Source organism: Glutamicibacter arilaitensis (genome assembly GCF_044793945.1).
Classification (GTDB): domain Bacteria; phylum Actinomycetota; class Actinomycetes; order Actinomycetales; family Micrococcaceae; genus Glutamicibacter; species Glutamicibacter arilaitensis_B.
In genome coordinates, this window is record NZ_CP084994.1 from 1,437,944 (window position 1) to 1,668,629 (window position 230,686).

A 230,686-nucleotide genomic window follows, 5' to 3' on the forward strand; every position below is an offset into this window, starting at 1 on the left:
GAGATCGCGACGGTATCTCCGTCCGGGGTCTTCGTCACCTGGATCGAGAGGGTCTCATCCCCGTTGGTGCGCGTGACGCTGGTGGCCTCATCGGCCTGGACCGAGACCTTGGCGACGTCCTTGAGCAGTACCGGACCGTTGTCTGTCACCAGCGGGATGTCTTCAATGGCAGCCAAAGTGTCAGGGGAGGAGCCGGCGATCACCGGAAGCTGCAGCCCATCGACGTCCATATTGCCCACCGGCATAGGGGAACCGGCATTCTCAATGCCGTCCTTCAGGTCGGCAATGCTCAATCCGGCCTGGTTGAGCTTGCCATCCTCCGGGATCACCGCGATGTGCTGGGAAGCGCCGCCGGAGACTGCGGCTTCGCGCACCCCGTCGATCTTCTGCAGCTTCGGCAGGGCGAGGCGTTCCACATCATCGTTCAGCGCTTCCAAGGACTCGTTCGAGGAGACCGCGAGCATCAGCACTGGAAGGTCGGCAATGGAGCCGGCCAGCGCGGTGGGTTCCACGTCATCGGGAAGTTCGGTTTTCACGTTGGAGATCGCGCGTTCCACCTGTGCACGGGCGCGGTCCATATCGGTGCCGTACTCGAAGGTCAGCGCGATGCGGGTGAACCCGGTCTGCGAGGTGGCGGTGGAGGATTCCAGACCCTCAACGGCCTGCAGCGCGGTTTCCAGCGGAGCGGCGACCTGTTCGTCGACCACCTCTGGGCTTGCGCCCATCTGGGTGGCCATCACGGAGATCTGTGGAAACTCCAGTGAGGGGATGAGTTCCTGTTTCAGGGATCCCATGGAGATCACGCCGAAGACGGCGGCGAAGACCGTGATAAGCGCGATGAGCGCCCGGTTCTTCAATGACAAGATGGCCAAGCGCTGCATGCGTGTGTGGTCCTAGCTGTGTCGCAGGGGGTGGGTCTGAGCACAACTTTAGTTGGTTGTCATTGCTCAACAGTCACGGAGAGATGTTAAGCACGCAAAAATCATCCGAATGGATTACTAGCACCTCGCCGACAGCAGTCCCTTCGGTTCCGCCGGTGTAGCTTTAACCGTTGATCGACTTCAACGCGCGGTGTTTTCTCTTGACCACCACGGCAAGACTCTCGCTACCGCTCATGGGGGAGTCCCCTGGGTTTTTCCAGGATCGGCTCTCCGGCATGCGAACCACTCGTACGAGGGTCCAAAGGGCCGCCGCACCAATTGCCGCGCCGGTTTCCGCTTGCGCCGCATGGGGAATCCAGATCTAGTCGCCGGTGTCGGGATCCATCGCGGCGTAGTACCTATCCAGCAGTGCCTTTTCGGATCTCCTGAGCTGCGAATTCGGATCCACTCTCGGGGCGTGCCGAATGGCCTCCTGGGTGTACCGAAGCTGCAAATGGCCGTCCGTGAAAACGGCACCCCTGAGGGAGACCAGTAGTTCCTCCGTGCCGAAGAGCCCGAGCCGGACGGTGACGAAGTCGGCGTCACCGGTGGACGCATCCATGAAGATGTTCCCCAGCGTGCCGATCTTTTCCCGTTCCGGTCCGTAGACGGTGCTCTTAGCCCTCTGCAATGCGTTGAGGTAGCCGTGGCCATGCATGGCAATGTCCTTCCCGGATGGCCCTTCCTCTGCCCAGCGAGCGAACTTCGCGTGGTCCCCGGACGCGGTCAACCCGGATGCCAGGTCGGTCTAGGCATCCGGGAAGGCCGGGGTATTCAATGCAAGCACAGCACCTTGCGTGCACGATTTCAAGAGAAAATCCAATGGAACACCACTGGCGCTGTGCTCAATTAGGTGGCGATGAGCTTCAGCTCCCGGTGAGCCAGCTTCGCGCCGGTGATCCAATTTCTCCATTCAATTTTCAGCGTGTAGGTTCCGGCCGTGGGCGGGTGCAGGAGCAGGTCGTACCGTTCGGCGGCACCCATGGTGAGGGTGTGCGTGAACAGGTGCGCCCGAGGATCCGGATGCATGCTGGTCGGGATTGCGTTCACCCCGGGGGCAGCGGTGTGCCGGAAGGGCCTGCCGTCGTGGGCCACGAGTTCTGCAATGCGGGCCGGCGTTCCGTCTTCGTTCAGGAACGAGATCTTGTTTGGCAGGTAGTTGCCGTCCAGGAAGCGCATCAGGCTTGGTGCCTTCCCATTTCCCTTGACATTGATGGGGAGCTGCTTCGGTGCCCACACCTCCTCTTCGCCTTCCTTGCGCTCGGCCAGCAAGCCGCCGGTGATGTAGAAGTTCGTGGGCTCAAAACGGTTCAGCCCCACGTCTTCACCGGACAGGCCGGCAGCATGCCCCAGCTCGTGCCACCGTGGATCGATGGAGAACGGCATGATCAATGATTCGGTGGCGATGTCGTACTCCGGTCCGTCGGCAAAGGCTCGCCGGTTTCCCGGGGAAACCGGGAAGCCGGGCAGCACGATGGGATCGATGACCAGTGGACCCAGCAGTCCCATCTGGGCGTGGAGCGGGGTGTTGACGTGGCAGTGGTAGAAATAGGTTCCTGCCGCGCCGTAGTTCGGATCGTGGGCACGCCCTGGTTCGGGCTGCCACTGATAGGTGTAGTGGTCATCAATTTCGAACGAGGTGTGCCCCACCCCGTCGTTCCGCGGGTCCGGCTCCATGCCATGCCAGTGGATGGTGTGTGGCCCCATGCTGGGCTCCACCTTGGCATGGAAGATATTCCGCTCCGTCGGCCGCAGGGTTGGGCCGGGGAATCCACGTTCACCGTCTGACTCATGGAAGACCCACATTTCAAACTCCGCGCCATCGGGAAAAACGAGGTCGCGGCTTGAAAGGTCCAAATCGACGGACAAGTGCGGCGTTTGTCGGAAGTACGTCTCCGGAGTGTCTTGCTGCATCTGGTGAGAGGAAAAATCTGCTTGGGAGTCGTACTCCCTTTCCTCGCCATCATCATCGGTCGGTGAGGCGCTCGTGGGCCGTGGCGAGGGCGCCGTCGAAGTTTGCGTGGGCGTCGGCGATGAAGACTTGGTAGGCGTCGGCGTTGAAGTCTTCGATGGTGAAGGTTTCGGCGTCGAGGACTTCGTTGGTTTCGGCTTCGGACTCCTCGTGGGCTTGGGCTTCTTGCGTGATTTAGGCGTGGGTGTGGGTTTCGGCGACTTGGTTTCCTTGCCCTTCTTGGAGGACTTTTTCTTGTCGTCGTCGTCGTCATCGTCGTCCGAGCGCCGTTTGCGGTCCGAGCCCACAGCTGCGCCTAGCGCGTCCCAAAATGGTGGTCGCATGGTCTTAACCTCCAGTCACAGGTGATTTGAGCTCCCAGTGGGCAACCAACCCGCCGGGGTACAAGCCGCCCGCCGCGGTTTGCGACATCTCGGCATGGCAGTGCATGGGGTACTTCCAGCTCTCGGTCCGGGCATACCAGACCTGATCGGTGGCATCCGGTGGACGCTTCATCGGAATGATGCAGTCTTTGCGGTCCATGGGTTCGAGCTCTACGACGTCCTCCCACTGCTGCAAGACCACGTGCCCTTCTTCATCCACGTACCCGAATTCACGTGGCCATTCGACGTTGTTGCGTCGCACGGTCCACAAGTGATTTCCGTGGAAGTGGATTTGGTGATTTGCGATTCCGGCATTGACCATCCTCACTGCCTGGCCGCCGCGGATGGTGCCCAGCGTCAAGTCCTCGCCGAAATCGCGGACATCGACCTGCCGCGGATATCCGGAAATCAAGGACTCTTCATGGGCCAACCGGTTGGTCGTATTGTCCGGGCAATGCCCCAGCGCCTCGTAGCCGCTGCGGTCGTTGAGCAAGAAATAGCGGGGAACGGCGGGGTCCTTTAGCGGATCAACCGTTCCGCCGGCAGCCTCGATATTTGCCCACTTGGTGTCAATCGCATGAGTCACCCACAGCCATTGCCTTTCAAATGCCATCTGGTTCGGCGCAACCCGCCAAGCATCTTCTGGATCAATGACAATAATCGATCCGAAGAGTCCCAGAGCGCGCTGCACGGGCGCATTGGTTGGATCGGAGTAGATGTAGGTGCCAGCATACGGTGCGTCGAATTCCAGCATTGCTTCCCCGCCCGGAGGAATCGGTCCGGTCCCGATATCCTGGCGGTGCGCCCCATGGGACACCGTGAGCTGGTGTGATCCGGAAAGCCGGTTGAAAACGCGCAATCGCACCTTTGAACCGGTTTCAACGATCATGGTCCGTTCTGGGAAAAAGCTGGCCCAGTAATTGCGCCTGATGAAGAACTGGCCCGGGTTCGCAGGGTCCGGTCCGGCCGGCCCCGGAGTCCCATTGGGCGGAAGCTCGGCGTCCAACGGGTAGCTCCGCGAATCGATGATTCGCCCGTCCCGGGTGAAGACCTTAGGGGTGATGCGCAATGAAGGCTGCCCATCCCGGAGCAATGTAGGGCGGTCGCCGAATCCTCGCTGGTAGACCAGTGAATCATCAACCATCTTGGTGTAGCCCTCGTTGATGTAGAGATCCAAGACTCCCGGCAACGGAGTGACCGCTACCGGAACCCGTGCTCGTGCTCTGAGCGGTGGTGCGGCCGCAGCTGGACGAGGTGCCGTAGCCATGGCCACAGCTGTTCCGATGGCTGCTGCTGCACCGAGCTTTAAGGCGTCGGCCCGATCAATGCCTCCTGGACGCAGTGCGGGTCCGTTCTCCGTGCCCGTTGTATTTGTGAGTTCATTGTTGCTAGGCATGGAGTTCCTCCAGGAATCCGGGACGCCAGTTCACGGCGGGCAGTGGCAGTTCTATGGGCTTGCCGCTCGGATCTGCGATGTCATCGAACAGGGCGGTGAACGCCGTGGCATCGGAAGGAACCAGGAAGCTGATATTGGCCTTGACCTGCGCCCCCGGAGCCAAGAGCCCCGGCGTCAGATCATTCCAGCGGTTGACCACGAGCCACGGTTGGCTATTGCCTTTGACGCGCAGCAACCCGGGCGAGAACATCTGGTCCTCGTCGCTTTCGTTGAATACCTCTAGCTGGAGGAGCAGATGGTCACCGAATGTCATATTCACCGGTTGGCGTGTTCCATCAACGGTTGACTGGTGTCCGGCATGGCCGCCTCCAGTGGAAGCTCCGGAAGCCAGGCGCGCCTGTCGTTCGGCTCGGGATATCCGAGCTTGTCCGAAGCTGGTTAGCACGGTGGTGGAACCCAATGGACCGCCGGCGGCAAAGGCTGCTGCCAGCGCGGCAATGCCGCCAGCGCCTAAGACGAGTGAGGCCCCCAGTGTGATGCCGAAGGCGCGTCGAGATAGCAACGGTCTTTCGGGCTCTGATTCGATTGGTCCCGAGTGATTGTTGTGATGCCGCGGAGCAGCGCAATTTCCCCAAGTTGCGAGCATGGCTGGTTCTTCCTTCCCCAAATTCATCAATAATCTCCGGGGTAGCCAAAACCCGGAGAAATCCCCAATGCTGTCAATACTTCCCAAGTATTGTAGCCAGTATGGGCCGAAGAAGCGGGGCTGTAAAGAGCTCGAATGGAATTATCCATTTTTTATAATTTTAGATGGACGAGCGGTAGAAAATTGACGAGGACCTCGCGGCTTGTAGTTGGCGAAGTTCCCCGGTATCAATCCCATTTGGCTGGCTCTCGGGATGCTCAGAGAAGCTCAGATCCGTCAAGGGACGGCAAAAGCCCGGTTAGTTGTCCCTCGACGCAATGCGAGGAAAAACGACTAACCGGGCTTTTAGATATTCAGCTTGGCAAGGCGCCTGACGGCTCCTACCTGCTAGTTCAGTTCCAGAGTCTTATCTGTGGCTGCCTTGACCTCGGCGTAGAGCGCCGGGTTTTCGTTCAGCTTGGTGCCGTAGGAAGGGATCATTTCCTTGAGCTTGGTTTCCCAGCCTGCGAACTGCTTCGGGAAGCAGCGCGAGAGCAGGCCCACCATGATCGGAGTCGCGGTCGAGGCGCCTGGGGAGGCACCGAGCAGACCGGAGATCGAACCGTCCGAGGAGGTGATGACCTCGGTGCCGAACTGCAGGACGCCGCCCTTCTTGGCATCCTTCTTGATGACCTGTACGCGCTGGCCTGCGGTGATCAGCTCCCACTGGGAGCCATCTGCCGCAGGGAAGTACTCGGCCAGTGCTTCGTCCTTCTTGGCACGTGACTTGAGCACCTCCTTGATCAGGTACGTGGTCAGCGACATGTTGTCCTTGCCCACTGCAAGCATCGGGATGATGTTATGCGGGCGTAGCGACAGCGGCAGGTCCATCTGCCCGGTGGACTTCAGGAAGTTCATCGAGAAGCCGGCGTACGGGCCGAACATCAGTGAACGCTTGCCGTCAACGAAGCGGGTATCCAGGTGCGGCACGGACATCGGTGGGGCGCCGACCGAAGCCTGGCCGTAAACCTTCGCGTGGTGCTGGTCGATGATCGCGTCATCGGTGCAGCGCAGGAACTGACCGGAGACCGGGAATCCGCCGAAGCCCTTGATCTCATCGATGCCGGACTTCTGCAGCAGCGACAGAGCGCCGCCACCGGCGCCGACGAAGACGAACTTCGCCTTTACGGTCTTCACAGCACCGCTGGCGTTGTCCTTGACGGTGATTTCCCAGCCGGCACCATCGCGCTTGAGGGTCTTGACCTTGTGGCCGTAGTTCACCGACGCGCCTGCGGCGCCCAGCGAGTTGGTCAGGTCTTTGGTCAGGCGACCGAAATCAACGTCCGTACCCGAGGCCACGCGGGAGGCTGCAACCTTCTGGGAAGCGTCACGTCCTTTGGCGACCAGCGGGGTCCACTCGTTGATGGTGTCTAGATCGTTGGTGTGCTCCATTTCGCCGAACAAAGCGTTCGGCTTCAAGGCGTCGTAGCGAGCCTGGAGGTATTTGGAGTGGTCCTCGCCAATGACGAAGGACATATGCGGCAACGCGTTGATGAAACCGGCGTCTGCGACGCGCTTGTTCTCAACGGCCCACGAGTAGAACTGGCGGGATACCTGGAACTGCTCGTTGATGCCGATTGCCTTGGCTGGGTCAACGGTTCCGTCGGCCTTGGCCGGGGCGTAGTTCAGTTCGCACAGTGCCGAGTGACCGGTACCTGCGTTGTTCCATGGTGAGGAGGATTCCTCTCCGGCCTTGTCGAGGTTTTCGAAAAGACCAATAGACCAGGTTGGTTCCAGCTGGTTGATCATGGTGCCAAGGGTGGCACTCATGATGCCGGCACCGATTAGTACTACGTCAAAAGATTCGGTTGACGTTTCAGAAGGCACGAGGATCTCCATCGACAGTGATACTTTGCTCTACTACAGACTAGACCTAGTAGAGCATCGGTTAAAAATCGTTAACTGGAAAGTGCTGGTGAGTTGGTCATCTGCACGTCGAGATAACTCTCATTAAGCATGGGTGAGGAAGGGTAGTAAGTGACGTTCGGGTTGAAGGCCAACGCGGAAATCGGAAATACCAGTGGGACCAGCGGTAGATCGGTGTTCAGGGTGGCCAAAATGGCTGTCATGGCTGCCGTGCGTTCTTCTCCAGGGGGCAGAGAACGAGCTACCAGAACCTGTGAGTCAAGTAACTTGGAGGTGTATCCGAACTCATGCTCTTTTGCGTCGAGAATCCCAGAGATAAAGTCATCTTCCAGCCGGTAGCCACCGGAAAAGCCCAGAAGGTGCATCCCGTTGAATTCTTTTGAACGCACCGTATCCACGTAGCCGTCGGTCCACGGAATGGGGCGTGGTTTGATCCGGATGCCTACCTCCGCCAAATCTTCGGCCAGTTGGGCGAAGGTGCGCTCGGGCAGCGGGAGGTAGTTTCGCGAGACCCGCAGCGGGTAGGCGAACTCAATAGTTTCGCCCTTGTAATTAATGTCCGCCAGCAGTTGCTTGGCCTTTTCAGAACTGTAGTTCAGCGTTCCTTCTGGATCGGGGACGCCGAAGGCCGGAGGCAAGATGCTCTGGGCAGACTTGGAACCCTGCAGAAAGAGGTTGTCGGCCATTTGTCCGCGATTCACCGCTTGGGCGATGGCCATGCGGAATTCCGGTTTGGCTAGCCACTTGTTGCGGTGGTCTAGTCCGAGATACAACACTGAGAACGGGTCGCGCTGCACGATGACCTTCGCATTGCGAACCAAGGTACGCATGATGTCCACGGATACCATATCGAACCCGTCGATTTCCTCGGCCATCAGCGCGCTTTCGCGGTTGTACGGGGAAGGGATCGGGGAAACCATCACAACTTCTGGATGATTCGGGTTGCTGCTGAGCTTCGACTTGTCCCAATAGTCGGCGAACAGCTCCAGCTTCACTGTGCCCTGATCGTTGGAAACGAACTTGTAGGGTCCAGTTCCGGAAGGAGCGGTGAGCAGCGCCTCGCTCGGGTTGCTCTTTGGGCCCCCGGTGAGCGAACTGGGTGCGGCAATTGCCATGCCTGGCAAGGTGAGCGCCTCAATGAGCCCCGCACGGCGCCGGCGCAGCTTCAAGGTGAAAACGTATGGCTCGGTAGCTTCGATGCCGGCAAAGTAGCTTGCGCTGCCGCCTTGGGATTTGCCGGTGAAAAGATCCTGGGCATAGACAGTCTTTAGCTTCTCCAGTTCGGCCAGACGTTGGGCCTCGGCAGCTTTCTGCTCCTCGGTGGCGGCCGTGCCGCCCTCCAACTTGAGAGTCAGTTCTGCTTCGGTCGGTAGCTTGGGAATGTCTTTTTCGTGGTGGAAGACGTGCATGAAGCCTTGGCTGGAACCCAGCTGCAGGTCCTCGGGTAGCTTGACCCAGCGGTTGAAGTTCGCCACGACGGCTTCGGCATTGAGTTCACTGCCGTCATGGAAGAGCACCCCGCGACGGAGGGTGAATGTATAGCGTAGGCCGTCCTCGCTCTCGGTCCATGCCTCGGCGAGACCGGCAATCGGGCTGCCGGTGTTCGCATCGATCGAGATCAGCGTCTCGTAGACCTGGCGAGTGATGCGGAATGATTCGTTGTCATTGGCCAACGCGGGATCCAAGGACACCGGGGGAGCGGAAGCTGCCAGACGCAAGGTGCGGGGGATTGCAGGTTCGCTTGCCGAAGCGCTGGCAGAGGCTGCGCCTTCGCCAGTTTTATTCGTGCAGGAAGCCAGCGCCAGTGTTGTCGCAGCGAGCGATCCGGTGAGCAGCAAGCGTCGCGTCACGAGATGTTGTTGCTTCGAAGGCACAGTGGTGGCTCGTCTTCCTCTTGATAACTCATGGTTCCCAACCGCGGTGGACCGGCAGCTTTCATGGCGGTGAACGGACTGGGTATTTATCAAAGATAGCGCACGCCACTAGCGGCACCCCTTGGAACTCTCGGAGGTGCCGCAAAGTGGAATCAAATTGTTAGCTAAAAAGCATTAACTAGTGACCTGATGCACAGCATTCTCGCCAAGTTCGCCCTTTGACCATGCGGTGAGCTGTCGCTTGAGCAGCCGCACCATGCGCGGGAAGAAAGCAGCAGTGTTTCCGCCGTTATGCGGCAAGATCAACGCGTTCGGGCATTGCCACAGAGGGTGGTCCTGCGGCAGTGGCTCGGGATCAAAAACATCAGATGCGACCGACAATCGCCCGGAGGCAACTTCGGCGACCAACGCCTCGGTGTCAACCACCGGGCCGCGCGCCACGTTGACTATCAATGCCCCGTCAGGAAGTTTGGCGAGCAAGTGCGCATCCACTAGATGATGGGTGGAGTCGTTGAGCGGAACAATCAGGATTAGCACCTCGATGTCACTGGCGTGCTCAGCCAGCTGGTCAATGGAAAATATCTGGCCATGCTCATCGGTGCGGGCGCGGGATCCGAAGCGAAGCAAATTCACTTCGAAGGGCTCCAAGCGTTTGCGGATCTCCTCACCGATTCCGCCGACCCCAACAAGGCCCACCGTTCGGTCAGCCAATCCAGTCCACTGTTTGGGGTTCCAAAGGCCTTTGCTTTGATCGCGAACCGCCTGCGGGAAGCCTCGAAGCGAAGCGATGGCAAGCCCAAGTGCCATCTCTGCTGTGGCTGCCGCGTGCACGCCGGCGGCGGTCGTGATGCTAGCTCGATCTCCCACGAGGTCAACCATTCCGTCGTAGCCGGTGGTCTGGGTTTGAACGTGGGTGACATTTGGCGCCTGACTGATGTTGCGCAGGCTGTGCGGGGAAGCCATGTAGGGGAAGATCGCAATGTCGATCTCGCAAAGATCCGTGGTCGGCTCGTTTACCAAGTCCCAAATAACTGGTTTGAGGTTGCTTGGTAGCTCGCCAACAGCATCAAGAAGTTCTTGGGTAGGAAAGGAAACCGTGCGTTGGGTATTCATGGGTTCACTGTATAAAGCTGATGATGCTCAGGGAAATAACCCCAAGTCATCTGCTGTAACGAAGGTCACCGGAGGGAGCGCCCCTCTCGATTTGCACTCCGGGCGAAAGCTGGTAAAGTTTTATCTCGTTGCGAAAGCGCGAAGCATAAAAAGCTTCTAGAACATCGCAGCGGGCGCCTCTAGCTCAATTGGCAGAGCAACTGACTCTTAATCAGTAGGTTTCGGGTTCAAGTCCCGAGGGGCGCACAGTGAAAAAGGTCGGACTTCGGTCCGGCCTTTTTGCATATCCGAGAAAACTGGCTCGTCCCCAAATTACTCGCTGACTTTAGTTATCAGTAACGATCCGCGGTCAGGCTGGCGGAACGAGTAGGCCTCGTTCTACAGGTACCGTCCACCGCCAGGGCTGTAATTGACTGAAAACATTTCTATTTCTAGTGCTATGAAGTTTGCGAGCTCAACTGCTCTGACTACTACTCCTGCACTAGGTTGTGTGCTTCGCAACATGGGCCGTTGGCATCAGCTTCTCGTTGTTGAAATCTTGAGTTCTGGATATCTGATCTTTTGAGATGAGCTGGTCTCATTTGCTTCGTTGTAAACGCCTTTGGGCCCAGCCTGGCCAGCATTCATCAGGGACGGGTCGATGCGGAAGTGTCGCCGATATCTTAGGCACGAAGACCCAGCAGTATTTTTCTTTTCCGCCTAGTTTGACGGACTCCTGAGCCGGGATGCTCGGCATCGCTTTCTGGTTGGAGCACGGCAGTTCTGGGAACCTGTGACACATTACTTCTGGTCCTCGGATGTCCCCGGATAAGTCCGGATCGGCAGCTCCTTCGCCGACTCCAGAATATGGGCTCACCTCGACTAAATGGCAGAGATCACTGCGGCATCTCGGAATTAATGAAATATGAACCAAAAGCGAATTTGTAGCGTAGAGGTAATATAAATCCCTTTGTACTCCAAATGGCAGTACAAGCGATTACCTACTCTTGGGTAAGTCAAAACCCCATGATCTTATGTACGAAAGAGACAATCGCAATCTTAGGGGTTTGTTATGGCATGCGCTTGCCAGGGGAAAGTCAACAATACGAACGGTCGTTGCCCGTATTGCAATGAGGCCATTGCTCATGGGATGGACACTTCTCGCCATCAGTGCAAGTTCGGAAACTGCACTAAGTAGGCTGATCGGTTTAAATTCGCCACCTGACTGCAAGGTACGTATTGGTTTGGTTCGAGCCGTTCACATCAATTTCCATTGAAAATGTTTATTCATGGATTATTTAATGAATTATGGGGATTCTGACAAATGGATGCTATTTTCTTAGTTTTAATAATTGCAATTACTGGCCTCTTTGTTTTGGGCTATTGGCAAAGTTCCCTTGCCAAAAAGGAACACGAAACTGTTGTAGGACTGAGTCGGGCCAGAGCAACAGAAATCGTTGAGTCTTCATTCGGAGGTCTACTGTGGGCCGACGTTCATGGACTGGGGGACATCAATAAGAAGAGACGCTCTTTCAACGACAGCGGTGCCACAATCTCCGTGAAAATCTCTACGACCGATGATGGAAAGACTCATGTTGTCGCCTGGATGTCTGAATGGAAGGCACGGTACGGGATGGTGGCCAGCTCCGGATGGCCACTAGCCAAGAGGGTTATTAAGAAGTTGGAAGAAGCTTAGATGGCTACCCGGGCAGTGGGCATCGATTTAGGCACCACCTACTCCTCAATAGGAGTACTGCAGGACAACGGTGAAGTTGAGATAATCCGGAACCGTGACGGAGAAGATATCACTCCTTCAGTCGTCCTGTTTCAAGAAGTAAATGGTGTGGATGAGCCCCTTGTGGGAACCATGGCAAAGCACTCGGCAGCAAGTGCACCGGATGACGTGGTGCAGTTTGTCAAGCGACATATAGGTGACTCGGACTGGCGCTTCACTTCCACAAGTGGCAGCAATTATTCCGCTGAGGAGATCTCTGCGATCATCCTGAAGCGTCTGAAGGAAGACGCTGAACTCGCCCTTGGTGAGCCGGTCAAGGACGCGGTCATTACCGTACCCGCCTACTTCGACGACGCCCGTCGCACGGCGACCAAGCACGCTGGGGCTATCGCCGGGCTGAACGTCTTGCGTGTACTCAATGAGCCCACCGCTGCGGCGCTTTCATTTGGTGTTGATACTTCAGCGCGAGGTCTCGTGCTTGTCTACGACCTTGGCGGGGGAACATTCGATGTGACCCTGATGCGGATCACCGATACCGGATTCGATGTGCTGGGCACCGATGGCGATCGAATGCTCGGCGGCTTTGATTTTGACAATAAACTCATCGAATACATTGCCGAGAAGATCAAGGAACAGGGTGGTCCGAGCGATCTGCTCGACGACTCGGTGCAGGTCGCATCGCTACGTGAAAAGGCCGAAATGGCGAAGCGAAGCCTGACTACTGTTGCCGCGACGACAGTGCATGTCTCCGCCGGGGGTGCCCAATACCGCGTACCGGTTGAACGCGTCGAGTTCGAACGAATCACCAAAGATCTGCTGAACCGCACCAAGGATTTGACGGAGTTCGTGCTGAGCGAGGTTGCAGTTACTTGGGGGAACCTCGATCACCTCCTGTTAGTCGGAGGATCGACTCGGATGCCGATGGTGCGTGAACTCATCGAGCGGTTGGCGGGAAGGCCAGCTGACCGCTCCGTGCGTCCGGATGAGGCAGTGACGCTCGGCGCGGCTATTCAGGCTGCCATGGAGGAAGCTATTCCTGCGGGAACGGACCTGACAATCTTTGACGGTAAATCGCCGGTCATCGCCGATGTCACTTCCCAGGGGCTCGGGGTCATCGTGCTCGAAGGAAAAAACAGCGGCGACGTGAATCAGGTGGTGATCCCGCGCAATAGCAAGATCCCTGCCAAGTTCAGCACTACCGTCTATACGGTTCAGGCAAACCAAAAGTCGGTGCTCGTGCAGGTGACCCAGGGAGATGAAACGAACCTGGACTATGTGGTGGAGATCGGTTCGAAGGACATTGCACTCCCGCCGTATCCGGAGGGTGCGCCGCTGCGTGTGACTTACGCGTACGACATCGACCAGACGGTATTCGTTGAAGTAACTGACCTCACGACTCATCTGTCTCTCGGGACGTTCGAGGTTGACCGCTTGGCCAACCTCACTGAGGACCAGCTCAAGGCCGCGAAGACCAAGATCTCGTCGCTTTCCGTCCAGTAACGCCCGACGTCCAAGTAAGGAGAAGCCTAATCATGGCCCTTGACAATTACTACAACATTCTCGGCATCGACCGGAATGCCAGCGCCGAAGAAGTGCAGAAGGCGATCGCCGCGAAAAGGCGAGAATGGACGCCTCGCGCTGGCCACCCGAAACTGGAAACCCGCCAACTGGCCGAGCAGACGATCAAGAATATCGCCGAAGCGGAGTCGCTCTTGCTCGACGCCTCGAAGCGTCGGGAATACGATACCCAACTCGATGCGCAGCTTGCGTCCCCAGAACCCACATCCGGCCCTGCTCAGGGTCGGGATTGGCTGCAGACCGCACGGGATTATTTCGCTCGAGGCAACAACTCGCAAGCAAACTACGCCGCGCGTGAAGCTACGAGCCAGCAGTCCGAAAATCCGGAGGCGTGGTTCATCCGTGGATTAAGTTCCGCGCAGCTAGGCAACGATTCCGATGCTGAATTCGAACTCAGTGAGGCTATCCGCCTCAATCCAAATGATGCTTCCTATCACGCGGAACTTGGCGATCTCTATAACGGCAACGAGCTCTGGGCCAAGGCCCTTCCTGAATACAAGCAGGCTAGCAAGCTCGATCCGGGGAACGTCTATTATGCAGCGTTCGTCGGCCACACCGAAGGCGCTCTGGGGAATACCGACGAGGCCTACAAGCATCTCAAGAGCGCTTATGAGAAACTACCTGACGACGAGACAATCCGGTACCTTTACGGTGCGGCGCTGGCCGACATGAGCACTGAGACCTGGTCCATCTATCACGATGGATCACGGACCATCCTGACCGAGAAACAGCTTAATTTCACTCAGGAGAAGCTTTCGGTTATCGAATCGCTGAAGATCGACGATAAAGATTTTCGAAATGACTTGGATGAGATCAAAGTGATCGCCGAGCGGGCCGAGAAGGTGAAATTGCGCTACGGCAGTCTAGGCGAACTCCTAGGATTTTTGAGTCTGCCCGTGATAGCAGCCTTGCTGATGCTGTGGTTCGTCGCAGCTGCCATGGGCTACCCGGATGTTCCCCCTGATTGGATCATGGTGCCTGTAATCGCAGCTTACATCGGGGCGCTAGTGCTTGTGATCCGCTGGCGGAGAATGCCCGGATGGAAGTGGACTCGGAAGCAGGCTCCCGCCTACGTCCGCAAAACCGGACTTCAATAGGGTAGATGGCTATGAGCGACCAAGATCCAACTATGGTGTCCGAGGCGATTAACGCACTGCGTGAGGAAGTCGAGCAGCTCCGTGATCTGTTCCAGCGGCGACTGCTCGAAGACAAAAGCAAAAAGTCACTGATAGAGGCAGTGCAGGAGCAATCGCGCGCTACCACCGACGTGCTTCGCTATCGCCAGCTCGAGTCGCTGGCGAAAGAAGCTCTATTGGCGGTGGACAGGTTGCGGGCTGAGCCCCCGACGCTGGAGCTGAATGACTCAGTTGCCGAGGAGCTGCTGGAGGTGTTCTTCCGCAGAGACCTGATCGAGGTCGACGATTCTGGAGACTTCGACGCGCGCGTGCACCAGATCATCGGCACGGTAAACGCCAGCGAGCAATTCCCGGTCGACAGCATCGTGTCCGTCGCACGCACGGGCTACTTGCTGGGCGACCGGCTCCTCAGACCTGCGCAGGTAACCGTGGCGGTCCAAGCCGATGGCTAAGCTTGATGCTGCAGCGCAAGCGTTCAGAACTTCGCATGCGAGACTGCTCGGTACCCTCGAAGCAGCCCAATCAACTGCCGGCAACGCACGGGATATTGCCTATCAGGGCGCGCAAGCGGTGCTCGAAAAGCAACAGGCGATCGCCCGAAACCAGGCCGCGCAGGCGGTAACGGAACACAGCCTGCGCGCCCGTGACATTGCCGAGTTCCTCCTTCGAAGCGACGGAGAACCGCTTGACGTTGCTCAGTACATTGGTTTAGGCCACCTTGGCGTTGATGGGTCTTCTTCGGGAGTGAATTCGAAGATCAGCGCCCCGTTCCTGCTACCACTATTCGGGCACGGGAACGTGGGCCTCGAAGCTTCAGCCGAGTGCCGCAGGGACGTGATCGAGAATATTCTCTGGAGAGCGCTCAGCGGCACGGCGCCAGGACAGCTGGACGTTTTCGTCTACGACCCGAACCTTTCATCCGTGATGGCGCCGTTTAGCACGTTGCGCGGCATTTCGGACGAGTCATTGCAGGTGGTGAGCTCAGCCTCTGATTTCGAACGCGAAATCCGCAGGCTATCCGGAGATATTCAGCGGATCAACGAGATGCTGCGCGGAGTTTCGTCCTCGCTGATCGAATTCCGGGCCAAAGCAAGTCATCCGGTTGAACGATTCAAACTGGTGATTCTCATTGACTACCCAGTGGGCATCGAAGAATCGCTGCACCGCCAAGTAATGGCTCTTGCCCAATCAGGCATCACCGCTGGGGTGGCATTCGTGTTTGCCTCTTCACCGGGCAGCGAAGGGAAACCCGATTGGTGGCGTGAAGACTCGCTGAACTCGCTGACAACGAGCATTCGTGAGCAGAACAAGATGCTGCGCTGGACGCGTCACCCAGAATATGAGCTCCAAGTGCCCAAAATGGACTCCGCTGCACTGGTTCGCGAAGTTGATGAGCTGGTCGCGAGTGCAGCTTCAGTCAAAGTTCCCTCGGTAGCCTTCGAACGCGTTGAGCAGCTTGAAAGCAAGTGGACCGAGAGCAGTGCCGAACGACTGCGGTTCTCGATTGGGCTTGCCGGACCAAATATTGCCGACGTCACCCTAGGCGACGAGCGGGACCAACGACACAACATCTTGATCACCGGCGCGGTCGGCCAGGGCAAATCCAATCTTCTCAAGGTGATCATCCACAGCTTGGCGCAGCGGTACTCACCGGATGAGCTGGAATTTTATCTCCTTGATTATAAGGAGGGGGTGACGCTCTATCCGATGGCGCCGACGCCAGGATCTCCCGATTTCCTTCCGCACGCCCGCGTTCTGGGGCTGGAAAGCGACCGCGAGTTCGGGGTAGCGGTGCTCAAGCGCATCGAAGCCGAGTTCGCCCGACGTTCGAGGCTTTTCCGCCCCTTTGGAGACAATATCGCGAAATATCGAGCCGCTGTGCCAGAGGCCGGTATGCCACGAATAGTGGTCATGATCGACGAGTTCCATATGATGTTCGACCCCAATGACAAAACTGCTGAGGAAGCAGCGCAGCTGCTCGAAGGGCTCGCCCGCCGTGGCCGTTCCTACGGTGTCCACCTGATCCTGGCATCTCAGACCATCTCCGGAGTTGCGGCTTTGATGACCCGTGAAGACGGGATTTATGCGCAATTCCCCATTCGTCTCGCGCTGAAGAATTCCGCCCAGGAATCGTTTGCCACGTTGGGTCTAGGCAACGATGGGGCTGCTCGGCTTCGGATGAGGGGCGAAGCGATCCTCAATCTCGACTACGGACTCATCGACTCCAACAGGCAGATTACCGTCGCGGTCGCCCAGGACAGCCAATTAGCAAGTTTGCAGCGCGGCTGGTGGCTGGAAACACGAGCTCGGGTAGAACGTCCGCAGGTATTCGATGGCGGCCGGCGGATCCACATTAGCGACGCAGTAGGCACGCTTCTCAGCATGCGCTCGCGCTTGGCGAAGTCCAGTGGTTCGGCAGTGGCACTGCTCGGCTATCCCATCGCGGTGACCGACCAGCCTCTTGGCATCTCTCTGGCAGCGGAGCCCGGTCGCCACCTCGCCATCCTCGGTGCCGGGGAAGCCAACGGCGTTGAGCAGGAAGTCGAAGCCGCGAACAACGCCATCGGAACTCTCCAGGCCGCCGCGATCTCGTTGGCGCTGCAGCATCCTGCTGGCAATGCCGAGTTCGTGAGCCTGGACCTGCTCGATGAACCGGTATTCGCGCGGAACAACCACGAGCAGTGGCTTTCGCTGATGGAGAGCATCGGCTATCCAGTGCATCGAGTCACGCGTGCAGAGGTGGCGGATTACCTCCAGGAGCTCGTCGCCGAACTCGATTCGAGGGAAGCCGAGTCTGAGCCGAGATACATTCTGGGATTCGGGCTGGACCGTGCCACGGCTCTTGACGTTCCAGACATGTTCGCCCGCAAGCCCTCCGAAGATCTTCAGCAAATTCTGCGAATGGGATCAGCAAAGCACGTTCATCTCCTGGGTTGGTGGGCGAACGCGGCGACCTTCAGCTCACATATCGGATTCGGTGGAGAGGGCTTCATTGATGCCCTGCTCATGCTTCGAATAGACCAAAGCAGCGTGCAAGAATTTCTCGGACCCTTCGTCAACTGGTCGGTGCGGGAGAACCGCGGTTTGCTGACCGATCGCACACAGCTGTCAGAGCCGACGACGGTCATTCCGTTTGTTCCTGTCAGCACGAGGGACGCATCGGTGATCGCCAAGACAGATTGGGAGGTGTAGCCATGGAGAAGTCCACCGCTCAAATAGCTCACCAAAGCTACGACCAGTACGAGCAAGCACTTGGCGCCCTGCTCCGGATCCCATCACGGCTGAACTCGGAATTGGCCACCGCGGCCACCACTGCGGCCGGTGCCAAGCAGGCTGCCGACAGCGTGTTTCAGCAGACCCAAGCGCGATTGGCAGGGCTGGGCCGGAACGCGAACTCACGCTACTCCTTGGCAGTCGAAGCGCTTAAACCGCACAATGTCCTTCTACCGCTCCGGGTCCGTGCGGAAAGCTCGATGAACGGGGATGATGCTGCTGTACGGCTGGCGGTTGCCGAACATGCTTCTACGATTACGGAGATCGATGCCGAAATCAGAAAGGCGATTGCGTCTGCGGCGCAAGACAAGGCCAGCAGCGGAAGCCGCGCCGAGGTTCGCCAGCAGGCCGCGCTCGCGCTGGATCTTCGTCGGGAGCGCATCGGCCAAGAACGAGCTCAGCGCGAAGCGGAGATCAAAGAACTGGCTCTGCGCGTTGGCCTCCGGCGCAAGCGCATCCTGATTTCCGTCTCAGCTGCGGCGGCCGTAGTGGCAGTGGCAGCCATCTCGCTGATTGTCAGCCTCATTAGATGAAATTAGAAACCGAAAGGGGCAGAAATGTCTCAGCTTAATAGCGTGAAGCAGCAACTCACTCGCATTTCCACAGATGCAAAGTCAACCGCAGCAGGGCTCAACGGATTTAAGTCCAAGTTCTCCCAGTCGGTGAGCCTCATTCAGTCCACCATCGGTGGTAGCGCCCAAGGGGTCGACAAGAACATGATCCAGAGCCTCCAGACCGCCGAGAAGCAGCTCGACGCGGCGATCGCAGCCTTGCAGAAGGCCTCCCAGGAGGCTAGCAAGTTCGCGTCCAGGCTCTGAGCCACCTAGCTGCGACCGGATTCTCATGAGCACGTTACAGGATATTTTGGCTGTTCTCGTTGGCGTGAACAAGCAGGTGGCACAGCAATCGGCAGGGTTGGCTCAGCAGGCCCAGCAACTTGGCCGGGCAGCTGCGATCGCGGCGAGTGTAGCCAATGGCTCCGGGGGCCTGGATGGCAAACGGACGGCAGCTGCGCTGCTGCAAGCGCAACGCTCCCTTGAGCAGGCCTCACGGCAGCTTCAGCAGACCGCGTTGGCCGGCAAGGGATTTGTCGCCCACTACGCCGAAGGCGCCATGGCGGATGCTAAGAGTGCATTCGGCGGCGGGACTCAGACACTGGAGCAAAGCCACGAACCGGGTCCGGGAACGGTTCTGGAGCCACGTCCGGTATGGGCAAGCGCTCGCTACATCGCACCAACTGAAGCTCAGCAGTCCGCCTGCACAAAAGCTATAGCGGAGTCCGGTGTGCTGGGGATCGATGGTTGGATCAGCGCAGTGAATCCCAACTATTCAGGTGGCAATGAAATGTGGACGAACAATTGCGGTCCCTGCTCTCGGGCGGTAGCCGACGCTTATCAAGGTGTTGCTACTTTAGGGGCATTTGGCGATAGCGAGATACCACCGGGGGAGTACGGCGAGATGTGGGCGGCTGTAGGTGTACAGCCGACGACGCGCCTGGCAAACTCCGGTCGAGTCAACGATCCCACTTTGTTTTCTGCGGGTGCTTACGCCGCGCTGTATACACAGTTGATGAAAGAGGGCCCTGGCGCGGTGGCCATTATCGGTGTGGATTGGGACGACCCGCGTGTTCCTCAAGGAATGGCTGGCGGGCATTGGTTCAACGCCTATGTCAATGAGAAAGGCGCAGTAGAATGGGCCGACGGCCAGATCGGTGAAGTCGGCGGGTGGCCACCGGGTTACCCGGTTCCCATCTGGACTATGGAAGCGGTCGTGCGGCCTTCTGCCGGACAACCGTGGAAGGCGGTACAACTCTCATGACGGATCAGCGGAATGACGCGGCGATTGCGACTCTGAACGGATGGCTCGCGGAACATGGGGTGCCTGACGCGCACACCACGCCAGAGGACTGGGAGATCAGCCCGTTTCAGGACGCGCTACTGATTGTGCCCGCTAATCAGCGCCGCACCAACCGTGTATATCTCGTGCGGGGCGAAATGGTATCCGCTTTTTCACCTTCAACGACGACTTTTGATGAAGGCTACGCAAGGCTTGGAAATCCTGAGGGACCTATGGCTACGGCCTAATTCACCGATGACCGCAATGCTCACGGATTGTCGCTATGCGCCATTTTCTCAGGATGCAGCCGTTGGGCAACTGGTGCGGTGCGCGCTTCGCACCGGGAGCTATTTTCCAATACCGGAGTTAAGGCAAACCCGGTCGGCTTCAAGAAGCGTCTATCGACCACGGGAGATTGCTACGGGCAACGTCTTATCTTGGCGTTCCGAACAAGACCCCGCAACACAACAATTAGCAAGGGCACCGCACACGACTAGCAGTGGATTCAGCTAGGTATATCGATCTGCTCCGGTATCCCGTCCCCATGAGCCCTTGCGAGGATAGTCACTGCAACTTCTGAATCTTTGGGCAATGCCAACACGGTGAGCATGCGGTAAACCGTTGGTTGGGAGAGCAGCCGCATTAGTTCATGCTCTATAAGTGCCGATAGCTCGGGTTCCAATGGCACTTTGCGGATGTCATTAAACTCTACGCTCAACCCTGCTCGCCTGGCCGAGCGCACCGCTTCGCGAAGAACATCGGTCATGAAGATTCGCGCCTGAATCTCATCGCGCAACTCCAACTCCAGCAGAGCGTACTCTTGGCGTTGAGCGTCGGTTAAATTCTCCGCATGTGCGTCAATGTCCAGAAGCGTCCAGCGAACACGTTCGTCGAGGACTCGGGTCCACTGCTCCTTAACTGTCCGGTAGGCGTACTCGGCGGCCTGTTGTTGGTAAACCGCCCGGCCTTTAGCCTCGGAGACCTGGATCTGCTGACGGTTCCGCTCTATTTGCCACCGAATGACAGCGGCAAAGAATACCCACAATGCAGGGGTCAAGATGCTGCCAAAGATTTCCATAGCGCCGACCTTGTTCAAAGTACCGCCTACGGCTTGAGCAACGGCAAACGCTACTAGGCCCGTCCAAGCCAGGGGAAGCTGACCGCGTAGGGCTAATGCGACCAGGATCATCTCGGTGGCACCGGCATTCCACCAGCCATATCCGGGAAAACCGTCGGGTAGACCGAGATTTACCAATATGGCCATAAGCGTTGTCGCACAAATGACCGCATACGCTTCGGTTCGGTGCAGGTTCAGCGAATCCCGTCGCCCAAAGGCCACGAAAATACTGGCCACGGCGCAAAGGAACAACGCAACGAGGCACGGCCAGAGGAGTTCCAAATTTGGCAGCGAGGCAATGCCCATAATGATGTGAGTGGTGGAAAAAGCTGTGACCAAGACGCGGAAGACGGGGCGGAGAATTTCCAAGTTGGTCATTGGCGTTGATCCTCATAACGGAGGATGACGCTGACCCCACGGTTGGGTGCGCTGCGGAATGCTGCTGTGCAACCAGCGTCGCGGCAGCGCGCAAGGATCGAATCGCGGATCCCTAATCGGTCTGCGTTAACCTTCGCAAAATCAAAACCCGGACCGTCGTCGGTTACCGTGATCTGCACACCATCACTCTGGACTTTGAGCTCCAGGCTACGAGTTGCGCGGGGTGCATGAGATGTACTATTGCGGACTGCTTCAAGGGCGGCACCGGCCAGAGCCTCATAGCTGGCTTGTGGAAGCTTTAGAGTTGATCCTTTGACACCGAGGGCAGTTGGAACGACCTGATAGGCACCAGCTTTTGCGGTCAGTTCGGCGAACAAGTCCGCTGGGGTGAACCAATAATTCTGCAGATTTCTGTCGAATGTGGCGTTCAATTCTGCAAGAGATAAATGCACGCGCTGGCGCAGCTGATCTGCGTTTAGCCCGTTAAATTCTACGGACGCCAGGCGCAGGGCGCTGAGCACCTGATCATGGATGAGCCGATCGACTTTGTTGCGTTCTTCGTCCGCCGCCCGTTGCACAGCAGCGGAACGGTACTGAATCATCAGCTGATCATGAGCATCATCCGTTCGCGCGGCGCTGCGTCGCAGGGCAAGGAAGGGTTCACAGACTACAAATGCCAATGTAAGAGCCAGAAGCGAGTCTTGGACGGACTGACTCCAAGGCCTGAGATGCCCCGCAGGCATAAGGGGCACTAGCAGTAAAAGCAAAGCAGTGATGGCCCCGTGCACATAGGTCCAGCGACCGCGTAAGGAGGCCGCAGCCACTCCGATGCCAGAACCCGAGAAGCCCCAAGCCCAGGTGGGAGGTTCACCGAGATTCTCGATGCCTAGCCAACCCATATTCCAGGCCACAAGGGTGAACGGGAACAGGATGCTGGCAGATAAGGCAAGTGCCTTGCCGAGCCGGAGATCCACGAATGAGAACAAGATTGCGCTACACACCAAGAGCGGCAGGAGCACGAGGCACAAGGTAAATAAGGAGAGGGGTTGCTCGGACATCAGGGGTAGTGCATCGGGCATTGCCAGTCCGAGGACAGCGAATCCGTAACCGCCGCCGAGGGCCAGCAGAATCCTGTCGATGCCTTCTGTCGCTTTGTGGGTTTGATAGTGGGTTGAGGCTGAATTCATTGTCTCGCGGCTAGTTCTGTTCGCCATCGATGACATTGTAGGCATCATCCTCTAGGGACTTGAGGAACAGCTCGTAGGTAAGCAAGCCATCTTCGTAGGCGCGTTTGCGGATGTTGGCAAAACCTTCTACATCTCGGCCAACGTTGAGGTATTTATCGCGGATTCGAGCCAAATTAGTTTTGACGGTGCCATGAAGTAACGGGGGATCGAGTCGTTTGCCAGTTTCAATCATGGAATAGCCCAGGCTGTACAACGCTAGGGTTTCTTTTTGCCGTCGGGAAAGTTTGGCATCAGGGTAATCAGCGCTTGATTTGATGGCCAGCGCAAAGGCTTTGGTGTAAATGATTCGTCCTTTGATGACCTCAAAAATATCTGCAATCAAATCATCAGTGCTGCGCTGTTTGTGCACGACTCCCGAGGCTCCTGCGCTATAGGCCTGGCGGGTGGTTTCGTGGCTTGGCATATTACTGATTACTAGCACCGGAATATCCCGTTCGCGAATCGCCTGAACGTTATCGCCCACGTTCGAATCATCCTTCAGCATGAGATCCAGCAGCACGATGTGCGGTTTGGGAAGTCGAGGCTCATGCTTATCGAATACGGTAAAAAGACTCTGAACCGTCGGTCCATAGACCACCATGAGCTTGTAACCGTCCGGGCTCCTACGCCATAGCTCTTGCTGAAGTCCGATACGTGTAAAGCGTTCGTCGTCAACCACGCCTATGATGATTCTGTTGTATTCATCTGGCACGATTGGGGTTCCTTCATCTGTCTTGATAATGCCGGCATGCAATATTTATTTTCGACATCTTAGAGTCGCTTAACCCATCTAAAGAATTGATTATATTTCCCTGGCATTCGAATCCAAAAAATTACGAGTAATGATAATAAGGTGAATTATTGCGCAAAAACTATTTGCGATCTAAATCAATTGGAATAGTCCTCTGACAAGCAATATTCAAAGATTTAACGTTGCAGTCGAAAAGCGTGGTCAACCGGTACGGTCGGCACTCCGTCCAAAATGCTAAGCCAGAAGTTTCGCTGGAGTCCTAAGGGCCAGCAATCCAGAATTGCTCAAAACTCTGTGGTCGATCTCGATTCGGGGAGTTCCAATGTAGGTTTGTGATCACTCATGGTGGTATCAAGCTCCGCGCCGCTGGCGTAATAACGTTCTTTCCCCTGACAAGAAAAGCAACGACGCAGCAAGCTTGCCTCAAGCTGACAACTTGCTCTTGCGCCAGAGCTGTAGGACCTGATCGATTTGTTCTTCCATCTGGATCGAAGTGGTTTGCTCATGAGCCCGGGCGACATGGTTCCGTCTGCGAATAGATCAGCGTCCAAGGTGGTTAATCCCCAAATTCTATGGCCTTCATTGCATTGATGATCCAAGCTTTGTCCAGTGGTTCACCATTCGTGGTGGTCGCGGGTTTCCAATATTTCTCCTCGTTGATCCGCAGATCAGGTCTTCCGGTGACCATCGCCAACGAGTATGGGGTGGGGAGCTGCATTCCAGAGAATGGAGATTGTTGCAACAATTTCGGCCCTCCTCGATGCTGTTGGTCCGGGTCTACTTACCGAGCATGTTTGTCTCCTCCTCTTAGAAATTGCCAGGCCGCTGAGCGAGAGTAGGGGGAGAGCTTGGTTGGCGAATGCGTTGAAGACGTGTTTTTCATGGCTGGCCTATGGCCGGGAATTCCTGGCGCCAGCCTAGAATTTCGCATGCAGGGCACGTGGCGTCGGGGCGAATCCATAGACGGATGCATTGGGATTCATTTGGAACTGCCCCATGGATCGGTTTATCGTCGCTTTGGAGGCGACCGGACCGAATGGTTCTGGTTTGTTAGCGGGAGCGACAGGTTCTAGTCTCTGATCTGCGGGAATTGCCAGCCGGAGCCAATACATTGGTCTTTGGAACATAAAAATTCTCGACTCAGTTGTTTGTTGCACTGAGCGGGATAACTTCTTGACGCAGACGGAGGGTTTCACGTTGGCTGACAGCGCGAAAATTGAACAACACCGGCAAACGGTCAGCGATCTCTCCAAGCCCGGTGAAGCGCTGGCCAAAGATTCTGCCAACGTGACAGTGCGAAACCCATCGTGGTTCACCGAGGTGGAACCGGGTAGTTGGGTGGCTACTGCTGAACGGCAGCGATTGCATGATCGGCTGAAGAGCGAATTCTTGACCGCAGTTCCTTTGGTCCGCGCCGATCGGCGCGCCTTGATTCTGGCCGGGCCTCCCGGGGCGGGCAAGAGCACGCTTCTCGGCCAGGTGCTGGAAGGGAAGCTGGAGCACTATGTGGTCATTGACGCGGATGAGTTCAAAGAGTCACTACTGCGGGAAGCCCAAGACGACGGAAGCTACGAAGCCTGGATCAAGCCGCGAACCGTGAAGGATCTTGAGGCCCGAGGCGAAGAATTTTTCCCCATGGATCTGGCAACGCTGGTGCATGAGGAATCATCGATACTCGCGGCGCAGCTGCGCAGCGACTGCATTGCATTGGGATACAACCTTGTTGTCGACAAGGTGCTCTCATCGGTCAAGCCGGCACAGCAGCTAATGCGCGAATTGGATGCCGCCCGCTTCAGCGTCCAGATTATCGAGGCGCACGTGCCCTATGAGGTTTCCAAGCAGCGCATAACCGAGCGTTGGGAGCAGTCCCACGAGGCCTCGCTGGATGGCGAAGACGATCTAGGCGCCCGCTGGGTTCCTTACGAGTTTGCCCGCGAGGTGTTCCAAGGCCCTGAAGGTAAATCGAAGCCGGAGGCAGTGGCTGAGCAGCTTGCCAATGAATGCCCAGCGGTGCGTCGTTATCGCGTCTACAGAACTACCGACGAGCAGATGGATGGTTCTCAGGGCTACGGGCAATTGCGAAGTGACTTCCGTCGAGCCGAACGGGGTGCGCCATTGGTCGAATCTGAGGTCGCCGGTCAGGCTGAGCGGCGCTGACGGTTTGTTGTTTCAGGCGAATGTGGCTCAAACCACGCATGAATCTTTGCCTAATTTTCCACGAAGAAACTTCGAAAGTGTCTAAAGTTTCACTCTGACTAGGTCTTATGTGCGTTTTGCAGGTGAGGGTGGCCGATTTTCCTTTTTGGGTGGGTTCTGCCTATGATTATCTACGTCGCAAAGACATGAACCGGAAACGGACTAGTCAGAGCGAAGTAAGCGCCTCTAGCTCAATTGGCAGAGCAACTGACTCTTAATCAGTAGGTTTCGGGTTCAAGTCCCGAGGGGCGCACAATTAGATCCGACCTGAACTATCAGGTCGGATCTTTTGTATATCCACGGAAAAGGGGTTCTACCGATGAGCAACGAAGCCACTACGCCTACTCGCCTAGCTGTGGGGGATCAGGCGCCAGACTTCACGTTGAGCGACGCCGAAGGCAATGAAGTTACCTTGTCCAGCTTCCGCGGCAAAAAGGCCATCGTGTACTTCTACCCTGCGGCGTCCACTCCGGGCTGCACCAAGCAGGCCTGCGATTTCCGCGACTCGATCCAGTCACTGAAGGCTCTGGGCTACGAGGTTCTGGGGATCTCCCCGGACGGCGTGACCAAGCTGGCGAAGTTTGCCGCGAAGGAAGAGCTCAATTTCCCTCTGCTGGCCGACGAGGACCATGCGGTCGCCGAAGCCTATGGCGCCTGGGGTGAAAAGAAGAACTATGGCCGCACCTACGAGGGGCTGATCCGCTCGACCATTGTGGTTGATGAACAGGGTCTCGTTTCCTTGGCCCAGTACAACGTACGTGCCACCGGTCACGTTGCCAAGCTGCGCCGTGACTTGGGGATTGACGCAAAGTAAGGCCATGGTTCGCCGATTTTATATCTGCGAATTATTCCGCTAGACTAGTTGAGGTCGAGTTACCGGGCTTCAAGCCAGGTGTAGCGCGAGCGAGTATGGCGGAATTGGTAGACGCGCTGGATTTAGGTTCCAGTGTCTTCGGACGTGAGAGTTCAAGTCTCTCTACTCGCACCATTGAAACAAAACCTCCCGAACGAGTAAAGTTCGGGAGGTTTTGTGCATTCTGCGGAGTGCTCGCTGGCGCCGAGCACCGAGCGCATTCGCAGTTCAGCGGGCGTGAAGTGCAGAAGCTCAGGTCCTGCTGTTGCCGCAGGCTGTGAGAGTAAGCTTTGCAAGAGGGTTCCCGTCATTGGGAATGCTGAAGGTAATTATTCAAGGGGTGGAATGTGGAGCGCGAGAAGCTGCCCACGATGTATAGCTTGGCGCAATCGGATCCGGAGCAAGCACTCATACCCCGCGCAGATATTCCTCCAGAGGACCTGGCTCAGATTGAGCGCATCATGGCCGAAATGGGACGTCTGCGCGCAGTGGAGCGACGGATCATGCACAGCGCGCAGAACTTCATGAAGCTCAACGAAACCGATATGCGCGCTATCCGCCAGCTCATTTCCGCGAAGCATTCCGGGCAAGCGGTGACGCCGGGCATGCTTGCCCGCCATCTGGGGGTTACCACCGCTTCGGTGACCAAGATGATCGACCGGCTCGTGGCTGGCGGGCATGTGGTGCGCAAAGCCCATCCCACCGATCGGCGCTCCCAGCAGGTGGAAGTCAGCGAAGACACGCACCTGGCCGCTCGCGAGCAGCTAGGGCGCCACCATGCCAAGAAATTCGACGTGGCCCTGGGATTGAGCGCCGAGGAACGTGATGTGGTGATCCGCTTCCTCGCTGGTACCTCCGAGGCCCTGCAGGACAGCCTGTATGGACCTGATCCCGGGGCAACCGAGGCCAGCGAGTAGCTTCCTAGACCGGTGTTCTCTCGTTTTCGGCTCGCGAAATGATGCTGCGCAGCATCGAGGAGAAGATCAGTCCGTGGAATGGGTACACGGACCACCAGTAGAGCCGTCCGCTCAAACCGTGAGGGAAGAAGATCGCCCGTTGGGTCAGCCGGGTTTTTCCTTTGCCCTCGGCGCTGAGCCGGAATTCAAGCCAGGCGCGTCCGGGAACGCGCATTTCCGCGCGCAGACGCAGCAGCTGGTCCGGTTCCAAGGCTTCGACCCGCCACCAATCAACCACGTCGCCTAAGGCAAGCTTCTCGCGTTGCCGCCGCCCGCGGCGCAGGCCCACCCCTCCGGCGAGCTTGTCCATCAGCCCGCGTACCTTCCAGAGCAGCGGGAATGAGAAGTACCCGGATTCACCACCGATGCGGCCAAGCACCGTGAACAGCTGATGGGCGTTTGCGGAGCTGTCTTGGGTTCGCTCGTCGACGTAGACTCGATGCCCGGCCCAGTCGGGGTCCGAAGGCAGCGGATCCGCAGGAGCCGAAACGGGGTGCGCCGTAGCCCAATTGGTCTCCACCGAATCGGTGCGGATCTTTTCCAGGGCCAGCGCGACCGCGCGCGGATAATCCGTCAGCCCGCCCGCAGGGCGTTCTATCAGCTCGTCGATTGCCCGGTTTTGGATCACGCAATCGTGCTGCAGCGAATCAACGAGCGCGCCCGCGAGGGTATGCGGCAGCGGGGTGACCAGATTTACCCAATGCGAGGCCAGTCTTGGGGTCAGTAGGGGGAGCGGGATCACCCAAGGTTTGCGCAGTCCCGCCTGCGCGGCGTAGCTGCGCATGAGTTCGGCATAGCTGTAGGCCTTCGGGCCGCCTATGTCATAGGTCCCGGATTCTCCGGCGGGTAGTTCTGCGCAGCGCGCCAAATAATGCAGGGCATCGCGTACCGCAATGGGCTGGACTTTGTTCAGAACCCAGCGTGGCGCGGGCATCACCGGCAGCACATCGCTCAGGTGCCGGATCATTTCAAAGCTGGCGGATCCCGAACCGATGACGAGCCCGGCTTGCAGGGTAAGCAAAGGCACCGGGCCGGATCCGAGGATCTGCCCGACTTTGACTCGCGAGGCCAGATGATCGCTGAGCTGGCCTTCGGGGTGCAATCCGGAGAGGTAGATCAGCTGACCCACGGATTCTTCGGTTGCCGCCTGGAGCACACTCCGGGCGCAGCGTTCCTCGGCATCCATGAAATTTTTGGTGCTGGACATCGAATGCACCAGGTAATAGAGAACGTCGGCTCCGGCGCAGAGCCTCCGTACCGCGGAGCTGTCCTCCAGCGTTCCGGTGATGATTTGAACCTGATCACGCCAGGGGACATCGCGCAGGCGATCGGCGCTGCGCGTGAGCACTCGTACCTGGTGCCCGCGTTCGAGCAGCAAAGGAACCAGGCGTCCGCCGATATATCCGGTCGCACCGGTTACCGCAATGGTGCTCATGACTGCTTCAACTCAGCTCGGGCGCGCAAGCGCAGTGCTGCTGCGCCCGCGCAGACCAGCAGCAAGGCCGCTGCGGCCAGCGCGCCGTAGCCGACGAGTTGGGACTCGTTAGTGCCGGTGAGCCGGCTATGACCGATCCAGGCAATGCCCCAAACCATGGCCAGCGCCGTGTAGAGCTTGCCCGCGCAGTACCAGCTGACCGCCACTCCGATGAGAACCGCCACTACCAGCAAAGCCAGCGCCGCAAAGGGTGCCCACGAGGCGTTTTCTCCCACGCCCCAGGAGGAGAGCAGCGCCGAGACGTTGGCAATGCTTGCCACATTGACCCAGCCCAGATAGACGCCGAAGGTCAGCCACATGATCCAGTGTTCGGCGCGCGAGCTGCTGCCGTATCTCACCAGCCGCACCAGGGTCCAGATCAAGACCAGCAGCAGCGCAAAAATCACCACGGCGCTCAGCGCCAGCAAGTCTAATTGCACCACGGCGATCCAAGCTGCGTTCAGCAGTGCGGAGGCCGCAACCGGCAGGCGCAGGGCGCGCAGTGTCGCCGAGCGCCGTCCCAGCGGCAAAGCCTGGAAGACGGCGAAGACCGCAAGCCCCAGATAGATGAAGCTCCAGATCGAGAATGCCGGTCCGGATGGGGCCAGCAAGGTCGAATCGGCGCTGAGGTAGCCGCCGGCCGCATCTTGAATGGAGGTGCCGCCCAGCGCGCCGCTGCCGATGAACGCCGCGGTGATCGCCGCGCCTAAGGCCGCGATTTCCAGGATCACCGTGGGCCAGGAGGCCATCGATGAGCCGCGTTGTGTTTCTTTCATGATCCGCTCCTCGCGGTTGGTGGGGCAAAAGATCTTGATGCTTAAGTCGACAAATGAAGATACTTAAACCATGATGTATCTAGAGAGGCTAATAATCAACCTAGCGAGAGAAGTTCTTCATGGCAACCACTGCGGGCATCAGGTACTCCCAAGTGCTGCGTCTCATGCGCCAATTCCAGCAGGCCTACGCGGCTGCCGAGGATGAATACCGCAGGGAACTAGGCCTGAACGACACGGATCTGCGGGCGTTGAACGCGCTGGGAGTTAATAACCAGCTCAGCCCCGGACAGCTTGGCGACAGGCTTTCAATCTCCACCGCGGGAATCACTTCGGTGCTGGACCGGCTGGCGGAGCATGGCTACATCCGCCGCGAGGACCACCCCCAAGACCGACGCAAGAAGATGATCATGCATGGAGAGAACTTCCCCGGGCTTCCCCAGCAAGCAGCAGGCAGGCTGCGCGGAATCTACCGGGCCTTCCGTGAATTAGATGAACAGCAACAGCACACGGTGCTTGGCTTCCTGCATGATGCCTGCCAAGCGTTGGAACCGGAACACGAAAACGAAACCCACCTTTGGAGCAAAGGGACATGACCATCCACGCCACCTCACACACGGCACCATCCAGCCAAGAGCCTGCGCTGCCAGGCTTTGCGGACGCCCGGACGCTGGCCGAAATCCGCCGGCACCTGGAATCCATTCTCAGCCAGGCCAAGGGGCGCGCGGAAAACTATTCCCCGCACACCGCCCTGCTCTGGGACCAGATCTCGCACAGCATGGAACATGGAAAACTCACCCGGCCTGCCCTGGTATTCCTCGGCTACCAGGCATTCGCAGGTCGTTCCCCGGGCCGCGCCATGGATCTTGCCTGCGCCTTTGAGCTGCTGCATACCGCGCTGCTGATGCATGATGACGTCATTGACCGGGACTACATGCGCCGTGGCCAGCCCACGCTTTCCGCGCACTACCGCGATCAGGCACTCGCCGCCGGACGCGGCGCGGCGGACGCCGAGCACCTCGGAAACAGCGCCGCGGTCATCGCCGGGGACCTGCTGCTGGCCGAAGCAATCAAGCTGGCGGCCCGCTCCGCGCACGGACTGGACTGCGAGGGCGCCGTAGAGGACGCCTTCCACCAGGCCATCGTGCAAGCCGGAGCCGGTGAGCTCGAAGACCTGCTCTACTCGCTGCTCGAAGAACCGGCCACCACCGGCGAGGTATTGCGCATGGAAGAGCTCAAGACCGCCGCCTACTCCTTCCAGCTGCCGTTGCAGGCCGGGGCACTGCTTGCCGGCGCCAGCGCGCAGCAAGCCCAGCGGCTAGGCTCGGTGGGCTGCCAACTGGGCATCGCCTACCAGGTGATTGACGACGTGCTGGGGACCTTCGGGGAACCGGAAGACACCGGAAAGCCGAACGATTCGGATTTGCGCGAAGCCAAAAGCACCATCTTGATCTCGCTGGCCAGCGAACAGGAAGGATTCAGTTCGCTGCTCGCCTCCTACCGCACCGGCAACAGCGACCTGCAGGCCCTGCGCCATGCGCTGGAAGAATCCGGGGCCGAGCAATTTGCCCGCAAACTCGCCAACGAGCTATGCGCCTCCGCCACCCGTTCGGCCACCTTCCTGCGCTTGCCTGCCGCCGCGCAGCGCATGCTGCACGAATGCACCACCCTGATTCTCGGACGGAGCAGCTGAGCCGTGGAACTGACAGATCTTGAGCGTTACGGCGACACCGCCCAGCGCAGCGCCCGCGTGGTGATCGGCTCCTACTCGACCTCCTTCTCGCTCGCCTGCAAGATGCTGGACCGTGCCACGTCCAGGCATATCGCCAACATCTACGCCCTGGTGCGGTTGGCAGATGAGGTAGTTGACGGGGTAGCCCGCGAAGCCGGACTGGACGCGGGGCAAGTCGCCGCCGCACTGGATGCACTCGAAGCGGAAACCGAGCAGGGAATGCAAAGTGGATACAGCACCAACCTCTTGGTGCACGCGTTCTCCGCCACTGCCCGGTCCACCGGCATCGGCACCGAGCTGACCCGCCCTTTCTTCTCCTCCATGCGCGCGGATCTGCTGCGCAGCGAGCACGACGCCAGCTCCCTGGAAGAATACATCTATGGCTCGGCCGAGGTGGTGGGGCTGATGTGCCTGCAGGTCTTCCGTGCCATGCCCGGAAGCCAGCAAAGCCATTCGCCCCAGGCTGCCGCCGCCGCCCGGAGCCTGGGTTCGGCCTTCCAAAAGGTGAACTTCCTACGCGATCTGGCCGCGGACAGCGAGCAACTGGGACGCAACTACTTCCCAGGCAAAGCGGCGCAGGGATTTTCCGAAGCACAGAAATCCGCGCTGGTGGCCGAGATCCAAGCCGACCTTGCGGTCGCCGAAAGCGGCATAGCGCTGCTTCCACCTGGCGCGGCGCGCGCGGTGCGCATGGCCCACGATTTATTCGCGGAACTGAACCGGCAGCTTGCACGCACCGCTGCCAGCGAGCTGCTGACCCGGCGAATCTCCGTCTCCACCCCGCGCAAAGCCTTGATCGCGGTCAAAACCGTGCTCGGCACTACTTCTTGGAGCAGCAAATGAAATCCTCTTCCTCCCGCGTCGTGGTGATCGGCGCCGGGTTCTCCGGGCTGGCCAGCGCCGGACTGCTTGCCGCCAGCGGGCACCAGGTGACCTTGCTCGAACAGCACCCCACCCTGGGCGGTCGTTCCGGACGCATCCACCGCGGCGGGTTCCGCTTTGATACCGGCCCTTCGTGGTACCTCATGCCCGAGGTCTTTGACCATTGGTTCACCTTGATGGGCTCCAGCATCGAGCGGCATCTGGAGCTGCGTGAGCTGCCGGTGGGCTACCGGACCTTCTTCGAAGACGGTGCCGAGCCGGTGGATGTGGGAACCGGCGAAGCGGTCAGAGAACTGTTTGAAGAACTGGAGCCCGGATCCGCTGGGACGCTGGATAAGTACTTGGCTCAGGCCGGTACCAGCTACGAGCTGGCACTCAAGCATTTCCTCTATGACGACTTCAGTTCTTTGAAGGGATTGCTCAATCCTGCGCTGGCACGCCATGCTCGGACCCTTGCGCCGCTGCTGGCCACCGACCTGCAAAGCTACATATCCAAGAGATTCAGCAATCGGCAGTTGCAGCAGATCCTCGGCTACCCTGCAGTATTCCTTGGATCCAGCCCGCGGCGTACTCCGGCGCTGTACCAGCTGATGAGCCACTTGGATTTGGTGGACGGAGTGAAGTACCCGATGGGTGGTTTCGCCGCGCTCGCGGACGCCATGGGGGAGCTGGTGGCCTCCCGGGGTGCCACCATGCACCTCGGTGCAACGGCGACAAAGATCGAAACCGGGAATCGGCCCGGCCCTGCAGTGGAAGCCGTACGCTGGGTGGGACCAGATGGGAAAGTGCATCGCACCGAAGCGGACTTTGTCATCGGCGCCGCGGACCTGCATCATCTGGAAGGCGAGCTGCTGGACCCGGAATTGCACAGTCACCCGGCGAAAAGCTGGAAGTCCAAGGACCCGGGCCCCAGCGCGGTGCTGCTCTGCCTGGGAATTTCCGGCCAGCTCCCAGAGCTGGAGCACCACAATCTGTTCTTCACCAGTGATTGGGATGACAATTTTTCCCGGATCCACCAGGGACGCGAGCTCGCGGAGCAGACGAGCATCTACGTCTGCAAACCGAGTGCCACGGATCCTGGCGTAGCCCCGGAAGATCATGAAAATCTCTTCATCCTCATTCCCGCGCCGGCGCTGCCAGAATGGGGCAGCGGGGGAGCGGATGGGCAAGGGGATTCCATGGTGGAGCGGGTCGCGGATGCAGCCATTGACCAGCTGGCCGCGTGGGCCCGGATTCCGGACCTGCGCGAGCGAGTGGTGGTGCGCCAGAGCATCGGACCGGCAGATTTCCAATCACAGTATGGCGCCTTCCGCGGTTCGGCTCTCGGGCTGGCCCACACGCTGGGGCAAAGCGCAATGCTCCGCCCGGGAAACCGCAGCAGCAAGGTGGCCGGACTCTTCTTCGCAGGTAGTTCGGTGCGCCCGGGGATCGGTGTGCCGATGTGCCTGATCAGCGGGGAGCTCGCCGCAAAGGCGGTGAACGGCATCAGTACGCCGGGCGCAATCAACGAGGCCCAGTGGGAACAGCTCTGCGGTGTCAGCCAATGACCTATCTATTGATCTTGCTGGGTCTCATAGTTTGCATGGGACTTGTTGATGCACGTTTCAAGCTCTTTGTCTTCGACAAGCCTCTGGCTGCGCTGGCTTGCCTGGGACTGGGTACGGCGTTCTTCCTGGTTTGGGATGTGATCGCCATTGCCCAAGGCATTTTCCTGCATCTGGATTCGGGGCTGATGACCGGGCTGATGGTGGCCGAGCAGTTGCCGCTCGAAGAGGTGTTTTTCCTGTTCTTCCTGTGCTATTCGACAATGATCGTGGTCAACGGCATATCGCTGCTGCGCCGATCGGTCAGTGCTTTGCGGCCAACCCGGGAAGGGGCGAACGATGTTTCTTGAATTAGGTTTTTGGTTCGTGGCCATCGCGGCGCTGGCCCTAATTGCGGCTATTTTGCTGCGAAAAATCAGGCTCGCGACGGCGCTTCCGGCCTTGGGGTTGGGGCTGCTGGTCATGATGGTGCTCACCGCCATCTTCGACAACGTGATGATTGCCGCGGGTTTGTTCGACTATGGCGAGCAGACACTGCTGGGACTGCGCATCGGGCGCGCCCCACTGGAAGACTTCCTCTACCCGTTGTGCTCGGTGCTGCTGATGCCCGCACTGTGGTGGCTTTTTGGCGGAAAACAGATAGAGAAGGTAAATATGAAACGGGGCAGTAAATGATCCGGGCAATCCTGACCACCTCCCGCCCCATTTCCTGGGTGAATACCGCCTACCCGTTTGCAGCTGCTTATCTGATTGCCGGGCAGCGTATTGACTGGCTGCTGGTCGTGGGTACGATCTTCTTCCTGTTTCCGTACAACTTGTTGATGTACGGGGTCAACGACGTCTTCGACTACGAGTCAGACCTGCGCAATCCGCGCAAGGGCGGGGTCGAGGGAGCGGTGCTGTCCAAAGATGCGCACCGCACGATCCTCTCTGCGTGCTTAGGTTTGTCGATTCCCTTCATCGCGGTTTTGCTATTGGCTGGCACCGTCCTGTCCAACACGGTGTTGGCGCTCAGCGTGGCGGCGGTGCTGGCCTACAGCGCACCGCGCTTGCGTTTCAAGGAACGTCCGGGGCTGGATTCGCTGACTAGTGCGGTGCATTTTGTCTCCCCGGCGGTCTACGGCTGGGTACTGGCTGGAAGCGGCTTGTCGATCACCCAATGGTGCGTTTTTGGCGCCTTCTTGCTCTGGGGGATGGCAAGCCACGCGCTGGGGGCCATCCAAGACATCATCCCGGATCGCGCCGGGGGACTGGGCTCAATTGCCACGGTGCTTGGGGCACGGGTCACGCTGTATCTGGTGTTATTCGCCTATCTGCTGGCCGGGGCAGTATTGCTGTGGGGCCTGTCGTGGCCTGCGTCCGCTGCGGCGCTGCTGGTAGTTCCATATGTGCTCAACGTGGTGCCGCATCTGCGTGTGAGCGATGAAAGTTCCGGGTCGGTGCACAGTGCGTGGAAGAGATTTCTGTGGATCAATTACCTCTGCGGCTTTCTGCTCACTATGCTGATTATTTACACCACCATCTCCGCTTAGCCGAGTAGGCAGACAAGGAAGTACAAAATTCTATGGACGTCATCTTGCTTTCCGAGGATGGCGAACCAATCGGTTCGTGCCCGAAGGACTTAGTCCATACGGAAAATACGCCGTTGCACCAAGCCTTCTCCTGCTACCTGTTCAACGAGCAAGGCCAGCTTCTGGTGACCCGCCGTGCGCTGTCGAAGCTGACCTGGCCCGGTGTCTGGACCAACTCCTTCTGTGGCCACCCGGTGCCAGGTGAAGAACTGGCCGACGCGGTGCGCCGGCATGCCGCGCATGAGCTCGGTGCGCAAATCAACGAACCCAAAATGGTTCTAGCCGATTTCAGCTACCGCGCTGTGGACGCCAGCGGCATCGTGGAGAATGAACGCTGCCCGGTATTCATCGCCACACTGGATAATGAGCTGATTCCCAACCCGGATGAGGTCATGGATTATCAGTGGGTCGAGGTAGCCAAATTGGAAGCCGCGGTGCGCGAAACCCCGTGGGCATTTAGCCCGTGGATGGGTTGGCAGCTGGCCGAATTCTCTCCGCAGGCCGATCTCTGAAATCTCCCGTTTTCTTGCGTTCCGTGCATCTCCTTGACCACGCTGTAAATGGGGCGTTTGGTACGGCACTGTACCGTGGGTTGTATGGGGCGGTCCGTTGTGGCCTGTCCCACACAGAAAGAGTAAACGACGCATGGATTCGACAAAAGGCCTTTCACTAGGAGTCATCGCAACTTCGCAGAAGACGGACGAACGGCGTTTGCCGATCCACCCACTGCACTTTGAGCGGATCGATGAGAGCTTCCGCAAGCGGATGATGGTCGAGACCGGCTATGGCCTACCGTGTGGCATTGATGATGAGAAACTCGCAGAGCTGGTCGGCAGAATCGCCCCGCGAAGCGAGATCATGAAATCCGCAGATATTCTCTTATTGCCTAAACCGCAGCACGCAGATCTCGAAGAAATGCGCGTTGGGCAAACGCTCTGGGGCTGGCCGCACTGCGTCCAGGACGAGACGCTCACCCAGCTGGCGGTGGATAAGAAACTGACGCTCATCGCCTTCGAAGCGATGAACCACTGGGGCACGGACGGAAGCTTCGGGCTGCACGTGTTCCACAAGAACAACGAGATTGCAGGCTACGCCTCGGTGTTGCACGCAATGCAACTGTGCGGTGTCACCGGTGACTACGGACGCCGGCTCTCGGCGGTGGTCATCGGCTTCGGCGCTACCGCCCGTGGAGCGGTCACCGCATTGCGCGCCCACGGCATCAACGAGATCCAGGTGCTCACCTCCCGTTCCGTGGCGGCCGTAGCCTCGCCGATTCACGCGGTAACTATGGTGCAGTTCGAACATGAGAGCGGACCGCACCTGAGCGAAGTCATCACCGACGACGGCAAGGTTCCTTTGGCCCCCTTCCTCGCCGAGAGCGACATTGTGGTCAATTGCACCCTGCAGGATCCCAATGCCCCATTGATGTATCTGAGCACCGAACAGCTAGGGGCCTTCTCTCCTGGAAGCATCATCGTTGATGTTTCCTGCGATGAAGGCATGGGATTCGAGTGGGCTAAACCGACCACCTTTGCCGATCCGATGTTCAAGGTGGGCCCGAACGTCAACTACTACGCGGTTGATCATTCACCTTCTTATCTGTGGAATTCGGCCAGCTGGGAAATCAGTTTGGGACTGCTTCCATTCCTTGAAGAGGTTATGGGCGGCCCGGAGGCGTGGAAGGAAAATAAGACCCTCGCACGCGCTATCGAGATCCAGGATGGTGTGGTCAAGAATCCGGCCATCTTGGAGTTCCAGAAGCGCGAGGCCCAGTATCCGCACGAGCTTTCGCGGAGCTGATAATCATCTTCGTTGGCTGCCTCGGTGATGCCTGAGGTTTCCACCGGATTTCCTGCTGGAATGACCTTGGCTGACGAGTGCACCTGGTACTCCGGCCAAGCATGCGAAACAAAAAAGAAGCGCAGCGGCAAATTTGCCGCTGCGCTTCTTTGGAGTTTGAGGTGATTCCTATGCGGTTAGACGAAGCTCTCGGTTCCTTCGATGGTGTTCATGAAATGATCCATGAAGCCCGCGAAGTCACGCGCATCAATTTCTTGGTCGATCAGCGCACCGAGCGTGACCGCGTCATCGATATGGATGTCGATGCTCGGGTGGCTCGGGATGCTGAAGCGGAAAACGCGTCCGGTGGAGGTGGCAACCTCATAGCCGCCGTCGCTGAGCAGCGCGAGCTGATTCACGTTGGTGTTGTTGATCGTAATTGCGGCTTCGGAAGCGCGCAGATCTGCTGAAGACACCGGGGCGAGGACTAATTCCGCTGGCTGACGTCGATATCCAATGACCTTGAGTCCACCGGAGCCGGCTATGCCGGTTCCCGCTACCAGGTTGTAACTGGCGAAGTTTGGGATCTGCGAATCAAAGGCCTCGTGCAGGAGGCGCTTGACGTGGTCGGTAGGATTTTCGTCTGGGCGTGGGTCCATAACTCACACTCTACCGATAATGCTGGACAATTTGACCAGTCTCCTCGTTTAGCGAAATATGTCATTGTCGCGTCATGGGTTGTCCAATTGGTCATATTGACTTCTAGAATTTGATTTATGAGCCAGGAGACTACCCCAGATATCAAACCACGTTCACGCGTGGTCACCGATGGTATCCATGCGGCCCCTGCACGCGGCATGTTGCGTGCGGTCGGCATGGGAGACGACGACTTCGCCAAACCGCAAATCGGCATTGCAAGCTCGTGGAATGAAATCACCCCGTGCAACCTCTCGCTGAACCGACTGGCGCAAGGCGCCAAGGAGGGCGTCCACGCAGGTGGCGGTTTCCCGATGCAGTTCGGCACCATTTCCGTTTCCGACGGCATTTCCATGGGCCACGAGGGCATGCACTTCTCGCTGGTTTCCCGTGAAGTCATTGCCGACTCCGTCGAGACCGTGATGATGGCCGAGCGCTTGGACGGTTCGGTGCTTCTTGCGGGCTGCGACAAGTCGCTGCCCGGCATGCTGATGGCCGCGGCTCGACTGAACCTTTCCTCGGTGTTCCTCTACGCCGGCTCGATCATGCCCGGTTGGGTCAAGCTGGAGGACGGCACCGAAAAAGACGTCACCCTGATTGACGCCTTCGAAGCCGTGGGCGCCTGCGCCGCCGGCAAGATGAGCGAAGAAGACCTGGGGCGTATCGAACGGGCCATCTGCCCGGGCGAAGGCGCCTGCGGCGGCATGTACACCGCAAACACCATGGCCTCCATCGGCGAAGCGCTTGGCATGTCCCTGCCAGGCTCGGCGGCCCCGCCTTCGGCAGACCGCCGCCGCGACATGTTCGCGCACAAGTCCGGCGAGGCAGTTGTAGAACTGCTGCGCAAGGGAATCCGTGCCCGCGACATCATGACCAAGAAGGCCTTTGAAAACGCCATTGCTGTGACCATGGCCTTCGGCGGCTCCACCAACGCGGTGCTGCACCTATTGGCTATTGCCCGCGAGGCAGAGGTCGAATTGAGCCTGGCGGACTTCAACCGCATTGGCGACAAGGTGCCGCACCTGGCAGACCTGAAGCCATTCGGCCGCTACGTGATGAACGACCTGGACCGCATTGGCGGAGTTCCGGTTGTCATGAAGGCGCTGCTGGATGCCGGATTGCTGCACGGGGACTGCATGACCGTCACCGGCAAGACCATGGCGGAAAACCTCGCGCATATTGCACCGCCAGATCCAGACGGCAAGATCCTGCGTGCAATTGACAACCCGATCCACAAGACCGGTGGCGTCACCGTGCTGCACGGTTCGCTGGCCCCGGAAGGCGCCGTGGTGAAGTCAGCTGGCTTCGACGCAGACGTCTTCGAGGGCACCGCCCGCGTCTTCGACCGCGAGCAGGGGGCCCTGGCGGCCCTTGATGCCGGACAGATCCAGGCCGGCGACGTAGTGGTCATCCGCTACGAAGGCCCCAAGGGTGGTCCCGGAATGCGCGAGATGCTTGCGATCACCGGCGCCATCAAGGGTGCGGGCCTGGGTAAGGACGTATTGCTGCTCACCGATGGCCGCTTCTCCGGTGGCACCACCGGGCTGTGCATCGGTCACGTAGCGCCAGAAGCCGTGGACGGCGGGCCAATCGCCTTCGTCAAGGACGGCGACAAGATCCGCGTGGACATCGAGGCGCGCAGCTTCGATCTGCTGGTTGATCCTGCAGAGCTTGAGGCCCGCAAGGTCGGCTGGGAGCCGCTGCCTGCCAAGTTCACCACCGGTGTGCTGGCAAAGTACGCAAAGCTGGTCAACTCGGCGTCAACCGGCGCCTACTGTGGCTAGGTAAAAGCCAAAGCGAGCCATTGGTTGGACGCCAAAGCGTCCAACCAATGGACATCCATCTCGTATAATGAGATACAAGGGGCTTCTAGTTGCTCTTTACCTCCCGGTGGAGAAAACTAGAGGTATGCAAACAACCACCGAGGTTCTACTAGTTATCAGGCGCGAAGCCTGAAACGTTGTCCACCAGGACAGAACGTCGGTAACGCGCCAGCCCCCTTTCGTCAATAGTGACGGCCGCGGGGCGTTTTTTATGCGCAAACGAAGAGATAGAACAGGAAAGGATCCCGATGAGCAACGTAACACCAGCCAATCCGGCCTCGGTTGCGAAATCAATTAATCGATCAAAGGATGCCACAACCGCTGTCTCTTCCGTAGTGGAAGCTTCGAACCCGGTACAGGGTCCGAATAATATCGTCGCTCCCACCAAGATGACGGGGTCACAAGCCATCGTCCGATCACTGGAAGAACTGGGCGTCAAGGACGTCTTCGGATTACCAGGCGGGGCCATCCTTCCCACCTATGATCCACTGATGGATTCGACCAAGATTAACCACATCTTGGTCCGCCACGAACAGGGTGCAGGCCACGCCGCACAGGGCTACGCCATGGTTTCCGGAGAAGTTGGCGTCTGCATCGCCACCTCCGGCCCGGGCGCAACCAACCTCGTCACCCCGCTAGCCGATGCCAATATGGACTCGGTACCCATGGTGGCAATCACCGGCCAGGTGCACAGCGCCTTTATCGGCTCGGACGCATTCCAGGAAGCTGACATTGTTGGCATCACCATGCCAATTACCAAGCATGCTTTCCTGGTGACCGACCCGGAAGAGATCCCACGGGTGATGGCCAGTGCGTTCTATCTGGCGCAGACCGGCCGTCCCGGCCCGGTGCTGGTGGATATCACCAAGGATGCCCAGCAGGGAGATATGACTTTCTCCTGGCCGCCAAAGGTGGACCTGCCCGGTTACCGGGTAGTGACCAAGGGGCACAACAAGCAGCTGCGCGAAGCCGCAAAACTGATCGCCGGCGCCAGCCGTCCGGTGCTCTACGTTGGCGGCGGCGTGATCAAGGCCAACGCGCATGAGGAACTCAAGGCCTTCGCCGAGTTCATCAATGCTCCGGTCGTCACCACGCTCACCGCTCGTGGCGCGTTCCCGGACTCCCACCAGCAGCACGTGGGCATGCCGGGCATGCACGGTGCGGTCTCGGCCGTCACCGCGCTGCAGCAGGCAGATCTGCTGATCACCTTGGGCGCGCGCTTCGATGACCGCGTCACCGGTGTGCTCTCCTCCTTCGCACCCAACGCGAAGGTGATCCACGCCGATATCGACCCGGCCGAAATTTCGAAGAACCGCACCGCAGACGTGCCGATCGTTGGCTCGCTGGATGAGATCATCCCGCAGCTGCAGGATGCCTGCACCACGCGCTTTGAAACCGATGCGCCGCAGGATCTGGACAGCTGGTGGGCACTGCTCAACCGGCTGCGCGAGACCTACCCGATTGGCTACACCGAAACCCACGACGGGCTTTCCGCACCGCAGAACGTCATCGGGCGCATCGGCGCACTGACCGGTCCAGAGGGCGTGTATGTGGCAGGTGTGGGCCAGCACCAGATGTGGGCCGCGCAGTTCGTGAAGTACGAGCGCCCGCGCTCATGGCTGAACTCCGCCGGGCTGGGAACCATGGGCTACTCGGTGCCTGCGGCAATGGGCGCCAAGGTAGCCCAGCCGGACCGTGTGGTGTGGGCAATCGATGGAGACGGCTGTTTCCAGATGACCAACCAGGAGCTGGCCACCTGCGTGATCAACAAGATCCCGATCAAGGTTGCCATCATCAACAACTCCTCGCTGGGCATGGTCCGCCAGTGGCAGACCCTGTTCTACGAATCGCGCTACTCCAACACGGATCTGAACACCGGCCACGGCACCGCACGAGTCCCGGACTTCGTGAAGCTAGCCGATGCCTATGGTTGCGTGGGCCTGCGTTGCGAACGCGACGAGGACATTGATGCCACCATCCAAAAGGCACTTGAAATCAATGACCGCCCAGTGGTGATCGACTTCGTGGTTTCCGCCGACTCCATGGTGTGGCCAATGGTCCCCTCCGGAGTCAGCAATGACCAGATCCAGTTTGCCAAGGGCATGACCCCAGAGTGGGAAGAGGAGGACTAGAACATGGCAAAGCATACGTTGTCGGTACTTGTCGAAGACGTTCCCGGCGTACTCACCCGAGTCGCCAGCCTTTTCGCCCGCCGTGCGTTCAACATTCATTCCCTCGCGGTGGGTCCCACCGAAATCGAGGGAATCAGCCGCATGACCGTGGTGGTCGACGCCGAAGGGGACTCCCTGGAGCAGGTCACCAAACAGCTGAACAAGCTGATAAACGTCATCAAGATCGTCGAGCTGCTGCCGGAAACCTCGGTGCAGCGCGACCACATCATGGTCAAGGTGCGGGCAGATGCGGCAACCCGCCTGCAGGTCACCCAGGCCGCCGAGCTCTTCCGCGCTTCCGTCATCGACGTGGCTCAGGATTCGCTGGTGATCGAGGCTACCGGCAATGCCGGGAAGATCGAGGCGCTGCTAGCGGTTCTCGAACCATTCGGCATCCGTGAAATCGTCCAGGCCGGTACCCTGGCCGTGGGACGTGGCGCCAAGTCGATGTCGGACAGGGCGCTGAAAACTCTCTCCGCCTAAACGGCACCAAGCGAATTTCCAGAACTTTCAATAACAAACTTCTTATTCGAAGAATACCTAAGGAGCAATCACAGTGGCTGATATGTATTACGAAGACGACGCCGACCTTTCAATCATCCAGGGCAAGAAAGTAGCCGTCATTGGCTATGGCTCCCAGGGCCACGCACACGCACTGAGCCTGCGCGACTCCGGCGTTGACGTCACCGTCGGCCTGGCCGAGGGCTCCAAGTCCCGCGCCAAGGTTGAGGCCGAAGGCCTGAAGGTCGCCACCGTTGCCGAGGCAGCCAAGTGGGCAGACGTCATCATGATCCTGACCCCGGACCAGGTCCAGGCTCAGGTTTACACCGAGTCGATCGCCGAGCACCTCGAAGAGGGCAACGCGCTGTTCTTCGGCCACGGCTTCAACATCCGCTTCGGCTTCATCCAGCCACCAGCCAACGTTGACGTTGCACTGGTTGCTCCAAAGGCACCGGGCCACACCGTACGCCGCGAATTCGAAGCAGGCCGTGGTATTCCTGACCTGATCGCCGTGGAGCAGAACTTCACCGGCGGCGCCAAGGAACTGGCCCTGTCCTACGCTGCAGGCATCGGCGGCACCCGTGCCGGCGTCATCGAGACCACCTTCACCGAAGAGACCGAAACCGACCTGTTCGGTGAGCAGGCAGTTCTTTGCGGTGGCACCTCGCAGCTGGTTCAGTACGGCTTCGAAGTTCTCACCGAAGCTGGCTACAAGCCAGAGATCGCCTACTTCGAGGTACTGCACGAGCTGAAGCTGATCGTTGACCTGATGTGGGAAGGCGGCATCGCCAAGCAGCGCTGGTCGATCTCCGACACCGCTGAGTACGGCGACTACGTCTCCGGCCCACGCGTGATCACCCCTGAGGTGAAGGAAAACATGAAGGCTGTTCTGGCTGATATCCAGTCCGGCGCCTTTGCCACCCGCTTCATGGAAGACCAGAAGGCCGGTGCCCCAGAGTTCAAGGCACTGCGTAAGAAGGGTGAAGAGCACCCAATCGAGACCACCGGTCGCGAACTGCGCTCGCTGTTCTCGTGGATCTCGGATTCCTCTTCGGATGACTACGTGGATGGTTCCGTAGCTCGCTAAGGCAAGCTTCGAACCAGCTCTATAGCTAAAACCACTGGCTCCGAACGACTGAAAAGTCGTTCGGAGCCAGTGGTTTTTGTTTTGGCTGGAAAGGCACATCCGTTCCTTGGCTTCGAGGAGGAGACAAAGAATAATGCATTGGATGGATGCGGGGCAGTGCGATCAATAGGTGCTTTAGTATTCAAGTAATTGATGGGAAGATTGCATTAGTGAATTTTCGCCGTAGGGCATAGCGGTATGGATAACGGGTATATTCGATCTCATTCAAAATGCTCGCGAGACACCGTGCCCGGCACTGAACTTGCTGAAATGCCAGCGGTGCAAAAGTGAATGCTGAAGGAGCAGAAATGGCTAGTGACGATATTGAGATTGTCTCTGACGGTAACGGCATAGCCGTTTTGGGCGAGCGTGGAGCCGTTGACAAGTTTATGGATTCCGTCGGACTGCTTTCTAAAGAACTCCCGCTTGATCGCTTGAGCCCAGCCGTAGGCATGGGAGCATCGGTGATGCAAGCTAGCAGTGGGATTGCAGAGAACTACGGTCGATGGGTCAAACTCTCCGAAGAATCGGCGCGGATTTTTAAAACGGCGGATCTGATGACTGGCTCAAATAAGGGGCTGGCTCGAGCTATTGTCATGAAAGACGGCAAGATAAGCAATCTACTCGAGATTGTCACAAGCCCTACCGCTTTCCTGTCCAACCCTGCTGTTCTTACGAGTGTTGGCGGCATCATGGCTCAGTACGCCATGCAACAGACCATGGACGAGATCACTGACTACCTGAAGGTGATCGACGAAAAAGTCGATGATATCTTGCGTGCGCAGAAAGACGCTGTTCTTGCAGACCTTGACGGCGTTGGGATGCTTATCGACGACGCAATGACCGTTCGCGAACAAGTTGGCCATGTAGGGGAAACAACTTGGTCCAAGGTTCATTCGAATGCCAAAACCATTGCAACGACCCAAGCATACGCACTGCGTGCTCTGGATGCGCTGGCAGAAAAGCTGGAAAAGAAGTCCAAGATGGGAGAACTTGCTAAGATCACCCGAGAGATCGAATCGAAGGTCAACCAATGGTTGGCCGTCTTAGCGAGATGCTTCCAGCTCCAAGATGGCATGTCTATCCTGGAAGTGGATCGAGTCTTCAATAATTCGCCTGAGGAGCTCGAGAATCATCGAGTTGGACTCCAAATATCTCGCGAACGCCGTATCACCCACATCACGCAGGTGACTGAGAAACTTCTTGAACGAATTGCTGCTGTCGCTGGATTGGCAAACTCCAAGGTGCTGTTGCACCCCAAGTCTTCGGGTGATGTCATAAAAGCAACAAATATCGTGGCCAACGATGTTGTGGATTTCCAAAGCCGTCTGGGAATCGAGAGCGCATACGGTGCTCTTGAATCCAAGAAGTGGCTCAAGGCTGTCTCTGAAGTGCGGGATAAGGTAACTGACGCGGGCTCCGATGGTCTTAACGCCATTAAGCAGTTTGGCGATGACACGAAGAACCGAGCCCTGGATAAGGCTGAAGGTATGGCGGCCTCACTAGCTGAGAACATCAGAAAAAGCCGAGATGATGACGATGAGGAAACAGCTAAAGACGTCATCGAAAAGTAATTTTCGACTCCAGTTTATGCAGCGTGTTCGGTGCCTCTGAGCTTTAGTTTTCTTTCAATAAATTGACCGCGGCGGCCTTCCTAGGAAGGCCGCCGCGGTCAATTTATTGTCTGGTTCACGGTACCAAGAAATTAGCAGGGAGAACTTAGATCTTCGAAGCGCGGTAGCCGGCCTTGCGAGCATCCGCGGTAGTCTTGAAGCATTCTTCTGGCTTCGTGATGTTGTAGAAGCGCTGACCCTTGACGTGGTACTTCCACTCGTTCTTGCTGCCGGTGCGGTTTCCCTTCACCGGGAAGCCAGCCGGACAATTGATGGTTTTCCCGTTCATCTTCACCGACTTCTTGGTGGAGGCCTTTTTCACCAGCAAAGTCTGAGTTTTCCTGACAGTCGAAGTCTTGCCCTTGAGCTGGTACTTCACCGTGGTGGTGACCTTGTAAGTGCCGGCAGCAAGCTTGACCGACTTCTTGTTCTTGGCCACCGACTTCTTGCCCTTGGTCACGCTCAAGAGCGCAGACTTGATCTTGACGTTCTTGGCCTTGGAATAGCTGGGCTTGATGGTTGCCTTCGCCGACCCCTTGACGGTCTTCGTCCCGATTTTCTTGATCGTGACCGCTGGCGCTTTCTTGGCAGCGACGACGCTAATAGCATTGGCTGCGGCTACCTGTGGAGCGGCAATCGCCGCGGTGGCACCCGAGATTGCTAGCGCGCCGGTTGCGATGATGGCAAGCGCGCGTTGAGCGAGTTTATTCATTTGTTCCCCATGAAAAGTCGATCCGAGTTTAGGACTCCTTGGTCCCCGAACCTGATTCTAATATGGGAATGAGCAGGAAAGTACTACGTCCTTTTTATTCGTGATTGCGTCGTTGCTAGTCGAAAATTCCAAGTTGAAGGGTTTTCCAACCACAGGAAAACGCTGCGGATCTCGGTGCCAAACCTGAATATCTACAGGTACGAGCCGGCGATGCTGTTGACTCACCGATAAATCTAGTGCGACTTAAGCACCTTCGAGACATAGCTCGCAAATCTCTAGCGTGCCATGCATGTGTGCACCAGACTCGGCACATTTTCGCGGGGGAGTGCTCGGATTCCTCATCGGATGACTACGTGGATGGTTCCGTAGCTCGCAAACCTTAGGAACTATTCCATCTTCAGTCTGCCTGGATCTTCAGGTTCTTGATTCCTCGGGGGCGACCTGCGAGGTACACCCAAAGGCTGAGCACCAGCAGTGTTGCGCCGAGCCAAATGCTCCACCACGGGAAACCGGGGATATCGGGTACCGAGCCGAGCGCATCAATATCCGCTTGGGGAGTTGGGTGTACTCGTTCGCCGGTGACCAGCATTCGGTGCGTATTGATCCCTAGGGGAGTGCAGGTGACCAAAGTGGCGAGATCCTTATCAAACTGGGGAGTCAGCGCTTTAGTCTCATCCGGTTCAACCGTTTGCGTTTCGGTGACTCGGTACGTCATGACCTGGTTGAAGACCTCGATGCTGAAGGTATCGCCGACTTTTACCTTAGGCAGATCATTGAACAAGTTTGCTTCGGGTAACCCACGGTGCGCGGTCAGCACGGTATGTTGGGACTGCCCACCGATGGGAAGTGCTGTTCCCTGTAAGTGGCCCACTCCTTTTTCTAGCGTCTTAGCATCGGTGCCGTGATAGATGGGCAGATCGATATCAACGGACGCCACACGCAGCCGGCCAATGAGCCCTTCGCTGTTGACGTTGAGCAGTGAGTTGTATTCAGTATCGGCTTTGACTGCTCCGTCGCTGGTTGGAACGTTGCTTCCCGGAGCCAACAGTCCACCGCCGACCAGCTCGCGATTATATTCATGGGCTCGCTGAAGTTCATCTGCAATTTGCTTTCCACCCTCGTGGGAAACTTCCGAGGAGATCTCATTGATGATCTTGGATTGGTTGTACTGGGCGAACCAGCTGGCCACGTGTGGATAGAGAAGCATGCCGGTACCTGCGAGGAAGACGATGGAGATCAGCAGAGTCGAGACAGGCACGCGCCAGCGCTGAGGCCGGGATGCCGGAGACTCAAGCGTAGAACTGAGGGTAGAACTCATGATACTTACCTATGATTTCTCAGGGTGCTATTACTTGAAAAAGAAAATGGTGGGAGAGCCAAGCGACGCTTAGTTCTCCCACCATTCTCATTTCACCGTTGCGGCGTCAAACAGAATGCGGGCTAGCTCTGCATCCTTGAGCGGCGACGCTTCACGAGTACTGCACCACTGGCGGCGGCCATCAAGCCAATACCAGCCATGGTGAACAGTACCGTTCCCGAAGCACCGGTTAGGGGGAGTTCCGGTCCCTCAGGTTTGTGGTTGGTGATCGTATTGATCTCAATCTGTCCGGCGGTCACCGTGAGCATTCCTGACCATGGATTAGCTGGAAGCACGTATCCTACCGGAGCTTTGGTTTCCTTGACCCAGTAATCTTCAGTCGTATCAGTGGTGATACCTACGTGTAGTTCCCAGGTGACTTTCCCATCAACGGTGGTTCCGGTAGCTAGAACCGGGCCGGAAGCGGTGCCATCGCTATTGGGTGCTGTGCCGTAGAGCTCGAAAACTGCTCCGTCCAGCAAGGCACCGTCTGTGCCTTCGCTCTTCTTGACCAGTTCCAAGGTGCCCAAGTTGGTGTTGGTCGAATCCGTATCCGGGGTGCCGTTGATGGTCACGGTCGCGGTATTTTCGACTTTGCCATTCTCCGGGATCGACAGAACCTTGGTCTTCAGCACTGCGGTCACGGTCGTCTCACCGGCGAGGTCGAGCTTTCCCAAACCAGCTTCGGTGAAAGTGATCGTGGCGTTGTCACCTGAGATGGTGTAATCGGTAACTGGAACCAAAGGCACAGCGCCGATCGAGACAGACTCCCAAGAAATGAAGCCCAAGTTAGACGTCATGTTGTCGGTCAAGGTGAAGGACTTGTACGGTAGAGCCGCATCGGGCACGGCAGTTGTCAAGGTCCAGGTGACGTCGTCACCCAGAATCAGCGCGGTGTCGTCCACGGTCTTGGTCAGTTCGATCGTGTCCAAAACGTTCTTAGGGTAGACATGGACTGCATAGTTCCATGACCCATCAGTGTTCGGGTAAGGAACGCTCACGTAGAACGGCGTCACCGCATTTTTGATCAGATTGTCACCCGAATCGGTTTCCGTGATCAGATACAGTCCCAGATCCAGTCCGCCAAAGAGTGCCGTACCGTCTGCTTGGGTGAGCTGTGTTGTTTCTGCACCCAGGGAATAGCCAGTGGGTAGCGTTCCGCCAGCGGTGTTTGTCGGTAGCGCTTCTGCTAATTCCCACCCCTCGGCGGTGCTCAGATCAATCGGGTTCCCGCCATGAAGCACTGGCTGCAAGGTAAATTCGACGCCCACCAGACCTGGGCTCGGATCCACGGGAAGCTCGGTGCCGTCACCTGGGTCGCCCGTAGCGGCGGAAGACTTGTGAACCGTGATGCTTCCTACGGTTCCCTCGACGATGTCATCAGCGGATGCGGCGCCCACCCCAATGAGGCCCATCCCAACAAGTGCCATGGCACTTGCTCCGGCAAGTAACTTGCCGAGTCTGCGTTGCGTGAACACGATTACTCCTTTTGTGCGAGTGGTTGTACGCCTACCCAAGTTCAGCGTGGTTGGTAAAAATTGTGGGTCTAGCCGAGGTTTCGGTGTCGACGAATTCGCAGAGACTTTCCGCCTAGTATGGAAAGGCCCAGTATCAGGATGCCGCCGCCGAGGAGATAAATCTGATCTCGCCCGATTCCACCGGTGAGTGGAAGTGTGGGACCAGCCTGCTGCTCATTTTTGATGGCGGCGAGCTCAACATGGAGTTCTTCACCTGCGACAACAAATGAATGCACCTCGGTGTCCTTGACATAGCCCGGGGGAGCAGTGGTTTCTTGCAGCGTGTAGCTTCCCCATTTGAGCTGCTCCAGTGCAAACTTGCCCTTGGCCGGGTCCATGTCCGGGCCGGTGCAACCGGCCGCGATGCAGTCCGTCACAGCAATTGCTGCGGAGTTTTCGCCGAGCGGTCCGGTCACGGTCCACTCAGATCCGGCCAGCAGATCGCCGCCAACGTTGGTCTTGGTCCAGGTCACCGAACCGGGGAGGGCCGTATTCACGATGGTGCAGGTGGCTTCCTGCCCGAGCTCCAACGTAATGTTGGCGCCGTCGGCTACTCCAGTACCTACACAAGTCCAACTACCGGGTTGGTAGCCGAGGGTCGCATCGTCTTCGGAAAGTGCGTAGGTTCCTACACTGACCGCAGCCTCGGTGATACTGGTATCTCCGGTTTTGCCGGTGATCACTTCAGTATCGCGCGTTGCACTCAGCGTCCAATCATCGACGGTTGATGTTCCGGCGAAAGCCTCGTTGTCAACATCCTTGACCAGGGTCAGCTGCTGGACGCAGTCCACGGTGTTCACGATTTCCACCACGTTGGGTGTTGGCGTCGCGGTCATGGTGTGCGTTGCAGTGAGCCCGCTGGTCCCATCGACGGTTGAACTGGTGACCTCGCACAGTTCAGGTAGCGTACCGGTTAGCGCTTCGGCGATCAGCACTTCATCACCGATCAGGTGGCCGGTGCTGGTTTCCCCGAAGGCGGCAGCTTGCTCATCGATGCTCAGTGTGGCATCGCCTACCGGCTGCTGGCCGTGAGCGTATTCGGTGCCGTTGACGATCCAGGTCTTAGTGACAGTCAGGTCTACCTGCTGGGTATTGGTCAAGGTACAGGTCACCTTGCTGCCGGCGGTGATAGTGATGGTGTTGTTTGCGCCTACGGTGGCACCAACACAACTTACGTCGGTGAGTTCGTAGCCAGTAGGGCCACCGGTTTCGGTGATGAGGTAGTCGCCTGCGCCGACAGGAACGTTGGTTACTTCGGGGCTACCGGTGATGCCGGACAGATCCGTTGTGCTGCCAGCTGCTTTCAGAGTCCAATCCGTGGCAGCTGCTTCGCCGATGACCTTCTTTTCCAAGGTCAAGGTTGTACAGGTGACGGTGTTAGTGATGGTGTAGTTGTTTAAGCCTGGCTCTAGTGTTTTTGTTCCAAGATCCCCTGAAGGAGTATTAATGCATCCCGCGGGAAGCGGAAGGACTGATTCAGCGATTTCGATCTGCTGGCCAACTTCGTAGTCGGTTTGGTCGCTCCGTTTGTTGTAGCTGATTCCGAATTTGGCATCAGTCTGGCCGGTGAGGTTCAAAGAGGCACTAAAATCTTCTGGCTGGGCACCATTGTCGAATGGCTCGCCGTCGATGACCCAGGCCTTGTCAACCTGCAGACTTGAGCAGGTACTTGGTACGTCGAGGGAGATCGGAGCGATCCAATCGCCGAGGCTACTTGTTTCTTGCGTGGAGGACGACGAGCGCAAATTTAGTGTTCCGTAATTTCCGGTACAGGTTGCAGGTCCGAAGAGCGTTGTCAGGTCTACGCCGATTTCCGCAAAGCCGCGTGCCGGAATGGTTGTAACCCCGTCGAATCCGAGAATGGGCACTGCATTTGTTGCACCCACAAAACCCGATAGGGTGGTTTGTTTTACCCAGGCAGCGGAGTTACCCGTGCCTACCCAGATGTAGGCACCGGCCAAGATGAGATTTCCGTTGCCGTCTTGCTCAATGCTTAGGCGCAGGTCACCTGGGGAACGATTTGGCGAAGGGGTAAGAGTTGCCCCGTTACTTTCAGCGTTAAGCTCAAGATTGTAGCGAATGGTGCCGGTGGTGGTTCCGCGATCAAATCCCAAAAATGCGTAAACATGGCCATTGCTGGTGGTGGAGTAGGCATAATTCCGGCCGATATCTGCTTGGCCGGTGGCGGTACCTTGACCCACAATCTGGTTTGCTAGCCATGGCCAATTTGATTCCTTAGGATCTGGTCCCCTACCGCCGAATTGAGTCGCGTCATCAAACCCATCATTGCCTGAAGGTGCACTTAGAACGGTGGTCCAGTCAGCTAGTGTGCTCCCATTTGCGCAGAGGTTCCCATCGAGCTCAAAACCGGCCAGAACTTGAGCTGATGAAATTTGCGGTTCTACGCAAGTTGCGCCCGCAGCCATGAGAAGTCGGCTCTTGCTGTCGATCGGCGTTGGCGAAATTGAAGGCCTCGATGATTCCGAAGGTACTGCTGTTGGAGATTCGACGAGTGGTTTAGCTTTGATCTTCGTCGGTGAAGGTTCCTGAACAGTAGCCTCTGCTGATGCCTTCGGTTCTTGGCTTGGGACGGCTTCTGGCGAGCTTGGGGCAACGCTCTGGGTTTCGTCGGGCACCTTCGACAACTCGACCTCAGGGGTCGGGGAAACGCTTGGAGCCATCAACTTTGATTCGAGCTCGGACGGCGATTCCGACGGTGTGGGTGTAGGTGTAAGTGCAGGCGTAGTAGGCGAAGCCGTGGCCGAGGTTTCTAGCGGCGCGGGGCCGGAAGATGCTGTGGCGAGATTTGTACCGGATGGAACGTCGCCAACAGATGTCGCGGATGCAGGTGCGAACGATCCTGCGAAGGCCAGAGAAACGGCTAAAGCTGCGCTCAGTGTTACGCCGGAAAATGCACGGAGGGAATTGTTATGCTTTGCAGATCGCCAGCGCAAAGACTTGTTATCCGAACAGTCACCGTTCTTACGGTGCGCGGATTTGCCCCCAACATATTTGCCAAACACAAAAACCCCAATTTTTGTGGATCTCGGCGAGAAGCAAATACTTAAGCTGTGCTAGAAAAAGCACGCAAACTCATTCGAGCCCCAAGCGCGAATGATTTTCCCCAAGTACATTGCGGCCCCCCAAGGCCCGTGCATGTATTTTGACTTAGCGTACAACTGATTCTTCAAATTCGCCATCTAAAGAGTCGAATTACTTTTTTGAATGATTACATTGCGCCTGATCCATCGTGAAGTCAAAGGCCTCTAGAGCACGCAGAGGATCGCGGCTCATGGGCCAAAAAATCGTGTTTCACCGCTGTTTCCAACAAGGATTTTCGACATCTGAATCTGCGGGCAGGGCATCATGGTACTTGACCGGGAGAGAAGCATCTAAGGCGATCAAACCTGTAAGCTCCGTCGAGTATCTGCCGGTTCGCGGACAATAAGCCAGGGCCGTTGCCACTATTCGGATTGCTCCATGTGGCTGAATAGAGGACGCACAACGTGACTTCAAAAGCTTAGGAGAATTCGGTACTTTTATTGCCCGGGAGGCGACAGTTCAAAGCTACAGGTACCGAGGGTGAGGGCTAATTCCAACGAGGATCTACGGCCTGTTAAGGGGAACGCTATTGATATGGGTTCGAAACGTAAAAATTCACAAACCCAATGGCCTCAGCCAGCATGATTCTCGCCAACATCCAGATGGGCGGTCGATGCACATTCCACATCATAACGACTAAGTGAAAGTTTTCACAAAGTCGTCTGAAAGCCACGTAATATGCGTAAATTCAACAGTTCCTGAGGCTTCTCGGCGTTAGGGTGGAACATGTTGGCGAACTTCAACAGTCGCCTTCATGCAAGCATCAGCCCAATGAAATCGCAAAGGTGCCACACCCGTGTCTGACAACAAGCCAATCGTACTCCTGGCCGAACAACTATCCCCAGCAACTGTCGCTGCGCTCGGTCCCGACTTTGAAATTCGTCAGACAGACGGAGCAGACCGCTCCCAGCTCCTCGAAGCGATCGCCGACGTAGACGCTATTCTCGTCCGTTCGGCCACCCAGGTGGATGCCGAGGCAATCGCCGCGGCCAAGAACCTGAAGGTTATTGCCCGTGCAGGCGTAGGCCTGGACAACGTTGACATCAAATCGGCCACCCAGGCTGGTGTCATGGTGGTTAACGCGCCCACCTCAAACATCATCTCGGCAGCAGAGCTGACCGTGGGCCACATCGTTTCGCTGGCTCGCCGTATTCCTGCCGCGAATGCCTCGCTGAAGAACGGCGAATGGAAGCGCAGCTCCTTCACCGGTATCGAGCTTTTCGAAAAGAAGGCCGGCATTATCGGCCTGGGTCGTATCGGCGCCCTCGTTGCGGCTCGCTTGCAGGGCTTCGGCATGGACGTCATTGCTTATGACCCTTATGTCACCCCAGCTCGCGCCTCCCAGCTTGGAGTCACGCTGGTGACTTTGGATGAATTGCTGGCCCAGGCCGACTTCGTGACCATCCACATGCCAAAGACTCCAGAGACGTTGGGCATGCTGGGTAAGGAAGCCTTCGGCAAGATGAAGAACAGCGCCTACGTGATCAACGTGGCACGTGGCGGTCTGGTAGATCAGGATGCGCTGTATGAAGCATTGAAGAATGAAGAGATCGCTGGTGCCGGCATTGACGTCTTCGTGACCGAGCCAAGCACCGACCTGCCATTCTTCGAATTCGAGAACGTGACCGTTACCCCGCACCTGGGCGCTTCCACCGATGAAGCTCAGGAGAAGGCAGGCGTATCTGTAGCTAAGTCGGTCCGCCTCGCACTGGCCGGCGAACTAGTGCCAGACGCCGTCAACGTTGCAGGCGGTGTCATCGACGAGAACGTTCGCCCAGGCATCCCGCTGATCGAGAAGCTCGGCCGTATCTTCAACGCACTGACTTCGGGATCGCTAACCAGCATTGATGTGGTCGTTGCCGGTGAAATTGCCTCACTGGATGTGAAGGCTCTTGAGCTCTCCGCATTGAAGGGCGTCTTCATGGACGTTGTCTCGGATCAGGTCTCTTATGTGAACGCTCCGGTGCTTGCCGAACAGCGTGGTGTGGCGACACGTTTGGTCACCACCGCCGACTCGCCTGAGTATCGGAACCAGCTGACCATCAAGGGTGCAACAAACGAGGGCACACAACTTGCAGTTGCGGGCACCTTGACCGGTCCAAAGCAGATCGAAAAGCTTGTGGGGATCAACGGTCACGAGATTGAGATCCCAATCACGGATCACATGATCATTGTTCGCTACTCGGACCGCCCAGGTGTTGTCGGCTCACTCGGCAACGTGCTGGGGGAGCAGGGCATCAACATTGCAGGTATGCAGGTTGCGCGTGATGAAGCACGTGCCGAAGCAGTTGCTGTCATCAACATTGACTCAGCGCTTCCTAGCGGAGTGCTTGACGTTGTTGGTGCGGCCATTGGTGCAAGCGTTGCCCGGGAGATCAACTTAGCAGACTAGTTTTCATCAAATAGGGTCAAGCGAGACCAGCCATGAGAGACAGATGTACTTATGGCTGGTCTCCTTCTGTTTGCGACCAAACTGAACTATCGGTCAAACGAACTGAATAGCAATATATTAGTGTTTTCTCCTCTTGATCGATCGCTCCGTTCGAAAGTAGGTCAAGCGATTTAACCGAAAAACTATGGTAGATAATCTTCGCTCGGCACTGTGAATTTATTGCCTGATTTGGCGCTAAGCTAGGATTTCAACTGATAGCCCATTTAGCGAATGCCCCCGCAGACTGTAGTGACGATCGAAGGTTGAAATATGACGTTGAAGCCAATGAATTCCTTAGAGTATGTCCTCATCAAAACTGATGCTTCGGAGATACAGATCTGTCCAAGAGCTGACGATATAGATTCGGCTCTGTGGAGCATTGAACGTATGGCTGGAATTTTACTGTCCAACCACGGTGCAAAGATTCATGCGTTATCTGATTGCCTTGTCACCAATATCAGCCTTGCAACGCTATTGAGGAACCTCGGTGAATGGGTTGCGATAGGTAAGTCGGATGCCAAAGAAGGATCTCGATATATTGCTCTGAGCGATGCCTACGGTTATGCGCCCTTATTCTATAGTCTTGTTCCAGGGAGTGGAATATTTCTATCTGACAGTTTTCAGGGTATCGCCGCCGGTCTATCTGACAACAATGTGACTTTGGATCTCGATATTACCCACTACGCGACAATGGTGTCCGCGAGGGGTTCACAATTATACAATTTGAGTAGCACTCGGACTATGTCTGAACAAGTTCAGATCCTGGACGTTACTAGTGTCCTAATTGTCGAGAAATCTGAAGCGAAAATAATAAATAGAAATAATCTGACTAATTCTGGATTTGCAGAAAGTTATGAGACTAATATTGATTTAGGGATTGAGAAATCCAGCGAGATTCTTGAATCGATTTCGTCCAATAATAATGGAAAGAAGAGAATTACCCTTTCGGGTGGAGTCGACTCTCGGATAGTTTTCGGGTTGCTAAAAAAAGCCGGTGTTTCTTCCGAATATCAGGTATTTTCTGACGATCCGAGGATTTGGCCTATCGAAAATTCTGTCGGTGTCATTGAACGTGATATTTCAATAGCCAATCAGATCCGCGAGGATTATGGGCTTTCTTGGTGGGACGGCGATAAAAAAGCTACGTTGTCAATCGATTTCTTAGAGTCACTGAAATTTTTTCAGAGCTACAGATCCAACTTTTCATATACTTTCAAACCGATGTCGACCCACGAACTTTTTATCGACGACGTAATTACCGCTAGAGGGGGAGGCGGCGAGCTTCTTCGTTCAACTGAAGGTGGAGCTACAGCAACTTCATCCTTTACCGAAGAAATGGGGGAACGACCTAACGTTGACGACCAGTTTTTTGAGTGGGTCTCAAAACGTTACTTGCAAGGATCGGTCAATACAGATTACTTCAGCCAAGGTTCGGTCGATCTTTTTACGGCTGAGCTCAGGGATTGCACAGGAGAAACTCCAGAAGAAGTCCTAAATTCGTTGTATTTTCGGACTCGCAACAGGGCACATTTTGGACACGCCCGGCTCGATTCTTCTGCGAATGACATTGTTTTACAGCTGCTATCGAACCCATTTTTTCTCAAAGCCTCATCCCAAATTGAATTTGATATGAGAAAAAAAGGAGATTTAGTTTCGGAATTATTTGACAAAATCGAACCCGGCCTCAGAGGGTATAATTTCGAAAATAAAACGTGGACTGATAAATTGAGCTTTGATAATCACCTGAACATAGTGTCTAGTGATAAACGTTGGATTAAATCGTTAGATTCTGCTTATATCACTCAACCTGAACCAAGGTTCCTAAAGGGGTGGAGTCCAGGTATTCGTGGGGAATCTTTCAATTTTAATGCGGTAAAATCCTCCATAAATTATGTCAAACGTGCAGCTTTTGCAATTGAGAATTGGTATAGTGGATCAGATCTAAAGGAACTCAGAGATCTCCATGCCCGAGTGATAAATGGCGCCAGCAATGGATACTTAAATTTAAGTGTTACGGTTGCCAAAATGGCATCAGCGATCGATGTTCTTTTTCCCCAAAAGGCTGGTATCAGGAGTTTAGTTTACGATACAGAAAGTTCGAATGGAAATAAAATCGATATTCACCGAATCGAAATAGCTTACCCATTTGGTGTTCAAGATGGATGGCAAAATGACCCAGTGTTTGAACATGTTTCTTTACTTGAAGTAAAAGGTAACGGACTATTGGCCACAATGTTACCAGTTTCGACTTCGATACGCTCGATGGAATACGCTTTTTACCTTCAAAGAGATGGAAAGACCGTCGATCAAAAATGGTATGGGCAACAAACCGCCGTCGAATTCGAAATAGATCAAACAATTGGCGGGTTGTATCGGTCAATTTCATTCGTCAGGCCCAAGGGCGAGCTGGGGCCGATTTATCACGTTGCATCGAAGGATATTCGTCTATAATCTTTGGGAGATGGCTTGCAGAGTCGGTAACCAGTCTCCAAAACATTGCGAATCAGTGGTAGATCAGGAAAGCTACGGTGTGCTTTAGTTGCTTTCTGCTAACGGGTGTCCCGTTGCTTCGATCAATAAAACCGGTTTGTCCCGCACCTCTCTCAGCGCCAAGAATCTGGCCTCAGAATTTCACGGTGTTCAGCCCGTATTGACCCGGTTCGTGCGTCAAATTGGTTTTATGGAAGTACCCCACGTACCACCTGTTTCGTGCCAAAGCCTTAGTAAGTACTCTTACTCCACGCTCGCGCTTCGCCAATTGCTCTCGAAGCTCGGCAGAAACTTCAGCAGGGATCACCACATAATCACCATTGACTTGTATTTTCGCCGAACAAACACCCTTCAAGTCGGTGATAATCCGCTTCAAACTCCTCCCAGTCAACTCCTGCAAATACCGACCAATTGCCAAGGCAGCGAACACCACGGTCAAATGAGCATCAATGGCGTCCTCATCCCGATAGAACACCGGAGGAGCGGAAAGGTCACTCTTAGTCATACGGAATGACGCTTCAACCTGCCAGAGGTCATGGTTCGAATCAAGGACCTGCTGACCTTTCATCAATGACTGCTCGACATTGGTCACGATAGCCCTTGAGCCCGGCCAGCACGTGGGCTCGCTCGATCCTGGCCTCATCCACCGCAGGCTTCATCCCGGTCGTTTTCACGAACCGTGCTTTACGCATCTGGCTTGTGCCTTCAGCGATGTCCATGGCTCGGCGCTCTATCAGATTGATGTACCGATTATCAGTGCGGAAACGCTTCACAGACCATCGATAGTTCACTCGGCGTTCTCGGCCTTTTGCACCAGTGCACATGACGCGCTTCGATTCCAGGATCTGCCCGTTAGCGAACCGGTTGCCTTTCGTATCGAAATGTTCTTGCAAGTCATAAGGTGCTTTGGACAGGGTGTCTTTGTAGTCTTTGTAGTCTTTGTAGTCTTTGTCGTAGCAGCGGTGCAGGCTGCGAGAATGGGTCCGCAAGGACGGGGGCGGTGCGGAGGTTTCATCGAGCACTCTGATGGTGTCTGCTTTGGACGTTGGCTCGATGAGCCTGGCGAGCATCATGGCGCAATCTCTCGTCACCAAGGACTTCGAACCCAAGGCGCGTATAGGCTACCGTGAGGATGTCCCGCAGTTCAGTGGCTTGGGACGCGACGACTTTCGCGGTGCCCGTGGCGCCGGCTCGTGGTCTTCCTCGGTTAGGAATCACGTCGGGCAGTGCGGCGTTTTGGGTCAAGTCAGCGACTCCGACCAGGGATGCGGTTCTTGTTCTAAATCGCCGAAGTCGAAGGCTTGTTGCCCTGGATGCAGGCGTTGCTTGGCGGAGCGCAGCAGCAGTGTTAGTTCGGCGTCGGTGTTCGCTGAGCCGATGTGTTCCACAGAGGTGGCTGTGCGTCCGGTTTGGTCCTCGACTTGCACGGCGACAGCGCCGGATGAGGTGCGGACCTTGCGGATGAATCGGGACCCTATTTATTAATAATTTCTTCGGTAAAGACGTGAAAACACAACATCAGGTCATCAATTTATTGAGGTTTTCAATCACAAAGCGTGGCACGAAACAGGTTCCAGGCCGGCTTCCAACGCTGACGAGGTCAAAAGCGGTCCGGCTGAAGGGATACAAGCGCTGGTGGTGAGAACCGTGAACACTTAGGTAAGTCTCTGTTTGATGGTGCCATTCGTTCGATAATTTCGTGCTTAAGGAACATTCAGGATGGGTAGGCAAGCTTTCCTAGCGCGGGTACCGACGAGGTTCCGCAACTGGTTGCTGATCAATAGTTCACTGGCCCAATGAACATAAAGACACTGCTTGGCCGGTTTCGGCATTTCAGGTTCATGACGTAGCGCACGCTGAACCTGGAAACACCAGAGCACTACCACCAGTCGAGAATTAGTGAAACAGTGGTATGCGATTGCCCCGTCCCCAACACCTGGGTCCATCCCTGGATAGACGGCTGCGTGTCAGTGAGCCACTCGTAGTGCTCAGCCTAAGCCACAGTGGCGGTGCTGCCGTCAAAGGATCCAACGCAACCTCCAAAACCGGCTGGGAGGGATCTAAGACGCTAGTCATGATAATTACTTGTCGCAAGAATGCATGAACCCGAGTTGACGCTAAATTGTGGGTGCATAAGCGCGCCGTGAGTAGTCTCATCGAATTGTAGCAAGTAGTCTTTAATGCGAATGCAGTTGGAATATTGAAACGCTAGCAAATATTCGCATTATCTATTGCTCAGGAGTCTAATATGAAGCCTATTGCCGTTGGCGGAATCGTTACTTCACTAGAGGATGAATTCCCCTACGTCGATGAGAACGCCGGGAACATGATTCATGGTCGCGCACCATACGAGATGTTCAGGGGCTCCGTCGATGTGCGACGCTCCGGGTGGAGATATCATTACGGAGCCAGGACTGCGATGGATTTCATCAACACCCAGTGTTCTCACTATATATTCTCTTGTGCAAATATGATCCAGTTTCAAAATCACACTGAGCGTAAAAAGCAGGCGTATGTCTCTCTAATGAATAGCCTTGACGCCTGCAAAGTTCCTCTTGTCATTTTCGGGCTCGGCGCACAGGCTCCCAAGACCGGCGAAGCGAACCGTGCCGACTTACCGGATGAAGCAATTGAGTTCATGAAGTTCCTCGGAGAAAAATGTGAGGTTATTAGTGTTAGAGGTGAATTTACCGCAAAAGTATTTGCAGATTTTGCAGGCGTACACAATACACAGGTCACCGGATGTCCATCATTTTTCCAACGCCCCAAAGCGTTTTCAGAACTTAGAGAATATTTGAGTGGACCGCGTCGTGGGGGTATTTCTTTTAATGCAACGCATTTTAGGAAACTTGAAGAAAAGAATCTCATGGCACGAGCCGTTCAAGAAGATAGCTACTGGTTGGAAGTTCATTCCAAGGAGATGCATAAATTTGCTACTGAAGCTCAACTTAGTCCGGAGACTGCAGAAGTGCCGAGCGCGTTCTACTCTTTGTTGGAGGGCACTGGCCCACAGCTTAAGCGTGAACAACTAGTGGACTATTTTGCCCGGCGCTACAGGATTTTTCGCGATGTAAATCCGTGGTATCAGTTCAACAAAGAATTCGTACGGTTGAGCTACGGAACGCGGTTCCATGGAAATATGGCAGCCTTGTTAGCGGGGCGCCCTGGCTTGTGGCTAACCCATGATTCGCGCACTGCGGAATTAACCAAGACTTTACATCTGCCGAATCTGTCAACTCAAGAGGCTAGCAGCATGACGACCGCCGAAATGGAGGAATATGTCGACTATGAAGATACATTTAACAATTTAGATTCACTATTCAATAATTTCAATAGTTATCTTCGAAATTTCTCCCTCAAGGAGATTGCGCTAGAATTCTAGAATCATTGCTATAGACACCATTTGTTGTTGATTGTTTTATGCGAGAGATTCATAATATAATTTTCGGAGAAGTGTTTTAGTTGATTTACTACTGATTGTAATTACTTCTGAAAATTTAGGTGCCTATTGACACGTAGGTGAATTTCAATAAAGAGAAAATCGATTCACTTGTGGCCCACGGTTCCATGGAAACACAGTGACATTGGTAGTTGAAGAGCAAGTCTTTGAATTGTGCATGATTATCACACTCACGAAAAGGTTGAGAAGCGCCCAGCTAGACGAACGATAATCGCACTTCCGCGTAAGAGTCCTAAGTACACGCATTGTAAGAGCGCGTTGAGCTGCGCTATTTGGTTAGCAGCCCGAGCGTACACACTGTATTTTAGACACATTTTCGATGAATGTCTTCCTTACTGGAATTAACTTCATATGGAACCAAGTTTTTATTTTAAATCTAGATCTGATGGACAAGTCGGGGAAACTAAATGGTAAACACTACGTTTCATAGCGATTATTCTCGCTTTAAGGATCGATTGTGGATCTGGGAATCTGTCAATCAGTTCATCAGAGAATCCTCGTTCCAGGATGGTATTCATCAGATTGGGCTTCAGGATGGTAGATATTTTGACATGCTGGTAAGGGGAGTGAATGGTCGATACAGCAACTTGCCAGTATTCTTCAATGGTGCTGTCATACGTTCGAATTCGGCGCCCCCTTACTTTTCGGGGAGCAAAGTTGCTGTGGACGCAGCTTCCCCCGTAATTTCGATTGCGGATCCGACCCTAAATCTCGCTGGGGATCTGGGAATCGGCTGGTACACAGGTGGCATTGGATCGAAATTTGATGCTGCATTAGTTACGGTACTCAACTTTCTTAGACTCCGAGCTGGGGCCAACCTCATCCTGGTCGGAGGTTCAGCGGGAGGCTTTGCCGCTTTACATTTTGCTGTGTTGCTCAAAGAGTCGGCTCTCGTATGGAACCCTCAAATAGATTTTCTTAAATACAACCCTGAACATGTAAGTAAATTCTTATCAACGAGATTTGAGTCGCCATCTTGGATGGAAACTCCCTCAGAAATTAGAAATGAAAACGGTCAGATCATAAACAAAGTCGCATCAAGTTTTTTAGCACGGACTGGTGTCGAAAGCGAGATTAGCAATCTTAATGGCCTAGACAGGCTGGTTTATTTACAGAACAGATCGGACAATCACGAAAAGATTCATGCGTTACCTGTCCGCGAAAGATCTCAATTTACACCAATTGGTTCTGGAATTTACAATAAATATGATAAAACGATGTTAGTAGCTGAATTCAATGAAGGTCATCGGGCGCCTTCCCGTGAGCTGATCACTTACGCTCTGATCAGAATGCTGAAAAGAGATACGACCACTCTATCTATCGCAAAAAATATCCTCAATAAATTTCAAATTACCGTGTAAACTCAAAGTTGTACATAAAGGTAAATCATAAAGCCTATTCGACTGTTCGTAGCTTTGTGATTCAATGTTAATTGATAACATGTGATTTATTCGCGTACATCTACCTTCTTGGTAAATACCAGCAGGCACACGTATCTCTATCCTTCGGTGATTTAGGTGCTTATGTGACATCACATAGATAACATATGGGTTAACGCCGGATGATGACTATATTAGTCTACGATGTATTTAGACTAAATTGAGTTGCAAGATAATTTTGTATTGGCGGGATAAAGCATGGATAATTCAACAATAAGTAGATGGTCTGATGCAAGCAGCAAGCGATGCGCTGTTAAAAATACGAACGGTCATCCTCAAATTACGCTTCCTAATGGTGTACCTTTTGAAATTCACGATGAGTTTTTCCCGGTCGACTGGAACATGGAATTTTCCAAGGACAAGGCCGCTGCACGGTTATGGTTTAGATCTTTAACTTATTTGCCGACGGTTGTCACTACGCAGGGCGATTGGCTCGTTACAGAACGAGTACTTGCCGACTTCCTGGATTTTATCGAAAAGGGATTCTTGAATCCCGCCGTGATTCGAATGCCATCTCTGGATCACGCGTTGGCGATTCAAATACGCGTGTGTTGTGAACTCTATCTGCGGGCAAAATCGCAGGAATTGCAAGCGAAAACGATTATAAGTCTTATCGATAAGATTCTGCCTATCCTTCTTGAACTCGCGAGAAAACCGCGGATGCGTTTGAATAATAACCATGGAATTATGGTGTCACTAGCACTTCTCCAGGTTGCTGTTTTTTTCCCTCATCTGGTTCCTCAAGTACAAGCAGAAAATGATCTAGTGGTTACACTTGAGCAACTTGGCACAATTATCGATGAAGACGGATTGAGCTATGAGAACACACCCACGTATCAGGGTTTGTTCGTTCGACTTCTGCAAGACTTCACGGAGCTCTCTTCCATGGATCCACGATTAGTGGTAGCCTCTGAAAAATATTCTCTAATACTAGGTCGTGTTTCGACCGCGTACCGTCGGTTATTACTTCCCTCTGGTCATGTACCACCACTGGGTGATGGTGGTTTAGGGAGAGAAATTGATTTATTGCCACTGACGGGAAAGTTTGTAAGCACCGATAATGGTATCTATGTAAATAGCAATCCCGATTCTTATCTCTCGATTATTTGTGGAGCTCGTTCGGCCGTTCATAAGCAGATGGACGATACTTCATTTTTATTGAGCCACAACGAAAAACTAGTTGTATTAGACGCTGGGGTCTACAACTATGACCCTGACAATGATATCGGCGCAGCAATACGTACTCAGCGGGGTCATTCAGGGTTGTATTTTCCAAAATTTGATCTGGAACCACTCAGCTTCTTCAATAATGGAGGATCGCCGAGGCGTGTGGTCGCAGATATGGAATACGTTGAATCTGACGGTCGAGATTCCATACAGTGTGAATATATATTAGATGGCTTTAGGGCCAGGAGAACATTTAATGTGCTCTCGCCAACTTCTTTTTCATTGATCGATCGTTGCTGGGCTCCTGACGGAAGTTCTGGAGTCTCTAGATTCTTGCTGTCAGACGATATGGTGTTGACGTTTTGCAACGGTCTTGTTGAAGGCTCCGACAATACTAATTGGATCCGAATAAGGGTTCAACCGGAGAGTAAAATTAGTATAAAGCGTGGCGTAGTGTCACATAGCCTAAAACAGAGAGAAAACTGTTGGGTGATTGAGAATCCTGTGAATCCGGGTGGCAGACCATCAATAATTGAAATTGAAGTCGGCTCTAATCTTTGAGCATCTGTGATGCTAACAGGCAATAAATAAACGAATTCATTGGTTTTCGACCGATGACGCATGAAATAACGTCTAAATATAAATGGACGCGTAACCAGAACAATATTGTCCATTGGTTCTAGCTCCCGTCGAATCAATGGACATTGCGACATATGCAGTCAAGGACATCTGGAACAATATTAGATGATTGAAACGAAACTATGCTGAGCACGCGATTCACGAAATTTACGTGCAATTCATCGAAACAGTTGGTCCTCAATGACTATATCGCCTCGTAATCGTGGAGAATTGCAGCGTCAAATCAGCTTTCTGCATTGCCGAATGCTGAATAGCGTTAGTTGGTGCCGCTAGGCCGGCGACTTGGTGTGAGACTCGCTGTCCACGAAGTCACGAGATCCGGTGTCTACGATGTGACGAGATTACACACCACGTCGTCAGAACAGCCGAACCACCCGAGGCTATTCAGCAGTTGCTTCTCCATTTCCGGATATTCAGTTTTGACACTTTTGTTGTACGCGAAAGTGCCCCCGATACCGGATTGAACGCATACCTAACCGTTCTTTCGTTTAATTCGCGACAGTGAGTACTTAGAGATACGCGCTTTCCGGTAACCGTCGGTCGCTCAGTCCTTTTGGATCCATCGAGTTTGTAACGTAATTAGCGCTTTCACATGAGAAATGAAGTAGCATTAATATGAACCTCAAGGTATGGCTATGCCTAAATTTGCAGAGTTCGAGTAACGACAAGATGCTAAGAGCCGCCTTCCTATAATCCTTGGAAAGACACATGATAACTACAGCGCCAACCCAGTATCTAGACGCGCCTACGTCACTCCAGAGTGTGAGAGTTGGGCATTCCATTCCAGCTGGTACTCGCAACATCGTTGTGGCTATCGCTGCAGAATGCACGTCTAACCTTGTCGAGCGCGGTGCACTCCTAAGTTATAAAATCTTTGATTCAAATGGAAACGTTTGTATCCCAGCGGGACATTTTTCGCAAAGTCCAAAACTTGGCCCTTTTTTCTACCTATCAATTCGTGACAGAGAAGACCAGCCAGTCCAGAAGACTGTAAAGTCCCTTGAAGTTCCTCCGGGTGCTGCACGCATTGTCTTTTCAGGTTTGGCCTGGAAGCCGAGTATGAAGACTTCAGTGCATGAGCTGCATATATTGTCCGTTGGCGAAAACGGTTTCGACGATTTAGAGGATAGCGGTATCCCTGAATGGATAATTGAACTCGGGGATCCGTCTCTCAAAAAACCATGGGGGCAGCGAGCAAAAAATCGTGCAAAACGTGAGCCAGGTAATTCTGAGCAATTTCGGAAATGGTCTATTGGGAAGGAAATCGTAGGTAAGCCCAAGGGCTTGCATGCGATTGCTAACGAATACCAGACAGCTGGACCGAAGAGAGCCAACAAAATTAAAGTCGCAATAATTTGCGACGAATTTACCTACAACAGTCTATCGCCCGAGTTCGAATCAATCATATTGCTACCCGAGACCTGGCGTGACCAAATCGAGGAATTTCAGCCGGACCTTTTCCTTTGTGAATCGGCATGGTCAGGAGTTGACAGTAAGACTCGTCCATGGCGTGGAAAGATTTACAGTTCGGTAAAATTTGCGTATGAAAATAGAACCACGCTTTTTGAAATTTTAAACTACACCAAAAAACATTCCATTCCGTCGGTATTTTGGAACAAAGAAGATCCTACTCATTTCCAGGACCGGATAAATGATTTTGTATCCACAGCTGCGCGGTTTGACTACGTTCTAACGACTGCTGAAGAAGTAGTTCCTGACTATCGCAAATTCTTGCCGTCAGACAGAGTTGGGGTGATGCAGTTTGCTGCCCAGACGAGGACGTTTAATCCATTGGGATTTGCCGAACGAGACAATGGTGCAGTGTTTGCTGGTGCCTGGTATAAAATTCATCGTGAACGCAGCCAAATGATGCACACAGGATTTCAGTACGTACTTGACGGGGGACTAGATTTAACGATTCATGATCGTAACTTTGGAAATAAATCAGATCTACAGTTCCCTGAACAATATTCCTCTTTTATTCGTAGACCCGTGAACCACCGCGCAACCGCCGCATTATACCGTAAATACTCGGTTGGTCTGAACTTCAATACCGTTTCGAACTCGAAGACGATGTTTGCAAGACGTATATTTGAACTGGCGGCCTCTGGCACCACGGTTGTTTCCAATTATTCGCCAGGGATTGAAAAGATCTATGGCAAGGACATGATTTATTTCGATCGGGACAAGAAATTGCTCCAAGACTATGATCCGGCAGAACGTTCCGAAATGGCTTTTCGGGCGCTCCAAACGACATTGGGTGCGCATACCTATCGGCACCGATTTGAAGAGATTTTGCGATTCATTGGGATGCCTTTTACTTCGGTTCGAGAAAAGCCGACAATGATTAGTCGCGTCGCGAGTCACGAAGAAGCCGAAATTGCATTGTCATATTTCGAGAACCGAACCAACATATACTCCCGGTTGCTCCTCGTCGTCTCCTCCGTGCTTCCAACTTCTCAATCGAGCGCTTACCTAACCAGGTACATGTCGAAGTTTGTAACGGTTATCTCCGAATCGCTATTAGTCCAAGAAAACGTACCTGCGAGCAATTTCGTGCAGACTGCAGACTTGATTTGGGTAGATCCAAGACAGGACTTGAGTCGGGAAACTGTAGAAAACACATTGCTGCACGGCGAATACACGCACCAACCTATAGTTTTATCTGATCGCAAAGATATTGGATGGAGTGCTGGAACAATACGCTCGGGAATGCGCATCACAGCCCCTGACGTCGTTCAAGCCATCCTGCAACCCAACACTGTCCGCCCTATTTTGGAGGTTCCTCGATGAGCTCGGCACAAACAATAATTGGTAGTGATTGTGCTCTAAGCATTGTGGTTCCCATGCACAACGCGGACAATAAGCTTGGTTTATGCGTCGACTCCCTTGAAAGCTTGGGCAGCTATACCCAATTTGAGGAGCTCCTGGGGGATCGTCAGTTTGAAGTCCTTTTCATCGATGACAAGTCAACGGACAGTACCTACGAAAAGCTCGAAGAGTTGTGCGGAGACCACGAAAATTGGGCCTTGTATCAAACGGAAAAGAACACGGGTTCACCATCGACGCCGAGAAATATTGGCATTGATAATTCACTGGGCGACTATATCTTTTTTCTTGATGGCGACGATGAAATCGATCCCGAAGGCATCACTAAAGCGCTAGCACTCGCACAGCAAATGGACCACGATCTGGTGCGCGGTTCGGTCGAGGTGAACTATTTGGGTGAGCGCCGTACCGTCGTTGACCGAATCAAAGTTGTCGAAAACATGCCTGTTGAGGACATGATCACCACCATTGCCAAGGGGCAGAGCCTCAATTGCTCTGCTTTATGGAAGCGTGACTTATTGGTCCGGCATAATCTCCGATTCGACCCGAATACTCGCATGGGAGAGGACTTGGTGTTCACCTCCGCAGGGATGAACAGGTCCGGGTCAATTGGCTATGTAGACCACCCCTTGTTTCACTATATCCGTCAGCCCGGTGGTGGAAACTCCGCGATGCACTATTATTCCGGTCGAGAGCTGCGTGAACTTGTCACATCTTGGCAGTCAGTTGAAGACTCATTTGCAGAGCGTGGATTGAGCTACATGGAACTGCATGGGGACAGGACAATTAATTACGCACTACGGTTGGTCATTCGCTACCTGGATCCAACAAATGTAGATGAAGATGACATTAGGTTCTTCGCTGATTTTTTTGCGCGCAATAAGACAACAATTCGAGAAATCAATTTCGCTGACCCACATGTTCAAGACCTTGTTGGCACCCTCGCAAGGGGAGACGTGAAAGTGATTCGAGAAGAAATTAAGCCACGGCTACTGATCGCTGGCCATGACTTGAAATTTATCAAACCGGCTATTCCCTTGCTCCGGAAGAATTACCAAGTTCAGATTGATGAGTGGCCAACTGAAGTCCTTCATACCGAAGAACTGAGTAGTAGGTGGTTAGATTGGGCAGACTTCATTTGGGTGGAATGGCTTACGGCTGCTTCCGTATGGTACTCCGAACGTGTGCGCCCAACCCAAACACTCGTGGTCAGAATGCATCGTTATGAGCTTGGCCGGAGCTACGGAGATCAGATCAAAAGATCTGCAGTCTCCGCGTTTATTACCATTGCCCCTCATTGCATGGAAGACCTAATCGAACGATTTGAATTTGATCGCGGCAAAGTACGTTTTGTTCCAAACTTCTACTTTACGGATTCATATAAGCGTGCAGACCCTACGAATGAAGACCGAGTATTCAAGCTAGCAATAATTGGTGCAGTGCCCCAACGCAAGGGCTATCTAAAGGCTCTTGAAGTTCTGTCAAAGTTGAAGGAAACTGACGATCGATACTCGCTATCGGTTATGGGTAAGAGTTATCGGGAGCTGACATGGGTTGCCGGAGACCCCCTAGAACAGGCATATTTTAGTGCTTGTGACAGTTTTATCGATGCCCATGATCTGAACGATAGCGTGCATAACCTAGGATGGGTCGATACCTACGATTCGGTGCATGAATATGGTTTCGTCCTGTCAATGAGCGAACATGAAGGCTCACATGTTGGTCCAGGTGAAGCTTTTTGCGCTGGCAATCAAGGCGTATTCCTGCCGTGGCGTGGAGTTGAATATGTGTACCCAGAAACATCGGTGTTTGACGACACGGATGCAATATCGGAATACATCCTTAGCATGCGGAATCTAGATGAATTCAACCGAGTCGCAATTGCTGGCCAAGATTACATGCGAGACAACTATGACATCGGTCTATTTACTGATCGAGTCGACAAGCTACTCCGCAGCGTTTAATCTAGTCAGAAATTAAAAACACAGAAGGCTCTGCGCTTTATCAGTCTAAATGCAGAGCCTTTGATGTATCAGAAAGTAAGTGAACTTTAATTCGATCGCCACCATCGAGGCATGTCTGGCGAGGCGACACATCTAACCAAATCTTGACCGCCGCTACGCCCGAATTGCGGCGCACATTTCAGCATCCCGTTTAGACGGATTCCCACCGAAAGTTAAGTGCTGGTGGACGGTCGATTAACATCGTGCTCTATGTCAGATGGGCCAGCGGCACACCGCGGACGAGTCGGCCTTCCCGATTTTTTCCACTAAGATGATAGACGATATTATTCTTCGTCCTGTGACGTCGCATCCAGCAGAGAGAAGGCCTTGGTTTGCCCAAACGTGTCGATAAATCCATATTGTTACTCGCGGTCAGAGGGCTGATCGACGTAGTACTGGCAACGGCTCTTGGCATGACGGTAGGGATTCTTAGCTCCAGCTTCCTAACTGGACTGCTCGTTGGTGTTGTAGCTGGGGTGTTCTTGGTAGCTCGGACATTGCTCACACAACGTGACGGCAGAATGAATGCGAAGTTCCGCGCGGACACGCGCGACCAGATGAAACGGATTCGGGTAGATATCTCGAAGAAGCCATCATCGTCGAATACCGTGGCGCCAAAAGCTGTTCAGGATCAGATCAAAAGCCTCGAGCAGAAGATAGTCACTTCACAGAAGTCGATTGCTGACGGATTAAACTCGTTATCATCCTCGGTACAAGCTGCTGGAAGTGTGACTCCTGGTGCCGTTAAGCCCTTAAACGTAGAAATAAACGTAAACGCGGATGAGCCGCAGGCTGTCCTCGCCGCAAATATTAAAAAACGCGTTAACCGCCCGGCGCCACTCCAAAACAAAACTTCCGCTTACAACCCAATCATTGACAAAGAACGCGTGCAGTGGGCCATGTCGAAAGAGGGACGTGACACTTGGCGCGCAAGTGATTCAGGTCAGGCTTACCGCGGTTCAAATCTTCCATATAGCCACCAGATTCCTGTGGCAATGATTGCCGATGATTTCACGTTTGGTAGCTTCCAGCCAGAGTTCAAGACATTGCGGTTAAAGCCAAAAACGTGGCGCGAACAGATGGATGCGCACAAGCCGCAAATGTTTATTTGCGAATCAGCGTGGCAGGGTGGCTCACCTTCGGAGCATCCATGGCAAGGAAAGATTTACACTTCGATTAAGTTCAAGCAAGAAAACAGAAAAGAACTTATCGCCATCCTGGACTACTGCCATGAGAACGGAATCCCAACTGTTTTCTGGAACAAAGAGGATCCTGTCCATTTCTCTGACCGCATCAATGACTTCATCCGTACGTCAGCACTTTTTGACTATGTCTTCACCACGGCCGTCGAGTGTGTAGAACTATACATTCGAGACGTTGGCGTACCGTATGCAGATGTTCTGCCCTTCGCAGTACAACCGAAACTATTCAACCCAATTGGCTCTTTTGGCGCATCAGCAAGCGTGAACTTTGCCGGAACTTGGTACGGCCGTTATCCAAAACGCGCCAAGGCTGCGTCGAAGATCATCGACAATGTTCTGGACTCAGAAAACGAAATGGTTATCTACGACCGCATGTATTCGTCACCAGATAAGGCATACGCCTATCCGGAGCGTTATAAGAAATACACGCGCCCAGCGATTTCCTACGCCGAGACGGCTGACACTTACCGAAAGTCGAAATACGGTATTACGTTGAATACCGTCGCTGATTCCGACACAATGTTCGCACGCCGTGTTTTCGAGCTTGCCGCCTGTGGAGCCGTAGTGCTCTCAAACACCGCACAAGGCGTTCAGCACTTCTTCGGCGATAGCGTTTACTATGCTGATCGCGATGATTTCGATATCAAGAGAATCACTGACGCAGAATACCTGTCGCATCAGCGTGCCAGCATGCAAATCGCTTTCCAGAACACGTACCGGCATCGCGCTGAACAAATCTTGAACGCTGTCGGGATTGCCCACGCAACATACTTCGACAAAGTGCAACTAGTTGCCCGCGTTGACGACGAAGCAGGCGCAGATCGCGCGCGTGAATACTTCGAAAAAAACCGCGACAAGTTTGTCGGCTTGCTGGTTGTCTTGAAAGACAACGCTGATCAGACACTTGCCATGGAGCTGACCCGTCGTTATCCGACCAGCGTTCGAGTCATCCGAGAGATTGAGATTATTGATCGTTCGCTGCGCTCGCGTAACGTGTTGAAGTCGCGCAAGGCTCTGGTAGTTGACATGGCAGACAAGGCGCTTCTGGGCGACGATGACCTTGGCTACCTCCTGGATGTAGGCAGTTCTATGGATGAACCATTGGCGGTCACTCCGACACCTGATATGAACCGGTTCCGGTATTCGCGGCAGCCACATCCTCACAATGTGTTGCTCAACGCAGGACAGGTGTTCCCAGTTCTTGCCGGCCGTACGAATGAGCCGTCGATCTTCCTGATCTAGAAGGAATATTCCAATGATTAGCATCGTAATTCCCACTTACAATTCAATTTCGAAGATGGATTTGACCCTTGAGTCTCTTCGCGGAATACCCGAAAAGGTTCCACATGAGGTCATTTTCGTCGACGATCAATCGAAAGATGATACTTTCGATGTTCTCTCCGATGAATGCGAAAACAACGACAACTGGAAGATTTTCAGACTTCCAGAAAATTCAGGCTCTGCTGCAAAGCCGAGGAACTACGGTCTGGAGCGTGCTAGCGGCGAGTTCCTTTTCTTCCTTGACTCAGATGACATTTTGATCCCAGATGGACTTGCGAACGCATATGAACACGCGATCAAGTTTGATAGCGATGCTGTCCGAAACAGTCTCCAAGTAGTCGCCCCCGACGGTACGACTCGGATGTCGGATCGTATTCCGGGTTGGGACAAGATTAAGGACCCAAGTTCGAGACTTCGCGCGATTGCAAAGTACCAAAGCCTAACCTGTTCGTTCCTCATGCGTCGAGACGTCGTTATGGACAATGAGATCCGATTCATGGAATCGCGCCGAATTGGTGAAGACATAACGTTCAGTTCCGAAGTGCTTACAAAGTGCCTGAGCGTGGCCTACAGAGACGTGCCAATCCGCAAATACGTCAAGAATGATGATGACGAAGGTTCTGTTACTCAGAAGCTGAACTCATCTAATTTCAAGGACTTCATTGAGGCTTGGTCCGATGTTGATGACATTCTCGGTACCAGTGGCGTTTCCTTTATCAAGGAACATGGCCATGCAGCCATGGATTATGCCCTGAGACAGTTCATCTGGTTTAAGACAGAAGACCTAAACCGTGAAGTTTTCGATTTCTTTAGTCAGTTCTGCAACACTCACTGGAACTACATATCAACCTTCAAGTTCAGCCGCCGATTGAACGAGCTAGTTCTCGCTGCTCGCGATGGTAATTACGAGCAGTTCGTTGATGCTTGTAAGATTCGATTGGTGCTTGCCGGCCACGATTTGAAGTTCATGAACGATCTTCTCCCAGAGCTGAAGAAGCGCTATCACGTGCGCACGGACAAATGGACCGGGCATACGACGCATGATGAAGCGCTGAGCCGCGAGCTTTTGGAATGGACCGACTACATTTGGGTTGAATGGCTACTGGGTGCAGCCGTTTGGTATTCCAAAAATGTAATGTCGCGACACCGTTTGGTCGTTCGTGCTCATCGGAGTGAAATGACCGTTGATTATGGACTGAATCTGAACCTGTCTAAGGTTTCTAAAATAGTCGCCATTGCGCCTCACTCGTTGAACGACTTCAGCGACAGGTTCGACATCCCGTATGAAAAGTTCGAACTGATCCCAAACGCGTTTGACGTTGAAGCGTATCAAACGGAAGCCGAAAACACAGACGAACGGCGCTTCCAACTGGCTATGATCGGCACAGTACCAGCTCTGAAGGGCTTCCATAAGGCCATTGAGCTCCTTGCCCAGCTGCGTGCAGTTGACGAGCGCTATCAGCTGAACGTCTATGGGAAGAAGTACTCCGAATACTCTTGGGTAATGAATTCGGAATCAGCTCGGAAGTACTACTCTATGTGTGATTCGCGTATTGAAGAGTTGGGCCTTACCGATTCGATTCACTATGAGGGATGGGTCAACACTAAAGAATCCCTTCGTAATGTTGGCTATGCACTGTCGTTGAGTGATTTCGAAGGAATGCAGGTAGCTCCTGGCGAAGCCTTCTGTGCCGGCGGTCAGGGACTGTTCTTGCCATGGCGTGGCGTTGAAGCCTGTTACCCAGACGAGTTTATCTTCGACTCCATCGAAACGATGAGAGACTACATACTTGCGCTTCAGAACGACGAAACATCGTTTGCGAGAGCATCGAATTATGGACGTGAGTTCATGCTTGAGCGCTATGATATTAGGATAGTTACCAGTCGGGTACTAGATTTGTTGGATCGTGTTCGCGCTTAGCGCCACGAATTCTTGAATATAGGGGAACCACTAGTGGAATATGTGCCGTCAGAGAACGACCGTCAACTCTTAGCAGCGTATGCGGGAGAATTTTCTGACGGCACACCCCGTGGCTGGGAGTTCAAAGAGTTGGTAAATGGCTGGGAAGTCACTTTACCTAATACCGCCACGCTGGCTACCGCTGAACTTATGGCTACTTCTGTGTGGGCAACCATTCCAGCTTCCGATGCGAACACGACAATTCTGTGGCGCAACTCGTTGGCCTATATCCCGCGAATTCTTCAGCTCAATAGTGGCAAAAAGGAAGTATCCATTGCTGAGCAAATAATCGGATCTTTCCTAACTTGGTTTGAAGCGACGGCTGAAAAAGACATCAGTTCCCTCAAATCGGGTAGCCAGGATCATCAGAGTGCTTTACGCATTCGCACGCTACTGTGGATTCTCTCTTTACTTTCACGAGAAGAACGACAAGAAGAGTTCGATCGATTTTTGTCGCTGTATTCGCGACTATTGATTGTTGAAAATCGGCTTCTGAACGAGCTGGATCTTTACCAGCCCAACAATCATGGAATCATGCTGGGCATTGCCCATCTTCATGCAGAAACGCTATTGCCAGACCTCTTGCCGGGTGCCGATGCACATGCATGGGTCGCTCGCTTGTACACAACTTTGGGCGAGATCATTGACGAAGACGGAATTGCTTCTGAGAATACGCCAATTTATCAAGTTTTCTATGTAATGCTTTTGGAAGACGCCGTATCGTTCTTAGATTGGTCTGGAAAATTTCCTGGAAGAGCGAGGATGTTCCAAATGCTCTTGCGTGCGGCGCAAATCGGCGTGCGTAAGCAGCTGCTACCGACTGGTGCAGTTCCGCCCTTAGGTGATAGCCCTGGCGGTATGCAACATCGTTTCAAACCTATGCTGGGAACACTTTGGTCGCCAAATAATGGAATCGCTGTCGTGAGCCGCGAAGCAGAGTATCTATCCTTTATTGCAGGTTTTAGAAGCGTTATACACAAGCAACTGGATGACCTCAGCATTACTTGGTGGCAAGATGGAAACTTCATTTTTCGGGATGCAGGCCTTCTTAGTTACGACCAGAACGACCCTGTTGCCGTCGATATGCGGGGTCCAAAAGGACATTCTCTTCCCACCTACTCACAGTTTGATTCTTGGACCACGAAAAACTCGATCTCATACGGGAAAAACACGAGTCGGTTGCGTGGGAAGCTGAATACACGAACAGCTAGTGAGTATCATTCGGATTTCACGGCACAGCTGTTTTTTGATGAAAAAAATATTATGCAACGAACTGTTAGCCTTGCACACAATCATTCACTGAAGGTTACTGATTCTTTTACCGCAACTGGGTTTGGTAGACCCCTTATTCGTTTTCTGCTTGATCCCTCACTCAACGTTGAGACCGAATCTGATCGAAGCCTTGTGCTTTCTCGGAAGAACTTCTATCTTTCCGCTCAAATCATCACATCTAAACCAGAGATGGAAATAGAAATTGATATTCGTGAATCTTTCGTCGCCTTGGAACACCACAAATTGGCGAAAACCAAAGAATTAGTAATCACGTTCCCAAGCCATGGGGGAGCGTTTGATGCCACCTCGACCTTTACTAAACTAGAATCGTAGGAATAGCTGCAATCATGATTGGCGTTACCGGAATTCTCAACAGTCTGCCACTTAATTTTCCAACTGAATTTCCAGAAAACTCAGGGAACATGTTACATGGCGATGTCCCATTTAGAATGTTCAATGAGTCTTACTTAGCGATAAATCGAAACTGGCCAAACTACAAATCTGGCGATCGCTTTAAAGACTTCGTTAATAATTCGTGCACCCATGTCATTATTACATGCGCTAATATGTTTCGTGCGAATGACTCGAGTCCAAGCATGAGGGCTCGATACAAAAAACTTGAAGAGATGTTGTCGGGCTATGATAAACCCGTAGTTTTATTTGGTCTGGGTGTACAAGCAAAAGAACAAAAACTTGATGGTCTAGAATTCCCACCAGAAGCAATATCGGCGATGCAGGCCATCGCGGATAGGGCGCATGCCGTCAGTGTCCGAGGCGAGTTTACTAAAAGTGTGCTTGAAAAGTTCGGTAACGCCAAGAACGTATTCGTCACGGGCTGCCCTAGTTTCTTTAGTGTTCCTTCTGCTTTCAAGGAGCTCCACGAGAATGTAAATTCTTTTAAAGGTAAGAGTAAGCTTCGGTCAGCATTCAGCGGTACATATTATAACCGAGAGTCAGAGATGTCTCTGATGACTGACGTAATTCGCTCAAGAACCTATCTTATTGAACCGCAGAACAAAGAGAATTACGAATTTTATAAATCAGTTGTTGACAATCCTGGTCTAGCGAAAGTTCCAGGTCATTTCGAGTATCTCGTAGACGGAAATAATCCCATAATCCAACGAGAAGAGTTAGTTTCATACTTCTCAAATCGATTCAAATTATTTAGAGATCTAAAACCTTGGGATGAGTTCAATAGAGAATTCATTGATTTTACTTATGGAACTAGATTCCACGTAAACATGTCGAGTTTATTGAGCGGAAAACCCGCTTTATGGTTAACTCATGATTCTCGAACACGCGAGTTAGCAGATACATTATGCCTGCCAAACTTGGATCTAGTCCAAGCCGGGAGGATGTCTCAGGTAGAAATTATTGAATCGGTGAATTACGATCCTTTATTCGAAAATCTTGATTTTATGTTTGACCGCTTTAACGAATTCCTAATAGCAGCGGAGTTACCGATCATAAGCAAGATCGGCCTGCCTTAGTTTCACTGATAAATGACTGGTGGAATGGTTCGATGGACTTCACTACCGCATCTATAGTCTTCCAGTTACAGTTTCGACAATAAACAGTAATATATTTCAATGTAAAAGGAGGCTTTTATGAGCGGATTCGCTATTTCAGTTGCCGATAACGGTAAACGGATGATTTCAAGCGACTTCACGCCCACAATGAACAAAGCGGAGCGCTATGCACTGCTCGGTGTTCATGGATGCGGAATCGTGAATTTGCAATTCGTTTATGACGAGCCTTCCGCGATCTCAGCCATAACGTCATACGGCAAATCACCTGAGTCTCTTGGGGAGACTTTACGAGGTTCACTCGCAATACTAGTCAGGGACACGTGGTATAACAGAGATTACTTACTAGCTGATCCATTTGGCGGCTGTATGGTGCAGCGCTACAAGTCAGATGGAAAGGAATATTATGCCTCTGATCTTTCTACTCTAAAGCGGCGGTTGGCTAGCGACTCAGTCACTCTCAAAAAAAGTATTGAATATATTATGAGCATTGGCCTCATGGGTAATGGTGGTATCGTCGAATCACCATTTATGGGGGTTTCAGTGTTGAAGCCTTATCACTACGTTCAGTTCGATGCATCTGGAGCGAATGAGATGCAATATCGAGTTGAAACGAATCTTTTAGATCCGTCCATGAAATTAGAAGATTCTATAGACGGTTTCTTGAATGATTTGAGCCTGAATGTTAACGCGGTCTCTAAGGACACCGCATCGGTAAAGATCAGTCAAATTACCGGTGGCATGGATTCCCGACTCGTACTTGGCGGGCTTATTGCGAATGAATTACAGGACGAGTTCGTGTATTTCGTCGGTGGTGATGATAACTCGTTAGATGTTCGAAGTGCGCGAAACCTATGTAGCGAACTGGGCCTCACAATGACCCGCTACTCAGGTGTCGACCGGAGCATTTCGCCCTCGGGCATCGACGAATTGACATGGCCGTTATTGGAAACTAACGGAGTTCTTCAAGGCTCTGCCGATCCTGGGTTATCTGCAAATTCAAATATAATATTGAGCGGGGGATACGGAGAGGTCCTCAGATCATTTTATGGTAAGAATCGATTGCCAGATTTGAGCAACCCTCAGAATACTTTTCGGCAAGTATACGGGGAATTCGGTCTTGGCAACAATACCAAACCTGGATTGTGGAGTGACGACTTCGTAGAATCGACGGGATTGTCATTACAGAACCTGATCCGGGAATCCGAACAAACGGGTATCAGAGGAACCGCGCAATTAGACTATCTTTATCTCTCTACGAGAAATAGATATTTTGTTGGAGAGATCAGTCGTTCAATGAGTACCTATACTCGTCGATTTGACCCCTTGTATTCACCATATTTATTGAGTATTCTTTCGAATTCGTCTATGGAATCACGGCACAGCGGCGAGTTGCAAATTTCTCTCCTGACTCGTTTGTCACGCGATCTTGTTGAAATTCCATTTGACACACCACGAGTCAGTGAAGATTTTGCGATTGCTAAGGGACTAAGGCTACGAAAAACCAGTGATCATGGGTTGCCGAACTTTGATGGTCGTCGGAACGCCATCCCAGTTAGACCATCAGGGATTTTACCGTTACCGGAATCGAATCGGCTCAAAGCGAGAGCTTTGGAAATCAATATGCCATATCATGCTTTGAGAGATGCTGAATTTGCTCGGATCAAGCTCCGTGAATTCATCAATGAATCTAATAGTTCCTTGCTGTCCTCGTACATTAATATTTCTCAATTTATGGCGTTTCTTGAAACTCCAGTTAAATGGAAGCCTCAAATCAGATTTTTGCGACGGATGGGGTCTCATTTAGCTTGGTATGATCTTTAAATGCTCATTTCGACGCTACGGAATTAAAATCTATTCATTCATAACCATAATTATGTAGGCTGCTTATTGGGCAGCGCTTGGGAGTTTTTGTGACTAATTCACCAGAGGTGGACTTAAAGGCACGTAGTCTTAAGATGGGTATACGGAATTTTTTCCAATTGGAAGTATTCGTTTTCGGTTCTATCCCCAAATCTGGGAATTTTGTACTTTACAGGAATAGGGTCGCAATCGATTCGGCAACTTCTTCGGACGGAAGATACTTCTACAATCTCGCGTCTTATGGAAACTATTACGTTACCTTTGAATATGTTGAGAATGGTTCGAAATCTATCATTAAGAGTGATTCTCTAAAATTCGATGGTTTCGGCGCCGACCCTAATGAGAAATTGACTAGAAAAGTTGCAGTACTTGGCGTGTCCCGATTAGCTTTTATAGTAGAAGAACTTCTGAAGTTGTCCATAGGCGCTGAAGTTACTTTTGTATCTTCAAACCCAAAACATGTCGGTTCGATCTTTGGCTCGGGCGTTGTTAAAGATTTCCGGCAGATTGATGTCGCAGAGTTTGACGAATGGATACTGATGAACGGTATAACCAATTCCGTTAAACGCCTGCTGGAATCATCAGGCGTGCGGCACGATATGTTGTCTGCAAATATGACTGGTCCTATTGACGGATATCTAAATCTGATTCCCATAGGGCAGATTCATGCATTGGCGCACAAATATCATCTACAGAAGCTTGATGTGGGCGCTGATTTCCTAGTTCGCTACATTAGGAAACGTTTCGGATCAGTCTTGCCGGCGACGGTAGACTTATCCGGTGCCCGTTTCGCCTACGGCTGTATCAGCACTGTTATCAACAAGAACGCGATCATAGGTAAGAACGTTACTATCGGTCAGAACGTCACCATTGGCGGTCGCAATGGACTAGATCCGTCAATAGGCGACGGTGTTTGGGTAGGGGCCGGTGCCGTTGTGTTAGGAGCTAAGATTGGCGCTAATTCGACGATTGGTGCGAACGCAGTTGTGACCAAAGATCTTCCGCCGGGCTCGGTGGTTGTAACTCCGAAGTTCCGCGAGCTTAACGGTTAGTCTTGGTTCCGCTGTTAGTTTGACGAGTCCGACAAATGGGAGACACCGGCCAGTTCGATCGGTCGCCCTCTATCGTGCTGGTGTGATCCTACATGTCATGGTTGTTCGTCTAACGGCGCAGATCGATTTTGTAGATTTCCGGATAATTTCGGAACTGTGGCTTATGACGACGAGCGCAGTTTATGGAGTCGGTTTTATACAAAGATTTTGGTTCAGTATTACAACTGAATAAATATACGTAGGCTTGAGAGCCCCCAAATATTGTCTTTCAGAACCACTAATTTGCCGATGATGCCAGTAACTCTGGGGAAGGGAGACACCGAATCTCAATAGTATGCTTAGACCGTAGCCTCTGAGGTTTTCTCCCTCATGTTGTGGTTGCCAATCTCTATCCAGATCCTGACCTGTTTCGTGCCACAGTTTGTGATCCAAAACCTCAATTAGTTCATGACCTGATGTTTTGATTTCACGTCTTGACCGAAATGCTTACCAATAAATAGGTTCCCGGTACTCTGAAGCAATGGGTTCTCGATTCATCCGCTAGGTCCGCACCGTATCCGACGCTGTCGCCGAGCAAATCGTGGACCTAACCGGACGCACCACCACCTCCGTGGAACACATCGGATCGGCGAACACCGACGCCGAACTAGCCTTGCTCCTGCGTTCCGCCGAGCAACGCTTGCATCCAGGGCAAAATTCCTTCGAGTTCGGCGTCGTGGAACAAGAACCCGGATCCCAGGTCGGAGTCGCTGACTGGACTAAGAACTCCGAACTGCCCGACGTGATTCCTGACCGCGGAAGACCCCGAGCCGGTACCACAGGCGCCGCGAAAGTCGTTGCGTCACCAGCCCCAGAACTGTGGGAAATCCTCACCGCAGCCTATAAGCGCCTTGGGTTCGAAGTCCTTGATGACGAGGGTTTTCGCGCCATGGTTCGCGTCAGATTCATCGAGCCGACATCCGAAACAGACGCCATAAGAGTACTCGTGAATATTCGAAGGTTTTAGAGCCACAGGCCACCTTGCCGGCGGCCCTGAACCAACTCCTCACCGCGACGGCGACCCGTTCCTAGCGCCCGGAATTCGAGTACGCCTCACGCATGTTGAACCCACCAGTCTCAACCCAAATCGTGTTGCGAACGATGCGATCCATAGTCGCGTCAGCCAACGCTCCAGCACCCAATCGGGCATGCCAGTCCGACTGCTTGTACTGCGTGCAGAAAATAGTCGACCCGGCGTCATATCTACGCTCCATGAGCTCGACAATGAACCTCAAGAACTCTCCGCTAGGAGGATCCAGTAACCATTCATCCAGTGCCAGAACACTGGAGATGGCATACTTGCGCAACAGTTTGTGCTGACCCATCGGCTAATCGACGGCTTGCTGCCATTCTTCTTCGAGATCCGGCATCCGCACCTACCCGGTACGGTACCGATGAACGCTGCAAAATAGCGTCGGATGGTACGGCTGTTCTGACGACGTGGTACTTCGTTTCTGTCCACCGGGTAACGGCCGTTTCATCTCCAGTCATGCTTCCTGGCGACTGGATCCGTTGGCCGCCATCCAGACGGCTGCTGGCTCCCAAGGCAAAATTTGGTGGTACCCAAACCTACTAATATTCACTTGACCTAGTTCGCAGTGAAATTCGGTGTCCCTAAACCAGATGGGACCCCGGCGCTGGGTATCGAGGACAGTAGTGAGCGCTCGAGCGGTCCGTTTACTGCACATGGACCTGAACCGTTGTGTGGGCTACGTCAAGCGCATCGTTCTTATCTGCCACGTGGAGGAACTGGAGGTAACGTCTTTCGCTCGTGAACTGACTGGATCTATCACGTGGCCTATGTCCGCAGTTGAAGGCAGTACCCGGTGTTCAGAATCAAAATGCCATGTCGTCAGAACAGCGGTTCCGACTAGGGCTTTTAACAGTAAGGGGCGACAATCCACGGAGAATGGGCAGGCTTCTAATCATGCCATCGCGGTGGGCCAGATCGGCGCCGGTCCTCCCGGCCAGAAGGACAGATCCCGGATATGACACCCTTCAGGGGTCAGAAGATTCATGAGTCACATCGGGCCGGAAGAACCAGTATCGCCCCGCCAGCTAGCCCCGGCCAGGCACAATCAACAATTACAGACGGTTCACCACTGCCAAAACCAGTGGCGATGGCATCGAAATAGCCCTAATAATAATGCGATTTTCGTTATCCATTGTCGTCAAAAATTGAAAATGTATCTGCCTGAAGTTCGGGACGAACAACTACAACGGAAATTCGAGCTTGGCTTTTAAGTAAGATGTCAGAGACGCACACCTAGTTAATGATTATTGCCCAAGTGGACTAGAATTTTGTCACCAAAATTCTTGTAAGCTTCGTCTACGTAATGAAATGGGGTAGCACCCCAAAGATGAGCCTCACTTGCTTTGGTCAGCTCACTAGACTGACTTACTAATTGGAATCCAAGTTTTTCGAGTTCGTCGTAGTAACGCTGATACTTTAAATTCCATGATGCTGCTGGTATGTCTCGAAATTTCTGCAGGTTCTTTCCATCGTCGGTATGCTCAGCAAATTTTGCTGCAAGTACAAATACCTTGTGAATATGCACATCTAAGTCCGCACGTACTTGGAATGCGGCATCCTTCCACAGTGAGAAGTGAGTGTCGCTACCGAATTCGACGAGATCTTGAAGTTCAGATTTGTCTATTATTTTGGTTTTATCCAACTCATTCGAGTACGTAATCCACGATCCTTGATACGGGAGCACTCCAAGTCGTTCATCTATTAGGTCGAGGATTATTACATCGCTGGTGAGAGGTCGTGTACTTGTTAGGACCTGACGGCCAGAAGACTGAAAGTCATTTTCGAGCATACGCTTTTGAAAAGCAGAGAATAACTCAATTTTCGGTGCCGTTCTCGGATCAGAATATGCACTGATCCACGACTGTCGGGCTGTGTAGTGTAGCGTCTCGAAGCGGATTTTATCGATACGGGTAAGGTCACGCGATACGCATGATCCATACACTAATGCTTTCTTCGGGGTACCTTCAGTCATGTGAGCCATCATAGCAACTTGACAGCTTCTTGTGGGTGTTTACTAGTCAGACGTCGATGGCATGCTCTCAATTGATACCGATGTGACCACTATTTTAGTTTCCTGTCGCCGCCATTTAATTATCGTCGCAACGCCAACGTATACGCCGTCTGGGAGTGTAAATTGCGTTACGGTACGATTCTTACCTTGCTTCGTTGACAAGTAGCGGAACCATCCGATTCGTGGATTTCCTGACCGGGAGATCGGTTGATTTTCAAAATGCGAATCCAGAGATGCAGGGTCGATTCGAAGCCCTTGTGCATCCACGAAAATGAAGCTAATTAACGAATTTCGGACCTCAGAGGACATATCGCAATTCATGGTAGTGGTAAGTTTTATTTTTCCACTCACGGGCTTTGGCTTTAGCCTTAAGCCTTTTCCTTCAAGGTCCGTAGCAACGACTATGAGTTCTTGACGCGTGGAGTCAGGCGATTCCGCGTTAGTAATATTGTTTCTAAGAACTGGGAAAGCCTCATGTAACTCATCCATGTCATGTATTGGCGGATGGCGATCCATATGGCGTTTGAGAGTAGCTATAAGAGTCGCTTCATCCGATTCTACGAGCCCTAGGGCGGTGTCCTGCGAAGGATGCCGTGTCCACAGATATCCGAGTTTTCGTGAATCTAGAATTACAGGATACGTCCTATCGGCGACGTTATGACCTGCAATTGGTAGTTTTGTCATCTCTCCAGCAGCGCTAAATTGATGAATGCTGGTGTATCCGATATTTAACATCGGATGATAAGTTTTTCTTGCGTTAAAGAAACGACCATCTTTGTAGATCGCAGACACGCCCGTTCCAAGCGATACTTGCATTCCGACAAACTCTTGTTTGATATAAGGGGAGTTCTGGTCAAAATAATCCGCCGGCAAAATATCATCATCATCCAGCCGGAATATGCCGAAAGGTTGTAGCGGATCACCTGAACCCAATAATTTTTCCTTGGCTACGGATTCTAGAGTTATTGGGTGTGAGCCGCGATTTTGTTTCTCGAGTTTTAAAAATGAGTATTGTTTTTGAGATTCAATAAGTTTTTCCTCATACTTATGGGGAAGAAATTCTGAATATGAAATTAGATGAGTAATATCATGACCTTTGGCCGCTGTGGCCAACTGAGGTAATGAGTAATTCACCAGGATATCTATCCGAGGGTTTAGTCGCGAATCTGAGAATAAATATTTTTTGTAGTCACCTTGAGTTTTAAAGCGAGAACCGTTCGTAGCCTTCCATGCGCCGGATACTGGCGCATAAACACTGAATTTCGTGTGGCCTATGAATATCAATATTCCTCCTATTTATCACTATGTTGCACTCCAGGATTAGCATTCGCTACATACTTGGCATGGTCAGTCTAATGGAAGCATAAAGCAATTCAAGTAGTAGAGTTAGTAGTTTGGCAACAAGTAGTAGGGTTGGTGGTGCGTCTTGTTTTGATGTCCTCAACTCTGTACATTGCGTTTTTCTAGATTAAGTTGTGCCTAGACGCGCAACATTACAATCGATGCAACTGTTTTTCGCGATTGCGCTCGGTTGGTCGACTATGAGTGTGTCAATTCCTGCATCGTTCACTTCAAGTGAGTGTCCGCACCATTTGTGTTGTCTACTGCAGTTCATCTACGAATTGTTAGGCTAGGACTTTTCGATTGTTAGAATCGTTGGTAAGTCGACGCCCCCTCGAGAAGCCGTGAGAAACTGACATTGAATTTTGCATCAAGTGATTTGCGGAAGGCCTTTTGGCACTTTCGACAAGGCGGTATTGTTCAGCTCCGTGAATGGATGCGACGTTCTGAGGCTGCAGGCAATAGATTCTCCTTACAAAAGTTTACTAGCGACGTCGAAAGGCACCTCGGTCTCAGCCTGCCTTCGCACGACCATCAGACATCCTCGCCTACTGGGAGTAAACTGAAAGTTGCTGTCATCCTTGACGACTTCAGCATGAAATCGTGGACTCCGGAATGGCAAGCGACAGAACTTAGCGTCAGGTCGTGGTCTACTCAGCTAAATGAAGGCGACTTCGATTTCCTCTTTGTGGAATCTGCCTGGGCTGGGAACGGTGGAGTATGGAGCTACCATCTAACTGGAACTTCAGCGCCTCGACCTGCATTTGTTGAAATGGTTGATGCATTCAAACGCCGTGGGATCCCGACAGTTTTCTGGAACAAAGAAGATCCTCCGCACTTTGATGACTTCCTGGAATCGGCAAAACTTTTCGATTTCGTACTCACATCTGACTCAAGAATGGTCGACCGATATCAGTCCGCATTGGGGCACAAACGTGTTGCATCGCTGAGCTTTGGTGCCCAGCCTCAATTCCATAATCCGGTACGTCCTGTAAACCAGCCACGACGAGATGTCGCATTCGCGGGAATGTACTTTTCACATAAGTTTCCAGAACGACGTGAGCAGATGGACATCGTTCTGGGCGGAGCCGTAGACATTAGTACCAAACTGCCAAATGGGCTTGATATCTTCTCTCGTCAGCATGGTGGAGAAGAAAAGTACCAATTCCCGGAACCATATGCTTCGCATGTAGTTGGTACATTGCCTTACGACCAAATGCTCACGGCAAACAAGTACTACAGCGCGTTCCTGAATGTGAACTCAGTGATTGACTCTCCCAGCATGTGTGCGCGACGCATTTTCGAGATTACGGCTGCGGGAACCCCTGTCGTATCGGCTCCCAGTGCCGCTATCAGGAATTTCTTTGATCCTTCGGAAGTTCTAGAAGTACAAACTCGCGAGCAAGCCGCACATGCCATCCGGAGTTTAGTTCGTAGTCCGGAGCTACGAGACCGTACTGTTCATCTGGGGCAACGACGAATCTGGTCTGAACATACGTATGCTCACCGCGCCCGTCAGATCGAAGAGTTTATTGGCTTGGAAACAAATGAGCCGTCGCCATTGTCAATGTCCACACGTCCGAAGATCAGTGCGGTCGTTTCCACCATCCGTCCGCAACAGATCCAGCACATTCTCTCTACCATTGGGTCTCAGCAAAAAGTTGACGTCGAACTAATACTCGTTTCGCATGGTTTCGCCATTGATCGTGACGAACTTGATCGTTTGGCTACCAAATCGAACGTTAGTAACTTCGTTATCTTGGAGATGGATAGAGAACTGACTTTAGGCGACTGTCTGAATGAAGCTGTTTCGCGCGCTTCTGGCGACTTCATAACCAAAATGGATGATGACGACTTATACGGGGAGAACTATCTCTTCGATCAGGTGGCGGCGTTGCGCTACAGCGGTGCCTCAATTGTCGGAAAACAAGCACACTTTATGTATTTGGCTGATTCAGACGCCACCCTACTGCGGTTTGCTGAACGTGAGCATCGGTTCACAAATCTGGTGATGGGACCAACGATTCTGGGGCATGCTGAAGTATTTAAAACTACACCTTTCGAGTCCCGAAGCAGGGGCGAGGATACACAGTTCCTACGAGACGTCATTGAAAGTGGGGGCACCATTTATTCCAGTGATCGATTCAACTTTATGCAGATGCGTGGGAATGACGGAATGGCGCATACTTGGGACGTGAGTGACGCTGAATTGACCGCTACTGGTAGTATTCAATGGTTTGGACGCAACGACCGACACATCTTCTTCTAACCCACAGTTAAGGTGTCAGTCAAGATTTTGGAATTTAGAGGTGCAGGGAAGTTGAAAATCATGCTGCTTACGCATTCATTTTCCCCCGAAATTTCACCTCCGCAACGACGTTGGTCAATCATCGCTGATGAATTGGCTTCACAAGGTCATCAGGTCAATGTTGTAACACCTGCTCCGCAGGGTACGACCAATGATAATCGCCCTGATCTACTGTCGAATCCACTGGTCACGATTCGTCACTATCCTTCAAAACGCCGTTCTAGGACGATGGTTGGCAAGGTTCTCAAACATAGCGTTGACGCCCTACGTAGCTTTCCCGTATCAATGAGCGGACCGCGGCCAGACGTTATCATTGCGACGGTGCCAGCACTTCCGACATTAGTTATAGGGTATCTTTCAAGCCGGTTGCGCCGAGTGCCTTTTGTTGTAGACCTTCGGGATGCGTGGCCCGATCTTCTTCGCGAGTCCCAAGTATTACGTTGGGGGTGGCTTGAACCTTTAGTATCCCGGTGTCTTGCGTTCTTAGTGCGACGTAGCGACTTACTAGTAACAGTGACAAATGGCTTAGCAACGAAGATGCGGCTCAAGGGCGCCGTGAACGTAGTCACTGTGCCAAATGGAGTGGAGATTGACCGTCCCGAGATGAAAGTGCCGTTGGTGCCACGTGGTGACAAACTTCGAGTGCTATATCTTGGAAATTTGGGACGTAGCCAAGGGTTGGACTTGCTCGTGAAGGCGATGAAGGAGCTACAGGATAAGGTGACTCTGCGAATTGTCGGCCATGGGACAGAGAAGGTAGCACTTACTGATCTTGCAGTTCAACTCGGTGTGGACGTTGATTTTCGAGAACCCGTCTATGGTACCCAAGTCTTAGAGAACTATGCATGGTCCGATACGTGCATAGTCGCATTACGGCCGGATTGGCCAAGCTTCGACCACACCGTTCCATCGAAGCTGTATGAGCTTTTATATCTTGACCAGCACGTCACTGGACTGGTGCGGGGGGAAGCCGCCGGCATAATTAATGCGTCCGGCGCTGGCGTGGTTGTTCCCCAATCCGTTGATAATTTAGTGAGTCACCTAAATGCTCTAATCGAGAATCCTGAGATGTTGCGGACGAACGGTGGAGGTTCACGTTGGGTGCGCGAAAATGCTTCTTTGCGTGAATCTGGACGAAAGTATGCCCTGTTGCTTGCAGGTGTCGTTAAAAAATCTGATCGTAGTTGAGAGGTTAATTTGAATCGGCAGACTACTGAAAATGTGCTAAACACTGCTCGTCTCGTTACATCTAATTTGAAAGACGATCCAAGTTATTTTGCGCTACAGGTGGCCCGTAAATTCAAAGCCCAACCTTTGGCTAGAGGTCTTAGGAAAGTACTCACATCTAAAAAAAACCCGAGTATCTTCATTGCATTGGGCGCAATGCTAGGAGACGACGCCCGGAATCTCCAACATGCTTGCGAATCGTGGATAGCGGACGAGTCGACCACCAAAGGTGGTGTGTTTCTGGCCAACTTATGCATAGCATCCGGACACTGGCAATTGGCCCAGCAGCTTCTCGCGCAGTCTACGGAATCGGAAAGATCAATTCGCGCCGAAGCTCGGTTAGCATGGTCGCTTGGAAACATGAGCGAAGCTATACGAGTTCTAGAACAGATACCATCTACGCGACAGAAACGTCATTATGAGTCTGAAGTTGCAGTTTATCGGGGTACAGAACCAGTCCTCGACAATTGCGAGCTAGAAATGGAACCACCGATTCATCAAGATTCGGTATTGTTTCTTGCAACTAACTCCCTGCCTCACACGGGTAGTGGATATGCACAACGTACCCAGTCGGTGCTTAGCTCGCTTGCAGATGCGGGATGGTTTGTCAGTGCAGCGACAAGAGTCCAATATCCGCTCAATATTGGAAAGCTGAATACCGCTCTTAAAGATAGAGTGGGTGAGATTTGGTATGAGAGGCTACTTCCACGAAAGCCTAGGCATGATTTGTCTGGCCGTGTTCAACAGCAGGCAGAAGAACTCTTAAAAAAGACGATTCGTGACCGACCTGCTGTACTGCATACCACCACGGACTTCACGAATGCACTCGCAGTCAAAGCAGTATCGGAAGCAACCGGGATTCCGTGGGTATATGAAGTACGCGGACAGCTTGCCGACACCTGGCTTTCAACAAGACCTGCTTCAGCGGCTGGTTCCGAACGTTATCGGTTTTTTGCGGAACGAGAAGCCTATGCGGCCAGAAGTGCTAGCTTCGTCCTGACGCTTGGTGAACAAATGAAAAGAAACCTTGTGGACGCTGGGGTCGAGGCAGAGCGAATTGAAATCTTGCCTAATGGCATTGGGGAAGAATTTCTCAAGGAGCCAATCGGAAAAAATGAAGCTCGAGCGCAGCTAGGACTTGACCCGGAAGCATTTTACATCGGGACGGTGAGTAGTCTGGTTCCCTATGAAGGGCTGGAGACAGTAGTTCGCGCGCTGGCGGGTATTAAAGATCACGGTAAGCAAGTGAAGTTGCTAATCGTAGGTGACGGAACTGAGAAAGAGAATCTAATTCGTTTAGCTGTCGACTTAGGTGTCCAGAGCCGCTGCGAGTTTCCTGGTCGGGTACCGCGCGAAAAGGCGCATCTCTACCACTCTGCTCTGAATCTTTTTGTTGTTCCGCGGGTAGATAATACCGTAACCCGCGCTGTGACGCCGTTAAAACCAGTCGAAGCATTAGCATCTCGTGTGCCTGTTCTAGCCTCCGACTTGCCCGCGCTTCGCGAATTGATCATTGATGGTGAAACTGGTCACTTAGTGAAGCCAGGGGATGCCGAGGAATGGTCCCGGTACATTGAGATGCTTCGAGATAACTCTGAAAAAGTCTCATACATGGGCAAGTCAGGCCGTCGGTTTGTACTTAAAAATCGAACGTGGTCTCAAAATGCAAATAAGCTAGATCGTGTCTACCGGTCGGTAATAAATAAACCGTAGTGATCCACCTTCTTACTTACAGAGGAGACCTGCGATATGGTTTGTAGGGCTCAACTCGTAATTCAATCGTTATAAGATAAGTTTGAACGCCCAGTTTTGGGAATGATACTCGCACCAGAAGGAAAGTCACTTTAGTGAACAGCATTAAAGAAGTCGCCGTCATCGGTTTGGGATACATCGGCCTGCCAACCGCCGCGATCCTCGCATCGAAGGGCATCAACGTCAAGGGTGTCGATGTTAGCCCCCGGACCGTTGAGGCAGTCAACAAGGGAGAAGTTCCGTTCGTTGAACCAGCGCTCGGCGAATTTGTATCAGCAGCAGTTGCTGCAGGAACTCTTAGCGCTAGCTTCGAGACTCCAGCCGCTGAAGCTTATATCGTTGCCGTGCCAACTCCGTTCAATGATGATTACACCGCAGACCTGTCCTACATTGAGGCTGCAGCAGCTGGTATCGCACCGAACCTCAAGGGTGGCGAACTGGTCATCCTCGAATCCACCTCGCCTCCAGGCGCAACTCAGCACATGGCTGACTACCTATTGGCTAAGCGCCCAGACTTGAACGCCGACAGCCTGCTCGTGGCACATTGCCCAGAGCGCGTACTGCCGGGTTACGTCATGGAAGAGCTTGTGACCAACGACCGTATTGTTGGCGGCATTACACCTGAAGCCGCTGATAAGGCCAAGGCCCTCTACGAGGTGTTCTGCCAGGCAGCAATTTTGACTACGGACGCCAAGACCGCCGAAATGGCGAAGCTGGTTGAGAACTCGTTCCGCGACGTGAATATCGCCTTCGCTAACGAGCTTTCCGTTATTTCAGACAAGATCGGTATCGATGTCTGGGAACTCATCTCCTTGGCGAACCGTCACCCACGAGTTAACATTTTGCAGCCTGGTCCAGGCGTAGGCGGACACTGCATTGCGGTTGATCCATGGTTCATCGTTTCCGCCGCTCCGGAAGAGTCCAAGCTCATCCGGATGGCTCGTGAAACCAACGACGCGAAGCCAAGCTGGGTTATCGACAAGGTGGTTCAGGCTACCAAGTCACCGGCGTTCAATGGCAAGGTTGCCGTATTGGGTCTTGCCTTCAAGGCAAATATCGATGACATGCGCGAATCGCCATCCATTGAAATCGCTCGCAAGCTGGCCGTCGAAAATCCAACTGTCGAGTTCTTGGTTGTCGAGCCACACGTTGAAGCATTGCCAAAGAAGCTTGAAGGCATTGCGAACCTCACTCTGACCCCATTGGATGAGGCGCTGGAAGCCGCAGAAGTTGTGACGCTGTTGGTTGATCATGATCAGTTCAAGTCGGTTCCTGCCACTGCGCTTGCAGGCAAGGATGTCATTGACACCCGCGGTCTCTGGCGCTAAATTCCCCACTGCTGACAAGGTAGATTCCCCATGAAGAAGATCATGCCGATCTATGGCACTCGCCCCGAGGCCATCAAGGTTGCTCCAATCGTAAAGGCCTTGAAAGAGGCTGAAGGATTCGACTGCGTAGTTGTTGTTACTGGACAGCACCGCGAGATGCTGGATCAGGTCAATGAATTGTTTGGTATCGAGCCTGACTATGACCTCGACGTGATTCAGCCGCGACAAACCCTTAACGGTTTGCTGACAAAGACCATTGCAGGTCTGGATGAAATCTTTGAAAAAGAAAAGCCGGATGCAGTAGTTGTCCAGGGTGACACCACAACCTCTACAGCAGGAGCTATCGCGGCCTTCTACCGTGGAATTCCAGTGGTACACGCCGAGGCTGGTCTGCGTAGCTACGACCTCTTCTCGCCATTCCCAGAGGAAGCCAACCGCAAGCTCACCAGCCAGATTGCCAGTCTTCATTTGGCTCCGACCTCGCTGAGCAAGCGTAACCTCGAGCGCGAGACGTTTAACAGCAAGGACATCGTGATCACTGGCAACAGTGTTATTGATGCATTGCTGACCGTAGTTGAAAAGAAGATCCCTTTCACAGATCCGCAACTTGAAGAAATCGTGAACTCGGGCAAACGAATTGTTTTGGTGACGACTCACCGTCGTGAGAACCAGGGTGAGCCAATGCGCGGAATCGGGCGTGCTCTTGCACGCCTTTCCGCTGCGGAACCGGATGTTCAGTTCATCCTTCCGCTGCACCGCAACCCGGCGGTGCGTGAGGCTTTGCTTCCGGAAATTGACGGAATTGCAAACATCACATTGACTGAACCGTTGGCGTATGGAGAATTCACTCGCATCATTGACGCTTCGACTGTTGTCTTGACCGACTCCGGCGGAGTTCAGGAGGAAGCGCCAAGCCTGGGCAAACCAGTATTGGTCATGCGACTGAACACCGAGCGACCGGAAGCAGTGACGGCAGGCACCGTACGGCTCATTGGAACCGACGAAAAGCGAATCTTTGACTCCGTCTCGGAACTGTTGAACGATTCTGCAGCCTATGAGGAGATGGCCAACGCGGTTAATCCTTACGGCGATGGAAAGGCTTCTGTACGCACAGTGGCAGCCATTGCAGAGCTCCTCGGTGTGGGGGAGCGAATTGAAGAATTCGATTCGCGTCTATCCGATGCGGACGACATGATGCGAGCAACAAGCATCTAACGCGCTGCGCTTGTGGGACTAGAACAATTTGTTCTAGTCCCATTTGCTTTTAAATTGAAGCAATACCTGGCGTACGTCGTCGTGTGCAGGAATCTTTGCTCTGTACTGACTAGTATCAAAAGTATGATGAATCAAACTGCCATATTTGTTGATGCCGGATTTTTATTGTCTTTAGGAGGGCATCGAGTTGCGGGAACAACGCTCCGTTCAGCCTTCACCACGCATTATGAGTCTTTAGTTCGTGGAATTGTGCAGACGGTTAAGAAGAATACTGGCCTAAATAACCTACGGGTCTATTGGTATGACGCGTCCAAGGATGGCCTATTTACGGAACAGCATAAGCGTATCGGTCTTATTCCTGGCGTTAAAGTTCGGCTAGGCCGTATTTCCTATAACGGAGAACAAAAGGGAGTTGATTTACGGCTTGCTTTGGACTTGGTTGGCGTAGCACGTCACGGTTCCGCTTCCGTTGCTTATCTTGTTTCCGGAGATGATGACCTTGCCGAGGCCGTAGAAGAGGCTCAAGACTTAGGCATGAAAGTAGTTTTGCTTGGATTGCAAAAGGACCAGAGTCGTTTGGGAGTAGCTTCGGTGGCCGAACATTTGGCCCTGACCGCAGATGCTATTGAAGTGATGCCCGATTCAATTATTGATAGTTCCTTCACCCGAATTATTGACTGGGATAAAGATCATTGCGCTAAGACCGCATTGGTAGCGGGCGCACCAACTGCTAAGCCTTCAGCAGCTCCAAAACCTGGATTCCCAACTCCGGCGTTGTTAGCGCAAAAGGCCCAAGTTCCACGCAGTGCAGAGCCAGCGACCCAAGCAGAAGTCGTCTACTCGTCGGGCAGTGAACGTTCTGGGTTCTATGGACAAGCTGCCTACGAACAGAAGGAACTGACCGCGGCTGAAGAAATTGGGGCCAAAGTAGCTCAATCCTGGCTTGCCAGTACAACCCAAGCGGAAGTAGTTGAACTTGTGGCGGATAAACCACAGCTACCGCCCGAAATCGACCGTACCTTGCTTAAAGATTGTGCCCAAGTACTCGGAGAGTGGAAAACGGATCAGCAAACGATCCGTCGCACCCTTCGCGGCGCCTTTTGGGATTATCTGGACCAGATCATGTGACAAGAAGATCGCCCTGACGAATCCAGCTTCCAACACCGACTAAGGTAAATTTGTATCGTGACTTCTCAGCAAAAACCCTTTTACATCACTACAGCAATTTCCTACCCGAACGGCACCCCTCATATTGGGCATGCTTACGAGGTAGTCGCAACCGACGCCATGGCGCGTTTCAAACGGCTTGACGGGTATGACGTCTTCTTCCTAACCGGTACCGATGAACATGGTCAGAAGATGATGCAGACGGCAGAGAAGGAGGGCATCACCCCTGCTCAGCTTGCGCAGCGCAACTCCGATGCTTTCCAATCGATGAATGACGAGTTGGGCACGAGCTACGACCGTTTTATCCGCACAACTGACGCAGACCACCATGCTGCTGCGCAGGAGTTGTGGCGCCGGATGGAAGCAAACGACGATATTTACTTGGATAAGTACGCCGGGTGGTACTCGGTACGTGACGAAGCCTTCTATACCGAAGAGCAGACCGAAGTTCGCGAAGATGGTATCCGGTACACAACCGAAACTGATACCGAAGTAACTTGGACCGAGGAAGAGTCCTATTTCTTCCGGCTTTCCAAGTACCAGGATAAGCTTCTGGCGCACTATGAAGAAAATACTGATTTCGGCGCCCCTCGCTCACGGTTCAACGAAGTGGTTCGTTTCGTTGAAGGCGGACTGATGGATCTATCGATCTCGCGAACAACCTTTGACTGGGGAATCCCAGTTCCCGGCAACGAGAAGCACGTCATGTACGTTTGGGTCGATGCCCTGACTAACTACCTGACCGGTGCCGGCTTCCCAGATGTTGAATCGGCTTCATTCCAGAAGTACTGGCCTGCAGACGTGCACGTTATCGGCAAGGATATTTCCCGATTCCATGCCATTTATTGGCCAGCTTTCTTGATGTCCGCAAAGCTGCCAGTGCCCAAGCGCGTGATGATTCATGGCTTCTTGCACAATAACGGCGTCAAAATGTCCAAGTCCTTGGGCAATACCGTGTCGCCAGATGATTTCGTGGCACGGTACGGGCTTGACCAGGTGCGCTACTTTTTCCTGCGTGAAGTGACCTTTGGCGCTGACGGTAGTTATAACCATGACACCATCGTTGCGCGTATTAACGGCGATCTGGCCAACAACTTTGGAAACCTCGCACAGCGTTCGCTTTCCATGGTGGCCAAGAACTGTGGGGGAGTCGTGCCGACACCCGGACCGCTCGCGGAAGCCGATGAGCAGATACTCCAAGCTGCCTCAGAGCTTTTGGAAATCAACCGGGAAGCGTACGCGCGGCAGGACTTCAGCCGCGCCCTTGAAGCCGTCTGGCATGTCTTGGGAGACACCAACGCATACTTCGCCGAGCAAGAACCCTGGAAGCTGAAGAAAACCGATCCAGCACGCATGGAAACGGTTCTCTACGTGACTATTGAAATTGTTCGTAAGGTCGCGATGCTTCTGCAACCAGTTCTCCCGCAGACTATGACCGGGATGCTGGACCTGCTCGCGGTCGGCCAGGGGACCGCACGTAACTTCGAGAACTACGACACCGTGCTGGTGCCAGGGACCGAATTGCCAGCACCCGCTCCAGTTTTCCCTCGGTACGAAGAAGAAAAGTAAGCCTTATGACGAGAATTCCACGCATGGCTTCAAAGCATGTGTGGAACTCTTGTTTAAGGAGTAAGTTTTAGGCGCTGACGATACCAGTTTGATATGCGATCACCACAGCCTGGACCCGGTCACGGGCACCGAGCTTGGCGAGTATATGTCCCACGTGAGTTTTTACCGTGGCTTCGGAGAGAAACAGATCTCTGGCAATCTCTGGATTCGAACGACCCAACGCAATATGCCCAAAAACTTCGCGTTCGCGAGGTGTCAATGAATTTACAGCCGACATCAACGTATCGTCGGTTTGTGTTGATCTTTTAAGCAGCGGGGCCATATGATCCAGGAGTCTTCTCGTCGTTGAAGGCGCGATCACTGCATCCCCACGATTTACCGTACGCACTGATTCCAGTAATTCTTCGGGCGGGGCATCTTTGAGTAAGAAACCACTCGCGCCAGCCTGAATAGCGCTGAACGCGTACTCGTCCATGTCAAAAGTGGTCAGCACAATGATGCGTGGCGTCTGCTTGGAATTATCTCGAGTTGTCAGTAGCCGTTCAGTGGCTTCGATTCCGTCCATTTCGGGCATACGGACGTCCATCAATATCACGTCTGCGGCGGCCAGCGCGGGAGAAGCCAAGGCCTCGCGCCCGTTGGAAGCCTCAGCGACAACATTCATGTCCGGTTGGGAATTGATGAGCATTCGGAAACCGCTACGAACCAGAAGCTGGTCATCGACCAAGGCAACTGTAATTGGTTCACTGGTGGTCATTCGGTTTAGTCCTCGGAGTAGGGGATGAACACAGAGACGGCAAATCCTCCGCCTGATTGCGGGGCAGCGGTACTGGTTCCATCGTATAGGGCGACTCGTTCGTGCAATCCGCGCAGACCTTGACCGGTACCGCCGATCCCCATATCGCCCACGCCGCGGCCGTCATCAATGACTTTAATTTCAACGCCTCTGTTGGTCCAGCTCAGAGTCACGTTTGTGGTTGACTTTGGGCCAGCGTGCTTCAAGACATTGGTTAGCGCTTCCTGAACACACCTGTACGCGGTAAGTTCTGCTCCGGTAGGTAGCTGGCGACGGGGAGACCCTTGGACCTGGAAATATACTTCCAGTCCAGACTTCACGGCAGTTTCAACGAGCTCTGGAATGTTTTCCAATGTGGGCAAGGGGCGGTGATCGACTTCTTCATCTGTGCGCAGAACGCCCAAAAGGCGCCGCATTTCACGCAGTGAAGAGCGGCCAGCGTCAGAGACTGTCTTCAAGGTTTCAACTGCAATGTTCGGGTCCTTGGCGGCCGCGTAGCGGGCTCCGTCTGCCTGAGTAATAATCACTGATAGTGAGTGCGCGACAATGTCATGCATTTCTCGGGCAATATGGTTGCGTTCATCCGAAGCGGCGAGTTCACGCTCAATCAGTCGTTCATTTTCCAAACGCTGCGCATGGGCGCGCAGTGCATTGAGAGTTTGCCGCCGACTGCGGGCCAGATCACCAAAGGTCCATGCCAGCATTACAACCAGCGACAAGCCCACGAAAGAGATAATCATGTCAATGGACAAGGTGGCATGTTCGTAGGCGCCTGGGCCGAAGATATTAAAGGTTGCAAGAATGGCGCCGAGCAATCCCACGCCCAGTGTCGCGAAGGATTGCCAGCGTTTCCCGTAGACGGCCATGGTGTAAATCAGCAAGGGCACCGACAGTTGCGAGGGGAGAAAGATTCCCTGGAAGAAGAGCTGCATGAGGTGAGCGAAGGCTACGACAAGCGTTGCGCCCCAAGGATAGCGGCGGCGAACCATTAACGGGGCGGACTGCAAGATGGTGATAGCGAACAAACTGAGGGCAAAACCCACACCGCCCCCGGTACCCATGACAAGCCCGAATCCGGTGCACATTAACGTGTAGAAAGCGCCAGTGAATAAATCGATACGGCCAGGATTCGAACGAATCCACCGGTCGATGCGCCGGTGTGGATTATTAAAGATCAACTGTTCCCTCATGCCTGAAGACTCGTACAGTTCGAGTCTAATCAGCGTTCAGTGGTCATGTCCTCATGCCACGGTTTGATGTTCTCGTGACTTACACCGAAATGATTCTCATTATTTGAGATGAGTTCTCATATGGTGGATTTGCTTCGTTATGATGAAAACATGGGAAACGTCATTAATATTGCTGTCATTCCAGGCGACGGCATCGGCCCAGAAGTGGTTGCCGAAGCTGTCAAGGTCCTGAAGTTCGTGACCAACGGTGGAGATCAACAGGTTGATCTCACCGAATACACGTTGGGTGCGGAGCACTGGCTCAGGACGGGGGAGACTCTGACAGATGAAACTCTTGAAGCTATCAAGCAGCATGATGCCATCCTGTTCGGCGCCGTCGGCGCGGCTCCTGGTGACATGCGAATCCCTTCGGGAATCATTGAGCGTGAACTGCTGTTGAAGCTGCGCTTCTCGTTGGATCATTTTGTGAACTTGCGTCCGGCCAAGCTTTACGCTGGAATCGAAAGCCCGCTTTCCAACCCTGGAGAAATCGACTTCGTTGTAGTCCGTGAAGGAACGGAAGGGCCGTATGTCGGAAATGGCGGTTCGGTGCGCACCGGCACTCCACATGAAATTGCGACCGAAGTCTCGGTGAATACGGCCTACGGTGTTGAGCGCGTCGTACGGGATGCCTTTACCCGTGCAGCTGCCCGAGAACGCAAGCACGTGACCTTGGTCCACAAGCACAACGTGTTGGTTTACGCCGGACACCTATGGCGGCGCACAGTAGAAATGATTGCCCCGGAATTCCCTGAGGTGACCCACGACTACCTCCACGTTGATGCGGCGACCATCTTCTTGACTACCGACCCTTCGCGGTTCGATGTCATTGTGACAGATAACCTGTTTGGTGACATCCTTACCGACCAAGCTGGCGCAATCACCGGCGGCATTGGACTGGCTGCCAGCGGCAACATCAACATGGATCGTACATATCCCTCCATGTTCGAACCGGTCCACGGCTCTGCTCCCGATATTGCGGGCCAGCAAAAGGCTGATCCGACAGCCGCAATCCTGTCGGTAGCGCTGATGCTGGAGCACCTTGGCATGTCTGCGGAAGCAGCTATGGTTGAGCAGGCTGTCGAAAAAGAGATCACTTCACGCCAAGAATTGACCGATCGCCGCACCACAAGCGAAATTGGCGATGCAATCGTGTCGCTACTGGCATAAGCTAAAAGTGATGTATCTCGATTAGTAACTAATCGGGGAACAAATCCACGGACGGGTGTTCCGCCAATGGCGTGGAGCACCCGTTTTTCGTTAATTGAGCAAGGAAGTCCTGAGTTAGATGGAATTCAACGAAAATCTTTCATCGAATCGCAAGAGTGCAGAAGAGCGCGCCGCTGTTCTAGCCAATCCGGGGTTCGGCGACTTCTTCACCGACCACACCGTGGTCGTTGACTGGACTGCTGGTTCCGAACCTGGCTCGGGCCAGTGGCACGATGCGCGAGTTGAGCCATACGGGCCGATCGCCATGGATCCCGCAGCTTCGGTATTGCACTATGGCCAGGAGATCTTTGAAGGCCTCAAAGCCTACCGTCACGAAGATGGTTCGGTGTGGACTTTCCGTCCGCATGCAAACGCTGCTCGCCTGAATAAGTCGGCGACTCGACTGGCGCTGCCGCAGCTTGATGAAGAAGTCTTTGTTGAGTCGCTGCGCAAAATCGTTTCCACCGATATTGAGTGGGTTCCAACTGGTGACGGAGAAGCTCTGTACCTGCGCCCATTCATGATCGCTACCGAGGCCTTTCTAGGCGTTCGTGCAGCACGTGAAGTTTCCTACCGTGTCATCGCATCACCAGCCGGAAACTACTTCGGCGGGGAATTAAAGCCGGTAGGCATTTGGGTGTCTAAGAACTACGCGCGCGCCGGCCGAGGTGGAACTGGATCCGCTAAGTGCGGCGGCAACTACGCTGCGTCCTTGGTGGCTCAGCTTGAGGCAGAAGAAAACGGATGCAAGCAAGTACTCTTCCTTGATTCTTTCAATGACAATGCTGTGGAAGAGCTCGGTGGAATGAACGTGTTCTTCGTGACCAAGGACAATAAGCTCGTCACCCCGGCCTTGACCGGCACAATCCTCGAAGGCATCACTCGATCCTCCATCATCCAGCTTGCCGAGGATCGAGGCATGGAGGTTGAGGAACGAAAGATCACCCTCGATGAGTGGCGTGCAGGAATCACAAGTGGCGAGATTTCAGAAGTCTTCGCGTGCGGAACTGCTGCAGTCATCACTCCAATTGGCGTGCTAAAAAATGGTGAAGAACTGATCGGTGATGAAAATGCGCCGGCAGGTGAAGTTACCATGTCTATCCGTGAAGAACTTCTTGGTATCCAGCGTGGAACTGTAGAAGACCGCCACGGCTGGCTGGAGCGCTTGGCCTAGAAGAGCAGTAAAAGTCGATAGAATAGCCCATGTAATTACCTTTACATGGGCTATTCGAATTTGACGTTGAGGAAATTGTAGATGCGCGTACTTGTCACCGGCGGTGCTGGTTACATTGGCTCCCACACGGTACTCCAGCTGTTGCAGGAGGGACTCCAGGTATCGGTCATTGATAATTTTAGTAATTCATCTCCAGAGTCTCTTCGCAGAGTGGTGGGAATTGCTGGACAGAACCTGGACGCATATCAGATCGATCTATTGGACACGAGCCGTCTGACTCAAGCTGTCTGTGAGATTAAGCCGGATGCAGTCATACATTTTGCCGGACTTAAAGCTGTTGGCGAGTCGGTCTCGCAACCACTGAAGTACTACAAGAACAACGTCGTTGGCACTCTGAACCTGCTTGAAGCTATGGATGAAGCTGAATGCCGAACCATAGTTTTTAGTTCTTCTGCCACAGTCTATGGTGATTCGACTGACTTGCCACTACGTGAAAATACTCCACGAAACGCTACAAATCCATATGGTCGCACGAAGCTGCATATCGAAGAGATGCTTGAAGAGCTGGCAGCGTCAGATTCGCGCTGGCGTATAGCGAATCTTCGTTATTTCAATCCCGTTGGTGCACATGAATCAGGTCTGATTGGGGAAGACCCCCAAGGAATCCCTAATAATTTGATGCCTTTTGTGGCTCAGGTAGCCATTGGAAAACGCACCGAAGTACAAGTATTTGGCGGAGATTATTCAACTGCTGACGGTACCGGAGTGCGAGATTATATTCATGTCTTGGATCTTGCTGCGGGGCATTTAGCTGCACTTGATTATTTGTCGAATGCTCAAGGTGTGCATGTGTGGAATTTAGGATCAGGCGCCGGATCTAGTGTGTTGGAAGTCATTGACGCTTTCGCTCGAATCTCCGGGCGATCGGTTCCCTATCAAATCACCGATCGCCGTCCCGGCGATGTCGCGGAAAGTTACGCACACCCAGAAAAGGCTCGACTAGATCTAGGGTGGAAGGCCGAAAGAGGCTTGGAACAGATGGTGGAAGACATGTGGCGATGGCAGTCAAAAAATCCCGATGGTTTTCCAGAAGTAGCTATGGAATTTCTGCATCAAGACGAATTGGCACTGTTCATTTCGGGAAATCAGAAACTGCCCTCGACAGACTAGCGGTAGCTGCGCGGCTGATTGCCACTACACGGAATATTTTACCTAGTCAAGTTCAGTGAGACTAAGTTGCGACTGCTGATTGCTGTCAGAGTAAATGCCCAGATAGCAGCGAATCGCAAAGGCGTTTTCCAGTATGATGCACTGTTAGCAAATGCTGATTTGCGCACTCAGGAATTGTTCACATAACTTTGCTATCGTCGAGAAGTTCAACCTACTCAACTACAGCGGAAGGTGATTAGTGCCCTCGGAAACTGATGCCTACGTTAAGAGAATTTCGCGTCGAGGCGTATTAGGCCTCGCGGCGGTAGCGACGGGTGGACTGCTCCTCTCGAGGGATACGACTGTTTCGGACCAAGAGCACGAATCCGTTCCTTCCTCAGATAGTCCAGATGAACTGCCCGGAATTGATTCATCTCCCTCCCTAACGCACCATGATCCAATTTTCACAAACTCTTTGAGTGCGGAACGAAACACAAGTGGGTCCCTCAAAAAATTCGAGAATGCGTTCTCTGCTTCTAAAGTTAAGTCCGCTATTCCGCTGCATGGTCTGAGGGAAACGGTAATTCCATGGTTCGCTGTGACTATAGTGGGTCCATCAAATCAGCTTCAAATCATTAGTCCGAATTCGCCATCACCTCTTCACGTAATTTCGATTCCTGAAACTCACAATGGCGGACTTGAATCGATGCTTTGGGATGAGCGAGGCAAACTGCTTTACTTGTCGACCAAGGGGAAGCTCCTCGTCTGGGACCCACGATCGCCAAAGAAGGTACGCGAGATTGGAACAGTACCTCAAGCAACGACGCTTTATGAATTGGATTTAGATTCAGTAGGAAACGTTTGGGGAGGAGCATACCCGAATGGTGCCCCATTTACCTATATAAAGAAGTCTGGTGAAATTCGGGTTTATCAGCGGTTGGCAGCTGATACGGATTATGTGCGCCGATTAATTATTGATGAAAACGATCAAGTTTGGCTTGGAACCGGCTCTCGAAACCCAAGAATTTTCACACATCCTGGTTCGGAACCGATGAATAGAACAGAAATACAATTGCCGCAGCCAATGGCAAATGGTTTCATTTCCTCACTTTCATTGCTTGGGAATAAGTTGGTAGTTTCGGCAAGTAATGTTCCAGAACAGCTTCTTCTAGACCGAACGAAGATGAAATGGGCGGGTCGTCTCGAGCGCATGTGGTCGGAACGTCGCGTGTCATCGAGCTACGAGACGGCGACTGCGAACCGGTACTTTAGCATTTCGGCCGGATACTTGTACTCCACTGACACCTCAACGTGGAAAGACTCGAAGCTCGGCCAAGTGGAGGCTGCCTCGCCGATTGGCCTCTTTGCCACAAGTCGCCAGGTACTCATTCTCAGTAGGGATGCTGACGGGCTCAAAACAGAATTTTTTGACCTTGCCACCAACAAAGTTCAGAGTATTCGGAGGAATAAACTAATCGGTGGGGCCTATACAATTCAATCCCTCTTGGGACTCGACAACGGACAGATACTCATTGGTGGCTACATGGGGTCCGGACTGGCGTCGATTCACCCAACGACGGGTGAACGGTGGCATTCCCCAGATTCCGAAGATGTGATTAACCAGGTCGAAGGAATGATCGAATTCGATTCCTCTCTAACCTATGTAGGTTCTTATGGCGGCGGAGATGTTATTAGTATTGATTCACGCCATAAAGAAAAGGCAGATAGTTACCTTCTGCTTGACCGGTTAGGAAGAGAATTTGGACAATCACGACCATTCGCTTGGGCCAGAAATTCTCACAACGTATTTTTTGGCACCGTACCTGACTATGGATTAGCCGGTGGTGTAGTTGGAATGATCGATCCTGTTGCCAACGAAATCGATTGGATATTGGACGGCGACGGTGACGGTTTCGTTAGAGCGCATTCAATTATAGGGTTAGATGCTGACGAACAGTATCTATACGGAACGACTACGGTCCGTAATGGGTACGGAATTCCAGACACAGAGGGGCCCTCAAAAGTCTTCAAGATGGAGATCGCTACCAAGAAGATGGTCTGGATCAGTTCGCCAATAATTGACGCTGGTGCACTTTATTCACCAAAAATCGTGGCCGGTTGGCTAATATGCGCCGATGTTGAAGGCGTCAATATAATTGACACGATCACCGGGAAGCTGGCGAAACGTCACCGACTTACCGATGCATTTAATTCAGAAGTTCGAGCAGGTTGGACTAGTGCCAACATCGCGCTGGTCGAAGGTGGATCGCGGCTAGTGCATAGTGCTGCGAACACAACCAGCGTTATCGATTTTAGAAAAGGAACGTTTGCACTTATCGGTAGTCCTAAAGCCAAGGAAAAATTCGGCACAAGGCTAGCTGTCACCCCAGATGGCAGGGTTTACAGCACGTTTAAGCGAACGACATTGGTTGAACTTGACTTGGAGCCAAGGCAACCAGCTGGCTAACAAACGCATCCGAATTGTATTGTCGTTTCAGGTCAATCGCACCGAGTTATTGAAGACCAGGATAAGTCGCTTCCGAGAATCTAGCTGATGAAGTAATCGTGGTGTTCGCCGGAATGGCAAGGTGGGGATCAAAGTAAAGTTTCAATGGCGAATCGAAAATCCTTTTGGACGTGGGTATATGTTATCGAGGATTTTTCCTCGCATGCCCTAGGCTTATTAGTATGCGCATTGCCAGATTTGTAGTTGATAGCGACCCTATGTACGGAGTCGTTGACGGAGACGACATCCATGTATTGGCGGGTGACCCTTTTTTCCAGGGCATTAAGACCACAGGTGCCACGCACCAACTAGACGATGTACGACTCGTTGCCCCAATCATTCCACGGTCAAAGGTCATCGGATTCGGCCGGACTTACCGCGACCATGCCAAAGAACTTGGCAACGAGGTACCTAGCGAACCGCTGATGTTCTTGAAGCCCAATACTTCGGTGGTTGGACACGGAGATCCAGTGACACTTCCATCGTTTTCGGAAGAAGTCTCTTTCGAAGGCGAGCTGGCCGTGGTCATTGGACGTATCTGCAAGGATGTCCCCGCCGAGAAGGCATCTGATGTGATCTTCGGATACACCGTAGCCAATGACTTGACCGCTCGAGATGCTCAGCGCACCGATCCACAGTGGGCACGTGCAAAAGGTTTTGACGGCGCATGCCCATTGGGGCCGTGGATCGAAACGCAGCTGGAGAACCCGGATGATGTTGGAATCGTCAGCCGAGTTAATGGTGAAGTCCGCCAAGATGGGTCAACCAGCGAGATGATCTGGTCGGTGAATGATCTGGTGGCTCGTGCATCTGAAGCCTTCACGTTGCTGCCCGGAGACGTAATCCTCACGGGAACGCCAGCAGGTGTTGGCCTGGTCAGTGAAGGCGACAACGTCGAGATTGAAGTTGAAGGTATCGGAACGCTACGCAGCGTCTTCCGCCGCTAGCCAAAGTGGGCCGGCGGTAGTCGATTCACCAATAGCGCGCTGGTCTTCGCATCCTTTTGTGATGCGAAGACCAGCGCGCTATTGTGCTTCTTGCCTTGCATCGGGACTAGAATGAAAACACCATGACTGATCTATCGCTGATTCCTACCGTGACCGAAGAAACCCCGGTTCGCGTTCGTTTCTGCCCATCGCCTACGGGCACCCCACATGTTGGCCTGATCCGTACTGCCTTGTTCAACTGGGCTTACGCGCGCCACACTGGGGGCAAGATGATTTTCCGTATTGAAGATACGGATGCGAAGCGCGACTCCGAAGAAAGCTACAACCAGCTGTTGGACGCCTTGGCGTGGCTGGGCATCGATTGGGATGAAGGCGTAAACGTCGGTGGCCCACACGAGCCATACCGCCAGTCCCAACGTGGTGACATTTACCAGGACGTCATTGCAAAGCTTCGCGCTGCAGGACACGTCTATGAGTCCTACTCCACCCCGGAAGAGGTTGAGGCACGCCACAAGGCGGCGGACCGAGACCCCAAGCTGGGCTACGACAACTTTGACCGCGACTTGAGTGACGAGCAAATTGCCGCATTCAAGGCCGAGGGGCGCGAACCGGTATTGCGTATTCGCATGCCAGAAGAAGACCTCACCTTCACCGACTTGGTTCGTGGCGAAATCACGTTCAAGCCCGGTACCATCCCAGACTTCGTGGTGGTTCGTGCAAACGGCCAGCCTCTTTACACCCTGGTGAACCCCGTAGATGATGCACTGATGGGCATTACCCACGTGCTACGTGGTGAAGATCTGCTCTCTTCCACCCCGCGCCAAATCGTGCTGTACCGCGCCTTGATTGACATCAAGGTTGCTCAGTACATGCCTCTGTTCGGTCACCTTCCATACGTGATGGGTCAAGGAAATAAGAAGCTCTCCAAGCGGGACCCGGAGTCGAGCCTGTTCTTGCACCGCGACCGTGGCTTCATCCCCGAAGGGTTGCTGAACTACCTGTCGCTATTGGGATGGTCGCTGAGCGCAGATGAAGACATTTTCACCCGTGAGCAACTAATCGAAGCTTTTGATGTCAAAGACGTGCTCTCGAACCCTGCACGTTTCGACCTGAAAAAAGCGGAAGCTATCAACGGAACCCACGTGCGCATGCTCCAGCCGCAGGACTTCCGCGACCGGCTCGTCCCGTACCTTCAGGCTGCCGAGCTAGTTGGATCCGAACTTACCGCGCGTGAGAACGAGATTCTTGACGCCGCCTCACCACTAGTTCAAGAGCGTATTGGGCTATTGGGCGAAGCCGCCGAAATGATGGAATTCCTCTTCAAAACCGATGACCAGATCGTCATTGAAGACAGCGCACTCAAGGGGATGCCAGCGAACCTTGTTGAGGTCGTGGAAGCAAGCATCCATGCATTGGAAGGCGTCCAGGACTGGAACGCTGAAGCCATTCAGGAAGCGCTGCGTGCGAAGCTGATTGACGAGCTCGGATTGAAGCCACGCCAGGCCTTCGGCCCGGCACGTGTCGCTGTCTCTGGAAAGCGCGTCTCGCCACCTCTCTTTGAATCGATGGAAATTCTGGGACGCGAATCCAGCCTCAGCCGTCTTCGCGCATTCGGCGAATCCCGCTAGTAGGGTAGAACCTGAATTGAGTGAAATGAAGAACGCCTTCGATGCTTCTGACCTAATTGGTTTGAGCATCGAAGGCGTTCTCTTCGATATTGACGACACCTTGGTGGATTTGCGTACAGCCGCCATCGAGGCGTTCATCTCGATGGTCGCTGGCAAGCTCCATGAAGTCACGCCCGCCCAGCTCCGGTTTATCGCCGAGGATTTTGCCGATGACAAAGCGTGCGCTTACGAGCGGTATATGTCCGGAGAACTCACATTCCTAGGGCAGCGCCAGCAACGCTTGAACCGTTCTTTCGAACTCGTAGGGCACGAGGTACTTCGCGATGAGGAGTACCTCATCTGGGCCGAGGAGTATGAATCTTTGGTCAAAGAATCTTGGAAACCGTTCGACGACGTACAGGCACACCTCGATGCCCTCACTGCGTGGGGGATACCGTTCGGGGCGGTAAGCAACAATATTGAGTCTTACCAAAGAATGAAGTTGGACAAGGCTGGCCTGTCAGGATTTTCTGTGGTGATCGGATCGGATACCGCGGGTGCTCCGAAACCAGATCCGGCACCATTTTTGGCAGGATGCTCTGGATTGGCAACCCAGCCGGCGAAGACTTGGTACGTAGGGGATAATCCAGTCAATGACGTTCTCGGAGCGAAAAACGCGGGACTAGTCGCCGTTCTAGTCGACCGTGACCTGAAGCCGGATCCGCGCCCTGAAATCACGGTGGGCGGCCTTGCTGAGCTCACCAACCTGATGCAGAGAATACTCATGGCCAGTGACAGCATCTAAGGTTCCAGCATCAATTTGTCATGGCTTAGGTACGTGGGTATAGTTAATTCTCGTGCTGTGGCGTGCGATCTGAATCTCTCGGAGGGATTTAGACCAAAGGCCCAAGTCACATTGGGATATGGTGTAATTGGCAACACAACGGTTTCTGGTTCCGTCATTCTAGGTTCGAGTCCTGGTATCCCAGCGCTTCACCAGAGCAATCTGGTGAGTTGAAGAGAAATCTTCAGCGTACGGCCCCATCGTATAGCGGCCTAGTACTCCGCCCTCTCACGGCGGCAACACGGGTTCGAATCCCGTTGGGGTCACGAAAACCACGACTCAGTCGTGGTTTTTTCCTTTAACTGGCCAAAGCATTCGTTTGCTGATGGCAGAGCGCTTTCCATAAGGCATGATGGAGCTTATGGAGTCCACATCATTGCCGCAGGAGCCTACCGGGCCGGCGAGCCCGCTGCCCGACGCAGGTGCCGTTCAGCTGTTGGATCGGTTCGCCAATCTCGAATCATCGTTGAGTAATCTGAACTTCATCCTCTCCTCCTCGCATTCCTCCTTAGCTGGAGAACAGCTAAGAGTGAAGGCCTTGCACCAGATCAATGACTATTTGGAGCCCCGTCTCAAGAATCTGAACGCCCCGCTGTTGGCAGTGGTTGGCGGATCTACCGGCGCCGGAAAATCCACCCTGGTGAATTCATTGCTCGGTGACCAGATCAGCCGATCTGGTGCAGTGCGTCCGACCACGCGAACACCAGTGCTCGCAGTGAACCCCGCAGATGAACCTTGGTTCGCAAATGAACGAATACTTCCTGAACTGACCCGGCTAAGCGGGGCAGGATTCAGCGAAGGTCATGGGATGGACCGTCACGACGCGCTACTGGTTGTGCCGCATCCGAACGTCCCGCGCGGACTGGCAATCCTCGACGCACCGGATATCGACTCGGTTTCAGATGATAATCGCGCGCTTGCCGGACAGCTCCTGAACGCCGCAGATCTTTGGATCTTCGTCACCACTGCAAATCGTTACGCCGACGCTATTCCTTGGGAAGTCCTTACCGAAGCAGGCGTCCGCGAAATCACTGTGTGCGTGATTCTCAACCGTGTCCCTGCAGGCGCCGAAACGGATATCGTGCCAGACCTGGAACGGTTGCTTGTCGCAAAAAATCTGGATCCTAAACTGCTCCACGTGATCAATGAGGTTCAGCTCGATGAGCGGACAATGATTCCCGGGGAGCGAATCGAGCCAATTTCGGCATGGCTGAATTCATTGGCTGCTGATTCCTCCGAACGCCAACGCATAGCTGAACAAACGCTCGAGGGTGCTATCAGGCGGTTGCACGAAGATTTGCGTGCGCTCAGTGACGAAGCCAATGATCAAGACTCTCAGCTTCAGGGTCTGGGGAAGGCCGCGACCGAACGTTTCGAGTTTGCGCTGGGAAAAACTACGGAGGCTTTAAACGACGGTTCACTCTTACGCGGTGAGATCCTCGCCCGATGGCAAGACTTTGTGGGAGCAGGCGAACTGCTACGAGGCATTGAAGGTGTCATAGGTCGAATTCGTGACCGAGTCGGTTCCTTCTTCAGTGGGCGGCCGGTCGCGACCCACCGGGTGGAAGAAGCCATAGAATCGGGCCTTCACACCGTTTTAGTCAGCGAAATAACCAATGCTTACCAAGACATCGATCGGAACTGGCGCAACACACCAATCGGGGAGCGCCTGCTTACGTTGCTCCCGGCAGAGCGCCCTGGCAAAGACCTTGAAACCAGGGCCGCGGATACCATCCGGGCGTGGCAGAAAGATGTCTTAGAAATGATCCGGAACGAGGGCGCTGGCAAGCGAAAGACGGCAAGGATCGCGGCTTTCGGCGTCAACGGGGTTGCGGTAGCACTCATGGTTGTCGTCTTCGCTTCCACCGCCGGTGTAACCGGGCTGGAACTAGGCATAGCCGGAGGCTCTGCCGTAGTAGGGCAGAAACTGTTGGAAGCAATATTTGGTGAAGACGCCGTTAGGCGTATGGCCTCGCGCGCACGAACCATGCTGGAAGCCAGAACGCGTGAATTAATGGACGAAAATCTGGCTGTCTATAAGGGACAAATCGAGGCTAATCTTCAGCCGGAAATCGTGAGAGAACTACGCGAACAAGTCAACGGACTGAGCAGGAAAGGATTCAAGGCATGAGCGAGCGCAAGGTGAATCGTGCTCATTCTGGGCTTGCCGAGCAAATCAATGCGGTAGTTTCAGCAATGCAAATTGCCGAACCATACCTTGAACCTGAAATCGTTGATCACGCCGCCGTGGTCATCGAGCGAGCAGAAGCTCGCCGCCAGCTCTCCGGGGATCACGTGGTCGTGGGATTGTTCGGCGCGACAGGGAGCGGTAAGTCATCGCTATTTAATTCCCTTGTCGAATCCGATATCGCACAGACTGGCGTCATTCGGCCCACCACCACCAAAACCGTGGCCGCGATCTGGCAGCCCGAAGGTGCCGGCGAGCTGCTCGATTGGTTGGAAGTGAGCGAACGCCATGTGCTCGATTCGAAGGTGCTTGGTTCGGAATCAAGAAAATCACAGGGACAGAGTGGGGGACTGATCTTACTCGACCTCCCGGATATGGATTCGACCTCCACCGAGCACCATCAAATTGCATCTCGTTTGGCGGGGCAAGTTGATTATCTTGTCTGGGTTTTAGATCCGCAGAAATATGCCGATGCTTCGATTCATCATGGTTACCTCAGTGAACTTACCGGACAACGCGGGAATCTCTTGGTCGTGCTCAATCAGATTGACACTATTGCGGACCACGACCGGGCACCCGTTAACGCCTCTTTGGTTGCTCTTCTTGAGAGTGAAAGAATTGGCCAAGTTCCTATTATTTTGGCATCCGCGCGCACTGGCGAAGGGCTTGATGCAATTCGTGGAAAATTCTCTGCAGCTCTGACTAGCAAAATGCAGGCTACTCGGCGACTACGAGCTGATGTTGACGAATTACTACGCACGCTGGAAGGCGGACTTGCGGTGCCCAAGGCTCGAATGCCTGGGCTGATGGAGCAATCCGAGCTAGAGCGGAATATCGCAAAAGCGCATGGAACACACCGTATTGCCGACGCAGTGCAGACTTCTTATAAGTTACGCGCCTCGACCAATACGGGCTGGCCAATCACCAGCTGGCTCACCCGACTGCGCAATGATCCGCTCAAACGCATGAATCTTGGGCGTGGAATTGAAAAGCCAGAAATTTCTCTGACGTCCCGCCCGGATCTTTCGGCCGCCGAGAATGCGGCAGTTGACCAATCAGTAGGGCGTTATCTCCACGACGCCACTGATGATCTGTCTCCACGTTGGTCGCAATCTTTGAAGGATGGCATTCATGAGCAAAAGGAACGGCTAACTAACGATATTGATGTAGCCATTGCAAGCACCACTCTGGGCGTTGAAAAGAAGTCTTGGTGGTGGCCGGTCACTAAGTTCGTCCAGTGGCTTGGTGTCATCGTGGCTCTGGTTGGTGCGTTGTGGCTGGGCGGGATAGCGTTGGCCGCATACTTCCAATTCGATTTGCCGCAGACGCCACGTGTAGAAGGGATTGCGATTCCCACGCTATTGGTTTTCACCGGGATTCTCCTCGGGATAGTCCTCGGGATTCTCGGTTCATTTGTAAATAGGGTGGTCGCTAGACTGAAGCGTAGGAAAGCACTCAAAAATCTCCAAAATTCAGTGTCTGGGGTTGTCCGTCGATATATCGTGGACCCAACAGCACACCATTTAGAGCAATACAACAGTTATGCAGCGTTGATTTCCAGCGCGGCGAAGAAAGCCGAATAGTAACCTGTGACTAATCAACAGACCGACAAAAACCTGACCGTGGGCGACATTGGTGAACAAGGGATCTTGAACGAGATCCTGCCGCTCTTGGATGCCAAGGACGCGGGACTCGGTCCAGGAGATGATGCCGGAGCGCTGCGCGTTGCCGGGGGAGAAGTAGTTGTCTCAGTGGACACGATTGTCCAAGACCAAGATTTTCGTTTGGTCTGGCCCAGCGGACACGAACACAAGGCGTATGACATCGGATGGAAGTCGATCGCGCAGAACGTCTCTGACATAAACGCTATGGGTGGCGTCCCCACGGGGGCCGTCATTTCACTTTCCATGCCAGCAGATGTTCCGCTTTCTTGGGCAAAGGATTTCGCTCGAGGAATTGCTGCCGCGATTTCTTCACTCGGGGCAGAGCGTTTGGCAGTCTTGGGAGGTGACTTGAGCCGGTCATCAGAAATATCGGTGACCACTACCGTGTTGGGCGAATGCGAACATGGCAAGATCCTCCGCACCGGTGCCAAGCCCGACGATCGGCTCGCCGTAGCAGGCCGAATTGGTGCAGCGGGAGCCGGACTAGCATTGTTGGATGGACAACACGATGCGACGACCTGGAGCCGTTCGGTGCTTCGTCTCGCAGATGCCCAGTGCAAGCCAACTCCACCCTTAGAGTCCGGACCCAGGGCTGCTCAAGCCGGTGCTCATGCCATGATGGACATTTCAGATGGACTCGTACGCGATGCAGGACGGCTGGCTAAGGCGAGCCGTGTCAGTATTGAATTGAATAAGTCAGCTCTTGAAATATTCGCTCATCGGCTGGAACCAGCGGCAAAACTTTTGGACATTGATCCTATGCAATGGGTGCTGCACGGCGGCGAGGACTTTGGGCTGCTCGCCTGTTTCCCGGCAGATGCTGAGATTCCAGAGGAATTCTCTGTGGTGGGCGAAGTGGTTCGTTTGACCGGCCGGCGTTCGAACGTTTCCCTGGATGGGAAGCACCTAGATTACCGAACGGGTTTCGACCACTTCGGATAGTAGGCCGATTTCCTCTGGTTTATCCCTCGGATTGGATCCGCAGCAGGTCCGAAAGCTCGCGCGCAGCATTGACTATTGAATCGTGATGAATTTTTCCCGGCTGACGGGTCAGCCGTTCAATAGGGCCAGACATCGATAGTGCTGCAATGACACGTCCCGATTGACCGCGTATTGGAGCCGATACCGAGGCGACGCCTGGTTCACGTTCGCCTAGTGACTGGGCCCATCCGCGGCGACGTACTCCGGCCAAAATGGTCGGGGTGAAGCGAGCATGTTGCAAGCCGCCGATCATTCGTTCATTGTCTTCCCAAGCTAAAAGTACTTGGGCAGCGGAACCTGCCTTCATGGACAGTTGAGTGCCCACAGGAATGGTGTCGCGCAATCCAACAGGGCGTTCCGCACTGGCGATGCAGACTCGGTACTCGCCCTGTTTGCGGAATACCTGTGTGCTTTCGCCGGTCAGGTCGCGCAGCTTCGTTAATACCGGCCCTGCCGTGCTGACCAAACGGTCTTCGCCTGCAGCGCTGGCGAGCTCAACGAGTCGTCCGCCGAGTTCAAATCGGCCGTGCAAATCTCGGCCTACCAGACCATGGTGGACTAGCGATTGGGCGATGCGGTGCACCGTTGGCCGGGAAATCTTCGTAATTTCTACCAGCTGTGAGAGGGACGTGGGCCCATTTTCTAATGCATTGAGAATGGCTGCTGCCTTATCAAGAACACCAACACCGCTACCTGTAGTCATGAAACCATTATCACGTCTCATTATTTGAGATTCAAGTCCAAATACTGGAAATGAGGTTCTGTGAAGTGTCAAAGTAAAGGTGTTGATAGTTCGTAGCTTGAGGAGTGTGTCGCATGTCCACCATGCAGTCGCCCCAGACTTTGGCAGAAAAGGTCTGGAATGCGCACGTAGTGCGCCAGGGAGAGGGGCAGGGCGAATCCCGTCAGCCCGATTTAATCTACATTGATCTTCACTTGCTACATGAGGTCACTTCACCGCAGGCCTTTGAAGGCTTGCGGTTGGCTGGGCGCAAACTGCGCCGCCCGGATCTCACTATCGCCACCGAGGATCACAACACCCCGACCCTCGACATTGACAAGCCCATTGCAGATTTGACCAGCCGCACGCAGATCTTCACCTTGCGAGATAACTGCAAGGAATTTGGTGTTCGCCTGCACTCATTGGGTGACAAGGAACAGGGAATCGTGCACGTGGTCGGCCCGCAATTGGGCCTGACCCAGCCAGGTATGACCGTCGTGTGCGGCGACTCGCATACCTCGACCCACGGTGCCTTTGGCGCTTTGGCCTTTGGCATCGGTACCTCCGAGGTTGAACACGTAATGGCAACCCAGTCGTTGAGCCTGAAGCCATTCAAGACCATGTCCATTAATGTTGAAGGTACGCTGAAGTCCGGCGTGACCGCGAAGGACATCATCTTGGCCGTAATCGCCAAGATCGGCACCGGCGGTGGGCAGGGCTACGTGTTGGAATACCGTGGTTCCGCTATCCGTGCCTTGTCTATGGACGCACGCATGACCATCTGCAACATGTCCATTGAAGCCGGCGCTCGCGCAGGAATGATTGCGCCGGATGAAACTACCTTTGAATATGTCAAGGGGCGCCCACATGCACCGCAGGGTGCCGACTGGGTCGCTGCCGTTGAATATTGGCAGACGCTGCAAAGTGACGAAGGCGCACACTTCGACAACGAAGTGTTCCTGAATGCAGATGATTTGGAGCCATTCGTGACCTGGGGTACCAACCCGGGTCAAGGCGTTTCACTATCGTCCACGGTTCCGGTGCCTGAAGATTTTGAAGACGAAAACGACCGCAAGGCCTGTGAGCGTGCGCTCGAATACATGGGACTCACCGGCGGAACGCCGATGAAGGACATCCGAGTCGACACCGTATTTTTGGGTTCCTGCACCAACTCGCGCATGGAGGACCTGCGTGCCGCGGCTGAGATCATCAAGGGCCGCGAAAAAGACCCGCAGGTCCGCATGATCGTGGTTCCCGGTTCTGCACGTGTTCGCCTCGAAGCCGAAGCCGAAGGTCTTGACAAAGTCTTTAAAGACTTCGGCGCAGAATGGCGATTCGCGGGCTGCTCAATGTGCTTGGGCATGAATCCGGATCAGTTGGCCGTAGGGGAGCGCTGTGCTTCCACATCAAACCGAAACTTCGAGGGACGCCAAGGCAAGGGCGGACGCACGCACCTGGTGTCCCCGCTGGTCGCCGCGGCCACTGCCATCCGTGGCACGCTGGCTTCGCCTTCGGATCTCATCACTGCTCCGGAATCGGTCTAGGAAGGAACACCACCATGGAAAAAGTTGTCACCCACACCGGGATTGGTGTACCGCTGCGTCAGAGCAACATAGACACCGACCAGATCATCCCTGCCGTTTACCTTAAACGAATCACACGCACAGGATTTGAAGACGCACTGTTCGCAGGCTGGCGACGGGATGAGAATTTCATTCTGAACACCGAGCCGTACACAAATGGTTCGGTACTGGTGGCTGGGCCGGACTTCGGCACCGGTTCATCCCGGGAACACGCAGTCTGGGCTTTAAAAGACTACGGCTTCAGAGCTGTCATCTCTTCACGTTTTGCCGATATCTTTCGGGGTAACTCCGGCAAGCAGGGTCTAGTTGCCGCCGAAGTTGCCCAGAGCGATATTGAACTGATCTGGAAGGAACTGGAAAACAATCCAGGTACGGAAATCACCGTGAATTTGGATGAACGAACTGTGCAATGCGGTTCCATCCTGGCGCCATTCCAGATTGATGACTACACGCGTTGGCGTCTAATGGAGGGCCTGGATGATATCGGGCTGACCTTGCAGCATGAGGAAGACGTCACATCCTTTGAAGCGACTCGTCCTGCCTTTAAACCGCAAACCTTGCCGGCGAGATCTGCTGACTAACAACGAATATATGCCTCGTCCGTACTCACTGCTTGGTGATTGCGGGCGAGGCATTTCTCGTTTCGCTGTGACTGCGAGTCGACTCGCCAATACTCCAACCCTGAAAGCATGCTCACAATGTGTGCGCCACGGGCTAAACTGCCCTGAACTGCTCCTGCGATGGCGGTATGCTTGCTAAGTCCTGCTTGTTTTGTTGGCCCACCGGTCCGGGCAGGAAAAACGACTACGCGATGAGGTTTATTCATACATGGGTAAGATTCTAACGGTCCATGGCGGTGTTCCCTTGAAGGGCACCGTTCGAGTAGGCGGCGCTAAGAACCTAGTCCCTAAGGCAATGGTTGCAGCACTGCTCGGAAGCACTCCCTCGGTACTACGCAACGTACCGGAAATTAAAGACGTCGCTGTAGTGCGTAGCCTTTTGGAGATCCATGGTGTCAAGGTTTCCCAGGATCCTGAAACCGGGGATCTGACCATGGATCCAGCCGCAGCGAAGAGCGCCTCGAATCAGGCGATTGACGCCCATGCAGGTGACTCGCGTATTCCGATTCTTTTCTGCGGCCCGCTCATCCATTCTCTTGGCGAAGCCTTCATCCCTGATCTGGGAGGCTGCCGCATCGGTGATCGCCCAATCGATTTCCACCTCGAAGTCTTGCGCGAATTCGGCGCGGTCGTGGACAAGGAAGCGGCAGGCATTCGTATCTCCGCACCCATGGGCCTGACCGGCGCAAAGCTCGAACTTCAGTATCCAAGCGTAGGAACCACCGAGCAGGTACTGCTTTCTGCGGTCCGCGCCAAGGGTGTGACCGAAGTCAGCAATGCTGCTATTGAGCCTGAGATCTTGGATCTCATTTCCTTGCTTCAAAAAATGGGTGCCATCATTTCGGTTCACCGTGACCGTGTCATCCGAATCCAGGGCGTTGAAACTCTTCGTGGCTATGACCACTACGCGTTGCCTGACCGCAACGAGGCAGCCTCTTGGGCTTCGGCGGCATTGGTCACCAAGGGGGATATCTTCGTTGAAGATGCCCAACAGCGGGATCTGACGGCATTCCTCCATGTCTACCGCCAGATCGGCGGAGAGTTTGAAGTAGCCCATAACGGCATTCGTTTCTACCACCCAGGTGGCGAGCTGAATCCGTTGATTCTGGAAACTGACGTGCACCCAGGGTTCATGACAGACTGGCAGCAGCCATTGGTTGTCGCATTGACGCAGGCGAGTGGCGTTTCGGTGATCCACGAAACTGTTTATGAAAACCGATTTGGCTTCACTGATGCGTTGGTGCGCATGGGTGCCACGGTGCAGGTGCATACAGATTGCTTGGGCTCCACTCCGTGCCGATTCGGACAGCGGAACTTCAAGCACTCCGCCGTCGTACTAGGCCCAGCGCAGCTCAAAGGTGCAAACATAGACGTTCCTGACCTCCGAGGCGGTTTCTCTCATATGATTGCTGCGCTAGCCGCAGATGGCACCAGCAAAGTCACCGGAATCGAAATTATCAACCGCGGCTACGAGCACTTTATGGACAAGCTCACTGCCCTGGGCGCAAATGTTGAACTGAGCAACTAGGGGAACACTGGATCGTGACAGATAATCTAGTGCACCGGGAAACAGCGAAATCCAAGACTGTCTTTGCAATCTTGGCCGGTGTTGTACGCCCGGCAATGAACGTGCTGATTGGCAAGACATGGAAGGACTTTGACAAGCTTCCCTCCGGAGGCTTTATCCTTTGCCCCAATCACCTCACCGAAATTGACCCACTGGTTGTTGGCCACGCGATTTACAGCAGTGGCCGCCTACCACGCTGGTTGGCCAAGGAATCCTTGTTCAAGATCCCAGTACTTGGTTCTGCTTTACGTGCCACCGGCCAAATCCCTGTTTCACGCAGCGCGTCGAACGCGGCAGATTCGCTAAGTGCCGCGAAGCGGGTCCTTGAAGCAGGCGGTGTCATTGTCATTTACCCCGAGGGTACGTTGACGCGTGATCCGAACTTGTGGCCAATGGTCGGACGCACTGGGGCCGCTCGTCTCGCATTGCAGACTGGTGCTCCGGTAGTTCCAATGGCGCATTGGGGTGATCAAGAGCTGTTTCCTCGCTATGCCAAGAAGATGCACCCATTCCCACGAAAACACGTCACTCTGAGTGTGGGGGAGCAAGTGCAACTAGATGACCTGCGCGATGGCCCTCGTACCCGCTCGGTATTACAAGAAGCAACCGACCGAATTATGGCTTCGATTACCGATTTGCAGGCGGAACTGCGTCAGCAGACTCCGCCCGAGAAACTTTGGAATCCAAGCGAACATGGGCAAGCATCAACCGGTCGAGAATTTGATGCACCAACACCTCCAAACGACTAAGTCTCTTCACCTAGCGAAGGAATCGCCTTGAGTAAGCCGTTACCACGTAAGATCGCCGTCATGGGTGCCGGAAGCTGGGGAACAACCTTCGCGAAGGTACTTGCGGACGCGGTGCCTGAACTGGACATTCCGGTGCAAATTTGGGCCAGGCGTGATGAGGCCGCAAAGGAAATCAACGAACGGCACACGAACTCACGTTATCTACGTGATACAAAGCTTCCAGCCAATGTGACCGCATCTTCAAGTATTGAAGAAGTATTGACCGGTGCAGACTTAGTGGTCTTGGCGATCCCTGCCCAGTCGCTTCGCGAGGAACTAGCGAAGTTCGCAGCGCACTTTGAGCAGGACGTCGTTTTGCTTTCCTTGATGAAGGGCCTTGAACGCGGTACGGATCTGCGTATGAGCGAAGTTATGGCTGAGATCACCGGAATTCCCGCAGATCGCATCGCGGTACTTTCCGGACCGAATTTGGCAATGGAAATTGCCCGCGAGCAGCCAACTGCTTCGGTGGTTGCCTGCACCAGCAATGAAACGGCACATTGGATAGCACAATTGTGCTCTGCACCCTATTTCCGTCCTTATACCAATGAGGACGTGCTCGGCGTAGAGCTTGGGGGCATTGTCAAAAACATCATTGCCCTGGCAGTTGGCATGTGCGACGGCATGGGCATGGGGGACAACACCAAGTCCACGGTCATTACTCGTGGTTTGGCGGAGACCACACGCCTAGTTATTTCCCTTGGCGGGCGTTTGGACACCTTGGCGGGCCTGTCTGGACTGGGCGATCTGGTAGCAACCTGTTCGTCCTCGCTCTCGCGAAATAACACCGCCGGCCGGCTTCTCGGGCAAGGGCTTTTCATTGAAGAAGTCAATGACCGGATGTCGCAAACAGCTGAAGGGATCAAATCTGCCCGTGCGGTCTTTGATCTCTCGCGCAGCCACGGGGTAGAAATGCCGATTACCGAAGCAGTGGTGATGGTCTTGGAAGGAAACTTAAGCGTGGAAAACATGGCTGAGCGCCTTCTGGCCCGAGAATTGAAATCTGAAGGGGAACAGCAGTAATGAGTCAGCGTAAACCACGAGTACTACTGCTCTTTGGCGGCCGTTCCTCTGAACACTCGGTGTCTTGTGTAACAGCAGCCGGCGTGATGCAGGAAATCGACAAAAATCGATTCGACGTGATTCCAGTAGGGATCACCCGTGAAGGCGCCTGGACTTTGGTTGATGAGGATTCATCGGGGTGGACATTGAGCTCCGGAAAACTCCCGGAAATCACCGTAGCTGACAGGCCGGTGCATCTTTCAAATGATTCCGAACGTACTTCCTTATTGCACTACTCGGACTCCCAGATCACGGATTTGGGTCAGATCGACGTGGTGTTCCCATTGCTGCATGGCCCCTTCGGTGAAGATGGCTCCATTCAGGGAATGCTTGAAATGTCGGGTGTCGCCTATGTAGGTTCAGGCATTGCCGCCAGCGCCATAGGCATGGATAAGCATTTCATGAAAGTCGTGTTCGAAAATGCAGGGTTCAACGTAGGACCCTACGAAGTTATTACTAACAAGCAGTGGCTACGGGACAGCGAATCGGCCCTCGCTCGGTGCAAAAACTTGCAGTATCCATTGTTCGTCAAACCTGCACGTGCAGGCTCCTCGGTGGGCATCACTATGGTTGAAGATTCTTCAAATCTTCGGGCAGCCATTGAAGCGGCTCGTATTGAAGATCCGAAAGTCATCGTTGAGCAAGGAATTAGCGGCCGAGAAATAGAGTGCGGGGTACTTGAAGGCCGTAGCTCAGCGCCCGCCCGCGCATCAATGCCTGGCGAAATCGCTGTTGCTGGCGACGCACATACCTTTTATGATTTTGACGCAAAATACGTTGATGGAACAGCCGCGAAACTTAGCTGCCCGGCGGTGCTCAGCGATGAAGCCACGGCCACCATTCGTGAATTGGCTGTCAAAGCATTCGATTGCATTGATGCCGAAGGGCTATCCAGGGTCGACTTTTTCTACACGCCGGATGGCCAGTGGATCGTTAACGAGATCAATACGATGCCCGGCTTCACGCCTTCCAGCATGTACCCACAAATGTGGGACAAAACTGGGATTGGCTATAGCGCACTGATTGACGAGTTGATTGCCCTGGCCTGCGAGCGAAAGATCGGTTTACGCTAGTTCGCTTAAGAAGTGTTTGACCGCCGACTACTCTTGATCTCGGCGGTCAAACACTTCTATGCATTAAAAGGGTCTGCATCGGTTCGCAGATGACCTTTAGAGATCTACAGTCTTGTCGACACTGACGCAGGCACCCTCAGCCGGAATGCGCGATGCTGCCTGGGAAAGCGAAGCCAGAACCGTACTTGATGGAATGACTTGCGGATCCAGAACTACTTCGGTAGCTGGTGTACGACCGTATGTGGTCAGTGTCCAAACTCCGCCGTCACCTTCGTGGGCAATCCAATCCACATCATTGACCGATACACACGGATCTGTGGTTGGTCCGGGCACCTCGACTCCGCAGCGTAAGACCACCTTTGAAGGGTCGCCCCAAGCGGACGTCGCCTGTGAATTCGTGCTGCGACGCTCAGCGTCGCCAATGAAGTCGGGGAGGATGACCATCATCTCGGCGCACAATGGATTTCCCGCATCTGCAGCAGGCTCAACAGCGGCAATGGAGCCGCACGCGGATAGCATGGGTGCAAATACCGCCAATCCAACAACTAGCGCACTTATACGCCCAATCCTTAGATTAAGTTTTGATGACTCTTGACTCTTATTAGTGAAAACTGGCACTTTATCAGCCTACCGTTCGTTTCTGAAAGATAGGATGTAAAGAGTTGAAACTGTGAAAGGTAGCATATGTCCTTTGAAGAGCAACCTGTACGACCGCGTGCGAAGAAGAAACGCACGGGCCGTGGAATCCTTATCGGGATCCTGGCATTGGTCGTTATTGCCGGTTTGGTAGCCGGTGGGTACGTATGGAACCTTGGCCGCACCTTTGATGAGAAGAGTGACAAGATCGCCGAAGCCTTCCCGGCAGAGGAGACGCGCCCAGAAGTCAAGGAAGAGTCAAAAGATGCCGTAAATATTCTGCTCCTCGGAAGCGACACACGAGCAACGCGTGATGCCGATGAAACCGAAGATGAATTTGGCACTTTACCTAACGGTGGACGTTCGGACACCATGATGTTGGTGCATATTCCGGCTGACCGCGATGGCGTATTTGTCACTTCGGTCATGCGTGATACTTGGTTGGACATTCCAGGAGTCGGCACTGCCAAGATCAACCGTGCTTTCGCCAGCGGCGGCGTTCCAAAGGCAGTTGAGACCTTAGAAGGACTCTTCGGTGTACGTATCAACCATGTCGCTTCTATTGACTTCGAAGGATTCAAAGGGCTGACGGACGCGCTCGGTGGCGTGACCGTCAATAATCCTCAGGCTTTCCGTCAGTCAATAACTAATGGCATGTATTTCCCAGCCGGGGTCCAGACTCTAGATGGCGAGCAGGCCTTGGCATTTGTTCGAGAACGTAAGTCGTTCCCGGGCAGCGACTACGGGCGTGTCAAGAACCAACAGCTGTTTGTCAAAGCAATGCTCGGACAGATCATGTCTAAGGATACTTTGACCAATCCAGCTAAACTGAACAGCGTCGTCAGCGAGATGGCTCCATTCATCGCGGTTGATGAGTCTTTGGACGCATCTACCGTGGCTGGCTATGCCACGTCAATGATGAATGTTCGTCCTAACGACATGACATTCTTTACACTTCCGAATAATGGTCCTGGTCGTTCAGCGGATGGACAGTCGATTGTGATTCCGGACATGGAAACCATTGACAAGTTTGGTACTGCATTGCAGGAAGACAAGATGGATGAATTCGTGAAAAGCACGGACCTCTCCCGCTAAGAACTGAAAGACCCGATTTCCCATGACACAAAAACTCGATACCTCCGTGCGCGCCATAGGTGATTGGTTGCAGCGGAGCGTCAAGAGTCTCGGGAATCATTCTGATCGACTGAATGCTATTAATGTTTTCCCCGTGGCCGATGGGGACACAGGGAGCAACCTGTATCTCACCGCTCGGGCGGGACAAGACGCGGTTAGCAAGCTGGAAAGCGATGATATCGGCGCATTTCTGGAAGTTGCCGCCCGCGCCGCTATGGAGTCGGCGCGTGGCAACTCGGGAACGCTTCTTGCGGTCTTCCTTAGCGGCCTAGCCGAACCTTGGCTCGGCCACGATAGGCTGAACGCCAGGATTTTGGCCAAGGGTCTGGAACGTGCAAAAGTCCGCTCATGGTCCGCATTAAGCGAGCCAGTGGAAGGCACCATGCTCTCGGTGATCAGCGCCGCCGCGCTGGCTGCCGGTTCCACCCTGGCCCACCTGAAAATTGATGCTGAAAGCCGCGCAGCGCTCGACTCGGTGCTAAGCCAGGTATCCCAGGCTGCACGTATAGCCGTGCACGGCACTGAGAACGAATTGCCTAGCCTTGAAAATGCTGGCGTAGTAGATGCTGGCGCGGTGGGGATGCTGGTAATTCTTGATGAGCTTTGTGCAGCTATCCGCGGTAAGGACACAGACTTTGAGTATTATGAAGGATTCCACGGTTATCATGTCCAAGATCCGCATGTGCATCTGATCCAAAATGTTGATCAAGGTGTCGAAGTAATGTGCACTATCACCTTGGACGCTTTGGGAGCCGCGACATTGCGCGGCCAATTGGATCGAGTCGGAGACTCCGTAATCATGTCGCCGGTCAATGCAACCAGCGAGGAATTCTACCGCTGGAGAGTCCATGTGCACGTTGCCCAAGCGGAGACTGCACTGGAACTCATCCGCCAACAGGGCGAGCCGGTGAACGTAAGCGTCACCGATCTGTGTACTCATGATGGATGAAATCCATTCGAATGCTTTTGAGTTAACTGAGCTTTCCGAGGTTTTGGGCTCCAAGAATGCCGGCGCATTGGAGAAGGCCTTCGGTTACACCTCCGTTGGACAGTTTCTCTGGCACTTTCCTCGTCGCTACGTGGATGTGGGGGAGTTAACTCCCATTGCCGAACTGCCCTTTGACGAACACGTCACGGTAGTTGCCCAAGTGGTCAACGTGAGCCAGCGTCAGATGCACTCCCGGCGCGGATTCATCTTTGAAGTTACGGTGAGTGATGAACTTGCCAGTAATGGACAAGAACTCCGAATGACCTTCTTCAACGGCTACCAAGCGCGCACTGACCTGCAGCCTGGAACCATTGCGATGTTCAGTGGCAAGGTGGGCTGGTACCAAGACCATTTGCAACTGAGCCAGCCGGATTACGCGATTCTGGACACCGCTTCGCAGGCAGATCCGCGTCCGATACCGATCTATCCGGCCTCGGCTAAAATGCCGAATAAGAAAATTCGTGATCTCATGGGCCTGCTGATGGAGAAGTTCACCGAAGAACACCTTCCGGAGTTCCTGCCACCAAAGATCCTTGAACAGCATCATTATCCGCGTCGTGCGAAGGCCTATCAAGATAGGCACAGCCCGCGTGAAATCAAACAGGCGTACATTGCCCGGCAGCGCTTCGCCTTTGAAGAAGCCTTTTTGCTGCAACTTTCATTAGCCGAACGAAGCCGAAAGCTGGGAAGACAACCTGCAATTGCGCGGTCGCAGGTAAAAGATGGCCTCGCCGACAAATTTGAATCGAAGTTGCCATTTCAGCTCACTGAAGATCAGCTGGAAGTTGGAGCGGAAATCACAGCTGACCTAGCTAGAGATCATCCAATGCACCGGTTACTTCAAGGCGAAGTTGGTTCGGGCAAAACCGTTGTTGCCCTTCGCGCAATCTTGCAAGTCATCGACGCAGGGGGACAAGCCGCGCTGTTGGCACCGACGGAGGTTCTGGCCGCGCAGCATTATTCCTCTATCAGGAAGATGCTGGGAAGCCTAGCGGAGCCTGGCCTCTTCGGAGAGGGCGAAGGAACCGGGGTTGCATTGCTGACCGGTTCGGCCAAAACGGCCCAACGAAGAGAAGCCCTGTTGGGCATTGCCAGTGGTGAGACGGGACTGATCGTCGGTACGCACGCGCTCCTAGGTGAACACGTGCGATTTGCCGAACTGGGCTTAGTCGTCATCGATGAGCAGCATCGATTCGGTGTAGAGCAGCGTGACGCGTTGCGCGCCAAGGGCGAAGACGCAGTACCGCATACGCTCGTCATGACTGCTACTCCCATCCCGCGAACGGTCGCGATGACCGTCTTTGGTGATTTAGACACCTCCACCATCAGGAAACTGCCTGCGGGACGTGCCCGCATCTCCACGCATATCGTTCCCATGCAGCTCACCGGATACCGGGACCGACTTTTTTCGCGGATACGTGAAGAAGTCACCAAAGGGCATCAGGTCTATGTGGTCTGTCCGAGAATCTCGGAAACTGCAGCGGAGCAAGGAATCTTAGTAGCCACCGCAGAAGACGGTGCAAACCAAACTATGAGCGTCGAAGCAATGGCTGAGCTGCTTTCGTCTATGCCTTCATTCACTGGCGTTAGGCTTGAAGCTTTGCATTCTCAGCTTGATTCCTATGACAAGCAAGACATCATGGACGAATTTGCTGCAGGACAGATTGATGTCCTTGTATCAACCACGGTGATTGAAGTCGGTGTAGACGTCCACAATGCGACCTTGATGGTGATTATGGATGCCGAACGATTTGGTATATCTCAACTTCACCAGTTGCGAGGACGTGTCGGCCGTGGAGGGTTGCCAGGTACCTGCCTACTGACTACCTGGTTGGATGCTGACCACCAATCAGTGAATAGACTGCGCACCGTTGAATCGACACTGGACGGATTCGAATTAGCCGAAGCGGACCTTGCCGAACGCAAAGAAGGAAATATTCTTGGCGTTCAACAGTCAGGTAGCCAGTCAACGCTACGCGAGTTGAGTATCATCAAAGACCGTGTATTGATCGAATCAGCCCGTGATGACGTTAAAGAGCTCATACAATCGGGAAATTGGGCCACCGAGCACTCACAGCTCGCAGCAGTTGTCGGATCCTGGATTGATCAGTCCACCAGCGAATTCTTGAATAAAAACTAAAATCTATACTTCGAAAGTGGCATCAATACATGAGCCGTATTATCTCCGGCATAGCCGGTGGCACAACTTTGAAGTCGGTCCCTGGAGATGCCACGAGGCCCACCACCGACAGAGTTAAAGAGGCATTGTTCTCTAGGCTGGAAAGCTGGAATGTCATTTCATCGGCACGTGTACTTGACCTTTTTGCCGGTTCTGGTGCACTGGGTTTGGAAACAGCAAGCCGCGGCGCGCGTCAGGTATTGCTGGTAGAGCTGGCACCAAAAGCAGTTAGCGTGTGCCAGCAGAATGCAGAGAAAATCAATGAGAGCCTAAAGAGCAAGGTCGCTTCGGTCCAGCGAGGCAAAGTGGATTCTATACTTGCAGGTTTCTTCGATGAAGAAACTTCCCTGCCACGCAAGACATTCGATCTGGTTTTCATGGATCCGCCGTACCCATTGACTGAGCAGGAACTGGCGGTGACTCTGGAGAAAGTGTCGCAGATACTAGCAGAGGACGCGACCCTAGTAGTTGAACGCTCGAGTCGTTCTCCAGAACCCCTATGGCCGTCGAGCCTTGAGAAGATTGCGGATAAGAAATACGGAGAGACTCACCTATGGTTTGCCGAACCGGTCCAAGTCTAAAGAGTGCTTGACCGCTGACGGAAAGGGGCCCGCAGCTTGACAAGCTTGGATAACCGAATCCTCAATTCTGTCCTTTGAGGCGGTAAGGATGAGATTTCCGGGGAATCGCCGAGTGAACATCTCGGGAGTAGAGCTAAGCAGTACGTGGCCGAAGGCAGTTTGTGCAGCCGAAACTTGGCGATCGGTGAAAGCCAGCGGCGGGTCGTCTCCGATATTAACGAAGAGCAAACCGTCTGGGGCCAATGAATTGTTAAGTTCTCCATAGTACTCTGGCGTGGTCAGATGTTCCGGGGCCTCGGGTCCACTAAAAATGTCCACGACGATGACGTCATAGAGCTCTCCCGACAACTCGTCGTGTAGCACCGCGCGAGCATCCGCCACCAGCGTCCGCAATCGGCATTCTTCTGGCAAGGGAAGATGCGTCTGGACAAAATCGAGGAGTTCTCGTTCGATGTCAACGGCAACGTGCGTGCTATTCGGATAACGTAGGGCACCCCAACGGGCCAAGGTCAGTGCTCCGGCACCTAGATGCAGGAACTTTAGCGGCGCTGTCCCGGGACGCAATACGTTCAAATGATTGGCAATTCGAGCCAGGTATTCATAGAAAATTTGTTCCGGATCGATCAGATTTACATGCGATTGTTCGGCATCGCCAATGGCTAAGATCTTGGCGCCGGGAACTAGAACATCCTCATAAATGGTTGCGTGAGCCTGAACACCCCCGAGCCAGCGTTTGATTGGTTTGCTGGTCATTTCGCTAACTCTTTCGGAAGGGTTTGGAGCAGCTCTACGGCACGGGTAATAACTTCGGGCTTCTTGCAGAAGGCAAAACGCAGTAGGGATGCGTAATCTGCTTGATTCTCTTGGTGCGCGAATACGGATAGCGGGATTGCAGCAACGCCAATTCGTTCGGGCAGCAACTTAGCCACTTCCTCAGCGCTTTCTATGCCCTGTCCCTTCAGATCGGCGACTAAGAAGTAGGTACCCTTGGGGCGAATTACTGGAATCCCCACGTCTTCTAAACCAGCAGCAAGTTGTGCACCTCGCGCACCGAGATCGGCGGAAAAGTTTTCGAAGAATGAATCCGGAAGCGCCAGAGCTTCAGCGACGGCTGGCTGGAAAGCGGGCCCAGAGGAATACGAGAGGAACTGCTTGACAGTACGTATGGCAGTGACAAGTTCTCTAGGCCCAGATGCCCACCCAACTTTCCAGCCGGTGAATGAAAATGATTTGCCAGCAGAAGAGATGGTGACGGTGCGTTCAAAGCCACCAGGAAGAGTTGCGATGGGAACATGTGGAGTTTCGAAGGTCAGGTGTTCGTAGACTTCATCTGCCAAGATGAGGCAATCATGTTTATGTGCGAGCGCAATTATTTCATTCAACACGTTCTCGTCGAAAACAGTGCCGGTGGGATTATGCGGATTGTTGACAATAATTAGTCGTGTTCTGTCTGTGACCGCAGCCCGAAGTTCGTCTAGGTTGGGTGCGAATGACGGTGCTCGTAGTTTGACTACCTTGTGGGCAGCATTTGCCAACCCAATCATTGCGGCATAGGAATCGTAGTAAGGCTCAAAAGTGACAACCTCGTCACCAGCTTCGACAAATGCCAAAATGGTTGCAGCGATGGCTTCCGTGGCACCGGTTGAGACGACCACCTGCGTGTCAGGATCAATTTTCAAATCGTAGAAACGCTCTTGGTGATCCGAGATAGCCTGTCGCAACGCAGGTATGCCGCTGCCCGGAGCATATTGATTCGCACCACTTCGGATTGCTTTGACTGCCAATTCTCGAATTTCTTCCGGGCCTTCTGTATCAGGAAAACCTTGACCCAAATTAATCGCGTGGTGCCTATTCGCCAGCCCGGTAATCTCCTCAAAGATTGTGACCCCAGGTTCTCCCGATGGTCCTAGCAGATTTGCACCCCGTGCTGTACGCCGCCATGGCTTTGATTCGTAGGTCATAGATCAATTATCCTTCGTATAACGAAATTCGCGTTAGGTAACACGCATGAATAGTTACGTGACAGCCCGTTGAAAATCACGCGCTATCAGCGGTTTGTTGATAGATTCAATATATGCGCAGAGCTGTATGCCCAGGATCCTTCGATCCCATTCACAATGGCCATGTTGAAATCATTGCCCGTGCGGCGAGCCTCTTTGACGAGGTGATCGTTGCAGTGTCGACGAACTACTCTAAGAAGTATCGTTTTAGCGAAGAAGAACGAGTCGCTATTGTCGAAGAGACAGTAGGTGGTCTTCGTGGTGTTACCGCTATGCCTATGGGGCAGGGACTACTCGCGGATTTCTGTAAAGAGCATGGCGCCGAAGCCATAGTCAAAGGACTGCGCAGTACCGTGGATTACGCTTATGAGATCCCCATGGCCGCCATGAATCGCCACCTCACGGGCGTTGAAACCGTCTTCCTACAGGCCGACACAAGATTTACTCATCTGTCTTCGTCGCTGCTCAAAGAAGTGCAGGCGCTCGGTGGGGATGTCGCTGAATACTTTCCACGTGCAGTTATCAAGAGGCTCTCGAAGAAACCATAAGAGATATTCAGATTCAACACCAGCTAGATACCTGTCCGGAGAGATTTGGACAATTTTGAACGGTAGGAACCAAAACACATGACACATTCATCACGTATTACCAAGGCCGTCATCCCGGCTGCAGGGCTAGGCACACGATTTTTGCCGGCGACGAAGGCAATGCCAAAAGAGATGTTGCCAGTCGTTGATAAACCAGCAATCCAGTACGTTGTCGCCGAAGCTGTAGGGGCTGGCCTGACCGACGTATTGATGATTACTGGCCGCAGCAAGCGAGCACTTGAAGACCACTTTGACCGGGTGCCCGCACTTGAGGCTACTTTGGAAGCCAAGGGGGATGAGAAAAAACTGCGTTCGGTTCGAGAAGCAACCGAGCTAGGCGACATCCACTATGTCCGCCAGAGTGATCCGCGCGGATTGGGCCACGCGGTGCTATGTGCCAAGCAGCACGTAGGGAATGAACCATTCGCAGTGCTACTGGGCGATGACCTTATCGACTCTCGTGATGAATTGCTCTCGATAATGGTGGAAACTCAGCAGAAGACCGGCGGTTCCGTCATTGCTCTCATGGAAGTTGAGCCCGAACAGATAAGTGCATACGGCTGTGCGGATGTGTCGGCTGTTGAGGGCGAAGATTACGTGAAGGTCAACGCGTTGGTGGAAAAACCCAGCGTCGAGGAAGCACCGAGTAACTTAGCGATTATTGGACGTTATTTGCTTCACCCGCAGGTTTTCGAAGTTTTGGAACACACGGCCCCGGGTAGAGGTGGAGAAATCCAGCTAACCGATGCGCTGCAAGAACTAGCAGTAGGCTCCGGCGAAGGTACCGGTGTTCACGCTGTTGTGTTCCGCGGACGTCGCTACGATACAGGCGATAAGCTGAGCTACCTCCAAGCTAATGTAACGCTTGCCGTTGACAACGAAGAACTCGGACAGGGTATGAAAGCGTGGTTGCGTACATTCGTCGCAAACCTTGAAGACTAGAAGTAATGGGCTACTCAGGATAATCACATTTATCTTGAGTAGTCTTTTTCTTTGCCCCTGTAGCGAGCATACAACTTGCCACGTGGGCAGACACTAGACTTTCTTTGAGAAGCTGCAGGAATGAATACCGACAACACAAGTAAAAGTTTTACGTCTCGTAGCGTCCGCTACGGTGTGGAGCGACGGCGAAAGCGCCGCCTGCGCGGCATTCTATTGTCGTTAGTTTCCGTGGTGGTCGTGGCAGCTTTGGGCGCGGGGTTCTATCTCTTTAGTCTTCAGCATCAGTTCAATTCGAAAACGAATACCTTGTCGATTGACTTCACTGATGAGCAGCAGAGTTCGCGACCTGTGAAAGATCCCGATGACGGCTCCATGAATATATTGATGCTGGGCGTAGATCATGCCGATGAAGAGCAATCTGATGCCGCGGCTTTAGACGGGGCTGTGAGTCAACGCAGTGATTCCATGATGTTGGTGCATATTCCAGAAAATCGAAAGCAAATTTATATCATGTCTTTGGTCAGAGATATGTGGGTCGATGTCCCAGGTTTCGGCCAGAACAAGCTCAACGCTGCGGTGTCATTTGGAGGGGTACCTCTGCTTATGCAAACCGTTGAAGGGCTGTTCGACACCAAAGTTGATCACGTGGCGATGATTGATTTTGAGGGCTTCCGCGAGCTGTCCACTGCCCTGGGTGGCGTTACGGTTTCCAACGAAATCCCTTTCACCGCGAATGACACGGACTACTTCTACCCGGCTGGAGAGATCACCCTCGAGGGAGATCGAGCCTTGCGTTTCGTGCGTGAACGAAAGTCTTTCAGCGATGGTGATTACCAGCGCGTCAAGAATCAACGCGCTTTCCTCGTTGCCGCCGTCAATCAGATGCTGTCCAACGATACATTCACCAATCCGCTGAAACTATACGATATTGTCGACAAAGTTTCGCCCTATCTGACCTTTGACTCAAAATTCGATTCGGCGACCATGGTTGGTTTGGGTATGCAACTAAAAAACGTAGACACCGAAAATCTAGAGATGTTCACCGTGCCAACGGCAGGCAGTTCAACCAGTGCCGATGGTCAGTCAATTGAACTTGCCAGCGAACTTGCAGTCGCTCAAATCTCGGATGCGCTGCAAACCGATACAATGGCCGAATATTTGGCGGAGTACCCGCCAGAGTAGAAGACCCCAATCATGGGTGGGAGCAATTGCACTTGCGTGAGCGGCGCGAAATCACGTATTACTAACACTCGTAAACTAGACTTTGAACATCTGTGCTGACGAATTTAAGTAGTAGTTAGCATTCGACAAGAGGACAATTTGCACATGACAGTGGCAGAGGAGGCCGAGAAATACGGCTTGCACCGAGTAGGGGCAAGGCCGTCTTTGGTCAACTATCTGAAACAGACGTGGGGTCGTCGCACATTCATTTACGAATTGGCGAAGTCACGCGTTCAGTCGCAGAACCAGCGAAACCGGCTGGGGATTATTTGGGTTGTACTCAAACCTACGTTCAATGCCCTCATGTATGGGTTTATATTCGGAATTTTGCAAGGCGGCAACAAACCTCAAGATTTCCCAATATTTGTGGTCATTGGGGTATTCCTCTTCGAGTTCTTCTCCTCATCGATGACTGGTGGTGCTAGGTCAATCACTGGCAATACTGCATTAGTTCAATCACTGGCATTTCCCCGCCTTGCGTTGCCCGTAGGCAAGGTCACGGAAAATCTGCTCACCCTAATGCCCATGATTGGCGTGATGTTCATTTACGCGCTGATTCTCGGCACCACACCGAAGTGGTCTTGGTTTGTGATATTCCCACTTATCGCCTTGTTTACGATTTTCAACATGGGCACTGCACTTATATGTGCTCGCATCACGGTTCATATTCGTGACTTCACGCAACTTCTGCCACTCGTGACCCGAATCCTTTTCTACACGTCTGGGGTCTTGTTCAGCGTAGACAAGTTATTGGATAAGTGGCCATGGATGATCAGGGTTTTTGATTTTCATCCGATCTACCAGACTTTGACCATCGCCCGAGGTTCAATCATGAACAACGAAAGTTACGATCCTACTGCATGGTTGGTAGTGGGCGGCTGGGCCGTGATCGCGTTGATCGCGGGCTTGTTGTATTTCTGGAAAGCTGAGGAGCGTTACGGCCGTGAAAGTTAATTTTGATGATCTAATCAATCCTGGATTGCATCCTGATTACGAGCCTGAGCCAATATTTTCAGATGACACGTCTTTTATTGATGTAGTTTCTCCCGAATCTGTCACCGCCTCACAGCTCCATATTGACTCTTCACGACAGCCTGTCGTCATGGTCGACAACCTGCATGTCAAATATCAGGTTTATTCAAGTGGAAAAGCTTTGGGAAACGCCGGTGCTCGTCGCCTGCTCCAGACTAAAACTCGTGGCGTTCGGACGGTTCACGCATTGAAGGGGATCTCCTTTGTTGCCTATGAAAATGAATCAATAGGTGTCATTGGATCTAATGGCTCGGGTAAATCGACCTTGTTGCGTGCGATCACCGGACTCACTCCGCCTTCTTCTGGTGCAGTTTACGCTCGTTCGCGGCCAAGCCTTTTGGGCGTCGGCGCTGCCTTGATACCAGACTTATCCGGTGACAAGAACATCACGCTTGGCGGTCTAGCGCTTGGTTATGATCGCCAAGGCGTCGAGAGGATGCGCGAAGACATAATTAAATTCGCGGAGCTAGAGGAATTTATTGATCTGCCGATGCGCACTTATTCATCTGGCATGGGCGCGCGACTCAAATTTGCAATCGCAGCTTCCAAACAACATGACATCTTGATTATCGATGAAGCACTTGCAGTAGGTGACGCGAAATTTAAAAAACGTAGTGAAGCAAAAATTCGTGCGATTCGTGAGAACGCTGGCACTATTTTCAACGTATCCCACTCGATGGGTTCGATCAGGGAAACCTGTAATCGGTGTATCTGGATCGAAAAGGGCGTCCAGAAAATGGATGGCGACACGGACACCGTGATTAAGGCTTATCAAGCCCACCTGAAGAAGAAATAAAGGGACGGATGACTGAATATCCTGGTGTTGCTTACGTAATGCCTGTGCTGAACGAAGCTGACTATCTACAAGAAGCAGTCGAATCGGTATTGGCTCAGGACTACGAAGGCGACAAGGAGCTGGTGCTTGCATTGGGTCCAAGCACGGATGAAACAAACCTTGTCGCGCAACGCATCGCCGCTCAAGACTCTCGGATTACGTTAGTAGAAAATCCGCAAGGTCGAACTCCAATAGCGCTGAATCTTGCCATTCGTAACTCGTCTAATCCCATCGTTATTCGCGTCGACGCTCATAGTGAACTCCCAGCTTCTTACACCAAGCGTGGCATTGAAACATTGAATCGAGTAGGCGCGCACGACGTGGGCGGACTTATGGACGCCCGCGGGCGCACGGTTCTCCAGCGAGCTATTGCCGCGGCGTATCACTCGAAATTCGGCTTCGGTGGACCTGCTTATCATTCAGGTGCACCAGAAGGCGAAGCTGAGTCTGCCTATTTGGGTATCTTCCGCCGCGAAGTTTTCGAAGAAGTCGGCTATTTCGACGAGAAGATGTGGCGGGCACAAGACTGGGAATTATGCCTGCGAATTCGACAAGCTGGGCATAAAGTCTGGTTTGATCCGGAACTCAAAGTCGGCTATTACCCGAGGGACAATTTCCCTTCCCTGATCAAACAGTCCTTTGCCTCCGGAACATGGCGGGGGGAAATTGCTCGCCGATTCCCAGAAGGCAAATCGTTACGTCATGACCTTCCACCGGTACTGCTAGCCGGGATTACTCTTGGGATCGCCTCAGCAGTAATTCAGCCCATCCTCGGTGATGATCTTCCGAAACCAATCAGTATTTTGCTAACGCTCAGCAAAGCGGTTCCGGTACTTTATGGTGCATGTGCTTTGATGGCCGGCTTTCGCGCTAAGGGACAAGGCCTTAGAGAAAAACTGCTTACCGCAGTCACCTTCCCGGCTATTCATCTTCCATGGGCCGCTGGCTATATTAAAGGCCGTACAGTGGGGGCCGGAAGTACTCTCGACAAGGGACGAATTAAATGAGCGTAGATCGACCAGCCCGGCCCACAATGGAGGAGTTGCGGCTGGTCTGCCAACCGCCGCATGTTCGAGCACGTAAAAACGCTGAGCATTGGACCGCTGAGCTGTATCTGCGCCATATCTCGATTTATCTCACGGCGCTGTTAGTTCGCACCCGAATCACGGCGAATGGTGTCACCGGGTTAATGATTCTTGCCGGCTGGTGCATGTCCCTTGCACTTCTGATCCCAGGGATCTGGGGACCGATTCTCGCTGTGGTGCTTTCGCAAGTCCAGCTCTACTTTGATTGCTCGGATGGAGAAGTTGCTCGGTGGCGCGGCACTCAGTCACCGCGAGGCATTTTTATCGACATGGTCGGTCACCATACGACTGAAGCACTTATACCTATTGCCTTGGGCTATCGAGTTTTCTTGGAACTCTCAGCAACCGGAGCGAACGCATCTCAGGCCTGGCCAACGCTATTCATGGCTGGCTGCTTGTCCGTGTTGCTGGTGCTGAACAGGTCCCAATCATTGATGGTGCACGCCGCTCGGAGCATGGCTGGACTAGCTAAACTTCCTGATACCGCAGAAGCTCGTTCAATCCCGGTGACATCTCTCGTAGGTCGTCTACGTTCCCTGGCACGCTTTTTACCGTTTCACCGGATGCTTCATGCGGTGGAACTCAGCTTGGTAATTCTTGCGTGCGCAATCATTTCTGCTCTTGCAGGAGCTCCTGGAATTGCTGAGAAGTGGATGATTTGGATTCTCCTGCCTGCGACGGTTTTGGTTAATATTGGTCATTTCATCGCGAACATGGCTTCCACACGGCTTAAAGCTAGTTAGTTCGAAAGGAGGAAGACGTTGTCTGCAAAAGAATTATCCCGCGTCGGTGTTGTAGTGCTGACCATGGGAAACCGCCCCGCCGAGCTACGCCGAGCTTTGGATTCCTTACTTGCACAAAAATCAGTCGAGATCGACGCTGTAGTCGTTGGAAATGGTTGGGACCCGGTTGATATTCCCGCCTCCATAAAGACGCACTTCCTTCCAGAGAACTTAGGGATTCCCGCCGGTCGCAATGCCGGTGTTAGCCAAGTGGAAGGTGAATTCCTCTGTTTTCTCGACGATGACTCCTGGTTCCTTGACGATGATTTTTTGATCACTTCAGTCGAACGTTTTAAGAAGTACCCGCATATGGGATTACTTCAGCCGCGTATTACTGATCCTAAATCCTTCGAGAACGATCCTACGCGCTGGATTCCGCGCTTGAACAAGCGCACGGCAGAAGAACCAAGCAAAGTTTTCCACGTGGGGGAGACCTGTCTAGTCAGCCCACGCGCGTTATTTGACCAAACCGGTGGCTGGGCCGCAGGATTTTGGTATGCGCATGAGGGTATCGAACTTGCTTGGCGCATCTGGGACACCGGGCACTATGTTTGGTATGCCGGCGACATGCGCATCGGACACCCAGTCGTGGATCCTCGTCGCCATGATGAGTTCTACCGGCTAAACGCACGCAATAGGGTTTGGCTTGCACGCCGGAATCTGCCTGCCCCATTATGCTGGATCTATCCGACTTCCTGGCTGTTGGTCGAGTGCCTGCGGATGAGGAAAAATCGCTCCGCTGTCAGTCAGTACATAGCTGGTTGGCGTGCCGGATGGCGTGGAAGCCCATGGCATCGAGAAGCTCGGCCTAAGCTTAGATGGTCGACCGTGCTTAGAATGACTATGGCAGGACGACCACCAGTACTTTAAAATTTTGGCGCGCGATAGAGCTCGCCACTAAGACTATGCACCAGCAAAATGGCGCGGAGGTAAACATGGCTAAAACAGTTCTTACTTACGGAACCTTCGACTTGTTCCATATTGGACACCTAAATATTCTCAAGCGTCTGAAAGAAAAGGGTGACCGGCTTATAGTCGGCGTATCAACAGATGATTTCAACGCTATCAAGGGCAAGAAACCAATTGTTCCGTTTGAGCAGCGTTTGGAAATCGTTCAGGCAATCAAGTATGTAGACTTGGCCATCCCGGAAGAGAATTGGGAGCAGAAGCGCCTAGACATCAAAAAGTATGATGCGAAGGTCTTCGGCATTGGTGAAGACTGGAAGGGCAAATTTGATGATCTGGGTGACGAAGTAGAAGTAGTCTACCTGCCGCGTACAGCGGGCATCTCAACTACAGAAATGAAGCGCGTTTTGAGCGAATTCGACGAACGCCACGTTGAATCGTTGAAAAATACCCTGGACTCCTTGAGCCAGATTGTCAAAGAGCTCAGCTAAGAACCATTAGTTCAAAACTCGTCCCTACCCGCAGAAACTTAGCCGTGTCTACAGATCATTTTCCTGAAATAGTAAAGTCCGTAGCAAAAAATGCGCTGAGGGCCATCGGGCGGCAGCCAGCGGTGAAAACCGTGACTAAACTTCTCAATCCAGCGGCTACAGCCGGACCCGCCGTTGGCATATCCGATGTGCGAGTTGCCGGTAGGGTCGCAATGTATTTCGGAGACGCGTCGAGCAAGCTCTATCAGGTGATCCAATGGTTGCCTGTCTTGGAAGAACTTCACCGGAAGCATGAAGTTCTCTTGATCTTTCGTACGCTCAGCGCATTTCGTGCAGCGTCGAAGCTTACGTCGTTGCCGAAGGTGTACATCCGTAAGTACGCAGATCTTATGGACTTCTACGATGACAATGACCTCAAGCTGATAATTTACGTCAACAATTCGTACTTGAATTTCCAGTCACTCGAACACCCTCGCATGGTTCACGTGCACGTGAACCATGGTGAGAGTGACAAGCTGTCAATGGTTTCTAACAGAGCAAAGGCCTACGACAAGGTATTCGTGGCTGGACCGGCCGCGATCAAGCGTCACGAATCAATGCTTGTTGATTTTGATTTCAGTAAACTTGTTATCACCGGACGCCCACAGTTGGACATCGAATTTGAACCCGAGCTAGAACCAAGTTCGCAGATGGATGTTATGTACGCGCCGACTTGGGAGGGCGAGAACGATGACAACAACTACACCTCTATCGATCTTTACGGTGAAGAAATTGTCGATGCTCTCTTGGCGAACCCAAGTTTGAGAGTTATTTATAAGCCTCATCCGCGAGTGCAAGGAAGTTCCGATCGTGCCGTGGCCATGGCGCATGAAAACATCGTGCTTAAGTTGGAAGAGGCGAGTGCATTCGGAGCCAAACACGTTGTGTGCATGGAGGGGAATATCCTTTCAATGTTTGGAGCCGCAGATGCCTTGATTACCGATGTATCCAGTGTGGCGTTGGATTTCTTGTATCTGCACCCAACAAAACCGTTGATACTTTCGGATCGGCGGACCAATCAAGCGAACCTTCACCGAGACGCTCCAGTCTCACAGGCATGTCAGGTCATAGACGCGAGCACGATTGGGAAGGCTGTTGAGCTTCTTCCTGCCGCACTAGTCAACGACCAGCATCAAGTAGCAAGAGAGGAAATGCGGCGTTTCTATTTCGGTGACTTAGAACTTGGTGATTCAACGGTGCGCTTTGAGCAGGTCATAGAGCAGCTGATGATGGAGCGCGAGCAGAAGCTTAGCGGTATCCGGCAGTGGCATCGATAGAAAATTATCAGCGAATACTAGGGATCGACGCACGCAATTTCTCGCTGCTTGAGAACCTTCATTCCATAGAATAGGTAGGTAATTCTATGTTGAGCAAGAATCGGGAGATGTCGTGGATTTCGCTGGATGGCGTGGCAAATTAGGAAGTACCGTGCCAGCGACACTTCTGCAAAAGCTCCTTGCAGCAAAGCAATCGGCGAATTTGCCGCCACTAGCTTCAGTAGCCCGGATTCGTTTGGAGAATGAAAAAGCTGTCATTGCTGTCGCCGATCGGCTTGGCTTGAATTACTCTTGGGATGAGTATTCCGCTACTTACGTCACGAACCAAGAATCTTGGGATCTATTGGAAGCGGAGCTTCTATTATCAGGGATGTCCTTCTACCGAATAGCTGAGACTGGCTCGTATGCCGCGTCCACAAGTTGGTCCGCGGGACTCTCACAACTTGATGCTCGGTCCCAGGGGACCGGAGCAAGATGGAATGTCTTTCCGGGAGAGATAGATCCTAAACACGATGCCTTGGACTTTGTGGGCCCAATTGATGTGGTCTACACGTGGGTTAATGCTGAAGATCCGAACTGGCTTGCTAATTACCGACAAGCATTAGTGGATGAAAACAGTGAACTCGAATCCAGCGCTGCCGATTTAGGCCGATTCGTTTCGCATGACGAACTCCGGTATTCACTTCGTTCTCTGGAACTAAATCTTCCATGGATCAACAACATATTTTTGGTGACCGAGGGGCATGTGCCTGAGTGGCTTGTTGCAGAACACCCCAAACTCACCATTGTTGACCATGCAGAGATCTTTGATCCACAGTGCCTTCCCACGTTCAACTCACATGCCATCGAATCACGTCTGTCCTTCATCCCGGGGCTCAGCGAGCATTTTATTTATGTCAATGATGATGTGTTTTTTGGAAAGCCGCTTTCTCCCAACACCTTCTTCGGGCCAACAGGACAAGCTAAGTTCTCCCTCTCCCAGGGGCATTTTGCGGATGCCGCGGAAACAGAACTTCCGGTGAATGTAGCTGCAGCAAACAACCGTGAACTTGTGGTTTCGTCCTATGGACGTACGACCTCGCGTAAATTTAAACACGTCGCTCACCCGCAGCGGCTCAACGTTCACCGTCTAGCCCATGAAAAATACAAAGAAAAACTGACCGCTACTGCGATGAACAAATTTCGCAACCCCGCGGATGTTTCTCTTCCATCATCCCTTGCACACCAGCTAGCCGCACGGACTGGTCAGGGTTATCCCACAGAATTCGACTACGCTTACTTAGATATAGGTAGTCCTAGTCTTTCGCTGCAGGCGCTTCGACTCTCTCGACGTAACCCGCCGCATATGTTCTGTTTGAACGAAGTTCGGCAGTCGACAGATACGCACCAACGAGCGCGCGTGGTCAAACTACTGCTTGAAGTCCTTTTCCCGTATAGGTCTTCATTTGAAAAGTAGGTTTTGGCTACACCGCCAAGATCTGAAAATTAGTGACGCACAATTTTAAGGAATATCGTCAGTGGTTCTAAAGAAGCTTTCCGCACAAATGCTGGTCCAGTCGCTAGTCAGCGATCTACGTGGCCAGCGACTGAAAAGGAAGTCATACCGCTACTACGCAGGCCATCACAGCCTAAGTCTTGAGTCACGCGACGGCGTACTAAGCCTAGATGCGGAACTGAACTACTCGCCTTTTGGCGTCTCGGTGTTGCATGGTCGAAATATTGTGTTTGGCGCACCTACTGTAAACGTTGAGCACCCAGGAACTGAACGTACCAGCGCTAGTGCAAAGATCGAGCTTGGGGCCCTGCTTGACGAGTGGGAAGACTACCGTGCGGAAAAGTTAGAAGTCGAAGAGAACACAGCACCGGAAGATGACGACGGTGCGAAAGCCGAAGAATCTGAAGTAGACGATGAAGGGCTCCCCGCAGGCACAGTACGTTTGGCATTCAGTTTCAACTGCTACTTTGAACAGTTGCCAAGCGGGATCGCCTGGATACAGATCGAACCCAATGGCGAACTCATGCGCCGCAATGAAGTTAAGGACCTCGTTGCCGAGGAATCCCTCGTCCTTGAGCGCCCGGTGATCGCGCATCGAATCATGGGAAGGTTCGAAAAGACTGAACTACGCGGTGCAGGCCGCTACCGGGCAGGTGAACGCAGTACCGGTGTTTACGTGAACAAGCGAGCTGAGATTTCCATTGGGCTGAATCGCGACGTTTCGCACTCTTACCGTATTCGAACAGATAAAACTCAAGTGCAAGAAGGAGTCTTCAGCCTCGCTGGAATTCTTGACACGCAAACTGATCGCTTGACCGGGGCATTGTTGCACATCGTAGGGCGTCGTTCTCAGGAAATTTTCGAGTCGCCCGTTGAACTGACGTTGGATGACGCACTTGCTGACCGTCGGTTTGGTAAAGCAACGTACACGTGGAAAGCCGCTGTGGACTTTGCCAAACAAGATTGGTCGTTGATCGACCGGGGCGACAATTACGATGTCTACTTGATGGTCGGGCTCGAGGGAAGCGAAGAACCACGTCGAATCCGAGTTACTAGAACCCCCTTCGTGGTTCGTTCAACCACCCACGCAGGTGCGGTCCAGAAGGGGAACCAAACACTGGCGATCTCGCCATATTTCACCTTCAAGGCAAAATCTACGTCATTGACTCTTGAAGTCTTCGAAAAGGAAGCCTTCGCGGTTCTGACGAATTCCAAGGCGCGGCATTTCCCAATCCTTGAAGAGGGCCGCAAGCCCATTTGGATTATCGGCGAGTTGGCCTACAAAGCTCAAGACAATGGGTTGCATCTGTTCCGTTATTTGCGTGCCGAACGCAAAGATATCGATGCTTACTATGTCATTGACGAAAACGCCCCAGATTTACGGAACTTTGACTCCATGGATCATGTTATTTTCCATGGAAGCAAAGAACACTTCGAGTTAGCTATCCGAGCATCTCGATTCGTGGGTACCCACCATGCCGATTACCTCTACCCCACCCGCCATCAAAGTTTTTCCTCACGTACCCGCGCTACCCGAGTCTTCCTCCAACACGGGGTTATGGGCACGAAATGGATGGTGCCCAATTATGGTAAGAATTCTCCAGGGTTCACCACGGACTTGTTCATGGTGTCCTCAGAACGCGAAAAGCAGTACATCGTCTCTGACTTCTTGTATTCGTCGGAAGATGTCAAAGTTACAGGACTGTCGAGATTCGACTCCCTGCTGGCGGAAGACACACCAACCAACGAAAACATGCTTCTGATCATTCCTACCTGGCGTGATTGGCTGCAGAGCGAAGACGTATTCCTCGAATCAGAGTACTTGCAACAGTGGAAAGATCTGATCTCCTCCCCGGAACTCGCCGCCCTGGCTGCCGAGCAATCACTAGAGATTGTCTTTAGCCTCCACCCAAATATGCAGCACTTCCGTGAGCATTTCAGAGATACTCCTGCTCGGCTGATCGTGCAGGGCGAAGTCGACGTTCAGGAATTGATCAAATCCGCCGCGGTGATGGTTACCGACTATTCCTCAGTTGCTTTTGACTTCAGCTTCCTGCACAAACCGGTGCATTACTTCCAATTTGATCGCGCTCGCTTCCTGGGCAAAAAAGGTTCCCATCTTGATTTGGACGCGGAGCTGCCGGGGCGAATTGCGTTCGATAGTGCGACCCTCTTGCGGGATCTTTCGGAAACGATGGTTCGAGGCAAGAGGATGGAAGCTGAATACGTGCTGCGTGCAGATGCCTTTATGACCAACCGGGACCAGCACAACTCTCAGCGCGTTGCCTCTGAAATCGAGCAGGCCACCTTGCGCCGCCGTTCGCAAGACGGGTGGAAGGCAGAACTGCCAGAGAAGCTCATGCGTCGTTTCCGAAAAGACAAGCGTTACTTCTCGGTGATGCGTGCACTTTTCAAGAGCATTTCTCGCACACCGGCCGACGAAAACCTGATTGTTTTCGAGTCAGGACTTGGCAAGCAATACGGGGACTCGCCTAGATACATCTATGAAGAGTTGGTTCGTAGCGGCGATACTCGTAAAAAGGTGTGGATCTATTCGGGCGCGCATCGCTTCACTGACGCCAACACAATTACCATAAAACGGCTGTCTCCCGAGTACTTCTGGTACTTGGCACGGGCAAAATACTGGGTAAGTAACCAGAGTTTCCCGCATTACCTGCGTCGGCGCAAGGACGGCATCTTCTTGCAGACCTGGCATGGAACGCCGCTGAAGCATATGGCATTGGACATCGAGGAAATCCATGGCCGCGATGAAGGGTACGTTCAGCGCGTACTCAATGCGACCAACCAGTGGTCTCACCTCATTTCACCGTCGAGGTACGCCACCGACATCATGAGATCGGCGTATTCGTTCTCCGGTATCGCCGCCGAACTTGGATATCCACGCAACGATATTCTAATGTCTGCCGACGCGCCGATCAGAGAAGCGAAGATTCGTGAAGGGCTCGGTCTCGCACCCGACGTTCGAACCATCCTTTACGCACCGACATTCCGTGATGATGCCGGCACAGGCCGCGGTCGATTCCGATTCGAGCTTCCTCTGGACCTAGAGGAATTTGACCGCCGTTTCGGTGCGGACACTGTGTTGTTGCTACGGATGCACGTGCTTGTTTCCAATGCGATCACGATTCCGGAAGAGCTACAGGCCCGAGTCATGGATGTCTCCGGCTTTGCGGATATTCAGGAGCTTTACCTGGCGACAGACGTATTGATCACCGACTACTCTTCGGTGTTCTTTGACTATTCCCTGCTACGTCGACCGATCGTTTTCTACGCCTATGACTTGGAAAATTATCGAGATAACCTACGTGGTTTCTATCTGGACTACCAGAACGAAATGCCGGGTCCGATAGTTGAGACTGAATCGGAGCTTTGGAACACTGTGCAACGTGCCCTGGAGGGCGAAGACATTGGGGGAGTGGACCGTGATAGTTTTATTTCCCGCTTCGCCCCACACGACGACGGATCAGCCTCAAAGCGCGTAGTTGAACGCTTCTTCCCACGAGATTGATCGTAAGTCAGTGAAGCCCGGCATCGATAAATCGATGCCGGGCTTCACCTCCGATGGCAGCCAACACGGACGAAATATAGATAATTGTCCCGGTAAGTAGGGAAGAATCATCAGGTAGCTCGCTAGCCACCGATGGAAGGCCAGCGTGATTCAGCACTGGCCGATGGTTAAAGGAACATTGTGAACAGATTTAGTACCCGAGTCGTCCTAGGAATTGGACGTCGTATCGAGCGTCGTGGCAAATTTCGAATTGCCGCAATTTTCTATGAACGGGCGTTGGCAACAAAGCTACTTAAATCTGATGAAATTCGTTTCCGGCTTGGATTCTGCCAGTTCAAGATGAAGAAGTATTCCTTGGCGATGGGCAACATGGAATCGGCAATCGCCCACCAACCACACCGCTTTGGTTGGATCCAGGCACTGGCCTTGAACATGCAGCGGATGAAAAAATTTGACCGGGCCCTTGAACTGTTTGCGGCGGCCTGCGCAGGGCAACCTCAGAATATTAGGTGGCATTCCCGATTCGCCAAGTGCGCGGTGGCTGCCCGCAAAAAGGAACTTGCGGGCTCAATTTTAGAGAATCTCGTAGCTAGATTTCCCTCCGAGCCGTCAAGCTCGGCGTCCTTGGCAGATCATCTGCTTCAAACAGGACAGCGGTGGCGTGAAGTCGAAGTACGCCTGGCATATGCACCAGTCCACGAACTAGACGCTCAGTGGATGCTGCTCACGGGCCAGGCCGCACAATTCATGGCCCGATTCGAAATTGCCCGAGACTACTTCCTGAAGGCGACGCTACTTGATCCGGAGTATTCCAAGGCCTGGTATGGGCTTGCTCGTGCCTACGAAGAGCTTGGCGAAAATATGAATGCCCAGCATGCCGATGCTCAAGCAGTGCTCACCAGCACCGACGAATCAACAGTGAATCTGGGTGTCGGACGCATGCACGAACGTGCCAACGACTGGAACCGGGCTGCAGAGTCCTATCGAGATGCGTTGGCCGACACCGGGAAGCCTGGAACCAGGCAGGCGTTGAACTATCGGGCAGGGGAAGTGAACAGCAAACTATTTAATCTAGAAGTTGCAGCGAGATACTTCGGGGAAGCCCGTGTAGCCGCCACAACTGTAGATGAACAGGTGTTGTCCGCTTATGCGCAAGCGCGGGTTTATGCTCGCGCCGGTAATTTTGCGAGTGCCGCGGAAACATACTCGACCTTCGTCGAATTGTTACCGGAGCAAAGCCGCGTGGAGGAGCCGGTGGCTCTCTACCGTTATGCACACGCGTTACACCGGATGAATGACTATGAGCAGGCAGCAAGGGTTTATCTTCGGGCGGCTAGCGCCTGGGGATACCTTAGCCAACCACTGAAGGTTCCAGCTGTAGCCGGCCCACGCGCTGCCCACCATATAGATCGGGCGCAAACGGCCGAACAGCGTGGGCAGTGGCATGACGCCGCCGAAGCATATCGCGACGCGTTATGGCATACCTCGACGACCCAACGGACGTGGCAGGCTCGTGCGGGACAAGCACTAACCAATATCGGTGAACCGCAAGCTGCCTGCGATTACTTTGAAAATATGCTGCTCTTCACCGAAATCTCGGTGGCAGGTATTGGGACAACGCTCAAGGGCGTCGGGCGGCACCGAGGCGCGTTGTTCATTCATGCGAGTGAACAAATGCCGATGGATGAGAAGCTCGTCCTTTTCGAATCGTCTCATGGAAAAAACGTACATTGCCATCCTCTGGCTATTTACCGTGCCATGCGCCAAGACGAGCGTTTTGATGGGTTCCGTTACGCATGGGTTTATAACGACCACAACGAGGTCCCCGCGCAGCTTTCCGAGCATCCAGAAGTAGCCATTATCAAACAGCACTCGGACTCCTATATCCGGTTGCTGGGAACCGCCAAGTACCTGGTGAATAACGCTACATTCCCGGCATACTACTCAAGGCGTGAGGGACAGCAAGTTCTCAACACCTGGCATGGAACGCCGCTAAAATTTATGGGAAAGCTCGTCAAGGGTGCAATCGGTGAGCATAGAAATGTGCAGCGCAACTTCCTGCACACCACTCATCTGATGGTGCCGAATCAGCACACACTGAAGACGCTGTCGCAGGATCACGACCTTGATGGGCTGTTTCCAGCTAACGTGGCATTGACCGGCAGCCCTAGAGTCGACTCGATGCTGAGCCTCACCCAACAGCGCCGCGCAGAGATTCTGACTGAACTTCGGATTGATCCGCAGAGCCAAGAACCAATCGTCCTCTTTGCTCCCACCTGGCGAGGGCAGCTCAATGACCGTAGCTACGATGTGAACTCATTGGTGACGGACCTCGCCAAAATGGCTCGAGGCAATCACCAGATGCTGTTCCGTGCACACCGCTTCGCGGAACAGCTCATCGGCGACGCGCAATTGGACGCAACCATAGTCCCCTCATCAATCGATACTAACGAACTGCTAGCCGTTGTCGACGTGCTGATCACGGACTATTCATCGATTTACTACGACTTCCTCCCGGCGCGAAAGCCTGTGCTCTTCTATACCCCGGACTTTGAAGCCTATGATGCCGAACGCGGTCTGTACTTTGAGCGCGAGAGCTGGCCCGGCGAAGTCAGCGACAACATTGAGGATTTGGTCCACAGTCTGCACCAAGCGCTTGAGGCGCCAGCAGGAGCTGCCCACCCAAACTTCGCGGAAAACCTTGAACAGTTTGCTCCGTTGGAAGATGGAAACGCCAGCGCACGGGTCATTGAATTTTTCTTCTGTGGCGACGACAAGCATGTTCTCGCCCCAGAGGTCGACACCCGTACCAAATTGCTCTTCTACCAAGGCCCATTCAAACCGAACGGAATCGCAACCGCCTTTGTGAACCTGATTGGCTCATTGGATCCCAGCGAATATCTAGTTGCGGTGGCAGTGGATATGAACGCCACGGGTGCTGACCCAGCTGCAATGGCGATCCTCAATTCATTGCCAGATCATGTGAAGATACTGCCTCGGGCCGGCGCCACCGCGATGTCAGCTGAAGAACGCTGGGTATCAGATTCTTTCCACGCGCAACGTGGTTTCAGCTCGACTGAGGCAGAAAATATACATTTGGGCACCATGGCCCGGGAAATGAACCGCAGCTTCGGTTCCGCTCGATTTGATATGGCCATCAATTTTGAAGGGTATTCACGGTTCTGGGCAGCTCTCTTCGCCGCTGGGCACAGCCACGCAACTAACACGAGCATCTATCTTCACAACGACATGGTGGGCGAATGGCTGCTGCGCTTCGGTACCATGCCAGGCTTGTTTGCTACCTACGGCCACTTTGACTCGCTGGTGTCGGTGACCGAAAGCGTTGGGCAGATCAATCGACAGCAACTAGGCGAACAATTCGGAATCGACGAATCAAAATTCACAGTGTCGGAAAACTTATTGGATCTGCGCAAACCTTCAGAATGGTCCGAACTGTCTGAACCAGTACACGAATTCAGCGGTGACGGCCTTACAGTTTTCGCGAATATGGCACGTCTTTCTCCCGAAAAGGGACAGTCTAAGCTATTGCACGCATTTGCTCGTGTGCATGCAGCCCATGCGAATACTCGTTTGCTGCTCATCGGCGACGGTCCGTTGCGTATGAGCCTGGAAGATCAGATAGTCGAACTTGGTCTAGACGGCAAGGTGGTGATCACCGGCTTGCTAGCCAACCCATTCCCGACCTTGAAATCTGCCGATTGTTTCGTCTTCTCCTCAGACTATGAAGGACAAGGACTTGCAATGATCGAAGCGATGATGCTGGGCCTGCCTGCCATCTCCACGGACGTCGTTGGTTCGCGCAGTGTGTTGACGGGCGGCTTCGGTTTACTTGTCGAAAACTCCGTCGAGGGGTTGGCCGAAGGCATGGAACGCCATCTCAATGGATTCAAAGCCGAGTTTGAGTTTGATGCCGAAAGCTATCAAGTGCAGGCGCTAGAGCAATTCGAATCTCTGGTGAACAAACGGGTGCCAACTGGTTCCCGCTTGGGCTAGGAGTCAAGCAGGGCAAGCGATTCGCCCAGGAACCGATCCATACTCGCGCCAGGCGTGATGTCCCCGAAGTACTCCTCAATAAGGGCATCACGTCCGGCGTCCTTGGTATCTAGCGCTTGGCGGACTAGATCTGCAGTGTACGGGGCTTGAACTGAGCTTAGGCTCGGTAGCTGCTCTAATGCAGGGGAGTCAGCCACGACAGCTTGAGAAGACACGGGCGTGGTGATGAATATTGGTTTGCCAGTAGCAAAGAAATCGTAAGCAACAGCCGAGATATCTGTGATGCAGGCGTCTGCCTTATGCCATTGCCAGCCCCAATGCGCGGTGTCGTCAAAGAGCAACCGTCCAGCTGATTTCGGATTCTCGGAAGAGAGTTTCTCTCGGATCCTCGCGACGTCCGCACCGTATTGTTCGACGTTGACTCCGGACCGGGGATGCGGGCGGAAGATTATGTTAAAGCCACCGTCATTGATCAACGAATTGATTACCTGGACACCGTGGCTTGATACCGATCCATAGTTCATTGAAGGTCGGTCTCCTTCCCAGGTGGGTGCATAGAGCACCGTGGGCAGCGAACTGTTCAATGCGTAAGGTGCAAGATAATCCGCGTCAATCTGTGGCCGACCTACCAATCGGGTTCGCTGTTCGACATCGTAATTACGCAAGTTCAGCGCTAAACGGTCGCGCGCGGCCTGTCCTGCACTGAAAACGTAGTCATAGGCCTTGAGCTGGTTAGACCACATATAGGCCTTTTCGCTTTCTCCATGGCAGATAAATACGTGGTTGAGCTCGTTGAATCGGATCATCTGGAAATTACGGATGTTCTGATTAACGTAGAACACCACGCTTAGATTTTGAGCATCGACTAAGGCTTCGATATCGCCAATGGTTGGAGCTAGATATACCGGTAGCGGGCATTCTTCAGACAAAGCCAAAGCGGTATCCGCACTGCGTGTAATCACCACGACAGGGACAGAATCGGACAGCTTCTTCAACGGTTCGTACCACTGGCGAATCTGATAAGCATTGACCATCGCGTCTGTAAAGTACAGTGCAACTTGGTATCGATGCTCTCCGGTGGGCTGATGGAATAACTGCCGAGCGTTCCGACTAATGTAGCCACGTTGTTGCCGGGCGTCCAAATGCATCTTGGCAAATCTAGCTGCACCGGCCAAAACTGGAAACGCGCGCATTTATCCCTCTCATGAACCTCAGAAACTCATGGACCATTCTATGCAAGGGATTATTTTGGCAATTGCTGGACAGGCCAAATGGCTGAATATTTTCAATTCGGGTGAAGATCAGGAACACGCTGGTGATAAATCAAGCAAAAGAGCACCGTCTTGTCTCGATACGAAGGCATGTTGCGATATTGTGTGTCTAGTGCAACATTGATTCATTGCCGTTTGAAGCGTTCCCGGTTTGGGAACTGAGCTTCAAACAAGCTAAGATGAAATGTCGGACTATGTTTTTATAGGAGTCATCATTAGCGATAAGCGTTCTGATCGATCGCCACACAGTGCACTCGATCGCAACTCGCCATTGGTTATATCAGCCATGGATCTTGGCCGAGCGCCAGGTTCCATGAAGACTCTTAATGAACAGGTTCCGGCACCCGCTGATGTGGGTAACGCACTCATTGGTATTCGTGGAGGATCTGAGATTTCCTTAGATCTTCGCCTCGAAGCTGTACACGAGGGCATTTTGGTATCCGGCATTGCCACGGTGGAAATCGCTGGCGAATGTGGACGGTGCTTAGCGCCTATCGGGTTCAACTACGGGGCTGATATTCAGGAACTCTTCTATTACGAAGAGAGCGATGAATTCGAAGAAGATGATGATGTAGATCAGTATTGGGTTGTCGGTGACTACATTGACATCGATCCGGTATTGCGGAATGCAGTGGGTACCGCCCTACCATTCCAGCCGGTATGCCGGGGTAATTGTTTGGGTCTCTGCAATGAATGCGGAGTGAGCCTCAACGATGAACCTGAGCACCACCACGAGGTAGTAGATCCTCGTTGGGCAGCGCTTGCGCAGTTGTCCGAGGCCGCCACAGAAGATGTGGCAACAGATAAAACGTCAGACGAGAGAGAAGAGAAGTAGTCGTGGCTGTTCCAAAGCGGAAGATGTCCCGTGCGAATACTCGTGCCCGCCGTTCACAGTGGAAGGCTACCGCACCGAGCTTGGTGAAGACCGTTGAAAACGGTCGCGTAACCTACAGCCTGCCTCACCAGGCAAAGGTTGTCACTGACTCAGCAGGTACCGAGTTGTTCCTTGAATACAAGGGTCGCAAGGTCGCAGACGTCTAAGACATGTCTTCTAAAGAAGAACTTTTGAAGCGTCTCGGAATCGACATAGATTCCGAGACGCTTCATCTTTCGTTGACCCACCGTTCGTACTCATACGAAAACGGTGGCATTCCCACGAATGAGCGCCTTGAATTCCTGGGTGACTCAATATTGGGCTTTAGCGTTGCCGAGCACCTCTACAAGACCTCTCCTGATCTCCCTGAAGGGGATTTAGCAAAGCTCCGTGCCGCAGTAGTCAGTACCCGTGCCTTGGCTGATATTGCCCGAGGACTCGAACTTGGCCAGCACATTCTCTTGGGTCGTGGCGAAAGCCAGTCCAACGGCGCCAACAAATCTTCCATTCTCGCCGACACAGTTGAGGCGCTTATTGGTGCCGTCTACCTGGTGCACGGCATGGATGAAGCGCGTGCCATGGTGATGCGGCTTGTCGGCCCCCTGCTGTCTGACCCGCAACTCCTCGGGGCTGCCACAGACTGGAAAACTGTCATCCAAGAAGAAGTGGCCGCCGCCAAAAACGGTGAGATGCGCTATGCGGTAACGGGATCCGGCCCTGATCATGCTCGCACTTACGAAGCGGAGCTGCTCATTGGCAATAAAACCTATGGCAAAGGCGCCGGTCCTTCGAAAAAGGAAGCCGAGCAGGAGGCCGCACGAAACACTTGGAATATACTTCACCCTGGTGAAGATCTTCCGAAACGATGAGACGTAGGTATGCCAGAGCTGCCAGAAGTAGAAGTTGTCCGTGAAGGATTAGATAAATGGGTTCGCGCTAGATTAATTGAGTCAACCCAAGTCCTTGATCCACGGTCCGTTCGGCGTCATGCCGACGGCGTACGCGATTTCGAGGAAACTCTTACCGGCTGCACATTGTCTTCGGTCGTACGCCGGGGGAAATTCCTCTGGATGGATCTCGAAGGTCTTTCAGAACCCGCGGCTTTAGTGGCGCATCTTGGGATGAGCGGCCAGCTTCTGGTCGAAGAGCCCGACGCGCCGGATGAAAAACATCTGAAGGTTCGCTTGACGCTCAGCGAGCGGTTCGATGCACCATCCGAACTACGCTTTGTTGACCAACGAATTTTCGGCGGAATGTTTTTGTCCCCGCTGGTGCCGACCACAGATGGGCACCCAGGAGGGTCAGGTAGCAATAAACCGTATATTGCACAGGCCGCCGCACATATAGCACGTGACGTCTTGGACCCGTATAGAGATCATGAGCGTCTCTATCAATCACTTCGTAAACGGACCACTGATCTTAAGCGAGCAATTCTGGATCAGGGGGTTATCTCCGGTGTTGGCAACATTTACGCTGACGAGGCGTTATGGCAAGCAGGACTATCAGGTCTGCGTAATACTGCGACAATTCGACGCCCAGAAGTTGAGCGCTTGGATGCGGCACTTGTTGACGTGATGTCACGCGCTCTCGAAGCAGGGGGAACCAGCTTTGATTCCCTGTATGTCAACGTCAACGGGGCCAGTGGTTACTTCGCGCGTTCCCTGAATGCCTATGGACGTGAGGGCAAAGCATGCATGCGTTGCGCCGGAGATGGACGAGAATCGGTCATCCGCCGAGACCCTTTCATGGGGCGCTCCTCGTATAGCTGTCCCATATGTCAGCCGCGACCTCGGCGGCGCCGATGACTTCTTCGCGAATTACTGCGTAAACTCGTTTTGTATTTTTTCATTGAACTGCGCCCAAGCTTCTACAGCCCACGGCCCGAATGGTTTATCCGTCAAAGTCACGCAGGCGAGCCGATTTTCGGGATCTACCCAGAGGAAAGTGCCTGATTGACCGAAATGGCCAAAAGTCGTCGCCGGATGGCTAGGGCCAGTCCAATGCGGACTTTTGGTGGAGCGGATTTCGAAGCCTAGTCCCCAGTCATTCGGGTTCTGCCTCCCGTAGCCGGGCAGTATGCCTGCCAGATTTTCGAAATGAATGCTGGTTGCATCAGCCAAGGTTTGTGGAGCCAGCAACGTTGGATTGAGCAATTCCGCTGCGAACAACGCAAGATCTGACGCGGTCGATTTACCGTCCTTGGCACAACTGCCGTCGATTTCCGTGTTGCTCATTCCCAGTGGCGTGAAGACGGCTTCTTGCGCATATTCAGAGAAGCTCATACCGGTATCTTTTTCAAGATGTTCGGCCAGAACTTCAAAACCGGCGTTTGAATATCCTCGCTTAGTTCCTACCGCGTAACGGATGGTTTTCGAGTCAAAGTCAAATCCAGCTGTATGCGCAAGAAGATGGTGCACCGTTGAGCCATCCGGGCCCGCTGGATCTTCCAACGTGATTGCTTCTTCTTCAAGGGCAATGAGGAACGCATAAGTGCTCAACAGTTTGGTCACGGAGGCTAGCGGGTAAACACGACTTGTATCTCCATGCGTGGCCACTATCGCGCCGTCCCCGTTGACGATTACAGATACCGCGTTATCTACAGGCCACTGCTCAATCTGGGCTAAAACGCTCATGGTTAGACCAATCCCTCATTATTCGTTCTCGTGATTGCGAGCGGGAGTCACCCAATCGTGGCATCGCTTCGCTAGAATTACGAGCAGGAATTGGGTAGCTTTCCCTAGACCAACCATATCGACACTAGACCGAACATAGGAACTTTACGCCGTGCATCTGAAGACTCTCACCGTTCGCGGATTCAAGTCTTTTGCTTCGGCGACCACCTTTGAATTCGAGCCTGGTGTGACCGCTGTCGTAGGCCCGAACGGTTCAGGAAAGTCGAACGTCGTGGATGCGCTTGCCTGGGTGATGGGGGAGCAAGGGGCCAAGACCTTGCGCGGCGGCAAGATGGAAGATGTCATCTTTGCTGGCACCTCGGGACGTGCACCATTGGGCCGTGCCCATGTGTCGCTGACCATTGATAATGCTGACGGCAAGCTTCCCATCGATTACTCCGAAGTTACCATCTCGCGAACTCTCTTTCGCGCCGGCGGATCTGAATATGCCATTAACGGATCTTCCTGCAGGCTTCTAGACATCCAAGAACTGCTTTCTGATTCCGGCCTGGGCCGCGAAATGCACGTCATTGTTGGTCAGGGCCAGTTGGATAGAATTTTGCACGCCACGGCAGAAGACCGCCGCGGTTTCATCGAAGAAGCCGCGGGTGTGCTCAAGCACCGCAGGCGCAAGGAAAAGACCCTTCGCAAGCTTCAAGGGATGCAAGGCAATTTGGACCGCCTGGAGGATTTGAATTCCGAGGTGCGCCGGCAACTAGCACCCCTGGGACGTCAAGCAAAAATCGCACGCCGAGCACAAAGTGTGCAACTCGATGTGCGTGATGCCAAAGCTCGGCTTCTTGCCGATGACCTGGTGTCGCTGAATAACAAATTGGCCCAGGACATTGATGACGAAACCAAGATTCAAGCTCGTCAGCAAGAAACCAACCTAAAACTGGAACATGTGAAGAGCCATGTGGCCAAGCTGACCGGAGAAGTCGAATTACTGGCGCCACGGTTCGGCCTGATCAACGAATCATGGGTGTCATTGACTACCCAATCCGAGCGATTCCGATCTCTATCAGCCTTGGCGCGTGAACGCGGGAAGCTGTTGGAAGGCAACCAGACGCACTTTGATTCAAGCCGCGACCCGGACAGGTTGGAATCCCAAGCGGAGCGCTTAGCCGAAGAGCTGGCAGAGCTTGAAGAGTCGGTGGAAGACCGGCATGAAATCCTGGCCGAAGCAATTGAGGACAAAGAGCAGGCTGAGGAGCAATCGCGGGCCGAACAACAGCGGATGGCTGCGCTGCTGCGCGCGGCTGCCGATCGCCGCGAAGGCATGTCGCGATTGGCCTCCCAAGTTGCCTCGGCGCGCAGCCGTGTCGATGTCACCCGTGCAGAGATTGCGCGCCTCGAAGACGGATTGCGTTCCTTTGACGCGGATCTCGAAGCGGACGCGAAGTCGCACGCGGAGCTATCGGTGGAACTGGAGCATCGACTTGCCATGGAATCCGCATTGAACGACGAATTCGACCGTACGGAAAAGGGATACTTCCTGCTCACCAAAGCACAGTCGGAGACGGCCACGCAGGAACGTGATCTTTCGGTCCAGATTTCAGGACTGAAGGCCCGCCTTGATGCGTTGCAGCTCAACACCAAGCGTGATGATAATTCCGAAAGGTATATCAAGCAGGCCCCAGAGGCGATTTTAGGTCGCCTCGGCGAGCTTATTTCGGTGACTCCCGGATATGAGCAGGCAATTTCTGCAATCCTCCGCGAATCAGCAGAATCTTTGGTCACCCGGGATCAGGAGTCCGCTCTGCAGCTGCTTGTAGAAATCGGATCGGACGGCGCCACGCATGCGAGCTTTGTCCATGCCTCGGCAACTCATTCAAGTACCCCAGCCCCAAAGTCGGCTGCGATTGCCGCCCGGGACGTCGTAGTTGCGGGACCAGAGATCGGCAATCTCCTGGACGCGCTGTTTGCCCACCACTACGTAGTGGAGGATCTCACCGAAGCCGCAGCGCTTCTGCGGATCGACCCACGCGCTCAGTTCACCACCCTGGAAGGCACCGCGGTCTCCGCGTTGCGAAGCTCTGCGGGGGACTCAGCTGGAGCATCGCTCATTGCCCAACAGGCTCTGGTCGAGCAGACGGCCTCCGAACTGGCCACGGCCCAACGTGAACTTGAAGACTGCGAAGCCAGTTTGGCAGCCCGTGCGCCGGTGCTCTCAGAGGCGCAACTGGCTTACGAGGATGCACAAGGAGCGCTGGCCGAGTCGGATGCCAGCATCGATGAGATCTCCAGCTACCTGGCCAAACTCGGGCAAAAGCTTCGCACGGCCCGCACCGATAAGGACACCTTGCACGAGCGGGTCCAGGCGACCCGTGAAAAGCTAGAGATCGAGCAAGAATCCTTGGAAGAGATCACCGAACGCATGGAGATGGCTTCCGAAGACCAAGATGAAGGTGCCATAGATGATGCCGGAAGAGCAGCCTTGGCAGATGCCGCCTCTTCGGCCCGCCAGCGTGAACTTGAAGCTCGCCTTGCCCTGCGCAGCAGCGAGGAACGTGTCAGTGCCTTGCGTTCGCGCGTGGAGGGTCTACGCCGGACAGCCGCAGCCGAACGCACCCACCGTGAAGTGGCGGCACGCCGTGCTGAGGAACGCAGGGCACAAGCGGCTAACGCGCTGCGCGTAGAACAAGCTGCCGAACGCGTCTTGCGGTTCATCGAGGTTTCAGTGGGCCTGGCAACCCAGGAACGGGAAGAGCTGACCGGCAAGCAGCGCGAGCTGGACCAGCTGCTTGCTAGCCAGCGGGTGGAAATCGAACAATTGACCGCAGAGCTCGCCCGCCTCTCGGACGCGGTGCACCGCGACGAAATGGCGCGAGCGGAACTGCGCATGAGAATTGAAGCGCTAGAGAGCAAGTCCTTGGAAGATCTGGGATTCTCCCCGGATCACTTGATCGCCAACTTTGGACCGGACCAGCTGATTCCGGAAGAAGCGGACCCCGACGACAAATGGGCCGAGCTTCGTCAAAATGTTGATGACGAAGGGAACCTCATTGGGACTAAACCCTTTGACCGAGTTGAGCAGGAAAAACGTCTGAAAAAGGCAGTGAGGGACCTCGCTGCCCTCGGCAAAGTTAATCCACTGGCACTCGAAGAGTTTGCGGCACTTGAAGAGCGGCACAAATTCCTCAGTGGACAGCTTGAGGATTTGAAGAAGTCTCGTAGTGATCTGCAGCAGATCATCAAGGATGTTGATGCACACGTGGAACGCGTCTTCACGGAGGCTTACAACGACACCGCGGTGCAGTTCAAACGAATCTTTGAGCGTCTTTTCCCTGGGGGAGAGGGTCAGCTGGTGCTCACCGACCCAGAAAACATGCTTACCACCGGTATCGAAGTTGAAGCTCGTCCTGCGGGTAAGAAGATCAAGCGGCTCTCCCTGCTCTCCGGTGGCGAACGATCCTTGACTGCCGTGGCACTGCTGGTAGCAATCTTCAAAGCACGTCCGTCGCCGTTCTATGTAATGGACGAGGTCGAGGCTGCACTTGATGATGTGAATCTGGGGCGCCTGATAACCGTCTTCGAGGAACTCCGTGAAGCATCACAGCTCATTGTCATTACGCACCAGAAAAAGACCATGGAAATCGCTGACGCGCTCTACGGCGTGACCATGCGCGGGGACGGTGTCTCTACGGTGATTAGCCAGAAGATGGCTCGCTCCGAGGCCGTTTAGCATCTATTTCACGTCTGTCGATATACTGGACAAAGGCCATCTGGTCGATTTCAGTGACAAATGATTATGCGGGTGTTTCATGGCGTTGTTCAGTAATCGCAAACGGGGCAAAACTGCTGTTCCTACTGCTGAGACCAGTTCTAAAGACTTAGCCCTGGAACCAAAACCCAGCACGGCGCCACTAATCAGCGTGATCATCCCCGTCTACAACTCGATGCCATACCTCACCGAGCTGTTGAATTCGCTGGAGACCCAAGATCTGGCAGCCGAGAAGTTCGAAGTCATCGCAGTGAACGATGGATCCACGGACTTCGGTGATGAAATTCTTGATATCTACGCCAAGCGGAACGCCAACTTCCGAATCATCCATCAGGAAAACAGCGGCTGGCCCGGCAAACCCCGAAACGTCGGCATGGACCAGGCCCGGGGTGACTACGTGTTCTTCTGCGACGCGGATGACCGCTTGGGCTCCGAAGCCCTTCGGCGTATGACCACCTACGCCATAACCCATGACCTCGACATCCTCATACCGAGGATGGTTGGAATCGGCGGGCGACGCGTCCAAGAAGGGTTCTTCGCCAAGACGCGTCCGGAGATCTCCCTCGAATTCGTCCTGGCCTCTTTATCACCGCAAAAGATGATTCGACGCGAGTTACTCGAACAGCACCAAATCCGCTTCCGCGAAGACAAAGTGCGGCTGGAAGACGGCATGGCGATGGTCCAAGCATACGTGGCGGCCGAACGCATCAGCATCCTCGCTGACTACGACTACTACGAAATCCGGCTGCGCGCGGATGGGCAGAATATCAGTGTGGGGCAAATCGACCCGGCCGGCTACGTCGCTTCGCTAAGCCACATTGCCCAGACGGTACGCAACCACACCCAACACGATGAAGCCTATACTCGGCGCCTCATTGCTGGACTGTTCACGCGCAAGGCCCTGTCCTTTTACGAAGGACGGCGCTTCATGAAATACGCTCCCGGGGCACGCCAAGCTTGGGTGGACAATCACCGGAAATACCTCAATGAATTCATCGCTAGCGACCGCGAGGCGGTGTTCAACCCCGCCCGGCTGGTTAAAGTCGAGCTCATCGCCCGCGGAGACCTGGCCGCTCTAGAACGTCTGGCCACCGCCGAAATTGAGGCCTCCGCCAATCCGAAGGTGGAGAAGATCCGCGCTTCTGATTCGACTCTCGAGGTCGTGATGAGCTCTCCGGCCGGAGCCCCAACACCTAGCGCCCTGCTTTTTGAAGACCGCGAGTCAAAAAAATCAGTGAAAGCCGAGCTTGTGGCATCCGATTCCCACACGTACGTTGCACAGTTCGCGAACCACGCGTTGATAGCGCAGATCCAGCGCTTGGGCAATGCGCTCGTCCACTACTCCGATAAGGACCGCCGCCGGATCAGTCTTTCGGAGGAAGCTGGCGAAGTGGTCCACGAGGGTGTGCGGGTATACCGCACCGCGAACGGATACTTGAGCGTGGATACGCGAAAGGCCCAGCGAAGTTAAATACCGCTGAGCCTCTCGGAACTACCTAACTAAAATGGTCAGCAGATATTCTGCTGGCCATTTTTCTTATAGGCCACGGTCTCGTCCAGCACCACCGGTCCGCCGAGCAAGACATTGGTCCAACCCTTCATGGAACGCATGGCGCTGGCTACCGAAGTGGGCATGCAACTTTTCTTAGTAAGCAACAAGGGCGCATCATTGTAAGAAGCAATCACGGCACCGGTGAGCCCGTCACGGAAATCGTCAGCCGTGGCCACGAACTGACGCTGTGAACCCTTAGGCCAGAAAGTTTTGGCAATAAGTGCGCTAGTGTCATAACGCGTGGCCCCCTCGTAGCGGATCACCTTTGCGTTCGGAATCGCATTGCGTACTTGGCGTTCGGCTTTCGCCGATATGGCGAGCGGACCACCTGCCAGGTACACACGAGTTGGCTTCAGGCGCTTGAGCTCGCTGATGGTTGCCGCCGGAACCGAGGCCTTCTTGGTCAGCAGCATCGGCGCTTCACGACCGGAAGCTACCGCAGCCAGCGACATGGCATCCTCGAAGCGTTCGCCCGTTGCCAGGAAGACCTGGTTGGAGGACTTCCAATTCTTGGAAATCTTCGCGCTGGTGTCGTAGAGGTCATGTCCCCAAACCCGGGTCACCGGTCCGTAGGCCTTTATCTTCTTGACGGTACTCTCGCTGATGGCAATAGGACCGCCAAGGACAATGATGTTCTTGGGCTTCAGCCGCTTCAGCTCCGCGGCTACGGAAGACGGCAAAGAGTTCTTCTGCGTTAAGAGCAGCGGTGCATTTTTCAATGACGCCAGGGGTGAACCGGCGAGAGCGTCAGGGAAGCGTTCACCGGAGGTGACAACCACGGTAGAAGCCGAGGAAGGGAAGGTGCGCTTGGAAATCGCCACCGGGGTATCGAACCAGCGGTGCCCATAGAGGCGAACGGGCTCCAGCCGAGTGGGCCATACGTCGGCATTGCCGAGATATGAGGTCACCATTCGGGAAGGGGTGCTGCGCGTGTTCTTGGCGAAGTCACGCAGTGAGGTGAGGTTGCCGTTCCATACATTGGCATCCACGTTCTTCGTGTTGCCAATGAGGTTCGAATTCGAGGAATACTGCCACACGTTGAAGGTCTTCCATCCTTCGGGAAGCTCACGTGGATTCTTGGGAACATCAGCGGTGGGGAAGACAGAAACATGCAGCGGCCAGTACTTGAAAGCCTCGGAATCGCCGGTGCACTTATCCCACCACGACTGGGCGGTGTAGATCATTGGAAGGCGTCCGGTGCTCGCCTTGATGGTATTGCCGAAGCTCTTGATCCAGTTCACCATTTGGGCTGGACTCATGCCATAGCAGACATCGCCCTTGCCCTGCGGGTAAGCCTTGGCCGAGTACGGGTTCCACTCGATATCCAGCAGCGGAGGCATGGTCTTGCCATCGGCTGACCAGCCGCCGCCATTGGCCAGGAATTCTTTGGCCTGAGCGGCGCCGGAAGAGTGAGCAGGCATGGCGAAATGGTAGGCGCCGCGAATGACGCCTGCGTCGGCAGAGGCCGCGTAGTTAGTATTGAACTTTGGGTCTTTGAAGAGGCTGGAAGGCCATGACTGGGTCGCCTTGATGTAGCCGAAACGCGCGCCATTCTTATAGGCCTGCGTCCAGTCGACGGTCCCTTGGTGATGGGATACATCGATACCCAACGGTCCCGGTGGGCGCCAGGTGCGAAGTTCTTCGAGTGACCCCGGCACCGCAATATTCAGTTCTTGCTGCTGTTCGGTTTCGGCCGCGACCTCCTGCGCGAGGTCGGCCAGCTCTGCCAGTGTCGGAGCGGTTGGATCGCCAGACTCATCGATACGCTTCTGGCCCTGACCCATGGTCGCGTCAATGAAATCTTCGCCGAGGGCGTCTAAGGCCAGATCCGCCAAGGAAATACGTTCCTTGGCCGAAAGATCGGTGCTCTGAGCCAAGCCTTCTTCAAGAGCCTTGGCAGGGGATCCAGCAAAGCTAGGCGCGCTTGCTGACACCGAAGGCGAAGGTTCGGGGTTCGCTGGCTCTGCTGAGTTACTCGGCAATGGCGTGGGGGAGGAGGAAACGGTAGGGGTAGTTTCTTCTGCGGGTGCTGCCACGGCAGGTGCTGCTGCAGCCAGCGGCAAAACTAATGCTGCCCCGAGGGATAACGCAAGCAGGCGCGTGCCAGCTAAGCGATGTTCAGGCATAAAAACTCCTGTAAGGAATACGAGTGTGTAAACGGTGATTCCATACAGTATATAAAGCCGACAAACGAAAGTCGCCCTGTTCGGCGTCGGGCTACGTTATCCGTTAGTTATTTGCCATGGTTTGCGTTTTCTGCATCAACGGAGACTGGGTGAATAGTTTTAGGGACCAAAAGCCAAGCAACTACGCCAATGAGGCAAGCAGCACCTGAGGCGCTCAACGCCACCTGGTAGCTGATGGCATCTGCCATGGCACCGGCGATCAGCGGGCCAATTATTGCTCCAAGGTCTGTGCACATCTGAAAACCGGCCAGTGCCTTGCCGCCATTGCGTCCGGAACCAATCACGTCTGCTACGGCTGCTTGTTGGGCTGGGCCTAAAATACCGCCGCCAAAACCAGCCAAAACCGAAAGGATAATGAACCCGGTCAATGAAGTGAAGTAGCCCATTGCCACAATGGAACCGAGCAACACGGTCATGCCAATGAGGATTGGGATTTTTCGTCCAATTCGATCCGTGAGCTTGCCCGAGAAGGTCAGGGCGACGCCATTGCCGACGGCAAAAATGGCGAGTGAAACACCGGCGACCTTTGGACCGAGGTCCTCGCCGAAGACCGCGAGAGCGAACAGCGGAATCATGCTGGTGCGAATGCCAAACGCCATCCACCCGTAGCTGAAACCCGAGGCCAAGGCGGCCCGGTAGGCAGGAGAACTCAATGCTTCGCGTGTGGTGACTACCTCCACCGCTGAGGCGGTACCGTTTTTCGTTGGATCCTTGTCCAGATCGCGTCTGCGCCCCAGCGCAAAATAAACTACCGCTGCTGCGATTACCAGAGCGGTGCCGTAGATGACGAAGGGGATTCGCATGCCAAAAGGTGCCAGGAGGCTGCCCAGCACGGGACCTATCACGTTACCCAGCAAGAACGACCCGGCGTACATGCCGGAGATTCGGCCTCGCGATTCATTCGGTGCCAGACGGGCAATGAGCGCCATGGCCGAGATAGTGAACATGGTGGAACCGAAACCGCCGAGCCCACGCGCAATGAGCAACTGCGTGTAGTCCTGGGCCACCGCGCACAACAGAGTGGACAGCGCAACCAGCAGGACACCGGTGACATAGATGCGTGGTTCGCCTAGCTTGCCTACCAGCACGCCTGCGACCGGAGCGAAGATCAGCCGAGTAAAGGCAAAGATACTCACAATCACGCTGGCGGCTGCAGCGCCTACATCAAAGCTCACCGCATACTGCGGCAAGATCGGTGCAATGAGCCCAAAGCCCAAGGCGATGATGAACGCTGCGACCAAAAGGATCGCGATTTCGCGGGGGATTGGAGGACGTGGCTTAGTCGAACGTTGACGTTGCATTGTGACCGGTTCCAAACTGTCATCACGACAGCGTGGTTAGACCTTTCTTCAGGACAATGAAAACTACTGGCGGTAGGGCCACAGCAAGTCTATGCCGTCTTGGCAAAGCCGTGCCCAACAGGTGACCGAGGACTCGTGCGAGGCCTAAGAGCATGGGCATTGCAAGACTGTGAGAGAATTTCACTCGTGACCGATCAGCTATTACTTACCATTATCATTGTCGCGGTCATCGCCGTGGTGGCCATTGGTGTCATCGCGTTCGTGGCCAAGGGGCGCAAGCCCAAGACTCCGTACACTTCCGAGCGCGACGCAGACGATTCGCCAACCAGCGCGTCCTCAGCCGAGCAAGGCGATACCCCGGCAGATGGGCAGAGCCCAACTGGCGCAGTACTGACCGAAGAACCTGCAGTTGAGCCGGCGGTTCCCGCCGCGCCAGCATTGGACGTTCCGGAGCCAGTTCAAGGACGCCTGGCGCGATTGCGCGCTCGCCTGACCAAGTCAAACAGCATGTTCTCCAAGGGTCTGCTGGCCCTGCTCAGCCAGGACTCAATTGATGAGGACGTCTGGGAAGAGATTGAAGAGACGCTGCTGTTGGCAGATCTCGGCACCGAACCAGCACTTGAACTCGTTGACGCGTTGCGTGAACGAGTCAAGGTCGAAGGCAGCCGTGACCCGCAGCGCGTGAAGGCAATGCTCCGCGAAGAGCTGCTGAAGCTAGTGGACCCATCCCTTGACCGCAGCTACCTGCCTGCCCCGCATCCAGACCGTCCAAGCATCATCATGGTGGTAGGCGTTAATGGTGTCGGCAAGACGACCACCATCGGCAAACTGGCTCGCGTGCTGGTCGCCGAGGATAAGGACGTATTACTCGGAGCCGCGGATACCTTCCGTGCCGCAGCAGCAGAGCAGCTGGCTACCTGGGGCGACCGCGTCGGCGTGCCGACCGTTCGTTCGGACATTGACGGCGCAGATCCTGCCTCGGTAGCCTTCGAGGCTGTCTCGGCCGGCATCGACCAGGAAGTCGATATCGTTATGATCGACACCGCTGGACGCCTGCAGAACAAAGTTGGCCTCATGGACGAGCTTGGCAAGATCAAGCGCGTGGTCGAGAAGAAGGCAGCTATTGATGAGGTACTGCTGGTACTTGACGCAACCACCGGCCAGAACGGCTTGGCCCAGGCCAAGGTGTTCTCCGAGGTAGTCAATGTTTCAGGCATCGTGCTCACCAAGCTTGATGGCACCGCCAAGGGCGGTATCGTCATAGCCATCCAGCGCCAGCTCGGTGTGCCGGTGAAGCTTGTAGGCCTGGGCGAGGGCCCGGATGATCTGGCGCCGTTTGATCCGGAAGCATTCGTGGACGCGCTACTCGAAGACTAATCTTCAACAGTCAGCAGAAGACACCGTGCCCCGTACTTACGTACCGGGCATGGTGTCTTTTTGCGTTAACAGGCATTGGCCTTGTGCCAAGAACTAAAAGATACAAGTGTTGTACTAATGGCATGATAGGCCTATGATCGGAGGCCACATGTTCGGTGCGCCTTTTATGGCGACACCGGGCACCAGGGACTCCCTCAATGGCGTGGGGATCAAAGGATCATTTCATGGCACCTGCAAATCTAAAATCCCACTACTCGCTGACGGTGTGGGTGACTTTGTGCGCCATGCTGACCTTCGGGTTGACCGCGCCGGCCACCGCCGCAACTCCAATAAATTCTGGGCTTGAATCAAAAAATATTCGTGTAGTGACCGGCGTCTTTGACGCCGAAAATGCTCCACCGTCCAAATACATCAAACGAGTCACCGAGACGCGAACCACGGTCAACCTGAACCTGCGCTCCCAGCCGACCACGAATTCCACCTCTTATGGGGTGATGAGCATGGGAACTGTCGTCACCCTGACCGGCAAGAAGGACGGCACTTGGAGCCAATTGAAATGGGGATCCAGAACTGGATGGGCCGCCAGCCAATATTTGGAAACTCGGACCTATACAAAAGACGAGTCGGTTCGGTACATGACCTCATTCACCCAAATCTTCGCGGAACCAAATCATAACCGTGCAATAGGCGGGGTTAATTTCCGTACCCAGGTCAGTCTGCTGAACGTCAGTGGTTCGTGGTCCCAAATCAAAACGGCCTACTACTACGGCTGGGTACCCTCCTCCAAGATCGCCAAGCTGCGCCCCGCTAAGACGTACCGCTACGTCTATCAGAGCGGCCCAATCTACTCCCATCAGGACAAGAGCAAGTCCAGCGTCGTTGGCCGCATCCACCACTCCGAAAAGTATGAGTATCGGCGCTGGGACTCCGCGAACCGCCGCGACGAAATCCTGGTCGGTGGCAAGTGGGTCTGGAGCTCGGTGACCAACAGGCCGTATGTTTCACCGCAGTACCGCTACGCGCAGGAAAACGGAAGCACCTACAACAAGGCCGATAAATCCAGCGACACAAAAGTCGGAACCATCTCGCGCGGCACCAAGGTGCGTTGGGGTGCATGGAACTCGGCAAATCGCCGGGACGAGATCCTGCTCAACGGGCGCTGGGTCTGGACCGGGGTCACCAATCGCATGAAGCCATCTGGTTATATACCGGATACCGTTTCCGTTTCACCTTACGGGCGTTTCGGATCCAAGAGTGCGCCCTTGCGCAAGTCCCCGCGTAGCGATCCCTATGACAGCATCCTGACTACCCTGAAAAAGGGAGATAAGGTCACGATTACCGGCAAGGCCGAAGGAGGTTGGGTCAGGGTGAAATACGGTAGCCGCACCGGCTACGTCAAGGAAGCCTCTGATCTCCGTAAAGACGGACCATACTCGATTGCAGTGTACGGCACCTTGCGTACCGGACAATCGGCGTACAACCTGATGGATGGATTCCAGCAGAAGGTGATGGACCAGCGCTTTGCACGGTCCTCCCTCTATCAACTGTGGAACGCAAACTGGACATTTCTGACTAACGGCAGTGGAACCGTGGTCAACGAGCAGTTCCAATACTCCGACTCACGAGGGCCAGCGATGCTTCGTAAATTGGATGTCTACGAGAGCCAACTGAAGTACAACGGCAAACCGATGTACACGAGGCAGAGGGTCGGCATGACAGACGGATCGCAGTCCTGGACCTATAAGACGACCAGCGAATCCGAACAAGTCGTAAAGAACTCGGGCCGCTTCATTTCTTCCGGAGATTTCCTCAAGCGCTCCTAGCCAAGATCAACACCATTCCGCCCTTGGGCGGCTCAAGCAGAAAGGCCGCACCATGAACACGAAAAAACGACTTATCGGGCTCACCACTGGCGCTTTGGTCGTGGCCGGTGCCGTGACCGGCGGAGCGCTATTGGCCAACTCCAACGAGGGCCCTCCGGCGCAAGCCAGCGAAACTGCGGATCACCAGATTGCAGATGTAGCGGTCACCGATCCGCAGACCGGTGACAAGGTCTACGTAGATTCCGAATCACAGGTGGTTAAGAAACTTGGTGAGGCTGGCAAGCTCACCGTCGAGGGTGAGAAAGTCCCATCTTTTGAAATTACAGTCACCAAGGTCCAAGCACTGGAGAGCTGCCAACTTCGAGGGTTCGGCCAACAGATCGAACCCGAAAACGGTACCTTCCTTCTGCTCGACATTAGCGCGACCCTCGATGCTTCGGCAGCAGCCGCGGTGGATGAAGAAATTGCCTTGATGCCCCTAGATGCATCGGTCTTCGGCGTATCGCAGGGAGAGAACGAGAACATCGCCTATGACCTGGATACCATTGCTTCCTATTCTTGCGAGGTGGCTAACACCTTGGATATTGCGGTCGGAGCCGGCGATACGGTCAATGGGCAGTTGATTCTCGACTCTCCGTACGACTCGGGACAGGTGATCTATGATCCGGAGAAAACAGGCGGTTGGACTTGGGGCTTCTAACAGCCCAAGGGGAATGAAGGAGTCTCCTTTTGCGCGCCTGCGATCCTTTGCATCCTCCTTTATCGAAGTTTTCTGAGTGTTAGATCACAGTGCGATCGATACATGAGGGAACGGATTGCCCTGAATGCGCGAGTGTGTAGGGATGTTGATGTAAAAATACAGATGGAACTGTTTCCGCTCGAGGCTAAGATTAGGTAACTATTCAGTCTTTGTTCAGATTAGATCGATAGACATGAAAAGTAGGCCTCGATTATTCGAGGCCGTTTCTACGTTGGCAAGCTGAGTAACCCCGTCTTGCTGCGTGAACCTATCCCCGGACAAAGGATCCCGCCGCACGTGAGTTTGCAGCAAACTGAGCCCGTCGCGACCGCACCCCAAACGAAGCCAACGGTGTTTCGTGGGGATATTCAAGGACTGCGTGCAATCGCGGTGGGAATTGTGGTGCTCTATCATTTCTGGCCCACAGCCCTGCCCGGCGGATTTGTTGGTGTCGACGTATTCTTCGTGATCTCCGGCTTCTTGATCACCACACACCTCATCAAGCGTCCACCAAAAAACCTCAGGGACGTGACTCATTTTTGGATGCGCCGCGTCAAACGACTGCTTCCCGCCTCATTTTTGGTCATTCTTAGTGCACTAGTTGGCGTTTGGCTACTGGCGCCTATTACCCTCTGGCAGGACTGGGGTTTCCAAGCCTTAGCTGCCACCTTCTATTTTCAGAACTGGTATCTCGCCACCTCGAAAGTCGACTATCTGGCCGAGGCAGATTCACCTAGTCCATTCCAACACTTCTGGTCCCTATCGGGTGAAGAGCAATTCTATCTAGTGTGGCCGATTCTCATTGGCGTGCTGATGGTGTCTGCTGTTCGTTTGAAGTGGAACCGTCGCAAGGTTGTCTTGACTGGTGTCGGACTGATCTTTGCGTTGTCGCTGGGGTATTCCATTTACGCGACGGCCAACGATGCAGGTACCGCCTACTTCTCGACCTTCACTCGCGCGTGGGAGTTCGCTGCGGGTGCTCTGGTGGCTACGTTGGGAGAACGTGCGTATGCCGCAAAGAACAATATTGTGAGTTTGTTGGCGGCCTGGGTGGGGCTGGCTGCGATCGTATTTAGCGCGCTAAGCTTCGACGGCGAAATGCCTTTCCCTGGTTACATCGCACTCCTTCCGGTACTTGGTACCGCTCTGTTGCTGCTAGCTCATTCGACACATAAGTGGTCTCCCAACAAATTGCTGGCTAACCGCCTAATGAGTTTCTTTGGTGATAACTCCTATGCCATCTATTTGTGGCACTGGCCGATATTGATCCTCGCACCATACACGGTGGCGGAATTTGGGCTCGCAGCACAGCTCGGTGCGCTGGCTCTCACCTTGGTGCTGTCAGTACTCACGCAGAAGCTCGTGGAAGTTCGCTTTCGCAAGTTCATCGAGGTATCCAAACGCTTCAGCGCTCCGCGATTCTTAGTTGTTGGCTCCGCGACCTTGGCAGTAGCCGCCGGCGCGTTCTATTCGATGAGTGGCGCCATCATGGAGGAGTCCAAGGACATTACCGCGTCAGCCAAGCGGGTCAGTGCCCAGGTTGGCGTCGATTGTTTTGCAGCAAACGGGCTATCTGATGAGTGCGTGGCCAAAAAAGGGATTCCGGAAAGATATCAGCAATTAGCTCCAGCCCCTATCGTGGCCAAAGAGGACAAGCCAGATATCTACAAGGATGACTGCTTCTCCGGTCAAGGCGACAAATATTCTGAGCGTCCCGTCTGCAGCTATGGCGAGGGGAAAATCAAGGTTGCTGTTGTAGGTAACTCACATGCCGGCCAGTGGATGCCGGCGCTGAAATCCATTGCAGAAAAACGCGGTTGGGAACTAGACACTTACCTGATCAGTCGCTGTGCAGTGATGGGCGAGCCGCAAGAATATGACGAGCAAGCCTCCATAGATGGCTGCACTGACTACGCCGGTTGGGTGACCGGTGAGATCGAGAAAAACGATTACGACCTGGTGATCTCGTCTAGCCGACAGTCGCTACCGATTGTCGGACATGATCTGGAAAGTTCCGAAGCGCCAGCAAAGGAAGCATTCGAAAAGACACTGCGTGATTGGGAGGCCACCGGCGCGCAGGTCGCGGTCATTCGGGATACCCCATTCCCCGGAAGCACCTTGGGCAACCTTCCCGATTGCGTGGCCGAAAATGAGCAAAGCTTGAGCGAGTGTAGCGGTGCGGCGTCAGAGTGGATTCCGATGGATCCTCAAGCGGACGCCGTGGAGTCCCTTCAGAATCCGAATATCGTGTCGGTTAGCATGAACGACAAATTCTGCCGAGAAGATAAGTGCCACGGCGTAGTCGGCGGTGTGATCGCTTATTGGGATCACTCGCATCTGTCGCAGACCATGGCGGAAAACCTAGCCGAACCACTGAATTCACGACTAGCCTCAGCGCTGAACAACGACAAGCTTTTCGCCACCTCGCAACAGTAAGCCCAATCTGCGGCCCTGTAGCTATGGATCGGCGTCAAGCATCCGAATATGGTTGTGGATCGCGTTTCTTAGGAAGAAACGCGATCCACAGCTATATCTTTGGCGTAATTCCACACCAGCAGGTGAATCAACCACGTTGTGTGACTGGCCTCGTAGCAGTTTGACCAGATATCCCGCTTGCAAGGATGAACAAATTACAAACAGTCGACAAAAGACTTGTGGGACGCCGCCGTTCTATCTATGATCAGAATCGTGGCGGTACTCTCTATTTAATCGCTACCAATAAATCGGTTACTTGGTGGTTATGGGTGGAGAGTTTTTCTGATGCGCAAACAACCTAAATTCAGTCAACGTGTTGCGGCAATCGTTGGCTTTCTCGCGTTGGCGGCACCGTTGTCACTTACGCCTTCGGCGCATGCCGTCGAGCCGGTCATGTCCGTACGGATTCAAAGCGCGGGGCATGAAGCTGAACACGCTCCACCGTCGAAATACCTGAAAAAAGTCACCGAGACCAGCACCACGGTGAATCTGAAGCTGCGTAAAAGTCCAGCCACGAATTCCGATTCCTTGGGCGTCATGCCCAAGGGGACCGTCGTTAAACTCACCGGCAAAGAACAAGGCAACTGGAGCCAGCTCAAATGGGGTTCAAAAACGGGTTGGTCTGCGACACAGTATCTGAAAACTCGTACCTATACCAAGGACGAATCCAAACGTTTTATGCGCAGTTACGCGTCGATTTACTCCACCGCGCAATTGACTCGACGCGTCGGGTCGGTCAATCTGCGCACTCAGGTGCAACTCCTGGAGATTCAAGGCTCTGCAGCGCATATCAAGACCAGCCATTACCACGGCTGGGTCAAAATCAGTCAGCTGAGTAGCAAAGCGCCGGCTAGGGCCTACCGCTTCGTACAGCGAAGTGGTGCCACGTACTCGCACTCCGATCCGAAGCAGTCGAAAGTTGTCGGGCGCGTCCATGTCGGCGAAAAATACGAGGTGCGCCGTTGGGTGGCCAGTAGTCGACGCAACGAAATCCTCGTCAACGGTAAATGGGTTTGGACGGACGTGACCGATCGCAAGGCTGTGACCGTCCAGTATCGCTATGCGCAAAGCACCGGCACGGTCTACAACTCAAGCGGCAAAGCCACCGGCACCATTCGACGCGGGACAAAGGTCCGCTTCGGAGCATGGGACTCCAAAGCCCGCAGGGACGAAATTAAACTTAATGGCAGATGGGCGTGGACCGCGGTCACCAACCGCAAAGCGCCACAGACCCAATATCGATATGCGCAGAAGAATGGCAATCTCTACGATCGCGCGGATAAATCGACAGACAGAAAAATAGGCACCATCACACGCGGTACCAAGGTCCAATGGGCGACTTGGAACTCTAAAAACCGACGCGACGAAGTGAAAGTCAACGGAAAATGGGTCTGGACTGACGTGACTGACCGAAAAAAACCCGCAGGCTTGCTTCCACCGGTCAAAAACGTTTCCGACTATGCACGCTTCACCACCAAATCTCTGAACTTGGCCAAAGATCCAAGCTCAAAGGCAAAATCGGTGGGCAGCGTCAAGAAGGGCATGAAGGTCACCGTCACTCACAAAGCTGACGGCGGTTGGGTCAAGATCAAGGTTGGCTCGAGCGCGGGATTCATCAAGGAAAAGGGCAACCTGCGACTGCACGGGCCATACTCGGTGGCGGTCTACGGGACGCTGCGCACGGGGCAATCTGCTTACAACGTCATGGGTGGTTTCCAACAGAAGGCGATGAATCAGAGGATCTCCAAGTCATCGCTCTACCAACTCTGGAATCGCAACTGGACATTCTTGACCAACGGTCCCAAGACGGTAGTGACCGAACAGTTCCAGTATTCCGATAGCAAGGGACCAGGAATGCTCAGGAAACTAGACATCTATGAAAGTCAGCTGCGCTACCAAGGTAAACCCATGTACACGCGTCAGAAGGTTCGACTGAGTGATGGTTCTCAGTCCTGGACATACAAGACGACAGCCTTCTCGGAAAAGGTTGTCAAAAATTCTGGTCGATACATCTCCTCAGGCGACTTCTTAAAGCGCTCCTAGGCAAGGAACCCCACATGAAAAGGCCCAATCAGGAAGTACTTGAGCGCAATGGTCGCCGACGGACGAAGCCAGTCATTTTGGCAGCCGCGGGTGTGCTGGCACTGGGTGCCGCAGGCTTGGTGCTTGGCAACACTTTCCAAGCGCAGGCCGAAAGTACTTCCGCTGATACTCAAAAGCACCTCGCTGATGTAGCCAAGACGGACGCCGCAACGGGTGAAAAAGTATTCGTTGATGCTCAAGCCCAGGTGATTAAGAAACTTGGGGAACCAGGCAAGCTAACCGTTGATGGCGCCACGAAGCCGTCCTTTGAAATCACCGTGCACAGTGTCGAGGTCCTTGAATCCTGCACACTTCGCGGATTCGGGGAGGAAATCAAACCTGAAAATGGAAACTTCTTGTTAGTTGATGTAAGTGCCAGCTTGGCATCCTCGGCAGCCAAAGTGGTGGACGAGGAAATCGCCTTGATGCCAATAGACGCTTCGGTCTTTGGCGTCTCAGCAGGCCAGAACAAGGAAGTGACGTACCAGCTGGATACGGTGGCGTCTTACTCCTGCGAGGTTGAAAACGCCCTGGACATTGCGGTAGGTGCCGGCAACGAGGTCCGTGGCAGGCTGATGCTCGACTCACCCTACGGAACTGGTCAAGTAGTGTATGACCCGGAGAAATCCGGTGGCTGGACCTGGGATTACTCGAGATGATATCTTCTGCGTTCTTTTTCGATCGGCGGCGAAGAATTCATTAATATAGTCGCTGATTGCATCTGACTTCACGCTGGAATGCACAAGTGAGCATCCGAGGCGAAGTGCATCGATGCGTTTAGCTATTTGCGTGCAATGCAATCTCACTTTACCGAAAAATATGGTGCTTTCACTGGATGAATCTGGACATTTAATACTGTTCGATTCCCGCGCTAATTGAGCTCAATTCTATTCTTTCGAGAACCCTTCGGCGGTACATTGACCCGTATCTAATAGTCACCGTTTTTGGGGTGTCGAATTCTTTTGTTTGGATAAAACCTAATTTAACCTTCTACTTTTTGGGCAGAGTAGCATTTCATAAATAGGTTAAAATTTGGAGTTTCGTTGAAGCGTTGAATATTTGCACAGGCGTTAGTTGGTGCACTTCAACCTTTAGCGACCGTTTCACATTTATTTTGATAAATATCGAATAATTCCGCGAAGTCTATTTACTTAAAGTGAATTTTCGATGATAGTTAAGCCAACTCGGGAGTGGGATCCCAAGCGGGGAAATAAATTGGGGGAACACGCCAGGGGCTCGTTGGTCCAATGGCGATTAGCGCTGGACCATTTCTTTGGGGAGAAATAAGATGCCACGCAAGAGAGGTGCGCCCGGATCTCCGGGCGCCAAAATCGGCGCACTGGCTGTAGCCGTGACGATGGTTGTTTCTGGGGCGATGACAGGTGTCCCTGCAGCAGTTGCAGCACCGCCGGAAGGCCAGGATTTCAACGTCTCACAAGGTGACCTTGAATTCATTATCAAACAAATCGAGATTTCTGAGGCTCATGCTGAAGATACGCTTGCGAATGCGAGTTCGTCTCCGTTATGCAAATCGACTGCCACGTTTGATATTCCTACGCAAACTCACTTCGACTTAGACGGGGATCCTTGTGTTGGATCGCCGCTATTGCCATTTGGTCTGCGAACGGTTGATGGGCGGTGGAACAACCTCATGCTTGACCAGAACGGATATGGTACGGCACAAGAAGTTTTCCCTCGTCTGTTGGACGCCGAATACAACGATGCCGAAGTGACGCCACCCTTTGCTCCGGGTAACAACACCGATCAACCGGGTGAGCAAACGAGCTACGCTCAGACCGACGGTTTTGTCTATGATTCAGAACCGCGAACAATCAGTAACTTGATTGTTGATCAGACTGTGGCGAATAAGGCTGCAGAGGCCGTTGCAGGTCGCGTTGAGGGTGCCGGGATCGAAGGTTCCGGTGCAGCTACTCGACTCTTCGGGCAAACAGCAGTTCAGACATCTGCTGCTATCAGTCAAGCTAACTTCCCAGCCGACGTTGACACGGTAATTGTCGCGAGAGTTGACGAATTTCCGGATGCGCTAACTGTCAGTGGCATCGCCCGGGCAGCTGGAGCTCCAGTGTTGTTAGTCAACCCGAACAGCATTCCGGAAGCTTCTGCAACCGAACTTAGTCGCCTTAGCCCGGAGCGCATCATTATCGCCGGTGGCCCAAACGCCATTAGCGAAGCAGTAGAAGCGCAACTAGCTGGTTACGCGCCGCAAGGCGTCACACGACTTGCTGGTGTCACCCGGTACGACACTGCAATCGAAATCAGCAAATATGCACACCCTGACCCTGTGAGCGATAACCCCGTTAACACGGTGTATATAGCTACCGGGCGTGATTTCCAGGACGCATTGGCGGTAGCTTCGCCGGCAGCCCGTGATGGTGCGCCAGTCCTGTTGGTTCGGCCGGATAGCATTCCACCTGAAGTGCTGACTGAAATCAACCGGTTAAATCCGGCTAGAGTAGTCATTCTGGGTGGACCGAACGCAGTTTCGGTTGAAGTTGAGAATGCACTTGCAGGCGCGTGGACACTGGAGCGTATCGGTGGCGAGACTGCCATCGAAACAGCGACTATGATTTCGGCGGCGCATTTCACACCGCCAGTTCCTGTGGTTTACCTGACGACTCGGGCCAATTTTCCCGATGCGCTTTCAATCGCATCGGTTGCAGGCACCAGAGGTGGACCAGTTCTCTTGGTGCCACCAAATGGCTCCCTACCTGAGCTTGTACAAGCGGAATTGACGCGCCTACAGCCAGCCACCATAGTGATTCTAGGCGGAGAAGTCGCTGTAGGACCGACTCTCGACGCATTGGCTAGCGAATTTGTGCCAGGTTCGAACTTCATGATCCCGGATATCGCGACTGATGAGGGACTTTCGGCTTCGGCTACGAGCCTCTTCACCATTTTCGGCCAGTTCTTCGATCACGGATTGGATCTCGTATCCAAGGGTGGAAACGGAACGGTAGTCGTTCCGCTGAAGCCAGATGATCCACTTTATGTGGAAGGGGCGCGTACGAACTTCTTGACGCTGACCCGTGCCACGATCGATGACACCGATGGACAACGCGAACATATCAACCGCACAACTCCATTCGTGGATCAGAATCAAACCTATGGTTCGCACGCTTCGCACAATGCATTCATGCGTGAGTACGTCTTGGTCAATGATTCTCCGGTACCAACCGGAAAGATTCTCAACGGTGAGGGCGGCGAAGGACTTCCAACTTGGAAGAACGTGAAAGACCAAGCGCGTACCGTGCTGGGCATCGAATTGACCGACATGGATGTATTGGACGTTCCAATGCTCTACACCGATCCATACGGTAGTTTGATTCTGGATGCGGCGGGCCAAGCACAGGTTGCTTTCTCGGACGGCCTGCGCTCGGGTAATCGTGCGACTCCGCTGTCCACCGAAGGTGCCGTTACCGCTAATGCATCATTCCTTGATGACATTGCCCATGGCGCTACACCTGATGGACCATCCGGTTATGATCCAGCCAAGCTGGAAAGCCACTACATCACCGGTGACGGTCGAGGCAACGAGAATATCGGGCTGACCTCCGTGCACCACGTGTTCCACTCGGAGCACAACCGCGTGACAGAACAGATCCGTGACGAATTGGAAAACAATCTGCCAGCCGAGCTGCTGGAGCGTTTCCAGAAGGATGGATTCTGGAACTATGGTGAACGCCTGTACCAGGCAGGACGCTTCATGACTGAAATGCAGTACCAGCACCTGGTGTTTGAGGAATTCGCTCGCCGTATCGCTCCTTCGATCGATCCGACGGTGCTGAACGAGAATTCGTACCAGCCGGGCATCAATGCATCGATCAGGGCCGAATTCGCCCACGCGGTATACCGCTTCGGGCACTCCATGTTGCGTGAAACTGTTCCTCGTGAACACAACGGGCAGATAGTCGAAATGCCACTGTTGGATGCGTTCTTGAATCCTGAAGCATTCGCCACGGCACCAGACGGTACGCCGTTGACTGCCGATGAATCTGCCGGCGGCATTCTCAAAGGCCTGGCCAATCAAACGGCCAACGGCGTTGATGAGTTTGTCACCGACACGCTGCGCAACAAGTTGCTGGGTCTGCCACTGGACCTGCCAACGATCAACCTTGCCCGAGCAAGGGAGACCGGTGTTCCTTCAATGCAGACCGCTCGTGAGACGTTCTTCAATGAATCCGGTGACTCGCAGCTTGAGCCATACGCTAGCTGGGAAGATTTCAGGCTCTCAATGAAGAACCCGGAATCAATCAGCAACTTCCTGGCCGCCTACTCAACACATGAGTCGGTAACCGGGGTGGATACGCTGGAGGCAAAACGCGCAGCCGGCACAGTATTGGCTGCTGATCCAGCCTATATGGCTCTTCCGGCAGCTGAAACGGGACTGAACGACGTGGATCTGTGGATGGGTGGACTTGCAGAAAAGCCATACATCTTCGGTGGCATGCTCGGTTCCACGTTCAACTACGTGTTCGAGGCGCAACTGGAGGATCTGCAAAATGGTGACAGGTTCTACTACTTGACCCGCAACCTGGGTAATACGCTCTTCCACTCCTTGGAAGCGAATTCACTCTCGCAGCTGGTCATCCGCAACACGACCGCAGAGAAGGTGCCGCATGATGTCTTTGCCGCACCGCAACTGACGTTCGATCTCTCGGATACGCAGGAGAATCTGAACGCCGCCGGGCTCACCGGGTCGGCAGCAAATGGCTGGCGCTTCACCGGAGCAGAGCACATTGTCATCCAGGACACCAACGAGGCTAGCAGCATCCGCGGCGGACTGGGCGATGACTCCATCTGGGGTCGTGGCGGCAATGACCGCATCGAAGGCGATGACGGCAACGACGCCATCATGGGCGGGGATGGCGATGACATCATCACCGACCTCTTCGGCGACGCAGACAGGTTGCAGGGCGAAGCAGGGAACGATGTGCTGAACCCAGGGCCCGGAGTCGGGGACCTCACCTTTGGCGGTTCGGGCACCGACTTCATGCTCGGCGGCCAGGATCGAGTCACAGCACACGGTGGCCTTGGAGATGATTTCCTGCTCGGTTCCACCGGCTCGGACATCCTCTATGGAGACGAGGGCAACGATTGGGTTCAGGGCAACGGCGGCAACGGCGACCTGATCCAAGGTGACATGGGTAATACCATGTTCAATGATCCGAACCTGTACCACGGTGGGCACGATATCCTCATCGGCGGTGGTGGCAACAACGACTTCGACGCAGAAGGCGGAGATGACATCATGGTTGCCGGTGGAGCCACCGACAGGTATTCGGGAGTGCTGGGATTCGACTGGGTGAGCTACAAGGGCCACCGGACACTGGTCAATGCCGACATGGGATTTATCGTTGGCATGCCGCAGTCGATTACAGGCATCCGTGACAGGTTCCTGCAGACCGAAGCAACCAGTGGTTGGAACGGAGACGACATCCTGCGCGGTTCGCAAGGCGGCGTGGATCTCACCTTCGATCCTGCCGGCGGAGCGATCGGCTACGGACACCATCTGACCCAAGATCACCTGAACCGGGTTGACGGCTTGCGTGACTTGCTCGGTGGCGGAGATGTGCCTGAATACGCACGTCCGTTCCTCCTGGACGACCCGACCACTTTCGATGGGGATCACAACAACAACATCCTCCTCGGAGGCATGGGTTCCGATCTGATCGAACCGCGCGACGGACGCAACTTCGTCGACGGGGATGCCTGGTTGAACGTGCGTGTTGAATACCGGCCAGAGGGCGGAGCCGTCGAGTCCCAGGATTCGATTGCAGCTTTCAGCACCCGGATGCTCAACGGCACCATCAACCCAAGCGAACTGCACATGGTTCGCGAAGTTCTTCAGCTGGAGAACGAAGCAGAGAACATCGACACGGTGGTCTTTGAAGGCATCGAGGAGGACTACACGGTCACCGCGCTGGCAGACAATGTGGTCAAGGTGGTCAACACTCTCGAAGGCGAAGAGATGTCAAACGTACTGCGGAACATTGAACGCATTCAGTTCAATGACCAAGTCGTCTGCTTGCCATTGGGAACCACCGAAACCTGTGGACAGGCTACAGGCGAGGTAGTGCTTGGCATCACCGATCCGATCACCGAAAATGGCGAGATCACCACGAACACCGATGGGGTCGAAGACCTCGACGGCATTGATTCTGATTTCACCTTCTCGCTGCAGTCCTTCGTGGAAGCCGGAACCGATCCGTTCTCCAACGCCTGGGTCACCACCCAGACGAATGAGTCCGGAACCTTCACCCTCACCGACGCCGAGGTTGGCGCACCGGTTCGGGTACTGGTGACCTACATTGACGGCAACGGCACTCACGAACAAATCGCCTCGGCAGGAACCGAAGCGGTGGCCAACGTGAATGACGAACCGGTTGGTCCGGTCATTGCTCCTCAGGCAGCCTCGGTTGGAGATATCTTGCATATCACCACCCAGATGTCGGATGAAGATGGCGCCGAATCCGTACTCGAAGAGACAGGTGGCGTTTACACCTGGCAGCAGAGGACAGAAACTGGCGACTGGAGCAACATCGACGGAGCCACCGGCGATGGAGCGACTATGGCTAGCTTCTTGGTAACCACCGGGCAGCAAAATCAGTTCATCCGTTTGGCCATCGAATACACCGATGATCAAGGGACCGCCGAAACGGCCTACTCCAACGAGACGAGCATGATCCCAAGCCCGACCAACCTGGCCCCCGAGCCAGCTCCGGTCGAGTAGAAGGGCAGACTCGCATCAAGGAGTAATCAGCCAGAAATAGAATGAAAAAGGCGCCGCTTGCAATGTTCACACATTGCAAGCGGCGCCTTTTGCTGTGTTCGGATCTGAGGCTACTTGATGCTCAGGTTTCCGTACGCGGTCAGATATGGACTGAGGCTGTGGCCCTTAGGAACACCCAGCCGCAAGATGGCTGATGCATCGCCCGAGCGCAACCGGACGCTGAGATCCAGCGGTTCCTTCGAATCTGTATTCGTACGGATATTGCCTGGGATGGTGAACGTTGCTGTTCCGTTCCCAATGGCCGAAGCCTCGAGCACGGCCTGAGTGTCTAACCCAGCAGCTCCTCGCGGAGCCACCAGTAATTCCATGGCATCGAATTCCAGCTGAAGACCATCCCAGGCAAGCATGAGCTCCAGATTTCCATCGGCGCAGAATCTGATGCCTTCGAGTACCGGTTTGACCGTAGCGAGCATCTGGGCCACCTGCCGGCTGCGTCGGGTATCGCCAAGGGCTTGCTGCCACCTGTTGAACGTTGACTCGTTGTTGAAATTCACTGCGCGGTTGAAGGCCTCAAGGGAAATTCTGGCCCTCAAATTCTCGTCCTTCAACAATTGCGAGACGGTTTCCGCCGCGCTGTCTTTCTCTCCGAAAGGCACCAGGTAGCCCGAAACGCCATCTTCAATGACATCACGTGGCCCGAAATCGACGTCGTAAGTCACCGGGATGCAACCGTTGGCCTGGGCTTCGAGCATCACCAGCGATTGGCCTTCGTAGCTGCTGCACAGCAACAGGACGGTTGCCTTCTGCAGATGCTGGGCAACCGAGGATATGTGGCCCAGGAAATTGACTGTTCCTTCGAGACCCAGATCTCGAACCTGCCGTTCCAAGGCGTCACGCTGCACGCCATCGCCAATGATGTCCAAGGTCACCGCTTCACCGGACTGAACCAATAAGTGGACGATATCGATGACTTCGTTGACATTCTTTCCAGCCGATAGTCGGCCAACGTAAACGACTTTCTTGGGATCCCGTTCAGCAGCTGGGGGATAGGAGGCAGGACCTTCTGTCGGATTGCCAATCACGAAGGAATTAGTGGCGTTGCCAAACCTGCGTGTGAATGCATCTCGCTGCGACTTCGTGAGAAAGACCAGACCATCCCACTCATGGCGCTGTTCAATGATGGGGCCGTGCGATTTTGTCAGCTTGCCGGTAAGGAGATTCTGCCTGGGCGCAACATGTGTGCTGTGGAATGCGTACAGTCTGACTGCTGACGGATGCTTCCAAACGCCGAGGAATGCGGCTGAATATTTGCTATCGACTATCAGGTTGGTGTCGGCATAACCGATGATCTCCGAGAGCCAGTGGCGGTACAATTTGGCAGCGCTTGGGAACTCCGCGACCGGTGAACCATCTGGGCCGAACAACTGCAGGACTCGTCTTTTCTTGGAGGAATCGTTGAGCTGCGGAAGTGTGCAGTCAACCATGTAGCGGCTGCCATCTCTGCGGTAGTACTCCCTGCAACGTAGTTCCGGCTCAGCATCAATTGTGAAGTCTCGGGATAAAAGGCTTTGGTCATCGGAACGGTGAATCTCTTCCGCAGCTATCCATTGAAATCCGTCCAGGTCACTGGCTTTGAAACCGGAGGCGGCGTCCTCAGGAAAATGCTGGGCGTAATACTCATGCAAGTTGACGATGGGCACATTCGCGTTGAGTTTCCCGGCCTCGACCAGCGCCCGACGCGTCACTTCGAAGTCTGGATTCGGAGCAAATGTCACAACGGCAGATGGAACTCCGCGCTCATGGAAAATATGGGCGCGGTCGAGGCACATCTTGGTCATTCCACCGAATATTTCGTCAACAGTCCAAGTCACCATCAGCGTGGGTAGGGCACCTGGTTTGTAATTGTCAGGAACACTGATCAAATGTTCTGCCGAAACCGGTGGGTATTCCTTGATCATCACAGCTACTTTCACAGATGGTTGCATGTCGGTCTCTAATCTTCAGCCTAGCCAAGAACCGTCAGCAATAAATTCATTTCTGGTGTTTCGTGAATCCACGTCCCATGGACCTGTGCTGAAACCTAGATCTTCATTGAAAGCTGAGTCGAAATGCAGCGAGCTCTGTTGAATGTTTTCTCAGGCGCTTACTCACAGGTCCTGCATTCAGGAGTCATGGAAGGGCGAATCCTGAGAGCCATTGCGTTTGTGTCGTTCATCAAGCCAGAATTAGTCTCTTGGCTCCGTAGAACCCATCGTAGCTGTCGGCAGATCTGCGACATAACTAGTAGGAAGCCGTATCTGCTCCAAAGCGATGGTGTGGACACCAACCCGCGGCGGCAGTTGCCGTTGGTGAAATCCTGGACTCATAATCCGAAGAACTTCAAAAGCACACTACGTTATTTTGATTCACTCAACGTGATCTGGAGATCCGAGGATTGACCGCCCGCGACCGAGGTCTGCTCACTAGTGCCGCTCCAACGCCTGCTATCAAATGAACAGTCGATACTGACTTCGTAATTGCCAGGGAGCAGGGTCACCCGCGTGGGCACAGTGGCGGAAACTGAGCCAAGCTTTAGCGTTGCACCGACTAAAGCACCGCCGCCTGAATTCACGCCATCGGAATTGTACGCAAAACCTTCACACCTAACATCCGGTGGCATTGGACTAGCTTGGATGTCGATGAAAATTTCACCTTGATTTGAACCAGCTATTGTTCCCGGCTCTGTGGTTGAAGAAGTAGGTGTCGCGCTGGCTTTCGGTGTCAAAATCGGTTGATCTGTCGCCGTGGCAACTGGTCTGCTTGTTTCCGGGGTTGGGTCTGTACTTGTGGTGATCCCGGTTGAAGGGCTAACGCTAGATTGGGCGTTCGGTTCGCCGCGATCCGAAGTTGGTCCAGTTGTGCACGAAGCAGTCGAAATGCATAAGGCAAGCATGCCAACCGCAGCAAATATCTTTTCCCCCAAGCGAAAATATTCCATATTCGAAGTATCCCAATGAATCACTAGATTGAACATGAATTAGAGGCATCGAAGCGTAATTGTGACCATCTACTAGAATTCTTCCTCGCAACGCGGCATACGGCTGCTATTTTTACTCTTTAGGCCCTGTAAAGAAGTGAAGTAAGAAGTGCAAGAATTTATCCTTTTTCACGGAGGAGCGCCCGAGGATGGTAAACAACTCGGAGAATCCATGTGTGGGCCTGTGTAACTTCTTGGTTTTCGCAATGCCTGCCAGATATAGCAGGATTTTCGATTTAGACACCAAAGTGTTGGCGTTAGGTGATGCGGCATATTTTCGTGAAAATTTATTCCCAAGAACGGAAGAAATGTGTGCCTCTGATCTGAAGCGATTAAATTCAAACCCGCATATCGGGAGTAGGAATTTGGATTATTTTCGCCCATATCTAGATTACTTTTCGAATTCGGCATAGTCTTGAAGCCTACAATCAATTCGTGCTTTGGGGGGACCGGATTATTGTGAAACGTCGTCATCATGTGACCTATTTTTTGCCCAGACACAGAGTCGTTCAGCGGAAAAGACCGTTGGTACTCTGGGGAACTTCTGCGCTGTCCGCGCTCTGTCTTACGGGAGCACTTGGCTGGCCGCTATTCGCCCAACCGGCTGAAGTCAGAAACGGAACCATTCCAACAGTGGTGGGCTCATTGGAGGCCAGTAGCCTAGATAGCTACCCAATTGTCGTTAGCGAGTTTGCACCGCTGGCCATATTCGGGGGATCGGGCAAAGCCTTGGCCATCGACGGACGTCCCGTGGACATGCCGCTCGATGTCTGGGAAGCAAACGGTGCGGACGAGAACTCCGGTTCTAACGCCACGGTCAACCAGAGGACTCAAGGCGATACGAAAGTACCCGCCGAAAGGGCGCAACTCGTGGGGAGGTTGAGTTCAGTCGGGCAGCTCCCTGGAAACCTGCAACTCATGCACCCAGTTACGACGCGTCGTATTTCCAGCCCTTACGGGTGGCGTGCCAACCCGACGGGACCTGGCAACCAGATTCATATTGGCCAAGATTATCCAATCTCCTGCGGCTCACCTGTCTACGCCAGCGAATCGGGAACCGTCACCGTTTCTCGATGGGCGGGGCACTCCGGAATGCGCGTGACAATCGACCATGAGCATAACGTCCAAACTGGATACAGCCACAACTCAAAGCTGTTGGTCAAGGTGGGTCAAAGAGTTCAGCAAGGTGAAGTCATCGCGCTTGCAGGAACGACCGGAAACTCCACAGGCTGTCACGTGCATTTCGAGGTGCTTGTCAACGGGCGCTGGACCGATCCACGTTTGTATCTGCCATCGATCCCTGGCCAACGTCAGGCGATGATCGATTCCTCGCGTTTGACCGTAGATGCCAAAAGCGCTCCTAAAGGCGACAAAAACAGCTCTTCAAAAAATGATGATGACCGTCAAAGCAAGGAATCACGCAAGGAACAGAATCCTGACGTTGTAGTGCCGAAGGACGACACCCCGGTAGTGCCGGAACCCGAGCCGAAATCGGAGCCCACGCCAAAGGCAAAGCCTTCGCCAAAGCCATCGGAATCCACTAAGCCTTCGAAGTCGCCGTCGGTCAAACCAACTCCTTCGCCTTCGAAGTCGCCGTCAGCGAAACCTACTCCGTCAGCGTCGGAAGAGCCTTCCAAATCACCTTCGGCTAAACCGTCAGCTTCTCCTTCACCGAGCCAGAGTGAAGAACAGAAGCCAACTCAAAGCCCTAGCAAGTCTCCGAGTGTGACTCCCTCTCCTACGAAGCTTCCGGAGAAGTCAGCAGAACCCACGGTGAAACCGAAGGTGACCCAATCTCCAAGTGATTCGCCCAAGGAGTCAGCTCCAAGCATCGAAGCGCCAAAGCAATCCGCAAAGCCGACTCCTAGCGCGAAGCCGAGTCAGCCTCCGAAGGTGACCCCGGAAACGCAGATTAGTCCGAGTGCCTCCGCGCCGCTGCTTAAAGTGCCGGATTCAAAGGTGCTGCCAACGCTAAAGTCCGATGAGTCCAAAACGCCAGACTCGTCAGCTCAAGAAAAATCTGCGAAGCGGCCAGAATCGACTGATCCAGAAGAGTGAAGCAGTTGAGCTTGCAACGGCTTATGCCTAGCGCCCTGAGCTTCGATTGCATCCGCAGAGCTCAAGATCCTCGGGGCTTGAGACATACTGCGGGTTTCGGGTGCAAGGTCCTGGACACGCGCATGGGGAATTGGCTTACAGGTCAGTACTGCAGGTAGGTCCAGCCGAAGGGCCGCGGACTGGAGTCAGAATATCGGCGTGCTATTGCGGGGCATTCTTGCCACGTCTAAAGGCAGATACCGTAGGTTCTCCTGGTAGCCAGAACCGCCAGGGAAATTCGGGACCACCTGCGATTCCTGCCACACCTACCCGCGGACCGACAGAGATGCGCGTCGGCACTTTCCGTGGTTCTTCCAGCTGGAAAGGCGCGGCGAAAAGGTCCTTTCCGTCGTGATCAATGCGGTTAATCCCCAACGCCTGTGCCACATTTCCTGGACCGCGGGCCAGCTGGGTATCTGCGAGTATCGAGCTGCTTTCTACTATTCGTGCCAGCCTGCGAGCCCGCGCAATCTCCGCGCCCTCGACAATTTCACCTGCACGAACCAGAACTCCTGAGGCAGCACCTTGTGGCGAACAGACGAAGTTGATCGCAAAGTGCATTCCGTAGCTGAAATACACGTAAGCATGCCCGGGATCTAAGAACATCGACGAGTTCCGCTCGGTGCGGCGATCCTTCGAGTGGCTGCCGGGATCATACGGGCCAGCACTGCCCAAGCCCATATAGGCTTCAACTTCGGTGATGCGAAGAGTCACCGTCCCCTCAGGGGAATCCACGGAGAATAAGGCTCCTAGCAACCTCGGGGCGACGTGCAAAGCATCCGGAGTAAGAAGATCTCGGTCCATCGTTCAAGTATGCCAAGGCTCGCTTAGAATTTGGTCGCCGCGCAGAAGACCCCCGTTTCCGGACACAAGTGATGCTCTGAAACTCACACCCGCGACTGAGTGGCAATAAAGAGCTCCTGACCGGTCCAACAATTTTTTGCACGCTGGTTGTCTTTGACGGCCGGGGACTTCTGCACGGTAATTTGATGCCGAACGCGCTTCCGCCGCGATCTTCTCCGGCTCGCCGAGCTATGAAACCAATATTGGCGCCTCGGCCACCGTTCCCCAGATCCAAGCAGTAAGCAACGAATGGCTCTAAGTACTGCGAAACGCAATTCGTCGGGTCGGCAGTTGCAACACGCAGCTGCCGGCTCGTTCAGCGTGCATATAAATATCCGGAAATCTGCCGGAAACACTTAGGAGAACTGAACGTCACGCCAACCCGTGAAATGTCACACCCCGGAAACGAAAGGTGGAGGCCCTCGAAATATCGGTGCCTAAGAATTAGTACTTGAAAGAACCTGATTCACTCACCGATACACCTAACACCTTTGAGGAGATGTGGACCCCATGGAGTTAGATACAGCCAGCCTATGGATATTGATCGCCGCAGCGCTCGTTCTTCTGATGACACCGGCACTAGGCCTGTTCTACGGCGGAATGACCCGCTCTACAGGCGTGGTGAATATGATGCTGATGAGCTTCTCGGCCGCCGCGCTCAGTGCGATCGTTTGGATTCTCTGGGGATATTCGCTTTCGGCCGGGGAACCGGCGATCGCCGGAATCATCGGCAATCCATTCAGCGACATCGCCATGCACAACACCGAACCCAGCGGACTGCTCGCCGCCGGGTTCTCCGGAACCTTCGCGCTGATCTCGGTGGCGATTATCTCCGGTGCCATCGCGGACCGCAGCCGTTTTGCACCTTGGCTGCTCTTCGTGCCGCTGTGGGTCTCGCTGGTCTATGCACCGGTTGCCTTCTGGATCTGGGGCGGCGGATTGCTCTCCGAAGAGGGCGTTCTGGGCCAGCTCTTCGGCGAAGCCATCGACTTCGCCGGCGGCGCAGTAGTCCACACCAACGCAGGTATCGCGGCACTTGTCCTCGCGCTGAAACTTGGACAGCGTCACAACTTCCATGATCGTCCCCAGCCGCACAACACCCCATTGGTGATGCTGGGAGCTGCACTGCTCTGGTTCGGCTGGTTCGGCTTCAACGCTGGAGCCGCTACCACCATCGAGGAAGCGGGCCTTATCTGGATCAACACCATGGGAGCTCCTGCGGCGGCGGTGCTCGGCTGGATTCTTGTTGAGAAGCTGCGTGGGCAGCGTCCGAGCTCGGTAGGCGTTGCCTCCGGACTGGTGGCAGGTCTAGTTGCAATTACTCCTGCCTGCGCCGATTTGGCCCCATGGGCTGCGCTGCTGCTTGGCCTGATTGCAGGTGCCGGTGCGGCTTGGGCCGTCAACCTGAAATGGAAGCTCGGCTACGATGATTCGCTGGATGTGGTTGGCGTTCACCTTGTTGCCGGAGTCATCGGCACCATGTACCTTGGCTTCTTTGCACTGCCCACCGAGGAGAGCGCAGGCGGGCTCTTCTACGGCGGAGGACTAGGCCAGTTGTTTGCACAATTCATGACGCTGCTTGTCGTCATTATCTTCTCGGCGGCAATGACCTGGGTCATCGCCACGATCATCGAGAAGATCACCCCGTGGCGTGTCTCGGCCGAAACCGAGATCGAAGGCATCGACGCAGCAGAGCACAACGAAAGCGGGTACCACTGGGCCAGCAAATAGCAATGAGGAAAATAAAGGGGTAGAACTCCGGGGCGACTCGGCAGTTCCGCAGGAAGCCTGCCAATGGTTCATGGGGCCAGCGGCAGGCTTCCTCTGCTTTTGCCGCAACCTGTCCGTGGCCTCCGGCCGGCCCGTCCTGGTAGGTGCGCAAGTGGCGCATCGCAGCCGGCACCAATCAAGGATTCTGCGTTCCGCTGCCGTCCACACCGAAATCCATATTCCGGCGTTCGTATTCGCGCTGGCTGAAGGTCGCTTGCTGGATCGATTCGACTTGGTCGAAACTCGACCCGATGGCCCCGCCCAAGGTTCCCAGCGACGCCGCCAGCCAGGCGAGGTTGACGTACTCGGCGAAGCCCACGGGATGCCTCAGCTGGTAGGCGAGGAAACCTTGGTCAATGACTACTATCGAGCCGAGCAAGAGCGCAATGAAGAGCAAAATGTACATTGCAGTTGCCGCCAACATCACGGTCAGCACCGTAGAGGTGTTGTACAGCACCAGGCGTTCGCGGTAGTGCTTGCCGCGTGGACGTTCCCAGAGCCTGTTGTGGAACAGCAGCCATAGCCCCAACAGCAGGATGCTGACAACGGTGATCAGCGCCAGGCGGAGGCTGCTGAGGTAGTCGGCCATGGACCAGATGCTGGTATAGAACACGCCGAAGGCACCGGTGGCCGCCGCCCCGGCGAGCGCCGAGGACAGCTGGGGGACCAGCCGCCAAGGTCTGTTGCTGCGCACCATGCCGGAGACCAGGAAAATCCGTCCACGCAGGCCCTTGAGGCTGACGTATCTTGTTGATGAGCGGCCGTCTTCGCTCGGCTCGTGCAGGCTACCGCTCACCGAAAAGGCACGGGCCGAAAGGGAAGTAGGCATCAGTGGTTTTCGACCGCCAGCCAATTCACGCAGGATGTCCACCAAGGCGGTGGTGAGGTTTTTCGGTCGGGCCATTCCAAGGCTCGGCACCACCAATGTTGCGGCGCCGAATGATTGACTGATGCTCCGGCTCACAGGCTGGCCCTGTCCGTACTGTGGTAAGTCGGTGAGGTAAATGATGTAGTCCCAGCCGAATTTCTTGCGCAGCGAGCCTACATGCTTGTTGAGCATCACCTGCCCAGATTCATCAAGGGGCAAAGTGAACGGGTCTACTTGCACAGACCAGCGGACCTGATTCTCGGCATTATCGTTTAATGCTTTTTCCAAACGTTGACGTACTTTGCCTGCCAATACTTGGGCGATCCCTGGGTCGGCGAGTAGACCTACGGTACGCAGACCTTGCTGTTGCTGTTGAATGATGCACCTCCGATGTGCGACGAGATTGTATTTGGCAGCTGTCGCCACTACGCCCACACTAGGAACTGCGCGGGCGAACGCCAAGAGCACCCAGTCTTCTCGAAGATATAAGACCAGGCCGGTTCCCGAGTGAGTTTTTGTGCCTTGATCCGCTTGATGCAAAGCGGAGGCCACTTAGCATGAGTGATTCTCGTACCGCTGCGGGTCTGGTTAGTCTTCGAGCCATGCACGCAGTACCGGAGCAAATGCTCCGGTACTGCGTGCATGGAATTTCAGTAGTTATGGCTTGCGGGTCAAAGTTCTGATGAACCAGGCTTGCTGCTCACACGCCTCAGCTCATTGACGCTTGTCTTCGGCCACGAATTTTGCGGCGACCGAATGGGCCTTGCCGGTCTACGCTATCCGTGATTGGTCGGAAACCTATTGGTTGTCGTACTGGTCATCACTTGAGGGATCCAAATCGGGATCAGCGCCGACCACAGGGTCTTCGTCGTATTGCACGGCTGAGGCGGCATCGGAGGGCTCTTCTTCTCCGACCCCTGGCTTTTCCGGGGATGCGGTCTGGTCCTTGAGTTTGTCGAATAGTTCTTTGGCTTTATCAACGAAGGACATGCTGTGGCCTTTCTTGGGTGGCAACGTGCGTACCAGCTGACTGCTAGATACTGCTGACACTTCCAGAGGCAGGTGGCTGGCACAAGGAAGGGTGCGTGCGTGTTCCCTGTGAATCCTCAAAGGCCGGAATTGCGGGGAACATTCTCCCGATCTGATAACTGAACCTGCGAACTAGCTGAAAATGTCGGCCGCCGCTGACCACGTTCCTTCAGATGAGATGCAGTCACGAGCCAGTGTGGCCGTGACATTGGTGCGTACCAGCAGGCTCCCGCCACGATCTGCGGCCTTCGCCGATGCCTAGAGCTGGCGACCGCGGCGTCTTCTGCACCCGCAACCGGTCAGCGGCGGAATACCTCAGCCTAGGACGGCGCTCGCCGGAGGGAGAAAGCTCCAGCGGCAAGGAACTGCGCGAGGAGCAGGTGGAAACTGCCAGTCGATGGGCGTGCCTTGACCGGAGGCTGGTAATCCGCTCAGTATTCGTGCGGGAGGCGAGATCAGTGCGTAGCCTCGAGGCAACAGGCAGACCTGCAATTGCCCGTCGGGGCAAGACCGAGCAAGGGAGGTAGACACATGGCTGAGCGGATCCTTCACCTTTCGTTGACCAAGGACCAACTCGCCGACTTGGTGAACGCTCTTGAAGACTATCGAGATGATTTCCGGATGACGGCCGAAGAATCCGAGCGAGGCTTCGGGCTGGACAGAGCTTATTGGAACACCCGTGTGGAGGAAGTCCAGCAACTCCTCGAGCTGGTGGCAACCTCAAGCAAACTCAATCGGCATTAGCAGTCCACTGGACTGCTAATGCCGATTGAGGAAAGTTCCCTGGCAGCCTACCGGTTAGCGCGACCCCGTGAACCGGGAAGGAACTGCGAGCGGTTGTATCGGTGCCGGGGCAACGAAGGCTGGAATGACGTGGGCCACTGCGCTATGTTTCCAGTACCTCACGCGGAAGGTCGACATCCCGCGCTGTTCGGCCCGCCTGAACAAATCGTCGATTCGAGAATCCGGGCCAGACTCTGCGACGAGCTCAAGCGCGGGCGACGGCTCGGAAACATGCAGCAGCCTCAAGGCATCCGTGCTCGTTTCGGTCATGGCTACCAGTACGGGGCCTTTATGCACCGAGACCAGCCCCATCACGTCATCCAACTTCTCCGAAGGTTGAGTCATGATGACAGGCATCCCCGATTTCCATCCAAATAACGCGAGATGCTTTCTTCCTTCTCTTGATCCCAGCAACTCTGCAACGCGTTGTGCCGTCTGGGACCTGACTAGCCGACCTGGCATTTGAACTACCCTCCACTTCTAGACGATACTTCTCAACTCAACTCAGTGACATCCGCAGTTGCCTGCTCGTTGCCGGCCCTCAGCTTCAGCAAGGCGTGAACCTGCAACGGCAAAACGGGAGTGTCGCTAGAAATTATCACTTTCGCCACTAATTTCAGAGTTATTCCCTGCATTCTCAGGAAATTTTCAGGTTTCATCGCCACTAATCAGTAGTTTTATTGGCGGGCAATCTTCGCGCCTTGGAGGCCCGGGATGCTTAATCAGCAAAGTGGGCGAGGGCCGAATCGAGAAGCGCCCTAGATCCTCCCGTGTGCCAGGCGGAACGCTGGCGTTGGGCGCCCGTTCCGTTGCGAAGCCACTTCTCTACGGCTTGTTCAATGAGCTCCTCATCATCGTTGGACCGTAGCGCCGAGGCTACATAGTCCAGCAATTGCCGAACGTGAATGGATGCCGCGGCATTAACTCCGGTGCATGGGTCCAGGAGATTACCCTGGAGTCCGGATCTGGCCGCCTGCCAAAGAGCGAGCTGGAGCAGCTCGGACGACCCCTGGCATTCGGGGGCGGGACGCTGGAGCACGGTATCCACCAGTGCCCGCATCAGCACCGCCAGCGCAACTGCTTCGGCGCTGGTCGTCTGGACGTCGCTAGATCGGATCTCAACCGTAGGGAATTTCTCGGAGAGTCTGGCGCTCCAGCCAATATGCCCGGCATCCGGCAGGGATTCGGAGCTCAAAAGTATTTCCTTGTGCTGCTGGTAGCTAGCCACGTCGTCGAAGTGAGGCGGTATCCCGTTGATTGACCATCGGCGGTACTGAATGGTGCGCCAGGAGCTGAAGCCAGTATCCTGGCCGCGCCAGAAGGGAGAATTGCTGCTCAGCGCGGTCAATACCGGCAACCACGGACGCAGGCCATTGAGCGCGCGGACTCCGGTTTCAAGGTCCGGCACTCCGATATGGATATGCATTCCGCTGATGTAGTGCTCATCTGCAAGTCCCGGCACCAGCTGTTGAACTTGGGCATATCTGCTGGCGTCGGTAATCTGCGCTGGATCTTCGGGCAGCGCGGGCGGCGTGCCGATGGCTGCAGGAAAGACGCCCAGCTCGCGGGCGCGGGTCAGCAATAGCTGGCGCGTTGCACGCAATGCATCCAGCGCCTGCCCGGCCTCTACGCACACCGCCGTGGCAATCTCGATTTGGGCGGCGAGGAACTCGGTTTGCACATTGCCCGGGTGCACCTGGGCATTAAGCCGGAGCAACTGCTCGGCTCGCTCGGAATCAAGCGGGGCGAGTTGGTAGGAGCGCGCATCAAAAAGGAAAAATTCCTCTTCGATGCCAAGGGTTCTCTTCACGAGGCAGCTCTATTCTCAAAAGGGCAGCTGCATGGGCAAATGCCGAGACGGAGTGATCCGGGCGTTCAGCTGTTTTCGAAGCCATTCAATTTGTGCGAACCATCGCAGTACGGCTTGATTGCCGACGCTCCGCATCTGCATAATGCGACGGTGCCGCGGGTGCGGGGAACAGGCTGTCCCTCGGCGTCGAGGATCTCGAAGTCCCCACGCACCAGCAGCGGTCCGCGCGGGCAGACGACGATGCTTGTTTCGCTTTTCGGTTCGTTCACTTGATTGCCTCCTGCGTGCGCAATGAGCTGTGTCCTTGGCTCCAGGCATCCAGTTGCCAGCGCCCCAGCAGGTCATCGATGAAGCACACCGCGTGCGCTCCGAAGAAAATCTCAGCTCCAATCCCGGGATCGGCTTCGATCAGCCCGCCGGCGAGGTCGCGCCCGGCAATCTGCTCATGCACCGCGTCGGCTTCCACATGTTCGTCGAAGTAATCGGTCACCGGGCTGCCGAAGCCAAGCCGGCGCAGCCCTCGGGCGTATCGCGAGCTCGGAATCGAGGAGGTCATCTCGTAGATGGCCAGATGCCCTGCAATGGCCCCGCGCATCCGGCGGTGCAGGCCGAACAACGACATCATATTAACCGAGGCCAGGGTGATTGCCGGAATGGCATCGATATATGCGCCGAACTCGGAATTTAGATCCAACCCGGCCATGGTCTTGGCGAATAGCTCGCTATGCATCGCCCCTGGCCGTCCGCTGCCGTATTCGTCGAATTGGATTTCCACCAAGGCGGATTTGCCGCGACCGCTCAGCCGCGGGATGGCCCAGGTATGGGGGTCGGCTTCCTTCAGCTGGTAGATGGATTTCTGGATCAAGAACTCCTGGACCTGCTCCACGCTGGCGTGGCGCGAAACGAATTCCGAGACCGAGGGGCCGGACGCAGAGTTCGCCAATTCGAAGAGCTTGGCGGCCACCTGCTCTGCGGTATCGGGGATGGGACCGATGTCGCCGACGGCCTCACGCAGCCGGGTTTCGAAGGCCGCTTCCAGCCTGGCCCGGAAAGCCAGCAAGCCCGGATGCCACTCCCAGTTATCGCTCACCGTCTCGAAACCGCCGTAGTGCAGTTCGTAGAGGGAGAACAGGCATAGCTGCAGGTCTTCGGCGTAGAGGATGTCGGTGGCGGCCAACGCCTCGGTGGCCGCGTCGTTCAAGCCCTGCAAATCATGCGAAGGATCGTTGCCCGCCAAGAGCTCCAGCAACAGCGAACTGGCGATACCGCGAGGCTGTGGAATTTTCATTTGGTCCTTCCTTACTTGCTAGGTGGGGTGCAGTAGAGAACAGCCTAGAGGAAAGGCGGATGATTAGTCCGGACCGCCTGCTGGCTCCCGGAATTCTCTCAGCTTCGGCCAAGATCCTTGAGCGCCCGGTGCGCGGCGTGCCAGCCGGCCATGCCGTGGACTCCGCCCCCGGGAGGCGTGGAGGAGGAGCATACATACAGCCCCGGCACCCCGAGGCTATAGGGGGAGAAGGAAGCGGTGGGGCGCAGGAACTGCTGCAGGCCGCTCAGGGACCCGCCGCCGATATCCCCGCCGATGAGATTGGGGTTCCAGGCTTCCAACCCGGCGGGGCTGGTTTCCACGCGGCGCAGGATCCGGTCCTTGAAGCCCGGGGCGAAGCGTTGGATCTGCGCGTCGATCAGGTCTCCTGCGTCACCGGCATAGCCCTGCGGCACGTGCGCATAGGACCAGATCACGTGCTGGCCGGCCGGTGCCCGGGAATCATCTGCCGAGGAAGGCTGGACCACCATCACGAAGGGGCGCTGCGGCATCCGCCCGGCGGCCACCTCGCGTTCGGCGCTGGCCAGTTCGGAAGCATCTCCCACCACGTGCACGGTCCCGGCGTTGGCCGTGCGCGGATCGCTCCACGGCACCGGACCGTCGAGCAGATAATCGACCTTGTACGCCGCCGTTCCATAACGCCAGCGGCTCAGCTGGTTGCGGTAGCGCGGGGATAGCCGTGAGCCGGCTACCGCCAGCAGCTGGCGCGGGGTGAGATCCAGCAAGTTCAGATCCGCAGGAGGCAGCTGAGCCAGGTCGGTGATTTCGGTGCCGGTATGGAGCTGCACGCCAAGGCCATCCAGCACGCGCAGCAGCGCATCGATGATGCTCCCGGTGCCGCCGCGCGCCACCGGCCAGCCCCAGGACTGGCCGAGCGCTCCGAAGAGCACCCCGAAACCCGAGCTGAACGGGTGCTCGAGCGGCAGCATGGAGTGCGCACTGGAACCGGCGAACAGCGCTTTGGCCTCGCGGGTGCGCAGCATCGCTGCGGTGAGCATTCGGGCCGGCGGCAGCGAGCGCACCCCGAAGCGTGCCATCAGCACCGGGTGCGGCGGAATACCCAGCAGCGGACTGGTGGCATTCTCCAAGATGTCCTGCGGCCGGCGCACCATGGGAGCATGGAGCAGCTGCCAGGCGCGCCGATCCCGGGGGAATTGCTCCGCGGTCTCATCGAGCCCCTGGTGCAGAAGCACCGAGTCGGCATCCTGCAGCGGATGGGCCAGCGGGTTGTCATGGAATTTCCACTCCAAGCCATGGCCGGCCAGGTTGAAGTGCGCGAAGGCCGGACTGCCGTAGGCGAAGGGGTGCGCCGCCGCACCCAGATCCACCACAATGCCTTCTCCAAGAGTGCTGCCCGAAGCCGCCGCTCCTCCCGCCTTCGGATTGCGCTCGAAAACCTGGACTTCGAAACCGTGTTCGGCCAGCACCGCCGCCGCGGTGAGCCCGTTGGGACCGGCGCCGACGATATTAGCCCTGCGCGTCATTTCCCGCCTCCAGAGCTGCCTTCCGTCTGCTCGGGCGCGAAGCGGTCCTGCCAGGTTTCATCACTGAGCATCACCAATTGGTTGATCTGGGACAGCGCACGCTGCTCCAGATCCTCCAGCAGGGCCCGGTCCAGCCGGGGTTCTTCATCAAGCATCAGTTGCAGTGTCTGCCACATGCGCAATTTTGCGTTGAGCAGTCCGGTGAGCACATCGAGCTGGACCTGCGCCGCGGAGATCTTGCGCTGTCTGAAGGGGTTGAACGGGTTGACCATACCGGCAAGTTTCGCCACCGGGGCGGCGGCCTGCGCCAGGGGTCCGCGCTTGAAACCTAACTGATCCATGAGCGCTTCCAGATCGCGTTGATCTTCTTCGACTTGCTTCCACAACGAGTTGAAACGCTCTTCGTGCGCGGTTCCGGCCCAAGTGTCCTTCGCGGCTTCAAAATGATTCAGTCCGGATTCGGACCCCAGCAGATGCTGGCTGAGGTAGCTGTGCAATTTATCCTGGTCGATCGAGTTGTGCGGCATCGCGGTGTTCCTCTGCATCTGAAGTGGAGCTCATGGTTATTAGCTAATTCGAACGATAGGCCGGTTGCCTCGCCTTGCCAATGCTCCGGGCGGATCACACGGGTTATTCCCATGCTTCAGGGGTTGTGTTTCCAGTATTGCGCCATCTGACGCTCAGCTGGTCCCGGGGAAGCTGGAGCGATAAATGAGTGGGTCTTCACGTGCTCATCCGGCGTCGGTGGGAGCTGCGCGGTGATCGATATCCGCGCTAATCTCATCGATTTCGTCCCGGGCGGCTGTCAACGCCTCGACCATCTCCCACAAGCGTGTGTGCTCGCTGCGTACCTGTCGAAGATCGGTTCCGCCGGTAGCGAGTTTGGAAAGATCAAAACTGACATTGGTGCGTGCGCCGGTGACCGCCGCACGCAACGCTCCCAGCGCAACGGCAACATCTGCAATCAGCGCCGGGTTCCCGTGCGCTGCTAGCCATTTCAAATCCGCAATAGCCGGTATGGCCAATTCGCCCAGGGCGGCGGAGGCCTTGGCCGCGCCGGTCGAGGCGTGAGCGATGGCCTCCTCCCGGTCCGGTCCAGGATCCTTGCGGAAAGCCGCCCCGAAAGCAGCCGAAGCCTCGGCGTCCTCATCGGCCAGACGGAGGGCTTCGCGTTTGAGATCCTTCGCCTTGGAATCCATCAGAGTCAGGATCTGCTGTTTACCCTTCTCCTCCGTTGAGGTGTATCCGCACACCATGGAAATCAGCGAGGCAGCTATGGCCAGCATGACTCCTGATCCAGCCCCGCCACCCAAAGCCCCGTTGGATTGCGCCAAGGCGCTGGTCCAGTCCAGAACAGAGGAATTCTGCGTCGTGGTGGATCCGGAACTATCCGCGGGTTGGGGCGGCTCTTGGCTATTCGTCATGTCCCTGGTCTTGGCTCATGGAGCCCTCTCCGGGTGGTGTTTCTCCCGGAGGAACTCCGCCGCCAGGTTCCAGACCGGTGATTCTCTGCTCTTCCGGGTCAGGGTTGGATGTCGCTCCGGCGTCCTTGGGTTCGTGTTCCGAGGACTTTGCAGGGTCGTTGCCGTTCATGGGTTCCGTCCTTTCTAGGGGGTGGTTTTGCCGCCGTTGACGTTCAATGTCTCGCCGACAACGTAGCTTGATTCGGCCGAGGCGAGGAACACGTAGGCTGGGGCCAGCTCTACCGGTTGCCCCGCGCGCCCCAGCGGAACGTTGTGCCCGAACTTAGGCAGCTTGTCCTTGGGCTGGCCATCAGAAACTTGCAGCGGTGTCCAAATGGGACCGGGAGCTACACCATTGACCCGAATGCCTCGCGGCGCCAACTGGACCGCCAGCCCCTTGGTGAAAGCATTGATTGCAGCCTTCGTCGACGCGTAATCCAACAGCGCGGGCGATGGGTCATAAGCCTGGACCGATGTGGTGTTGATAATGCTTGCTCCGTCTGGAAAGTGCTTCAACGCGGAGCGGGTGATGGTGAACATGGCCAAAATGTTCACCTGAAAAGTTTCCAGAACTTGCTCATCTGTGAGGTCTTCGAACCTCTGAATCGCGATTTGTTTCCCGGCATTGTTCACCAGAATGTCGAGTCCGCCTAGCTTTTGGGCTGCTTCGTCGGCCAGCGTATTGCGGTAATCCGCCTCCAGCAGATCACCTGGCAGCCCGATGCCGACCCGGCCCTCGGCCTCGATGAGTTCGAGGATCTTGCGGGCGTCCTCTTCTTCCGCTGGCAAATAGGCAATGGCCACATCTGCACCTTCGCGGGCGAAGGCAATCGCCACCGCAGCACCGATGCCGGAGTCACCTCCGGTGATCAGGGCCTTGCGGCCCTTCAACCGACCGGTTCCCACGTAGGAGGTTTCACCGTGATTTGCAGCTGGCTCAAGCTTGGCATCGAGTCCGGGTTCTGGCTGATCTTGCTTCGGCGGTGAGATCTTAGGATGGCGGGTTACCGGATTGTCCAGGGAAAGCTGAGCTTCGGTGCCATGTGAAGCGGATTCGGGGTTAGTCATCGAAGATCCTCCTACTCGGTGCGTTTTACTGCTCGGATCTTTCACGCTAGGACACCGGCGAACAGGTCTCAAGGCCCTCGCAAGACTCACGGGCAACGTTCGGGAAACGGGTTTTTTCAAGCCCGCTTTACGCGGAGCCAGTCGGACCAAGATGCTCGCGTACTGCCTGCTTGAGCCGCTGATCATTGAGCAAACTGAAATGGCCCATGGTTTCGAGTTTGATATTAGTGGCGCCTGCGAGCTCGCTACCGCCGGGAATATGTGGATCGAAGCGGCTGAAAATGGAAATGATCCGCGCATTCACGCTCAAGTTAGCCGCCAGTTTCAGTACCCCGACGTCATTGGGGGACAGGGCCCGCAAGCTGCGAATCGGTGCGTACCGGGCATAACCTGATCCGGAGAACGGGGTGCTGATCGCGATCATCTTATTGACCCGGTACCCCTGGGTCGAGGCCGCCATCAAGTATTTGCCAATGAGCCCGCCTTTGCTGTGCGCTACGAGCACCACCTCTTGCAAGTCCGCATCGGCCAGATACCTCGCGACGATTTCAGACATCGCCGGTACCGTGCCTCGGTTGTAGCCCAAGGTCGGAACCACATGCACCCGATATCCTGCCTGATGCAAATACCGGGCCAGTGGAGTCATGAACTGCCAGCTTTCCCAGATGCCCGGAATAAGGACAATGTGCTCCGCCTGCGCATCGGTGCTCGTGCGCAAGTGCTGTGCAAGCTTCGAGGGCAGTAGTGCACGCAACTGCCAAGCACCGGCGTACAAGTAGTCCAGCAGCCATGCGAAGGCCTGCTCGCCGTGCTGCAGCATGGATTTCACCTTTTACTCCTGCCGTGGTTGTCGGGGCGGAATCACAGTGAGCTGGCAACTGATGCCGATTGAGTCTCAGGCCAAACAAGCTTTGCGGGCGCATCTGGCATTTTTATTGTGGCACGCCCCCTGCCAAAGACTGCGAGGCAGGCCGGACTTCGCAAATTGCTTTTGAATCCAGGCGCCGCCGGCGGTGTTCTTCGAAGAATTTCAGGGCGTTGGTGTGGGAGCGGTTAGCCGACGCCTTGATTGTTGATATTCTTATAAGTCGAGTCCTGTGCGGTTTTTTGATGCGCACCATACGACCTATCGAAAGAAGTGCCCGGCACGTGTTTAATTCACTTTCCGATCGCCTGACAGCTACCTTCAAGAACCTGCGTGGCAAGGGTCGCCTCACCGAGGCGGACATTGACGGTACCGCCCGCGAGATCCGCCGCGCCCTGCTGGACGCCGACGTCGCAGTACCGGTGGTTCGCGCCTTCGTAGCCCAGGTGAAAGAACGCGCACTGGGCCTAGAGGTTTCCGAGTCGCTGAACCCGGGACAGCAGGTTGTGAAGATCGTCAACGAGGAACTCGTTGGCATCCTCGGTGGTGAAACCCGCCGCCTGAACCTGGCAAAGAACCCTCCGACGGTGATCATGCTCGCAGGTCTGCAGGGTGCAGGTAAGACCACGCTGGCAGGCAAGCTCGCGAAGCACCTGAAGTCCGAAGGCCACACTCCGCTGCTGGTGGCCTGCGACTTGCAGCGTCCCAACGCGGTCAAGCAGCTGCAGATCAACGGTGAACGCGCAGGCGTTCCTGTTTACGCCCCGCACCCGGGCGTCTCCTCAGAATTTGATACCGCCACCGGCGATCCGGTCGCCGTTGCTCGCGACGGTGTGGCCGAGGCGAAGGTCAAGCTGCACGACATCGTCATCGTCGATACCGCCGGCCGACTGGGCGTGGACACCGAGATGATGGCCCAAGCGGCGAACATCCGCGCGGCCATCAACCCGGACGAAGTGCTGTTCGTCATTGACGCGATGATCGGCCAGGACGCGGTCAACACCGCCCAGGCCTTCCATGAAGGCGTCAACTTCACCGGCGTCGTCCTGTCCAAGCTGGACGGCGACGCACGCGGTGGCGCAGCCCTATCGGTCGCCTCGATCACCGGCAAACCGGTGATGTTCGCTTCCACCGGCGAGAACCTGGACGACTTCGAAATCTTCCACCCGGACCGCATGGCTTCACGCATCCTGGACATGGGCGACGTGATGACGCTCATCGAACAGGCCGAGAAGAACTGGGACAAGGGCGAAGCCGAGCGGATGGCGAAGAAGTTCGCCGACCAGGAAGACTTCACCCTGGACGACTTCCTCGCCCAGATGGCCCAGATCAAGAAGATGGGCTCGATGAAGAAGATGCTGGGCATGATGCCCGGCTCGCAGATCTCCCGCCAGCAGCTCGAGCAGTTCGACGAGCGCCAGATCGACCGCGTGGAAGCCATCGTTCGCTCGATGACCAAGCACGAGCGCGTGGCTCCGAAGATCATCAACGGTTCGCGTCGCGCGCGTATCGCCAAGGGCTCCGGTGTCGCGGTGTCCGAGGTCAACCAGATGCTCGAACGCTTCACCGAAGCGCAGAAGATGATGAAGAAGATGGCAGCCGGCGGCGGTATTCCAGGAATGCCTGGTGCCGGTAAGGGCGCCGCTCGCAAGGCAAAAGCCAAGGGCAAGGCCAAGAAACAGCAGAAGTTCGGCAACCCTGCCAAGGCCGCGCAGGCTGAGCTGGAAGCCCAGACCAAGAAGGCCTCGGCACCTGCCGGTTCGGCGTTCGGCCAGGGCGCCCAGCAGGACTTCGATCCGTCGAGCCTGAACCTGCCAGCAGGTTTTGAGAAGTACTTGGGTAACAAGTAGTTCTTCAAGTTTGTGCAAGCTGCGCCTCGTGGACCTTTTGGTTCGCGGGGCGCAGTTTTCTATGTGCCGTGACAGCACCGGGCACTGCTTGGCATCCTACCTTTTGACGAACCAGACGCGTAAAATAAAAGTAGGGATCGTCAGGAAGACGAGTATGGCCATGGGTAAGAAGGGAAGGAAGCCAGCACGAGAAATCGCTGCTGACACACAACTCCGGACCGACAGTAACCTGCAGGTAGAGCCATTGACGCCGGAACGACTGCGGGCTCTGGAGGCCCAAGCTTCTTCCGGGGTCGCTGCGATGAAGGAACTAGTCGAGCTTGGTCGATCAAGCATGCCGATTGGCTCTCGGCTAGTGCACGGCGCGACGGGTAGTCTGAGCGTATCGCTGGAAAATATCGTAACCGAGATCCGCGATCAAATAGATCCACTGCTGGCGCCGCCTTCCGCTGTTCATCCATTGACTTCCATTGCCATGAACATGGAACAGAGCATCGCGGCGTTGGCGCCGGCCCTTGCCGAAATGGTGACGCCCGTGTCACCGCAGTTGGCTCGCAATTTGGCGGCGACAGAGAATGCCTGGCGGGAACTAGAAGCTGAATTCGGCCTATTCACCAGCCTTGAAGTATCCGCGCTCGTTGGTTCCAAGTCGCCGAACCGCAGCTACGCCTCTGAACAGCATTCCAAGGGGAAGCTGATCGCAGTTAGGCGTCCAGGAGGGTTGCGCTATCCGGGCTTCCAGTTCGACCGCGTAGAGCACATGATTCTGTCGGTTATTTCTGAGCTGATCGGTGTCGCTGATAGCGCCGGACGATCCGAGGCAAGCTTGGCGCTGTGGATGACTTCCCGCACAGGCTACCTTGATGGAAGTCGTCCAGTTGACCACCTTTCTTCCCAACCCGACAAAGTTGTGGAAGCGGCTCGGCAGTCCTTCGACATCCAATGGTGAGGTACGTCCCGGGACAACCGTTTGATCCGGAGGAGCGCATTCTGGAGTCCGGCACGCCGCTCTACCGCGTATTTAGCAACGCCAGAACGGGTGGCGTGACGCATTTCAACCCAGGTTTCGGGTCCGCCACCAGATTCGCTTTCTTCGGGGAACCCGCAGTCGCTGTCCTTTATGCAGCGCAGACTGAGGAAGCCGCAGTCTGCGAGACCATCCTGCATGAAGTTCCGCCAGGGCCCGGACGGGTCATGTACGACAATATTGCCGACAAAATCTGCGCCCCGTTGACGCCCACTCGGAATCTACGGCTCGTTTCGCTCATGGGCGACGGCCCGCGGAATCTCCAAACCGAAGCCAAGCTTGTTACCGGCACCTCGTCTTCGCAGTACGGCCGCACAGTTCGTTGGGCTGAAGCCGCACACAAGGCTGGATTCGAAGGCATGGTTTGGATGAGCAACCGGCGCAGTAGCGACCGGGATTACGTCTTTTTCGGCGACCGTGTCATCCCCGGAGACCTAACTGCTTTGGGCGATCGGGGCCGTATTTTTGCGGCCGGTCCAGACTTCGACTGGCTGGGTAATTACCTTGCCGGATTGGGCATCGACATCATGCTTCCATGAGTATCAGCGTCCAAGCTGAGCGACTTTGGAGCTCCACAAGTCACGTAGCCCGCAATTGCAGCATCGTTCCGTTTTGCGGGCGAGGATTTCTTTTCTCCACGCTGGCCTTTGGGCATCGCTTTGCCTAGTGCGTCTGGATAATTTCTACCGGAACCCATGTTCTTTTTCCTTGGTTTTCAGCCTGGATGCTCGTTTTAAGCGACAACGAGCTGTGGCCGCCCTTCACTCGATCTAGATCGAGTGAACGGCGGCCACCGCCCGCAATCCGGGCAGGCTACTTCGAACCGGCCAGCGACCGCATAGCTTTCTGCTGGCCGCGCGGAGCCCTTCTTGCGCCGGTGAATGAATCGGTGTCGTCACTGAGTTCACGTCCCTTGGTTTCGGGGAGCATGAAGATCGTGAAGGCCGAGATGGCCAAGAGCACGGTCATATAGATCAGGAACGCATGCGCACCGAATGTGGTGGAGAGCCAGGTCTGCAGATAGAGCGAGGTGCCGCCGAAGATCGAGGTGGCCACCGCCAGTGGTACCGCGACGCCTGCGGTGCGCACCCGGGTGGGGAAGAGCTCGCAGAATACTGCCGGTGCGATCGAGACGATCGCTGTCATGAACACGGCGCTTCCGGCCATGGCAAAGAACAAGTGCAGCGGGTCGCCGTCGATGAGGGTGGACAGCGGGAACGCCGTGATGATCAGGCCAATGTATCCGATGAGCATGACCGGACGGCGTCCTATTCGGTCCGAGAGCATGCCCCACAGTGGAAGCAACGCGATGAACCAGAGGTTCGCGCAGGTTCCGGCGAAGAGAATTGCTGTGGGATCGGCCTTCAGCACGCTGATCGAATACGAGGAAGCCGCCACCACCCAGTAGTAGTAGGCAACGGTCATGCCCACGGTCATCCCCACTACCTGGAGCACCGAACGGCGCATGATCCACATATCGCGAAGCACGCTTGGCTTCTTCTCGGCTGCGGAGGTCTTCGCGGCCGCGTCCTCCCGCTGCTCGGTGAACTGTTCGGTTTCGGGCATATTGCGACGCATCCACAGCGCGTAGAGACCGCCGAGGCCGGCGATGACAAATGGGATGCGCCAGCCCCAATCGTTCATCGACTCGGTGCTGAGCAGCGCCGACAAGATTCCGCCGAGCACCAGCCCGGCGGTGGCGCCGACGGTTCCCGAGGAGTAGATCAGCGATGACCACAGCCCGCGGCTCTTTGCCGGGGCGCGTTCGGAGAGGTACGAACCGACCGCAGGCTGTTCGCCTCCATAGGCCAATCCCTGCGTGAGCCGGGCGACGAGCAGCAGCACCGAAGCGAACACGCCAATGGTTGCGTAGTTCGGGCTCAGCCCGATGAGCAGCGCCCCGGCGGCGATCAGCCCGACGGTGATTGACATGGTGGTGCGCCGGCCGATGCGGTCGCTCAGCCGCCCGAAGACGAACCCGCCGATGGGGCGGCCGACGAATCCGACGGCGAACACCACCAGGGTGAACAGGAATGCGGACACCGGGTCATCTGCGTTGAAGAAGCTGGAGGCGAAGAACGGGGCGAAAGTGGCGTAAATCGACCAGTCGAACCATTCCAGCGCGTTGCCGAACCCGGAGCCTACCAGGGCGCGGCGGTTGTCTTCTATTGAGCTTTTCGTGGTCATCGAACGGCCTTTTCAAGTGATGGTGCGGGTATGGACAGATCCAAAGCGGTGGTCCCGCCGGCGAGTTCGGCCAGCCGGTCTGCAGCGAGCTGGGCATAGAGCGCCGCGCCGTCGGTGAGCACCGATTCGCTGAAGCGCACTTTCGCGCTGTGGTTATCGGCCGGTTCGCCCTGGCCTGCCACGGCATCTGGGGCGGAGAGCACGATAAATGATCCTGGCACTTCGGCCAGGACGCGGGAAAAGTCCTCCGAGCAGGATAGCGGATTCTTCAGCCTCGTGAAGCGCTGGGCACCAAAATGCTTCGCTATGGTCCGCGCGGTGAATTCGGTTTCCGCCGGATCGGTGATGGTGGCCGGGTATCCCGGTAGGACCTCGACTTCGACCTGTGCCCGGTGGCCCCCGGCGATTCCTGCTAGCAGCGGGCCGACCTCATTATGGAAGCGCTCGCGGGCGGCGGTTGACCACGAACGCACCGAGGCGTTGAAGCGCACCCGCTCGGGAATTGCGTTGGGGGCGTCCAGATCGCCGCCGGAGATTGCGCCGATGCCGATGACCACGGGGTCGAAGACGTCGAAGCGGCGCGTCGTAAAGCTTTGCAGCGCCAGCACCATCTCCGCGGCGAGCGGCACCGGGTCGATGGCCCGATAGGGGGCTGATGAATGCCCGCCGCGTCCGATCACCGTGACCTTGAGCGTATCGGCGGCCGACATGATCGTCTCGGCCCGCGTGGAAAAGGAGCCGAGCTGGCCGTGGCCGGTGAAAACGTGAAGCGCATAGGCCGCATCGGCGCGGCGTCCCGCGGCGTCCAGCACCCCTTCGGCGACCATCAGGGCCGCTCCGTCGTGGAGCTCTTCGCCGGGCTGGAACATGAACACCACATCCCCTGCCAGCTCATGGCGATGCGCTGCCAGTGTCCGGGCGGCGCCAACGAGCATCGAGGTGTGCAGGTCGTGGCCGCAAGCGTGCATGGCCCCGGGGATCTCGGAAGCGTATTCCAGGTCGTTTTCCTCCTGCACGGCCAGCGCGTCCATATCCGCCCGGAGCAGCACTACCGGGGCCTGCGAGTGCGGGCGGCCCGGTGCGCCTCCGCGCAGCACCGCGGTGATCGAGCTGAGCGCCTTCCCGCGGGTGATCTCCAATCCCAGTCCCTGCAGTTCGCGCAGCACCCGGCGTTGGGTGAGCGGCAGATCGAGGCCGACTTCGGGGTGGCGGTGAATGTCCCGACGAAGCTCTATGAGATCTTTCGCGAGGTCGGAGGCGAATGCGCGAGCGTCCATGCCTGGTCCTTCCATTGTCATTGAACGCGGCGGCTTAGGCTGGCGCGTATTGGTTGAGTAAGATACTAGGCTTGAGCCAAGTGAGGCAGGGCACAATGGGGGAATTCCTGCACGAATGGCCCGGCTCACCGACGATCATGTGCACAGGAGGTGCCTGGAATGACGATTACGTCACGTTCGGTCGACGAGCTCGACCGCCAGCTAGTGCACGCGATGCAGATAGCGCCCCGAATCACCTGGGCGGCCCTGGGGGAGATCATCGGAAGGTCACCGGCCGCGACGGCGCAGCGCTGGGAACGGCTGGAGTCCCAGGGGCTGGCGTGGCTGGTTGCCTACGAGTCCCTGGGCGCCCGCGCGGCCATGGCGTTTGCGACGGTGAGCTTGGACATGGCCCAGCGCGAATCGGCCATAGCCGAGCTGTGCGCCCATGAAAGCGTCATGGCGCTGAGCGAAGGAGCACGCGCTTCGCAGGTGCATCTGACCATTTCAGCCGATCGGTTGGAAGGACTTGTGGGCAGCGTGCTTGACCGGTTCGCGCATATCCCGGGCGTGCTCGATGTGCACGCGCGCTACGTGGCGCGGCTGCTTGCCGAAGGCGCCTCTTGGCGGCTGGATGCGCTGGACGCCGAGCAGCGCCAGCTCGCGCAGGCCAGCGCCAGCCGCAGCGGGCCGGGGGCGTGGCGGGAATCCTCGGGACCAGCCCTGGACGACGAGAAGAAGGCGCTGGCCGCGGCCTTGATCCGCGAGCCGCGCGCAAGCGTCGCGCATCTGGCCGAAACCCTGGGCCGGCACGAAGCGACGGTGCGCCGGCAGCTGAGCGCGCTGTTCGCGGCCGGAGCGGTGACCGTGCGCTGCGAGATGTCCTACGACGTCAGCGGCTGGCCTATCGAACGGTCCTGGTTCCTTCGTGTTCCGGGAGGCGATATCGGAGCGCTGACCGCGGTGGCGCGCGAATACCGGGGGCTGCGCCTGGTGGCGGTGACCGTGGGAGATGCGAATATCGTGATCACCGCGTTGAGCCGCACATTGGAGGAGTCGGCCGCATTCGAGGCGCGCCTGGTCGGTTCCGGGGCACGCGTTGATGTCGTTGAATCCATCCTCCACCTGCGCACGTGGAAGCGGATGCACCGGAATATGGGACGAGGCGGACGATCGGTGTGGTCTGAAGCCAGCGAAGTGAGCACTCCGGCTGCCGGGGAGACCAGGGCATCGAGCTGAAGCTCTAGGGCTCAGTGGATCTTGGAGCCAGTCTCTAAAGCCGGCGCCAGCGGGGAATCAACTGCGGGCTCAGCTTGGTCCTTGCGTGGGCAATTTTCGCATCAACTTTCCTCGCTGAGCGCGAGGAGGCCGAGGGCCGTTCCGGAGGGCTGGCGCAGGTCGACACCGGTGAGTTTCGCGAAGGAATCCAGGCGGTTGATGACCGTATTGCGATGGCAGTACTCGCGTTCTGCGGTCATCGACAGGCTGCCGGTGCTCAGGTAGATCCGGGCCGTTTGCAAAAGCCGCTCGCGATCGGCCTCCGGGACCCTTTCCAGGAGCCGGAATACCATGCTTCTCGGGTCGCAGCCCACCAGCGCCATGCGGTGATGCGCAATGGTTCGCCAGCGGTCCAGCGGGGTGTGCGCGCCGGCCATCCCCAGGGGCAGGTCCGCGAGCACCTCGCGGGCTATGCCGGCCGCCGCGCGAAGCTCGCTGATGCCGCGGGCAATCGGCGCGACGGCGCACGGCACCACCGAAACGGCCGAGGATTCCTCGGAGGACAGCTGCTGCCAGGCCGGAGCGTTCGTCTCCCAGAAAATCAAGGCCTCGTGGGCGAGCTCCAAGCCAAAGATTCGCCCGGTGACCCGGGGCTCCAAGCGCCGCAGGGCACGCGGCAGGTCCGCGCGGTTGGTGGCAACGACCCTGAAGTTGGCATGCTCCTCGATGCGCAGCGTTCCCGCGATGCGTGCCAGATCCGCTTGGCCTGGGGTCGATTCCCCGAAGAGAAGCGCCAGATTCCGCAGCTGGGTTTCACGATCGAGCAGGTCCTTGGCGCGCAGAGCTTCGGAATAATGCGTGTGCACCTGGGCGGTGTAGATTTCCACCGCTTCCCAGACGCGCTGGCCATGGGCAACCTGAATATCCGCGGGCAGTCCGTATTTAGGATTGCTCAATGCCGACCAGATGATGTTGAAATCCAGCCGGATCGCTGCGACCAGATTCTCCAATGGAATGCCGTCGGTGGCCCGTCGTGCTCCCAGCTCCGAGGCAAGGCGCTTGAGCTGTCCGTGATTGGCTACCGGATCCCTGAGGAACTGGATCAGCGCCACAAAAACCTCTCGGTCCACAGCTCGCAGTTCCGCGAGTGATATCGAAGATTGCCCGTAGGCCGGATCCGGGGCCAGGATCCGGATGAACTCATCCACGAGCGAGTCCACGTCAACAAGTAATTCATCGAGCACGCCCGCCCATGTTTGTTCGGCCATTATTGCCGCCTCCGCATAATCCCTATGGTTCACCTAACTGTGAAGATGCACAGTTATCAGGATGACCATAGCACTTTTCATCCATTGTGCCCTTGAATGTCAGGCACTAAATTTGATGAAAGTGAGCCACATCAAGTTGTGCGTATATCCATAGTTAGGCTTCGCAGGTCCTGCTGGATACGGGCGCGAGAAGTGCCCGAGCTCCGCGATACAACCTCCACGGGTAGGCGAACACCGTAGAAAACGAAACAAAGGACTTCAGGCGATGCGAGTAGCAGCCCTTCAATCACCAAGCAGCCCAGGGGATTGGCAGCGCAATGCTGAAATCGTGCGTCGGGCAGCGAACTCGGCCGCAGCCTCCGGCGTCCAGCTTCTGGTCACCCCGGAGCTGTTCCTCAGCTCCTACCGGCCGGCGCAGATCGCCAACGACCCAGGGCAGGACCAACGAAAGATGCTCGCCGAGATCGCCGCGGAGGCCGGGGTGCACCTGGTCGCCTCGACCGTCGAAGCCGAGGGCGAAGACCGATACATTTCGGCGTCGCTCTTCAGCGACACTGGAGAAGAAATCACCCGCTACCGCAAACAGCACATGTTCGGCGACGCCGAACTCGCAGTATTCACCCCGGGGACAGTGGACCCGCAGATTATCGAGGTCCTGGGGTGGAAGGTGGCCCTGGGCATTTGCTTTGATGTCGAATTCCCCGAATTCGTCCGCCAGACCGCGCTGGACGGGGCCGAGCTGCTGCTGATCCCCACCGCGGTTCCACTGCGCCCGGATGTCGCTGGGCAACCGCATGCCCTGGACACCAGAATGCTTTCGACCCTGGTTGTGCCCTGCCGCGCCTACGAAAGCCAGATCTTCATCGTGTATTCCAACCATTCAGGCCCCGGCTTCTCCGGCCTGAGCACCATTGCCGATCCCTTCGGGCAGCGGTTGGCTACGGCGCAGGATGACGAACAGGTACTGCTCGCCGAGCTGGACCGTTCAAGGCTTGCCCTGGCCCGCGAATCCGTCGACTACCTGGAGATCGCCCGCGCCGTGCACCCCACGCGCCGATAGCCTTCCGCAGCACCTTTTACCGCAACACACCCTCGCGCTTCCCGAAAGGCTTTTCCGTGCCCGAAACACCTCCCATTACGATGCTGCTTCCGGACTTCCCGTTCTCCTATGACCAATTCCTGCGCCACGACGCGGGCCTCGGCTCCGTTCCCCAGCAACGCTGGGGAACCGAAATCGCCATTGTCGGCGCCGGCGCGGCGGGGCTGCTCGCCGGATACCAGGCGATTGCGCTGGGGCTGAAACCGGTCATCTACGATGCCGAAGGCATCGGCGGGCGCTTGCGCGGCGTCGAGGTGCCCGGTTCCGGAGGCCTGATCGCCGATATGGGCGGCATGCGATTCCCGAAATCCAGCCGCGCCTTCTGGCATTTCGCCGACCTTCTGGGCGTCGAGTCGACACCGTTCCCCAATCCGCTGACCAGCGCCTCGCCGGGAACCACCATCGATATTCTGGGGCACACCGTGCGTGCGCAGAGCGCCGCCGATCTGCCCGAGCTCTACCGCACGGTGCAGGAAGCCTGGAAGGCCTGCCTGGGCGAACGCTCTGGCATCGAAGAAATGCAGGAAGCCATCCGGTCGCGCGACGAGGCAGCCATCAAGCGCCTCTGGAACGAACTGGTGCCGCGCTTCGACGACACCTCCTTCTGGGCCTACCTGTCCACCTCCGAGGCCTTCGGGAAGCTGCCATTCGAGGCCAAGGAGGCCTTCGGCATGATCGGCTTCGGCTCCGGCGGCTGGGACGTGAGTTTCCCCAATGCAATTCTGGAGATCCTGCGCGTGGTCTTCGTCGACGCCGAAGAAGAACACCGCCGCATCACCGGAGGAGCCAAGTCCTTTACCGACCTGCTCTGGACCCAGGCACCGGAAAACCCTGCCCACTGGCCGGCCGGCACCACCCTTTCCTCCCTGCACGAGGGTGCACCCTTGGGCGCGGTCACGCACATCCGCGACACCGGCGACGGCGTAGCGATCACCGATGCCAGCGGAACCACGCGGAATTTTCCCGCGGCCATTCTCACCACCCACAAGGGCTTGCTCTCCACCAAGATCAACACCGACGAATCCCTGTTCACACCCGAGGTGTGGATGGCGATGCGGCGCACCCATTACCTGCAGTCCTCCAAGACCTTCATCGCGGTGGACCGCCCGTTCTGGAACGACGTGGACCCGGACACCGGCTTGAACGCCATGAGCACCACGTTGACGGACCGGGTCACCCGCGGCACCTACCTGTTCGACAACGGCCCCGGACGCCCAGGTCTGATCTGCCTTTCCTATACGTGGAATGACGACTCGCTGCAATGGGCGCCGCTGAGCGCCGAGGAACGCGCGGAGGTCGCCATCCGCAACCTCGAGGAGATCTACCCCGGGCTTGATTTGCGCAGCCATGTGATCGGCAGTCCGGTGGCCGTGTCCTGGGAGGCCGAGCCCAACTATGCCGGAGCTTTCAAGATCAATCTTCCCGGCCACTACCGCTACCAGCGGTCGCTGTACTCCCACTTCATCGAGGCCGAGCCGCAGGACTGCCCGCAACGCGTCTTCCTGGCCGGGGACGATGTCTCCTGGACCGCAGGCTGGATCGAGGGGGCCGTGACCACGGCGCTGAATGCGATCTGGGGTGTGCAACGCGCACTGGGCGGCTCCTGCCACCCGCAGAATCCCGGTCCGGGGGACCGCTGGAACGAGCTGAAGCCGGTGGCGCTGCCATGATGATCGATACCATTTTGCGCAATGGCCGCATCCTCACCTGCGATGGCGCCTACCCGAACGCGCAGCGCATCGGCCTGCACCGCGGACGCATCGTCGGCGTGGACGCGCAGCTTGAGGGATACACCGCGCAGCGAAACGTGGATCTGGACGGGGCGGTGATCGTCCCGGGCTTCAACGACGTGCACGCGCACAGCGTCTGGTTCGGGCTCTCGATGTCCGAACTGGACCTTTCCGCCGCCCGCACTGCGCAGGATCTCTACGGGTTGGTCGCCGCCGCGGCGGCGACTTTGCCCGAAGGCCAGTGGCTCATCGGGGCAAACCTGGAGCTGCTGAACCTCGCCACGGAACCTGATTTGGCACAGCTCGATGCCGCAGCGCCGAAGCACAACCTATTCCTCAAATCCAATTCCGGGCACAGCGCCTTGGTCAACTCCTTGGTGCTGGAGCAAATCCGCCGCGCCCCGGGCTATTCCACGGCCCCCGGCAGCGGAGTCGTGCTCGATGCCCGGGGCCAGGAGACCGGCTTGCTTGAGGAGAATGCGCTGCGCCTGGCCCAAGAGCTGTTCATGCCCTACCCGCTGGATCGCATCGAGGACGCCCTGGAACGAGCCACGGCGGTATACGCCTCCGAGGGACTGACCAGCGTGACCGACGCCGGAATCGCCGGCGGCTGGATCGGCAACAGCCCCATCGAATTCGCCGCCTACCAGAATGTCCTGGACCGCGGCACTCTGCGCACCCGCATGAGCCCGATGATCACCCTCGACGCGCTGAACCTGCAGACCGCCGGCGGGCGCACCCTGCAGGGCGGGATCCGCACTGGCCTAGGCGATGACCGGCTGCGCCTGGGACCGGTGAAGATCTTCACCGACGGCTCGCTTTTGGGCGCCACCGCCGCGATGACCGAACCCTATTGCGGGTGTGACCACGGGAGCAACTCCGGCTACCTGCAGGCCGACGCGCAGCAGCTCACCGGTGCGGCGCTGGCCGCGGCGGCCTCCGGCTGGTCCCTGGCCCTGCACGCCATCGGCGATGCGGCCGTGGAGCTGGCCATTGAGACCATCGCGGAAGCCCGCACACGCCACGGCGCCCCGCGCATCCCGCACCGCATCGAGCATGGCGGCTACGTCCGTCCGGACCAGATCGCCCGGATCGCCGCGAACGGCATTGTCCTGGTGCCGCAGCCGCACTTCATCAACGCCTTCGGCGATGGCATGCGCGAGCTGCTGGGCGAAGACCGGACACGGTATTCCTATCCGGTCAGATCCCTGCTGGACGCCGGCGCGGTATTGCCGGGCAGCTCGGACCGCCCGGTGGCCGAGGGGCGGCCGCTGCGGGTGATGCAGTCATTCGTCGAACGCACCACTTCCTCCGGCGCGCAGTACGCGCCCGAGGAGCGGATCAGCGCCACCGAGGCGCTGCGCGCCTACACGGTGGGTTCAGCCGCGGCCACCGGCACCGCGGATCGGCTCGGCCAGCTGCGCCCGGATTTCCTCGCGGATCTGACCATTCTGGCCGAGGATCCCACCACCATCGAGACCTCGCGGATCGGCTCGATCGAGGTGCTCGCCACGGTGCTCGGCGGCGAGGCAACCCACGACCCGCGCCAACTGCTCGGCTAACCGCTTCACCATTCGAAGTACCAAGATAGAGGATCACATGGGAAAACAACCCGTAACACAACGCGCCACCGGCGAGGCGGCCTCGGGGCTGGAGCGCGGACTGAGCAACCGGCACCTGCAGCTGATCGCCATCGGCGGTGCCATCGGAACCGGGCTTTTCTTCGGCTCCGGAAAGGTCATCAGCCTGGTTGGCCCCTCGGTCATCTTCGTGTACATGATCATTGGCTTCATGCTCTTCTTCGTGATGCGCGCCCTGGGCGAGCTGTTGCTCTCCAATCTGAGCTACAAGAACTTCGGCGATATCGCCAAGGATCTCATCGGACCGTGGGCCGGCTTCTTCGTCTCCTGGAACTACTGGTTCTCCTGGGTCATCGCCTGCGTGGCTGACATCGTCGCGATCACCGCGTACGTGCAGTACTTCAACCCCGGCATCGCCGTGTGGATTCCCGCGGCGATCACCGCCGCGGCCCTGCTGGTCCTGAACCTGCAACCGGTGCGGGCCTTCGGCGAAACCGAGTTCTGGTTCGCCATCATCAAGATCATCGCCATCCTGGGCCTGATCGCCGTTGGCCTCATCCTGGTCTTCAGCGGGTTCACCAGCCCGACGGGGACCGAGGCGAGCCTGGCCAACCTCTGGGAGCACGGCGGGTTCTTCCCCACCGGCTTCGGCGGGTTCATCCTCGGCTTCCAGCTGGGCATCTTCGCGTTCATCGGCATTGAACTGGTGGGGACCACCGCCGCCGAAACCCGCGATCCGCACCGCAACCTGCCGCGGGCAATCAACTCGATCGTCGTGCGCATCCTGGTGTTCTACGTGGGCGCCATGGCCGTCATCATGGCAGTGACGCCATGGGATGAGATCAATCCGGGTCAAAGCCCATTCACCTCGATGTTCGGCATGGTCGGATTCACCGGTGCGGCCTTCGCCATCAACCTCGTGGTCTTGACCTCGGCGGCGTCGAGCGCGAACTCCGGGGTCTACTCGGCCAGCCGCATGGCCTACGGCTTGGCCAAGGACCGTCAAGCACCTGAGGCGTTGGGTGCACGGACCGCCCGATCGGTTCCGCGAAATGCGGTGTTCTTCACCGCGGTGTTCCTCATCGCCGCGATCCCGCTGCTCTATGCGGGGGACAGCCTGCTCGCCGCCTTCACCATCGTCACCTCCATCTGCGCGGCAAACATCCTCTTCACCTGGGGGATCATCGTGGTCAGCTACATCCGGTACTACCGCAAGCATCCCGACCGTCACGCCGCGTCGCGGTTCAAACTGCCCTTCCCGCGGGTGACTCCCTGGGTTGTCCTCGCATTCTTCGCATTCATCGTTGTGACCTTGTATGCCGGGGATGACACCCGCATCGCGCTGGTGCTCACGCCCTTGTGGTTCTGCCTGCTTGGTGTGCTCTGGTGGTTCACCAAGAAGCGCCTTGTCAGAAACGGTCATCCGCTCACCGCGGCGATCCCCGTCGTCAGCGCCGAGGAAATCACGGAGAACTTCCGCAAGGGATCCTGAGAATCCAGCGGGCGGCAACGGCGACAACGCCTGATCAAGCCCAAATCTGCAAGGACTCTGCCTCGAAACCGCGGGGCTGGCGAGGCAGAGTCCTGTTTTGGGAATGAAACGTTAGTACCGGGGACGCGGCAGCGGTGAACCGTTTCCTTGGCTTGTCGAGCATTACCAGGCGATACTCCGCCACTGTGCGTTGGCGTGCTGGCGCATGGTTGTGGGGCGACAGTTTTCTTTGCGCTGCGCCAGTTTTTATGGGGACCATTGGTTTAGCTTCCGGTCCAAGCGCCGTAGGATGGGGCCAAGGGGTACTCTCCCCATATTTTGGAAGTGCACGGCATTTCCAGCTAGGCGGCACATCATGTCGGACAAGTCACCACGCAAGGGCGAAGCGAAGAAGCCCGCAAAATCCATCAAGGAAAAACGCGCCGAGAAGCGCCTGAAGAGCGCCGATACGATCAGCGATCCAGTGCGTAAAAGCGCCAAATAAGAATTAGTGCCAAATCATTAAGTAGCGAATCCGCAGCTTAACGAGAGCACCCAGCCCAGCCTCTGCCTGACGGTTTACACCGTCAGCCGGAGGCTTTGCTGTTCCCAGCGAAATCCACCCGAACTCACCGGCAGCGCAGCGCCGGTTCGTCCGAACGCCATGCCCGGGACCGCGCGAATTTCGCGTGCTTTCTGTCCATGCCTAAACTGGTGAGACATCGACTGATCAAAGCGTGAAAAGGGGTCCCGGTTCGTGGACGATAACGAGTTCAGCTTTATCAACCTTGAATTTATCTTCTCAGGTTCGAAGCCTGAAGCCGCCGCCGATGTCCATGCTGTCCTCGCAGAACACCGGCTAGTCGGTTTCATCGATGGCGCGAGGACTCGTGAGCATGTCACGGAGGTGCTCGCCGAACTGGCGACGTTGAACGATGCCAGGGACCCGGTCCTGTGCAAGATGGGCCCGGAGGATGCGCTGATCCACGGCCCGCGGTTGACGGAGCTAGCCCACAGCCTCAAGTCGGCAAGCGGAGCGAGATACGTCTTGATCAACGGCGAGGAATTGGACGGCCCGGTCCCGGGCGAAGAGCAGCTTGGCGACTATGCAACGGATGTTCAGCTATTCCAAGGCTCCACCCTGAAAGTCTCGGAACTGACAATGTCAGCAAGCGCCGGACCCAATACTTTCACGGTGTTCAGAAATCTCACCGGGTTGACGGTCCTGCCCCGAATTCCACTAGAAGACTCCAACGTCTCCCGGGGGAGCCGGCCGTATCTGACGCTCTCGCGCAGCGGTAGCGTGCTCACCGCATCGATCCACTCAAAGGGACCGCTGCGTCCGCAACAATTCCCCGACTTCGTGTCCTACCAGATCGATTTAGAACGCATGAAGATTCTGGAGGCAAAATCCGGGAGCGATGCCGAGTTGCTGTTGAAGTCACTCGATGAGTGGAATGACGAGGTCTTCGAAGGCGAGTTCGAGGCGGTGGATCAATTGCTGGCTGCTGGCCCGGCGCGGGAAGAAGCGAAGTCGATTCTGCGGGCACCACGCTCGGCGCACAACCTCAAGAGGTTCTTGACCCTTTTTGGCTATGACCCGCGGAGCATCGACTTCCTATCGGGTGCGTCGGTTCCCGAGGACGCACGCGAAATCCACGTGCATGGGGTATTGAACGCGATCCGCGTCACCATGGAAGAGTTTGAACGCGAGGCCACCGGACTGATGGGTCTAATCTCGCGGACCGGGTGGAGTCCTCGGGCCTTGATTGTCTCCAGCGTGGCTGTTTTGGCCGCAGGGGCCATTGCAAACCGCGCCATGAAGACTTCGCCAAGGCTGGCTCGAATGCCCAAGCCTTTGCGCCGTAGCCTCATGTTTTTCTGGTACTCGGACGGAGTCTATTACCTTGCCAGGGGAGTCAAAGAAGCCTTGGATCCGGTGATGCAGAAAGCCAAGTCTTCCTGAATCAACGAGTTCGTCGTCGAATCCCAGCCAGATTTAGCCACCCGTAGATGGGTGATGATGCGGTGAGTGCTGAAAGGCAAGTTCGCAGACATTGGGATCCGAAATCCGCGGGAGTGAACCAACAAGTCAGAGTGCGCTGTGATTTGCGCCCTCTCAAGCTCATTTCCAATGATCTTGTATAGGGACCACAGCCCTTTTGATGGATGGATGATTCACTTCCAACGTCTGAGCGTAGCCCCGGGCCTTACTTACAAAATTGTATTGGTGTACTGGAATACGAAATGCACGACTTTGGTTCGCTAACGCACTGGTCTAATGAGCGACTCTTCATCGGACTACATAGAAGTTGAACCCGTTGGCCTGGCCACAGACGACTCTTTGAATGGTTCGCCACGAACTGCAAGTTGGCGTTTTGAGAGTCATGCTGGCCATGATTCAGGTGGTGGACGTGGCCAGTGCGCTCGGTCGCACCTTGGGTCCCACCCAATATCTCAGCGAGGTTGATTCGGTCGAGTATGCCCAGGCAGCGCGCACCGCATTGCCGGTGAGATCCTGGAGCGCCAGTCAGCCAGCTGGGAGTAGTGGGTCCATCTGCGATCCGGGTGAAGGCGGACTGGCCGGTGCTATTCGAAGGCGCCGCGTGAAATTGGCCATTGAGTGGAGGCTGGACTCACGGTGGGCGATTCTATCTCCGAAACCGCTGCAGGGAGTGTCCGCTGGCAAATTCCCACGCTTAACCTGCCGCCGCTTTGATGTACTAGAGCCACATATCCGTCTTTTTGTACGAGAATAAGCATGACCCCGAACATTGCGTGGGTGAAGAGCCGTGGATGAGAATAAGACAAGGCGGTGTTTGCCCAGTGAAGCCAGTAGTCGGGAGACAACTAGGGGACCGGTACCAACTAGTCGAATTCATAGCGCAAGGCGGAATGGGTGAAGTGTGGAAAGCCCAGGACTTGGTTCTCCAGCGCGAAATTGCGGTCAAGTTTCTGAGATTTGAACACGCTGAAAGTGCAGGGCACATTGCGAGATTCGAGCGAGAGGCTCGTACCATGTCATTGCTCCAGCATCCAGGGATCGTTCGGGGCATTGATTTTAGACAGGACGAGGGTCTCAACTACATGGTCATGGAATTCGTTCCAGGAACCACGCTTTCAGCTCTCATCAAAACGGAGGGTCGACTCGACGTCGATCGCACACTTTCCTTGATTACCCAGACAGCGCAGGCATTGGCTGCGGCGCATGGATCGGGATTGGTGCATCGGGACGTCAAACCCAGCAACATACTGATAACTCCAACCGGCATGGTGAAGGTGGCAGACTTCGGTATCGCATTCAGCGCCTCCGATTCGAGGCTGACAGTGACCGGCCAAGTGATCGGAACGGCACAGTACATTTCTCCGGAGCAGGCTAGCGGTCGCACGGCGACCGCGGCGTCTGATATCTATGCGCTGGGCGCTATAGGCTATGAATGCTTGACGGGAAGGCCGCCGTTTTCCGGCCCGTCCCAGATTGCAGTAGCAATCGCCCATATCAAGGACACCCCACCGCCGCTGCCAGCAGAGCTTCCCCAGGAGGTGCGCCAGCTGATTATGTCGATGTTGTCCAAGGACCCGGCGAAGCGGCCCTCATCAGCTGCTGCCGTCGCCAGGATAGCCGAGGAGCTTCGCAAGAAGGCTGCGTTGACCAGCACGAGTGGCACCCCAGTATCGCCGACTACGCCCCTCGAGAAGCCTCGGCCAAGACCGCACAGCGACAAAGTAATCAAGCTGACGACCCCTTTCGCAGAGGAGCCTAAACCTTCTCGGACGATGGCTGTGGTGTCCAAGATCGCTAGACCGGTCACCAGAGCGAGGGGAGGGGCCTCATCGAAGAGATTGGAAATCATGGATGCCACTGCAGTGGTGACGACGGCGTTGATAATGTTAACCCTGACGATCCTTCTGGCTTTCGGTCTGTACCCTTAGCCTCCACATTTTCAACCCGACAACGTGCTGGGCGTACGTGACGGGTTGCAGAGAGCTACGTGAACGCCGGTCTAAGGTGATCTTTTCCTATTGGGACGCCTGCGCTAGCAAACTCTGTTTCTTTCTATCACCCTCGGGTAGGCTGATGGCACTCGCACCTGTTAGAGCGCAGGTCAGCAATGAATCTTGGGGGGAACCATCATGCGTAGAGTTCGGTATGCATCGATTTTGGCAGTCTCGATGTTGGGGGTGACTGCTTGCGGCGGTGTCGATGCCAGCCAGGGTGAAGCATCGGCGGTGCCTACTCCGACGGTCAGCGAATCTCCTGTGGTTTTCACACCCAATCCCATGGACACGGTAGCGCCTCCGGAAGTCGAGGATCCTTCAACCTCCAGCGATGAACCTTACTGGCTTGATACGGGGTCGGGCGTCGTCCAGGAAATTGAGCTGGATTTGGAGCGAAGCGGTGGGTACAAGGCGTCTGCGCATGTCGAGTGGTATGCACCAAGAGAAGTGGAAGCCAGTAGCATCCCACTCCTCAAGAACCTGCCTGACGCAGACGATTTGGCGACGCGGGCTATTCGAGTGAACGTTGTCTTCACGCCAGAAACGGTGAATGGATTCGAATGGCCTTCCGACGCGCCATTTGGCCTGGTAATAAGTGATTTCGGTTCTAATGGACCTTCCGGTGGCCTAGGGATAGGGTACTCCTATTTAGATGAATCGGGCGCTTATGTACCGGTGATGGAGACCGAAACAGGAGTGATGTACTACTCGGATGATGGCGAAGAGATGAAGGTTGCCGCGGACATCATTTATTTCGCAAAGAAGACCCCGGAGAAGCCAGAAGGCGATTGGACCACTAGCTACTTCGGCACACATCCAACCACTATCGCCATCCCTTACTGTGTTCCGGATCAGTCTGCCAAGGGGATCAAGATTAAGGACGGAGGGATCACCTTGAGGGCTGCGCAGTACGGGGTTAACGAAGCTGGATGCTGGCTCATGCCGGAAAAGGTTTATTCCGACCCTCTGGCGCAGCTGCCTGTAAGCAGTTAGCACCGCTGCCATCCTTATCTTATCTGCCCACCATTTCACTCATAAGCCCCCTTGGCATGCCAAGATGGGCTCATGGGTGAAATGGTGAAGGTTGGCGGGGCTGAAAAGCCGCGGGATGAAGTGCTCGAGTACGCTGCAGACTATTTGAGCGGCAACGGGCGGTATGCTTACCCGGCCTATGATGCTTATCCCGGCACGGTCAGCGACCTGGTGGGCGACGCGGACTTGCTGGCTGTTTGCCTGTTGAACGCCGGTCAAAAGGCAATCCCCACTTACTACGGGTTGCAATCCCTCATTCCGGACATGAATGAAGTCCTGAAGCGTCTCCCAGAAGACGAACCGTTTGCTGAGGCGTCGGCCGGCACCCTCGACATCATGGCTGATTTCTTTGGGATCCTGGATGATAAGCCAACGACACAGGTAGGAAAGACCAAGTTGCTGAAGGTCTTGCACCGCAAACGCCCCGAGCTTATTCCGCTGTTCGACGAGAACATTCGTCGTTGCTACAGCGTGATTGGTGATGCGCCGGTGCCGCCGGTGAAGTCGCGCACCCATCGAGATTTCGCCGTTGCCTGGTTGCCTTTCCTGCAGCGAGACCTGGTCCAGCAGATGGATGTGTGGGACAAGATTGTCGGCCTGACAAACGGGGGCGTTCCCATCACACCGCTGCGCGCCCTCGACATCGTCGGGTGGGATCTGGGTCGAGGGCCGACTGCTTCAAGTGGGAGAGCTAAATGATAATCTCTACCTCCTGTATTCCCATGTTTACAACAATGTGGGAATATAGGAGGTAGTCATTCCCATCTTGAAACGGTTGTCCCATGAATCAGCCACGCGATCCTCGAGGGATCAGCTCCGGAGGCCAGTTCTCCCAGCGTCACCGTTCCGAACCAGGAGTCAGTCTGCCGGCAGCTGGATGGCCATCCATTGCCTATGAGGAAAAGCAATGGGAAGCCCAGCATGATCCGGCCCAGTCGAGACGACAGCGACTGAGAGCAGGTGGTCCCTACCAAGCTGCCATTGTTCCCAAAATCGCTAACGCCAACCCAGCAATCTCCGGACAGGCGGCAGCGCTGGTGGAGGAAGCGACCATCGAAACAGTCCGCTTCGACCGCGACTTGGGTGACGCCGCCGCACCATTCGCAGCCCTGCTCCTGCGAAGCGAATCCGCAGCCAGCTTCCAAATCGAGAACCTGATCGTCGGGGCTAAACGCATCGCATTGGCCCAGTTGGGGGACCGGTCCAGCAGCAACGCAGCCCTGGTGGCCTCGAACATCTCCGCGATGGTGGCCGCAGTCGACTTGGCCGACAATCTGGATGAAACCAATATCCTGGCCATGCACCGCGCCTTGATGGCTACCTCTGAACCGGAAATGGCGGGGCGCTACCGTACCGAAGCGGTGTGGATCGGCGGCAACTCCCCGCACGCAGCCATGTTCGTACCTCCTAGCCATGAACGAGTTCCGCAGGCCATGGAGGACCTGATCAGCTTCATGCAGCGTGATGACATCCCGGCGCTGACCCAAGCGGCGATCGCCCACGCTCAATTTGAGACCATCCATCCTTTTCCTGATGGCAACGGACGCACCGGACGCGCATTGGTTGGGTCCATGCTTAGGAACAAGGGGGTTACCGAGAAGGTGACCATTCCCGTCTCTTCTGGCCTGCTGACCGACACCAAGGCGTACTTCGATGCGTTGGGAGCTTTCCGCGAAGGGGAGATTGAACCGATTGTGGAGATGTTCGCCGAATCCACCTTCCGGGCCACCGCCAATGGGCGGCAACTGGCAGCGGACGTCCGCATCATTCGCCAAGAGATCTACGCCGGGTTCGGCCGTACCCCGGGGGAAGGGTTGAAGTGGGCAATCGAGCTGATCGTGCGCGAGCCGGCCATTACCGCCCAGATGCTCAGTGACACTGCAGGCCAGTCCTCCAGCGCCGCATACCGGAATATCGATCGTTTGGAACAATTGGGAGCCCTGAAGCTTTCGGGACATATCAACGGACACCGGGTATGGGTCGCACCGAAGGTCATTGAGGCGTTGGACAACTTTGCCGCCAGAGCTGGCCGACGCGTGCGCGTTTGAAGCGCGGAAGGATTCGTGACAGTACCAATGCAGGAATATTTCAGTCGTAGGAGTGTCATACGGAAGGGAAACGGCGCATGATGGAGAGACAAACATAGGTTAGGGAGGCTCCCAATGACTATCATGCCAACTCCAGCACGTGGCAACTCGGTCCGGGCTGCAGAATCAGAGGTCGTTGAAGCACTCACTGGCTTCCTGCCCGTGGCGCTGATCGCTTCCGGCGCGGGAGTCAAAGACCCAGGCCAGGTACGCAAGTGAAGGAGTGGGGCGCTGAAGCCCACCGCGGCGTCCGCTGCCCGGCTTCGCTTCCTCCTGGATCAAGCTTCATACATTGCCCAGAACGAATCGCGGGAGATCGCAGCCGCATGGCTGACCTCAGCTAACGAGCAGCTCGATTACGAGTTGCCTCTGAAAGCCGTCCGCGAAGAACGGTACAAGGGCGTGGCTGAAGCCGCTAAATCTTTCGTGAACGGCTACGCAGGTTGAACCAGCGGATCTGTCAGGAGACGGGCCTCTCGATTGTTGAGGGGTCCTGGTTGGGTTCCTTTGAGCGGCCCAGCAGCTATGCGATAGCTAACTGATTCTCTAAAACCCGTTCATCCTAAAACCGAGACTGCGTCAACCCATCCAAGGAACCATGGGGCAGCTTCACGTCGCTAAAGTTGGTGCCGTTCCTGATTGCCCGGAATGAGGCTTCCGAGCAGAGAGTGATGATGGGCTCGGGGTTTCCATCTCGGTACGCGTCAAGGGAGCGGTGGTAGGCGCCGATGTCCGCCAGGAGACCAGCAGAAACGGGCGTTGATACGTTGCGCGCGACGCCGTGGCGCTTTAGCATCGAGTGGTTTCAGAGACCTCCCAGTTCGGCCGTTTCCGTCCGTGAAGGGGTGGATGGTTTCAAACTGGGCGTGAACTATAGCTGTCTGAACCATCGCGGACACGTCAGTTCGTCGGGCGTAGACCATCAAATCTTCCATCAGTGCAGGGACTCGGTCGTGAAGCGGCGGATGACCTCTGCGCCGTATGGGCTACTTGGAAAAAGTTCCTTCTGACTATCACCTCTACTCACTGTGGCCCTGGAATCTAGCTGTCGGCGGCGTACCTTCTATCACTTAGTAAGTTATCTGATAGAAAATGATCCACCGGTTATCACTTAGGGATATCTTCCCGATGGTCTCGAAGAATTCTGGTTCCGCCTGGGGAAAGAACTCGCAAGTGTCTTGTGTTGAATCCGCCGAGGCAGGTCCGAGCCCGAAAGTCGGAGGGGGATTTTTCTACGGACTGCTTCTCCGGTATCCAGCTACGACACCGTGGATATGTATTTCGCTGGCGGACGAAAGCTAGAGAAAAATCTCCGATTATCTTAGGCTAGGACCAAGGGGTACCCTCCCCACTTTTTGGAAATGTCCAGCATTTCCGGCAAGGACGGCACATTATGTCGAACAAGTCACCACGCAAGAGCGATGCGAAAAAACCCGGTAAGTCCATCAAGGAAAAGCGCGCCGAAAAGCGCTTGAAGCATGCTGACACGGTCACCGAGCCGGTGCGAAAGTCAGCCAAATAATCAAAAGCCAGCCATGAGAGCTGTGCACTAAGTATCAAAACTGATCGAGCCCCTGTACCGCAGCGAATTATCGCCGGGCAGGGGCTCGATTGCGTTGGCCTTAGGGGAGCTGTGGCTCCACCTCGTAGTGCTCGGCCACCTGGGTGATGACCTCATTGGCGCCCTGGAGCGAGACCGAGGAGAGGAAGATCGAGTCGTCTACTGGCATGACCTCACCGGTCAGCTTCTTCCACAGCGGGTTGGAGGTGAACTTCTTTTCCTGCTCCCGTGAAGCGTCGCCCTCTGCGCCTTCCGGCGCCCAAGTGGACTGGAAGATGACCTTCGCGTCGGCCTTCAGGATTTCCTCGGAAGACAGCGGTACGAAGATGGACTCGGTGGTGTCCGGAGCGTCCTTGGGGCGCGGGATTTCCATATCCGCCATGATTTCACCGATGAAGGAATCCGTAGCGTAGAGCCGGGCGGTGTCTTCGCCTGCGAAGCGAACCAGCGAGTAAGTGGTGTCAGCATGCTTGGCGAGGATTTCTTTGCCCACGGCAGCCGCGCGGTTCTCGTATTGGGTCACTGCCTGTTCCGCTTCGCTCTTCTTGCCCAGCGCCTCGCCCAGCAGCACCACGTTTTCTTTCCAGGTCGGTCCGGTGGACTCGGAGAAGATGGTCGGCGCGATCTTGTTCAGCTGGTCGTACATGCCGCCCTGGCGGACGTCGGCCGAGATGATGATATCCGGGTCTGCGGCCAGCAGCTTTTCGAGGTCCGGTTCGGTGGTGGTACCCACGTTCACCGCTTCGTCGGTCAGTTCGCTGACATCGCCGAGGTATTCGGGGAAGGGGTTTCCGGACTTGCGGTATTCGGTGTACGCCACAAGTTCAGCGCCTAGCAGCAAGGTGGCATCGACGTAGGACGGATCCAGCGCGGCAACACGCAGCGGGCGCTCGGCCAGTTCGGCCTTCCCGCGGAAATGCTCGACGGTGAGGGGGAACCCGGCGTTGTCGGCTCCGCTTTCCGCGGCGGGAGCGTCGGAGGTGGCGGCACCGCCGCAGGCTGCGAGGGTCAGGGTTGCGGCGGCCAAGGCAGCGGATAGGCCGATCAAGCGCGAAGTATGCATGCGAGTGCTTTCCGTGAAGATGATTTACTTATTGGCGCATAGTCTAATTCCAAGACGCGAGCTTAGGTAAGGGTAAACTCAATCTGCGAAATGTACAGTAGCATGGTTCTGGCCCGCTTGGGCAGCATCTTGCGTCGCACGAAGGGTAATGAGTCATTTCACGTAGCACATCACGCGCCGCCAGCCTGCTGGTCCTGGCCCTCTCTGTGATCGCCGCCGTGCTGCTGAGCCTCTGGATCGGGAGCAGCACCGCGACCATCGCCGAACTGCGCCATGCCCTTTTCAGCCCCGATGACCGGGTCAGCGACATCGCCATCCGGGAGATCCGTTGGCCGCGTACGGTCACAGCCCTAGCCGCCGGGGCCGCGCTGGGCATGGCCGGAACCCTGATTCAAGGGCATACCCGCAACCCGATAGCCGAGCCGGGCCTCTTGGGCATCAACCAGGGCGCCGCGCTGGCCATCGTCTCGGTGGCCGTCTTCTCCGGTCCGCTGCAGCCCTGGCCGCAAGCGCTGCTTGCGCTCGGGGGCGCCTTGGTGGCTTCGCTGATCGTTTTCGGCATCGGCCGGGTCGATGGACGCGGTGCCTCGCCGATCACCTTGGTTTTGGTCGGAGCCGCGGTGACCGCACTGTGCGCGGGAGTGGTCTCGGCCATCGTGCTGCTCAGCGAGGCCGCGCTGGAGATGCTGCGCTTCTGGCAAGTCGGTTCCGTGGTCCAAGGGTACGACTCGTTCCTAGCGCTCTGGCCGCTTTTGGCGGCAGGGAGCATCCTCGCCTTGGCCAATGCTCGGGGGCTCAACGCCTTGACCCTCGGAGAAGATTCCGCCCGCGGCCTGGGCGTCACCGCGGTGAAAGCGCGCGGCATCGGTTTGGCGGCGATCGTGATGCTCTCCGGGCTGGCGGTCACGCTCGCCGGGCCCATCGCATTCCTAGGGCTGCTGGTGCCGCATGTGTCCCGGCGGATCTTCGGGGCGGACTACCGTTGGGTGATCCCCGGCTCCGCGGTGAGCGGGGCACTGCTGCTCGTCGTGGCCGACGTGCTCGGGCGCATGCTGGCGCGCCCGGGCGAACTGCCGGTCGGCGTGGTGGTGGCGATGCTCGGTGCGCCGTTCTTCATCTACGTGGCCCGCCGACGCAAGCCGGTCACGGTATGAGCGCCCGGCGCGCGGCACCGACCGCACTGCTTCTGCTCCTTGCCGCGCTGGCTGTGCTCTGCTTGCATCTGGCGATCGGCGGGACTCCGATTCCGCTGCCCGACGTGGTGCGCAGCCTGCTAGGGATATCCCCTGATCCACGCACCGAGCTGGCCATCATGGAATTCCGGCTGCCGCGCAGTCTTGCTGCGCTGTTCGCCGGAATGGGGTTCGGAGTGGCCGGCGCACTGACCCAAACGGTGGCCCGCAACCCGCTGGCCAGCCCGGATATCCTCGGCGTGACCAATGGTGCCGCGCTTGGTGCTGTCGCGGTGCTGGCGCTGACCAGCCAGGTGCAGGGCCTGCCGATGTTCCTTCACCTTTACGGGCTGCCGATTGCCGCCACACTCGGTGGGCTGCTGGTTTCGGCGCTGGTCTTTTCCCTCGTCTGGCACAGCTCGCTGGAAAGCAACCGGCTGGTGCTCGTAGGCCTGGGCATGAGCGGGCTCTGCGCCGCATTGACCTCATGGATGCTGACCCTCGGCGAAGTTTACAACGCCCAACAAGCACTGACCTGGATGGCGGGAACCGTCAACGGGGTCTCCTGGGCGGATCTGGCTATCGCCCCGCTGATAATCGCCATAGGCATCGGGCTCGCCGCGGCGCTGCGCAACCAGCGCGAGGTGCTCGCATTGGACTCCGATACCTCCCGGGCTCTTGGCATGAACTTAGGCCGGGATCGCATCATAATGCTGGGCCTGGCTACCGCGCTGGCGGTTGCCGCGACGGTGATTGCCGGGCCGCTGGCCTTCGTTGCGCTGGCCAGCGGACACGCCTCGCGATTGATTGCCCGCACCACCGTACCGCCGGTCGTGCACAGCGCGCTGGTTGGTGCCATCTTCGTGCTGCTTGCCGACCTGGCTGCCGCACGACTGTTCTCCGTGGTGCTCCCGGCGGGCGTGGCCACCGCAGTGATTGGCGCTCCCTATCTGATCTATCTGGTGATTCGCCAGTCCCGGGTGCGCACCGTCTGAGGCCCGGACGCGCCGACGCTAGTCGCGCGAACGCAACCCGGGAAAGTCCGAGTCGCGGAATTCGGTGCCCGCGACTACCCCGGTGCGGTGCCGTTCTTCCTCGGCTCGGCGCAGTTCGACTCGGCGGATCTTTCCCGAGATCGTCTTCGGGAGATCCGCGAATTCGATCCGGCGGATGCGTTTGTAAGCGGCCAGATGCTCGCGGCAGAATCCCAGAATGCTCTCCGCGAGTTCGGCCGTGGGCTCATAGCCCGCCGCCGGGATGATGTACGCCTTGGGTACGGTCAACCGCAGGTCATCCGGCGCCGGAACCACCGCAGCTTCGCCTACCCCTGGATGTTCGATCAGCACCGATTCCAGCTCGAATGGGCTGAGCTTGTAATCGCTTGACTTGAACACATCATCGGCTCGTCCCACGTAGGTCAGCACACCGTGTTCATCTCGCTCGGCGATGTCTCCGGTGTGGTACACCCCGTCCCGGAAGACGTCGGCGGTTTTTTCCTCGTCCTCGAAGTAGCCCTTCATCAGACCCAAGGGCCTAGGGCTGGTCACTAAGCAGATTTCCCCGAGGTCGCCCTCTTCGCCGGTGGCGGGATCCCGGAGGATGATGTCATATCCGGGCATCGGCCGGCCCATCGCGCCGATGGTGATGCGTTCTCCGGGCGGGTTGGCGATCTGCACGGTGGTTTCGGTTTGCCCGAAGCCATCGCGGATCACCTGTCCCCATGCGCGGTGCACCTGATCGATGACCTCGGCGTTCAGCGGTTCCCCAGCGGAGACAAGCTTGACCGGGGGAGTTTGAAGCAGCGACAGGTCTGCCTGGATCAACAGCCGCCATACGGTGGGCGGCGCGCAGAAGCTGGTCACTTGCTCCTTGGCCATCTGGCCCATCAGGGCAGCCGCGTCGAATCGTTCATAGTTGTAAATAAAGACCGTGGACTCGGCGATCCACGGGGTGAACAGATTTGACCAGGCATGTTTTGCCCAGCCCGGGGATGCCACGTTCAGGTGTACATCTCCTGGCTCCAAGCCAATCCAGAACATCGTGCTCAAATGCCCCACCGGGTAGGAAGTGTGGGTGTGCTCAACGAGCTTTGCCTTGGAGGTCGTGCCCGAGGTGAAGTACCGCAATAGGGTCTCATCGGCCCGTGTGGGTTCGCTCAATTCGAACTCAGCCGGTGCATTGAGCGAGTCCTCGTAGCTGAGGATTTCTCCGTCCGGTGCGCCGCCGATCTGAATGAGCCGGTAGTCTCCGCGAACCGTCTCGAACTTGTGCATCTCCGACTCGTTGGTGATCATCCAGCGCACATGGCCGCGCTCGATCCGGTCTTCGAGGTCCGCCGGGGTCAGCTGGGTGGTGCAGGGAACGAGAATAGCTCCGAGTTTGATGCCGGCAAGCATGGTTTCCCACAGCTCGACTTGGTTTCCGAGCATCACGGCGATCGAATCCGAGCGCTTCACTCCCTGGTCGTTGAGCCAACGCGCGAGCTGCGTGGAGCGAACCGAGAGCTCTCGCCAGGTGCGTCGGGTGGACGTTCCATCGAGTTCGGTGATGATCAGCGCCGGTTCCTCGCCTCGCTGTGGATCCCCAGCAAGCTGGTCGAACCAGTCGGTGCCGAAATTGAAGTGGGTGAACTCGGGCCAGCTGAAGGATTCCCTAGCCTTTGAGTAGTCCTTGCGGAGCTCTAATAGTTGATCTCGGGCTGCGCGGAATTCCTCGCTGACATTCATCTGTGTCCTCTAACTTCCACATGGCTTCAAAAGGTGACGTGCATTACGAGTCAATCTACTTTGATGTCAAAGCATTTCAAAGCACCCGCTCGCTTCTTTTTGCTCCTTCTGGGGATCGGGGACTGCAACCCTTTGGTTGGTAATGGAGAACACTTTAAGGAGATCCAGAAAGAACTTGAAGCTTCAACTAAATTGGAGTAGGGTAGAAACCAAGAACAGTCGAACGGTACCCAGAAAGGTGTCTCACCATGACGATCCTCAAAGCAGACAAACTCTCCGCCGAACTACATATGAATGCCGTCCAGCTCAAGGTGGGGGACATGAAGGTGATGAGCGACTACTACCAGAAGGCCCTCGGGCTTGAGGTGCTAGGCGAATCGGCCCAGGGAACACGCCTTGGCCGAGGCACTCAAACCTTGGTGGACCTGCAGAACGCTCCGGAACTTCAGCTGCCGGCATCCGGCGAGGCTGGCCTCTTCCATACCGCCCTGCTCTTCAATACCCAAGCGGACCTGGCAGCGACGGTGCTCTCCGCTGCCCAATTCGACCAGTCGCGCTTCGTTGGCAGCTCAGACCATCTGGTCTCCGAGGCCTTCTACTTCACCGACCCGGAAGGCAACGGCATCGAGCTGTACTGGGACCGCCCGCGCGACTCGTGGACGTGGAGCAATGGCGAGGTGGCCATGGACACCGTGCACCTGGACCCGAACGCTTTCCTCAATTCGCACCTGAACGAGCAGGCCATCGCCGCGCAGCGCACGACGGAGGCTGAAATCGGCCACGTGCACCTGCAGGTCGGCGATGTGGATACCGCCCGCGCCTTCTACGTCAACACCCTCGGCTTCGATGAGACCACTTCCCTGGGCAATCAGGCATTATTCGTCTCCGCCGGCGGCTACCACCACCACATGGCGATGAACGTGTGGAATTCGCGGGGAGCCGGACCGCGCAAGGACACCCTCGGATTGGGAGAGGTGCTCATCAACGTCCCGACCGAAGAAGAGATCGGCAAGATCGCCGAGCGCTTGAGCTTCGCTCGGGTCGAGAACCACCACACCGGCGCCGAGCTGCGCTTCATGGATCCCTGGAACAACCAGCTGCGCGTAGCGGTCGGCTAACCGCGCCGGATTTGACCAAAAACTGAGGCCACCGCGATGGAAGTTGATCTTCCTTCGCGGTGGCCTCAGTTTTTTGCGCTGCTCCTACCCGTTCCTGGTAGAGCCCAGCTTCGCGGCGGCTCGCTGAATGAGATTCTTCGGCCGCTGGTTATGCACCTGCGGGATCTCGATCGCCGCATGCTCCTGCTCCTCGGCGGTCTCGTTCCAGTAGGCCTCGCTCTTGGTCACCGTGGAGGCATCGGGCTTGTAGGGCGGCTTGTGGAACGAGAGGTGCGGGCGTTCCCAGGCGATATTCTTGCGCAGCACCCGCGCCGGGGTGCCCGCGGCGATGACGTTATTCGGGATCTTGCCGGTCACCAGGCTGCGGTAGCCGATCACCGAGCCGTCGCCGATCGTGGCGCCGGCCAGCAAGGTGGCCTGCGCGCCGATCCAAACATGGTTGCCCACGGTGATGTCCTTGGCCGGGTTGATGCGCTTGCCGGATCTCACATCGAAGATCGGGTGGCCGTCATCGGCGCGGAACTGGTTGCCGCTGGCGATCATCACATCGTCGCCGAAGCTCACGCTCACTCCCTCCACCGCGCTGACCAGTGCCCTGGCGGTGGTGGTCAGGTCGCGGCCGATGCTGACCGTGGCGTCCTGCCCGATGCGGATGTTCAGCTGCCAGCCGTTCTTCTTGCTGGGTCCGATGACCAGCGTCCCGTTGTCGCAGTCGAACACCAAATCCAGCCGTCCGATCCTGGCCTCCGGATCGACCAGCACGCGGTTGTTCTTCCCGCGGATCTTGATCTTGATGTTCTTCTCGAAGACGGTGGGGGACTCGATCCGGTTACCCAGCTCATCCTCGTAGCTACTGAGCGAGGTAAGTTCAATCATCGTCCCGACTATAGGCGATCATGCTGGCCGGCAGGCTGGATGCCCCGGCATTCGCAGGGGACTCCCAGCCGATTCATTCTTGGCGTGCAGGCCCCGTGCGGGCTAGCGGCCGCGCAGGTCCTCGATGAAGGAATCGGCGCGTTCGAGGTTCAGTGCGAGCTTATTGCGCTTCTCGGTGGCCCGCTGCAGGTAGTCCGCGAGCAGGGCGCGGGCCGGCGCATTCTCCGGGTCGCCGGCCAGGGTGTCCACTGTGTCCAGCAGTGAGCCCATCTCCTCCAGGGTGAAGCCCAGCGGCTTCATCGAGCGGATCACCAGCATGCGCGCCAGGTCCGCGGAGGTGTAGATCCGGAAGCCGCCCTCGCTGCGCGTGGTCGCCGGAAGCAGGCCCACCTCGTCATAGTGCCGGATGGTGCGCTGGGAAAGGCCGGTGGCTTCGGCAATGTCCCCGATGTGCATTCTCGGCTCTGCCTTCACGCCGGGAGGGGTCGTTTCGTTCATCTGCATGCTCCTTGTCCCTCGGATTTAAACTCTACCCTTACGTTAAGGTAGGTTTTAATCACTTCATGCGCCGCCGAGGCCAGTCCTAGCCTCGGCCGTGCAATGCCCGGCCTCTCGCCGCGCACACCCACTGATTCTATGCAACGAGGCGCCCCGGATCTCGCCCCGATCTTTGAACGGAGCCATAAATGGCCACGAAAACCACGGCAGAACACCCGGTTCCCACACCCGAAGAGCGGCAATCGGTGCTGCGCACGCTCAAATCTCCGCGGCTGCTCAAAACAGAGGTGCTCGCCGGGCTGGTCGTGGCTCTGGCCCTGATCCCCGAGGCCATCGCCTTCTCCATCATCGCCGGGGTGGACCCGCGCCTCGGGCTCTTCGCCTCCTTCACCATGGCGGTGTCCATCGCCTTCCTCGGCGGCCGGCCGGCGATGATCTCCGCAGCCACCGGCGCCATCGCGCTGGTGATCGCACCGCTGGTAGCCAGCCACGGGGTTCACTACTTCATCGCCGCGGTCATCCTGGCCGGCATCTTCCAGGTGCTGCTGGCGCTGCTCGGCGTGGCCAAGCTGATGCGCTTCATCCCGCGCCAGGTGATGGTCGGCTTCGTCAACGCCCTGGGTATCCTGATCTTCCTCTCCCAGGTCCCCGAGCTGCTCGGCGTGCCCTGGCTGGTCTACCCGCTCACCGCCCTGGGCCTGCTCATCGTGTTCGGGCTGCCCAAGCTCACCACCGCCGTCCCGGCCCCGCTGGTGGCCATCGTGGTGCTGACGCTGATCGCCGTCTTCGCCTCGGTTGCCGTGCCGACCGTCGGGGACAAGGGCGAGCTGCCCGGATCCCTGCCGGCGCTGTTCTTCCCGGATGTGCCGCTGAACCTCGAAACTCTGCAGGTGCTTTTCCCCTATGCGCTGGCCATGGCCTTCGTGGGCCTGCTCGAGTCCTTGATGACCGCTAAGCTGGTGGACGACGTCACCGACACCCGCTCGGACAAGACCCGCGAATCCTGGGGGCAGGGCGCGGCGAATATCATCACCGGCTTCTTCGGCGGCATGGGCGGCTGCGCGATGATCGGGCAGACCATGATCAACGTGAAAGCCTCGGGGGCGCGCACCCGCATCTCCACCTTCCTGGCCGGGGTGTTCCTGCTGATCCTGGTGGTGGTCCTGGGTGACATTGTGGCGTTGATCCCGATGGCCGCGCTGGTGGCCGTGATGATCTTCGTGTCCGTGGCCACCTTCGACTGGCACAGCATCAGGCCCTCCACCTTGCGCATGATGCCCAAGAGCGAAACCACCGTCATGCTGGCCACCGTCGTGGTCACCGTCGCCACGCACAACCTGGCCATCGGGGTGGGTGTCGGGGTGCTCACCGCGATGGTGCTCTTCGCCAACCGGGTGGCCCACCTGGTCACCGTGGAACGTCGCCTGGAGGAGCACTTCGGGGTACAGATCGCCAAGTACGAGGTCAACGGCGAGCTCTTCTTCGCCTCCTCCAACGATCTCTACACCCAGTTCCAGTATGCGGAGGATCCGGACCGGGTGGTCATCGACATGTACAACTCGCACCTGTGGGACGCCTCCACCATCGCCTCCCTGGATGCCATCAGCGCGAAATACGAGAAGTACGGCAAAACCGTCGAAATCGAGGGCCTGAACGCGGCAAGCCTGAAGATGCGCGAACGCATGGGCGGAAAGCTCAGCGGCGGGCACTAGCCCGGTCTAGCTTATCCACAGCTGGTCCGCTCACGCGGCGCACGCCAGGAAATAGCGTCATGATGGCTTCATGAGCATTTCCCAGCTAGCGGCCGGACTGACCGGCCTGCGCCAATTCATGACCGGGACCATCCCGCAAGGAGCCGCCGCGCTGCTCCTTGAGGTCATGGGCCTGTGCTTGGAGGTACTCGAAAAGCTCTCGGCACGGCTCCGCGAATCAACGGACCCGCGAATCGCCGCCGCTCATGCACTTTGCATCGAAAAAACCTTCCGCTACACCGTGCGCGAGCAACTTCGCGCGGTGGCCCACTGCGAGGGAACGGGAGCTCACCTGCTCGCCGCGGAAGAACTGAGCGCAGTGCGTGAATGCCGTGCAGACTACTCGCGGCCGGCGCAGCAAGAATCCGGGCGCACCCTCTACCGGGACACCGCCGGTTTCGTCGTAGGCTGGCTCGGCGTGGACTTCCACGAGGCCGATCGCCGGGTTCGCGACGCACACCTGCTGGTGGCCCGCCGCGCTATGGACGGCAGCGCCCTTTCGCCGCGCTTCGCCGACCTCGCGGCGTTGCATTCCGAGCATGATGGCCTCGATCCTCGCCGCGTCGCGAAGACTGCCCGCAGCCTGGACAAGTTGGAACCGGCGGATACCAGTTTCGAAGGGGCCGCGCTGGATCCGGTGGCAACGCACCACGACGGCCAGCCGATGCAATCGCACGCGGTTAAACTGCTTACCGAAGAAGACCGGGCCACCGGGGACAAGAAGTTCTCGGCGCTGCTGACCGGCTACCGCAAAGCCCACGAGCAAGCGGCCGAGCCCGAATGCGGTTTCTTCAGCCGCGGCACCCGCAACGGAGTGGATAGCTATCTGGTGCGCGTCAAAGGAACCCAAGCGGAGCAATTCCGCTCATTCCTCGGGCAGTCAGATAACCCGCGCACTCAAAGCGGCCAAGCAGCCCGCGTCTTCAGCCAACCCGAACCGGCACCCGAAACCCTGTTCACCAGCGCCGATCCAGCCCCAGCATGGGCGCAGATCCCGGCCGAGCAAGAATCCTCCGCACCGGAGGCCGCCGAAACACAGACTCCCAGCCCGGAGGCACCAGCGGGAACCGCGAACAGCGAATCATCTGCGCAGCCTGAAGCAACGAGCATCGCAGTCGAGGCGATTCAGGTCCCGATAGCTCAACGCCGGCTGAACGCGCTGCTCGCCTCATTGTCCCAATCCGGACCGGGCGCAAAGACCGTCACCCCGCAGATCTTGGTGAACATGCAGGTGCAGAACCTGCAAGACCTGGCTCAGGCCAAGGGGCTGACCGCTCACGGAGTGGAACTCGACCCCGGGGAACTTCGGCAACTGCTATGCGGCGCCCAAATCATCCCGGTAGTCTTCGGCGGCAACGGCCAGGTGCTCGATGTAGGCAGATCCCAACGGCTCTTCCCGGAGCCGATTAAGCGGGCGGCCTTCGCCCGGGACCGTGGTTGCATCGTTCCCGGATGCTCCGCCCCGCACGAAATGCTCGAGTATCATCATTGCAACTGGTGGGAACGCGGGGGCAAGACCTGCGTGGAAAACTGCGCGGTGCTCTGCCGTCAGCACCACACTGCAATCCACCGGGGATTACTTAGAATCGTCATGATCGATACTCTGCCGCACATTCTGCTGCCTAAATATCTGGACCCGGACCGAATACCGCGGCGCAACAGATACTTCCACGCCGCCTAGTTGCAAGCACGCGATTGCCGTTCGCCCAAGCCAATCGCCGGCCACTAATCGTCGATGCAGTCAGATGTCTTTTCGTCCGATGTCTTCTGGGCGTTGATCTGCCACCGGGACTTCTCATCGTTCCATTTCATGATGTAGTTGACCCGCCACATCGCGCATTCCGGGTTTTCGAGGTGGGCAGGTCCGAATTGCTCGTCCTGCGTTGTCCGAAACGCCACGGTTGCGCGCAGCAGATTCGCTTGTGGATCCGATTCTTCGACGTCCACTATCGACAAACCAGACCAACGCGAAGTTTGCTTATCCTTCGACCAGGACGCGGCATCTTCGGAGGCTTCGTACATTTCCGAGCTGAAAGCCGAAAATGCCGTATTGAAGTCTCCACCGTTGATCGCTTCGGCATGCTCTCTGAACGTTTGTGCGATGCCTGCCGCTTGATCGTTGTCGGCCTCGACCAGCGGAAGCACCGGATTATTGCTTGTATATGCGTCGCAGTCATCCGTCGGGAAGTGAACCGGATGGGTGATCCAATTTTCGATGGCCAGAGCGACGCGGGACCCCTGTACCGCGTAGGCGGAAACGTTCTTCCCGGCGGCCATCTCGATTCGGTCCGTGGCGATGAGAACACCCACCAACTCGCCCAGCCTATTAATCGCTGGACCGCCGCTGTTGCCTCCGTTCGCGCGGACGGTGGTGCGTAAGACGTTTTTGATGCTTTCCACGGTCTCGTAGGAAATTTCTTCGCCCAAGGAACTAATTGCACCGTCATTGAACTTGGGTGTTGCCAGATCTTCGGGAGAGTCGTCATTAAAATTTTCCACGGGGAATCCCATGATGGCGATATCTGTTCCGACGGCCGGATCCTCAGCAGCCAAGCGGAAAACATGGCCATCCAAGGACTTTTCCGTCATCAACAGCGCAAGATCTGCGTTTCGGTTGAACCCGATGACTTGAGCAGTGGTGACCTGATCGTTCAGCGATATCGAAAGGGAACTGGGAAGTTCTGAATGACTGCTTTCAACGACGTGCGCCGCAGTCAGGATCAGATTTTCCGAGATGAGAATGCCGCTACCGCGCCCTCCGAGCCCCTGGCAGTAACCGGCCTCAATGTAAGCGACGCCAGATTTGGTTTCGTCGAAGACGGCATCCCACGCTTTTTCCGTGGGTGGATCGCTGGGTGTTTTCGTGGGTGGATCAGGTGTCGGCGGTGGTTCGGGCGTCGCGGTCTCAGTAACAATAATTACCGACGGAGATTGGCTCCCGCCTTCTCGATCTCCCAAAATTGCGTCGCAACCGGTTGTAGAAGCAGTCACGAGGAGTCCGACCGACAATGCGGCTGCGAGTCGCCGACCCCGAATAAGATGCAGCATGATTAAGACTCCAATTCGCCAATGCGTCCCGACTTGTCGAGACACACCCCAAGTGACCATGAATACCCCTGTTCGCATCATAAGCAGAGAAGCCTGTTGGAGGTAGGTTTCAATGGTTTTCGATGTGCATTCGTTATGCAGCGTTCGCCAGTGACAAGGGGGAGAAATGATGGTGGCATGAACATGCTGCACTCCTGCCTTGGGCGCGGGCTGCGCCCACGGTGACCGTGAGGGCCCCGCAAAGAAAAAACCGAACACACTATTGAGGGGAAAACAGTGATTGTTGATGAACATCCCCCTGGAGTTCCCCAGAATGAGAATGCGCCCACACGAGAGCCAAGAGGACAGGCGCCGCTTTTGAGACCAGCCCCGCGCCACGGGCAGAATCCTGCCCGCAGCCACAGAGACCCTGGCGGAGTTCCAATCTCTGGCGGCGCAGTGAACGGTAGGTCGTCTGAACACCCAAGTGCGACTCGCATAGGCAGGTCTGCAGCTACGAAGCAGTTTCTACCGCCGACGCCTCAGCGCTCATCACCATTGGCCAAGAAGCTCGGACATAAACTACTCGGTGATGCCACCGATGCATGGAATCGGCTTAGCTCCTCGGCCGAATGCAGAATCAAAGCCTTGCCCATTCCAGGATGCCGTGTCATTGGCGTTTTGAGCTAGATGGAGGACGCCGAAGTGCTGGTAATCGACATCGCGTAGCCTTAATTGATGTGACCCACCGCAAAAGGGGCTTCCGTGATCAAGCTCATCTCATTGAACGTCTTTTTGAATGCGGAATAATTGGTGCGATGCCAAAGTGTCTGGCATGATTGGAAGGTACTCGATTTATTGTGGACCCTCTCTCCGTGATAGATCCTGTCCTTTTTTAGAGTTGAACTAGTACGGCCTGCCCCACAGGCGCGAAAAGTTTGGCTCGCCCATGTTGAGAAACAGGAGACCACTAAAGTGGCCGTAAAGATTCGTCTGAAGCGCTTCGGTAAGATGCGCGCACCTTTCTACCGCGTTGTCGTCATGGACTCGCGCGCTAAGCGCGATGGCCGTGCCATCGAGGAGATCGGCAAGTACCACCCAACCGAGAACCCATCGATCATCGAGATCGATTCCGAGCGTGCACAGTACTGGCTGTCCGTTGGCGCCCAGCCAACCGAGCAGGTACACGCACTGCTGAAAATCACCGGTGATTGGCAGAAGTTCAAGGGCATCGATGGCCAGGAAGGCACCTACAAGGTTGCCGAGCCTAAGCCTGCATTCGTTGCTCCAGACAAGGGTTCGGTGATCCTCAAGGAGGCCATCACCAAGAAGGCCGAGAAGCCAGCTGCCGAGCCGGCAGAAGCTGAAGCCACCGAGGCCGAGTAATCATGCTCGCCGATGCGCTGGACCATTTGGTTCGCGGGGTAGTCGAGGAACCGGAAGACGTCAGGGTTGCCCTGAAGTCCAACCGCCGCGGCGACCTGCTCGAAGTGCGTGTGCACCCGGATGATCTCGGTCGTGTGATCGGTCGTCAGGGACGTACCGCACGGGCACTGCGTACCGTGATGGCAGCGTTGGCTAAGGAGCCGATTCGTGTTGATGTTATCGACACTGATCGTAGCCGATAGCCAAGCAACTTTGAGGTCAGGCGCAAGCTGACTTCACCACAGAAGGAGTTTCTGCTCAACAGGGCGGAAACTCCTTCTCGTGTTTCACCAGCCAACTTTTGGCACCACAGCGCGTGGCACCGTCCCGTGAATCCAAGGAGAATGATCACCAGATTATGCGATTGCAGGTAGCACGTATCGGCAAGCCCCACGGAATCCGTGGCGAAGTGACTGTTCAAGTCCTCACCGACGTCCCAGATGAACGTTTCGCACCAGGCGAGGTACTCCATGTCATCGACGGCCCGGTCAAAACCCTGACCGTATCCCAGTCGCGCTGGAACAAGACCATTCTTTTGGTCGCCTTCGAAGAAATCAAAGACCGCAACACCGCAGAGACCCTGCGCCAGGCACGTCTCGAAATCGAGGTTACCGGCGAAGAGGAAAGCGAATCGGACGAATGGTACGAGCACGAGCTGGTCGACCTGAAGGTGATGCACGAAGGCAAGCAGGTCGGTGTGATCACCGCGCTGCGCACGAACCCCGCCCAAGATCTATTGGTTTTTGAAGACAACAACGGCGAGGAGGTCTACCTGCCATTCGTGGACGAATTTGTTCCCGAAGTTGATGTTGAAGCCGGCACGCTGACCATCACACCTCCTGCCGGGCTGCTGCAGCTGAATCAGGACGATTCCGAGGAAGAAAAGTAAGCAATATGCGTATCGACGTAGTCTCCATCTTCCCGGAGTACCTAGCGCCACTGGATCTATCGCTGATCGGTCGCGCTCGCGAAGAGGGCATCCTCAACCTGAATGTCACCAATCTGCGTGACTTCACCACAGACCGCCACCACAAGGTCGACGACACCCCCTTTGGCGGCGGCGCCGGCATGGTGATGATGCCCGAGCCATGGGGCCAGGCGTTGGACTCCGTGCGCGCTTCGGCACCCGCGGATCGCAAGCTCATCCTGATCGTTCCCTCCCCAGCCGGCGCGGTCTTCGACCAGCAGATGGCCTACGATTTCGCAGAAGAAGACCATCTGGTCTTCGCCTGCGGACGTTACGAGGGAATCGATGAGCGCGTCATTGAATACGCTCGCGAAGATTTCACCGTCCTACCAGTCAGCATCGGCGACTATGTGCTCAATGGGGGAGAAGTGGCCGTCATGGTGATGGTTGAGGCCATCGCCCGACTCATCCCTGGAGTGATCGGCAACCCGGAATCCCTGGTGGAAGAGTCACACTCCGACGTGCTGCTCGAATACCCGGTATACACCAAGCCAGCGGCTTGGCGTGGCCGAGAGGTACCCGAGGTATTGCTCGGCGGAAACCATGCGCGAGTGGCACGCTTCCGCCGCGACGAGCAGATTCGACGTACCGCCACGCGTCGCCCAGACCTGATTCAACTGCTCGATGCGAGCAAGCTGAACCGCAAGGACCGTGACGCGCTCTGGCACTCCGGATTTGCGGTAGTCGACGGCGAAATCATCGCAAAATCGGGACTGGATTGGGCTAAAGAGTCCTAGATCACCATCTCGCCGGGTTCGCGTACTCGCGCCGGTGCATGGAATATGGCAAAATTGTTTCTTGGTGTGTTTTTGTCCAATTCCTGCCACAGGGGGTTGAGGGACACAGAAAAACCGCCGCATCGACAGCGACAGTCTGTTGGTGGTAACACGTTTCGGAGAGATCGCCTTATCGGTTGATGAGCTCCGCTACGAGGATTCGGTGACCTGTGGCATTGATCCTAGAGGATGCACAATGCATATTCTTGACTCAGTAGATGCAGCTTCGCTGCGCTCCGACGTTCCAGCCTTCGCTCCGGGTGACACCCTGAAGGTTCACGTCAACATCATCGAAGGTAAGAACTCGCGTGTCCAGGTTTTCCAGGGCTACGTTCTTGGTCGCCAGGGCTCCGGCCTGGGCGAGACCTTCACCGTCCGTAAGGTTTCCTTCGGTACCGGTGTTGAGCGTACTTTCCCAGTTCACTCCCCAATCATCGATAAGATTGAGGTAGTGACCAAGGGCGACGTGCGTCGTGCAAAGCTTTACTACATGCGCGATCGTCACGGCAAGGCTGCACGTATCCGCGAGAAGCGCGACTTCGGCGGCAAGAAGTAATCTCTGTTCTCTGATGAACGAGATTGCTAGCCCCGAGCGAGCAATCACGAAGCGCCGGACCTGGTTTTGGGTCTGGCGCTTCGTTGTTCTCGCTATTATTTGTGGCCTGATCGCCACCCTATTCATCCGCGCCTTGGTAGTGGACGTCTATCGCATCGAGTCCATCTCCATGCAGAGCACCCTCGATCCGGGGCAAAGTGTCATGGTTGACCGTCGTGCGTACGCCGACGGTGATCCCAAACGCGGAGACGTCATCGTTTTTGACGGACGCGGCTCGTTCCTTCCTTACGCCCGCGCATCCTTCGCCGATGACCTGCTGGGCGCGCTGCGCCTTAGCGGGACCGAAAATACCTACATCAAACGCGTGATAGCCGTTGGCGGGGACACGGTGGACTGTTGCGGAACCGATGGCAAGCTCAGCATCAACGGCGTGCCGACGGATGAGCCCTATATATATGCAGGCGATGCAGCCAGCGAACAAAAATTCTCGGTGGTCGTTCCCGAAGGTCGCGTGTGGGTCATGGGGGATCACCGTTCAAGGTCTGAAGACTCGCGTGCCCTACTCGGCGCAAGTGGCGGAGGAATGATCAGTATTGACAGAGTTGTAGGTAGGGCAACGCAAGTTGTGTGGCCACTGGACCAGCGCGCAATCATCGAGTAACAACCTGCAACATCCCCGAGGTAGCGAAAAACTTTAAAAACTTTTCACGCTGGGCGAATATTTCCATACTATCAATGGTTGAATATACAAGTTTTTACCTTGCTGCTGAGAATTCATTGGGAATTCTCAGCCCGCACTTAGTTGACTAGCGATAAGTAACCGAACTGCAATCTTAAACTAACTTCTCGGTTCTGCTTCGGGTCGCTGAAATTCTCTTCGACGATGGAATGACAAGGGTAAATGTTCGCCTGAATATATCCGTTTGTTGGACTCGCTCCTTGAAACTCTCTATCAAAAACCGATATTGTTTCAATTTGGTAACAACACACTGCTTTGAAGTGCGCCCAGACCGGGTCGCGACCTTCAAGCGATCGCACCACTTAACTGGGAGAAGCTTTAATGCCAAAACCAAAGAACATGACTGCGCAGCGCGGCATTGTCGCTGCCGCAGCCACCGCACTGGTGGTTGGCGGTAGCTTCATTGCTCCCGCAGTTGCAGCTGATAAGGCTGAAAGCACACCGGCACCGTCGCAGAGCCCGAGCGAGACTCCATCGGCCTCGGATGTCGCTGTAGACACCAAGGGCTTGGATGAGGCCATCAAGCAAGACTTGGGCAAGTCGCCGGAGAAGTACCTTGAAGATGCAAAGGCAAACGACACCGTTGCCGAAGTCACCGAGAAGCTTGAAGCCGAAGGCGTAAAGGTCAAGGCAAGTGTCAAGGACGGCAAGGCCGTGGTTGAAGTTGGCTCCAAGGATGCCAAGAAAGCCAAGGAAGTCGTCGTTGCGAGCTCCGCGCCTAAGGCTGTGAGCCTGAA

General features: G+C 55.3%; 184 protein-coding genes and 5 tRNA genes (2 of these 189 cut by a window edge). 130 read left to right on the forward strand and 59 right to left on the reverse strand.

The genetic code is table 11. The features are described from left to right. The 8 genes from LG294_RS06670 to LG294_RS06705 form a co-directional block, all read right to left on the reverse strand. Positions 1 to 881: the 5' end (the start) of an efflux RND transporter permease subunit gene (locus LG294_RS06670; RefSeq protein ID WP_404290704.1), read on the reverse strand. 2,482 nt of this gene lie to the left of the window's left edge; only the first 881 of its 3,363 coding nucleotides appear in the window; its start codon is at positions 879 to 881; its stop codon lies beyond the left edge, outside the window. 361 nt (positions 882 to 1,242) lie between these two features. After that, positions 1,243 to 1,578 carry a hypothetical protein gene (locus LG294_RS06675; protein ID WP_404290706.1) on the reverse strand — a complete coding sequence of 112 codons (336 nt, stop codon included), beginning with the start codon at positions 1,576 to 1,578 and terminating at the stop codon, positions 1,243 to 1,245. 191 nt (positions 1,579 to 1,769) lie between these two features. Then, complete coding sequence (locus tag LG294_RS06680; RefSeq protein ID WP_404290708.1) at positions 1,770 to 3,215, reverse strand: multicopper oxidase domain-containing protein; 1,446 nt, start codon at positions 3,213 to 3,215, stop codon at positions 1,770 to 1,772. 4 nt (positions 3,216 to 3,219) lie between these two features. Further along, positions 3,220 to 4,650: a multicopper oxidase domain-containing protein gene (locus tag LG294_RS06685; RefSeq protein WP_404290710.1), complete on the reverse strand. Its 1,431-nt coding sequence runs from the start codon at positions 4,648 to 4,650 to the stop codon at positions 3,220 to 3,222. Then, positions 4,643 to 5,296 (reverse strand): hypothetical protein, encoded by a 654-nt coding sequence (locus LG294_RS06690; protein ID WP_404290712.1) that lies wholly within the window; start codon positions 5,294 to 5,296, stop codon positions 4,643 to 4,645. The genes LG294_RS06685 and LG294_RS06690 overlap by 8 nt, the downstream gene beginning before the upstream one ends. Positions 5,297 to 5,683: 387 nt before the next feature. Further along, a complete protein-coding gene (locus LG294_RS06695) occupies positions 5,684 to 7,174 on the reverse strand; it encodes a malate:quinone oxidoreductase (protein ID WP_404290714.1) in 1,491 nt (496 codons plus the stop codon). 59 nt (positions 7,175 to 7,233) lie between these two features. Beyond that, positions 7,234 to 9,051 (reverse strand): ABC transporter substrate-binding protein, encoded by a 1,818-nt coding sequence (locus tag LG294_RS06700; protein WP_404290716.1) that lies wholly within the window; start codon positions 9,049 to 9,051, stop codon positions 7,234 to 7,236. Positions 9,052 to 9,249: 198 nt separating this feature from the next. Continuing rightward, entirely contained in the window at positions 9,250 to 10,188 is a 939-nt protein-coding gene (locus LG294_RS06705) for a 2-hydroxyacid dehydrogenase (RefSeq protein WP_404290718.1), read from the reverse strand. Positions 10,189 to 10,361: 173 nt separating this feature from the next. Here LG294_RS06705 and LG294_RS06710 point away from each other — a divergent pair. From LG294_RS06710 to LG294_RS06755, 10 genes are all read left to right on the forward strand, one after another. Beyond that, a tRNA-Lys gene (locus tag LG294_RS06710) sits at positions 10,362 to 10,434 on the forward strand. Positions 10,435 to 11,491: 1,057 nt separating this feature from the next. Further along, a complete protein-coding gene (locus LG294_RS06715) occupies positions 11,492 to 11,863 on the forward strand; it encodes a hypothetical protein (RefSeq protein WP_404290720.1) in 372 nt (123 codons plus the stop codon). Next, positions 11,864 to 13,402 carry an Hsp70 family protein gene (locus LG294_RS06720; RefSeq protein ID WP_404290722.1) on the forward strand — a complete coding sequence of 513 codons (1,539 nt, stop codon included), beginning with the start codon at positions 11,864 to 11,866 and terminating at the stop codon, positions 13,400 to 13,402. Between the two features lie 32 nt (positions 13,403 to 13,434). Then, a complete protein-coding gene (locus LG294_RS06725) occupies positions 13,435 to 14,577 on the forward strand; it encodes a DnaJ domain-containing protein (RefSeq protein WP_404290724.1) in 1,143 nt (380 codons plus the stop codon). An 11-nt stretch (positions 14,578 to 14,588) separates the two neighbouring features. After that, complete coding sequence (gene grpE, locus LG294_RS06730) at positions 14,589 to 15,068, forward strand: nucleotide exchange factor GrpE (RefSeq protein WP_404290726.1); 480 nt, start codon at positions 14,589 to 14,591, stop codon at positions 15,066 to 15,068. Further along, positions 15,061 to 17,808 (forward strand): FtsK/SpoIIIE domain-containing protein, encoded by a 2,748-nt coding sequence (locus LG294_RS06735; protein WP_404290728.1) that lies wholly within the window; start codon positions 15,061 to 15,063, stop codon positions 17,806 to 17,808. Before grpE ends, LG294_RS06735 begins: the two co-directional genes overlap by 8 nt. Positions 17,809 to 17,810: 2 nt before the next feature. Further along, complete coding sequence (locus LG294_RS06740; RefSeq protein ID WP_404290730.1) at positions 17,811 to 18,422, forward strand: hypothetical protein; 612 nt, start codon at positions 17,811 to 17,813, stop codon at positions 18,420 to 18,422. A 24-nt stretch (positions 18,423 to 18,446) separates the two neighbouring features. Continuing rightward, positions 18,447 to 18,707: a hypothetical protein gene (locus tag LG294_RS06745; protein ID WP_404290732.1), complete on the forward strand. Its 261-nt coding sequence runs from the start codon at positions 18,447 to 18,449 to the stop codon at positions 18,705 to 18,707. A 25-nt stretch (positions 18,708 to 18,732) separates the two neighbouring features. After that, the gene (locus tag LG294_RS06750) at positions 18,733 to 19,707 is read left to right on the forward strand and encodes a toxin glutamine deamidase domain-containing protein (RefSeq protein ID WP_404290734.1); all 975 of its coding nucleotides are present in this window, start codon (positions 18,733 to 18,735) and stop codon (positions 19,705 to 19,707) included. Then, a complete protein-coding gene (locus tag LG294_RS06755; protein ID WP_404290736.1) occupies positions 19,704 to 19,973 on the forward strand; it encodes a hypothetical protein in 270 nt (89 codons plus the stop codon). Before LG294_RS06750 ends, LG294_RS06755 begins: the two co-directional genes overlap by 4 nt. A gap of 257 nt (positions 19,974 to 20,230) precedes the next feature. Here the strand turns inward: LG294_RS06755 and LG294_RS06760 are convergent, their stop codons facing one another. From LG294_RS06760 to LG294_RS06775, 4 genes are all read right to left on the reverse strand, one after another. After that, positions 20,231 to 21,220, reverse strand: coding sequence for a hypothetical protein (locus tag LG294_RS06760; RefSeq protein ID WP_404290738.1), 990 nt, complete (start codon positions 21,218 to 21,220; stop codon positions 20,231 to 20,233). Beyond that, on the reverse strand, positions 21,217 to 22,434 hold the full coding sequence (locus tag LG294_RS06765) for a sensor histidine kinase (RefSeq protein WP_404290740.1): 1,218 nt from the start codon (positions 22,432 to 22,434) through the stop codon (positions 21,217 to 21,219). Before LG294_RS06765 ends, LG294_RS06760 begins: the two co-directional genes overlap by 4 nt. Next, complete coding sequence (locus tag LG294_RS06770; RefSeq protein WP_404290742.1) at positions 22,418 to 23,158, reverse strand: response regulator; 741 nt, start codon at positions 23,156 to 23,158, stop codon at positions 22,418 to 22,420. Before LG294_RS06770 ends, LG294_RS06765 begins: the two co-directional genes overlap by 17 nt. A 595-nt stretch (positions 23,159 to 23,753) precedes the next feature. Further along, positions 23,754 to 23,942, reverse strand: a complete 189-nt coding sequence (locus LG294_RS06775) for a hypothetical protein (protein WP_404290744.1) — start codon at positions 23,940 to 23,942, stop codon at positions 23,754 to 23,756. Between the two features lie 428 nt (positions 23,943 to 24,370). Here LG294_RS06775 and LG294_RS06780 point away from each other — a divergent pair, with 428 nt between their 5' ends. The 5 genes from LG294_RS06780 (at position 24,371) to LG294_RS06800 (ending at position 27,163) form a co-directional block, all read left to right on the forward strand. Next, positions 24,371 to 25,354 (forward strand): zeta toxin family protein, encoded by a 984-nt coding sequence (locus LG294_RS06780; RefSeq protein ID WP_404290746.1) that lies wholly within the window; start codon positions 24,371 to 24,373, stop codon positions 25,352 to 25,354. A gap of 219 nt (positions 25,355 to 25,573) precedes the next feature. Beyond that, a tRNA-Lys gene (locus LG294_RS06785) sits at positions 25,574 to 25,646 on the forward strand. A gap of 66 nt (positions 25,647 to 25,712) precedes the next feature. Next, complete coding sequence (bcp, locus tag LG294_RS06790) at positions 25,713 to 26,207, forward strand: thioredoxin-dependent thiol peroxidase (RefSeq protein ID WP_404290748.1); 495 nt, start codon at positions 25,713 to 25,715, stop codon at positions 26,205 to 26,207. Between the two features lie 89 nt (positions 26,208 to 26,296). After that, positions 26,297 to 26,381 (forward strand) — tRNA-Leu (locus LG294_RS06795). A 212-nt stretch (positions 26,382 to 26,593) separates the two neighbouring features. Then, positions 26,594 to 27,163 carry a MarR family winged helix-turn-helix transcriptional regulator gene (locus LG294_RS06800; RefSeq protein ID WP_404290750.1) on the forward strand — a complete coding sequence of 190 codons (570 nt, stop codon included), beginning with the start codon at positions 26,594 to 26,596 and terminating at the stop codon, positions 27,161 to 27,163. 4 nt (positions 27,164 to 27,167) lie between these two features. Here LG294_RS06800 and LG294_RS06805 read toward each other — a convergent pair whose 3' ends face one another. Together LG294_RS06805 and LG294_RS06810 are read right to left on the reverse strand one after the other, a co-directional pair. After that, on the reverse strand, positions 27,168 to 28,637 hold the full coding sequence (locus LG294_RS06805; protein WP_404290752.1) for an SDR family oxidoreductase: 1,470 nt from the start codon (positions 28,635 to 28,637) through the stop codon (positions 27,168 to 27,170). Then, complete coding sequence (locus LG294_RS06810) at positions 28,634 to 29,452, reverse strand: tryptophan-rich sensory protein (RefSeq protein WP_404290754.1); 819 nt, start codon at positions 29,450 to 29,452, stop codon at positions 28,634 to 28,636. Before LG294_RS06810 ends, LG294_RS06805 begins: the two co-directional genes overlap by 4 nt. A 119-nt stretch (positions 29,453 to 29,571) precedes the next feature. On the opposite strand from LG294_RS06810, the gene LG294_RS06815 reads away from it, so the two are divergent. The 9 genes from LG294_RS06815 to LG294_RS06855 all read left to right on the forward strand — a co-directional run bounded on the left by LG294_RS06815 (position 29,572) and on the right by LG294_RS06855 (position 36,978). Continuing rightward, entirely contained in the window at positions 29,572 to 30,045 is a 474-nt protein-coding gene (locus LG294_RS06815) for a MarR family winged helix-turn-helix transcriptional regulator (protein ID WP_404290756.1), read from the forward strand. Then, positions 30,042 to 31,142: a polyprenyl synthetase family protein gene (locus LG294_RS06820; protein WP_404290758.1), complete on the forward strand. Its 1,101-nt coding sequence runs from the start codon at positions 30,042 to 30,044 to the stop codon at positions 31,140 to 31,142. The genes LG294_RS06815 and LG294_RS06820 overlap by 4 nt, the downstream gene beginning before the upstream one ends. A 3-nt stretch (positions 31,143 to 31,145) precedes the next feature. Further along, entirely contained in the window at positions 31,146 to 32,024 is an 879-nt protein-coding gene (locus LG294_RS06825) for a phytoene/squalene synthase family protein (RefSeq protein ID WP_404290760.1), read from the forward strand. Then, on the forward strand, positions 32,021 to 33,610 hold the full coding sequence (gene crtI, locus LG294_RS06830; protein ID WP_404290762.1) for a phytoene desaturase family protein: 1,590 nt from the start codon (positions 32,021 to 32,023) through the stop codon (positions 33,608 to 33,610). Before LG294_RS06825 ends, crtI begins: the two co-directional genes overlap by 4 nt. Positions 33,611 to 33,645: 35 nt before the next feature. Next, complete coding sequence (locus LG294_RS06835; protein WP_404290764.1) at positions 33,646 to 33,957, forward strand: lycopene cyclase domain-containing protein; 312 nt, start codon at positions 33,646 to 33,648, stop codon at positions 33,955 to 33,957. After that, positions 33,947 to 34,282 carry a lycopene cyclase domain-containing protein gene (locus tag LG294_RS06840; RefSeq protein ID WP_404290766.1) on the forward strand — a complete coding sequence of 112 codons (336 nt, stop codon included), beginning with the start codon at positions 33,947 to 33,949 and terminating at the stop codon, positions 34,280 to 34,282. Before LG294_RS06835 ends, LG294_RS06840 begins: the two co-directional genes overlap by 11 nt. Further along, the gene (locus LG294_RS06845) at positions 34,279 to 35,139 is read left to right on the forward strand and encodes a prenyltransferase (RefSeq protein WP_404290768.1); all 861 of its coding nucleotides are present in this window, start codon (positions 34,279 to 34,281) and stop codon (positions 35,137 to 35,139) included. The genes LG294_RS06840 and LG294_RS06845 overlap by 4 nt, the downstream gene beginning before the upstream one ends. 32 nt (positions 35,140 to 35,171) lie before the next feature. Beyond that, positions 35,172 to 35,690, forward strand: a complete 519-nt coding sequence (idi, locus tag LG294_RS06850; protein WP_404290770.1) for an isopentenyl-diphosphate Delta-isomerase — start codon at positions 35,172 to 35,174, stop codon at positions 35,688 to 35,690. Between the two features lie 133 nt (positions 35,691 to 35,823). Continuing rightward, complete coding sequence (locus tag LG294_RS06855; RefSeq protein ID WP_404290772.1) at positions 35,824 to 36,978, forward strand: N(5)-(carboxyethyl)ornithine synthase; 1,155 nt, start codon at positions 35,824 to 35,826, stop codon at positions 36,976 to 36,978. 176 nt (positions 36,979 to 37,154) lie between these two features. On the opposite strand, the gene LG294_RS06860 is transcribed toward LG294_RS06855, so the two are convergent. Beyond that, positions 37,155 to 37,616, reverse strand: a complete 462-nt coding sequence (locus tag LG294_RS06860) for a hypothetical protein (RefSeq protein WP_404290774.1) — start codon at positions 37,614 to 37,616, stop codon at positions 37,155 to 37,157. A 117-nt stretch (positions 37,617 to 37,733) separates the two neighbouring features. On the opposite strand from LG294_RS06860, the gene ilvD reads away from it, so the two are divergent. The 5 genes from ilvD (at position 37,734) to LG294_RS06885 (ending at position 44,848) form a co-directional block, all read left to right on the forward strand. Continuing rightward, entirely contained in the window at positions 37,734 to 39,437 is a 1,704-nt protein-coding gene (ilvD, locus tag LG294_RS06865; protein WP_404290776.1) for a dihydroxy-acid dehydratase, read from the forward strand. A 287-nt stretch (positions 39,438 to 39,724) separates the two neighbouring features. Then, complete coding sequence (locus tag LG294_RS06870) at positions 39,725 to 41,608, forward strand: acetolactate synthase large subunit (protein WP_404290778.1); 1,884 nt, start codon at positions 39,725 to 39,727, stop codon at positions 41,606 to 41,608. A gap of 3 nt (positions 41,609 to 41,611) precedes the next feature. Continuing rightward, positions 41,612 to 42,130: an acetolactate synthase small subunit gene (ilvN, locus tag LG294_RS06875; protein ID WP_404290780.1), complete on the forward strand. Its 519-nt coding sequence runs from the start codon at positions 41,612 to 41,614 to the stop codon at positions 42,128 to 42,130. An 82-nt stretch (positions 42,131 to 42,212) separates the two neighbouring features. Then, the gene (gene ilvC, locus LG294_RS06880; RefSeq protein ID WP_404291672.1) at positions 42,213 to 43,235 is read left to right on the forward strand and encodes a ketol-acid reductoisomerase; all 1,023 of its coding nucleotides are present in this window, start codon (positions 42,213 to 42,215) and stop codon (positions 43,233 to 43,235) included. A gap of 347 nt (positions 43,236 to 43,582) precedes the next feature. Beyond that, a complete protein-coding gene (locus tag LG294_RS06885; RefSeq protein ID WP_404290782.1) occupies positions 43,583 to 44,848 on the forward strand; it encodes a hypothetical protein in 1,266 nt (421 codons plus the stop codon). 145 nt (positions 44,849 to 44,993) lie between these two features. Here LG294_RS06885 and LG294_RS06890 read toward each other — a convergent pair whose 3' ends face one another. The 4 genes from LG294_RS06890 to LG294_RS06905 all read right to left on the reverse strand — a co-directional run bounded on the left by LG294_RS06890 (position 44,994) and on the right by LG294_RS06905 (position 50,674). Continuing rightward, on the reverse strand, positions 44,994 to 45,599 hold the full coding sequence (locus LG294_RS06890) for a hypothetical protein (protein ID WP_404290784.1): 606 nt from the start codon (positions 45,597 to 45,599) through the stop codon (positions 44,994 to 44,996). Between the two features lie 397 nt (positions 45,600 to 45,996). Then, the gene (locus tag LG294_RS06895) at positions 45,997 to 46,917 is read right to left on the reverse strand and encodes a class C sortase (protein WP_404290786.1); all 921 of its coding nucleotides are present in this window, start codon (positions 46,915 to 46,917) and stop codon (positions 45,997 to 45,999) included. 122 nt (positions 46,918 to 47,039) lie between these two features. Beyond that, positions 47,040 to 48,434: a SpaH/EbpB family LPXTG-anchored major pilin gene (locus LG294_RS06900; protein ID WP_404290788.1), complete on the reverse strand. Its 1,395-nt coding sequence runs from the start codon at positions 48,432 to 48,434 to the stop codon at positions 47,040 to 47,042. 68 nt (positions 48,435 to 48,502) lie between these two features. Beyond that, entirely contained in the window at positions 48,503 to 50,674 is a 2,172-nt protein-coding gene (locus LG294_RS06905) for a SpaA isopeptide-forming pilin-related protein (RefSeq protein ID WP_404290790.1), read from the reverse strand. A gap of 556 nt (positions 50,675 to 51,230) precedes the next feature. Between LG294_RS06905 and LG294_RS06910 the strand changes: the two genes are divergently transcribed. From LG294_RS06910 to LG294_RS06920, 3 genes are all read left to right on the forward strand, one after another. After that, entirely contained in the window at positions 51,231 to 51,551 is a 321-nt protein-coding gene (locus LG294_RS06910) for a hypothetical protein (RefSeq protein WP_404290792.1), read from the forward strand. A gap of 820 nt (positions 51,552 to 52,371) precedes the next feature. Further along, on the forward strand, positions 52,372 to 53,967 hold the full coding sequence (gene serA / locus LG294_RS06915; RefSeq protein ID WP_404290794.1) for a phosphoglycerate dehydrogenase: 1,596 nt from the start codon (positions 52,372 to 52,374) through the stop codon (positions 53,965 to 53,967). Positions 53,968 to 54,276: 309 nt separating this feature from the next. Next, on the forward strand, positions 54,277 to 56,457 hold the full coding sequence (locus tag LG294_RS06920; protein ID WP_404290796.1) for a hypothetical protein: 2,181 nt from the start codon (positions 54,277 to 54,279) through the stop codon (positions 56,455 to 56,457). 172 nt (positions 56,458 to 56,629) lie between these two features. On the opposite strand, the gene LG294_RS06925 is transcribed toward LG294_RS06920, so the two are convergent. The 3 genes from LG294_RS06925 to LG294_RS06935 all read right to left on the reverse strand — a co-directional run bounded on the left by LG294_RS06925 (position 56,630) and on the right by LG294_RS06935 (position 57,923). After that, positions 56,630 to 57,064, reverse strand: a complete 435-nt coding sequence (locus LG294_RS06925) for a hypothetical protein (RefSeq protein WP_404290798.1) — start codon at positions 57,062 to 57,064, stop codon at positions 56,630 to 56,632. After that, positions 57,042 to 57,569 (reverse strand): hypothetical protein, encoded by a 528-nt coding sequence (locus LG294_RS06930; RefSeq protein ID WP_404290800.1) that lies wholly within the window; start codon positions 57,567 to 57,569, stop codon positions 57,042 to 57,044. Before LG294_RS06930 ends, LG294_RS06925 begins: the two co-directional genes overlap by 23 nt. A gap of 168 nt (positions 57,570 to 57,737) precedes the next feature. After that, positions 57,738 to 57,923 carry a hypothetical protein gene (locus LG294_RS06935; RefSeq protein ID WP_404290802.1) on the reverse strand — a complete coding sequence of 62 codons (186 nt, stop codon included), beginning with the start codon at positions 57,921 to 57,923 and terminating at the stop codon, positions 57,738 to 57,740. Positions 57,924 to 58,744: 821 nt separating this feature from the next. Here LG294_RS06935 and LG294_RS06940 point away from each other — a divergent pair. From LG294_RS06940 to LG294_RS06995, 12 genes are all read left to right on the forward strand, one after another. Continuing rightward, positions 58,745 to 59,878 (forward strand): polysaccharide pyruvyl transferase family protein, encoded by a 1,134-nt coding sequence (locus tag LG294_RS06940; protein ID WP_404290804.1) that lies wholly within the window; start codon positions 58,745 to 58,747, stop codon positions 59,876 to 59,878. 485 nt (positions 59,879 to 60,363) lie between these two features. Beyond that, positions 60,364 to 61,317 (forward strand): hypothetical protein, encoded by a 954-nt coding sequence (locus tag LG294_RS06945; RefSeq protein WP_404290806.1) that lies wholly within the window; start codon positions 60,364 to 60,366, stop codon positions 61,315 to 61,317. Positions 61,318 to 61,593: 276 nt separating this feature from the next. Beyond that, positions 61,594 to 63,123, forward strand: a complete 1,530-nt coding sequence (locus LG294_RS06950) for a heparinase II/III family protein (RefSeq protein ID WP_404290808.1) — start codon at positions 61,594 to 61,596, stop codon at positions 63,121 to 63,123. 885 nt (positions 63,124 to 64,008) lie between these two features. Next, complete coding sequence (locus tag LG294_RS06955) at positions 64,009 to 65,994, forward strand: glycosyltransferase (RefSeq protein WP_404290810.1); 1,986 nt, start codon at positions 64,009 to 64,011, stop codon at positions 65,992 to 65,994. Then, positions 65,991 to 67,994, forward strand: a complete 2,004-nt coding sequence (locus LG294_RS06960; protein WP_404290812.1) for a glycosyltransferase — start codon at positions 65,991 to 65,993, stop codon at positions 67,992 to 67,994. The genes LG294_RS06955 and LG294_RS06960 overlap by 4 nt, the downstream gene beginning before the upstream one ends. A gap of 371 nt (positions 67,995 to 68,365) precedes the next feature. After that, positions 68,366 to 70,477, forward strand: coding sequence for a glycosyltransferase (locus tag LG294_RS06965; RefSeq protein ID WP_404290814.1), 2,112 nt, complete (start codon positions 68,366 to 68,368; stop codon positions 70,475 to 70,477). Between the two features lie 13 nt (positions 70,478 to 70,490). Beyond that, positions 70,491 to 72,437 (forward strand): glycosyltransferase, encoded by a 1,947-nt coding sequence (locus LG294_RS06970; RefSeq protein WP_404290816.1) that lies wholly within the window; start codon positions 70,491 to 70,493, stop codon positions 72,435 to 72,437. Positions 72,438 to 72,470: 33 nt separating this feature from the next. Next, positions 72,471 to 74,081 carry a heparinase II/III family protein gene (locus tag LG294_RS06975; RefSeq protein ID WP_404290818.1) on the forward strand — a complete coding sequence of 537 codons (1,611 nt, stop codon included), beginning with the start codon at positions 72,471 to 72,473 and terminating at the stop codon, positions 74,079 to 74,081. Positions 74,082 to 74,095: 14 nt separating this feature from the next. Then, complete coding sequence (locus tag LG294_RS06980; RefSeq protein WP_404290820.1) at positions 74,096 to 75,238, forward strand: polysaccharide pyruvyl transferase family protein; 1,143 nt, start codon at positions 74,096 to 74,098, stop codon at positions 75,236 to 75,238. A gap of 117 nt (positions 75,239 to 75,355) precedes the next feature. Further along, positions 75,356 to 77,098 (forward strand): hypothetical protein, encoded by a 1,743-nt coding sequence (locus LG294_RS06985; RefSeq protein ID WP_404290822.1) that lies wholly within the window; start codon positions 75,356 to 75,358, stop codon positions 77,096 to 77,098. Between the two features lie 89 nt (positions 77,099 to 77,187). Beyond that, positions 77,188 to 78,189 carry a serine O-acetyltransferase gene (locus tag LG294_RS06990; RefSeq protein WP_404290824.1) on the forward strand — a complete coding sequence of 334 codons (1,002 nt, stop codon included), beginning with the start codon at positions 77,188 to 77,190 and terminating at the stop codon, positions 78,187 to 78,189. Positions 78,190 to 78,769: 580 nt separating this feature from the next. After that, on the forward strand, positions 78,770 to 79,195 hold the full coding sequence (locus LG294_RS06995) for a hypothetical protein (RefSeq protein WP_404290826.1): 426 nt from the start codon (positions 78,770 to 78,772) through the stop codon (positions 79,193 to 79,195). Between the two features lie 61 nt (positions 79,196 to 79,256). On the opposite strand, the gene LG294_RS07000 is transcribed toward LG294_RS06995, so the two are convergent. The 3 genes from LG294_RS07000 to LG294_RS07010 form a co-directional block, all read right to left on the reverse strand. Continuing rightward, positions 79,257 to 79,553, reverse strand: a complete 297-nt coding sequence (locus LG294_RS07000; RefSeq protein ID WP_404290828.1) for an ATP-binding protein — start codon at positions 79,551 to 79,553, stop codon at positions 79,257 to 79,259. A 945-nt stretch (positions 79,554 to 80,498) separates the two neighbouring features. Next, entirely contained in the window at positions 80,499 to 81,233 is a 735-nt protein-coding gene (locus LG294_RS07005; protein WP_404290829.1) for a DUF6270 domain-containing protein, read from the reverse strand. A 42-nt stretch (positions 81,234 to 81,275) separates the two neighbouring features. Further along, a complete protein-coding gene (locus LG294_RS07010) occupies positions 81,276 to 82,556 on the reverse strand; it encodes a glycosyltransferase (RefSeq protein WP_404290831.1) in 1,281 nt (426 codons plus the stop codon). A gap of 652 nt (positions 82,557 to 83,208) precedes the next feature. Between LG294_RS07010 and LG294_RS07015 the strand changes: the two genes are divergently transcribed. The 7 genes from LG294_RS07015 to metG all read left to right on the forward strand — a co-directional run bounded on the left by LG294_RS07015 (position 83,209) and on the right by metG (position 93,179). After that, positions 83,209 to 84,882 (forward strand): glycosyltransferase, encoded by a 1,674-nt coding sequence (locus tag LG294_RS07015; RefSeq protein WP_404290833.1) that lies wholly within the window; start codon positions 83,209 to 83,211, stop codon positions 84,880 to 84,882. 12 nt (positions 84,883 to 84,894) lie between these two features. Continuing rightward, positions 84,895 to 86,109 (forward strand): glycosyltransferase family 4 protein, encoded by a 1,215-nt coding sequence (locus LG294_RS07020; RefSeq protein WP_404290835.1) that lies wholly within the window; start codon positions 84,895 to 84,897, stop codon positions 86,107 to 86,109. Between the two features lie 399 nt (positions 86,110 to 86,508). Then, positions 86,509 to 87,861, forward strand: coding sequence for a glycosyltransferase family 4 protein (locus tag LG294_RS07025; protein ID WP_404290837.1), 1,353 nt, complete (start codon positions 86,509 to 86,511; stop codon positions 87,859 to 87,861). A 134-nt stretch (positions 87,862 to 87,995) separates the two neighbouring features. Continuing rightward, positions 87,996 to 89,228, forward strand: coding sequence for a UDP-N-acetyl-D-mannosamine dehydrogenase (gene wecC / locus LG294_RS07030; RefSeq protein ID WP_404290839.1), 1,233 nt, complete (start codon positions 87,996 to 87,998; stop codon positions 89,226 to 89,228). 30 nt (positions 89,229 to 89,258) lie between these two features. Next, the gene (gene wecB / locus LG294_RS07035) at positions 89,259 to 90,443 is read left to right on the forward strand and encodes a non-hydrolyzing UDP-N-acetylglucosamine 2-epimerase (RefSeq protein WP_404290841.1); all 1,185 of its coding nucleotides are present in this window, start codon (positions 89,259 to 89,261) and stop codon (positions 90,441 to 90,443) included. Between the two features lie 123 nt (positions 90,444 to 90,566). Continuing rightward, on the forward strand, positions 90,567 to 91,571 hold the full coding sequence (locus LG294_RS07040; protein WP_404290843.1) for an NYN domain-containing protein: 1,005 nt from the start codon (positions 90,567 to 90,569) through the stop codon (positions 91,569 to 91,571). A 57-nt stretch (positions 91,572 to 91,628) separates the two neighbouring features. After that, positions 91,629 to 93,179 (forward strand): methionine--tRNA ligase, encoded by a 1,551-nt coding sequence (metG, locus tag LG294_RS07045; RefSeq protein WP_404290845.1) that lies wholly within the window; start codon positions 91,629 to 91,631, stop codon positions 93,177 to 93,179. A 67-nt stretch (positions 93,180 to 93,246) separates the two neighbouring features. Here the strand turns inward: metG and LG294_RS07050 are convergent, their stop codons facing one another. Together LG294_RS07050 and LG294_RS07055 are read right to left on the reverse strand one after the other, a co-directional pair. Next, the gene (locus LG294_RS07050) at positions 93,247 to 93,936 is read right to left on the reverse strand and encodes a response regulator (protein ID WP_404290847.1); all 690 of its coding nucleotides are present in this window, start codon (positions 93,934 to 93,936) and stop codon (positions 93,247 to 93,249) included. A gap of 5 nt (positions 93,937 to 93,941) precedes the next feature. Further along, positions 93,942 to 95,165, reverse strand: coding sequence for a sensor histidine kinase (locus LG294_RS07055; protein ID WP_404290849.1), 1,224 nt, complete (start codon positions 95,163 to 95,165; stop codon positions 93,942 to 93,944). Positions 95,166 to 95,315: 150 nt separating this feature from the next. On the opposite strand from LG294_RS07055, the gene LG294_RS07060 reads away from it, so the two are divergent. The 12 genes from LG294_RS07060 to thiL all read left to right on the forward strand — a co-directional run bounded on the left by LG294_RS07060 (position 95,316) and on the right by thiL (position 109,434). Continuing rightward, positions 95,316 to 96,374, forward strand: a complete 1,059-nt coding sequence (locus tag LG294_RS07060) for a 3-isopropylmalate dehydrogenase (protein WP_404290851.1) — start codon at positions 95,316 to 95,318, stop codon at positions 96,372 to 96,374. A 118-nt stretch (positions 96,375 to 96,492) separates the two neighbouring features. Then, positions 96,493 to 97,587, forward strand: coding sequence for a branched-chain amino acid aminotransferase (locus LG294_RS07065; RefSeq protein ID WP_404290853.1), 1,095 nt, complete (start codon positions 96,493 to 96,495; stop codon positions 97,585 to 97,587). An 81-nt stretch (positions 97,588 to 97,668) separates the two neighbouring features. Then, on the forward strand, positions 97,669 to 98,757 hold the full coding sequence (gene galE, locus LG294_RS07070; RefSeq protein ID WP_404290855.1) for a UDP-glucose 4-epimerase GalE: 1,089 nt from the start codon (positions 97,669 to 97,671) through the stop codon (positions 98,755 to 98,757). A 454-nt stretch (positions 98,758 to 99,211) separates the two neighbouring features. Continuing rightward, on the forward strand, positions 99,212 to 101,203 hold the full coding sequence (locus LG294_RS07075; RefSeq protein WP_404290857.1) for a hypothetical protein: 1,992 nt from the start codon (positions 99,212 to 99,214) through the stop codon (positions 101,201 to 101,203). A gap of 221 nt (positions 101,204 to 101,424) precedes the next feature. Beyond that, positions 101,425 to 102,189 carry a fumarylacetoacetate hydrolase family protein gene (locus LG294_RS07080; protein WP_404290859.1) on the forward strand — a complete coding sequence of 255 codons (765 nt, stop codon included), beginning with the start codon at positions 101,425 to 101,427 and terminating at the stop codon, positions 102,187 to 102,189. Positions 102,190 to 102,311: 122 nt separating this feature from the next. After that, positions 102,312 to 103,817, forward strand: coding sequence for a glutamate--tRNA ligase (gene gltX, locus LG294_RS07085; RefSeq protein WP_404290861.1), 1,506 nt, complete (start codon positions 102,312 to 102,314; stop codon positions 103,815 to 103,817). A gap of 25 nt (positions 103,818 to 103,842) precedes the next feature. Continuing rightward, complete coding sequence (locus LG294_RS07090) at positions 103,843 to 104,601, forward strand: HAD family hydrolase (RefSeq protein ID WP_404291674.1); 759 nt, start codon at positions 103,843 to 103,845, stop codon at positions 104,599 to 104,601. Positions 104,602 to 104,713: 112 nt separating this feature from the next. Then, positions 104,714 to 104,785, forward strand: a tRNA-Gln gene (locus LG294_RS07095). Positions 104,786 to 104,833: 48 nt separating this feature from the next. Next, a tRNA-Glu gene (locus tag LG294_RS07100) sits at positions 104,834 to 104,906 on the forward strand. A gap of 95 nt (positions 104,907 to 105,001) precedes the next feature. Next, the gene (locus LG294_RS07105; RefSeq protein WP_404290863.1) at positions 105,002 to 106,771 is read left to right on the forward strand and encodes a dynamin family protein; all 1,770 of its coding nucleotides are present in this window, start codon (positions 105,002 to 105,004) and stop codon (positions 106,769 to 106,771) included. Beyond that, entirely contained in the window at positions 106,768 to 108,411 is a 1,644-nt protein-coding gene (locus LG294_RS07110; protein ID WP_404290864.1) for a GTPase, read from the forward strand. The genes LG294_RS07105 and LG294_RS07110 overlap by 4 nt, the downstream gene beginning before the upstream one ends. A 6-nt stretch (positions 108,412 to 108,417) precedes the next feature. Further along, positions 108,418 to 109,434, forward strand: a complete 1,017-nt coding sequence (gene thiL / locus LG294_RS07115) for a thiamine-phosphate kinase (protein WP_404290866.1) — start codon at positions 108,418 to 108,420, stop codon at positions 109,432 to 109,434. Positions 109,435 to 109,453: 19 nt separating this feature from the next. Here the strand turns inward: thiL and LG294_RS07120 are convergent, their stop codons facing one another. Next, positions 109,454 to 110,176 (reverse strand): IclR family transcriptional regulator, encoded by a 723-nt coding sequence (locus tag LG294_RS07120; protein ID WP_404290868.1) that lies wholly within the window; start codon positions 110,174 to 110,176, stop codon positions 109,454 to 109,456. 122 nt (positions 110,177 to 110,298) lie between these two features. Between LG294_RS07120 and leuC the strand changes: the two genes are divergently transcribed. From leuC to LG294_RS07150, 6 genes are all read left to right on the forward strand, one after another. Beyond that, positions 110,299 to 111,738: a 3-isopropylmalate dehydratase large subunit gene (gene leuC / locus LG294_RS07125; RefSeq protein WP_404291677.1), complete on the forward strand. Its 1,440-nt coding sequence runs from the start codon at positions 110,299 to 110,301 to the stop codon at positions 111,736 to 111,738. 14 nt (positions 111,739 to 111,752) lie between these two features. After that, positions 111,753 to 112,358, forward strand: a complete 606-nt coding sequence (gene leuD, locus LG294_RS07130) for a 3-isopropylmalate dehydratase small subunit (RefSeq protein ID WP_404290870.1) — start codon at positions 111,753 to 111,755, stop codon at positions 112,356 to 112,358. A gap of 247 nt (positions 112,359 to 112,605) precedes the next feature. Further along, a complete protein-coding gene (gene murA, locus LG294_RS07135) occupies positions 112,606 to 113,925 on the forward strand; it encodes a UDP-N-acetylglucosamine 1-carboxyvinyltransferase (RefSeq protein ID WP_404290872.1) in 1,320 nt (439 codons plus the stop codon). A gap of 95 nt (positions 113,926 to 114,020) precedes the next feature. Further along, positions 114,021 to 114,713 (forward strand): lysophospholipid acyltransferase family protein, encoded by a 693-nt coding sequence (locus LG294_RS07140; RefSeq protein ID WP_404291680.1) that lies wholly within the window; start codon positions 114,021 to 114,023, stop codon positions 114,711 to 114,713. Positions 114,714 to 114,740: 27 nt separating this feature from the next. Next, a complete protein-coding gene (locus tag LG294_RS07145; RefSeq protein WP_404290874.1) occupies positions 114,741 to 115,775 on the forward strand; it encodes an NAD(P)H-dependent glycerol-3-phosphate dehydrogenase in 1,035 nt (344 codons plus the stop codon). Then, positions 115,775 to 116,887 carry a D-alanine--D-alanine ligase family protein gene (locus tag LG294_RS07150; protein ID WP_404290876.1) on the forward strand — a complete coding sequence of 371 codons (1,113 nt, stop codon included), beginning with the start codon at positions 115,775 to 115,777 and terminating at the stop codon, positions 116,885 to 116,887. Before LG294_RS07145 ends, LG294_RS07150 begins: the two co-directional genes overlap by 1 nt. A 96-nt stretch (positions 116,888 to 116,983) precedes the next feature. On the opposite strand, the gene LG294_RS07155 is transcribed toward LG294_RS07150, so the two are convergent. Continuing rightward, positions 116,984 to 117,406 (reverse strand): DUF3515 domain-containing protein, encoded by a 423-nt coding sequence (locus tag LG294_RS07155; protein ID WP_404290878.1) that lies wholly within the window; start codon positions 117,404 to 117,406, stop codon positions 116,984 to 116,986. Between the two features lie 165 nt (positions 117,407 to 117,571). Here LG294_RS07155 and LG294_RS07160 point away from each other — a divergent pair, with 165 nt between their 5' ends. The 4 genes from LG294_RS07160 to rsmD all read left to right on the forward strand — a co-directional run bounded on the left by LG294_RS07160 (position 117,572) and on the right by rsmD (position 122,405). Further along, complete coding sequence (locus LG294_RS07160; RefSeq protein ID WP_404290880.1) at positions 117,572 to 118,618, forward strand: LCP family protein; 1,047 nt, start codon at positions 117,572 to 117,574, stop codon at positions 118,616 to 118,618. A 133-nt stretch (positions 118,619 to 118,751) separates the two neighbouring features. Further along, positions 118,752 to 119,606 carry a DAK2 domain-containing protein gene (locus LG294_RS07165; protein WP_404290882.1) on the forward strand — a complete coding sequence of 285 codons (855 nt, stop codon included), beginning with the start codon at positions 118,752 to 118,754 and terminating at the stop codon, positions 119,604 to 119,606. Continuing rightward, positions 119,596 to 121,785 (forward strand): ATP-dependent DNA helicase RecG, encoded by a 2,190-nt coding sequence (gene recG / locus LG294_RS07170; RefSeq protein ID WP_404290884.1) that lies wholly within the window; start codon positions 119,596 to 119,598, stop codon positions 121,783 to 121,785. Before LG294_RS07165 ends, recG begins: the two co-directional genes overlap by 11 nt. A gap of 29 nt (positions 121,786 to 121,814) precedes the next feature. Next, positions 121,815 to 122,405, forward strand: coding sequence for a 16S rRNA (guanine(966)-N(2))-methyltransferase RsmD (rsmD, locus tag LG294_RS07175; RefSeq protein ID WP_404290886.1), 591 nt, complete (start codon positions 121,815 to 121,817; stop codon positions 122,403 to 122,405). Here the strand turns inward: rsmD and LG294_RS07180 are convergent. Both LG294_RS07180 and LG294_RS07185 read right to left on the reverse strand, forming a co-directional pair. Beyond that, positions 122,376 to 123,158: a spermidine synthase gene (locus tag LG294_RS07180; protein WP_404290888.1), complete on the reverse strand. Its 783-nt coding sequence runs from the start codon at positions 123,156 to 123,158 to the stop codon at positions 122,376 to 122,378. The two genes, rsmD and LG294_RS07180, sit on opposite strands and share 30 nt — an antisense overlap. Then, the gene (locus LG294_RS07185) at positions 123,155 to 124,366 is read right to left on the reverse strand and encodes an aminotransferase class I/II-fold pyridoxal phosphate-dependent enzyme (RefSeq protein ID WP_404290890.1); all 1,212 of its coding nucleotides are present in this window, start codon (positions 124,364 to 124,366) and stop codon (positions 123,155 to 123,157) included. Before LG294_RS07185 ends, LG294_RS07180 begins: the two co-directional genes overlap by 4 nt. Positions 124,367 to 124,479: 113 nt before the next feature. On the opposite strand from LG294_RS07185, the gene coaD reads away from it, so the two are divergent. From coaD to LG294_RS07250, 13 genes are all read left to right on the forward strand, one after another. Next, positions 124,480 to 124,953, forward strand: a complete 474-nt coding sequence (gene coaD / locus LG294_RS07190) for a pantetheine-phosphate adenylyltransferase (protein ID WP_404290892.1) — start codon at positions 124,480 to 124,482, stop codon at positions 124,951 to 124,953. 78 nt (positions 124,954 to 125,031) lie between these two features. Next, on the forward strand, positions 125,032 to 125,934 hold the full coding sequence (gene galU, locus LG294_RS07195) for a UTP--glucose-1-phosphate uridylyltransferase GalU (protein ID WP_404290894.1): 903 nt from the start codon (positions 125,032 to 125,034) through the stop codon (positions 125,932 to 125,934). Positions 125,935 to 126,054: 120 nt separating this feature from the next. Continuing rightward, positions 126,055 to 127,116, forward strand: a complete 1,062-nt coding sequence (locus LG294_RS07200; protein ID WP_404290896.1) for an LCP family protein — start codon at positions 126,055 to 126,057, stop codon at positions 127,114 to 127,116. A gap of 144 nt (positions 127,117 to 127,260) precedes the next feature. After that, the gene (locus LG294_RS07205) at positions 127,261 to 128,109 is read left to right on the forward strand and encodes an ABC transporter permease (protein ID WP_404290898.1); all 849 of its coding nucleotides are present in this window, start codon (positions 127,261 to 127,263) and stop codon (positions 128,107 to 128,109) included. Between the two features lie 148 nt (positions 128,110 to 128,257). Continuing rightward, positions 128,258 to 128,983 carry an ABC transporter ATP-binding protein gene (locus LG294_RS07210; protein WP_404291682.1) on the forward strand — a complete coding sequence of 242 codons (726 nt, stop codon included), beginning with the start codon at positions 128,258 to 128,260 and terminating at the stop codon, positions 128,981 to 128,983. Between the two features lie 8 nt (positions 128,984 to 128,991). After that, the gene (locus tag LG294_RS07215) at positions 128,992 to 130,029 is read left to right on the forward strand and encodes a glycosyltransferase family 2 protein (protein WP_404290900.1); all 1,038 of its coding nucleotides are present in this window, start codon (positions 128,992 to 128,994) and stop codon (positions 130,027 to 130,029) included. After that, positions 130,026 to 130,850: a CDP-alcohol phosphatidyltransferase family protein gene (locus LG294_RS07220; protein WP_404290902.1), complete on the forward strand. Its 825-nt coding sequence runs from the start codon at positions 130,026 to 130,028 to the stop codon at positions 130,848 to 130,850. Before LG294_RS07215 ends, LG294_RS07220 begins: the two co-directional genes overlap by 4 nt. Positions 130,851 to 130,913: 63 nt before the next feature. Next, positions 130,914 to 131,759 carry a glycosyltransferase family 2 protein gene (locus tag LG294_RS07225; RefSeq protein ID WP_404291684.1) on the forward strand — a complete coding sequence of 282 codons (846 nt, stop codon included), beginning with the start codon at positions 130,914 to 130,916 and terminating at the stop codon, positions 131,757 to 131,759. 65 nt (positions 131,760 to 131,824) lie between these two features. Beyond that, the gene (locus tag LG294_RS07230; RefSeq protein WP_404290904.1) at positions 131,825 to 132,286 is read left to right on the forward strand and encodes an adenylyltransferase/cytidyltransferase family protein; all 462 of its coding nucleotides are present in this window, start codon (positions 131,825 to 131,827) and stop codon (positions 132,284 to 132,286) included. A 44-nt stretch (positions 132,287 to 132,330) separates the two neighbouring features. Next, positions 132,331 to 133,602: a CDP-glycerol glycerophosphotransferase family protein gene (locus tag LG294_RS07235; protein ID WP_404290906.1), complete on the forward strand. Its 1,272-nt coding sequence runs from the start codon at positions 132,331 to 132,333 to the stop codon at positions 133,600 to 133,602. A 151-nt stretch (positions 133,603 to 133,753) separates the two neighbouring features. Continuing rightward, positions 133,754 to 135,058: a stealth conserved region 3 domain-containing protein gene (locus LG294_RS07240; RefSeq protein WP_404290908.1), complete on the forward strand. Its 1,305-nt coding sequence runs from the start codon at positions 133,754 to 133,756 to the stop codon at positions 135,056 to 135,058. Between the two features lie 61 nt (positions 135,059 to 135,119). After that, complete coding sequence (locus tag LG294_RS07245; RefSeq protein WP_404290910.1) at positions 135,120 to 138,626, forward strand: CDP-glycerol glycerophosphotransferase family protein; 3,507 nt, start codon at positions 135,120 to 135,122, stop codon at positions 138,624 to 138,626. A gap of 180 nt (positions 138,627 to 138,806) precedes the next feature. Further along, positions 138,807 to 142,640 carry a CDP-glycerol glycerophosphotransferase family protein gene (locus LG294_RS07250; RefSeq protein WP_404290912.1) on the forward strand — a complete coding sequence of 1,278 codons (3,834 nt, stop codon included), beginning with the start codon at positions 138,807 to 138,809 and terminating at the stop codon, positions 142,638 to 142,640. Here the strand turns inward: LG294_RS07250 and LG294_RS07255 are convergent. Next, entirely contained in the window at positions 142,637 to 143,833 is a 1,197-nt protein-coding gene (locus LG294_RS07255) for a CDP-glycerol glycerophosphotransferase family protein (RefSeq protein WP_404290914.1), read from the reverse strand. The genes LG294_RS07250 and LG294_RS07255 overlap by 4 nt on opposite strands. Positions 143,834 to 144,224: 391 nt before the next feature. Here LG294_RS07255 and LG294_RS07260 point away from each other — a divergent pair, with 391 nt between their 5' ends. The 4 genes from LG294_RS07260 to mutM are packed head-to-tail and all read left to right on the forward strand — an operon-like array spanning position 144,225 to position 146,590. Then, positions 144,225 to 144,746: a YceD family protein gene (locus LG294_RS07260; protein WP_404290916.1), complete on the forward strand. Its 522-nt coding sequence runs from the start codon at positions 144,225 to 144,227 to the stop codon at positions 144,744 to 144,746. 2 nt (positions 144,747 to 144,748) lie between these two features. Beyond that, positions 144,749 to 144,952, forward strand: coding sequence for a 50S ribosomal protein L32 (gene rpmF, locus LG294_RS07265; RefSeq protein ID WP_060701450.1), 204 nt, complete (start codon positions 144,749 to 144,751; stop codon positions 144,950 to 144,952). A gap of 3 nt (positions 144,953 to 144,955) precedes the next feature. After that, positions 144,956 to 145,654 (forward strand): ribonuclease III, encoded by a 699-nt coding sequence (gene rnc / locus LG294_RS07270; RefSeq protein ID WP_404290919.1) that lies wholly within the window; start codon positions 144,956 to 144,958, stop codon positions 145,652 to 145,654. 9 nt (positions 145,655 to 145,663) lie between these two features. Beyond that, entirely contained in the window at positions 145,664 to 146,590 is a 927-nt protein-coding gene (mutM, locus tag LG294_RS07275; protein ID WP_404290921.1) for a bifunctional DNA-formamidopyrimidine glycosylase/DNA-(apurinic or apyrimidinic site) lyase, read from the forward strand. A 12-nt stretch (positions 146,591 to 146,602) separates the two neighbouring features. On the opposite strand, the gene LG294_RS07280 is transcribed toward mutM, so the two are convergent. Beyond that, positions 146,603 to 147,418: a serine hydrolase domain-containing protein gene (locus LG294_RS07280; protein WP_404290923.1), complete on the reverse strand. Its 816-nt coding sequence runs from the start codon at positions 147,416 to 147,418 to the stop codon at positions 146,603 to 146,605. Between the two features lie 151 nt (positions 147,419 to 147,569). Here LG294_RS07280 and smc point away from each other — a divergent pair, with 151 nt between their 5' ends. Both smc and LG294_RS07290 read left to right on the forward strand, forming a co-directional pair. Continuing rightward, positions 147,570 to 151,142 (forward strand): chromosome segregation protein SMC, encoded by a 3,573-nt coding sequence (smc, locus tag LG294_RS07285; RefSeq protein ID WP_404290925.1) that lies wholly within the window; start codon positions 147,570 to 147,572, stop codon positions 151,140 to 151,142. A 190-nt stretch (positions 151,143 to 151,332) separates the two neighbouring features. Further along, positions 151,333 to 152,652, forward strand: coding sequence for a glycosyltransferase family 2 protein (locus LG294_RS07290; RefSeq protein WP_404290927.1), 1,320 nt, complete (start codon positions 151,333 to 151,335; stop codon positions 152,650 to 152,652). A gap of 38 nt (positions 152,653 to 152,690) precedes the next feature. Here LG294_RS07290 and LG294_RS07295 read toward each other — a convergent pair whose 3' ends face one another. Together LG294_RS07295 and LG294_RS07300 are read right to left on the reverse strand one after the other, a co-directional pair. After that, positions 152,691 to 154,859: a cell wall-binding repeat-containing protein gene (locus LG294_RS07295; RefSeq protein WP_404290929.1), complete on the reverse strand. Its 2,169-nt coding sequence runs from the start codon at positions 154,857 to 154,859 to the stop codon at positions 152,691 to 152,693. A 107-nt stretch (positions 154,860 to 154,966) separates the two neighbouring features. Further along, positions 154,967 to 156,220 carry an MFS transporter gene (locus LG294_RS07300; RefSeq protein WP_404290931.1) on the reverse strand — a complete coding sequence of 418 codons (1,254 nt, stop codon included), beginning with the start codon at positions 156,218 to 156,220 and terminating at the stop codon, positions 154,967 to 154,969. A 186-nt stretch (positions 156,221 to 156,406) separates the two neighbouring features. Here LG294_RS07300 and ftsY point away from each other — a divergent pair, with 186 nt between their 5' ends. From ftsY to LG294_RS07335, 7 genes are all read left to right on the forward strand, one after another. Next, positions 156,407 to 157,597 (forward strand): signal recognition particle-docking protein FtsY, encoded by a 1,191-nt coding sequence (gene ftsY, locus LG294_RS07305; protein WP_404290934.1) that lies wholly within the window; start codon positions 156,407 to 156,409, stop codon positions 157,595 to 157,597. 224 nt (positions 157,598 to 157,821) lie between these two features. Then, on the forward strand, positions 157,822 to 159,420 hold the full coding sequence (locus LG294_RS07310) for an SH3 domain-containing protein (RefSeq protein ID WP_404290936.1): 1,599 nt from the start codon (positions 157,822 to 157,824) through the stop codon (positions 159,418 to 159,420). Positions 159,421 to 159,472: 52 nt separating this feature from the next. Next, complete coding sequence (locus LG294_RS07315; RefSeq protein WP_404290938.1) at positions 159,473 to 160,120, forward strand: hypothetical protein; 648 nt, start codon at positions 159,473 to 159,475, stop codon at positions 160,118 to 160,120. A 336-nt stretch (positions 160,121 to 160,456) separates the two neighbouring features. After that, complete coding sequence (locus LG294_RS07320; protein ID WP_404290940.1) at positions 160,457 to 162,595, forward strand: acyltransferase family protein; 2,139 nt, start codon at positions 160,457 to 160,459, stop codon at positions 162,593 to 162,595. Between the two features lie 324 nt (positions 162,596 to 162,919). After that, positions 162,920 to 164,677, forward strand: coding sequence for an SH3 domain-containing protein (locus LG294_RS07325; protein ID WP_404290942.1), 1,758 nt, complete (start codon positions 162,920 to 162,922; stop codon positions 164,675 to 164,677). A 14-nt stretch (positions 164,678 to 164,691) separates the two neighbouring features. Next, a complete protein-coding gene (locus tag LG294_RS07330; protein WP_404290944.1) occupies positions 164,692 to 165,375 on the forward strand; it encodes a hypothetical protein in 684 nt (227 codons plus the stop codon). 992 nt (positions 165,376 to 166,367) lie between these two features. Then, on the forward strand, positions 166,368 to 171,467 hold the full coding sequence (locus LG294_RS07335; RefSeq protein WP_404290946.1) for a peroxidase family protein: 5,100 nt from the start codon (positions 166,368 to 166,370) through the stop codon (positions 171,465 to 171,467). A gap of 110 nt (positions 171,468 to 171,577) precedes the next feature. Here LG294_RS07335 and LG294_RS07340 read toward each other — a convergent pair whose 3' ends face one another. Beyond that, a complete protein-coding gene (locus LG294_RS07340; protein WP_404290948.1) occupies positions 171,578 to 173,425 on the reverse strand; it encodes a glycosyltransferase in 1,848 nt (615 codons plus the stop codon). A gap of 437 nt (positions 173,426 to 173,862) precedes the next feature. Beyond that, a complete protein-coding gene (locus tag LG294_RS07345; protein WP_404290950.1) occupies positions 173,863 to 174,444 on the reverse strand; it encodes a hypothetical protein in 582 nt (193 codons plus the stop codon). Between the two features lie 684 nt (positions 174,445 to 175,128). On the opposite strand from LG294_RS07345, the gene LG294_RS07350 reads away from it, so the two are divergent. Then, positions 175,129 to 176,541 (forward strand): peptidoglycan DD-metalloendopeptidase family protein, encoded by a 1,413-nt coding sequence (locus LG294_RS07350; RefSeq protein WP_404290951.1) that lies wholly within the window; start codon positions 175,129 to 175,131, stop codon positions 176,539 to 176,541. A 201-nt stretch (positions 176,542 to 176,742) separates the two neighbouring features. Here the strand turns inward: LG294_RS07350 and LG294_RS07355 are convergent, their stop codons facing one another. Beyond that, positions 176,743 to 177,384 (reverse strand): DNA-3-methyladenine glycosylase, encoded by a 642-nt coding sequence (locus LG294_RS07355; protein WP_404290953.1) that lies wholly within the window; start codon positions 177,382 to 177,384, stop codon positions 176,743 to 176,745. 549 nt (positions 177,385 to 177,933) lie between these two features. Here LG294_RS07355 and LG294_RS07360 point away from each other — a divergent pair. After that, a complete protein-coding gene (locus LG294_RS07360) occupies positions 177,934 to 179,154 on the forward strand; it encodes an ammonium transporter (protein ID WP_404290955.1) in 1,221 nt (406 codons plus the stop codon). A gap of 175 nt (positions 179,155 to 179,329) precedes the next feature. Here the strand turns inward: LG294_RS07360 and LG294_RS07365 are convergent, their stop codons facing one another. Beyond that, positions 179,330 to 180,613, reverse strand: a complete 1,284-nt coding sequence (locus LG294_RS07365; RefSeq protein WP_404290957.1) for a hypothetical protein — start codon at positions 180,611 to 180,613, stop codon at positions 179,330 to 179,332. A 246-nt stretch (positions 180,614 to 180,859) separates the two neighbouring features. Next, entirely contained in the window at positions 180,860 to 181,051 is a 192-nt protein-coding gene (locus tag LG294_RS07370; protein ID WP_404290959.1) for a hypothetical protein, read from the reverse strand. A gap of 570 nt (positions 181,052 to 181,621) precedes the next feature. On the opposite strand from LG294_RS07370, the gene LG294_RS07375 reads away from it, so the two are divergent. Beyond that, positions 181,622 to 181,834, forward strand: coding sequence for a hypothetical protein (locus LG294_RS07375; protein WP_404290961.1), 213 nt, complete (start codon positions 181,622 to 181,624; stop codon positions 181,832 to 181,834). A 54-nt stretch (positions 181,835 to 181,888) separates the two neighbouring features. On the opposite strand, the gene LG294_RS07380 is transcribed toward LG294_RS07375, so the two are convergent. The 10 genes from LG294_RS07380 to LG294_RS07425 all read right to left on the reverse strand — a co-directional run bounded on the left by LG294_RS07380 (position 181,889) and on the right by LG294_RS07425 (position 189,845). After that, entirely contained in the window at positions 181,889 to 182,218 is a 330-nt protein-coding gene (locus tag LG294_RS07380; RefSeq protein WP_404290963.1) for a hypothetical protein, read from the reverse strand. Between the two features lie 373 nt (positions 182,219 to 182,591). Further along, on the reverse strand, positions 182,592 to 183,683 hold the full coding sequence (locus LG294_RS07385) for a YbdK family carboxylate-amine ligase (protein WP_404290965.1): 1,092 nt from the start codon (positions 183,681 to 183,683) through the stop codon (positions 182,592 to 182,594). A 65-nt stretch (positions 183,684 to 183,748) separates the two neighbouring features. Then, positions 183,749 to 183,952: a CDGSH iron-sulfur domain-containing protein gene (locus LG294_RS07390; protein WP_404290967.1), complete on the reverse strand. Its 204-nt coding sequence runs from the start codon at positions 183,950 to 183,952 to the stop codon at positions 183,749 to 183,751. After that, positions 183,949 to 184,971, reverse strand: a complete 1,023-nt coding sequence (locus LG294_RS07395; RefSeq protein ID WP_404290969.1) for an iron-containing redox enzyme family protein — start codon at positions 184,969 to 184,971, stop codon at positions 183,949 to 183,951. Before LG294_RS07395 ends, LG294_RS07390 begins: the two co-directional genes overlap by 4 nt. Before the next feature lie 98 nt (positions 184,972 to 185,069). Beyond that, a complete protein-coding gene (locus LG294_RS07400) occupies positions 185,070 to 186,494 on the reverse strand; it encodes a phytoene desaturase family protein (RefSeq protein WP_404290971.1) in 1,425 nt (474 codons plus the stop codon). Next, positions 186,491 to 187,021, reverse strand: coding sequence for a hypothetical protein (locus LG294_RS07405; RefSeq protein WP_404290973.1), 531 nt, complete (start codon positions 187,019 to 187,021; stop codon positions 186,491 to 186,493). The genes LG294_RS07400 and LG294_RS07405 overlap by 4 nt, the downstream gene beginning before the upstream one ends. A gap of 204 nt (positions 187,022 to 187,225) precedes the next feature. Continuing rightward, a complete protein-coding gene (locus LG294_RS07410; RefSeq protein WP_404290976.1) occupies positions 187,226 to 187,918 on the reverse strand; it encodes a cyclodeaminase/cyclohydrolase family protein in 693 nt (230 codons plus the stop codon). Continuing rightward, positions 187,908 to 188,087: a DUF6480 family protein gene (locus LG294_RS07415; protein ID WP_404290978.1), complete on the reverse strand. Its 180-nt coding sequence runs from the start codon at positions 188,085 to 188,087 to the stop codon at positions 187,908 to 187,910. Before LG294_RS07415 ends, LG294_RS07410 begins: the two co-directional genes overlap by 11 nt. A 14-nt stretch (positions 188,088 to 188,101) precedes the next feature. Next, positions 188,102 to 189,025, reverse strand: a complete 924-nt coding sequence (locus LG294_RS07420) for an SDR family oxidoreductase (protein WP_404290980.1) — start codon at positions 189,023 to 189,025, stop codon at positions 188,102 to 188,104. A 127-nt stretch (positions 189,026 to 189,152) separates the two neighbouring features. Beyond that, a complete protein-coding gene (locus LG294_RS07425; RefSeq protein WP_404290982.1) occupies positions 189,153 to 189,845 on the reverse strand; it encodes an esterase/lipase family protein in 693 nt (230 codons plus the stop codon). A gap of 329 nt (positions 189,846 to 190,174) precedes the next feature. On the opposite strand from LG294_RS07425, the gene ffh reads away from it, so the two are divergent. The 3 genes from ffh (at position 190,175) to LG294_RS07440 (ending at position 193,306) form a co-directional block, all read left to right on the forward strand. Next, positions 190,175 to 191,740: a signal recognition particle protein gene (gene ffh / locus LG294_RS07430; RefSeq protein WP_404290984.1), complete on the forward strand. Its 1,566-nt coding sequence runs from the start codon at positions 190,175 to 190,177 to the stop codon at positions 191,738 to 191,740. A gap of 154 nt (positions 191,741 to 191,894) precedes the next feature. After that, positions 191,895 to 192,689, forward strand: a complete 795-nt coding sequence (locus tag LG294_RS07435; RefSeq protein WP_404290985.1) for a hypothetical protein — start codon at positions 191,895 to 191,897, stop codon at positions 192,687 to 192,689. Positions 192,690 to 192,784: 95 nt separating this feature from the next. Beyond that, positions 192,785 to 193,306, forward strand: a complete 522-nt coding sequence (locus LG294_RS07440; RefSeq protein ID WP_404290987.1) for an RES family NAD+ phosphorylase — start codon at positions 192,785 to 192,787, stop codon at positions 193,304 to 193,306. Between the two features lie 274 nt (positions 193,307 to 193,580). Here the strand turns inward: LG294_RS07440 and LG294_RS07445 are convergent, their stop codons facing one another. Together LG294_RS07445 and LG294_RS07450 are read right to left on the reverse strand one after the other, a co-directional pair. Continuing rightward, positions 193,581 to 194,954, reverse strand: coding sequence for an MFS transporter (locus LG294_RS07445; protein ID WP_404290988.1), 1,374 nt, complete (start codon positions 194,952 to 194,954; stop codon positions 193,581 to 193,583). Then, entirely contained in the window at positions 194,951 to 196,231 is a 1,281-nt protein-coding gene (locus LG294_RS07450) for a M20 family metallopeptidase (RefSeq protein WP_404290990.1), read from the reverse strand. The genes LG294_RS07445 and LG294_RS07450 overlap by 4 nt, the downstream gene beginning before the upstream one ends. Positions 196,232 to 196,390: 159 nt before the next feature. Between LG294_RS07450 and LG294_RS07455 the strand changes: the two genes are divergently transcribed. Next, the gene (locus LG294_RS07455) at positions 196,391 to 197,449 is read left to right on the forward strand and encodes an Lrp/AsnC family transcriptional regulator (protein WP_404290992.1); all 1,059 of its coding nucleotides are present in this window, start codon (positions 196,391 to 196,393) and stop codon (positions 197,447 to 197,449) included. A gap of 101 nt (positions 197,450 to 197,550) precedes the next feature. Here LG294_RS07455 and LG294_RS07460 read toward each other — a convergent pair whose 3' ends face one another. Beyond that, a complete protein-coding gene (locus tag LG294_RS07460; RefSeq protein ID WP_404290994.1) occupies positions 197,551 to 198,696 on the reverse strand; it encodes a helix-turn-helix domain-containing protein in 1,146 nt (381 codons plus the stop codon). A 265-nt stretch (positions 198,697 to 198,961) separates the two neighbouring features. On the opposite strand from LG294_RS07460, the gene LG294_RS07465 reads away from it, so the two are divergent. The 11 genes from LG294_RS07465 (at position 198,962) to LG294_RS07515 (ending at position 211,913) form a co-directional block, all read left to right on the forward strand. Continuing rightward, complete coding sequence (locus tag LG294_RS07465; protein WP_404290996.1) at positions 198,962 to 199,756, forward strand: nitrilase-related carbon-nitrogen hydrolase; 795 nt, start codon at positions 198,962 to 198,964, stop codon at positions 199,754 to 199,756. A 56-nt stretch (positions 199,757 to 199,812) separates the two neighbouring features. Further along, positions 199,813 to 201,465, forward strand: coding sequence for a flavin monoamine oxidase family protein (locus LG294_RS07470; RefSeq protein ID WP_404290998.1), 1,653 nt, complete (start codon positions 199,813 to 199,815; stop codon positions 201,463 to 201,465). Further along, positions 201,462 to 203,087: an amidohydrolase gene (locus tag LG294_RS07475; protein WP_404291000.1), complete on the forward strand. Its 1,626-nt coding sequence runs from the start codon at positions 201,462 to 201,464 to the stop codon at positions 203,085 to 203,087. Before LG294_RS07470 ends, LG294_RS07475 begins: the two co-directional genes overlap by 4 nt. A gap of 37 nt (positions 203,088 to 203,124) precedes the next feature. Then, complete coding sequence (locus LG294_RS07480; protein ID WP_404291002.1) at positions 203,125 to 204,597, forward strand: amino acid permease; 1,473 nt, start codon at positions 203,125 to 203,127, stop codon at positions 204,595 to 204,597. Between the two features lie 355 nt (positions 204,598 to 204,952). After that, positions 204,953 to 205,081, forward strand: a complete 129-nt coding sequence (locus tag LG294_RS07485) for a hypothetical protein (protein ID WP_346059138.1) — start codon at positions 204,953 to 204,955, stop codon at positions 205,079 to 205,081. Between the two features lie 252 nt (positions 205,082 to 205,333). Further along, the gene (locus LG294_RS07490) at positions 205,334 to 206,542 is read left to right on the forward strand and encodes a hypothetical protein (protein WP_404291004.1); all 1,209 of its coding nucleotides are present in this window, start codon (positions 205,334 to 205,336) and stop codon (positions 206,540 to 206,542) included. 929 nt (positions 206,543 to 207,471) lie between these two features. Beyond that, entirely contained in the window at positions 207,472 to 208,509 is a 1,038-nt protein-coding gene (locus LG294_RS07495; RefSeq protein WP_404291006.1) for a protein kinase, read from the forward strand. A 228-nt stretch (positions 208,510 to 208,737) separates the two neighbouring features. Beyond that, on the forward strand, positions 208,738 to 209,568 hold the full coding sequence (locus LG294_RS07500; RefSeq protein WP_404291008.1) for a hypothetical protein: 831 nt from the start codon (positions 208,738 to 208,740) through the stop codon (positions 209,566 to 209,568). 72 nt (positions 209,569 to 209,640) lie between these two features. Beyond that, positions 209,641 to 210,306, forward strand: a complete 666-nt coding sequence (locus LG294_RS07505; protein ID WP_404291010.1) for a DUF6308 family protein — start codon at positions 209,641 to 209,643, stop codon at positions 210,304 to 210,306. Positions 210,307 to 210,389: 83 nt separating this feature from the next. Further along, complete coding sequence (locus LG294_RS07510) at positions 210,390 to 211,655, forward strand: Fic family protein (RefSeq protein WP_404291012.1); 1,266 nt, start codon at positions 210,390 to 210,392, stop codon at positions 211,653 to 211,655. A gap of 114 nt (positions 211,656 to 211,769) precedes the next feature. After that, the gene (locus LG294_RS07515) at positions 211,770 to 211,913 is read left to right on the forward strand and encodes a hypothetical protein (protein ID WP_404291014.1); all 144 of its coding nucleotides are present in this window, start codon (positions 211,770 to 211,772) and stop codon (positions 211,911 to 211,913) included. 485 nt (positions 211,914 to 212,398) lie between these two features. Here LG294_RS07515 and LG294_RS07520 read toward each other — a convergent pair whose 3' ends face one another. Beyond that, entirely contained in the window at positions 212,399 to 212,629 is a 231-nt protein-coding gene (locus LG294_RS07520; RefSeq protein WP_404291016.1) for a Fic family protein, read from the reverse strand. Positions 212,630 to 213,087: 458 nt separating this feature from the next. Between LG294_RS07520 and LG294_RS07525 the strand changes: the two genes are divergently transcribed. Continuing rightward, complete coding sequence (locus LG294_RS07525) at positions 213,088 to 213,216, forward strand: hypothetical protein (protein ID WP_258133772.1); 129 nt, start codon at positions 213,088 to 213,090, stop codon at positions 213,214 to 213,216. 100 nt (positions 213,217 to 213,316) lie between these two features. Here LG294_RS07525 and LG294_RS07530 read toward each other — a convergent pair whose 3' ends face one another. Beyond that, positions 213,317 to 214,318: an ABC transporter substrate-binding protein gene (locus LG294_RS07530; RefSeq protein WP_404291018.1), complete on the reverse strand. Its 1,002-nt coding sequence runs from the start codon at positions 214,316 to 214,318 to the stop codon at positions 213,317 to 213,319. Positions 214,319 to 214,524: 206 nt separating this feature from the next. On the opposite strand from LG294_RS07530, the gene LG294_RS07535 reads away from it, so the two are divergent. Next, on the forward strand, positions 214,525 to 215,472 hold the full coding sequence (locus tag LG294_RS07535) for a FecCD family ABC transporter permease (protein WP_404291020.1): 948 nt from the start codon (positions 214,525 to 214,527) through the stop codon (positions 215,470 to 215,472). Then, positions 215,469 to 216,485, forward strand: a complete 1,017-nt coding sequence (locus tag LG294_RS07540; protein WP_404291022.1) for a FecCD family ABC transporter permease — start codon at positions 215,469 to 215,471, stop codon at positions 216,483 to 216,485. The genes LG294_RS07535 and LG294_RS07540 overlap by 4 nt, the downstream gene beginning before the upstream one ends. An 18-nt stretch (positions 216,486 to 216,503) precedes the next feature. Here the strand turns inward: LG294_RS07540 and LG294_RS07545 are convergent, their stop codons facing one another. Beyond that, a complete protein-coding gene (locus tag LG294_RS07545; protein ID WP_404291024.1) occupies positions 216,504 to 218,216 on the reverse strand; it encodes an AMP-binding protein in 1,713 nt (570 codons plus the stop codon). A gap of 248 nt (positions 218,217 to 218,464) precedes the next feature. Here LG294_RS07545 and LG294_RS07550 point away from each other — a divergent pair, with 248 nt between their 5' ends. Then, positions 218,465 to 219,334, forward strand: a complete 870-nt coding sequence (locus tag LG294_RS07550; protein WP_404291027.1) for a VOC family protein — start codon at positions 218,465 to 218,467, stop codon at positions 219,332 to 219,334. 84 nt (positions 219,335 to 219,418) lie between these two features. Here LG294_RS07550 and LG294_RS07555 read toward each other — a convergent pair whose 3' ends face one another. Then, a complete protein-coding gene (locus LG294_RS07555) occupies positions 219,419 to 220,210 on the reverse strand; it encodes an acyltransferase (protein ID WP_404291029.1) in 792 nt (263 codons plus the stop codon). A 102-nt stretch (positions 220,211 to 220,312) separates the two neighbouring features. Further along, positions 220,313 to 220,708, reverse strand: a complete 396-nt coding sequence (locus tag LG294_RS07560) for a MerR family transcriptional regulator (protein ID WP_404291031.1) — start codon at positions 220,706 to 220,708, stop codon at positions 220,313 to 220,315. 188 nt (positions 220,709 to 220,896) lie between these two features. On the opposite strand from LG294_RS07560, the gene LG294_RS07565 reads away from it, so the two are divergent. Both LG294_RS07565 and LG294_RS07570 read left to right on the forward strand, forming a co-directional pair. Continuing rightward, positions 220,897 to 222,420: a SulP family inorganic anion transporter gene (locus tag LG294_RS07565; protein WP_404291034.1), complete on the forward strand. Its 1,524-nt coding sequence runs from the start codon at positions 220,897 to 220,899 to the stop codon at positions 222,418 to 222,420. Between the two features lie 70 nt (positions 222,421 to 222,490). Continuing rightward, the gene (locus LG294_RS07570; RefSeq protein WP_404291036.1) at positions 222,491 to 224,140 is read left to right on the forward strand and encodes a hypothetical protein; all 1,650 of its coding nucleotides are present in this window, start codon (positions 222,491 to 222,493) and stop codon (positions 224,138 to 224,140) included. Positions 224,141 to 224,184: 44 nt separating this feature from the next. On the opposite strand, the gene LG294_RS07575 is transcribed toward LG294_RS07570, so the two are convergent. Further along, positions 224,185 to 225,450: a serine protease gene (locus tag LG294_RS07575; RefSeq protein ID WP_404291038.1), complete on the reverse strand. Its 1,266-nt coding sequence runs from the start codon at positions 225,448 to 225,450 to the stop codon at positions 224,185 to 224,187. A gap of 1,011 nt (positions 225,451 to 226,461) precedes the next feature. Between LG294_RS07575 and rpsP the strand changes: the two genes are divergently transcribed. The 7 genes from rpsP to LG294_RS07610 all read left to right on the forward strand — a co-directional run. Next, positions 226,462 to 226,872 carry a 30S ribosomal protein S16 gene (rpsP, locus tag LG294_RS07580; protein ID WP_404291040.1) on the forward strand — a complete coding sequence of 137 codons (411 nt, stop codon included), beginning with the start codon at positions 226,462 to 226,464 and terminating at the stop codon, positions 226,870 to 226,872. A 2-nt stretch (positions 226,873 to 226,874) separates the two neighbouring features. Continuing rightward, positions 226,875 to 227,114, forward strand: coding sequence for an RNA-binding protein (locus LG294_RS07585; RefSeq protein WP_105554626.1), 240 nt, complete (start codon positions 226,875 to 226,877; stop codon positions 227,112 to 227,114). A 155-nt stretch (positions 227,115 to 227,269) separates the two neighbouring features. Beyond that, positions 227,270 to 227,800, forward strand: coding sequence for a ribosome maturation factor RimM (gene rimM, locus LG294_RS07590; RefSeq protein ID WP_404291042.1), 531 nt, complete (start codon positions 227,270 to 227,272; stop codon positions 227,798 to 227,800). 5 nt (positions 227,801 to 227,805) lie between these two features. Further along, positions 227,806 to 228,615, forward strand: coding sequence for a tRNA (guanosine(37)-N1)-methyltransferase TrmD (gene trmD / locus LG294_RS07595; RefSeq protein WP_404291044.1), 810 nt, complete (start codon positions 227,806 to 227,808; stop codon positions 228,613 to 228,615). 235 nt (positions 228,616 to 228,850) lie between these two features. Next, positions 228,851 to 229,210, forward strand: coding sequence for a 50S ribosomal protein L19 (rplS, locus tag LG294_RS07600; protein ID WP_404291046.1), 360 nt, complete (start codon positions 228,851 to 228,853; stop codon positions 229,208 to 229,210). 13 nt (positions 229,211 to 229,223) lie between these two features. Then, positions 229,224 to 229,871 carry a signal peptidase I gene (lepB, locus tag LG294_RS07605; RefSeq protein ID WP_404291048.1) on the forward strand — a complete coding sequence of 216 codons (648 nt, stop codon included), beginning with the start codon at positions 229,224 to 229,226 and terminating at the stop codon, positions 229,869 to 229,871. A gap of 399 nt (positions 229,872 to 230,270) precedes the next feature. Then, a protein-coding gene (locus LG294_RS07610) for a S1 family peptidase (protein ID WP_404291050.1) crosses the window boundary here: on the forward strand, positions 230,271 to 230,686 show its beginning. Its footprint extends 1,876 nt past the window's final position; only the first 416 of its 2,292 coding nucleotides appear in the window; the start codon lies at positions 230,271 to 230,273; its stop codon lies off the right edge, out of view.

Coding starts and splice junctions, on each gene's coding strand:
- LG294_RS06675 (WP_404290706.1), bottom strand. CDS start 1,578: ATGCATGGCCACGGCTACCTCAACGCATTGCAGAGGGCTAAGAGCACC.
- LG294_RS06680 (WP_404290708.1), bottom strand. CDS start 3,215: ATGCGACCACCATTTTGGGACGCGCTAGGCGCAGCTGTGGGCTCGGAC.
- LG294_RS06685 (WP_404290710.1), bottom strand. CDS start 4,650: ATGCCTAGCAACAATGAACTCACAAATACAACGGGCACGGAGAACGGA.
- LG294_RS06690 (WP_404290712.1), bottom strand. CDS start 5,296: ATGCTCGCAACTTGGGGAAATTGCGCTGCTCCGCGGCATCACAACAAT.
- LG294_RS06695 (WP_404290714.1), bottom strand. CDS start 7,174: ATGGAGATCCTCGTGCCTTCTGAAACGTCAACCGAATCTTTTGACGTA.
- LG294_RS06705 (WP_404290718.1), bottom strand. CDS start 10,188: ATGAATACCCAACGCACGGTTTCCTTTCCTACCCAAGAACTTCTTGAT.
- LG294_RS06715 (WP_404290720.1), top strand. CDS start 11,492: ATGGATGCTATTTTCTTAGTTTTAATAATTGCAATTACTGGCCTCTTT.
- LG294_RS06720 (WP_404290722.1), top strand. CDS start 11,864: ATGGCTACCCGGGCAGTGGGCATCGATTTAGGCACCACCTACTCCTCA.
- LG294_RS06725 (WP_404290724.1), top strand. CDS start 13,435: ATGGCCCTTGACAATTACTACAACATTCTCGGCATCGACCGGAATGCC.
- grpE (WP_404290726.1), top strand. CDS start 14,589: ATGAGCGACCAAGATCCAACTATGGTGTCCGAGGCGATTAACGCACTG.
- LG294_RS06735 (WP_404290728.1), top strand. CDS start 15,061: ATGGCTAAGCTTGATGCTGCAGCGCAAGCGTTCAGAACTTCGCATGCG.
- LG294_RS06740 (WP_404290730.1), top strand. CDS start 17,811: ATGGAGAAGTCCACCGCTCAAATAGCTCACCAAAGCTACGACCAGTAC.
- LG294_RS06745 (WP_404290732.1), top strand. CDS start 18,447: ATGTCTCAGCTTAATAGCGTGAAGCAGCAACTCACTCGCATTTCCACA.
- LG294_RS06750 (WP_404290734.1), top strand. CDS start 18,733: ATGAGCACGTTACAGGATATTTTGGCTGTTCTCGTTGGCGTGAACAAG.
- LG294_RS06755 (WP_404290736.1), top strand. CDS start 19,704: ATGACGGATCAGCGGAATGACGCGGCGATTGCGACTCTGAACGGATGG.
- LG294_RS06760 (WP_404290738.1), bottom strand. CDS start 21,220: ATGACCAACTTGGAAATTCTCCGCCCCGTCTTCCGCGTCTTGGTCACA.
- LG294_RS06765 (WP_404290740.1), bottom strand. CDS start 22,434: ATGGCGAACAGAACTAGCCGCGAGACAATGAATTCAGCCTCAACCCAC.
- bcp (WP_404290748.1), top strand. CDS start 25,713: ATGAGCAACGAAGCCACTACGCCTACTCGCCTAGCTGTGGGGGATCAG.
- LG294_RS06805 (WP_404290752.1), bottom strand. CDS start 28,637: ATGAGCACCATTGCGGTAACCGGTGCGACCGGATATATCGGCGGACGC.
- LG294_RS06810 (WP_404290754.1), bottom strand. CDS start 29,452: ATGAAAGAAACACAACGCGGCTCATCGATGGCCTCCTGGCCCACGGTG.
- LG294_RS06815 (WP_404290756.1), top strand. CDS start 29,572: ATGGCAACCACTGCGGGCATCAGGTACTCCCAAGTGCTGCGTCTCATG.
- LG294_RS06820 (WP_404290758.1), top strand. CDS start 30,042: ATGACCATCCACGCCACCTCACACACGGCACCATCCAGCCAAGAGCCT.
- crtI (WP_404290762.1), top strand. CDS start 32,021: ATGAAATCCTCTTCCTCCCGCGTCGTGGTGATCGGCGCCGGGTTCTCC.
- LG294_RS06835 (WP_404290764.1), top strand. CDS start 33,646: ATGGGACTTGTTGATGCACGTTTCAAGCTCTTTGTCTTCGACAAGCCT.
- LG294_RS06840 (WP_404290766.1), top strand. CDS start 33,947: ATGTTTCTTGAATTAGGTTTTTGGTTCGTGGCCATCGCGGCGCTGGCC.
- LG294_RS06845 (WP_404290768.1), top strand. CDS start 34,279: ATGATCCGGGCAATCCTGACCACCTCCCGCCCCATTTCCTGGGTGAAT.
- idi (WP_404290770.1), top strand. CDS start 35,172: ATGGACGTCATCTTGCTTTCCGAGGATGGCGAACCAATCGGTTCGTGC.
- LG294_RS06855 (WP_404290772.1), top strand. CDS start 35,824: ATGGATTCGACAAAAGGCCTTTCACTAGGAGTCATCGCAACTTCGCAG.
- LG294_RS06860 (WP_404290774.1), bottom strand. CDS start 37,616: ATGGACCCACGCCCAGACGAAAATCCTACCGACCACGTCAAGCGCCTC.
- ilvD (WP_404290776.1), top strand. CDS start 37,734: ATGAGCCAGGAGACTACCCCAGATATCAAACCACGTTCACGCGTGGTC.
- LG294_RS06870 (WP_404290778.1), top strand. CDS start 39,725: ATGAGCAACGTAACACCAGCCAATCCGGCCTCGGTTGCGAAATCAATT.
- ilvN (WP_404290780.1), top strand. CDS start 41,612: ATGGCAAAGCATACGTTGTCGGTACTTGTCGAAGACGTTCCCGGCGTA.
- ilvC (WP_404291672.1), top strand. CDS start 42,213: ATGTATTACGAAGACGACGCCGACCTTTCAATCATCCAGGGCAAGAAA.
- LG294_RS06885 (WP_404290782.1), top strand. CDS start 43,583: ATGGCTAGTGACGATATTGAGATTGTCTCTGACGGTAACGGCATAGCC.
- LG294_RS06890 (WP_404290784.1), bottom strand. CDS start 45,599: ATGAATAAACTCGCTCAACGCGCGCTTGCCATCATCGCAACCGGCGCG.
- LG294_RS06895 (WP_404290786.1), bottom strand. CDS start 46,917: ATGAGTTCTACCCTCAGTTCTACGCTTGAGTCTCCGGCATCCCGGCCT.
- LG294_RS06920 (WP_404290796.1), top strand. CDS start 54,277: ATGACGTTGAAGCCAATGAATTCCTTAGAGTATGTCCTCATCAAAACT.
- LG294_RS06925 (WP_404290798.1), bottom strand. CDS start 57,064: ATGAAAGGTCAGCAGGTCCTTGATTCGAACCATGACCTCTGGCAGGTT.
- LG294_RS06930 (WP_404290800.1), bottom strand. CDS start 57,569: ATGATGCTCGCCAGGCTCATCGAGCCAACGTCCAAAGCAGACACCATC.
- LG294_RS06940 (WP_404290804.1), top strand. CDS start 58,745: ATGAAGCCTATTGCCGTTGGCGGAATCGTTACTTCACTAGAGGATGAA.
- LG294_RS06945 (WP_404290806.1), top strand. CDS start 60,364: ATGGTAAACACTACGTTTCATAGCGATTATTCTCGCTTTAAGGATCGA.
- LG294_RS06950 (WP_404290808.1), top strand. CDS start 61,594: ATGGATAATTCAACAATAAGTAGATGGTCTGATGCAAGCAGCAAGCGA.
- LG294_RS06960 (WP_404290812.1), top strand. CDS start 65,991: ATGAGCTCGGCACAAACAATAATTGGTAGTGATTGTGCTCTAAGCATT.
- LG294_RS06970 (WP_404290816.1), top strand. CDS start 70,491: ATGATTAGCATCGTAATTCCCACTTACAATTCAATTTCGAAGATGGAT.
- LG294_RS06980 (WP_404290820.1), top strand. CDS start 74,096: ATGATTGGCGTTACCGGAATTCTCAACAGTCTGCCACTTAATTTTCCA.
- LG294_RS06985 (WP_404290822.1), top strand. CDS start 75,356: ATGAGCGGATTCGCTATTTCAGTTGCCGATAACGGTAAACGGATGATT.
- LG294_RS07000 (WP_404290828.1), bottom strand. CDS start 79,553: ATGGGTCAGCACAAACTGTTGCGCAAGTATGCCATCTCCAGTGTTCTG.
- LG294_RS07005 (WP_404290829.1), bottom strand. CDS start 81,233: ATGACTGAAGGTACCCCGAAGAAAGCATTAGTGTATGGATCATGCGTA.
- LG294_RS07015 (WP_404290833.1), top strand. CDS start 83,209: ATGAAATCGTGGACTCCGGAATGGCAAGCGACAGAACTTAGCGTCAGG.
- LG294_RS07025 (WP_404290837.1), top strand. CDS start 86,509: ATGAGCGAAGCTATACGAGTTCTAGAACAGATACCATCTACGCGACAG.
- wecB (WP_404290841.1), top strand. CDS start 89,259: ATGAAGAAGATCATGCCGATCTATGGCACTCGCCCCGAGGCCATCAAG.
- LG294_RS07040 (WP_404290843.1), top strand. CDS start 90,567: ATGATGAATCAAACTGCCATATTTGTTGATGCCGGATTTTTATTGTCT.
- LG294_RS07050 (WP_404290847.1), bottom strand. CDS start 93,936: ATGACCACCAGTGAACCAATTACAGTTGCCTTGGTCGATGACCAGCTT.
- LG294_RS07055 (WP_404290849.1), bottom strand. CDS start 95,165: ATGAGGGAACAGTTGATCTTTAATAATCCACACCGGCGCATCGACCGG.
- LG294_RS07060 (WP_404290851.1), top strand. CDS start 95,316: ATGGGAAACGTCATTAATATTGCTGTCATTCCAGGCGACGGCATCGGC.
- LG294_RS07065 (WP_404290853.1), top strand. CDS start 96,493: ATGGAATTCAACGAAAATCTTTCATCGAATCGCAAGAGTGCAGAAGAG.
- galE (WP_404290855.1), top strand. CDS start 97,669: ATGCGCGTACTTGTCACCGGCGGTGCTGGTTACATTGGCTCCCACACG.
- LG294_RS07080 (WP_404290859.1), top strand. CDS start 101,425: ATGCGCATTGCCAGATTTGTAGTTGATAGCGACCCTATGTACGGAGTC.
- gltX (WP_404290861.1), top strand. CDS start 102,312: ATGACTGATCTATCGCTGATTCCTACCGTGACCGAAGAAACCCCGGTT.
- LG294_RS07090 (WP_404291674.1), top strand. CDS start 103,843: ATGAAGAACGCCTTCGATGCTTCTGACCTAATTGGTTTGAGCATCGAA.
- LG294_RS07105 (WP_404290863.1), top strand. CDS start 105,002: ATGGAGTCCACATCATTGCCGCAGGAGCCTACCGGGCCGGCGAGCCCG.
- LG294_RS07110 (WP_404290864.1), top strand. CDS start 106,768: ATGAGCGAGCGCAAGGTGAATCGTGCTCATTCTGGGCTTGCCGAGCAA.
- LG294_RS07120 (WP_404290868.1), bottom strand. CDS start 110,176: ATGACTACAGGTAGCGGTGTTGGTGTTCTTGATAAGGCAGCAGCCATT.
- leuC (WP_404291677.1), top strand. CDS start 110,299: ATGCAGTCGCCCCAGACTTTGGCAGAAAAGGTCTGGAATGCGCACGTA.
- leuD (WP_404290870.1), top strand. CDS start 111,753: ATGGAAAAAGTTGTCACCCACACCGGGATTGGTGTACCGCTGCGTCAG.
- murA (WP_404290872.1), top strand. CDS start 112,606: ATGGGTAAGATTCTAACGGTCCATGGCGGTGTTCCCTTGAAGGGCACC.
- LG294_RS07140 (WP_404291680.1), top strand. CDS start 114,021: ATGAACGTGCTGATTGGCAAGACATGGAAGGACTTTGACAAGCTTCCC.
- LG294_RS07150 (WP_404290876.1), top strand. CDS start 115,775: ATGAGTCAGCGTAAACCACGAGTACTACTGCTCTTTGGCGGCCGTTCC.
- LG294_RS07155 (WP_404290878.1), bottom strand. CDS start 117,406: ATGCTATCCGCGTGCGGCTCCATTGCCGCTGTTGAGCCTGCTGCAGAT.
- LG294_RS07160 (WP_404290880.1), top strand. CDS start 117,572: ATGTCCTTTGAAGAGCAACCTGTACGACCGCGTGCGAAGAAGAAACGC.
- recG (WP_404290884.1), top strand. CDS start 119,596: ATGATGGATGAAATCCATTCGAATGCTTTTGAGTTAACTGAGCTTTCC.
- rsmD (WP_404290886.1), top strand. CDS start 121,815: ATGAGCCGTATTATCTCCGGCATAGCCGGTGGCACAACTTTGAAGTCG.
- LG294_RS07180 (WP_404290888.1), bottom strand. CDS start 123,158: ATGACCAGCAAACCAATCAAACGCTGGCTCGGGGGTGTTCAGGCTCAC.
- LG294_RS07185 (WP_404290890.1), bottom strand. CDS start 124,366: ATGACCTACGAATCAAAGCCATGGCGGCGTACAGCACGGGGTGCAAAT.
- coaD (WP_404290892.1), top strand. CDS start 124,480: ATGCGCAGAGCTGTATGCCCAGGATCCTTCGATCCCATTCACAATGGC.
- galU (WP_404290894.1), top strand. CDS start 125,032: ATGACACATTCATCACGTATTACCAAGGCCGTCATCCCGGCTGCAGGG.
- LG294_RS07200 (WP_404290896.1), top strand. CDS start 126,055: ATGAATACCGACAACACAAGTAAAAGTTTTACGTCTCGTAGCGTCCGC.
- LG294_RS07205 (WP_404290898.1), top strand. CDS start 127,261: ATGACAGTGGCAGAGGAGGCCGAGAAATACGGCTTGCACCGAGTAGGG.
- LG294_RS07210 (WP_404291682.1), top strand. CDS start 128,258: ATGGTCGACAACCTGCATGTCAAATATCAGGTTTATTCAAGTGGAAAA.
- LG294_RS07215 (WP_404290900.1), top strand. CDS start 128,992: ATGACTGAATATCCTGGTGTTGCTTACGTAATGCCTGTGCTGAACGAA.
- LG294_RS07220 (WP_404290902.1), top strand. CDS start 130,026: ATGAGCGTAGATCGACCAGCCCGGCCCACAATGGAGGAGTTGCGGCTG.
- LG294_RS07225 (WP_404291684.1), top strand. CDS start 130,914: ATGGGAAACCGCCCCGCCGAGCTACGCCGAGCTTTGGATTCCTTACTT.
- LG294_RS07230 (WP_404290904.1), top strand. CDS start 131,825: ATGGCTAAAACAGTTCTTACTTACGGAACCTTCGACTTGTTCCATATT.
- LG294_RS07255 (WP_404290914.1), bottom strand. CDS start 143,833: ATGCGCGCGTTTCCAGTTTTGGCCGGTGCAGCTAGATTTGCCAAGATG.
- LG294_RS07260 (WP_404290916.1), top strand. CDS start 144,225: ATGAAGACTCTTAATGAACAGGTTCCGGCACCCGCTGATGTGGGTAAC.
- rnc (WP_404290919.1), top strand. CDS start 144,956: ATGTCTTCTAAAGAAGAACTTTTGAAGCGTCTCGGAATCGACATAGAT.
- mutM (WP_404290921.1), top strand. CDS start 145,664: ATGCCAGAGCTGCCAGAAGTAGAAGTTGTCCGTGAAGGATTAGATAAA.
- LG294_RS07280 (WP_404290923.1), bottom strand. CDS start 147,418: ATGAGCGTTTTAGCCCAGATTGAGCAGTGGCCTGTAGATAACGCGGTA.
- LG294_RS07295 (WP_404290929.1), bottom strand. CDS start 154,859: ATGCCTGAACATCGCTTAGCTGGCACGCGCCTGCTTGCGTTATCCCTC.
- LG294_RS07300 (WP_404290931.1), bottom strand. CDS start 156,220: ATGCAACGTCAACGTTCGACTAAGCCACGTCCTCCAATCCCCCGCGAA.
- LG294_RS07310 (WP_404290936.1), top strand. CDS start 157,822: ATGGCACCTGCAAATCTAAAATCCCACTACTCGCTGACGGTGTGGGTG.
- LG294_RS07315 (WP_404290938.1), top strand. CDS start 159,473: ATGAACACGAAAAAACGACTTATCGGGCTCACCACTGGCGCTTTGGTC.
- LG294_RS07325 (WP_404290942.1), top strand. CDS start 162,920: ATGCGCAAACAACCTAAATTCAGTCAACGTGTTGCGGCAATCGTTGGC.
- LG294_RS07330 (WP_404290944.1), top strand. CDS start 164,692: ATGAAAAGGCCCAATCAGGAAGTACTTGAGCGCAATGGTCGCCGACGG.
- LG294_RS07335 (WP_404290946.1), top strand. CDS start 166,368: ATGCTTGACCAGAACGGATATGGTACGGCACAAGAAGTTTTCCCTCGT.
- LG294_RS07340 (WP_404290948.1), bottom strand. CDS start 173,425: ATGATCAAGGAATACCCACCGGTTTCGGCAGAACATTTGATCAGTGTT.
- LG294_RS07345 (WP_404290950.1), bottom strand. CDS start 174,444: ATGGAATATTTTCGCTTGGGGGAAAAGATATTTGCTGCGGTTGGCATG.
- LG294_RS07355 (WP_404290953.1), bottom strand. CDS start 177,384: ATGGACCGAGATCTTCTTACTCCGGATGCTTTGCACGTCGCCCCGAGG.
- LG294_RS07360 (WP_404290955.1), top strand. CDS start 177,934: ATGGAGTTAGATACAGCCAGCCTATGGATATTGATCGCCGCAGCGCTC.
- LG294_RS07370 (WP_404290959.1), bottom strand. CDS start 181,051: ATGTCCTTCGTTGATAAAGCCAAAGAACTATTCGACAAACTCAAGGAC.
- LG294_RS07375 (WP_404290961.1), top strand. CDS start 181,622: ATGGCTGAGCGGATCCTTCACCTTTCGTTGACCAAGGACCAACTCGCC.
- LG294_RS07380 (WP_404290963.1), bottom strand. CDS start 182,218: ATGACTCAACCTTCGGAGAAGTTGGATGACGTGATGGGGCTGGTCTCG.
- LG294_RS07395 (WP_404290969.1), bottom strand. CDS start 184,971: ATGAAAATTCCACAGCCTCGCGGTATCGCCAGTTCGCTGTTGCTGGAG.
- LG294_RS07400 (WP_404290971.1), bottom strand. CDS start 186,494: ATGACGCGCAGGGCTAATATCGTCGGCGCCGGTCCCAACGGGCTCACC.
- LG294_RS07405 (WP_404290973.1), bottom strand. CDS start 187,021: ATGCCGCACAACTCGATCGACCAGGATAAATTGCACAGCTACCTCAGC.
- LG294_RS07410 (WP_404290976.1), bottom strand. CDS start 187,918: ATGACGAATAGCCAAGAGCCGCCCCAACCCGCGGATAGTTCCGGATCC.
- LG294_RS07415 (WP_404290978.1), bottom strand. CDS start 188,087: ATGAACGGCAACGACCCTGCAAAGTCCTCGGAACACGAACCCAAGGAC.
- LG294_RS07420 (WP_404290980.1), bottom strand. CDS start 189,025: ATGACTAACCCCGAATCCGCTTCACATGGCACCGAAGCTCAGCTTTCC.
- LG294_RS07425 (WP_404290982.1), bottom strand. CDS start 189,845: ATGCTGCAGCACGGCGAGCAGGCCTTCGCATGGCTGCTGGACTACTTG.
- LG294_RS07435 (WP_404290985.1), top strand. CDS start 191,895: ATGGCCATGGGTAAGAAGGGAAGGAAGCCAGCACGAGAAATCGCTGCT.
- LG294_RS07445 (WP_404290988.1), bottom strand. CDS start 194,954: ATGACCACGAAAAGCTCAATAGAAGACAACCGCCGCGCCCTGGTAGGC.
- LG294_RS07450 (WP_404290990.1), bottom strand. CDS start 196,231: ATGGACGCTCGCGCATTCGCCTCCGACCTCGCGAAAGATCTCATAGAG.
- LG294_RS07455 (WP_404290992.1), top strand. CDS start 196,391: ATGACGATTACGTCACGTTCGGTCGACGAGCTCGACCGCCAGCTAGTG.
- LG294_RS07460 (WP_404290994.1), bottom strand. CDS start 198,696: ATGGCCGAACAAACATGGGCGGGCGTGCTCGATGAATTACTTGTTGAC.
- LG294_RS07465 (WP_404290996.1), top strand. CDS start 198,962: ATGCGAGTAGCAGCCCTTCAATCACCAAGCAGCCCAGGGGATTGGCAG.
- LG294_RS07475 (WP_404291000.1), top strand. CDS start 201,462: ATGATGATCGATACCATTTTGCGCAATGGCCGCATCCTCACCTGCGAT.
- LG294_RS07480 (WP_404291002.1), top strand. CDS start 203,125: ATGGGAAAACAACCCGTAACACAACGCGCCACCGGCGAGGCGGCCTCG.
- LG294_RS07485 (WP_346059138.1), top strand. CDS start 204,953: ATGTCGGACAAGTCACCACGCAAGGGCGAAGCGAAGAAGCCCGCAAAA.
- LG294_RS07495 (WP_404291006.1), top strand. CDS start 207,472: ATGGGTGAAGTGTGGAAAGCCCAGGACTTGGTTCTCCAGCGCGAAATT.
- LG294_RS07505 (WP_404291010.1), top strand. CDS start 209,641: ATGGGTGAAATGGTGAAGGTTGGCGGGGCTGAAAAGCCGCGGGATGAA.
- LG294_RS07510 (WP_404291012.1), top strand. CDS start 210,390: ATGAATCAGCCACGCGATCCTCGAGGGATCAGCTCCGGAGGCCAGTTC.
- LG294_RS07515 (WP_404291014.1), top strand. CDS start 211,770: ATGACTATCATGCCAACTCCAGCACGTGGCAACTCGGTCCGGGCTGCA.
- LG294_RS07520 (WP_404291016.1), bottom strand. CDS start 212,629: ATGGAAGATTTGATGGTCTACGCCCGACGAACTGACGTGTCCGCGATG.
- LG294_RS07525 (WP_258133772.1), top strand. CDS start 213,088: ATGTCGAACAAGTCACCACGCAAGAGCGATGCGAAAAAACCCGGTAAG.
- LG294_RS07530 (WP_404291018.1), bottom strand. CDS start 214,318: ATGCATACTTCGCGCTTGATCGGCCTATCCGCTGCCTTGGCCGCCGCA.
- LG294_RS07540 (WP_404291022.1), top strand. CDS start 215,469: ATGAGCGCCCGGCGCGCGGCACCGACCGCACTGCTTCTGCTCCTTGCC.
- LG294_RS07545 (WP_404291024.1), bottom strand. CDS start 218,216: ATGAATGTCAGCGAGGAATTCCGCGCAGCCCGAGATCAACTATTAGAG.
- LG294_RS07550 (WP_404291027.1), top strand. CDS start 218,465: ATGACGATCCTCAAAGCAGACAAACTCTCCGCCGAACTACATATGAAT.
- LG294_RS07555 (WP_404291029.1), bottom strand. CDS start 220,210: ATGATTGAACTTACCTCGCTCAGTAGCTACGAGGATGAGCTGGGTAAC.
- LG294_RS07560 (WP_404291031.1), bottom strand. CDS start 220,708: ATGAACGAAACGACCCCTCCCGGCGTGAAGGCAGAGCCGAGAATGCAC.
- LG294_RS07565 (WP_404291034.1), top strand. CDS start 220,897: ATGGCCACGAAAACCACGGCAGAACACCCGGTTCCCACACCCGAAGAG.
- LG294_RS07570 (WP_404291036.1), top strand. CDS start 222,491: ATGAGCATTTCCCAGCTAGCGGCCGGACTGACCGGCCTGCGCCAATTC.
- LG294_RS07585 (WP_105554626.1), top strand. CDS start 226,875: ATGCTCGCCGATGCGCTGGACCATTTGGTTCGCGGGGTAGTCGAGGAA.
- rimM (WP_404291042.1), top strand. CDS start 227,270: ATGCGATTGCAGGTAGCACGTATCGGCAAGCCCCACGGAATCCGTGGC.
- trmD (WP_404291044.1), top strand. CDS start 227,806: ATGCGTATCGACGTAGTCTCCATCTTCCCGGAGTACCTAGCGCCACTG.
- rplS (WP_404291046.1), top strand. CDS start 228,851: ATGCATATTCTTGACTCAGTAGATGCAGCTTCGCTGCGCTCCGACGTT.
- lepB (WP_404291048.1), top strand. CDS start 229,224: ATGAACGAGATTGCTAGCCCCGAGCGAGCAATCACGAAGCGCCGGACC.